General features: G+C 53.1%; 225 protein-coding genes, 7 pseudogenes and 1 riboswitch (2 of these 233 only partly in view). Of the genes and pseudogenes, 129 read left to right on the top strand and 103 right to left on the bottom strand.

Annotated features, from left to right (window positions below; all coding sequences use genetic code 11):
* Positions 1-280, bottom strand: the 5' end (the start) of a protein-coding gene (locus tag BY447_RS20600; RefSeq protein ID WP_110332065.1) for an esterase-like activity of phytase family protein. 1,079 nt of this gene lie to the left of the window's left edge; only the first 280 of its 1,359 coding nucleotides appear in the window; its start codon is at positions 278-280; its stop codon lies beyond the left edge, outside the window.
* A gap of 381 nt (positions 281-661) precedes the next feature.
* Here BY447_RS20600 and BY447_RS20610 point away from each other — a divergent pair, with 381 nt between their 5' ends.
* The 5 genes from BY447_RS20610 to BY447_RS20630 all read left to right on the top strand — a co-directional run bounded on the left by BY447_RS20610 (position 662) and on the right by BY447_RS20630 (position 6,752).
* The gene (locus tag BY447_RS20610; protein ID WP_110332066.1) at positions 662-2,872 is read left to right on the top strand and encodes a DUF2157 domain-containing protein; all 2,211 of its coding nucleotides are present in this window, start codon (positions 662-664) and stop codon (positions 2,870-2,872) included.
* Positions 2,865-3,395: a GDYXXLXY domain-containing protein gene (locus BY447_RS20615; protein ID WP_110332067.1), complete on the top strand. Its 531-nt coding sequence runs from the start codon at positions 2,865-2,867 to the stop codon at positions 3,393-3,395. Before BY447_RS20610 ends, BY447_RS20615 begins: the two co-directional genes overlap by 8 nt.
* A gap of 192 nt (positions 3,396-3,587) precedes the next feature.
* Complete coding sequence (locus BY447_RS20620) at positions 3,588-4,274, top strand: hypothetical protein (protein ID WP_110332068.1); 687 nt, start codon at positions 3,588-3,590, stop codon at positions 4,272-4,274.
* A 360-nt stretch (positions 4,275-4,634) separates the two neighbouring features.
* Positions 4,635-5,252 carry a dTMP kinase gene (locus tag BY447_RS20625; RefSeq protein WP_110332069.1) on the top strand — a complete coding sequence of 206 codons (618 nt, stop codon included), beginning with the start codon at positions 4,635-4,637 and terminating at the stop codon, positions 5,250-5,252.
* Positions 5,253-5,438: 186 nt separating this feature from the next.
* Positions 5,439-6,752, top strand: coding sequence for an NAD(P)/FAD-dependent oxidoreductase (locus BY447_RS20630; RefSeq protein ID WP_110332070.1), 1,314 nt, complete (start codon positions 5,439-5,441; stop codon positions 6,750-6,752).
* A 108-nt stretch (positions 6,753-6,860) separates the two neighbouring features.
* Here BY447_RS20630 and BY447_RS23675 read toward each other — a convergent pair whose 3' ends face one another.
* Positions 6,861-7,166 (bottom strand): hypothetical protein, encoded by a 306-nt coding sequence (locus tag BY447_RS23675; protein WP_416376694.1) that lies wholly within the window; start codon positions 7,164-7,166, stop codon positions 6,861-6,863.
* Positions 7,167-7,517: 351 nt separating this feature from the next.
* On the opposite strand from BY447_RS23675, the gene eptA reads away from it, so the two are divergent.
* A complete protein-coding gene (gene eptA, locus BY447_RS20640) occupies positions 7,518-9,167 on the top strand; it encodes a phosphoethanolamine transferase EptA (protein WP_110332072.1) in 1,650 nt (549 codons plus the stop codon).
* A 119-nt stretch (positions 9,168-9,286) separates the two neighbouring features.
* Here the strand turns inward: eptA and BY447_RS23555 are convergent.
* Positions 9,287-9,388 (bottom strand): annotated as a pseudogene (locus BY447_RS23555) (LysR family transcriptional regulator); the annotation flags it as partial.
* On the opposite strand from BY447_RS23555, the pseudogene BY447_RS20645 reads away from it, so the two are divergent.
* Positions 9,381-9,515: pseudogene (locus BY447_RS20645) on the top strand (MOFRL family protein); the annotation flags it as partial. The pseudogenes BY447_RS23555 and BY447_RS20645 overlap by 8 nt on opposite strands.
* Before the next feature lie 224 nt (positions 9,516-9,739).
* On the opposite strand, the gene BY447_RS20650 reads toward BY447_RS20645, so the two are convergent.
* From BY447_RS20650 to BY447_RS20665, 4 genes are all read right to left on the bottom strand, one after another.
* A complete protein-coding gene (locus BY447_RS20650; RefSeq protein ID WP_110332073.1) occupies positions 9,740-10,417 on the bottom strand; it encodes an anti-sigma factor in 678 nt (225 codons plus the stop codon).
* A complete protein-coding gene (locus tag BY447_RS20655) occupies positions 10,414-10,962 on the bottom strand; it encodes a sigma-70 family RNA polymerase sigma factor (RefSeq protein ID WP_013196003.1) in 549 nt (182 codons plus the stop codon). The genes BY447_RS20650 and BY447_RS20655 overlap by 4 nt, the downstream gene beginning before the upstream one ends.
* Positions 10,963-11,023: 61 nt before the next feature.
* Positions 11,024-11,584 (bottom strand): fasciclin domain-containing protein, encoded by a 561-nt coding sequence (locus BY447_RS20660; RefSeq protein ID WP_095707976.1) that lies wholly within the window; start codon positions 11,582-11,584, stop codon positions 11,024-11,026.
* A gap of 129 nt (positions 11,585-11,713) precedes the next feature.
* Complete coding sequence (locus BY447_RS20665) at positions 11,714-12,115, bottom strand: RidA family protein (protein WP_110332074.1); 402 nt, start codon at positions 12,113-12,115, stop codon at positions 11,714-11,716.
* Between the two features lie 114 nt (positions 12,116-12,229).
* On the opposite strand from BY447_RS20665, the gene BY447_RS20670 reads away from it, so the two are divergent.
* Positions 12,230-12,823 carry a TetR/AcrR family transcriptional regulator gene (locus BY447_RS20670; protein WP_110332075.1) on the top strand — a complete coding sequence of 198 codons (594 nt, stop codon included), beginning with the start codon at positions 12,230-12,232 and terminating at the stop codon, positions 12,821-12,823.
* Positions 12,824-12,887: 64 nt separating this feature from the next.
* On the opposite strand, the gene BY447_RS20675 is transcribed toward BY447_RS20670, so the two are convergent.
* The 7 genes from BY447_RS20675 to BY447_RS20705 all read right to left on the bottom strand — a co-directional run bounded on the left by BY447_RS20675 (position 12,888) and on the right by BY447_RS20705 (position 18,956).
* Positions 12,888-13,667 (bottom strand): ABC transporter ATP-binding protein, encoded by a 780-nt coding sequence (locus BY447_RS20675; protein WP_110332076.1) that lies wholly within the window; start codon positions 13,665-13,667, stop codon positions 12,888-12,890.
* A complete protein-coding gene (locus BY447_RS20680; RefSeq protein WP_033735419.1) occupies positions 13,664-14,350 on the bottom strand; it encodes an ABC transporter permease in 687 nt (228 codons plus the stop codon). Before BY447_RS20680 ends, BY447_RS20675 begins: the two co-directional genes overlap by 4 nt.
* A gap of 9 nt (positions 14,351-14,359) precedes the next feature.
* Positions 14,360-15,085: an ABC transporter permease gene (locus BY447_RS20685; RefSeq protein ID WP_010246779.1), complete on the bottom strand. Its 726-nt coding sequence runs from the start codon at positions 15,083-15,085 to the stop codon at positions 14,360-14,362.
* Between the two features lie 6 nt (positions 15,086-15,091).
* Positions 15,092-15,940 (bottom strand): transporter substrate-binding domain-containing protein, encoded by an 849-nt coding sequence (locus tag BY447_RS20690; RefSeq protein WP_013195994.1) that lies wholly within the window; start codon positions 15,938-15,940, stop codon positions 15,092-15,094.
* A gap of 21 nt (positions 15,941-15,961) precedes the next feature.
* The gene (locus BY447_RS20695; protein ID WP_110332077.1) at positions 15,962-17,149 is read right to left on the bottom strand and encodes a M20 metallopeptidase family protein; all 1,188 of its coding nucleotides are present in this window, start codon (positions 17,147-17,149) and stop codon (positions 15,962-15,964) included.
* 274 nt (positions 17,150-17,423) lie between these two features.
* Entirely contained in the window at positions 17,424-18,290 is an 867-nt protein-coding gene (locus tag BY447_RS20700; RefSeq protein ID WP_110332078.1) for an alpha/beta fold hydrolase, read from the bottom strand.
* Positions 18,291-18,341: 51 nt separating this feature from the next.
* Entirely contained in the window at positions 18,342-18,956 is a 615-nt protein-coding gene (locus BY447_RS20705) for a TetR/AcrR family transcriptional regulator (RefSeq protein ID WP_110332079.1), read from the bottom strand.
* Between the two features lie 148 nt (positions 18,957-19,104).
* Here BY447_RS20705 and BY447_RS20710 point away from each other — a divergent pair, with 148 nt between their 5' ends.
* From BY447_RS20710 to BY447_RS20720, 3 genes are all read left to right on the top strand, one after another.
* A complete protein-coding gene (locus BY447_RS20710; RefSeq protein ID WP_013195990.1) occupies positions 19,105-19,548 on the top strand; it encodes an antitoxin Xre/MbcA/ParS toxin-binding domain-containing protein in 444 nt (147 codons plus the stop codon).
* On the top strand, positions 19,545-20,015 hold the full coding sequence (locus BY447_RS20715; RefSeq protein WP_033784892.1) for an RES family NAD+ phosphorylase: 471 nt from the start codon (positions 19,545-19,547) through the stop codon (positions 20,013-20,015). The genes BY447_RS20710 and BY447_RS20715 overlap by 4 nt, the downstream gene beginning before the upstream one ends.
* A 173-nt stretch (positions 20,016-20,188) precedes the next feature.
* Positions 20,189-21,220, top strand: coding sequence for an AI-2E family transporter (locus BY447_RS20720; RefSeq protein ID WP_110332080.1), 1,032 nt, complete (start codon positions 20,189-20,191; stop codon positions 21,218-21,220).
* Here the strand turns inward: BY447_RS20720 and BY447_RS20725 are convergent.
* The gene (locus BY447_RS20725; RefSeq protein WP_110332081.1) at positions 21,209-23,938 is read right to left on the bottom strand and encodes a cation-transporting P-type ATPase; all 2,730 of its coding nucleotides are present in this window, start codon (positions 23,936-23,938) and stop codon (positions 21,209-21,211) included. The genes BY447_RS20720 and BY447_RS20725 overlap by 12 nt on opposite strands.
* A 513-nt stretch (positions 23,939-24,451) precedes the next feature.
* Between BY447_RS20725 and BY447_RS20730 the strand changes: the two genes are divergently transcribed.
* From BY447_RS20730 to BY447_RS20740, 3 genes are read left to right on the top strand one after another with little or no spacing between them, the layout of a single operon-like run.
* The gene (locus BY447_RS20730) at positions 24,452-25,540 is read left to right on the top strand and encodes an efflux RND transporter periplasmic adaptor subunit (RefSeq protein WP_110332082.1); all 1,089 of its coding nucleotides are present in this window, start codon (positions 24,452-24,454) and stop codon (positions 25,538-25,540) included.
* Entirely contained in the window at positions 25,540-28,602 is a 3,063-nt protein-coding gene (locus tag BY447_RS20735; RefSeq protein WP_110332083.1) for an efflux RND transporter permease subunit, read from the top strand. Before BY447_RS20730 ends, BY447_RS20735 begins: the two co-directional genes overlap by 1 nt.
* Positions 28,595-29,560, top strand: a complete 966-nt coding sequence (locus tag BY447_RS20740) for an acyltransferase family protein (RefSeq protein ID WP_110332084.1) — start codon at positions 28,595-28,597, stop codon at positions 29,558-29,560. The genes BY447_RS20735 and BY447_RS20740 overlap by 8 nt, the downstream gene beginning before the upstream one ends.
* Here the strand turns inward: BY447_RS20740 and BY447_RS20745 are convergent.
* From BY447_RS20745 to BY447_RS20755, 3 genes are all read right to left on the bottom strand, one after another.
* A complete protein-coding gene (locus BY447_RS20745) occupies positions 29,510-30,238 on the bottom strand; it encodes a DJ-1/PfpI family protein (protein WP_110332085.1) in 729 nt (242 codons plus the stop codon). The two genes, BY447_RS20740 and BY447_RS20745, sit on opposite strands and share 51 nt — an antisense overlap.
* 117 nt (positions 30,239-30,355) lie before the next feature.
* The gene (locus tag BY447_RS20750) at positions 30,356-30,679 is read right to left on the bottom strand and encodes an AzlD domain-containing protein (RefSeq protein WP_013195981.1); all 324 of its coding nucleotides are present in this window, start codon (positions 30,677-30,679) and stop codon (positions 30,356-30,358) included.
* Positions 30,676-31,344: an AzlC family ABC transporter permease gene (locus tag BY447_RS20755; protein ID WP_199226960.1), complete on the bottom strand. Its 669-nt coding sequence runs from the start codon at positions 31,342-31,344 to the stop codon at positions 30,676-30,678. The genes BY447_RS20750 and BY447_RS20755 overlap by 4 nt, the downstream gene beginning before the upstream one ends.
* Before the next feature lie 111 nt (positions 31,345-31,455).
* On the opposite strand from BY447_RS20755, the gene BY447_RS20760 reads away from it, so the two are divergent.
* The gene (locus tag BY447_RS20760; protein WP_013195979.1) at positions 31,456-32,004 is read left to right on the top strand and encodes a helix-turn-helix domain-containing protein; all 549 of its coding nucleotides are present in this window, start codon (positions 31,456-31,458) and stop codon (positions 32,002-32,004) included.
* Here the strand turns inward: BY447_RS20760 and BY447_RS20765 are convergent, their stop codons facing one another.
* Positions 32,005-32,343 (bottom strand): ASCH domain-containing protein, encoded by a 339-nt coding sequence (locus BY447_RS20765; RefSeq protein WP_110332086.1) that lies wholly within the window; start codon positions 32,341-32,343, stop codon positions 32,005-32,007.
* 121 nt (positions 32,344-32,464) lie between these two features.
* Here BY447_RS20765 and zigA point away from each other — a divergent pair, with 121 nt between their 5' ends.
* Positions 32,465-33,694 carry a zinc metallochaperone GTPase ZigA gene (gene zigA / locus BY447_RS20770; protein WP_110332087.1) on the top strand — a complete coding sequence of 410 codons (1,230 nt, stop codon included), beginning with the start codon at positions 32,465-32,467 and terminating at the stop codon, positions 33,692-33,694.
* Between the two features lie 93 nt (positions 33,695-33,787).
* Positions 33,788-34,966 carry an NAD(P)/FAD-dependent oxidoreductase gene (locus BY447_RS20775; RefSeq protein WP_110332088.1) on the top strand — a complete coding sequence of 393 codons (1,179 nt, stop codon included), beginning with the start codon at positions 33,788-33,790 and terminating at the stop codon, positions 34,964-34,966.
* A 3-nt stretch (positions 34,967-34,969) separates the two neighbouring features.
* On the opposite strand, the gene BY447_RS20780 is transcribed toward BY447_RS20775, so the two are convergent.
* Positions 34,970-36,340: an aldehyde dehydrogenase family protein gene (locus tag BY447_RS20780; RefSeq protein WP_110332089.1), complete on the bottom strand. Its 1,371-nt coding sequence runs from the start codon at positions 36,338-36,340 to the stop codon at positions 34,970-34,972.
* A 464-nt stretch (positions 36,341-36,804) separates the two neighbouring features.
* Between BY447_RS20780 and BY447_RS20785 the strand changes: the two genes are divergently transcribed.
* The 3 genes from BY447_RS20785 to BY447_RS20795 all read left to right on the top strand — a co-directional run bounded on the left by BY447_RS20785 (position 36,805) and on the right by BY447_RS20795 (position 41,467).
* The gene (locus tag BY447_RS20785; protein WP_003855845.1) at positions 36,805-37,734 is read left to right on the top strand and encodes a RepB family plasmid replication initiator protein; all 930 of its coding nucleotides are present in this window, start codon (positions 36,805-36,807) and stop codon (positions 37,732-37,734) included.
* A 1,554-nt stretch (positions 37,735-39,288) separates the two neighbouring features.
* Positions 39,289-40,488 carry an AAA family ATPase gene (locus tag BY447_RS20790; protein ID WP_110332287.1) on the top strand — a complete coding sequence of 400 codons (1,200 nt, stop codon included), beginning with the start codon at positions 39,289-39,291 and terminating at the stop codon, positions 40,486-40,488.
* A gap of 7 nt (positions 40,489-40,495) precedes the next feature.
* A complete protein-coding gene (locus BY447_RS20795) occupies positions 40,496-41,467 on the top strand; it encodes a ParB family protein (RefSeq protein ID WP_110332090.1) in 972 nt (323 codons plus the stop codon).
* A 709-nt stretch (positions 41,468-42,176) separates the two neighbouring features.
* Here BY447_RS20795 and BY447_RS20800 read toward each other — a convergent pair.
* From BY447_RS20800 to BY447_RS20820, 5 genes are all read right to left on the bottom strand, one after another.
* Entirely contained in the window at positions 42,177-42,461 is a 285-nt protein-coding gene (locus BY447_RS20800; protein WP_110332091.1) for a hypothetical protein, read from the bottom strand.
* 99 nt (positions 42,462-42,560) lie between these two features.
* Complete coding sequence (locus BY447_RS20805) at positions 42,561-43,571, bottom strand: transketolase family protein (RefSeq protein WP_110332092.1); 1,011 nt, start codon at positions 43,569-43,571, stop codon at positions 42,561-42,563.
* 1 nt (position 43,572) lies between these two features.
* Positions 43,573-44,415 carry a transketolase gene (locus tag BY447_RS20810; protein WP_110332093.1) on the bottom strand — a complete coding sequence of 281 codons (843 nt, stop codon included), beginning with the start codon at positions 44,413-44,415 and terminating at the stop codon, positions 43,573-43,575.
* A 12-nt stretch (positions 44,416-44,427) separates the two neighbouring features.
* Complete coding sequence (locus BY447_RS20815) at positions 44,428-45,726, bottom strand: MFS transporter (protein WP_110332094.1); 1,299 nt, start codon at positions 45,724-45,726, stop codon at positions 44,428-44,430.
* A gap of 54 nt (positions 45,727-45,780) precedes the next feature.
* On the bottom strand, positions 45,781-46,530 hold the full coding sequence (locus BY447_RS20820) for an SDR family NAD(P)-dependent oxidoreductase (protein WP_095707955.1): 750 nt from the start codon (positions 46,528-46,530) through the stop codon (positions 45,781-45,783).
* Positions 46,531-46,727: 197 nt separating this feature from the next.
* Between BY447_RS20820 and BY447_RS20825 the strand changes: the two genes are divergently transcribed.
* The 4 genes from BY447_RS20825 to BY447_RS20845 all read left to right on the top strand — a co-directional run bounded on the left by BY447_RS20825 (position 46,728) and on the right by BY447_RS20845 (position 51,662).
* Complete coding sequence (locus BY447_RS20825; protein ID WP_013196493.1) at positions 46,728-47,630, top strand: LysR substrate-binding domain-containing protein; 903 nt, start codon at positions 46,728-46,730, stop codon at positions 47,628-47,630.
* A 199-nt stretch (positions 47,631-47,829) separates the two neighbouring features.
* Positions 47,830-49,281, top strand: a complete 1,452-nt coding sequence (locus BY447_RS20830; RefSeq protein WP_110332095.1) for a sugar porter family MFS transporter — start codon at positions 47,830-47,832, stop codon at positions 49,279-49,281.
* 302 nt (positions 49,282-49,583) lie between these two features.
* Complete coding sequence (gene pagP, locus BY447_RS20840; RefSeq protein ID WP_013196491.1) at positions 49,584-50,144, top strand: lipid IV(A) palmitoyltransferase PagP; 561 nt, start codon at positions 49,584-49,586, stop codon at positions 50,142-50,144.
* Between the two features lie 18 nt (positions 50,145-50,162).
* Positions 50,163-51,662, top strand: coding sequence for an alpha/beta hydrolase (locus tag BY447_RS20845; RefSeq protein ID WP_110332097.1), 1,500 nt, complete (start codon positions 50,163-50,165; stop codon positions 51,660-51,662).
* A 32-nt stretch (positions 51,663-51,694) separates the two neighbouring features.
* Here BY447_RS20845 and BY447_RS20850 read toward each other — a convergent pair whose 3' ends face one another.
* Complete coding sequence (locus BY447_RS20850; RefSeq protein ID WP_110332098.1) at positions 51,695-52,549, bottom strand: aldo/keto reductase family oxidoreductase; 855 nt, start codon at positions 52,547-52,549, stop codon at positions 51,695-51,697.
* Between the two features lie 95 nt (positions 52,550-52,644).
* Between BY447_RS20850 and BY447_RS20855 the strand changes: the two genes are divergently transcribed.
* A complete protein-coding gene (locus BY447_RS20855) occupies positions 52,645-53,574 on the top strand; it encodes a LysR family transcriptional regulator (protein WP_095707949.1) in 930 nt (309 codons plus the stop codon).
* On the opposite strand, the gene BY447_RS20860 is transcribed toward BY447_RS20855, so the two are convergent.
* Positions 53,558-58,072, bottom strand: a complete 4,515-nt coding sequence (locus tag BY447_RS20860; protein ID WP_199226961.1) for an ATP-dependent helicase — start codon at positions 58,070-58,072, stop codon at positions 53,558-53,560. The genes BY447_RS20855 and BY447_RS20860 overlap by 17 nt on opposite strands.
* 106 nt (positions 58,073-58,178) lie before the next feature.
* Positions 58,179-59,372: an MFS transporter gene (locus BY447_RS20865; RefSeq protein ID WP_110332100.1), complete on the bottom strand. Its 1,194-nt coding sequence runs from the start codon at positions 59,370-59,372 to the stop codon at positions 58,179-58,181.
* Between the two features lie 152 nt (positions 59,373-59,524).
* On the opposite strand from BY447_RS20865, the gene BY447_RS20870 reads away from it, so the two are divergent.
* Together BY447_RS20870 and BY447_RS20875 are read left to right on the top strand one after the other, a co-directional pair.
* The gene (locus BY447_RS20870) at positions 59,525-59,797 is read left to right on the top strand and encodes an antitoxin (protein WP_033784864.1); all 273 of its coding nucleotides are present in this window, start codon (positions 59,525-59,527) and stop codon (positions 59,795-59,797) included.
* Entirely contained in the window at positions 59,797-60,162 is a 366-nt protein-coding gene (locus tag BY447_RS20875) for a type II toxin-antitoxin system PemK/MazF family toxin (RefSeq protein WP_033735363.1), read from the top strand. The genes BY447_RS20870 and BY447_RS20875 overlap by 1 nt, the downstream gene beginning before the upstream one ends.
* Before the next feature lie 158 nt (positions 60,163-60,320).
* Here BY447_RS20875 and BY447_RS20880 read toward each other — a convergent pair whose 3' ends face one another.
* Positions 60,321-60,938 (bottom strand): pyridoxamine 5'-phosphate oxidase family protein, encoded by a 618-nt coding sequence (locus BY447_RS20880; RefSeq protein ID WP_061060637.1) that lies wholly within the window; start codon positions 60,936-60,938, stop codon positions 60,321-60,323.
* Positions 60,939-61,211: 273 nt separating this feature from the next.
* Here BY447_RS20880 and BY447_RS20885 point away from each other — a divergent pair, with 273 nt between their 5' ends.
* From BY447_RS20885 to BY447_RS20890, 3 genes are all read left to right on the top strand, one after another.
* Entirely contained in the window at positions 61,212-61,760 is a 549-nt protein-coding gene (locus BY447_RS20885) for a GNAT family N-acetyltransferase (protein ID WP_110332101.1), read from the top strand.
* 136 nt (positions 61,761-61,896) lie between these two features.
* Complete coding sequence (locus BY447_RS23560; RefSeq protein WP_323859519.1) at positions 61,897-62,028, top strand: hypothetical protein; 132 nt, start codon at positions 61,897-61,899, stop codon at positions 62,026-62,028.
* 127 nt (positions 62,029-62,155) lie between these two features.
* Positions 62,156-62,701, top strand: coding sequence for a TetR/AcrR family transcriptional regulator (locus BY447_RS20890; protein WP_013196480.1), 546 nt, complete (start codon positions 62,156-62,158; stop codon positions 62,699-62,701).
* 1 nt (position 62,702) lies between these two features.
* Here the strand turns inward: BY447_RS20890 and BY447_RS20895 are convergent, their stop codons facing one another.
* The gene (locus tag BY447_RS20895) at positions 62,703-63,584 is read right to left on the bottom strand and encodes a LysR substrate-binding domain-containing protein (RefSeq protein WP_110332102.1); all 882 of its coding nucleotides are present in this window, start codon (positions 63,582-63,584) and stop codon (positions 62,703-62,705) included.
* Between the two features lie 96 nt (positions 63,585-63,680).
* Here BY447_RS20895 and BY447_RS20900 point away from each other — a divergent pair, with 96 nt between their 5' ends.
* From BY447_RS20900 to BY447_RS20910, 3 genes are read left to right on the top strand one after another with little or no spacing between them, the layout of a single operon-like run.
* Positions 63,681-63,986, top strand: a complete 306-nt coding sequence (locus tag BY447_RS20900; protein ID WP_110332103.1) for a carboxymuconolactone decarboxylase family protein — start codon at positions 63,681-63,683, stop codon at positions 63,984-63,986.
* Complete coding sequence (locus BY447_RS20905) at positions 63,986-64,375, top strand: tautomerase family protein (RefSeq protein ID WP_110332104.1); 390 nt, start codon at positions 63,986-63,988, stop codon at positions 64,373-64,375. The genes BY447_RS20900 and BY447_RS20905 overlap by 1 nt, the downstream gene beginning before the upstream one ends.
* Positions 64,372-64,899, top strand: coding sequence for a DUF4865 family protein (locus BY447_RS20910; protein WP_110332105.1), 528 nt, complete (start codon positions 64,372-64,374; stop codon positions 64,897-64,899). Before BY447_RS20905 ends, BY447_RS20910 begins: the two co-directional genes overlap by 4 nt.
* Positions 64,900-64,924: 25 nt before the next feature.
* Here BY447_RS20910 and BY447_RS20915 read toward each other — a convergent pair whose 3' ends face one another.
* The 3 genes and pseudogenes from BY447_RS20915 to BY447_RS23565 form a co-directional block, all read right to left on the bottom strand.
* Positions 64,925-65,302 carry a RidA family protein gene (locus BY447_RS20915; protein WP_110332106.1) on the bottom strand — a complete coding sequence of 126 codons (378 nt, stop codon included), beginning with the start codon at positions 65,300-65,302 and terminating at the stop codon, positions 64,925-64,927.
* A gap of 49 nt (positions 65,303-65,351) precedes the next feature.
* A pseudogene (locus BY447_RS20920) lies at positions 65,352-65,650 on the bottom strand (hypothetical protein).
* A 434-nt stretch (positions 65,651-66,084) separates the two neighbouring features.
* A complete protein-coding gene (locus BY447_RS23565; protein WP_261985051.1) occupies positions 66,085-66,213 on the bottom strand; it encodes a hypothetical protein in 129 nt (42 codons plus the stop codon).
* 701 nt (positions 66,214-66,914) lie between these two features.
* Between BY447_RS23565 and vapB the strand changes: the two genes are divergently transcribed.
* From vapB to BY447_RS20960, 7 genes are all read left to right on the top strand, one after another.
* A complete protein-coding gene (gene vapB, locus BY447_RS20930; RefSeq protein WP_110332107.1) occupies positions 66,915-67,145 on the top strand; it encodes a type II toxin-antitoxin system VapB family antitoxin in 231 nt (76 codons plus the stop codon).
* Positions 67,142-67,558, top strand: a complete 417-nt coding sequence (locus BY447_RS20935) for a type II toxin-antitoxin system VapC family toxin (RefSeq protein ID WP_110332108.1) — start codon at positions 67,142-67,144, stop codon at positions 67,556-67,558. Before vapB ends, BY447_RS20935 begins: the two co-directional genes overlap by 4 nt.
* 31 nt (positions 67,559-67,589) lie before the next feature.
* Positions 67,590-68,333: a hypothetical protein gene (locus BY447_RS20940; RefSeq protein WP_110332109.1), complete on the top strand. Its 744-nt coding sequence runs from the start codon at positions 67,590-67,592 to the stop codon at positions 68,331-68,333.
* Between the two features lie 720 nt (positions 68,334-69,053).
* Positions 69,054-69,881, top strand: a complete 828-nt coding sequence (locus tag BY447_RS20945; protein WP_110332110.1) for an AAA family ATPase — start codon at positions 69,054-69,056, stop codon at positions 69,879-69,881.
* A 57-nt stretch (positions 69,882-69,938) separates the two neighbouring features.
* A complete protein-coding gene (locus tag BY447_RS23215) occupies positions 69,939-70,235 on the top strand; it encodes a hypothetical protein (protein WP_146211009.1) in 297 nt (98 codons plus the stop codon).
* Positions 70,235-70,981, top strand: a complete 747-nt coding sequence (locus tag BY447_RS20955; RefSeq protein ID WP_110332112.1) for a hypothetical protein — start codon at positions 70,235-70,237, stop codon at positions 70,979-70,981. Before BY447_RS23215 ends, BY447_RS20955 begins: the two co-directional genes overlap by 1 nt.
* Before the next feature lie 305 nt (positions 70,982-71,286).
* Positions 71,287-72,657, top strand: coding sequence for an FRG domain-containing protein (locus tag BY447_RS20960; protein ID WP_110332113.1), 1,371 nt, complete (start codon positions 71,287-71,289; stop codon positions 72,655-72,657).
* A gap of 218 nt (positions 72,658-72,875) precedes the next feature.
* Here BY447_RS20960 and BY447_RS20965 read toward each other — a convergent pair whose 3' ends face one another.
* The 6 genes from BY447_RS20965 to BY447_RS20985 form a co-directional block, all read right to left on the bottom strand.
* Positions 72,876-73,169, bottom strand: a complete 294-nt coding sequence (locus tag BY447_RS20965; protein ID WP_110332114.1) for a DUF1493 family protein — start codon at positions 73,167-73,169, stop codon at positions 72,876-72,878.
* Positions 73,163-73,621: an STM2901 family protein gene (locus tag BY447_RS20970; protein ID WP_110332288.1), complete on the bottom strand. Its 459-nt coding sequence runs from the start codon at positions 73,619-73,621 to the stop codon at positions 73,163-73,165. Before BY447_RS20970 ends, BY447_RS20965 begins: the two co-directional genes overlap by 7 nt.
* A gap of 147 nt (positions 73,622-73,768) precedes the next feature.
* Positions 73,769-74,269 (bottom strand): DUF1173 family protein, encoded by a 501-nt coding sequence (locus tag BY447_RS20975; RefSeq protein WP_323859520.1) that lies wholly within the window; start codon positions 74,267-74,269, stop codon positions 73,769-73,771.
* Between the two features lie 95 nt (positions 74,270-74,364).
* A complete protein-coding gene (locus BY447_RS23570) occupies positions 74,365-74,511 on the bottom strand; it encodes a hypothetical protein (protein ID WP_323859521.1) in 147 nt (48 codons plus the stop codon).
* 231 nt (positions 74,512-74,742) lie between these two features.
* On the bottom strand, positions 74,743-75,063 hold the full coding sequence (locus tag BY447_RS20980) for a hypothetical protein (RefSeq protein WP_110332115.1): 321 nt from the start codon (positions 75,061-75,063) through the stop codon (positions 74,743-74,745).
* Between the two features lie 99 nt (positions 75,064-75,162).
* Entirely contained in the window at positions 75,163-75,858 is a 696-nt protein-coding gene (locus BY447_RS20985) for a B3/4 domain-containing protein (protein ID WP_110332116.1), read from the bottom strand.
* Positions 75,859-75,901: 43 nt separating this feature from the next.
* On the opposite strand from BY447_RS20985, the gene BY447_RS20990 reads away from it, so the two are divergent.
* Positions 75,902-76,504: a helix-turn-helix domain-containing protein gene (locus BY447_RS20990; protein WP_110332117.1), complete on the top strand. Its 603-nt coding sequence runs from the start codon at positions 75,902-75,904 to the stop codon at positions 76,502-76,504.
* Positions 76,505-76,512: 8 nt separating this feature from the next.
* Here BY447_RS20990 and BY447_RS20995 read toward each other — a convergent pair whose 3' ends face one another.
* A complete protein-coding gene (locus BY447_RS20995) occupies positions 76,513-77,016 on the bottom strand; it encodes a MarR family winged helix-turn-helix transcriptional regulator (protein WP_110332118.1) in 504 nt (167 codons plus the stop codon).
* Positions 77,017-77,149: 133 nt separating this feature from the next.
* Between BY447_RS20995 and BY447_RS21000 the strand changes: the two genes are divergently transcribed.
* The 4 genes from BY447_RS21000 to BY447_RS21015 all read left to right on the top strand — a co-directional run bounded on the left by BY447_RS21000 (position 77,150) and on the right by BY447_RS21015 (position 80,368).
* Entirely contained in the window at positions 77,150-78,301 is a 1,152-nt protein-coding gene (locus BY447_RS21000; protein WP_416376695.1) for an MFS transporter, read from the top strand.
* Positions 78,302-78,368: 67 nt separating this feature from the next.
* The gene (locus BY447_RS21005) at positions 78,369-79,061 is read left to right on the top strand and encodes an aspartate/glutamate racemase family protein (RefSeq protein WP_110332119.1); all 693 of its coding nucleotides are present in this window, start codon (positions 78,369-78,371) and stop codon (positions 79,059-79,061) included.
* Between the two features lie 25 nt (positions 79,062-79,086).
* Positions 79,087-79,416: a DHCW motif cupin fold protein gene (locus BY447_RS21010; RefSeq protein WP_013196468.1), complete on the top strand. Its 330-nt coding sequence runs from the start codon at positions 79,087-79,089 to the stop codon at positions 79,414-79,416.
* 211 nt (positions 79,417-79,627) lie between these two features.
* The gene (locus BY447_RS21015; RefSeq protein ID WP_013196467.1) at positions 79,628-80,368 is read left to right on the top strand and encodes a YoaK family protein; all 741 of its coding nucleotides are present in this window, start codon (positions 79,628-79,630) and stop codon (positions 80,366-80,368) included.
* A gap of 39 nt (positions 80,369-80,407) precedes the next feature.
* Here BY447_RS21015 and BY447_RS21020 read toward each other — a convergent pair whose 3' ends face one another.
* Positions 80,408-81,133: an SDR family oxidoreductase gene (locus BY447_RS21020; protein WP_110332120.1), complete on the bottom strand. Its 726-nt coding sequence runs from the start codon at positions 81,131-81,133 to the stop codon at positions 80,408-80,410.
* A gap of 99 nt (positions 81,134-81,232) precedes the next feature.
* Between BY447_RS21020 and BY447_RS21025 the strand changes: the two genes are divergently transcribed.
* Positions 81,233-82,117, top strand: a complete 885-nt coding sequence (locus BY447_RS21025; RefSeq protein ID WP_110332121.1) for a LysR family transcriptional regulator — start codon at positions 81,233-81,235, stop codon at positions 82,115-82,117.
* A gap of 136 nt (positions 82,118-82,253) precedes the next feature.
* Here the strand turns inward: BY447_RS21025 and BY447_RS21030 are convergent, their stop codons facing one another.
* Positions 82,254-83,270, bottom strand: coding sequence for a substrate-binding domain-containing protein (locus BY447_RS21030; RefSeq protein ID WP_110332122.1), 1,017 nt, complete (start codon positions 83,268-83,270; stop codon positions 82,254-82,256).
* A 412-nt stretch (positions 83,271-83,682) separates the two neighbouring features.
* Here BY447_RS21030 and BY447_RS21035 point away from each other — a divergent pair, with 412 nt between their 5' ends.
* Positions 83,683-83,877, top strand: a complete 195-nt coding sequence (locus tag BY447_RS21035; protein ID WP_033735335.1) for a hypothetical protein — start codon at positions 83,683-83,685, stop codon at positions 83,875-83,877.
* Positions 83,878-84,547: 670 nt separating this feature from the next.
* Here BY447_RS21035 and BY447_RS21040 read toward each other — a convergent pair.
* Positions 84,548-85,381, bottom strand: a complete 834-nt coding sequence (locus BY447_RS21040; protein WP_110332123.1) for an oxidoreductase — start codon at positions 85,379-85,381, stop codon at positions 84,548-84,550.
* Positions 85,382-85,485: 104 nt separating this feature from the next.
* Here BY447_RS21040 and BY447_RS21045 point away from each other — a divergent pair, with 104 nt between their 5' ends.
* The gene (locus BY447_RS21045; RefSeq protein WP_110332124.1) at positions 85,486-86,406 is read left to right on the top strand and encodes an AraC family transcriptional regulator; all 921 of its coding nucleotides are present in this window, start codon (positions 85,486-85,488) and stop codon (positions 86,404-86,406) included.
* Between the two features lie 287 nt (positions 86,407-86,693).
* Here the strand turns inward: BY447_RS21045 and BY447_RS21050 are convergent, their stop codons facing one another.
* From BY447_RS21050 to BY447_RS21065, 4 genes are all read right to left on the bottom strand, one after another.
* Positions 86,694-86,948 carry a biofilm/acid-resistance regulator YmgB/AriR gene (locus BY447_RS21050; RefSeq protein WP_110332125.1) on the bottom strand — a complete coding sequence of 85 codons (255 nt, stop codon included), beginning with the start codon at positions 86,946-86,948 and terminating at the stop codon, positions 86,694-86,696.
* Positions 86,949-87,110: 162 nt separating this feature from the next.
* Positions 87,111-87,404, bottom strand: a complete 294-nt coding sequence (locus BY447_RS21055) for a hypothetical protein (protein WP_013196458.1) — start codon at positions 87,402-87,404, stop codon at positions 87,111-87,113.
* Between the two features lie 177 nt (positions 87,405-87,581).
* A complete protein-coding gene (ycgZ, locus tag BY447_RS21060; RefSeq protein WP_110332126.1) occupies positions 87,582-87,827 on the bottom strand; it encodes a regulatory protein YcgZ in 246 nt (81 codons plus the stop codon).
* A 247-nt stretch (positions 87,828-88,074) separates the two neighbouring features.
* Positions 88,075-88,413, bottom strand: coding sequence for a hypothetical protein (locus tag BY447_RS21065; RefSeq protein ID WP_323859522.1), 339 nt, complete (start codon positions 88,411-88,413; stop codon positions 88,075-88,077).
* 413 nt (positions 88,414-88,826) lie between these two features.
* Between BY447_RS21065 and BY447_RS21070 the strand changes: the two genes are divergently transcribed.
* From BY447_RS21070 to BY447_RS21115, 10 genes are all read left to right on the top strand, one after another.
* Positions 88,827-89,741 (top strand): metal ABC transporter substrate-binding protein, encoded by a 915-nt coding sequence (locus BY447_RS21070; RefSeq protein ID WP_110332127.1) that lies wholly within the window; start codon positions 88,827-88,829, stop codon positions 89,739-89,741.
* Positions 89,738-90,553: a manganese/iron ABC transporter ATP-binding protein gene (locus tag BY447_RS21075; RefSeq protein ID WP_110332128.1), complete on the top strand. Its 816-nt coding sequence runs from the start codon at positions 89,738-89,740 to the stop codon at positions 90,551-90,553. Before BY447_RS21070 ends, BY447_RS21075 begins: the two co-directional genes overlap by 4 nt.
* 2 nt (positions 90,554-90,555) lie before the next feature.
* On the top strand, positions 90,556-91,416 hold the full coding sequence (gene sitC, locus BY447_RS21080; protein ID WP_033784842.1) for an iron/manganese ABC transporter permease subunit SitC: 861 nt from the start codon (positions 90,556-90,558) through the stop codon (positions 91,414-91,416).
* Complete coding sequence (locus BY447_RS21085; protein ID WP_110332129.1) at positions 91,416-92,285, top strand: metal ABC transporter permease; 870 nt, start codon at positions 91,416-91,418, stop codon at positions 92,283-92,285. The genes sitC and BY447_RS21085 overlap by 1 nt, the downstream gene beginning before the upstream one ends.
* Positions 92,286-92,838: 553 nt before the next feature.
* On the top strand, positions 92,839-94,383 hold the full coding sequence (locus tag BY447_RS21090) for a methyl-accepting chemotaxis protein (RefSeq protein ID WP_110332130.1): 1,545 nt from the start codon (positions 92,839-92,841) through the stop codon (positions 94,381-94,383).
* 700 nt (positions 94,384-95,083) lie between these two features.
* Complete coding sequence (locus BY447_RS21095; RefSeq protein WP_072009008.1) at positions 95,084-95,548, top strand: (2Fe-2S)-binding protein; 465 nt, start codon at positions 95,084-95,086, stop codon at positions 95,546-95,548.
* Positions 95,545-96,537: an FAD binding domain-containing protein gene (locus BY447_RS21100; protein WP_110332131.1), complete on the top strand. Its 993-nt coding sequence runs from the start codon at positions 95,545-95,547 to the stop codon at positions 96,535-96,537. The genes BY447_RS21095 and BY447_RS21100 overlap by 4 nt, the downstream gene beginning before the upstream one ends.
* Positions 96,534-98,843, top strand: a complete 2,310-nt coding sequence (locus tag BY447_RS21105; RefSeq protein WP_110332132.1) for a xanthine dehydrogenase family protein molybdopterin-binding subunit — start codon at positions 96,534-96,536, stop codon at positions 98,841-98,843. The genes BY447_RS21100 and BY447_RS21105 overlap by 4 nt, the downstream gene beginning before the upstream one ends.
* Positions 98,844-98,937: 94 nt before the next feature.
* Complete coding sequence (locus BY447_RS21110; RefSeq protein WP_110332133.1) at positions 98,938-99,504, top strand: nucleotidyltransferase family protein; 567 nt, start codon at positions 98,938-98,940, stop codon at positions 99,502-99,504.
* A complete protein-coding gene (locus BY447_RS21115; protein WP_110332134.1) occupies positions 99,501-100,484 on the top strand; it encodes an XdhC family protein in 984 nt (327 codons plus the stop codon). Before BY447_RS21110 ends, BY447_RS21115 begins: the two co-directional genes overlap by 4 nt.
* On the opposite strand, the gene BY447_RS21120 is transcribed toward BY447_RS21115, so the two are convergent.
* Positions 100,473-101,567, bottom strand: a complete 1,095-nt coding sequence (locus tag BY447_RS21120) for an ABC transporter substrate-binding protein (RefSeq protein ID WP_110332290.1) — start codon at positions 101,565-101,567, stop codon at positions 100,473-100,475. The genes BY447_RS21115 and BY447_RS21120 overlap by 12 nt on opposite strands.
* A gap of 34 nt (positions 101,568-101,601) precedes the next feature.
* Positions 101,602-103,722, bottom strand: coding sequence for a TonB-dependent siderophore receptor (locus BY447_RS21125; protein WP_110332135.1), 2,121 nt, complete (start codon positions 103,720-103,722; stop codon positions 101,602-101,604).
* A 416-nt stretch (positions 103,723-104,138) separates the two neighbouring features.
* On the opposite strand from BY447_RS21125, the gene BY447_RS21130 reads away from it, so the two are divergent.
* Positions 104,139-105,029, top strand: a complete 891-nt coding sequence (locus BY447_RS21130; RefSeq protein WP_110332136.1) for a MurR/RpiR family transcriptional regulator — start codon at positions 104,139-104,141, stop codon at positions 105,027-105,029.
* Between the two features lie 194 nt (positions 105,030-105,223).
* A complete protein-coding gene (locus BY447_RS21135; RefSeq protein WP_110332137.1) occupies positions 105,224-107,197 on the top strand; it encodes an autotransporter outer membrane beta-barrel domain-containing protein in 1,974 nt (657 codons plus the stop codon).
* Positions 107,198-107,326: 129 nt separating this feature from the next.
* Here the strand turns inward: BY447_RS21135 and sfnG are convergent, their stop codons facing one another.
* Positions 107,327-108,415 carry a dimethylsulfone monooxygenase SfnG gene (gene sfnG, locus BY447_RS21140; protein ID WP_110332138.1) on the bottom strand — a complete coding sequence of 363 codons (1,089 nt, stop codon included), beginning with the start codon at positions 108,413-108,415 and terminating at the stop codon, positions 107,327-107,329.
* Between the two features lie 322 nt (positions 108,416-108,737).
* Between sfnG and BY447_RS21145 the strand changes: the two genes are divergently transcribed.
* Both BY447_RS21145 and rluF read left to right on the top strand, forming a co-directional pair.
* Positions 108,738-109,208 (top strand): GNAT family N-acetyltransferase, encoded by a 471-nt coding sequence (locus tag BY447_RS21145; protein ID WP_013196436.1) that lies wholly within the window; start codon positions 108,738-108,740, stop codon positions 109,206-109,208.
* Between the two features lie 103 nt (positions 109,209-109,311).
* Positions 109,312-110,190, top strand: a complete 879-nt coding sequence (rluF, locus tag BY447_RS21150) for a 23S rRNA pseudouridine(2604) synthase RluF (RefSeq protein ID WP_013196435.1) — start codon at positions 109,312-109,314, stop codon at positions 110,188-110,190.
* A 54-nt stretch (positions 110,191-110,244) separates the two neighbouring features.
* Here rluF and BY447_RS21155 read toward each other — a convergent pair whose 3' ends face one another.
* A complete protein-coding gene (locus BY447_RS21155; protein ID WP_110332139.1) occupies positions 110,245-111,303 on the bottom strand; it encodes an SDR family oxidoreductase in 1,059 nt (352 codons plus the stop codon).
* 97 nt (positions 111,304-111,400) lie between these two features.
* Between BY447_RS21155 and BY447_RS21160 the strand changes: the two genes are divergently transcribed.
* Positions 111,401-112,306, top strand: coding sequence for a LysR family transcriptional regulator (locus tag BY447_RS21160; protein ID WP_095707898.1), 906 nt, complete (start codon positions 111,401-111,403; stop codon positions 112,304-112,306).
* On the opposite strand, the gene BY447_RS23295 is transcribed toward BY447_RS21160, so the two are convergent.
* Positions 112,299-112,484: a hypothetical protein gene (locus tag BY447_RS23295; RefSeq protein WP_158280087.1), complete on the bottom strand. Its 186-nt coding sequence runs from the start codon at positions 112,482-112,484 to the stop codon at positions 112,299-112,301. The genes BY447_RS21160 and BY447_RS23295 overlap by 8 nt on opposite strands.
* Here BY447_RS23295 and BY447_RS21170 point away from each other — a divergent pair.
* Together BY447_RS21170 and BY447_RS21175 are read left to right on the top strand one after the other, a co-directional pair.
* Complete coding sequence (locus BY447_RS21170; RefSeq protein WP_013196432.1) at positions 112,483-112,797, top strand: helix-turn-helix domain-containing protein; 315 nt, start codon at positions 112,483-112,485, stop codon at positions 112,795-112,797. The genes BY447_RS23295 and BY447_RS21170 overlap by 2 nt on opposite strands.
* 214 nt (positions 112,798-113,011) lie before the next feature.
* Positions 113,012-113,683, top strand: a complete 672-nt coding sequence (locus BY447_RS21175; protein ID WP_110332140.1) for a hypothetical protein — start codon at positions 113,012-113,014, stop codon at positions 113,681-113,683.
* A gap of 91 nt (positions 113,684-113,774) precedes the next feature.
* On the opposite strand, the gene BY447_RS21180 is transcribed toward BY447_RS21175, so the two are convergent.
* A complete protein-coding gene (locus BY447_RS21180) occupies positions 113,775-114,626 on the bottom strand; it encodes a Vmh family MBL fold metallo-hydrolase (protein ID WP_110332141.1) in 852 nt (283 codons plus the stop codon).
* 146 nt (positions 114,627-114,772) lie between these two features.
* Here BY447_RS21180 and BY447_RS21185 point away from each other — a divergent pair, with 146 nt between their 5' ends.
* From BY447_RS21185 to BY447_RS21195, 3 genes are all read left to right on the top strand, one after another.
* Positions 114,773-115,669: a LysR family transcriptional regulator gene (locus BY447_RS21185; RefSeq protein WP_110332142.1), complete on the top strand. Its 897-nt coding sequence runs from the start codon at positions 114,773-114,775 to the stop codon at positions 115,667-115,669.
* 20 nt (positions 115,670-115,689) lie between these two features.
* Complete coding sequence (locus tag BY447_RS21190; RefSeq protein ID WP_110332143.1) at positions 115,690-116,109, top strand: bleomycin resistance protein; 420 nt, start codon at positions 115,690-115,692, stop codon at positions 116,107-116,109.
* A gap of 465 nt (positions 116,110-116,574) precedes the next feature.
* Positions 116,575-116,877, top strand: coding sequence for a type 1 fimbrial protein (locus BY447_RS21195; RefSeq protein WP_013196427.1), 303 nt, complete (start codon positions 116,575-116,577; stop codon positions 116,875-116,877).
* 198 nt (positions 116,878-117,075) lie between these two features.
* Here the strand turns inward: BY447_RS21195 and gabP are convergent, their stop codons facing one another.
* Together gabP and gabT are read right to left on the bottom strand one after the other, a co-directional pair.
* Positions 117,076-118,488 (bottom strand): GABA permease, encoded by a 1,413-nt coding sequence (gene gabP, locus BY447_RS21200; protein WP_323859538.1) that lies wholly within the window; start codon positions 118,486-118,488, stop codon positions 117,076-117,078.
* 82 nt (positions 118,489-118,570) lie between these two features.
* A complete protein-coding gene (gene gabT / locus BY447_RS21205) occupies positions 118,571-119,857 on the bottom strand; it encodes a 4-aminobutyrate--2-oxoglutarate transaminase (RefSeq protein ID WP_110332145.1) in 1,287 nt (428 codons plus the stop codon).
* 110 nt (positions 119,858-119,967) lie between these two features.
* Between gabT and BY447_RS21210 the strand changes: the two genes are divergently transcribed.
* The 4 genes from BY447_RS21210 to BY447_RS21225 all read left to right on the top strand — a co-directional run bounded on the left by BY447_RS21210 (position 119,968) and on the right by BY447_RS21225 (position 125,116).
* Positions 119,968-121,458 carry a PLP-dependent aminotransferase family protein gene (locus BY447_RS21210; protein WP_197061519.1) on the top strand — a complete coding sequence of 497 codons (1,491 nt, stop codon included), beginning with the start codon at positions 119,968-119,970 and terminating at the stop codon, positions 121,456-121,458.
* A 91-nt stretch (positions 121,459-121,549) separates the two neighbouring features.
* The gene (locus tag BY447_RS21215; protein ID WP_110332146.1) at positions 121,550-122,926 is read left to right on the top strand and encodes a glycoside hydrolase family 10 protein; all 1,377 of its coding nucleotides are present in this window, start codon (positions 121,550-121,552) and stop codon (positions 122,924-122,926) included.
* 81 nt (positions 122,927-123,007) lie between these two features.
* Positions 123,008-123,748: a nitroreductase family protein gene (locus tag BY447_RS21220; RefSeq protein ID WP_013196422.1), complete on the top strand. Its 741-nt coding sequence runs from the start codon at positions 123,008-123,010 to the stop codon at positions 123,746-123,748.
* A gap of 165 nt (positions 123,749-123,913) precedes the next feature.
* Positions 123,914-125,116 (top strand): MFS transporter, encoded by a 1,203-nt coding sequence (locus BY447_RS21225; protein WP_033784816.1) that lies wholly within the window; start codon positions 123,914-123,916, stop codon positions 125,114-125,116.
* A gap of 62 nt (positions 125,117-125,178) precedes the next feature.
* On the opposite strand, the gene BY447_RS21230 is transcribed toward BY447_RS21225, so the two are convergent.
* The 6 genes and pseudogenes from BY447_RS21230 to BY447_RS21260 form a co-directional block, all read right to left on the bottom strand.
* The gene (locus tag BY447_RS21230) at positions 125,179-125,394 is read right to left on the bottom strand and encodes a YdgH/BhsA/McbA-like domain containing protein (RefSeq protein ID WP_033784815.1); all 216 of its coding nucleotides are present in this window, start codon (positions 125,392-125,394) and stop codon (positions 125,179-125,181) included.
* Positions 125,395-125,707: 313 nt separating this feature from the next.
* Entirely contained in the window at positions 125,708-126,952 is a 1,245-nt protein-coding gene (locus tag BY447_RS21235; protein ID WP_110332147.1) for an aromatic amino acid transporter, read from the bottom strand.
* A 21-nt stretch (positions 126,953-126,973) separates the two neighbouring features.
* Positions 126,974-128,294: pseudogene (locus tag BY447_RS21240) on the bottom strand (amidase family protein).
* Between the two features lie 12 nt (positions 128,295-128,306).
* A pseudogene (locus BY447_RS21250) lies at positions 128,307-130,001 on the bottom strand (NAD(P)/FAD-dependent oxidoreductase).
* Between the two features lie 250 nt (positions 130,002-130,251).
* On the bottom strand, positions 130,252-130,650 hold the full coding sequence (locus BY447_RS21255) for a DUF4440 domain-containing protein (protein WP_110332149.1): 399 nt from the start codon (positions 130,648-130,650) through the stop codon (positions 130,252-130,254).
* Positions 130,647-132,026, bottom strand: a complete 1,380-nt coding sequence (locus tag BY447_RS21260) for an MFS transporter (protein WP_110332150.1) — start codon at positions 132,024-132,026, stop codon at positions 130,647-130,649. Before BY447_RS21260 ends, BY447_RS21255 begins: the two co-directional genes overlap by 4 nt.
* 126 nt (positions 132,027-132,152) lie before the next feature.
* Between BY447_RS21260 and BY447_RS21265 the strand changes: the two genes are divergently transcribed.
* The 6 genes and pseudogenes from BY447_RS21265 to BY447_RS21290 form a co-directional block, all read left to right on the top strand.
* Positions 132,153-133,058 carry a LysR family transcriptional regulator gene (locus BY447_RS21265; RefSeq protein WP_110332151.1) on the top strand — a complete coding sequence of 302 codons (906 nt, stop codon included), beginning with the start codon at positions 132,153-132,155 and terminating at the stop codon, positions 133,056-133,058.
* A gap of 533 nt (positions 133,059-133,591) precedes the next feature.
* Positions 133,592-134,098 (top strand): hypothetical protein, encoded by a 507-nt coding sequence (locus BY447_RS23575; protein WP_323859523.1) that lies wholly within the window; start codon positions 133,592-133,594, stop codon positions 134,096-134,098.
* A gap of 26 nt (positions 134,099-134,124) precedes the next feature.
* A complete protein-coding gene (locus BY447_RS23580) occupies positions 134,125-134,778 on the top strand; it encodes an acyl-CoA dehydrogenase family protein (protein WP_323859524.1) in 654 nt (217 codons plus the stop codon).
* Positions 134,779-134,881: 103 nt separating this feature from the next.
* On the top strand, positions 134,882-135,373 hold the full coding sequence (locus BY447_RS21275; RefSeq protein WP_110332152.1) for a flavin reductase: 492 nt from the start codon (positions 134,882-134,884) through the stop codon (positions 135,371-135,373).
* A 931-nt stretch (positions 135,374-136,304) separates the two neighbouring features.
* Positions 136,305-136,544 carry a DNA polymerase V gene (locus tag BY447_RS21285; RefSeq protein ID WP_110332153.1) on the top strand — a complete coding sequence of 80 codons (240 nt, stop codon included), beginning with the start codon at positions 136,305-136,307 and terminating at the stop codon, positions 136,542-136,544.
* Positions 136,544-137,092, top strand: a pseudogene (locus BY447_RS21290) (DNA polymerase V subunit UmuC); the annotation flags it as partial. The gene BY447_RS21285 and the pseudogene BY447_RS21290, both read left to right, overlap by 1 nt.
* A gap of 110 nt (positions 137,093-137,202) precedes the next feature.
* Here the strand turns inward: BY447_RS21290 and BY447_RS21295 are convergent.
* A complete protein-coding gene (locus tag BY447_RS21295) occupies positions 137,203-138,120 on the bottom strand; it encodes a LysR substrate-binding domain-containing protein (protein ID WP_110332154.1) in 918 nt (305 codons plus the stop codon).
* 157 nt (positions 138,121-138,277) lie between these two features.
* On the opposite strand from BY447_RS21295, the gene BY447_RS21300 reads away from it, so the two are divergent.
* The 3 genes from BY447_RS21300 (at position 138,278) to BY447_RS21310 (ending at position 141,100) form a co-directional block, all read left to right on the top strand.
* Positions 138,278-138,958, top strand: a complete 681-nt coding sequence (locus BY447_RS21300; RefSeq protein WP_033784813.1) for a type 1 glutamine amidotransferase domain-containing protein — start codon at positions 138,278-138,280, stop codon at positions 138,956-138,958.
* A gap of 983 nt (positions 138,959-139,941) precedes the next feature.
* Positions 139,942-140,415, top strand: coding sequence for a VasL domain-containing protein (locus tag BY447_RS21305; RefSeq protein WP_323859525.1), 474 nt, complete (start codon positions 139,942-139,944; stop codon positions 140,413-140,415).
* A 160-nt stretch (positions 140,416-140,575) separates the two neighbouring features.
* Positions 140,576-141,100 (top strand): phenolic acid decarboxylase, encoded by a 525-nt coding sequence (locus BY447_RS21310; protein WP_013196415.1) that lies wholly within the window; start codon positions 140,576-140,578, stop codon positions 141,098-141,100.
* 19 nt (positions 141,101-141,119) lie between these two features.
* Here BY447_RS21310 and clcA read toward each other — a convergent pair whose 3' ends face one another.
* Together clcA and BY447_RS21320 are read right to left on the bottom strand one after the other, a co-directional pair.
* Complete coding sequence (clcA, locus tag BY447_RS21315) at positions 141,120-142,448, bottom strand: H(+)/Cl(-) exchange transporter ClcA (RefSeq protein WP_234366596.1); 1,329 nt, start codon at positions 142,446-142,448, stop codon at positions 141,120-141,122.
* A 154-nt stretch (positions 142,449-142,602) separates the two neighbouring features.
* Positions 142,603-142,911, bottom strand: a complete 309-nt coding sequence (locus BY447_RS21320; protein ID WP_033784811.1) for a YicS family protein — start codon at positions 142,909-142,911, stop codon at positions 142,603-142,605.
* A 164-nt stretch (positions 142,912-143,075) separates the two neighbouring features.
* Between BY447_RS21320 and BY447_RS21325 the strand changes: the two genes are divergently transcribed.
* Complete coding sequence (locus BY447_RS21325) at positions 143,076-144,302, top strand: FAD-dependent oxidoreductase (protein WP_110332156.1); 1,227 nt, start codon at positions 143,076-143,078, stop codon at positions 144,300-144,302.
* 152 nt (positions 144,303-144,454) lie between these two features.
* The gene (locus tag BY447_RS21330) at positions 144,455-146,227 is read left to right on the top strand and encodes a putative bifunctional diguanylate cyclase/phosphodiesterase (protein WP_110332157.1); all 1,773 of its coding nucleotides are present in this window, start codon (positions 144,455-144,457) and stop codon (positions 146,225-146,227) included.
* A gap of 36 nt (positions 146,228-146,263) precedes the next feature.
* Here the strand turns inward: BY447_RS21330 and BY447_RS21335 are convergent, their stop codons facing one another.
* From BY447_RS21335 to ascF, 6 genes are all read right to left on the bottom strand, one after another.
* Positions 146,264-147,199, bottom strand: coding sequence for an ABC transporter substrate-binding protein (locus BY447_RS21335; RefSeq protein WP_110332158.1), 936 nt, complete (start codon positions 147,197-147,199; stop codon positions 146,264-146,266).
* Positions 147,200-147,222: 23 nt separating this feature from the next.
* Positions 147,223-147,978 carry an ABC transporter permease gene (locus BY447_RS21340; RefSeq protein WP_110332159.1) on the bottom strand — a complete coding sequence of 252 codons (756 nt, stop codon included), beginning with the start codon at positions 147,976-147,978 and terminating at the stop codon, positions 147,223-147,225.
* A complete protein-coding gene (locus BY447_RS21345; protein WP_110332160.1) occupies positions 147,975-148,715 on the bottom strand; it encodes an ABC transporter ATP-binding protein in 741 nt (246 codons plus the stop codon). The genes BY447_RS21340 and BY447_RS21345 overlap by 4 nt, the downstream gene beginning before the upstream one ends.
* Positions 148,712-149,413 (bottom strand): thiaminase II, encoded by a 702-nt coding sequence (gene tenA / locus BY447_RS21350; RefSeq protein ID WP_110332161.1) that lies wholly within the window; start codon positions 149,411-149,413, stop codon positions 148,712-148,714. The genes BY447_RS21345 and tenA overlap by 4 nt, the downstream gene beginning before the upstream one ends.
* 68 nt (positions 149,414-149,481) lie before the next feature.
* Positions 149,482-149,584: riboswitch (TPP riboswitch) on the bottom strand.
* A gap of 105 nt (positions 149,585-149,689) precedes the next feature.
* Positions 149,690-151,120, bottom strand: coding sequence for a 6-phospho-beta-glucosidase (locus BY447_RS21355; RefSeq protein WP_110332162.1), 1,431 nt, complete (start codon positions 151,118-151,120; stop codon positions 149,690-149,692).
* 36 nt (positions 151,121-151,156) lie between these two features.
* Positions 151,157-152,623, bottom strand: a complete 1,467-nt coding sequence (gene ascF, locus BY447_RS21360) for a PTS cellobiose/arbutin/salicin transporter subunit IIBC (RefSeq protein WP_110332163.1) — start codon at positions 152,621-152,623, stop codon at positions 151,157-151,159.
* A 257-nt stretch (positions 152,624-152,880) separates the two neighbouring features.
* Here ascF and BY447_RS21365 point away from each other — a divergent pair, with 257 nt between their 5' ends.
* Positions 152,881-153,897: a LacI family DNA-binding transcriptional regulator gene (locus BY447_RS21365; RefSeq protein ID WP_110332164.1), complete on the top strand. Its 1,017-nt coding sequence runs from the start codon at positions 152,881-152,883 to the stop codon at positions 153,895-153,897.
* On the opposite strand, the gene BY447_RS21370 is transcribed toward BY447_RS21365, so the two are convergent.
* Together BY447_RS21370 and BY447_RS21375 are read right to left on the bottom strand one after the other, a co-directional pair.
* Positions 153,894-154,643, bottom strand: coding sequence for a DNA-binding transcriptional regulator YciT (locus BY447_RS21370; RefSeq protein WP_110332165.1), 750 nt, complete (start codon positions 154,641-154,643; stop codon positions 153,894-153,896). The genes BY447_RS21365 and BY447_RS21370 overlap by 4 nt on opposite strands.
* Positions 154,644-154,719: 76 nt before the next feature.
* Entirely contained in the window at positions 154,720-155,982 is a 1,263-nt protein-coding gene (locus tag BY447_RS21375) for a DUF1479 domain-containing protein (RefSeq protein ID WP_110332166.1), read from the bottom strand.
* 254 nt (positions 155,983-156,236) lie between these two features.
* Between BY447_RS21375 and BY447_RS21380 the strand changes: the two genes are divergently transcribed.
* Positions 156,237-157,058, top strand: a complete 822-nt coding sequence (locus BY447_RS21380; protein ID WP_146211012.1) for a Cof-type HAD-IIB family hydrolase — start codon at positions 156,237-156,239, stop codon at positions 157,056-157,058.
* Positions 157,059-157,088: 30 nt separating this feature from the next.
* Here BY447_RS21380 and BY447_RS21385 read toward each other — a convergent pair whose 3' ends face one another.
* Positions 157,089-157,481: a winged helix-turn-helix transcriptional regulator gene (locus BY447_RS21385; RefSeq protein WP_013196399.1), complete on the bottom strand. Its 393-nt coding sequence runs from the start codon at positions 157,479-157,481 to the stop codon at positions 157,089-157,091.
* Positions 157,482-157,591: 110 nt separating this feature from the next.
* Between BY447_RS21385 and BY447_RS21390 the strand changes: the two genes are divergently transcribed.
* Positions 157,592-158,641: an NAD(P)-dependent alcohol dehydrogenase gene (locus tag BY447_RS21390; protein WP_013196398.1), complete on the top strand. Its 1,050-nt coding sequence runs from the start codon at positions 157,592-157,594 to the stop codon at positions 158,639-158,641.
* Positions 158,642-158,860: 219 nt separating this feature from the next.
* Here the strand turns inward: BY447_RS21390 and BY447_RS21395 are convergent, their stop codons facing one another.
* The 3 genes from BY447_RS21395 to BY447_RS21405 form a co-directional block, all read right to left on the bottom strand.
* Entirely contained in the window at positions 158,861-159,547 is a 687-nt protein-coding gene (locus BY447_RS21395; protein WP_107320278.1) for a hypothetical protein, read from the bottom strand.
* A gap of 92 nt (positions 159,548-159,639) precedes the next feature.
* Positions 159,640-159,807, bottom strand: a complete 168-nt coding sequence (locus tag BY447_RS21400) for a hypothetical protein (RefSeq protein ID WP_239780555.1) — start codon at positions 159,805-159,807, stop codon at positions 159,640-159,642.
* Positions 159,808-159,884: 77 nt separating this feature from the next.
* The gene (locus BY447_RS21405) at positions 159,885-160,109 is read right to left on the bottom strand and encodes a hypothetical protein (RefSeq protein ID WP_013196395.1); all 225 of its coding nucleotides are present in this window, start codon (positions 160,107-160,109) and stop codon (positions 159,885-159,887) included.
* Positions 160,110-160,340: 231 nt separating this feature from the next.
* Here BY447_RS21405 and BY447_RS21410 point away from each other — a divergent pair, with 231 nt between their 5' ends.
* Positions 160,341-160,649 carry a hypothetical protein gene (locus BY447_RS21410; RefSeq protein WP_110332168.1) on the top strand — a complete coding sequence of 103 codons (309 nt, stop codon included), beginning with the start codon at positions 160,341-160,343 and terminating at the stop codon, positions 160,647-160,649.
* A 177-nt stretch (positions 160,650-160,826) separates the two neighbouring features.
* Complete coding sequence (locus BY447_RS21415) at positions 160,827-161,921, top strand: diguanylate cyclase (protein WP_110332169.1); 1,095 nt, start codon at positions 160,827-160,829, stop codon at positions 161,919-161,921.
* 36 nt (positions 161,922-161,957) lie between these two features.
* Here the strand turns inward: BY447_RS21415 and map are convergent, their stop codons facing one another.
* The gene (gene map, locus BY447_RS21420) at positions 161,958-162,743 is read right to left on the bottom strand and encodes a type I methionyl aminopeptidase (protein WP_110332170.1); all 786 of its coding nucleotides are present in this window, start codon (positions 162,741-162,743) and stop codon (positions 161,958-161,960) included.
* Positions 162,740-162,985: a ParD-like family protein gene (locus BY447_RS21425; protein ID WP_013196391.1), complete on the bottom strand. Its 246-nt coding sequence runs from the start codon at positions 162,983-162,985 to the stop codon at positions 162,740-162,742. Before BY447_RS21425 ends, map begins: the two co-directional genes overlap by 4 nt.
* 465 nt (positions 162,986-163,450) lie before the next feature.
* Between BY447_RS21425 and BY447_RS21430 the strand changes: the two genes are divergently transcribed.
* The 4 genes from BY447_RS21430 (at position 163,451) to BY447_RS21445 (ending at position 169,969) form a co-directional block, all read left to right on the top strand.
* Entirely contained in the window at positions 163,451-164,599 is a 1,149-nt protein-coding gene (locus BY447_RS21430) for an efflux RND transporter periplasmic adaptor subunit (RefSeq protein ID WP_110332171.1), read from the top strand.
* A 1-nt stretch (position 164,600) separates the two neighbouring features.
* Positions 164,601-167,762 (top strand): efflux RND transporter permease subunit, encoded by a 3,162-nt coding sequence (locus tag BY447_RS21435; protein ID WP_110332172.1) that lies wholly within the window; start codon positions 164,601-164,603, stop codon positions 167,760-167,762.
* A complete protein-coding gene (locus BY447_RS21440; RefSeq protein ID WP_110332173.1) occupies positions 167,762-169,192 on the top strand; it encodes an efflux transporter outer membrane subunit in 1,431 nt (476 codons plus the stop codon). Before BY447_RS21435 ends, BY447_RS21440 begins: the two co-directional genes overlap by 1 nt.
* Positions 169,193-169,387: 195 nt before the next feature.
* On the top strand, positions 169,388-169,969 hold the full coding sequence (locus tag BY447_RS21445; RefSeq protein ID WP_013196386.1) for a TetR/AcrR family transcriptional regulator: 582 nt from the start codon (positions 169,388-169,390) through the stop codon (positions 169,967-169,969).
* 1 nt (position 169,970) lies between these two features.
* Here the strand turns inward: BY447_RS21445 and BY447_RS21450 are convergent, their stop codons facing one another.
* Positions 169,971-170,534 carry a TetR/AcrR family transcriptional regulator gene (locus BY447_RS21450; RefSeq protein WP_013196385.1) on the bottom strand — a complete coding sequence of 188 codons (564 nt, stop codon included), beginning with the start codon at positions 170,532-170,534 and terminating at the stop codon, positions 169,971-169,973.
* A 229-nt stretch (positions 170,535-170,763) separates the two neighbouring features.
* The gene (locus tag BY447_RS21455; RefSeq protein ID WP_110332174.1) at positions 170,764-171,009 is read right to left on the bottom strand and encodes a hypothetical protein; all 246 of its coding nucleotides are present in this window, start codon (positions 171,007-171,009) and stop codon (positions 170,764-170,766) included.
* Positions 171,010-171,352: 343 nt separating this feature from the next.
* On the opposite strand from BY447_RS21455, the gene BY447_RS21460 reads away from it, so the two are divergent.
* A complete protein-coding gene (locus BY447_RS21460) occupies positions 171,353-172,033 on the top strand; it encodes an SOS response-associated peptidase family protein (RefSeq protein WP_110332175.1) in 681 nt (226 codons plus the stop codon).
* Between the two features lie 76 nt (positions 172,034-172,109).
* On the opposite strand, the gene BY447_RS21465 is transcribed toward BY447_RS21460, so the two are convergent.
* Positions 172,110-173,273, bottom strand: coding sequence for an EAL domain-containing protein (locus BY447_RS21465; RefSeq protein WP_110332176.1), 1,164 nt, complete (start codon positions 173,271-173,273; stop codon positions 172,110-172,112).
* 531 nt (positions 173,274-173,804) lie between these two features.
* On the opposite strand from BY447_RS21465, the gene BY447_RS21470 reads away from it, so the two are divergent.
* From BY447_RS21470 to BY447_RS21485, 4 genes are all read left to right on the top strand, one after another.
* On the top strand, positions 173,805-174,761 hold the full coding sequence (locus tag BY447_RS21470; RefSeq protein ID WP_110332177.1) for a D-2-hydroxyacid dehydrogenase family protein: 957 nt from the start codon (positions 173,805-173,807) through the stop codon (positions 174,759-174,761).
* 194 nt (positions 174,762-174,955) lie between these two features.
* A complete protein-coding gene (locus BY447_RS21475; protein ID WP_110332178.1) occupies positions 174,956-175,729 on the top strand; it encodes a nucleotidyltransferase domain-containing protein in 774 nt (257 codons plus the stop codon).
* A 154-nt stretch (positions 175,730-175,883) separates the two neighbouring features.
* Positions 175,884-176,621: a metallophosphoesterase gene (locus tag BY447_RS21480; protein ID WP_110332179.1), complete on the top strand. Its 738-nt coding sequence runs from the start codon at positions 175,884-175,886 to the stop codon at positions 176,619-176,621.
* A 184-nt stretch (positions 176,622-176,805) separates the two neighbouring features.
* Positions 176,806-177,489, top strand: coding sequence for an O-methyltransferase (locus tag BY447_RS21485; RefSeq protein ID WP_013196379.1), 684 nt, complete (start codon positions 176,806-176,808; stop codon positions 177,487-177,489).
* Between the two features lie 183 nt (positions 177,490-177,672).
* Here the strand turns inward: BY447_RS21485 and BY447_RS21490 are convergent, their stop codons facing one another.
* The 6 genes from BY447_RS21490 to BY447_RS21515 form a co-directional block, all read right to left on the bottom strand.
* Positions 177,673-179,028: an MFS transporter gene (locus BY447_RS21490; protein WP_013196378.1), complete on the bottom strand. Its 1,356-nt coding sequence runs from the start codon at positions 179,026-179,028 to the stop codon at positions 177,673-177,675.
* 37 nt (positions 179,029-179,065) lie between these two features.
* Positions 179,066-179,998: an SMP-30/gluconolactonase/LRE family protein gene (locus tag BY447_RS21495; RefSeq protein WP_110332180.1), complete on the bottom strand. Its 933-nt coding sequence runs from the start codon at positions 179,996-179,998 to the stop codon at positions 179,066-179,068.
* A complete protein-coding gene (locus tag BY447_RS21500) occupies positions 179,995-180,291 on the bottom strand; it encodes a hypothetical protein (protein ID WP_146211011.1) in 297 nt (98 codons plus the stop codon). The genes BY447_RS21495 and BY447_RS21500 overlap by 4 nt, the downstream gene beginning before the upstream one ends.
* 305 nt (positions 180,292-180,596) lie before the next feature.
* Positions 180,597-180,824, bottom strand: a complete 228-nt coding sequence (locus BY447_RS21505; protein WP_013196376.1) for a non-oxidative hydroxyarylic acid decarboxylases subunit D — start codon at positions 180,822-180,824, stop codon at positions 180,597-180,599.
* 9 nt (positions 180,825-180,833) lie between these two features.
* Positions 180,834-182,261 (bottom strand): non-oxidative hydroxyarylic acid decarboxylases subunit C, encoded by a 1,428-nt coding sequence (locus tag BY447_RS21510; RefSeq protein ID WP_095707854.1) that lies wholly within the window; start codon positions 182,259-182,261, stop codon positions 180,834-180,836.
* Positions 182,251-182,856 (bottom strand): non-oxidative hydroxyarylic acid decarboxylases subunit B, encoded by a 606-nt coding sequence (locus BY447_RS21515; protein WP_033784770.1) that lies wholly within the window; start codon positions 182,854-182,856, stop codon positions 182,251-182,253. The genes BY447_RS21510 and BY447_RS21515 overlap by 11 nt, the downstream gene beginning before the upstream one ends.
* Before the next feature lie 195 nt (positions 182,857-183,051).
* Between BY447_RS21515 and BY447_RS21520 the strand changes: the two genes are divergently transcribed.
* From BY447_RS21520 to BY447_RS21530, 3 genes are all read left to right on the top strand, one after another.
* Complete coding sequence (locus BY447_RS21520; protein ID WP_107320292.1) at positions 183,052-183,474, top strand: MarR family winged helix-turn-helix transcriptional regulator; 423 nt, start codon at positions 183,052-183,054, stop codon at positions 183,472-183,474.
* A gap of 518 nt (positions 183,475-183,992) precedes the next feature.
* Entirely contained in the window at positions 183,993-184,541 is a 549-nt protein-coding gene (locus tag BY447_RS21525) for a GNAT family N-acetyltransferase (protein WP_110332182.1), read from the top strand.
* Positions 184,542-184,659: 118 nt separating this feature from the next.
* Positions 184,660-186,084, top strand: a complete 1,425-nt coding sequence (locus tag BY447_RS21530; RefSeq protein ID WP_110332183.1) for an alpha,alpha-trehalose-phosphate synthase (UDP-forming) — start codon at positions 184,660-184,662, stop codon at positions 186,082-186,084.
* A 61-nt stretch (positions 186,085-186,145) separates the two neighbouring features.
* Here the strand turns inward: BY447_RS21530 and BY447_RS21535 are convergent, their stop codons facing one another.
* Positions 186,146-186,604 carry a MarR family winged helix-turn-helix transcriptional regulator gene (locus tag BY447_RS21535; RefSeq protein ID WP_110332184.1) on the bottom strand — a complete coding sequence of 153 codons (459 nt, stop codon included), beginning with the start codon at positions 186,602-186,604 and terminating at the stop codon, positions 186,146-186,148.
* A 72-nt stretch (positions 186,605-186,676) separates the two neighbouring features.
* Between BY447_RS21535 and BY447_RS23585 the strand changes: the two genes are divergently transcribed.
* Together BY447_RS23585 and BY447_RS23590 are read left to right on the top strand one after the other, a co-directional pair.
* A complete protein-coding gene (locus BY447_RS23585; RefSeq protein WP_323859526.1) occupies positions 186,677-186,937 on the top strand; it encodes an FAD-dependent oxidoreductase in 261 nt (86 codons plus the stop codon).
* A 132-nt stretch (positions 186,938-187,069) separates the two neighbouring features.
* Positions 187,070-187,750: an FAD-dependent monooxygenase gene (locus tag BY447_RS23590; RefSeq protein ID WP_323859527.1), complete on the top strand. Its 681-nt coding sequence runs from the start codon at positions 187,070-187,072 to the stop codon at positions 187,748-187,750.
* 96 nt (positions 187,751-187,846) lie between these two features.
* Here BY447_RS23590 and BY447_RS21545 read toward each other — a convergent pair whose 3' ends face one another.
* On the bottom strand, positions 187,847-188,755 hold the full coding sequence (locus BY447_RS21545; protein ID WP_110332185.1) for a LysR family transcriptional regulator: 909 nt from the start codon (positions 188,753-188,755) through the stop codon (positions 187,847-187,849).
* A 103-nt stretch (positions 188,756-188,858) separates the two neighbouring features.
* On the opposite strand from BY447_RS21545, the pseudogene BY447_RS21550 reads away from it, so the two are divergent.
* Positions 188,859-189,879 (top strand): annotated as a pseudogene (locus BY447_RS21550) (zinc-dependent alcohol dehydrogenase family protein).
* 137 nt (positions 189,880-190,016) lie between these two features.
* Here the strand turns inward: BY447_RS21550 and bla are convergent.
* The gene (gene bla / locus BY447_RS21555; RefSeq protein ID WP_110332186.1) at positions 190,017-190,895 is read right to left on the bottom strand and encodes a class A beta-lactamase; all 879 of its coding nucleotides are present in this window, start codon (positions 190,893-190,895) and stop codon (positions 190,017-190,019) included.
* A 149-nt stretch (positions 190,896-191,044) separates the two neighbouring features.
* Here bla and BY447_RS21560 point away from each other — a divergent pair, with 149 nt between their 5' ends.
* Complete coding sequence (locus tag BY447_RS21560; protein WP_416376697.1) at positions 191,045-191,926, top strand: LysR family transcriptional regulator; 882 nt, start codon at positions 191,045-191,047, stop codon at positions 191,924-191,926.
* A 211-nt stretch (positions 191,927-192,137) separates the two neighbouring features.
* Here BY447_RS21560 and BY447_RS21565 read toward each other — a convergent pair whose 3' ends face one another.
* Positions 192,138-193,349: an MFS transporter gene (locus BY447_RS21565; protein WP_110332188.1), complete on the bottom strand. Its 1,212-nt coding sequence runs from the start codon at positions 193,347-193,349 to the stop codon at positions 192,138-192,140.
* 165 nt (positions 193,350-193,514) lie between these two features.
* Between BY447_RS21565 and BY447_RS21570 the strand changes: the two genes are divergently transcribed.
* Together BY447_RS21570 and BY447_RS21575 are read left to right on the top strand one after the other, a co-directional pair.
* A complete protein-coding gene (locus BY447_RS21570; RefSeq protein ID WP_110332189.1) occupies positions 193,515-194,135 on the top strand; it encodes a TetR/AcrR family transcriptional regulator in 621 nt (206 codons plus the stop codon).
* A 95-nt stretch (positions 194,136-194,230) separates the two neighbouring features.
* Entirely contained in the window at positions 194,231-194,608 is a 378-nt protein-coding gene (locus BY447_RS21575; RefSeq protein WP_110332190.1) for a YkvA family protein, read from the top strand.
* A 323-nt stretch (positions 194,609-194,931) separates the two neighbouring features.
* Here the strand turns inward: BY447_RS21575 and BY447_RS21580 are convergent, their stop codons facing one another.
* On the bottom strand, positions 194,932-195,174 hold the full coding sequence (locus BY447_RS21580; protein ID WP_323859528.1) for a hypothetical protein: 243 nt from the start codon (positions 195,172-195,174) through the stop codon (positions 194,932-194,934).
* A 412-nt stretch (positions 195,175-195,586) separates the two neighbouring features.
* The gene (locus tag BY447_RS21585; RefSeq protein WP_110332191.1) at positions 195,587-196,045 is read right to left on the bottom strand and encodes a GNAT family N-acetyltransferase; all 459 of its coding nucleotides are present in this window, start codon (positions 196,043-196,045) and stop codon (positions 195,587-195,589) included.
* Positions 196,046-196,352: 307 nt separating this feature from the next.
* Here BY447_RS21585 and cybB point away from each other — a divergent pair, with 307 nt between their 5' ends.
* Positions 196,353-196,877 carry a cytochrome b561 gene (cybB, locus tag BY447_RS21590; protein WP_033784755.1) on the top strand — a complete coding sequence of 175 codons (525 nt, stop codon included), beginning with the start codon at positions 196,353-196,355 and terminating at the stop codon, positions 196,875-196,877.
* An 85-nt stretch (positions 196,878-196,962) separates the two neighbouring features.
* Positions 196,963-197,313 carry a DUF3147 family protein gene (locus tag BY447_RS21595; RefSeq protein ID WP_110332192.1) on the top strand — a complete coding sequence of 117 codons (351 nt, stop codon included), beginning with the start codon at positions 196,963-196,965 and terminating at the stop codon, positions 197,311-197,313.
* A gap of 91 nt (positions 197,314-197,404) precedes the next feature.
* Here BY447_RS21595 and BY447_RS21600 read toward each other — a convergent pair whose 3' ends face one another.
* Positions 197,405-197,608, bottom strand: coding sequence for a hypothetical protein (locus BY447_RS21600; RefSeq protein ID WP_013196355.1), 204 nt, complete (start codon positions 197,606-197,608; stop codon positions 197,405-197,407).
* Between the two features lie 303 nt (positions 197,609-197,911).
* Here BY447_RS21600 and BY447_RS21605 point away from each other — a divergent pair, with 303 nt between their 5' ends.
* The 8 genes from BY447_RS21605 to BY447_RS21640 all read left to right on the top strand — a co-directional run bounded on the left by BY447_RS21605 (position 197,912) and on the right by BY447_RS21640 (position 204,787).
* Positions 197,912-198,871: a LysR family transcriptional regulator gene (locus BY447_RS21605; RefSeq protein ID WP_033784754.1), complete on the top strand. Its 960-nt coding sequence runs from the start codon at positions 197,912-197,914 to the stop codon at positions 198,869-198,871.
* 355 nt (positions 198,872-199,226) lie between these two features.
* Positions 199,227-200,681 carry an NAD(P)-binding domain-containing protein gene (locus tag BY447_RS21610; RefSeq protein ID WP_110332193.1) on the top strand — a complete coding sequence of 485 codons (1,455 nt, stop codon included), beginning with the start codon at positions 199,227-199,229 and terminating at the stop codon, positions 200,679-200,681.
* On the top strand, positions 200,678-201,160 hold the full coding sequence (locus BY447_RS21615; protein ID WP_110332194.1) for a CMD domain-containing protein: 483 nt from the start codon (positions 200,678-200,680) through the stop codon (positions 201,158-201,160). Before BY447_RS21610 ends, BY447_RS21615 begins: the two co-directional genes overlap by 4 nt.
* Positions 201,157-201,723 (top strand): peroxidase-related enzyme, encoded by a 567-nt coding sequence (locus tag BY447_RS21620; protein WP_033784751.1) that lies wholly within the window; start codon positions 201,157-201,159, stop codon positions 201,721-201,723. Before BY447_RS21615 ends, BY447_RS21620 begins: the two co-directional genes overlap by 4 nt.
* Positions 201,724-201,735: 12 nt before the next feature.
* The gene (locus tag BY447_RS21625) at positions 201,736-202,473 is read left to right on the top strand and encodes an amino acid ABC transporter ATP-binding protein (protein ID WP_013196350.1); all 738 of its coding nucleotides are present in this window, start codon (positions 201,736-201,738) and stop codon (positions 202,471-202,473) included.
* A 20-nt stretch (positions 202,474-202,493) separates the two neighbouring features.
* Positions 202,494-203,309: a transporter substrate-binding domain-containing protein gene (locus tag BY447_RS21630; protein ID WP_110332195.1), complete on the top strand. Its 816-nt coding sequence runs from the start codon at positions 202,494-202,496 to the stop codon at positions 203,307-203,309.
* Between the two features lie 79 nt (positions 203,310-203,388).
* The gene (locus BY447_RS21635) at positions 203,389-204,078 is read left to right on the top strand and encodes an amino acid ABC transporter permease (protein WP_199226964.1); all 690 of its coding nucleotides are present in this window, start codon (positions 203,389-203,391) and stop codon (positions 204,076-204,078) included.
* 16 nt (positions 204,079-204,094) lie between these two features.
* Positions 204,095-204,787 (top strand): amino acid ABC transporter permease, encoded by a 693-nt coding sequence (locus BY447_RS21640; RefSeq protein WP_110332197.1) that lies wholly within the window; start codon positions 204,095-204,097, stop codon positions 204,785-204,787.
* Between the two features lie 190 nt (positions 204,788-204,977).
* Here BY447_RS21640 and BY447_RS21645 read toward each other — a convergent pair whose 3' ends face one another.
* A complete protein-coding gene (locus BY447_RS21645) occupies positions 204,978-205,448 on the bottom strand; it encodes an OsmC family protein (protein ID WP_110332198.1) in 471 nt (156 codons plus the stop codon).
* Positions 205,449-205,564: 116 nt separating this feature from the next.
* Entirely contained in the window at positions 205,565-206,455 is an 891-nt protein-coding gene (locus BY447_RS21650) for a LysR family transcriptional regulator (protein ID WP_110332199.1), read from the bottom strand.
* A gap of 129 nt (positions 206,456-206,584) precedes the next feature.
* On the opposite strand from BY447_RS21650, the gene BY447_RS21655 reads away from it, so the two are divergent.
* Together BY447_RS21655 and BY447_RS21660 are read left to right on the top strand one after the other, a co-directional pair.
* Positions 206,585-207,070, top strand: coding sequence for a cupin domain-containing protein (locus BY447_RS21655; RefSeq protein ID WP_110332200.1), 486 nt, complete (start codon positions 206,585-206,587; stop codon positions 207,068-207,070).
* A gap of 112 nt (positions 207,071-207,182) precedes the next feature.
* A complete protein-coding gene (locus BY447_RS21660; protein ID WP_323859529.1) occupies positions 207,183-207,830 on the top strand; it encodes a carboxymuconolactone decarboxylase family protein in 648 nt (215 codons plus the stop codon).
* Between the two features lie 424 nt (positions 207,831-208,254).
* Here the strand turns inward: BY447_RS21660 and BY447_RS21665 are convergent, their stop codons facing one another.
* The gene (locus BY447_RS21665; protein ID WP_033735188.1) at positions 208,255-208,461 is read right to left on the bottom strand and encodes a hypothetical protein; all 207 of its coding nucleotides are present in this window, start codon (positions 208,459-208,461) and stop codon (positions 208,255-208,257) included.
* A 585-nt stretch (positions 208,462-209,046) separates the two neighbouring features.
* Between BY447_RS21665 and BY447_RS21670 the strand changes: the two genes are divergently transcribed.
* The 4 genes from BY447_RS21670 (at position 209,047) to fetB (ending at position 212,079) form a co-directional block, all read left to right on the top strand.
* Positions 209,047-209,706, top strand: a complete 660-nt coding sequence (locus BY447_RS21670) for a DUF1345 domain-containing protein (protein WP_110332202.1) — start codon at positions 209,047-209,049, stop codon at positions 209,704-209,706.
* A 203-nt stretch (positions 209,707-209,909) separates the two neighbouring features.
* The gene (locus BY447_RS21675; protein ID WP_199226966.1) at positions 209,910-210,383 is read left to right on the top strand and encodes a hypothetical protein; all 474 of its coding nucleotides are present in this window, start codon (positions 209,910-209,912) and stop codon (positions 210,381-210,383) included.
* Positions 210,384-210,644: 261 nt separating this feature from the next.
* Positions 210,645-211,313, top strand: coding sequence for an iron efflux ABC transporter ATP-binding subunit FetA (gene fetA / locus BY447_RS21680; protein WP_110332204.1), 669 nt, complete (start codon positions 210,645-210,647; stop codon positions 211,311-211,313).
* Complete coding sequence (gene fetB, locus BY447_RS21685) at positions 211,300-212,079, top strand: iron efflux ABC transporter permease subunit FetB (protein WP_110332291.1); 780 nt, start codon at positions 211,300-211,302, stop codon at positions 212,077-212,079. Before fetA ends, fetB begins: the two co-directional genes overlap by 14 nt.
* 393 nt (positions 212,080-212,472) lie before the next feature.
* Here fetB and BY447_RS21690 read toward each other — a convergent pair whose 3' ends face one another.
* Complete coding sequence (locus BY447_RS21690) at positions 212,473-212,988, bottom strand: hypothetical protein (protein ID WP_323859530.1); 516 nt, start codon at positions 212,986-212,988, stop codon at positions 212,473-212,475.
* 209 nt (positions 212,989-213,197) lie between these two features.
* Between BY447_RS21690 and BY447_RS21695 the strand changes: the two genes are divergently transcribed.
* Both BY447_RS21695 and BY447_RS21700 read left to right on the top strand, forming a co-directional pair.
* The gene (locus BY447_RS21695) at positions 213,198-213,509 is read left to right on the top strand and encodes an antibiotic biosynthesis monooxygenase family protein (protein ID WP_107320308.1); all 312 of its coding nucleotides are present in this window, start codon (positions 213,198-213,200) and stop codon (positions 213,507-213,509) included.
* Positions 213,510-213,655: 146 nt separating this feature from the next.
* On the top strand, positions 213,656-214,282 hold the full coding sequence (locus tag BY447_RS21700) for a TetR/AcrR family transcriptional regulator (RefSeq protein ID WP_110332205.1): 627 nt from the start codon (positions 213,656-213,658) through the stop codon (positions 214,280-214,282).
* Positions 214,283-214,816: 534 nt separating this feature from the next.
* On the opposite strand, the gene BY447_RS21710 is transcribed toward BY447_RS21700, so the two are convergent.
* Positions 214,817-215,050, bottom strand: a complete 234-nt coding sequence (locus BY447_RS21710; RefSeq protein ID WP_110332293.1) for a hypothetical protein — start codon at positions 215,048-215,050, stop codon at positions 214,817-214,819.
* A gap of 843 nt (positions 215,051-215,893) precedes the next feature.
* Here BY447_RS21710 and BY447_RS21715 point away from each other — a divergent pair.
* Positions 215,894-217,003 (top strand): SDR family oxidoreductase, encoded by a 1,110-nt coding sequence (locus BY447_RS21715; RefSeq protein ID WP_107320309.1) that lies wholly within the window; start codon positions 215,894-215,896, stop codon positions 217,001-217,003.
* A gap of 67 nt (positions 217,004-217,070) precedes the next feature.
* Here the strand turns inward: BY447_RS21715 and BY447_RS21720 are convergent, their stop codons facing one another.
* Positions 217,071-219,245 carry a TonB-dependent siderophore receptor gene (locus tag BY447_RS21720; protein WP_146211013.1) on the bottom strand — a complete coding sequence of 725 codons (2,175 nt, stop codon included), beginning with the start codon at positions 219,243-219,245 and terminating at the stop codon, positions 217,071-217,073.
* Between the two features lie 275 nt (positions 219,246-219,520).
* On the opposite strand from BY447_RS21720, the gene BY447_RS21725 reads away from it, so the two are divergent.
* Positions 219,521-220,660: a tyrosine-type recombinase/integrase gene (locus BY447_RS21725; RefSeq protein ID WP_013196326.1), complete on the top strand. Its 1,140-nt coding sequence runs from the start codon at positions 219,521-219,523 to the stop codon at positions 220,658-220,660.
* Between the two features lie 17 nt (positions 220,661-220,677).
* Here BY447_RS21725 and pagP (BY447_RS21730) read toward each other — a convergent pair whose 3' ends face one another.
* On the bottom strand, positions 220,678-221,250 hold the full coding sequence (gene pagP, locus BY447_RS21730) for a lipid IV(A) palmitoyltransferase PagP (RefSeq protein ID WP_110332207.1): 573 nt from the start codon (positions 221,248-221,250) through the stop codon (positions 220,678-220,680).
* Positions 221,251-221,693: 443 nt separating this feature from the next.
* Between pagP (BY447_RS21730) and fhuE the strand changes: the two genes are divergently transcribed.
* The 3 genes from fhuE to BY447_RS21745 all read left to right on the top strand — a co-directional run bounded on the left by fhuE (position 221,694) and on the right by BY447_RS21745 (position 224,983).
* Positions 221,694-223,916: a ferric-rhodotorulic acid/ferric-coprogen receptor FhuE gene (gene fhuE, locus BY447_RS21735; RefSeq protein WP_110332208.1), complete on the top strand. Its 2,223-nt coding sequence runs from the start codon at positions 221,694-221,696 to the stop codon at positions 223,914-223,916.
* A gap of 348 nt (positions 223,917-224,264) precedes the next feature.
* Positions 224,265-224,576, top strand: coding sequence for a type II toxin-antitoxin system HigB family toxin (locus BY447_RS21740; RefSeq protein WP_110332209.1), 312 nt, complete (start codon positions 224,265-224,267; stop codon positions 224,574-224,576).
* The gene (locus BY447_RS21745) at positions 224,573-224,983 is read left to right on the top strand and encodes a helix-turn-helix domain-containing protein (protein ID WP_110332210.1); all 411 of its coding nucleotides are present in this window, start codon (positions 224,573-224,575) and stop codon (positions 224,981-224,983) included. The genes BY447_RS21740 and BY447_RS21745 overlap by 4 nt, the downstream gene beginning before the upstream one ends.
* A 115-nt stretch (positions 224,984-225,098) precedes the next feature.
* Here BY447_RS21745 and BY447_RS21750 read toward each other — a convergent pair whose 3' ends face one another.
* Entirely contained in the window at positions 225,099-225,944 is an 846-nt protein-coding gene (locus BY447_RS21750; protein WP_110332211.1) for a VOC family protein, read from the bottom strand.
* Between the two features lie 20 nt (positions 225,945-225,964).
* Positions 225,965-226,168, bottom strand: the 3' end of a protein-coding gene (locus BY447_RS21755; protein ID WP_110332212.1) for an amidohydrolase. 936 nt of this gene lie beyond the right edge of the window; the window shows 204 of its 1,140 coding nt (coding positions 937-1,140); its start codon lies beyond the right edge, outside the window; it ends in the stop codon at positions 225,965-225,967.

Here is a 226,168-nt window from a genome sequence, read left to right on the forward strand (position 1 = left end):
TTTTTGCCTCTTTCTTTCCCACATCAGGCGAGTCGGCATTGGGTCCGCGATCGGTGACGGTAACAAAGGTCAGCGTATCCCCCTGCTTACCGGTAAACAGCAAACCAGAGCCGATACCCACCGGCAGACCCTGAGGAAATGCGCTGGCGAAGGCACCGTTGTAACTCACGCGCGTTCCTTCGGGGAAACTGACGATGTAACGTTCGACCTTTGGCTGTGCCGCTAGCGTTGATAAAGAGAGTGCGCAACCGATAACCAGAGAAATCGCTTTTATTTTCACATTTTTATATCCGTTAAGGAAAGACACGAGCCTAGAGAATAAAAATGACAGAAAAATGAAATCACCGGGAAACACTGGCGGTTAACAGAGTGATTATTTTCCCGTGAGGTAAGCGGGATGAAACTGTCTGTTCAGACAATACGGTCCGTATCAGGACTTCAGTAAACTGAGGGGCTTCTGGTTAACGATGCTCACGATCATAACAATGCGACAGATCGCGCAGCGTTCACTCCCCGCCTTTGATTTACGCTGTTATATCCCGGAAAAGATGTTTACATTTGTTCAGCAAAATTATCTGCCGCTCATCAAAGCGCCATCACAGGGAAGAACCGTGGTTAACGTCATCATCAAAGTCACACCGCAAACAGAGGCAGGGAAAGTATGAGGGAGATTACAGCCGATAAGATAACCGGGATGCCATCACGAACGACAGCGTATCTTTGCCGTCAAATCGGGCATCTGGTCAAAACAGGAAGCCTGAGCCCGGAGACCTGCCAGCGCATCTTTGCTTTCTGTGGTATCAGACCCTCAGATGCGCAGTGGCGTCAGTTTCTTATCCCGGTACTTTGCTTTCTGGGATTACTGTCACTGGTTGCCGGGTCGGTGTTTTTTATTGCCTGGAACTGGGCCTGGATGCCGAAGATGGCGAAATTTGCCCTGGCCGAACTGCTGATCGTCGCGCTGGCGGTAGTGGTCTGGTGGCGCTGGTACAGCACGCTGGCACGCAGCGCATTACTGGCAGCAGGATTAAGTTTCGGTGCGCTGTTTGCGCTTTACGGGCAGATTTATCAGACGGGTGCGGATAGCTGGGAGCTCTTCCGGGCCTGGTTATGCATTCTTCTGCCGCTGGCGCTGATTGCCCGGCAAAACAGCCTGTGGTTTTGCAGCTGGCTGGTCGCTAACCTGGCGTTTCAGCTCTATTACACCGCCACGTTGCCCACGTCACTGCTGGACCTTGCCGTGACTGACAGCTTCTTCTGGCTCCCGACAACAGTGCTGCACGGCTATCTGGCGCTGCTGGCAGCCTGCCTGATTATCAGGGAAGTTCTGGCCTGGCAGGCAATAACGCATCACCCTCAGAGCTGGCTGGCAAGCCGCTGGTTCTCACGCGTCATGGCCGGATTTTTACTGCTGCTATTGACCACCATCGTGGCCGGAAATATCTCTGACGGGCACGGTGCTAACCATTTTATGTTAGTGACGGGCGGCTGGGTGGTCACCCTGCTGGCAGGCTATTACCTGTACCGTTATCGCCATGTGGATCTCTGCATGCTGACGCTGGGCATCGCCAGCCTGACGGTTGTGGGCTGCGCGCTGATCATGCAGCTATTTCTGGTGGCCTATGTTACGGCTGACCTGTATCTGACCGGCGTCCTGATGATTTTCTGGGTAGCGGCAAATGGTTCGATCCTGCTGAAGTGGCAGCGCAAACTGGCTGAAAAGGGGCCGATCGATCTTGCTCCGGCCAGACTGACCTTACTGACAGACGCCCTTAGTCAGCAGGGCCTGCTGAGCGACGCACAGATCAGGGAGATTCAGCAACGCGGTCACGCGTCGGACCTGCCCTGGTATCTGAGGCTGGCGCTGAGCGTCGGAGGCTGGGTCGCCGCGATCATTACTCTGTTACTGATGGCGCTGGCGCTCTATTCCACCGACCTGCTCGATGACCAGAATGCTGTCACCCTTATCCTGCCTTCACTGATCCTCGCCGTGATTGCCCGCGGCCTGTTACGCAGCGATCGTGACGGTAAGTATCACCTCGGGCTGGCATGGGCCATCGCGGCGACGTGCGGTCTGGTTTTCGGCGTTGTGTTACAAATCCAGAGCAATGACGTCAGCTTTATGATGCTGAGCTCACTGTGCGCATTACCGATTCTTACAGCGATGCCGGTGGCGATACCTGACCGCACTTACCGCTTTATGGCCATCACTGCCCTGACTTTTTTTCTGGTGCTGGCGGGCTATTTACTTTCCCTGCTCTATCTGTCGCCAACGGCAGGCCGCATTGCTGTTTCCCTGCTGGTGGCTGCGGTAATGTTTTTATGGCTGTGGATTGTCAGCCATCAGCTGGAATTACTGGCAGGATCCTATGCTGACGCCGTACATCCGCTACTGTATGGCATCCCGTCGGGTCTGATGCTGCTGAGTTTCCTCGGAATAAACGCGGCGGTTCTCATGGATTTCTTCTGGTCTTCTGCGCAGTTTTCAATGCTTCAGTCTGCGACAGGCACCGGTATTGCGGCAGGTGTAGTGCTGAGTACGCTCAGTCAGAAAAGAAGCGGTCAGCCGCTGTTTTCGATAATCACGCTGCCCGCCACCCTTATCTGCGGGGCTGCCGCCCTTTATGCCCCAGGTATCGGGCTGGGCTTATGGTTAATTCTGATGGCGCGTTATCTGGGAAGTCCGGGATTGCTGGTGGTCAGTGGCGGGTTCCTGGTGCTCTATGTCATTGGCTGGTATTACTTCCTGGAAGTGCTACTGCTGCATAAAGCGCTGTTACTGCTGGCTGGCGGTCTGGTTTTGCTGGGGCTGGCGTGGGGCGTCACAAAAGTGTTACCCGCACAAATCGGAGGTGCGAGTGAGAATGCGTAAAAAGAGCCGATGGCTGGCAGGCGCAGTGATAGCGCTGGCGCTGGTGACCGTTAATATCAGCATCTGGCAAAAAGAGCAGTTGCTTAAACAGGGCGCGATCATGATTTTACCCCTTGCGCCAGTTGACCCGCGATCCCTGATGCAGGGTGATTACATGGCCCTGAATTATGCCCTCACCCGATCGCTGGAGCAGACACTGTATCAACAGGCGGTGGCCTGCGGCGCGACCCGGTCATCGCCATGCCTGCCCACCAGCAGGACCCTGATTGTGGATCTCGATGCGCAGCGTCATGCAACTCAGGCCCGGTTTGATCAGGGTGAGCCGCTACAGACGAATCAGCTACGGGTGAAATACCATCAACACTCCGGATCGCTGAACGTCGGCACCAACGCTTATTTCTTTCAGGAAGGTCATGGCGAGCGTTTCGCGCAGGCACGCTACGGGGCATTCCGCGTGGGGAACGATGGCACAGCTCTCCTGACAGATCTGCTTGATGAGCAGGGAAAGGTGATTCAGCCTTAGCTATGCAAGACGCTCGCTGACCTGCATAAAACAGACTGACAGGCGGGCTTAATAGTTTTACTGAAAGGATTTCTGTAGCAGCGCATCACGATGCCTTCGCAGGTCTGCGGCCATCGGGTTAATCAGGTAGCCTGAAACGTCAGTCAGAAATATCCTTAGCGACAAACAGATTTAAATAGCAAAAGGTCTGATATGAAATCGATGAATCTGCACAACGTCTACCGTTCTGCAAATGAGAATACCGTTGCGATGTGGAGGGAAAATGCAGGCATTGGCGATATCAGGCAAGGAAACTACTACGATCCGGTAAAACTCGCTCTCGCAGCAGGCATACAGCCGCCTGTATCCTCAGATGTCTCACGTCTGCTGCGTGAACTGCAGCAACTTACGAGAGAGGATCCGCTTGCCGATGTTCTGCCAGCAGACGGTTTTCATTTTACCTTTTTACCTCTGACCCTGCCGCTCTATCACGAAAACACGCCGTTGCCCGAAAAAGTGGATCAGCTGACGGCTATCTGGACCGGATTTGAGGCGAAGAAAATCGTTATCAGGCATCTCCGGCTCGTTGCGTTGCCCGGTCAGTTGTTGCTCGCAGGGATCCCTGAAAGTCCTGCTGTAACCATGCGCCAGTCATTCTGCGAAAAGGTGCTCAACTCTGACTGGAAAAATGAGCTGATGATGCGTCATTCGGGCAGCCTATTACCGCCCCCCTTCTGGCACAGCACCCTGCTGCGTTACAACGCGGCTTTTTTACCCGCAACCTTACGTCACTATTTTCTGGAACGTCAGGCCGTTGATTTTGGGGAGGTCGCCGGAGAACTGACGCTGGCAAAGATCAACTACAACTGGACAAAATGTTACCCATTACGGGTTAACTGATGCGATGTGATTCCCTGTCAGAAACGATTTTTGGCCTGCATTTGTGTGAGCTTACTTATAGCCGCATAGATTCACGTTTTTCTCTCAAACCCTCCGTCAGCAGACTAAATCAGGATCTTTTCGTTTACCTGGCTGTTCCCGTAAACTACAGGACGCAGGTTTTAATTCATGAACACGCAAAGAGGATGATAAAGCCTGCCAGGCAGAGCCGTTACATTATTGTCTGTGAATACTCCTCGATTTTGTTCTCGCAACCAGGGCCGACGGCTCAGGAAAATACCCGCTTATCACACCAGGAAATAACATGCTTTTGGCGAATGTACCTTTTACTGAAATCCTGACTCAATCGTCATTCCGGGCATGAGTCGTCAGCTGTTTGTTTCTCTGGATGGCCCCAAGGGAGCCGGTAAAACCACGCTTCTGGAGGCCATTACGCAAGTGCTGAGGGCAGATAATATGAAAGTGATCCGACTCAGCGAAAAAAAGAGCGATCCTTTCAGGGCGGAATCCATGGCACTGGTTAACCGGCTCGCCAGAGATCCCTCGGCAGATCTGGAATGGGAAATCTGTCAGCGCTTTGCTGTCAGCCGCGCCTGGATTTCACAGAACGTACTGGCTAAACAGCCACAGGACAGCGTTATCCTGATGGATCGCTGGTATCCATCGGATGCCGCGTTTCGCCGGATGGTTTCTTTTACAGAGATTCTGCAGCTAAACCGTGCGCACAACGTCCGCGCGCCAGATCTGCATGTCGGGGTGGTCACTGCGCCCGAGGTTTCCTGGGAAAGAGCCGCAGCACGATCGCGTGGCCTGGGAAGTACGGTAATTCACCGCCTTGAAGAACATATCGCCTGCACCCGCGCGTTTGAGCAGGAAGCTGCGAATAACGGCTGGTTTTTATGCCGCAATGAAGGGAGCATTGAAGAGGCAACGAAGCAGGTGGTGGCTGAAATTAACAGTGTGCTTTGTCGCTCCTGAATAGCAAAACATAAAACTCTGTGGGCGCGTAATCCTCTTTCCTCCGCAAATCCGCGCGCATTGGGTTGTACAGAAAAAACCCTTTATTTTACTTGTCTGAAATCAAGATTAGTCAGATTACCGCTGGCACAGGCATCCCGCTTTCCCCTATAAAATTGCTTTATTTTTCATATAAGGCACAGGGAATTGCGCTACGCATCAATACCATTCAATCATAACCAACCGGGCTGGCCTGCGGGTGAGCACAGTTTTTCGCCACAGCCAGCGTTGCAGGGCGATATCACTGCAGACTGGGTCATCGTCGGGGCAGGATTTGCAGGTGTCGCCTTTGCGCGCCGTCTCGCGGAAATCAATCCCAACCTGAAAATCATCATCGTCGAAGCTCATAGCACACAGCAAAGCGCCTCGGCACGTAATTCCGGCTTCGTTATCGGCCTGCCGCATAATATTGGCAGTTCAACGGCCGAATTAAAGAAGGCAAACGCATACCGGAATTTGCTTCAGGAAGGCATTCGTCAGCTGGAGCAGGTTATTTCTCAGCATCACCTTCAGTGTGACTGGGAACGGGTCGGCAAATATCACTGTCAGGCTGAACCTGGTAATGACGCTATTTTAAAGGAGTATGCCAGCCATCTCGATCTGATGAACGAGCCGTGGCAGATGTCAGACAGCGAGGAGCTGTACCAGAAACTCGGTACGCACTTTTACAGCAAAGGAATTTATACACCGGGCTGCGTGCTGGTTAATCCGGCGCAGCTGATTGCCGGCATGAACGCGTGTTTACCTGAGAATGTTCAGCGCTTCGATAACACACCCGTGCTGGGGATCCGTTACGGCAGCATGGCTGAAGTGCTGACACCTTTTGGGGTGATCAAAACGCCAAAAGTGATGCTGGCTACCAATGCACTATCGCCGGAGCTGCGTCCGGGGCTTTCGCGTCAGGCTGCTATGGCTACCTTCGCCAGCATCACCGATCCGCTGATGGACGAACAACTGGCTACCCTGCCCCCGATGCAGAGCTGGGGACTCACGCCGGTTAATGCCATTGCCGGAGCGACCTTCCGTTTTACCTCAGATCGCCGTTTCCTGATTCGCCAGCATGTCATACCCGCGCTCAGGGGCCAGGTAAATGCGGCACGAACTTATGAGGCGGCCCGGCTGCATGAGCACTTATTTAAGAAAGTTTATCCGACGCTGGGCAGTGTGAAGATCACCCACACCTGGTCTGGCACCATCAGCGTCACGCGTAACGGCGCGCCGGAATGGGGTATGCTGAACAAGTTTCTCTGCACGGCAGGCGGCTGTAACGGCGCAGGCATTTCAAAGCAGACCGTGGCAGGCACGCTGCTGGCGGATTTCATGATGAAACAGGATAACCCGCATATTGCAGATATGCTGTCGCTGGGCAAAGCCAATGTCATGCCCCCTTCGCCAGCACTGGATATCGGCATTGCCCTGTCGCTGATGAAAGAGCGATATCTGGGCCGTAAGGAAATTTGATTTTTTTATACAAACGGGCCTGAACAGACCGCTTACGAGGATATTTATTCAGGCCCGCCTTTTCGTTAAATATGAGTTCTTATTGATTTCGTTTCACTTCAGATCGGTTTATTCAATGGATAAATCATTTACGACTTTCGCGACACTTTTGATACGACGAATGTTGCCAATGCCTGTCCCAAGCGAGATATAGCCTTCGTCTGTATTACCTTCCAGCATGATATCCGCCTCTTTTAATTCACGGAACAATGCTGGAATGATCGCGCTTTCGCCATAGCCGGTATAGACCACTACTCTGACGCCCTCTTCTTTTATCACCTGCAGAATAGGCGGCATCCAGATGTCGTTGTCGGACTGGGGGAAAAAGAATAAACAGGCACTGACGCTATTTTCTCTATAAATTCCGGTCCTCATTCAGAGCCATGGCAGCTATCCAATCGTTAAGTAACGCGACCCTGTCAGGTTTGAAATCGCGTTTTCTTAAACGAACCGGCGTGATCGGCATCACAAATTAACTACATAAACCGCACAAAGTGTAGCAAAAAGTTCATTTTTACTTAACATTAACAGGAGTGAAAATGAGCCTATCGTCAATCCATCAGGTTATTAACGATATTAAACAGGTGTTTTAAAGCAGTTATTTACATTATCACGGTCATCAACCCCTCAGCTCAGAGTTGCTGGCATATAAATTTTATTAACGCTTGCTGATTATTTCAGAAAGAACTTTATTGGCTTATTTCCGCAAGGTTATGGAATACCTTTATGCCACGATTTAATGTCAGTCAGCCCGTATTGCCCCGCGTCGCGTTCATATTGCTATTCTCACTTTATATCGCTGTTTTCCTTAATTTCGCTTTTTACAAACAGGCCTGGTCACTTATTGCGCCGGACGGGATGAGCAGTATGCTGTTTTTCCTTTCCATGCCGATTGTCGCTTTTAGTGTGATAAATAGTGTCGTGACGCTGGCCTCCTTTTTCTGGCTGGACAGGATAACCATTGCGCTGTTTATCATTGTCGCTGCCATAGCCCAGTACTTTATTCAGCACTATGGTATCGTTCTTGATCGTTCAATGATTACCAATATGGTGGACACCACACCCGCTGAAAGCCTGGCACTGCTGACGCCGAAGATGATATTACTAATATTCTTTACCGGCTTCTTTATGGCCGCACTCGCCTTCTGGCCTGCTTTTAAAAAGTCGGTACCGGTGTGGAAGGGATTACTTCAGCGCGGGTTAAGCCTGGTTATTTCAGTTGCATTAATAGCGCTGATAGCGATGTTTTTTTATAAAGACTATGCATCACTGATTCGTAATAACCACCAGCTATTGAAATCCCTGAGCCCTTCTAATTTTATTGCGGCCTCGCTCTCTTACTATAATCATCGCGAGCGGGCGAATCTTCCTCTGGTGAAAATAGGTGAAGATGCCCATCAACGCCCCCAGATGCTCAACGGCCCGAAAAAGAACCTGACGATTCTGGTCGTAGGCGAAACGTCCCGCGCCGCTAATTTTTCTCTGGGCGGTTACCCACGCTCCACCAACCCTTTGCTGGCAGAAGAAGACGTTGTCTACTTCCCTGACGTCGCATCCTGTGGCACCTCTACGGCAGTCTCTGTCCCCTGCATGTTCTCAAATATGCCGCGCAGACACTACGATGATGCGCTGGCCAGTCATCAGGAGGGATTACTGGATATTATTCAGCGAGCTGGCCTGAGCGTTTTGTGGCATGAGAACGATGCAGGATGTAAAGGTGCCTGCGACCGGGTGCCTAATCAGGATATGACAGCGCTCAATCTTCCGGGAATGTGCATCAAAGGCGAGTGCTATGACGAGGTGCTTTTCCATGGCCTGGAGACCTATATCAACCAGCTTCAGAGTAATAGCGTTATTGTGTTGCATACGATTGGCAGCCACGGCCCAACCTACAATCACCGTTATCCGCCGGCTTTTCGCAAATTTACACCCACCTGTGAGACGAAACAGATTCAGGAGTGCTCTCAGGAGCAACTGATTAATACGTACGACAATACCATTCTCTATGCGGACTATATTGTCGATAAAGCGATTGAATTACTCAAAGCCCATCAGGAGAAGTTTACAACCAGTCTGGTTTATCTGTCAGATCATGGTGAGTCACTGGGCGAGAAAGGCGTCTATCTGCATGGCCTGCCCTATGCTATCGCACCTGAATTTCAGACTCGCGTGCCGCTGCTGATCTGGCTGTCACCCGATTACCAGCAGCGTTATGCCGTGGACTACACATGCCTGAACCGGCTGGCGACTTCGCAAAAATATTCTCAGGATAATCTTTTTTCAACCATGCTGGGCATGACCGGCGTTCAGACCCGCGAATATGTCGCCGCAGACGATATACTGGCGACATGCCGCAATACGCCCGCAGAAAAATAAGAGTGATAAAGCCTCTGATGGGGGCTTTTATCTGGCTGGATGCTATCGGTAAAACTGTACATCGCTCAGGTAAAATAACTTATTTGATCCAGTAATTTATTCCTGAAAATAATCGATATTTACAGTTCACGTGTCAGCGCATCGAGATTATCAGCAAGCATATCCAGCAGGGCGCTGACATAAAGATTATTGTTTCCCTGATGCCACATCGCACTGAGCGGCCTTAATGCCCTTAAATTTCTCGATGATCATGACAGTTACAGCTATTTTCACGCGCTGGATGATCTGCTGATAACCGGTCCTACGTTAACAAACGTCAACGATATCCGGGCAATCCTGATTGCGTGAGCGTGTCGCTCTCCCGCGTACCGGGGGAGCGACGTTTTATCCGTTAACGCAGATCACTGCCCTGGCCATTCACGAACGGGCTGGCTAAGGGGCCGACTCATTTCAGTTATACATTTAAAAAACACAGACTGACCGTCTGGTGCATGCTTTGGCCTGGCTACCCCTCTTCCAGGCCAAAACGTGCAATAACCGCCAGGCGGCAGATAAATCCCTGCTGATGAAAGTTAAAGCAGCGTGACTTTGCCCTGGAAAATCACCGGCCCGGACGGCCCGCTGAGTTTGGAACCACCCACCGGTTCCAGACTTACCGCCAGTAGGGTCTTATTATCCAGCTCCCCGGAAGGCAACTTAAAGGCGTTACTGTCACGGTGATCGATCAGTCCCAATGATTGTGGCGGAGCACTGCCCTTAATCAGCCACAGCTGTAAGTTTTTATTTTCTGGCAGCGTGACGTTCAGTGCAGAAACCTGAATTAATGACGCGCGCTTGTCCAGACTCACCACAAACTGTACATCAGGCTGCGCGCCGCTGAGTACCGCGATCGGCTGCAGCGCGTGTGTCGCATCAGGCTTCGTCACCCAGCTAAATACGAGGATGCCGGTCATTGCCGCGGCGAGGCCCCAGCCGAGCCAGAATCCGGGAGGCTGCTGTTTGCGTTTTTTGCCGGGGATGCCAGGTTTCCGCTCAAGATTCTGCGCAATCTGCTGCCAGAGTGCAGAAGGCGGGGCGACCTCCTGAGTCGTCAGGTCAATGCCACTGAAAGCGCTCTGCCAGCGCACCACCTCAGCGGCAAAGGCTGCATCGTCATTAAAGCGTTTATCCAGCCGTTGCCGGGTGTCAGCGTCCGTTAGCCCAAGCACATATTCCGCGGCAGTGAGATCATCGTTTTCCTGACCAGTCATAAGCCTATGCACTCCCGAAGATGGGTTAACGCGCGACGGATCCAGCTTTTTACGGTGCCTTCGGGCTGGCTCATGGAGAGTGCGATCTCACTCTGTGACAGACCACGATAATAGGCGAGCGAAAGGCTTTGTCGCTGTTCTGACGGTAACTGCGCCATACAGTGCTGAAGGCGACGCGCCTCAGCAGGACTGTCGTCAGAGGGACGTGAACGCTCAAAACCCGCTTCCGCTTCGCTGATTTCCTCTATCGAACAGCATCTGTTCTCGTGTTTACGCAGAAAATCGATCGCTCTGTTTCTTGCAATGTGACTGAGCCAGATGAGCGGTTCACTGCGCTTGTGGTCGTAGTAGTTTGCCGACTGCCAGATTTGAATAAAGGTGTCGTGGAGGATCTCTTCTGCCCAGTCGCGCCGTCTGACCATACGCAGAATAATGCCGTAAAGCCGGGGTGAGAGGACGTGATAGAGCTGCGCCAGCGCAGATTTATCGCCGCAGGCAATCTGGTTCATTAAGTCAGCCTGAATATGAGGCACAGTTTTTGTCATCGGCTTCCCTGTTAAAGGTGTAGCCACAGTTTCAGTGGCTACACACAGTATAGGTAACGCTTTACGGCATCAGCACGGTATCGATAACGTCAATGACGCCGTTACTCTGATTCACATCATAAGTGGTAATGTTAGCGACATTGCCCTGAGCATCTTTAAGCTGAATGTTGTGCGGGCCGTTTGCCATCACCCACAGGGAGGCGCCATTTACCGTTTTCAGCTCCGCTTTGCCTCCACCCGCTTTGATTTTTTTCTCCAGTGCTTTCATATCCAGTTTTCCTGCAACCACGTGATAGGTCAGAACGCTGGTGAGCTTCTGTTTGTTCTCTGGCTTAAGCAGAGAATCGACGGTGCCCTGCGGCAATTTTGCAAAGGCGGCATTGGTCGGCGCAAAAACGGTAAATGGCCCCTTCCCTTCGAGCGTCGGAACCAGACCGGCGGCCTTAACAGCCGCGACCAGCGTGGTGTGATCTTTCGAGTTAACAGCATTCTCAACAATATTTTTTGACGGGTACATGGCAGCGCCACCGACCATGACCGTATCGCTGTCCATGGATGCCGCATAGGTGGCACCGCTGAAAACTAATGCAGAAAAAAGCAGAGTTGGCAGGAATGGTTTCATTTTCACTTCCCTCATTGAGTTTGCAGACAGGGCCGATGTGCCCTTATCTGTTAATACGAATGAGTGAAGAAAACGGATGCAAAAATTTTTAATTATTTTCTTCCGGCATCCGTTTACGGCACGAACAGATTATTTTTGTTGTGGCGGAATGCGGGCAATCACCTTGATTTCAAAATCAAATCCCGCCAGCCAGGTGACCCCTACCGCTGTCCAGTTAGGGTAAGGCGGCTGCGGAAAAATGGACTGCTTCACCTGCATGATGGTTTCAAACTGGTTCTCCGGATCGGTGTGGAACGTGGTGACATCGACCAGGTCGTCAAAAGTGCAGCCTGCCGCAGCGAGCGTGGCCGCCAGATTTTCAAACGCCAGGTTAACCTGAGCAGTAAAATCGGGTTCGGGCGTGCCGTCAGCACGGCTGCCCACCTGACCGGAGACAAACAGCAGATCGCCTGAGCGGATGGCAGCAGAATAACCATGCTGCTCATACAGGGCATGACGGTTAGCGGGGAAAACAGGTTCGCGCGTAATCATAGTGGTTCCTTTCATAGCGTCAGTCGGGAAAGCAGGATGCGGCGTACACAGGATTGATTTAATATACGCGGCGTATGTCAAATAATATACAAGGCGTATGTCAAAGGAGAGCTTATGGCCGCTAAACGTCGCGCTAAAACAATGGAAGAGAACCGTGCAAAGCTGATTGCATCAGCGCGCACCGCATTTGCTGAAAAAGGGTTTGCGGCGGCATCTATGGATGAACTGACGGCCAGCGTGGGCCTGACCCGTGGTGCGCTTTACCATAATTTCGGCGATAAAAAGGGGCTGCTGGCGGCGGTCGTAGCTCAGGTTGATGGTGAGATGGCGCAGCGGGCTAAAGCAGCCGCATCCGGCGTGGCAGATGAATGGGAGAAGCTGGTGGCAGAAGGCATCGCCTATATTCAGTTAGCCATGGAGGCCGAAGTGCAGCGTATTGTGCTGCGCGATGGCCCGGCATTTCTGGGTGATCCCGCGCAATGGCCCAGCCAGAACAGCTGTCTGGAAGCCACGCGTGAAACGATTGTGAAGCTGACCGAAAGCGGAACGATCAAGCAGGTAGACGCCGATGCTGCCGCGCATCTGCTGAATAGCGCAGCGCTGAATGCCGCACTCTGGGTCGGCTCCAGCAGTGACCCGGAAAAGGCACTGCCGAAGATGATCGAGGTGTTCACCCAGCTGGCGGGCGGCCTGCGCCAGAGTGATTAATCCTGAACATGGCTTCAAACGATAGCTATCAGTGCTGAAGCCAGATTGCATGATCCCGGTTATTCTAGCCTGCATTGCGCTCAAAGTGGCTGTTCACAAAGGCACGACAGCGCGGCGAAATCGGATCGAGGAATACCTGTTCCGGTGAACCCGACTCCTCAATCATCCCCTGATGCAGAAACACCGCCTTGTTGGACACGTCACGCGCAAAGCCCATTTCATGGGTCACGATAATCATGGTGCGCCCTTCTTCTGCCAGACTGCGGATCACCCGCAGCACTTCACCCACCAGCTCCGGATCCAGCGCAGAGGTCGGCTCATCAAACAGGATCGCTTTCGGCTGCTGCGCCAGCGCCCGGGCAATCGCCACGCGCTGCTGCTGTCCGCCTGACAGCTGCGACGGCCAGGCGTCGCGTTTTGCGTAAAGCCCCACTTTATGCAGCAGCGCTTCGGCTTCTTCAATCGCCTCTTTATGGCTGCGCTTCTGCACATGAACCGGCGCTTCAATGATGTTCTGCATCACCGTTTTATGCGGCCACAGATTGAAGCTCTGAAACACAAAGCCAAGCTGCATCCGCATCAGCTTGATGCGACGGCGCTGCTCACGACTCAGTTTTCCGTCGGCGTTATCCAGCGTGACGTTTACCTCGCCGACCGCAATTTCGCCCGCCTGCGGCACTTCAAGAAACGGGATGCAGCGTAGCAGCGTACTTTTGCCTGAGCCGCTGGCACCAATCAGCGATATCACATCACCATCCTGCGCGGTCAGGCTGATGTCGTGCAGCACTTCGTGTCCCGCATAACTCTTTCTGAGATGACTCAGCATGATAGTAGGTGCGGTCATGATCGTGCTCCGAAATAGTAAGGTGATAAGCGTCGTTCCAGCATCGATACGCCCTTGCTGACCAGCATGGTCAGTATCAGGTAGATCACCGCCGCGCTCAGGAACACTTCCAGCGCCCGGAACGTGGAGGAGACAATTGAGTCGGCAATGCCGGTCATTTCCATCAGGCTGATGGTGCTGACCAGTGACGTCGCTTTAATCATCGAGATAATTTCATTGCTGTAAGCCGGCAGCGCCTGACGAATCGCAATCGGTAAGGTGATGCGGGTAAAGATCTTGTACGACGACATGCCCGAGACCTTAGCCGCCTCCAGCGACTGCTGGCTGACGGCACGCAGTCCGCCGCGCAGAATCTCCGAGGTGTAAGCCGCATCGTTAAGGATAAGCGCCAGCAAGCCGCACCAGTAAGGATCGCGCAGCAACGGCCAGAACAGGCTTTCGCGCACTGCCGGTAAACTGCCGAGGCCGTAATAGACCATAAAAATCTGGATCAGCAATGGCGTACCGCGAAACAGCCAGACGTAGAAACGGCAGAACAGGCTGCCGACGCGCGTCATGCGCAGCAGGTTAAGCAGCAATGCCAGCACGCCGCCCCCCAGCAGCGAGAGCAGCGCCAGATTGATCGTCAGCGGCAATCCTTTCAGCAGCGCCAGCAGCGTCTGCTGTAAAAACATCATATCCACGTGGACTCCTTATCCCTTCACGCGCTGTTGACCGCGCATCGCAAACTTTTCCACGTAGCGGAAAACCATATCGGAACAGGTGGTGATAATCAGGTAGATCACCGCACCCACGCTGTAGAAGAAAAAGGACATCTGGGTAGAGTTGGCTGCGGTCGAGACCTGGTTCATGGTTTCCACCAGCCCGGTGACCGAGACCAGCGCCGACTCTTTGATCACCGATTGCCACTGGTTGCCCATACCTGGCAGCGCGGTGCGTAACGCCTGTGGCACGATGATGCGGCGAAACATCATCAGCCGTCCCATGCCGGTCACGGTCGCCGCTTCCAGCGTACCGCCCGGAATGGCGTAGAACGCGCCGCGAAATACGCCGCTCTGATAGGCACCGGAGATCAGCCCGATGGCGATCGCGCCCGCCACAAAACCGTTGACATCGAACGGCCCCTGGAAGCCCAGCGCGGTACCCACCGTGGAGACCACCTGACGTCCACCGAAGTAGAAGAGGTAGATCACCAGCAGTTCCGGCACGCCGCGAAACAGCGTGATGTAGCCTGCCGCCAGCCGCTGCTGCCAGCGCGACCCGGCAATCTGCATCCAGCAGAGCACGCTGCCCAACAGGGCACCCAGCAGCCAGGCGCAAAGCGACACGCTGACCGTGACGGCGGCGGCGTTAAGCAGCACGCCTCCCCAGCCCTCATCACCGAAGCCCAGTATCTGCCAGTCAATATTCATCAGCATCAGCAGTTACGCTTTTGGCGCGACATCTTCGCCAAACCATTTCATCGACAGTTTGCTGAGTGTGCCATCTTTGATCATCGAGTCCAGCGCCTGATTCAGCACCTGCTGCAGCTCGCTGTTACCTTTACGCAGGCCAATCGCCGAGCCTGCACCCAGCACACCACCCGAGAAGCCATAACCGCTGCTGCTGATGGCATCGCTGTGTTTTTTCACAAAGGCATTGAGGTTGGTGCGTGAAGCCATGACGGCATCAACACGGCCATTCATCAGGTCAGCGAAGGTTTCAGGACCGGCCTGATAGGTGCGGATAGTGGCCACATCGCCCAGGTATTTCTGCAGGAAGTCCGCCTGAATAGTGGCGACCTGCACCGCAATGGTTTTGCCTTTAAACGTGGTTTTAAGATCGTCGATCGCTTTTTTCATACCGGCGTCGTCATCCGCCGTCACCACCGTGCCGCTGCCTGGCAGCGTGGCGAGCGGGCTTTTTTTCGCGGTCACAAAGCTGGAGACGCTGACGGTGTACTGATGAGTAAAATCGATCGCTTCAGCGCGCTTTGGCGTCACCGTCACCGCGTCTATCACCGCATCATATTTACCGTCGATGAGGCCCGGAATCATGCCTGACCATTTCTGGGCGATGATTTCATATTTAAAACCTGCACGCTTCGCCAGCTCCGCCACCATATCCGGCTCATAGCCGACGATTTTTCCACTCGGGGTCGTCTGGTTAAACGGAGGATAAGCCGCTTCGGTAGCAAACTTCAGGGTGCCGAAATCTTTCGCCTGGCTGAAGGCGGAAGTGGCAAGCAGTGCCACGGTCAGAGACGCCTTCAGGAGACGGTTACGCATCATCATATAAACCTCATGTCTTTATTATTAAGAGAGTAAATCAATAGCAAGGCGGGTCAGCGCCTGCGTCCCGGCGGCAATGCTGCGTTCGTCCGGCTGATAGTCGGAGTTATGCAGATGATCGTCACGGCCCGGCGTAGCGGATCCAATATGAATCTGACAACCCGGTACCCGTTCTGTAAACAGTGAAAAATCCTCAGCACCAAAGCTGGCGCTGGGCTGCGCGATGATGACCTTCTCAAACTGATGCGACAGAATCTGCTCCAGTGAATCGATGAGGCGATCGTCGTTCATTAAGGGGGGAACGCCACGCTGGAAGTTAACTTCTACGCGGACGTTCTGCGCCAGCGCCACCCCTTCGCACATCCGTTTAAATGACGCTTCCATCGCAGCCCGCACTTCCGGTGATTTAGTGCGGATGGTGCCCTGAAACAGACAGCTGTCAGGAATGATGTTGTGGGTGGTGCCGCCCTGAATGTGCCCGATGGTTAACACGGCGGAGTGAGCAGGATCGCGTTCACGCGAGATGATGGTCTGGAGCTGGCTGATGAGATGCACAGTGGCGAGTATCGGGTCAGTGCCCATATGCGGACGGGCCGCATGGGTCGATACACCCTGTACCGTCACGTCGAATTCGTCGCTGGAGGCAGTACTGGCGCCGCGCGTCAGGGCAACGTCACCCGCAGCCAGTTCAGGTTTGTTATGCAGGGTCACCGCCCAGTCAATGTCGTCGGCCACACCGTCGGCGATCATAGCCTCAGCACCACTTTCTGGTGTCTCTTCCGCAGGCTGGAAGATCAGCCGGACGCGGCCTTTTAGCTGCTGACGATAGTGCGGCAGGATTGTGGCCACACCCAGCATCGTCGCCGTGTGAATGTCGTGACCACAGGCGTGCATTTTGCCGGGATAGCGGCTGGCAAAGGGTAAACCCGTCTGTTCATGTATGGGCAGCGCGTCCATATCAGCACGCAATAGAAGTGTCTTACCCGGCTCCGCGCCGTCGATATCCACCACGACACCGCTGCGGCCAACGCCGGTCCGGGGATTCAATCCCAGCGCCTGCAGATACTCTGTGACCAGACTGGCGGTACGCAGCGTATCAAAGCCTAATTCCGGATGCGCATGGATATCACGCCGAATCGCTACTAATTGCGGTTCAATCTCATTAACTCTGGCTTTTATTTCCCCGGCCAGTCGTTCTTTATCCTGATTCATCGCAGCCCCGGCAATATGAGGCCGGCAGTCTGGTGCCGGCCCTCTTTTTAATCTCATCCTGACGTTGGATGGTGGTGACCGTTTATTTATTCACAGCACGTGACAGAAAGCAACGCGTTATAACACACGAGGAACCATTAATAATCAGTAGCTTAGGTTTATTTATTGGAAAGCCGTATGAGATAGCAGCGGATCAGCAATAATATTAATAATCCGCCGCCCCACATTACTTTCCCTACTTTCTGAGCGGTGTTATTCAGCGTATATCCGGAGGTTAAATAAAGAAGTCTGCCAGTATTTCCGCTAATTTCTCCGGTTGTTCGTCAGGAATAAAATGACCGCAGTTAAGAATAGTTTCACTGTTTACCTGCTGCGCCACAGCGCGTAACGGCGTAGCCATATCGGGTATCGATCCCTGATCAGCACTCACCGCCAGCAGTGGCATTGCCAGCTTACCGTTTAACGCACGCTGACGGTTCTGCTCTGCCGACTGCGAGAAGGCGCGGTAAAAAGCCAGTCCCGCGCGTAACGCGCCGGGCTGCTGAAAAATGCGCAGATATTCACGACGCGCCGTCGCATCAATGCGACGAGGATTCGCTGCTTTGCGGTTAAAAAACCAGTCAAGGTAGATCGCCTCCCTGCCGGTGATCAGGGCTTCCGGCAGATCATCCACACAGTGAAAGCCGAAATGCCAGGTTTTCCAGGCACTATCACCGACCATCGGCAGCACGTCAGGCAGGGTCACGCCGGGAATGCCGCCATCCAGCAGCGCGAGACGGCTGACCTTATCGGGATGGGCTGCTGCCAGTGACCAGGCAATCCATGCTCCGATATCATGTCCGGCCAGATGAAAGCGTTCGATTCCCAGCTGATTTAGCAACGCCACAATGCATGTCGCCACGCTGTCGGTGTCATAGCCACTGACCGGGAAATCTGAATCACCCTGCCCCGGCAGGTCGGGTGCAATGACATGAAAACGACTGGCCAGCCGGGGAATCACCTCCCGCCAGGCGTAACTGCTCTGCGGAAAACCGGCGAGCAACACCACTGTTTCGGCGTGTTCGCTGCCAGCGCTAAGGTAGTGCAGGCGCTGTGTGCCGACGTTGATAAAATGATGCTGATAAGCGGGTTGAGAATACATAAAGCCTCCGGATAATAAGGAAACGATCACTTCCTTAATGGATAAAAAAATTCAGTCGAGTAACTTCAGTGCCAGAGGGATGATGCGGCTATCGGGCCGGGTAGCCGCAACTTTACCGGCGACGCGCATCCCCAGCACGATGCAGAGCATCAGCGAAGCGGTGGCTTCACAGTCCAGTGCAGAATTAACCGAACCATCCTGCTGTCCCAGCCTGATCATCTGCTGTAAGTTCTGCTGATTGCGCATCAGCGCCGCGCTGACCGCGCCGGCCAGCTCCTCATCCAGCGTCTGCAACTCCACGGCGCTTACCGAGACCAGACAGCCGCGCTCGCCCTCCACATCGCGCACTGAATCCACGTAAAAATTCAGCAGCGCCGCCAGTTGCTCACGGCCATTTTCACATTGCGCCAGCCGCGCAGCTAAGCTGCCGTTACGCTGTGAAAGATAGCGGGCAAAGACCGTAGCAAACAGCGTTTGTTTGTCGGTGAAGGCTTTATAGATGCTGCCGGTGGTCAGCTGCATAGCCTGGCCCAAATCGCCGATTGAGGTGGCGTGATAGCCTTTCTGTCGGAAAACCAGCATTGCGCTGTCGAGTGCCGCATCGGTATCAAATGCCCGTGGTCGTCCCCGATCTTTATTACGGTTATCGTGCATTGATAGCACCATTAGGAAATGATTATTCCCTTAAAGATAGACTGATTCGTTACTTAGTTAAAGAAGCGCTTGTACTTTATCCGACATCTTTCATCAGGCTTCAGCAATTGCGCAGTGCAAACCAAATGGTTATGATTAAATGACCAACTGGAGGTGACAAATGAAAACATTCAGTTTTTCTGCAGCTAAGACCAGACCGCCACGTTTATGGCAGGCTGCGGGCCTGCACAGTACGGATGGTGTCGCTCTGCTGGGCCAGATCAACGATGGCCTCGATGGCAACGTGGCTCACCTCATCATCGACTGGGCGAAGATTACCCAAAATGACCTGCGCAGAATGTCCGGTATTCCCTCCACGACGTTCAGCCGTGGCGTGAAAGCGAAATTCAGCGCTGAACAAAGCGAACGACTGGTGCGGATTATCCGCGTTATTGATCGGGCGGTTGAATTGTTTGAAGGCGATAAGGATGAAGCGCAAAAATGGCTGAATGAGCCTAACCGGGCGTTGAGCTGGAAAATGCCAGCAGAACTTATGGCATCGGAAACCGGCGCTTATGAGGTCCTGAAGCTCATCACACGTCTGGAGCATGGAGTTTATTCTTGATCCTCTACAGGCTGACTAAGACAAAGTATCTTTCGACCGCCTGGACGGGATTTGGCGCAAAAGAGGCGGGCGGTCGCTGGAACAGCATCGGCATCTCAATGGTTTATGTCTCAGAAACCGCCTCACTGACGTTGCTGGAAACACTGGTCCATCTGCACTCAGCACACATCCTCGACGCTTTCACGCTACTGCGCATCGATGTTCCCGATGCGCTGATACAAACCGTCGATATCAGTGAATTGCCTGCAAACTGGGCCGATGAAGACGCGCCGGCGGAACTGGCTGACTATGGCGACGCCTGGTGCTCTGCCTGCGATGCGGTTGCGTTGCGAGTTCCCAGTGCTCTATCTCCTACAGAACACAACTATCTGTTAAATCCTGAACACCCGGAGTTTTCCCGGATCGTTCAACAGGCTGAGGCCATTCCGTTCCGGTTTGACCGTCGGCTGAAACCGGACCGTAAATAGACTAACCGGATAGCGGCAGACCACGCATTTGGCTTTGAACAGTGATTCAGAGCCTATGATAATCGGATCTGAAGCGTCTCTTATAACTCTTCCCCCTGCTCTGACCTGACGCAAAGCACTGACAGGTAAGCCTCATCTATACTGCAGCTTATCTTTGCTTAAGGAGCCCGAACATGGGACTGAGCTGGTTTACTCTCTGGCAACCGCTGGCGCGCGTACTGTTTATCCTCGCCTCTCTGACCATTATTCTCACCGGCCTTTATCTGGCGGCACCGCTGATCAATCAGGTCCTGCTGGCGGCGTTACTGGCTATCATGCTCGACCCACTGATTACCCGGCTGGATAAAAAACGCATCCCACGCATTATCTCATCCCTGCTGGTGATTACGCTGATGCTGATGGTCATGGTGTTCACCACGCTCAAGTTAACGGCACTGACGCCCGATTTAATGCAGCTCAGCCGCCAGGCCCCCATGCTGCTGGCGGCACGGCTGGAACAGCTGACGCTGGCTTTTGCCCGGCTTGATATCGGTATGACGCCCGACCAGATGCTCACTTTTGTGGATGCGGGCGCGATAGTGCGTATCGTCACCGCGTTTCTGACGCAAATTCCCGGCGTCATCTCCTGGTGGATTATGGTGTTCCTGATGCTGCTGTTTATGCTCTATGAGATGCCGCTGCTGAAAGCGGCGCTTCAGCAGCGGGTCAGCGGAAAAAATCAGGCCTTTTATCTGGCGCTGCAGGAGGGAATTGAGAGCGTGATTGTTTATGCCAGGGTGAAAACACTGACCAGTATTCTTGGCGGGATCATCGTGGGTTTAGGTGCGCACCTGATCGGGCTGAAATTTGCCTTTTTCTGGGGCGTGCTGATGTTCATCTTTAACTACGTGCCGGTGCTGGGCTCTTTCCTGGCCGCGATTCCGCCGGTGATCCAGAGCTACATCATGTTTGATTTACAGGTTGCGCTGGCGGTCTCAGGCTTCTTTATGGTGCTGAACCTCTGCCTGAGTTCGGTGATTGAACCGCTGCTGATTGGTAAACGACTCAATCTGGCGCTCACTACACAGTTGCTGGCGTTTCTCTTCTGGCAGGCGTTACTGGGGATTACGGGCGGGATACTGGCCATACCTCTGACCTATCTGATTAAGAAGGTCCTGCTGGCGAGCTATCCGCAGCAGGACCCGGAGTCAGAGTTAACTCAGTGACGGCGTCTTCACCCGCCATGCGCGGGTGAGACGTTTCTCAATCTCTACCACAATGAAGATTGCGATACTGACAAACAGCGAAATCAGCCAGTAGTTAATCGGTAGTGGGCGGGTTCCGAACAGCGTGTTCATCAACGGCACGTAGATAATGATCGCCTGAAGCACAATCAGTACCAGCGTAACCAGCCAGATACCGCGGTTTTTCAGCAGGCCACGGTCCAGGGAGAAACCATCTGTGTTGCGGCAGTTAAGCATGTAGACCCACTGCGCCGTAACCAGCATCTGCAGGAGCACGGTGCGGATAAATTCAGGACTGTAGCCACGCGGTTGCAGCCAGGCCTCCAGCACAAAGGCACTGATTGAAATCAGCAGGCTGACAAACACCACACGCCAGATGGCGTAAGCGTCCATCACATGTGCTTTGACATTACGGGGCGGCCGGCGCATTGCATTGGGTTCTGCTGGCTCAAATGCCAGACCAAACGATAGCGTGGCGGAGGTCGCCATATTCATCCACAGGATCTGAACCGGCGTTAACGGCAGCAGATTACCCATCAGAATCGCGATAATAATCAGCAGCCCCTGCGCCATACAGGTTGGCATAACGAACAGAATGGTTTTTTTGAGGTTGTCATAAACCCGACGGCCTTCTTTGATTGCCGCCGCGATGGTAGCAAAGTTGTCGTCGGCCAGAATCATATCGGCCGCCTCTTTTGTAACCTCCGTGCCTTTAATCCCCATCGCAATGCCGACGTTCGCCTGCTTCAGCGCCGGTGCGTCGTTGACGCCGTCGCCGGTCATACCCACGATCTCGCCGCTCGCTTCCAGTACTTTCACCAGACGCAGTTTATGTTCCGGGCTGGTGCGGGCAAAAATATCATAGGTTTTTGCCGCCTCGGCAAGTTCAGCGTCACTCATATGTTCAAGCTGGTAACCCGTGATGGCCGTCTGGCTGTTGCCTATACCCAGCATCTGACCAATCGCCATTGCCGTTTCCTGATGGTCGCCGGTGATCATTTTGACGCGGATGCCCGCTTTCTGGCATTCATCAATGGCAGTTATGGCTTCAGGACGCGGCGGATCCATCATGCAGGCAAGCCCCAGCAGCACCATGTCACTTTTCAGATCGGCATGATCCAGCGAGGTAATGGGTGCGGAGGTTTTTTTCCAGGCTGCAGCAACGGTGCGTAATCCTTCACTGGCATAGGTGGTAATAGCCGCATCCCAGTAAGCACGGTCAATCGGCTCTGTACCGTCCGGCGTTTGCTGCTGCTGACACAGCGTCAGCAGCACATCCGGTGCGCCGGTCAGCAGAACATAAGATTCACCGTCAGCTACACAGCTGACCGACATATATTTATAGAGGGAATCGAACGGCAGCTTGCTCACCACGTCAACCGGCTGAGGCGTCGTCAGACCTTTGGCTGCCAGCACTTTCAGTGCGCCTTCAGTCGGGCCGCCAACAATCGTCCAGAGCCCCTGGCTTTCCTGACGCAGCTGACTTTCATTACAGGTGTCTACCGCATGGAGGAACTGCTGGAACAACGGATCCTGTGCCGCCGAAGCAGCCGCGTTGCCGCCCTGCTCAGCCACAATTTCGCCTTTGGGTTCGTAGCTGTTGCCGCTGACGCGCCAGCGGCTTTTTGCCAGCACCACCGCTTTCACCGTCATCTCATTCATAGTGAGCGTGCCGGTTTTATCAGAACAGATAACGGACATGGCGCCCAGGGTTTCGACCGTCGGCAGTTTGCGGATAATCGCATTGGTGCGCGCCATCGACTGCACACCCAGCGACAGAATAATGGAGATAATGGCGGGCAGACCCTCCGGCACGGTGGCGACGGCCAGGCTGATAACGGACAGCAGCAGTTCGCCCAGCGGAATGTCACGCAGCATGAAACCGAAGATAAACAGCATCACCATCATCGCCAGGATGATAAGGAAAATCGCTTTACCCAGTTTGTCGATCTGCACCAGCAGCGGGGTTTTAGCCTCTTTTATGCCGCTGATCATTTCGTTGATATGGCCCAGTTCCGTATCACCCCCGCTGGCGATGACCACACCTGAGGCGGTGCCGGAGCTGACGGTGGTGCCGGAAAATGCCAGATTCAGACGGTCCCCCAGCGACTTTTCACCGCTCAGCGTGTCGATGTTCTTAGACACCACCGTCGATTCGCCGGTGAGAATCGCCTCTTCCACCCGCAGATTATTGACTTCAAACAGTCTCAGGTCAGCCGGAATTTTGTCGCCGGGACGTAACATCACCACGTCGCCGACCACAATATCGCGTGTTGCGACAGTGACCTGTTTGCCATCCCGCACCAGCATCGCTTCACTGGCGAGCATGTTCTGAATACTCTTCAGCGATTTCTCGGCATTGCTCTCCTGAATAAAACCGATCAGGGCATTGATAACGGCTACGCCGATAATGACAAAGGTATCCACCCAGTGGCCCATGAGCGCGGTGATCACCGCTGCGGCCAGCAGAATATAAATCAGCACATCTTTAAAATGGGCGATAAATTTGAGCAGCGCAGATTTATCCGCTTTTTGTGGCAGCGCGTTTGGCCCCTGTTTCTGCAGACGTTCCTGTGCGTCAGCAGTCGATAATCCTGCCGGAGAGCTTTGCAGGTCAGAAAATATCTCGGCTACACTGCGCTGATACCAGGGGCGCTCAGATAAAGCTAACGCTTTATCCTGCTTATCATTATTTAGCATATATAAACCTCGTGCCATTTAGCGATGAATTAAAGGCGCAATTAAAAGACATGCATTTTGCGGGAAGCCGCTCCCGCCGTTAATGACCGATATCATATTTAGGTAAGAAACGTCTGATGAATAACATAAAATGGCTAAATTAAATCTAACCTATATTATGAGAATAACAACGTTGTTTTTGTTTAGCTAAGGTTTAAGTATGCTGATGCAGTGTGCTTCGGCTTGTACTCTGGCTCGCAAAAGGAAACTCTGATGATAAAACAGAGCATTATCATGCTTTGCAGTTTCGTTATTCTCGCAGTCACCGCAACCACATTAGTCGGCTTACTGACCTGGCTGGTGGTCTCTCATATGGCGGCGTAACCCGATCCAGGCGAAGCGGCCCTGCCGTCTCGTTAAAATAAGATTACGAATATTAAAAATATTTTTATCCCGGTGGCGATAAGCACCAGGCTAATGACGCCTTAACGCTTATTAAACCGCAGTGAAATAGCTGATGTTAAGGCGAATAAAATGATTAAACGCAAGGTTATTCCCGTTTTTCTCTGTTGCTTATTTATGACAGCGTGCGATGAAAAAAAAGAACCGGACGCGCCACCTCCCCGTGTAATAAAAGTTTTTACCCTTGAGCCGGACATTGCGCAGAATATCCGGGTATTTCCTGCACGTATTCAGGCCGGAGACAATACCGACCTGGCTTTTAAAAGGGCGGGCCAGCTGGTACAGCTGGATATACGTGACGGAGCGCCCGTGAAAGCGGGGCAAATTCTTGCCACCCTGAACGACGCGGATGCGAAACTGCGGGTACGCGATCGTCTGACGGCGCTGCAGCTGGCGGAGCGGCAATTTCAGCGCTTTAACACGCTGGCCCAGCGCAGCGCCGTTTCAAAATCGGAAATGGATGTGCAGCGAGCTAACCGCGATGCCGCCGCTACCGCACTGAAAATTGCGCAGGAAGAGTTGCAGTTTCTTACCCTGCGCGCGCCGTTTGATGGCGTGATTGCCAGAGTGCAGGCGCGTAATCATCAGGTGGTGGCCGCAGGACAGCCGATTGCGCTGCTGACCCGGGCCGATTTGCTCGACGTGATCTTCACGCTGCCGGAAACCCTCTTCACCAGCCTGGACATCCAGAATATTCACTATCAGCCGGAGGTGCAGTTTAACGCCCTGCCCGGTCGCTTTTTCACCGCGCAATACAAAGAGCACACCAGCCAGACCGACGCTGCCACGCTGACGTATCAGGTGGTACTGACCATGCCGCGTCCTGCTGATCTGCCTGGCGTTGCGGGTCTCAGCGGCTCAGTGCGCGTTAAGCTGCACCACCTGCCGAATGCCCCTGCGCAGCCACGGCTGGTGGTACCGGCGGCTGCGGTGTTCAATCCCGACCGTAGCCCGACTAACCAGCCGCACGTCTGGCTGGTTGAGCAGGATGGCGAGGCGCTGCGCATTAAAGATCGCCCCGTCGAAGTGGGTCGTCTCACCGCGCAGGGTATTGAAATCGTCAGCGGGCTGCAGCCTGGCGACCGCATTGTTGCTGCCGGTGTGGGTGAGCTGCGTGACGGTGAAGCGGTGCGCATCTGGCAGCGTGAGCGGGGGTTATAATGCGTATTCAGGAGCACTTCCTTGATAAACCCATTCGCATCTGGATGGTTATTCTGCTGCTGGGCGTGGGCGGTATCTATGCCCTGCTGAACATTGGCCGCCTTGAGGATCCGCTGTTTACCATCAAATCGGCGGTGATTGTCACCCACTATCCTGGTGCGTCAGCCCAGCAGGTCGAAGAAGAGGTGACTCTGCCACTGGAGAATGCGCTGCAACGCCTGCCCTCACTGGACAATGTCACCTCCATTTCAGGCAATGGCCTGTCGCAGATTACCGTCAATATCCATACCCGCTATCTTGCCGATCAGCTGCCGCAAATCTGGGATGAGCTACGCCGTCGCGTCGGCGATGCGGCCCGGCAGTTTCCGCCAGGCGTGCAGGCTCCGCTGGTTAACGACGACTTCGGCGATGTTTATGGCTACTTCTTCGTCATCCACGGCAAAGACTTTACGAACAGCGAACTGCGTAACTATGCCGATCAACTGCGGCGCGATCTCGTTCTGGTGCCCGGCGTGGCGAAAGTCGCGGTAGCGGGCGTTGAGCAGGAGGAGGTCCGCATTGCCCTTTCCGCCAGCAAAATGACCGCCTATGGCATGACGCCGCAGCGCATCGCCGATCTGCTGAACCGGAATAACAGCGTTGCCAGTGCTGGCACGCTGCGGGTCGACAGCGAATCAATCCGTTTTCACCCTACCGGCGAGCTAAAGACACTCGACGACCTGGCGAATCTGCCCATTCTGCCTGCGGGCAGCCCGCAGAACGTGCATCTGCGCGATATCGCCACCCTGACACGTGGCGTGACCGATAATCCTGCCAATATCTACTTTGCCGATGGTGAAGCGGCACTGGCAATCGGCATTTCATTTGCGCCTGGCGTCAACGTGATTGATGTCGGCGACGCGCTCTCCGCCCGTATAGCGCACTATCAGCAGGATACTCCCGCCGGGATCAGCCTGAAGGTGTTCTACAACCAGGCGCATGAGGTGAAACAGTCTGTTGATGGCTTTATCCTCAACTTCCTGATGGCGCTGGCGATTGTGGTGGGAACGCTGCTGCTGTTTATGGGCCTGCGCAGCGGCATGGTGATTGCCGCGTCACTGGCACTTAACGTGCTCGGCACGCTACTGATCATGTACCTGTTTAAACTGGAACTGCAGCGGGTGTCGCTGGGCGCGCTGATTATTTCGCTCAGCATGCTGGTGGATAATGCCATCGTCGTTGTCGAAGGGGTGAAGATCGACCACCAGCGCGGACATCCTTTACAGCAGGCGATTTCCCGCATGGTGCGCCGCACTGCCCTGCCCCTGCTGGGTGCCACGGTGATCGCGATACTCGCCTTTGCACCGATTGGCCTGTCGCAGGACTCAACTGGCGAATACTGTAAATCGCTGTTCCAGGTGCTGCTGATTTCCCTGATGCTGAGCTGGGTAACCGCACTGACGCTGACCCCGGTATTCATCAACTGGAGCGAGAAACGTCGTGGCGCAGCGAAGCCCGCAAAAACTGACATCTCCGATCCTTATCAGGGCATCGTTTTCCGGCTCTATCGTCAGACGCTGAGCGGCCTTTTGCGTTTTCGCTTGATCACGCTGACGGCGATGGTCGCGCTGCTGGCACTGTCGCTGTATGGCTTTACCCTGGTGAAGCAGAACTTTTTCCCCTCATCCAGCACGCCGGTCTTTTTTACCGATCTCTGGCTGCCCTATGGCACCGATATCCACTACACCGCAGATACCGCAGCGGAAATAGCCCGGTTCATTAATCAGGATCCGGACGTTGCGGCGACGGTCACCACCGTGGGCCAGGGCGCACTACGCTTTACCCTGACCTATGACGCGGCGCGCCAGTACAGCAACTTCGCCCAGATTATGGTGCGGGTTAAGGATGGCCGACAGCTGGATGCGCTGGCGCTGAAAACTGAGAATTATATTCAGCAGAACTTCCCGCAGGTGAATCAGCGCATCAAACGTATTCAGTTTGGCAGCGCCAGTGACAGCGCGATTGCCCTGCGGGTAACCGGCCCGGATCCGGAAGTGCTGCGTCACATCGGCAGCCAGCTGGATGCGATTTTTCTGGCGGATGGCTCGACGTTCCCGGTACGCAACGACTGGCAGGAGCGCAGTAAAGTGATCCGCCCGGTTTATTCCGCACTGCGTGGTCAGGAACTGGGCATTGATAAACGCGATATCGATCAGGCGCTGAGAATGAATTTCAGCGGCGATGCCGTAGGCATTTTCCGGGACGGATCGCGGCTGATGCCGGTGATGCTCTATCCGGCAGATGAAGAGCGGCAGAGTATTGATCACATCGAAAACATTCAGCTATGGAGCGCTGCCCTGCAGCACTTTGTGCCGCTGAGCAATGTGATTTCTGACTTCCGGCTGGAGTGGGAGAATCCGCTGATTATGCGTCGTGACCGTACGCGCGTGCTGACGGTGCAGACAGACCCCGATCCCGCCTCAGGATTAACCTCCGCGCAGGTGGTGGCACGGGTTCAGCCGCAGATCGATCAACTTAAGCTGCCGTCGGGCTACCGGCTTGAGTGGGGTGGCGAGATGGAGAGCTCACGTGAAGCACAAAGCGGATTGCTGAGTTCGCTGCCGGCAGGCTTCCTGGCCATGTTCATCATTACCGTGCTGATGTTCAACTCGCTGCGTGACGCCGTCGCAATCTGGATTACCGTGCCGCTGGCGATGATTGGTGTCACCTGTGGCTTTTTGATCACCGGTATTCCGTTTGGCTTTATGGCGCTGATTGGACTGCTCAGCCTGTCAGGGATGTTGCTCCGCAACGGGATCGTGCTGATTGAGGAGATCCGACTGTTCCGGCAGGAGAAGCCGTTGCAGCAGGCAATTATTGATGCGGCGACCTCGCGTCTGCGTCCTATCCTGCTGACGGCCTTTACTACCGTACTGGGCCTGCTGCCGCTGCTGCGCGACGTCTTTTTCCAGAGCATGGCGGTGGTGATTATTTTTGGTCTGGGATTCGCGACGGTGCTGACTCTGCTCGTACTGCCGGTGATCTATCGCTGCTTCCACGGACGGGAGGCGCACGGTGAATAAGGCCGGGCTGGCAATGCTGAAGACGCTGGCCTGTATCACCGCCGTGTCGTTTTTCACGCTGTATCAGAGTTACGACAGCTATCATTACGACGTTAATCTGACGCTGAATGTGCTGAGTTTTATCTCGACCATTGCCACACCGCTCTATTTTCTGCTTAGCGGCTATCTCGACGCGGGCGAGCTGCACACGCCCGCGTGGCAGCTCGGCAAAATTCGCCGTATTCTGCTGATTTTTATCTTCTGGTTCAGCTTTTTCTGGTTTGCCGGGATGCACCACAAAGGCTACCTGATCCAGCCGTGGTTTGTGATTGCACTGATTGTCATTTACGTCTCGCATCCGCTAATCGACTGGCTGATTCAGCGGCCTGGCGTAATGGCAGCAGGGATTTTGCTGTTGCTGGTGCTGGCCTTTGCTTATGACCTGCTCGCCAGCCTCTATCCGGGCCAGCGGGCCTTTTCGCTGCTGCCACAATACCGAATCTGGACATGGGTACTTTATTACCTCACCGGCCGGCTGATGGCCGCACCACGTGTGATGCAGTTACTGACATCACCCAGAGTGATAAAGGTAAGCCTGCTGCTGCTGCCCGCGGTGTATCTCTTTACCTGGCTGTATGAACGCTATTACTTTATTGCGCGCTTTCTGGCGACCCACAACGACGTAGTGCTGACGGGCTCACAGGTTTATCTGCTGGTGGTGCTGATCGTGATCAGCATTAACGCTATCCGGCTGCCGGAAAAAGCCCAATGGCTGACCACATTTCTGACCACCCTCGGCAAAACCATGACCGGCGTTTATATCCTGCATTACCTGATTTTTGGTGTGCTGGCGGCTGCTATCCGCATTCAGACCCTGGGCGACAAACTGCTGGTCATCGCCCTGACGCTGATCTTCTCAATGGCGCTGTCACTGCTGCTGTTGCGCATCCCCGGCGTCCGTAAGCTGATCAGCCTGTAGTCGCCGCGCGGCATGCTCCGTTGCAGCACGCCGCGTGGCGATGAACTCAGCCATTTTCGCCCGTGCCTGCGCCACCTCCTCGGGCGGCGCGGTCTGCGGCGAGCCGCAGGAAAACGGCGGTTCGGGGTCATATTCCATCTGCAGCTGAACGGCTCGGGCAACGGCGTCCCCGGCGATTTCCGCCACCAGCGTCAGGGCGAAATCGATGCCGGAAGTGACGCCCGCGCCGCTGATACGGTTGCGGTCACGCACCACCCGCTGATTCACCGGCTCCGCGCCCAGCAAAGCCAGTTGGTCGATGGAGCTCCAGTGTGAGGTCGCACGGTACCCTTTCAGCAATCCGGCAGCGCCCAGCACCAGCGAACCGGTACAGACCGACGTTACCCACTGCGCCTGCTCAGCCTGCCGTCGCAGAAAATTCAGCGTTTCCTCATCCGACATCAGGGCAATCTGCCCTGGTCCGCCCGGTACACAGATCACATCCAGTAACGGACAATCGTCAAAGATAGCAGTCGGCAATATCGACAGGCCGCGATCGGAGCGCACCGGCTGACGATCTTTCCAGATCAGATGGCACTCCACGCCAGGCGTGCGTGCAAACACCTCCCACGGGCCGGTTAAATCGAGCTGGGTAACATCGGGGAAAAGTAACAGACCAATCTGTAGCGGACGATTCATGCGTGAACTCCGGCGGGTGATGAGTGACCATCATGCCGTGATGCCCGGTCAGATAGCAATTATGAATGCCGGAGACGCTTTATAGCGTCTCCATGAGAGAAAGTGGCGGAAGAAGCCTCAGGCCACGCCGAGAAAACGCAGCAGCGCGGTCATTGCTGCCGCCCCCAGAATAATGACAATCAGGGGTGCCCGACGCCAGGCCAGCAACAGAGCAAAACCCACACCTGCCACCCGTGCCACACCGGCAAAGTGCTGGCCTTCAAACAGCGTGGTGGTTGCCGCGACGGCCAGCAGGAGCACCGTGGCAGCGTCGGAGAGCATCTGCTGGGTACGCTCGCTAATCGGAAGACGGTTTCCCAGCCTGACGCCGGCAAAGCGCATCAGATACGTTCCGGCGGCCAGCATGGCAATCCCGGCGATGATCAATCCCTGGTGCGTCATTTGCGCGATCTCCATGTCAGCAGGCCCAGCAGCGAGAAGAGCACCGGCATGCCCGCCGGAACCAGCGGCGTCGCCAGCAACGAGAGCAGTGCGCCGACGGTGGCAGGGATCCGGGTCCGCCGCTGTCGCAGCGCCGGGAAGATCAGGGCAATCAGGATCGCCGGAAACACCGCATCCAGTCCAATCACCGAGACATCGGGAATAAACTGGCCAATCGCCGCCCCAACCATAACGCTCACCGGCCAGATTAAGCCGATACCGATGCCGCACAGCCAGTAGGCGCTGCGACGCTGGGCCAGCTGTGGTTGTGAGATACCAAACACCACGCTTTCATCATTCATGATGTGACAGCCAAACCAGCCCTGAGGCCCCTTTCCAACCAGATCTTTGACCGCAATGCCAAAAGGCAGATGACGCGCATTCACCAGCAGGCCCGCGGCAGCCGCGGTAAAGGGACTGCCGCCACCAGCCACGATGCCGATAAACAGAAACTCAGACGCGCCTGCCAGCACCAGCGTTGACAGCGCCAGCGGCACCCAGAGCGGAAACCCATTGGCGGAGGCCAGCGAGCCATAGGATAAACCGACAATTCCATCAGCCAGGCAGACCAGAAAAATCGCTTTGATCACCCCTTTGTCCAGCAACTGCATTTGCGGAAAAAGCATCACTCTGTCTCATAATGAACGTATAATCCGATATAATGAACACCTCAACATCGTTTTACAAGACGAACAAATTGTTCGGTATAAAAAACTTTTCGTTTATCAGGAGTGCGTTTGAATACCCCTATCAGCATCATTGCCAATGCCTTAGTGCGTGAACGTCAGCGATCCGGCCTGTCACTGGCTGAAGTCGCGCGTCGCGCCGGTATCGCCAAATCAACGCTCTCACAGCTGGAGGCGGGTAATGGCAATCCGGGCATTGAGACGCTGTGGTCACTGTGCGTGACGCTGAATATTCCGTTTTCACGGCTGCTGGAGCCGGATGCGCGTCGTCTGCAGGTGATCCGCCGTGGAGAAGGTCTGACGGTAACTGCGGATCTGGCAGACTATCAGGCGGTTTTGCTGGCATCCTGCCCGCCCGGCGTCCGGCGTGATATCTATCTGCTGGAGGTTCAGCCTGGCAGTGAGCGCATTTCACAGCCCCATATTCCCAATACGATTGAGCATATTATTATTGCTAAAGGCCGGGCGCTGGTGGGTCCGGTGGACAGCGCGGTAGAGCTGGATGTGGGTGATTACATTACCTATCCGGGCGACGAGCTGCATATCTTTCGGGCGCTGGAAGCCGATACGCTGGCGCTGCTGGTGATAGAGCACAGCTAGTTACCGCTCAGCAAGCTTCTGCCGGGTTTCTGCGGGTGTGAGGTGCGTAATCAGCTGCACCTTATTGCTCAATCTGATCGCCGGATAATGCTCGCGCATCCCCTCCAACAGCACCGCATCCGGCCATTCGTGCTCTTTCCCCAGCTTCGCAGCGACCTCGTTTAAGCGCAGTGTGTCGATCCGTGTCACCCAGACGATCACCGTGTCGGCTTCATCCTGCTGATTGACCAGCCTCAGCGGGCCGGTGGCGATATCGCCCTCCTGCCAGCGTATCGTGGAGGTTTTCTCGCCGCGTCTGACGACGGGCATCAGACGGGGAACAAGTGTAAGTTGCTGCATTTCCTCTCCTTTTTTAAAACCACTTTGAGAACTGCCACAAAATCAGAAATCCGGATTGAAAACAGTGTTATTAATGTTATGTTATAACATAACCATTTAACCTCATCTGACAGGTAACAGTATGACACTCTCTTCTCTGATATCCGGCGATCCACGTCTGCCGGTTGCCGTTCTCTCCGGTTTTCTGGGGGCCGGTAAAACCACGCTGCTCAATCATATTCTGAATAACCGTGAAGGACGACGGATTGCAGTCATCGTCAATGACATGTCTGAAATCAACATTGATGCGGCCCTGGTGCGCAACGGCGACGCACAACTGTCACGCACTGATGAAAAGCTGGTCGAGATGAGTAACGGCTGCATCTGCTGCACGCTGCGTGAAGATCTGCTGCTGGAGGTGAAACGTCTGGCGCAGGCTGGCCGCTTCGATCATCTGGTCATTGAATCGACCGGCATTTCTGAACCCCTGCCGGTGGCTGAAACTTTTACGTTTGAAGACGAAGCGGGTGAAAGCCTCTCAGCCTATGCCCGGCTGGATAGCATGATTACCGTGGTGGATGGCTTTAACTTCCTGCGCGACTACCGTTCAGTCGATGATCTTCAGTCTCGCGGCGAGTCGCTGGGCGAGCAGGATGAACGATCGGTGGTGGATCTGCTGGTGGATCAGATTGAGTTCTGTGATTTGCTGGTGCTGAACAAAACGGATCTGCTCAGCCCGGCGGAGCTCCATCAGCTACAGGGTATGCTGCGTGCGCTCAACCCACACGCTCGTATGGTGAACAGCGAGTTCGGGCAGGTTCCGCTGGACTTTCTGCTGAATACCGGCCGGTTTGATTTTGACCGGGCAGCGCAGGCCCCGGGCTGGCTGCAGACCCTGCGCGGCGAGCATCAGCCGGAATCGGAGGAGTATGGCATTCGCAGCGTTGTCTATCGCGCGCGTCGTCCTTTCCATCCTCAGCGTTTCTGGGAGGTTGTAAACCACCAGCTCGACGGCGTGATTCGCTCAAAAGGTTATTTCTGGCTGGCCACCCGGCCCGAATTTGCGGCAATGTGGTCGCAGGCGGGCGCAGTGGCTCGCCAGGGTTACGCCGGGCGCTGGTGGGTCAGCGTGCCGCGAGACAACTGGCCACAGGATGCAGATTCGCTCAATTTCATCGCTGAGCAGTGGCAGGAAGGTACCGGCGATGCGCGTCAGGAGCTGGTATTTATCGGCATAGATATGGATGAGCAGCACATTATTGCCGCGCTGGATCACGCACTGCTGACGCCTCATGAGATGGCTGCAGGGCCGGAGCACTGGGTTACGCTGGACGATCCGGTGCCTGCCTGGTTTGATGAGATGACCGCCTGACGCAACGGTTGACCGCACACTGTCGCTCCGCAATAGTAAAACGTCCCGGCGGGTGGCCATCACCCGCTAATTTCTGTTCAGGAGAAGCCGGATATGCCACAACGTATAGCTGTTATCGGTGCAGGCGTGCTGGGTTTAGCCGTCGCGCAGTCATTGTCCCGCCGGGGCGCACAGGTCACTGTGTTCGACAAAAGCTTGCCTGGCAGTGGCACCAGCCAGATTAGCTACGCCTGGGTCAATGCCAACGGCAAAGAACCCGGCCACTATCATGAACTCAACGCCCAGGCGATAAACGAGCACAAGCGATGGCAGGCGAGCCACCGTGCATGGCCCCGCTGGCTGCTTGAAACCGGCTCGCTGGAGTGGGCAGCCGATGAATCATCCCTGCGCCAGCTAACGCAGCGCGCAGCAAAGCTTGCTACGCTCGATTACCCCGTTGAGAAGCGTAGCCGCGCTGCGTTACTGGGTGCCCTGCCCGGACTGCGGCTCGATCCCCGCATTCAGCACGCGTACTTTTTCCCTTCGGAGTGCCTGCTTTATCCCAGCCTGTTCATCGCTTCTCTGCTTGCCGACCTGCGCGCCAGTGGCGGTCAGCTGGTCTGCAACAATGAGGTGACCACGCTGACTGAATCAGGTCGGCATGTGCATCTGACGCTGGCCAGTGGTGATGAGTGGCACGGGGATCAGCTGGTGCTGGCAACCGGTCGCTGGGCACCTGAGCTGATCAGCCAGTGTGGACTCGAACTGGCGATGACCGATGCGAACCGCGCCGATCCTGTTGCCTGCAGTTTTCTGGCGCAGACAAAGCCCTTGCCGATCCCGCTAAACTGCAATCTCATTACCCCGGAACTGAATGTGCGGCCGGATGGCGGAGGACGCCTGATGCTGCAGGCACTGGATCTTGACCAGCATGCCGATCCGTCACGCCCCGCTTCTCCGGATGGGCTGACTGGCAAAGAGATGCTGCGTCGGTTGCGTCGACTGTTTAACAATGCGGAAGGAGCGAGAATTGAGCGGATTGAAACAGGACAGCGATCGCGTCCGGCAGATGGATTGCCCGCACTGGGTTACATCAGTGACTCAGCACGCGTTTATCTGATGGTCAGCCATAGTGGCATGACCCTTGCCCCGTTACTGGGCAGACTGGTGGCTGAGGAGATGCTGAGCGGTACACCTTCACCGATGCTGAGTAGGTTTACCCCGCATCGGTTGCTGCGTCCGCTCAGTAAGGTCGTTAAAACCGCGCCTGCCTATCTTCCGGCAGCGCAGTAAAAACTAGCGGCGATTCTTCCACACGGTCTGCACGTTACAGAATTCGTGAACACCAAAATGTGACAGCTCACGACCATAGCCGCTTTTCTTCACGCCGCCGATGGTCACCCGCGGATCGGATGCGCCGTTACCATTTATAAATACGGCCCCGACTTCCAGCTGCAGCGCCAGCCGATCGGCAGTTTCTTCGTTACCGCTCCAGACGGTAGCACTGAGGCCAAATTCGCTGTCGTTAGCGATCTCCAGCGCATGCTGCGGATCCCGCGCGACGGCAATAGCCGCGACCGGACCAAACAGCTCCTGCTTAAACGCGGTCATGGTACTGGTAATATCAGCGAGAATGGTTGGCGCATAGTAGTTACCCTGCCCTACCACCTTCTCACCACCCAGCACCAGCCGCGCACCTTCACTAAGGGTTGCTTTTACCTGACCGTCGAGTTCGTCGCGCAGATCGGCGCGTGCCATCGGACCCAGGAAGGTATTTTCATCCAGCGGATCGCCCATTTTCAGTGCCTTCACCGCTGCAGTGAAGCGTTTTTCAAACTCTTCCGCGATGGGGGCTTCCACAATAAAACGTTTGGCCGCCATGCAGACCTGTCCGGTATTCTGGAAACGTCCGATTACGGCAGATTTCACGGCTGCATCAAGATCGGCATCGGCCAGCACGATAAAGGGATCGGATCCACCCAGCTCCAGCACCGTTTTCTTAAGCGCTGCACCCGCCTGTGCTGCGATTGCCGCACCCGCCCGCACGCTGCCGGTTACCGCGACGGCCGCAATGCGGTCATCTTTAATCGCGACTGAGACACCGTCGTTGTCGACGTTGATCAGGTTAAAGCCACCTGATGGCAGATCGGTTGCTGTGAAAAGCTCAGCCATCAGTGTGGCGCTTCCCATGACGTTAGGGGCGTGTTTCAGCAGATAGGTGTTACCTGCCAGCAACATGCTGACTGCGCCCCGCAGAACCTGCCACAGGGGGAAATTCCATGGCATGACAGCCAGGATCACACCGACAGGACGGAATCGCTGCCACGCATCGGCAATCTGAGTGGGCTGATCGGCCAGCATCGCCGGGCCATGTTCTGCATACCAGTCACACAAATTTGCACATTTCAGTACTTCAGCGCGAGCCTGTGCAATGGGTTTACCCATCTCCAGCGTAATCATGCGCGAAAGATCCTGTTCTCTCAGCCGGATCTGTTCGCCGAGCTGACGCAATACGCGCACCCGGTTACTCATACTGCTGCGCTGCCATGCTGCAAAAGCGGAAGCGCTTTCTGCCAGCGTCTTTTCCAGTTCTGTGCTGTTATGCAGAGGATAGCGTGCCAGAATTTCGCCTGTTGCAGGGTTACGTGATAGGGCATGTTCAGTCATGGTGCTGTTTTCCTCATTCGTTCAGTGATTGAGAAACGATACGCGCTGTAGTTAATGATGAAAAATGAATAATAGTGAGGAAGTTGTTTATTAATCGAGAATGTCTGAATTGCAAACGCGGTATACAGGAAGCGTGAGGGATCTCTGAGATGTAGCTGCGATTACGTCACCTGTCCGTGAGTCTGAAACTGATGTCTGATAAGCAGTTATCCACTTATACAGTGACACGATCCTAAAAAACGATCCTTAATAGATCATAGAGAGATCCTAAGAGATCCCCGATCGTCGCAGGCCGCACCCCGCAAGGGCTCAAAGGGTGATCGCGTTCACTATAATCAGTAAAGTGTTCACTGCAATCAGTACTTTATTCACTGTACCAGGTAGAATGTTCACTGTAAACAGTGCTAATGTTCACTGTAGTCAGAAAACGATCCCTTTCATCCACAGAATGAAGATCCTACGCCATGGCAGATAAAGACAACGAAAACAAAGCGTTACTTGAACCTTTTCTGTCAGTGACCAAAAACAGTGGTGAAGTTATTCAGCTTCATCCCAACAAGAATAATACCGTTCAGCCGGTGGCACTGATGCGTCTTGGACTGTTCGTTCCGACGCTGAAATCAACCGCACGGGGTAAATCCGGTGCAATGGCATCAACGGATGCGACGAAAGAGCTGAAGAATCTGACATTGGTAAAGGCGGAAGGCTACGAAAAGATTACCATTACCGGCGCACGGCTGGATATGGATAACGATTTCAAAACCTGGGCAGGTATTATTCAGTCTTTTTCGCGCTATCCGACTAAAGGTGATACCGTCACACTGCCGTTTATCGATTTTGTGAAGATGTGCGGCATTCCCTCTGCTAACTCGTCTGCCGCACTGCGTAAGCGTCTTGATGCCTCTCTGCGCCGCATTGCAACTAACACGCTCTCTTTTGAAGGCAACGGCAAGGCGTATCATACCCACCTTGTCCAGTCAGCCTATTACGACCGCGAAAAAGATATTGTGCGGATTCAGGCGGATCCCAAACTGTTTGAACTCTACAACTTCGATCACAAGGTACTGCTGCAGCTTCGTGCAATATCCCGCCTTAAGCGTAAAGAGTCTGCACAGGCGCTTTATACTTTCCTTGAGAGCCTGCCGACCAATCCGGCACCGATATCACTGGCACGCCTGCGTATGCGCCTTAATCTCGGCTCTAAGACCACCACGCAGAACCATGTGGTGCGGCGTGCAATGGAGCAACTGAAGGAAATTGGTTATCTGGATTATTCAGAAGTGAAGCGTGGCCGCTCAGTCTTTTTCATTATCCATAGTCGCACACCTAAGCTTGATGGCATCGGTAATCTGGAGAGCATCGATTCGCTGGACGAGATCGAGTTTGAGGATTAACTCCTGACGTTCACTGTAATCAGCATTTCTGCGTGGCAGTGTCACTTTTACCGTTGAAAGTGATATTGCGCCCTTCCTCTCACATTCACTGTAATCAGTACTCCATCTCTGTTCACTGCAATCAGTAACGTTCACTGTAATCAGTAGACGGGGCATGTTTTAGAATCATACTCTTCTCCCCTCTTTTCCTGTCGTTATATACCATAAGGCTTATGAAGTAAGTGCGTGCTTACTTACTAACTGGTTAGCCCCTTCCAGGATCGGCTTTGCTGATTATAGTGAACGTTCTGGTTCAGGCAGGACAGCGTCTCTTTCTGCTGATTCCCGTTGAGCACTTTACTGATTACAGTGAATGACTGCATTCACGTTCAACACGGCCGGCGTGCGTCCTGTATTGAGGCGCTTTAACTTATCAGTATTGCCAGCGTGACACTGTTACTGATTACAGTGAATGTTTGCCGATTGGCATCATCAGAGCTCCGGCGTGCAGCGGATTCCCCTGTCGGTTACTGATTACAGTGAACGTTGTAGCGCGGAGCTGTCTTCACCACGGCGATCCTCAGGAATGCTGCTTTGCTGATTACAGTGAATGCTTTGCTGAGTATAGTGAATGATAGCTGAAATTTGACGCAACGCTTTGCCGCTTTACTGTTTATAGTGAACATTCGCGGGAAAGTTGTGGTGACATAACTCATGATCAGGCGATTATGTCTGCTGGCCTGAGCGTTGCCAGAATCGAAGTGATATCTGCGTATCGTAACCTTACTGTCCGCTATTCCCGTCGAAGTGAACTGACGCTTATGCTGATTACAGTGAATGTCTGGCCAGCAAGGATCTTCTTTTACTGACTATAGTGAATGTTCGATCTCCCCTCGTTACTGATTACAGTGAACGTTATCGGACTGTCTTGTTCATCCCTGTCGATCCATTCTGGCTCCCAAACTGTAGTTGCCTGTTATCTCATCAGCTTCCGGTGCTTTTATGAACCAGACAGGATTTATTCTCTTCTCACTACTGACTACAGTGAACGTTTACTCAGTTCGGCTTTCTGTCCTGCTAACTGATCAGCGAGTTTACTGATTACAGTGAACGTGATTGCTGCCTGGGTATCTGCAATGGCATTACTGATTACAGTGAACGTTTGGCTCGTTCAGCGCCAGGCATCAGCCAGGCTTTATCGCGTGGGCTTTCTGTATGCTGTTTTCTTCTGCACCACTACGTTAAATTCCTCCGGTGTGAGTCACCTGATACAGAACTGACTTTGCTGATTACAGTGAACGTTCAGACTCATCAACGCGCTTATTACCATCCACTCCCCCATGCTCTCTTGCTGCGGATCGATTTCTACTGATTACAGTGAATGTTCTGCTGATTACAGTGAACGCTGCTCGCATTTGAACTGCGTAAATTGCCAGGCCAGAAATAATAATGTGATGAACCTCACCAAAACCCGTGGTGTTACATAAAAACGAAGATTATGTTGAAAAGATAATTTATTGCCTCACGTGCAGGATTTATGTATAAAGTCATAAATCCTACATGTTTGGAGCAACTATGGCTAACGATGACAAGCAGGTGATGAAGGTTGCACAGCGTTCTGAACGCATGCTGCTGAGCCTCACCGACCAGATTCAGGCGCAAAAGCAGGAACTGCATGAAAATACGTATTATCAGGTTTATGCCAAAGCGGCGTTAGCAAAGTTGCCCAAACTGACACGAGCCAGTGTCGATTACGCTGTAAATGAGATGGAAGAGAGCGGTTATCAGTTTGACAAACGAGCGGCTGGTTCTTCCGTTAAATATGCGATGTCGATTCAGAACATTATCGATATCTATCATCATCGTGGCGTGCCGAAATATCGCGATCGCCACAATGAGGCCTATACCATTTTTGTGGGTAATCTGAAGGGTGGCGTCTCGAAAACGGTTTCTACCGTCTCGCTGGCTCATGCACTTCGTGCCCATCCTCATCTGCTGTTTGAAGATTTGCGTATTCTGGTGATTGACCTGGATCCGCAGTCCTCAGCAACCATGTTTTTGAATCATGAACGTTCAGTAGGGCTGGTGGAAGCGACAGCGGCACAGGCAATGCTGCAGAATGTCACCCGTGATGAGCTGGTGAGCGAATTTATCGTTCCGTCGATTATTCCGGGTGTGGATGTGCTGCCTGCTTCAATTGATGATGCCTTTATTGCCTCAAGCTGGGACCAGCTTTGCGCTGAGCATCTGCCGCAGCAGAATGTTCATGCCGTGCTGTATGACAACGTCATTGCCAAACTGAAGAAAGATTATGACTTTATCTTCATCGACAGCGGCCCGCATCTTGATGCTTTCCTGAAAAACGCCATTGCGGCCTCTGATCTGCTGATGACGCCGGTGCCACCGGCTCAGGTCGACTTTCATTCCACGCTTAAATACCTGACGCGTCTCCCGGAACTGATTGCGATTATTGAGGATTCCGGCGCTACCTGTCGCTTGCAGGGCAATATTGGCTTCATGTCTAAGCTCTCGAATAAAGCCGACCATAAGCTCTGTCATAGCCTGGCAAAAGAAATTTTCGGTGGTGACATGCTTGATGCTGCCCTTCCCCGCCTTGATGGTTTCGAACGTTGCGGCGAATCCTTTGATACGGTCATCTCCGCAAATCCTTCGACATACGTCGGCAGCAGTGAAGCGTTGAAAAATGCGAGATTCGCCGCAGAGGACTTTGCAAAAGCCGTCTTTGACCGTATCGAATTTATTCGCCTGAACTGAGGTTTGTATGAGCGCAAAAAGAATTACGATTGGCAGAACCTTCAGCCAGACTCCACTGGAAAATGATACGCCAGATAGCCAGCACAACCAGACATTCTTTCTGGCTACGGGCAAGCGCGCCCTGTTTCGCTTTGAACGTATTGCCGCCAGTGATGTTGAAAACAAGACATTCGTGACGATGGAAACCAATGGTCGCGATCAGGCGGGCCTGACACCCGATTCACTGCGCGACATTATCCGTACTATTAAGCTTCAGCAGTTCTTCCCGGCCATTGGCGTAATGCGCGATGACCGCATTGAGATTCTTGACGGCTCACGTCGGCGTGCAGCTGCGCTTTACTGTAAGACCGGGCTGGACGTACTGGTCACTGATGCCGCTATTAGCGCCGATGAAGCACGCAGACTGGCGCAGGATATTCAGACGGCTCGCGAACATAACCTGCGGGAAGTGGGAATGCGCCTGCTGGCGTTAAAAGAGGGTGGACTGTCGCAAAAAGAGATCGCTGAGAATCAGGGGTTATCACAAGCGAAGGTCACGCGTGCTCTTCAGGCGGCCAGTGTTCCGTCCGATTTGATCTCACTTTTCCCTAATCACGCTGAGCTGACTTATCCTGATTACAAAGCGCTGTTGCAGGCGGCTGACAAATTAAGTGAATCCGGGCAAAGCGTTGAAGCTCTGATTAATTCTATCTCGCGGGAAATAGATGTGGTTTGCGCGCGAGAAGGGCTTGCCGAGGATGAGCTAAAAAATCACATTCTGCGTCTGATTCGCCAGGGCAGCCAGACATTGATGAAAGAGCCTGAGAAAGATAAAACACAGGCGACTGCACTCTGGTCTTTTGCTGATAAAGATCGCTTTGCGCGTAAAAAGGTACGCGGCCGGATGTTCAGCTATGAATTTAACCGGCAGTCGAAAGAGTTGCAGGAGGAGCTGGATAAAGTCATTGCCGAGACCCTGAAGAAATATCTCAGTCGTTAATTTATATACATCCAAATCAGCCAGCGCCTGACGCTGGCTTTTTTATTGCTTTGTTAAGCTGAAAGACACTTCGAAGATGCATGAAACCTGAATTTCAGGCTGAAATCGCCAGGTTTTCAATGGTGACAATCTGGATAAATAACTGAATTTATTGATATTATTTATAATATTTTTCAATCTAATCTCTGTGAAATCGCCATTCCTCCTGAACATTTCGCCAGCTTTCCTGGCAGCCTTTGAGTCCCTTAATTGTCTGTAATGGAAAAAGCAGATTCAAAATCTGATGTTACCTCCGAAGGGTTCAAATGCTGCCTTTCCACATTCAGCGGTCGCGAATTGCAAGTAAAGATTTTCGGAAGCTGGTTCATTAGTGACCAGTTACTTCTCACCAGACCTCAGTTCCCGCACAACTGCTTCATACCGACTGATGCTTTCTCTGCAAGTCTTTTTACCGTTATGCTGGCCGCCAGCGAAATTTAACGCTTAAGCGGCTGTTTTTAATTGAAAATATCTGTGAATTTCAGCCTGAAATCGCCACGCTTTCTGCTGGAGATCGTCCTGATTACAGTATATAAGCGTTTCGTTGAGATCGTAATTACAGCGTAACCGCCTAACAGCAAAGGCATCGTCTCAGAATGAAAAAAGATACTCAGAAAATATCCCTCACTTATCCACAGAAAAAGTGGATAACTTTCTCATCCGGCTAAAATTATTTTCTGTTGATGCGAACGACATGAGCTGGGTTGGACAGAAAAAGTGCCAGTGATCTGAAATCGGCTACTTCAGACAGATTCACTGTATTGAGTAAAGCAGATGAAAGGATGTGCTCAACAGCAGAAAACGAGAACCGGCTGCTCAGGAAAGGGACATGACTGACCGTAAAACTGTTTACAGTGAATGCGGAGCTAAAGAGGTTAAGCAGCACAGACAATCGGCTGGCGGGCTCATCAGAATCTGTTGATGCGCAGCCAGCGTTGAGCACGGCAATCATCATAGTGCCTGAGGAGTGCGTACGATGGAGGTGATAACAGGATCGTTATCTGGTGTGGCAAACAACGATACAAAACCGGGCCCGGCCCGGTTTTGTTATAAGTCAGGCTTCGAGCCAGGCTGTTATTTGCCTGACCATCGCATCGGCAGAGATGCCATAACGGTCATGCAACGTCGGTAAAGCGCCTGCTGCCAGGAATGCATCCGGCAGGGCAATCTGCTTAAAGCGAGGCGTCACATGGTTCCGCATCAGCAACCCCGCGATTGCCTCGCCTAACCCGCCCGTGATTGAATGATTCTCTGCTGTGATAACCAGCTGGTTATGATGCAGCGCTTCCCCTGCCTCTCGCAGGATTGTCTCTTCATCCAGAGGCTTAATCACAGGAGAGTGAACCACCCCAATCTCAATGCCCTGCTTTTCCAGCACCTCAGCGGCTTCAAGTGCCCGCATGGTCATCAATCCGCTACTGATGATAACCGCATCTTTGCCCGTTCGCAGACGCTGGGCCTTGCCGTGCTGATAGCGATAATCATATTTATCCAGCACCAGCGGAACCTTACCGCGCAGCAGGCGCAGGTAAACCGGACCCTGATGTTCGGCAATCGCCGGGATGACCTGGCTAATCTCCAGCGCATCGCAGGGATCGATGATTGTCAGGTTTGGCATACCCCGAAAAATTGCCAGATCGTCAGTCGCCTGATGGCTTGGCCCATAACCGGTGGTCAGGCCCGGCAGCGCACAGGCGATTTTGACGTTCAGATTCTCTTCGGCGATGGCCATGCAGATAAAATCATAGGCGCGGCGGGAAGCAAACACGGCATAGGTGGTGACAAAAGGCATAAAGCCCTCGCGCGCCATTCCTGCTGCGGCACTCATCAGTAACTGTTCCGCCATTCCCATCTGGTAAAAGCGCTGCGGAAAAGCGTCCGCGAACAGATGCAGGTCGGTGTATTTACTCAAATCTGCCGTCATACCGACCACATCCGATCGCTGCTCTGCCAGTGACACCAGCGCATGCCCGAACGGAGCCGAAACCGTGGGCTGACCCTCAGCAGCAATCGAGGCAATCATGGCGGAAGTGGTCAGCCGTTTTTTTTGCGGTTGTGAACTCATATCAGACTCCTTGCTCAAGTGCAGTCAGGGCTGTGTCCCACTCATCAGCATCAACACGGATGAAGTGGGTTTTCTCCCGGCTTTCAAGAAACGGCACACCTTTTCCCATTCGGGTATCGCAGATGATGACGCGCGGCTGAGGTTCAGGCCAGCTGCGGGCTGCGTCAAAGGCATGCTGCAAAGCAGCAATATCATTGCCATCAACGCGCTGGGTATACCAGCCAAAAGCCTGCCAGCGCTCCACTATCGGTTCGAACGCGAGAATCTCGCTGCTGTGACCGTCAGCCTGCTGATTGTTGACGTCTATAATGGCGATCAGGTTATCAAGCTGCCAGTGTGAGGCTGACATGGCCGCTTCCCACGTTGAGCCTTCATTCAGCTCGCCATCAGAAAGCAGGTTATAGATTCGCGCCTGTGAGCCTTTCTGCTTCAGTCCCAGACAGGCACCCACGGCTATTCCTAATCCATGACCTAATGAACCGCCGGTGATCTCCATGCCCGGGGTATAGGCGGCCATGCCGGACATGGGCAGGCGGCTCTCATCGGTGCCATAGGTTTCCCGTTCTTCTTCTGGTATGACGCCCGCTTCCAGTAGCGCGGCGTAAAGCGCGATGGCGTAGTGCCCAATCGACAGGTAGAAACGATCGCGCTCTTCCCACTCAGGCTCATCTGGACGGTAATTCATGGCGTGAAAATAGCTGACAGCGAGCAAATCGGCTGCACCCAGTGCCTGACCGATATAGCCCTGTCCCTGTATCTGCCCCATTAACAAGGCATGACGGCGAATATTCCTGGCACGCTGCGGCAATGAAAGCGTGTGTGAACGGTGACGAGGGTCAGTCATATAACCTCCTGATTAACGATTAACATCCGCAGCCCGAATGCGCAGTACGCATAGCGCACCACCCAGCAGAACGGCAGCAATAAAATACATTCCCGACGCGGGGGAGCCGGTTGCGGTGGTGATTGAGCCAATCAGCCACGGCGAGAAAAAACCGGCCAGATTGGCAATGCAGTTCACCGCAGCGATGCCTGCGGCAGCAGAGACGCCACCCAGCAGGTTGGTCGGCAGCATCCAGAACAGTGATGAAGCGGAAAGAATGCCCGCAGCGGCAATACAGAGGGCAAACAGTGACAGGGAGACGTTATAGCTGAGTAGCGTCGCCAGCGTCAGTCCGGAGAGGCCGATCAGCATCGGAACAATCAGGTGCCAGCGACGTTCACGATGACGATCGCCACTGCGTCCGGCCAGTAGCATAAAGATAATGGCGCACAGGTACGGCAGACTGGTCAGTAATCCGATATGCAGAGGTTCACTGACGCCTGAATTTCTTACCAGCGTCGGTAGCCAGAACGTTAACGCATACTGTCCCATCACCACGCAAAAGTAGATCAGCGCCAGCAGCCACAGGCGACGGTCAGCAACAAAGGCTTTCACCGTGCCATGACAGGCTTTCTGCTGATTGTCTTCGTCGAGATCGGCACGCACCCGGCGCTTCTCATCCTCATCCAGCCACTCTGCCTGCTCCACCCGATCCTTCAGAACCAGCAGCACTACGAATCCCATAACAAGGGTAGGGATAGCCTCCAGCATAAACATCCATTGCCAGCCCGCCCATCCGTGAAAGCCTGCGAAGGTCGCCATGATCCAGCCAGAGAGTGGGCCACCAATCATTCCGGAAAGTGGAATCGCGACAAACCAGAGAACTGTCATGCGAGCGCGACGGTGAGAGGGAAACCAGTAGGTCAGATAGAGCAGTAAACCGGGTGCAAGTCCGGCCTCTGCCACACCAAGCAGAAAGCGCAGCAGGTAGAACTGCCATGCGGTTTCTACAAATGCGAACAGGGCCGAGATTACACCCCAGGTAATCATAATGCGGGCAATCCAGCGGCGTGCACCGACCCGATGCAGGATCAGGTTGCTCGGCACTTCAAAGAAGAAGTAACCGAGGAAAAAGATCCCGGCACCCAGCCCGTACACCGTTTCGCTGAGTGACAAATCATCCATCATCTGTAATTTCGCGAAGCCAACGTTTACACGATCAAGATAGGCACAGAGGTAACAGAGCATCAGCCAGGGCATCAGCCGCCAGGCAATTTTGCGGTAGGTGATATCGCGCGCAGCAGAGGCTGCGCTAAGATTAAGCGTGGTCATGGTATTCACTCCCGAAGTTAGCCCGCAAGGCGTGCGGGCAGGGCAGGGCGCTATTTAATGGATCAGCATGCCGCCATTCACATCCAGCGTGATGCCGGTGAGATAACCGGAGAGATCGCTGGCGAGGAACAGCGCCGCGTTAGCGACGTCGCTGGCGGTTCCGAGGCGGCCAAGAGGTATGCCGTCGAGAATGGCATGGCGGCGTTCATCCTGTAACAGGCCACCGGTGATATCGGTCTGGATAAGACCGGGCGTCAGGGCATTGATACGAATCTGGTCCGGGCCGAATTCGCGCGCCATGGCTTTTGTCAGGCCAAGCACGCCTGCTTTCGCCGCACTGTAGTGCGGGCCGCCGAAAATGCCGCCGCCACGCTGAGCCGATACGGATGACAGACAGACAATGCTGCCGCTTTTTTGCCGCTGCATCGTCGGGATAACCGCCTGAGACATCAGCAGCGTACCGCGCAGATTGACATCAAGAATGCGGTTGTAATCTTCGATGCCGATTTCCAGTGTTTTAACCGGCTGAGTGATCCCGGCATTGTTGACCAGCACGTCAATACGGCCGTAGTGCTCAAGTACCTGATCGATAGCACGATGAATAGAAAGAGGATCGGTCACATCGGTGGCCAGGCCGAGATGACCGTCGCCACACGACAGCGCGCTGGCCTGAGCTGCCTGCAGATCTAAATCAAGCACCACCACGCGCGCGCCATGCTGAGCAAAGCAGGCCGCTGTGGCTCGTCCAATGCCGCGCTGAGATGCGGCACCAGTAATAATCACAACTTTATTTTCAAGTAACATTGTCCACTCCAGAAGAATAATTATTAGTGGTTCGGTATCGCTACCGGCAGGGTCACGATCAGAATTGATAAAGCGCCTAATATTGGCAATGCAGAAAAATTCATTTGATGCTGAATGAATTTGTTGATTTGATGCAGTTAACAAATCTGCGATTTAAAAATGGGCACACATCACATAATTTCTGTATGGAGAGGCGGATGGAAAAGCAGTCGGAGCACTTACCTTCAATTAAATCACTGCGGGTTTTTGAACAGGTGGCCCATTTTGGTAATGTCGCGCGGGCGGCTGAGGAATTAAGTATTACGCCATCCGCAGCCAGTCATCAGCTGGCCAAACTGGAGCGGGAACTGGGCTGTATTCTGTTTAATCGTTCGGCAAAAGGCGTAACGCTCACGCTGTCGGGGGAACATTACCTCAGGGAGATCGGCCCGATACTGCTGTGCCTGGCGCAGGCCACGGCGCGCATCAGTAACGAGAAAGCACGCAGTAACCTCAGGATCCACTGCGCACCCAGCTTCGGTCTGCTCTGGCTGTTGCCGCGTATCCATAAATTTCGCGATAGCTATCCAGAGTTTCAGCTTACGCTCTCCTGCTCTTATGAAAATCTCTCCTTCAGCCGCGACAATATTGATATAGCAATACGTCACGGCTTCCCGGACTGGAACGCATTTGAGATTAAAACTATCCGCCACGAAAAAATGTCGGTGCTGGCCTCGCCAGACTATCTGAAACAGCATCCTGTCAGTCAGGCCGCGGATTTAATCCATCACGCGCTAATATTATCGGAGTCGCCGCTTATTCAATGGCCGCAGTGGTTTGCGGCGCAGCAATTACCTCAGCCGGATAAAGAGTGGTTATTTCGTTTTGACCGCTCTTATATGAGTCTTGAAGCGGCAATGTTAGGCCACGGTCTTATTTTTGAAAGCGAATTGCTGGCGGAGGATTATCTTCGCAGCGGGAAACTGGTCAGGGTATTGACTGAGCAGCATAGCCTGCCCGTCAGCGCGCACCATCTGGTCTTTCCGCGTGGATTTGCCCAGTACCCCCGAGTTGCACATTTCCTGAGCTGGATACAGGAAGAACTCAGAACGTTAATATAATGTTAAAATAACTTCCGTCGCGTCACTATGACGTGGGTTTATTTCTGCTGGTAATTATTCACGCCATAAAAGTCGCATTGCCAAAGCTAACTTTTAAATACCGTCTACACTTCTTTACCCAATCGGTAAATATGTTCCCTTTCTATTCCGTATGAAATTTAATCAAACGGATGTTTAACTTATTAATGGCAGGAATATTATGAGTACAAATACACCAGACGCTGGGGAAGCGGGCGATCACGCGCCTGCGGATACGGTACGCCAGCGCATTTTTTTAGTGGTGCTGGTTGCCACTATGGGCGCGCTGGCTTTTGGCTATGACACCGGGATTATCTCGGGTGCATTACCTTACATGACTTCGCCACCCGATCAGGGTGGTTTGGGACTGAACTCATTCACGGAAGGGCTCGTCGCCTCTTCGCTGGTGTTTGGTGCCGCTATCGGCTCTTTCCTCAGTGGTTTCTTCTCGGACCGTTTTGGCCGTCGCATTACCCTTCGCACCCTGGCGATCATTTTTGTACTGGGTTCCCTTGGTACGGCACTGGCGCCTTCCGTCAATGTGATGGTGGCCATGCGCTTCCTGCTGGGAATTGCTGTCGGCGGTGGCTCTTCAACCGTACCGGTGTTCATTGCCGAAATTGCCGGGCCACGTCTGCGTGCGCCGCTGGTGAGCCGCAATGAGCTGATGATCGTTACCGGCCAGCTCATTGCCTATGTCGCCAGTACGCTACTGAGCTATCTGCTGCATGATGAGCACCTGTGGCGCTACATGCTGGCGATTGCGATGGTGCCCGGTTTCCTGCTGTTTATCGGCACCTTCTTCGTTCCGGCTTCACCACACTGGCTGGTGGCGGAAGGGCGTCTGAAAGAGGCGAAGAAGATTCTTAAGTATCTGCGTGAAACACCGCGTGAGGTGCGTCATGAGATGGCACAGATGAAGAAGCAGGCGAGGGCAGCGGAACGCGGGCCGGATGCGAAAACCCTGATTCGTGAGAAGTGGGTTATCCGCCTGATGATTATTGGTGTCGGACTCGGCTTTGTTGCGCAGTTTACCGGCGTTAATGGCTTCATGTATTACACGCCGATCATCCTTAAACAGACCGGACTTGGCACCAGCGCGTCGATTGCCGCGACCATTGGTAACGGCGTGGTGTCTGTTCTGGCGACCTTTGTCGGTATCTGGGCGATCAGCCGCTTCCCGCGTCGTACTATGCTCATCACCGGTTTATGTCTGGTGATTACCGCACAGATTCTGCTGGGCAGCGTGATGACCTTTATGAGCTCAGGCCTGATGCAGAGCTACCTCGCTCTTGGCTGTATTCTGCTGTTCCTGTTCTGTATGCAGATGTGCATCTCGCCGGTCTACTGGCTGATGATGTCAGAGCTGTTCCCGATGCAGCTGCGTGGCGTTTTAACCGGTGGCGCTGTCTCACTACAGTGGATTTTCAATGCTGTGGTCGCGTTCGGTTTTCCACCGATCATGGCGTATGCCGGCAGCACGACCTTCTTTATCTTTGCTGCGATTAACGTCGGCTCGCTGATCTTCGTGATGACGATGGTGCCCGAGACGCGGGGCAAAAGTCTGGAAGAGATTGAGTCACACATGAAAGAAAAGTTTGGTGAAAAGCCCAAGGAGGCTGAAACCTGCTAACGTCCCTACCGGATTCGGCCCGCCGGCTGAATCCGGTTTCTCTCACTTCTCTGCCCCCTTGCGTCGTATCCCTTTCTGTCAGTTAAGCCGTTTCATTCACTGTAATCAGCTCGATTTTGCGGGAAGGTTTCCGGCCATGCCTGGCGATTTCAGGCTGAAATCGCCAGAATCTGGCGTAACCCTCAGATGCCGCTGACGGTTGAAACCGCTGTTTAAGCGAAGCATGACCGCTGACAAAGATTGGAGCTGGCTCTGCGCTATACTCACTTTTCATCTGCTCCGCATGCTGACCGGGATGCACCATGAATATATCAAACTCTGTGGCAGTGGCTGCTGCACTGCTGATTGCCACGCCACTGCATGCTGAAAATGCGCCGGTTTCATCCTGGTGGAATGATTTCACTGACGATGTTGCACAAACCTGGAACGCGCCTCAGCACACCGATCTCTATCTGCCGTTTATTAGCTGGCACGCCCGCTTTATGTATGACAAAGAAAAAACCGATAACTATAACGAGAATCCCTGGGGCGGCGGTCTGGGTGTTTCCCGCTACAGCGACAGCGGCAACTGGAGTGCGCTTTATGCGATGGCGTTTAAAGATTCGCACAATGAGTGGCAGCCCATTGTCGGTTATGGCTGGGAGAAGGGATGGTATCCGGGCTCTGGTCAGGATTTCCGGCTTGGTGCCGGATTAACAGCGGGTATCACCGCGCGTGAAGACTTTGGCAACTATATTCCGCTGCCGATTATATTGCCGCTGTTCTCTGCCGGTTATAAAGCGGTGAATGTCCAGTTCACTTACATCCCCGGCACTTACAATAATGGCAACGTGCTGTTCGCGTGGTTTCGCTATGCCTTTTAATTTTTCAGGAAAGGATTTATGACCCGGAAGTTGAAAACTGTTACGCGCAGACTCTGGCATTCAACGCTTGTTGTGGGTTTAGTATTGCTGCTGCTACTGATCATTCGCATCTATGAGGCGGAACGTGGCCCGGAATTACATCGCTGGCACACCTGGATTCCGCATGAGCTGACAGTTGAACAGCTCGATAAAGCGGGTTACACCGATTATCTTAACGCCGAAAATCATCTGTTTGATGAGATGAAGCAGCAGGTCACTGACAAACTGGATGCGGATGAGAAAACCCCGCTCAACCGATATTTTTCCGGCAGTCTGATCTATCCGGGTCATTTTGCACAGGACTGGAACCGTTCCTATATTCTGCTTCCGGCGGGCACGCCGCTTGGTGCAGTCGTTTTACTGCATGGTCTGACCGACAGTCCTTACAGCCTGCGTCATATCGCAGAAATCTATCGCCAGCAGGGATATGTGGCTGTAGCAATCAGGTTACCGGGTCACGGCACAGTACCTGCGGGCCTGACTGATGTGGACTGGCAGGACTGGATGGCGGCTACACGCTTAGCGGTGCGCGAAGCAACCCGTCTGGCGGGCACCCGGACGCCGCTGCATCTGGTAGGATTCTCTAACGGCGGCGCGCTGGCGGTGAAATATGCGCTCGACAGCCTGGGCGACGCCACGTTGCGTCGTCCGCAGCAGCTGATTCTGTTATCACCGATGATCGGTGTCACTCGTTTTGCGCGGTTTGCCGGGCTTGCGGGACTGCCCTCTGTTTTCCCGGCCTTCTCGAAAACAGCCTGGCTGAACATCGTGCCGGAGTTTAATCCGTTTAAATACAACTCTTTTCCGGTGCACGCTGCCCGGCAGACCTATCTGCTGACGCAGGCGCTACAGAAAGAGATCCAGCACTACGCGCGTAATCAGCAGTTGTCCGGCTTCCCGCCAGTACTGACCTTTCAGTCGGTCATGGACTCTACTGTCAGCACGCCGTCGGTGATTCGCTCGTTATACAATTATCTGCCAGAAAACGGCAGTGAGCTGGTGCTGTTCGATATCAATCAGGCCGTCAGCGTCAGCCCGTTATTCCGTCACTCCTCATACACGGCAGTGAATCAGCTCTTACCCGCTGCCCGTCGGCATTATTCTTCCACGGTGATCACCAATGCTGCCGCCACGTCGCTTGCAATGGTGACCAAAAGCGTGCCTGCCGGTGAGATTAAGGAGCGAATCCAGCCACTGGCCATCAACTATCCGGCCGGGCTTTACTCGCTGTCGCATGTGGCGATCCCGTTCCCGGCAGAGGATGGTCTCTACGGCAGTGCACCTGCGAAGAAGAATGAGTTTGGTATCAGTTTTGGTACGTTGTCACTGCGAGGCGAGAGTGCGGTACTGATTGTGGGACTGGACTCAATTATGCGCGCGACCTCTAACCCGTTTTATCCTTACATGATTAACAGAATCGATCACCACATCGGTTGCAGTGACAAGCCGCAACTGGCGACCTGCCTCAGCAGTTTCTGAATCAACCAGGCCCGCATGATGCGGGCCTGGGTTCATATCGCGTTCAGCTTTTCCATTACCTCATCCGACAGGTGCAGGCTGCCACTGGCCAGATTCTCTTTGAGGTGTTCCGGTGAGGACGTGCCGGGAATCAACAGAATATTGGGCGAGCGCCTCAGCAGCCAGGCCAGCGCTACCTGCATCGGCGTCACATTCAGGGACGCAGCAATGTCATTAAGCTGATCCGACTGTAATGGCGAAAAGCCGCCCAGCGGGAAAAACGGCACGTAAGCGATGCCCTGCTGCGCCAGCTGATCCACCAGCTCATCATCCTGTCGATGCGCCAGGTTATACATATTCTGCACGCAGACAATGGGTGTCATCGCCTGGGCTTCAGCGATCTGCGTGGCGGTGACGTTGCTCAGGCCAATATGTCGAATCAGCCCGCGCGCCTGTAATGTCAGCAGCGCCTCCAACTGGGGTGCCAGAGAGCCCTCTTTCGGCTTCGCCGGATGCAGCATACTGCGCAGGTTCACTACTTCAATCACGTCCAGCCCCAGATTGCGCAGGTTATCTTCCACCGCCTGAGTCAGCGCTTCAGGTTCCATCGCCGCCAGCCAGCCGCCTTTTGCATCGCGGCGGGCACCCACCTTGGTCACAAGTGTCAGATCCTGTGGATAGGGATGGAGCGCCTTTTTGATTAACTGATTGGTTTCGTGCGGGCCATAAAAGTCGCTGGTGTCGATATGATTGACGCCCGCCGCGATGGCGTCGCGCAAAACCTGAATTGCCCGGGCTTTATCTTTTACCGGCCCGAATACGCCTGGCCCGGCCAGCTGCATTGCGCCGTAGCCGAGGCGGTTAACTTCACGATCGCCTAACGGAAAAGTCATGGTGATATCTGACATGAAAACCTCCTGCGTAAATGTAGATTAATTGTAACGGTGATTCAGCTGTGCAACTATCCGGTGAAATCAGGACAAACTGTACGGGGTGATGCACAATGGCGATCGATATGGCGCTGCTGGATGCTATCGTGGCAGTGGCGAAAGCGGGAGGATTCCGGGAAGCCGCGCGTATTACAGGCAGCAACGCGTCACGCCTGAGCGATGCGGTGCGGCGGGCAGAACAGCAACTGGGTATCCGACTGTTTCACCGGACGACACGCACGGTAGTACTGACTGAAGCGGGCAGGGCGCTGATGGAACGTCTGTTGCCCGCCATGAATGAAGTTAATGCCGCGCTGGATGCGGTTAATCGCTATCGCAACACGCCAGGCGGCACGCTGCGGCTGAATGTTCCGGTCAGTGCCACCCGGCTGGTATTGCCCGGACTGGTGCCGGAATTTCTGCGGCGCTATCCTGATATCCGGCTGGAAATCGTGGCTGAGAGCAGCGTGCAGGATGTCTTTCGTGACGGCTGCGACGCCGGAATTCGGTATGATGAGCGGCTGGAGCAGGATATGGTGGCGATGCCCATTGGCCCCCGGCAGCAGCGGTTCGCGCTGGCCGCGTCTCCGGCTTATCTTGCGGAACATGGCCGACCCGATCACCCGCGCGATCTGATCCATCATCGCTGTCTGCGTGGCCGTTATGCCAGCGGCATCATGGCTGACTGGACATTCAGCTGCGACGGAGAAGAGATCAGCGTTGAAACCGGCGGGCCGCTGGTAGTGACCGTCGGCGGGGCAATGGATCTGGCTGTAGAGGCTGCGATTGCCGGAAGCGGGGTGATCTATCTGTTTGATGAGTGGCTCAGACCGGCCCTGGACAGTGGCAAACTGGAACCGCTGCTGCAACCCTGGTGGCTGACCTTTTCCGGCCCGTGGCTTTACTACAACGATCGCCGTCTGATTCCGGCTCCGCTTCAGGCGTTTATCGATTTTGTGCGCGAAATAAATGCGCGCGAAAAACCTGTCAGCTATACCAGCTGAATCCCTGCGGCACCCGTGAAAAACCGGCGTGTTGCAATGCGTTAAGCAGCGGTGACTGCGACACCGCTTCACCATCTACCGTCTCCAGCGTAAAACCCGCGGGCTTTTCACGTTTCAGCGCCACGCCCAGCGCCGCGACTGCGGTCTCAAGCTGTTCAGGGTCATCGCTGAACGTCAGCAACTCTTTTCCTCCCGGTGTCAGAAAGAGCATCAGCGCGCCGCCTGCGATCACGACCCGCGCACCCTGGCGACGCGTGGGGCGTATACCGCTGGCATGAACTGGCCAGCTCAGCATCGCGCCAAACGGATTCGCGGGATCGAGTGCAGCCAGCGTCACTGCCTCAGTGGCATCGGTTGGCGCTTCGGCCAGCGCCCGCAGCTGCTCAATGGTCTGATGGTTAGCAAACTGGGCACCGCCGGACCCGGCGACAAACTGTCCGCGCAGCAGTCGTCCGGCATCTTCCATGCTGCGCAGTACGGGCTGTAACGCCGGAAATCCACCGGGGATCTGCTCTGAAACTGCACTGCCTCGCGTAATCACCCCATAACGATCGAGCAGATTTTCTGCCAGCGAAAGAGCCAGTCGGGCAGGCACAATCTCCTGCCGGTTAATCTGTGACCAGCGCCCGGCCAGCGTGTTGACCGCTGGACGGCGTGCGGGCAATGCGCCAGGCGTAAAGCGCTGTCCAAAGCGGGTGCGCAGAGTGCGTGCCGGACGTGAACGGGTCACGCCTGGCGTGCTCAGCAGCCCACGTACCGCAATCCAGCTATCTGCCGTGACATAGCCCCGCCACACCAGTTGCCACAGGGCGTCATGGATGTCGGTGGGTTGTGCCTCCGGCTGCTCCATTTGCGCCATAATCTCATGAACAAACCACGCGCCGCCGCGGCTCAGTACATCAAGTGTCGCCTGCTGGATCGGCGTAAGAGGGGTGGCGTCAGCCTCCGGCAGCGTCTCAGCGGCGAATTCTGTGAGGTGAAGCGAGATCAGACCATCATTCTGTCCCAGCGCTTTATGTCCGCACCAGATCACCTCGCCACTGGCTAACAATTCATCGAGCATTGCAGGCTGATAGTCGGCTATTCTGGCGCGCAGGATTTGTGACTCCCACAGCGAGGCGGGTAACGCCACGCCCGCCAGTTGCTCTATCACCCGCAGCAGCCCGCTGACACCCTGATGCGCGTGGTTAAGCAGGCCATGTCGCGTCAGCAACAGGCTGACCCAGGCGGCGGGTGAAACCGGCCGTGTTGCCTCGCGCGCTGATTGCAGTGAACGTAAGCGCAAGCGATTGAAGATCTCTGAGGAAACCCACTCCGTTTCCGATGTGTCCGCTGCCGCACCTGTGTTCAGCAGGCTGCCCTGTTGATACAGGGTTAGCAGCACCGCATTCACGACGGCCACGCCCAGACCGAAATGGGTCGCCAGCTGTCTGGCGGTGAACAGCGTATGGGTGCGGGCGTAGCGGTTCACCAGATCGCGTAGTGGATCGGTCTGCGGCTCCAGAAATGTGTCGGGCAGATCGTCAGGCAGTTCAGTGCCCAGCGCATCGCGCAGGCGAGACGCGTCTTCAACAACTGCCCAGCGCTCTTCACCCGCTAGCATCACCTGAATTATTCGCCGGGCAGCAGAAAACAACGCGACGGCTTCTGCGATTTGCTGGTCATTGCCACTGAATCGCGCCGAAATACCGGCAACGGAGAGCGGGCCGAGGTCACGCAGCAGATCGATGATGCCTTCGGCGTGTTGTGCATGATAGCGGGAATCAATGCGCTGCAGTTCCTGTCCGACCTGCTCAACGACGTCAGGTGCCAGCAAATCACGCTTGCTGGTCTGGCCGAGCAGTTCACCCAGCAGATTGCTGTCGAGCGCCAGCAGTGAGGCGCGTCGTTCAGCCTGGGGGGCATCGCTGGCGTAGATAAATTCTGCGACATAGCCAAACAACAGCGGGGCGGCGAAAGGCGAGGGCTGTTCGGTCGTCACCTCGACCGGCTTTACGTTTCCCTGTGCCAGCTGTTCCATCAGCTGGTGCAGAGCAGGAAGATCGTAGACATCCTGCAGGCATTCGCGTGCGGTTTCGATCAGGATGGGGAAATCATCATACTGCCGCGCGACGTCCAGTAACTGACCGGCGCGCAGCCGCTGCTGCCAGAGTGGTAAGCGCTTACCTGGATTGCGCCTCGGCAGCAGCAGCGCGCGTGAGGCACACTCCCGGAAGCGGGCAGCGAACAGTGCCGATTGCCCGACACTCTCCGTAACGTCCTGAGTGAGCTGGTCGGCGTCGAACATAAACAGGTCAGCGCCGGGAAGATGCCCTTCGCTGGCGGGAAAGCGGGCTACGATGCCGTCATCGCTGGCTGCGACGGAAGCATCAATCCCCATGCGGTGCTGGATCCGGGCAGAAATCGCCAGCGCCCAGGGTGCATTAACCCTTTTTCCCCATGGCGAGTGCAGGATCACCCGCCAGTCGCCAGTTTCGTCCCGGCAGCGTTCAATCAGCAACGTGCGATCGTCGGGCAGTACGCCAGTCGCGACACGCTGTTCAGCCAGTAAAGCCAGCAGATTGGTCACGGCACGGGCATCCAGCCCCAGCGCGTGCAGCTGTTGTTGCGCATCATCCGGTGAAGCACGGTTCAGGTTACGCAGAAACAGGCCGAGGCTGGCACCTGAATCGGCAGAACGGCCAACGCCCTCACCGCGCCAGAAGGGCAGACGAGCCGGACGGCCTGGCGCGGGCACCACCAGCACCTGATCGTGCGTGATCTGCTGAATGCGCCACGACGTTGCACCCAGAGTAATTATGTCATTGACCCGCGATTCATAGACCATCTCTTCATCCAGTTCGCCGACCCGACGAGAGCCTGCCTGCTCTTCGCCTTCGGGCAGGATAACGCTGAACATGCCGCGATCGGGAATGGTGCCGCCGCTGGTCACGGCCAGATTCTGAGCGCCGGGTCGCGCCGTCAGCAGTCCGCTCTGGCGATCCCAAACCAGCTGTGGCCGCAGCTGAGCAAAATCATCTGACGGAAACTTACCCGCCAGCATATCAAGTGTGGCATCAAACAGCCGACGCGAGAGAGTGCGGAACGGATCGGCCCGGCAGACCTGTGCATACCAGTCATCAGCCTGCAGAGGATCCATTGCCACAGCCGCCAGCGTCTGCTGCGCCAGAATATCGAGCGGGTTACGGGGCGGAGCCAGCGCATCGAGGTGACCCGCCCGCATCGACTGTAATATCACGGCCGAATCCAGCAGATCGCGCCGGGTGCGGGGATACAGGATGCCGGTGGAGATGCCGCCAACCTGATGTCCGGCGCGACCCACACGCTGCAGGGCGCTGGCGACTGACAGCGGAGCGCCCACCTGGATCACCAGATCCACCGGCCCCATATCAATGCCCAGTTCCAGACTGGAGGTCGCCACCACGCAGCGCAGACTGCCCTGCTTCAGGGCAGCTTCGATCTCACCGCGCTGTTCTTTCGAAACGGAACCGTGGTGGGAGCGGGCAATCAGATCGTCGGCGCGCTCTTCATCCTGATTTTCAGCAGGGATCTGCTGCGCCAGATAACGTGCATTGAGCCGCGCCGTCAGCTTTTCTGCCAGACCACGCGAATTCACAAACACCAACGTGGCGCGATGGGCCATTACCTGCTGCAGAATGCGCGCCTCGATATGTGGCCAGATCGATCCGCTTGCAGTGCTCGCTTCACCAGTCAGGTCATCGGCGCTGGCAATATCGGTCATATCCTCAACCGGCACTTCGATCGTCAGGTGCAGTGTGCGATCGGCGGCCGGATTTACCACCTGAACCGGCTGACAGCCGCCGAGAAAGGCCGCTACCCGTTCAACCGGTCGCACCGTGGCGGAAAGCCCGATGCGCTGGGCGGGCTGTGGCAGCAGCGCATCCAGCCGCTCCAGGCTCAGCGCCAGCTGTGAACCGCGCTTTGAACCTGCCACCGCATGCACCTCATCGACAATCACCGTGGTGATGCCCTGAAGTGTGGTGCGTGCTTTAGAGGTCAGCATCAGAAAAAGCGATTCGGGTGTGGTAATCAGGATATCGGGCGGACGGCGCAACAGCCTGGCGCGCTCTGCAGTGGGGGTATCGCCAGAGCGCATACCGATATTCAGCGCGATCTCAGGTTCATTCAGCACCTGCCGTTCGGCGTAGACGCCTGCCAGCGGCAGATTCAGGTTGCGCTGCACGTCTGCTGCCAGCGCTTTGACCGGTGAAATATAGAGAATGCGGGTGGTCGTTTCGCGTGTGGGAGAAGGCTGGTCAGTTCTGACCTGAAACAACGTGTCGATGGCGGTGAGAAAGGCCGCCAGCGTTTTGCCGGAACCGGTAGGCGCGATCACCAGCGCATGCTCTCCGCTGGCAATCGCCTGCCAGGCCGCCTTTTGCACTGGCGTCGGCGCAGCAAAGGCGGCAGAAAACCAGCGTCGGGTGGCGGGTGAAAACCGGGCCAGGACCGTATCAGATTGGGATTTCAACATCATACTCACGGCATCACGCAGAGATTGCGCCTGAAATTAATCCGTTGAGTGTAAGTGAAAATTGCCGTTTATGGATGACGCGGCCGATATCTGGCCGCGCCAGTGACGTTTATGAGCAGGCCGTGCCGGCTAACGCGCGACCTCTGACCGCCAGGAGTGACACCAGCGCCAGCACAATAAGGGTCATGCCATAGAACCAGGCGGTCTGGGTCAGCCCGATATGGGGTGCGGCAATACCGGCCGCAATCGCGGGCAGGGCAAAGGCGAGATAGCTTTTGATCAAAAAGGCGGAGAACAACCCGGCGCGCTCATGACTCTCCGCTAACGGCATGATGATCTTCAGCACGCTGGAGAAAATCGATCCAAACCCCTGACCCGCAATGGCGGTGCCGAGATAGAGCAGGGCCACGCTGTGCATAGAAAGGCCTGTCAGTGTGACGCTGACACCCGCCATCAGCATCAGCGTACCAATAACCAACGCCCGCGCGGGCGGCAACGGACGAAAGAGTAATACGGCTGCCGTTGCACTTAGCATCAGCGTTGCCACAATCGAGCCGCCGATAAACGGCGATGTCAGGCCGGTTGCATTTGCCACCATCGTGGGCATCAGTGACAGATAAAATCCGCCCAGCATCCATGTTGCGATGTTTACCGGCGTCACCTTCAGCAACGGGCCCAGTGCGCGTCGCGGAATGCTCACCTGAGGCCGCAGCGCGGCCAGTACACCCGGCTGAGGCGCAATCGTTTCAGGTATCAGGGGCAGAAGCGCCATCGCGACTATCATCAGCACCATCAGCAGTGCGTAAATCGTGACCGTAGGAAACGGCGCAAAGCTGACCAGAAAGCCACCTGTCAGCGTGCCAAGCGTCATCCCGAGAAACGCGGTGAACGAATTCAGCAGGGGTCCACGCGTTTTACTGGCGTCAATCAGGCTGGCACCGAAGGTCGGCAGTGCAATACCCGTAGCAAAGCCCTGTACCAGTCGGGCGGCAATCAAGGTCGAAGCCGAACTGGCCACCATAAAGATTACCAGCGCGACCACGTTAATCGCCAGTGCCAGCAGCATCAGCGGACGGCGGCCGGTATAGTCCGACACTTTACCCACCGTCAGCAGCGCGGCCAGCAACGCGAAAGCATAGGCACCAAAGATCAGCGTCAGCATGGTCGGCGTCAGATGAAACAGGCTGCGATAGAGCGGGTAGAGCGGCGTTGGCGCGCTGCTGGTGGCTGAGATCAGCGCCGCACCGGTAAAGCTAAAAAGCGAGGTGCGGGTAGCCGCCTGCGGTGTCAGGGTAGGGTTCATGGGAGTCACCTTAATGCAAAGGATTAGCTTTTAATAAGGTATACGGTGATTCTGAGCTTAATGCAATATCTTTGCTTTAACGTTTATTGCGGTGTGACTTAGTGTCACCCTATGCTAAACTATGTGTTACTAAGTTACACACCGGAGGACTCATGGCATCAACAAAACTTCGTCAGCAGGGCGGAGCTGTCGTGCTGACTATTCCCAGTGAGATTGCTGCCAGAGCAGGCTGGACCGTGGGCATTGAGCTGGACGTGACCGCTGAGGGCGAAACCGTGAACATTGTGCCGGTTACGCGTGTACCACGCGGTCGCCGGACAGTTGCTCAGTTGCTGGCCGGTATTGATCAGCTGGAAATCCAGAGTTATAACGACGAGGCCGTCGACGGACTGAATGACGCGCCGCAGGGCAGGGAGCATATCTGATGGTTTCAAGGAGGGTGCCGCAGAAGGGCGAAATCTGGCACGTTAATGGTGATCCGGTTGAAGGGCGTGAGTTTAAAGGGCCGCATTATTATCTTGTTATCTCTCAGCGCGAGTTAGTTGCGGCTCTGGGTACGGCAGTTTGTGTGCCGGTGACAAGCGGCGGCGTCGCGTCGCGCTCACAGGGAGTGACTGTTTTTCTGGACGGTAACAGCACAGATACCGGCAAGGTGACTGGGGTGGCGCTGTGCTATCAGGTGCGTTCGCTTGACCTGACAGCGCGCAAGGCAAGCTATGCTGCCAGGGTAGAGCCACATGTTATGGATGAAATATTGTCTCTGGTTGTAGACCTTATCGACCCGCGATAAATAAAAGCTGGCTGCCAGTTATAAATTACAAATTTATTAATTCCGGGAAGGCGTAACACTCTCGCAAGGCTCCGACCGCAGGTGCATGATCATCTGCGGCCCGAAAGTATAAGCACTTCCCTCTTCAGCACGCTGCCTGAAGTGCAACCCGCAGGAGCTTAGTAAAGCGAGTTCTTTAATCGCTCTGGCAGCGCTTTGTCGTAGGCATCGCCATCGATTTCCGCAATCTGTTTCAGAATCGAGCCGGTGCTGGGCAGCGACTGCCGCGCAATCTGCGTTTCAGCATTCCATAACCCGGAGCGGATAATCGCCCGGCTGCACTGAAAGAAAACGCTTTCCACGTGGATGCGCAGCACGGTTTTTGGCAGCTGATTATTGACAGCAAAGCGTTCAAGCAGCGCCGGGTCGGTGCTGATCGCCGCCGTACCGTTAACGCGTAGCGTCTCGCCAATGCCAGGAATGAGAAAAAGCAGCGCGACCCGATTGTCCTGCAGAATGTTGCGCAGGCTGTCGATGCGATTATTGCCGCGTCTGTCGGGCAGCAGCAGGGTTTTATCATCTTCAATTTCGATAAATCCGGCCGGATCGCCGCGCGGTGAAACATCCAGTCCCTCCGGTCCCGATGTTGCCAGCGCTACAAAAGGCGAGGCGGCTATAAACGGACGATAGGCGGGATGAATATGATCGGTCACCTTAGCCACAGAAGGCCGGGCGACAGTGCCATAAAGACGTTCAAGTTCGGTCAGTTCCGTCACTATGCTGCTCTGTTCAGCCATGTTTGCACTTTCCTTTCATTGATCAGCGTCCTCAGGACGCTGACGATAAGACACCACAGATCCGACGCGCAGGTTTAAGCAGGACTCTAACACCAATAGCTGCAGAGTCAGAGACACTGCACCGTCCTTTGTGATCACTATTCACAATGATCCGTGAATCCCGCTTAAACAGGAAGGGATTACCATGCCTGACCTGTAAAACCCAGGTGTTGGTATCAGAACAACCTGCTGATATAAAGGATTAACCTGATCAAAACCCATAAGGAGCAAAGGATGGTTTGGGAATCAGAGCGGTTGCTCTACAGATTTACCCTTCGTGAGGATCTTGACGACCTGTTCAGAATTTATGGCGACCCGGAAACGCATAAATTTAACCCGCGAGGCCCGTGGCCTGACAGGGAATATGCTGTTGAGGCGATGGAGCGTATACAGGATAGTTACAGGGATCAGGGGTTTGGCGACTGGACAATATTCGAGAAAGCCCATCCGGAAAAAATTATCGGCTTTGGTGGCGTCTTCAGAAGCCAGTTTGACGGCCGTCAGACCAATAATCTCGGCTACCGGTTTGAGCCAGATGCATGGGGAAAAGGATATGCTACTGAGCTTTCACGCAGAGCCATTCGCTACGGATTTGAGGAGGCCGGACTCAGCGTCATCACAGGCGTGGTGCGTGAAAACCATCTGGCTTCGCGCCGGGTGCTGGAAAAAGCAGGCTTAACGTTTTTGAAAAAGGTTAACGATCTCGAAGGGCTTCCTCCCAGCCTGATGTATGCCCTGAGCCGCCGGGAATGGCTTGACGCTGGCAACGCGCTTAACGTCTGACTTTCCACTTTACAAGTCGGGCGCAGCGTTGTCTGCGTCCTCTTACAGTCTTAAACCTCTGAGAAACCCTCTCTTATCCTGCGATTAATTCCCTGCTGGCTGAATTACCTTAACCGCCTTACTCAGGGGAGGATTTATGGATATTCGTACGATTTTTATTTCAGCGGTAATGGCAGTCAGTTTGTTGTGGATAGGCGCATCAGATAACCGTTCGTCTCGTTTCAGCGGAGAACCGGTCAAAGCGGGCCTGAGTAAAGTTCAGCCCTGATTGACACACGCCCGATCGCACACTTTAGCGCCTGCTCAGCCTGAGATGCGGTACACTGCCGCTATCTGTTAATGCAACATCGTTGCGTTAACCAAAACGTTGACGCGGATAAAAGCAGGAGAACGAGATGGCAAGGGAGATGATTCGTCAGGGCGGGCGCAGCGCCCGTATTCAGGCGGAAGTGCATGACACCGTTAACCGGCTGCTGGAAACACTGGATCGTTCCGCCATTACCGTACCGATGATTGCTGAACAGGCAGGCGTAACGCCGTCCACGATTTATCGACGCTGGGGCGATCTGGCCCAGTTGCTGGCGGATGTTGCCGTGGCGAGGATGCGTCCGATTGCCGATCCGGAAGATACCGGCTCGATGATCGGCGATCTTACCGCGTTCATTCAGCAGTATGCTGAAGAGATGTCTTCAAAAGTGGGCCGTGAGCTGCTTGCCGATGTGATTGGCAGTCATGCTGAAGAGGCCAGCCATAAATGCTGTGGATTTACTTATCAGCATCTTGAAACCCTGAACAATCGGGCCATCGCGCGCGGGGAAGCGGGTTTTGACGTTGATCGTCTCGTCGATGTCGCTGTCGCGCCCGTAATGTTTCACATACTGTTTGGCGATCGCGACGTTTCAGCGGAATACTGTTCGTTACTGATTCAGCAGGCATTTTAACTCAGCGCTGAACGTAGGGCAGGGCAGCTTCGGTGATCAGGTGCTGCAACAGCGTACGCGCGGGATCATCACTCTGGTCTGAGCGGGCCAGCGCAATACCCAGATGGCCCGCCTGCGGCAGTCGCTGTGATTCTGTCACCAGCCCCTCCGGCAATCCCGCGCTGGTGCGCAGGGTGATCCCCAGCCCGGCCTGCAGCGCGGCCCAGATGCCACTCAGACTGTGGCTGGTAAACACCACGCGCCACGGAATGCCCGCCTTATCCAGCGCCCCGGTGGCGCGGGATCGCATCACACAAGGCGCATCAAACGCCACCAGCGGCAGCGGCTCGCCACGCTGCAGAAATCCCGCCAGATCAAACGACGGATGCTGTATCCAGACTAACGGACACTGACCGATCACCTGCGTGCCGGATTGCTGTTCCGCCTGCCACAGCAGCGCTAAATCCAGCTCATGGCGAGCCAGTGCCGTTAATAACGCCAGATTTCTGTCAACGCGAGCGGTCAGCATCACGTCCGGATGCTGCCGGTTAAACGCGCCGAGAATGGCAGGCATCAGCGCCTCGCCAAAATCCTCCTGCATGCCGATACGAATTTCGCCCTGCAACGCTTCGCCTTTTACTGCCCGCAAAGTCTCATCGTTCAGTGACAGCAGACGTCTGGCGTAACTCATCAACTGCTCGCCACTGCGGGTCAATTGCAGATGCCGCCCTTTTTTCATCACCAGCGCGGTACCGCATTGCTGCTCGAGTTTTTTAAGCTGCGCACTGACGGCTGAGGTTGATCGGCAGAGGTGCTGTGCCGCAAGAGCAAAACTGCCCGCATCAATGCCCGCCACGAAACTGCGCAGCGCATCCATGTCGAGCGATTCCGGTACTTTGTTCATCATTGTCCTTAAAATGCGGATAGTAGATGCTGATTAATTTGATTTTCAGGATTAATGAGCTGAGTGACACTCTCTCTGACCAACGAGGAGTGTGCAATGAAAAAATCACTGGACCGGGAAACACTGGCGCAGCGCGCGCCAAAACTGGCGGAACTGACGCAGCAGGTGCTGTTTGATGATATTTGGCAGCGCGGTCTGCTGTCACCGCGTGAGCGCAGCCTGCTGACGCTGGCAACCTTAACTGCGCTGGGGCGCGTCCAGCAGCTGCCATGGCACATTAATTACGCCCGGCAAAATGGACTGACGCAGGATGAACTGGTGGAGAGCTTCACGCATCTCGCCTTTTATGCAGGCTGGCCCGCTGCCGTGACTGCGCTGAGCTATCTGGAGGATAATCACTGATGCCCTTCACCCGGATCACCTTGCGGCAAGGTTACAGCGATGCGGATCTGCATCTGCTTTCCACGCTGCTTCAGCAGGCGCTGGTCGCAGAATTTGATGTGCCCGAGCAGGACTGTTTTCAGGTCATTGAGATGCTGCCTGTCCCTCAGCGTGTATTTGATCGCCATTATCTCAGCGGCGGACGCAGCGAAAATTTCATGCTGTTTCAGATAACGGCAGGTCGCCCGCGTTCCCGGCAACAGAAGCAACGCTTTTATCACGCACTCTGCGCGGCGCTTCAGACAGAGATGGCAATCGATCCTGATGATGTGATGATCATCATTCAGTTTAACAGCCGCGAAGAGTGGAGCTTTAGCGGCGGCCAGATGCTGGGACAGGCGGCGTTATGATTATCATGCACTATCGCTTTACGCTGCCTGCGGACTACGACATGGCCATCATTGAAAAGCGTATCCGACTGAACGGTGCCCGGCTGGATGGCTTTCCGGGGCTGGTGGCAAAAGCGTATCTTTACGCCTGCCGCGAGGATGGGGGAATCAATGAACATCGCTATGCACCGCTCTATTTCTGGCGGGAGGCGAGTGGCATGCAGCGATTCCTGCAAAGCCCGGGTTTTGCGGCGCTGGTGAGGGATTTTGGCTGGCCGATCATCGAAAGCTGGCTGGCGCTGGAGGGGCAGACTCTCCTCACCGATCTGGCTGAAGCCCGTTTTATGACGCTGAACCGCTGGACGATTCCTCCGCATGCGAACCTTGCTGCACTGCCTATGGCCGAAGGCTTCAGCGCCTGGGATGTGACCCGCTGGCAGGGATTAACGGTTAACGCATCACAGCAGCGACCGGCGTCCGGCCGGGAGGTCTATCGCATCGGTTATCTGGCGCGAGGCGCTGCCGCTTCAGATCTGCAGCTGTAGCAGCGGTCTTGATGCGGATTGCCATTCAGAGGGCAAAAATGGCCTCAATCTCAATGCGCAGGTCAGTGGAGAACAGTCCGCTGACCTGCACCAACGAGCTGGCGGGCAGATGCTCGCCATAATTGCGGTAGAGCACGTCCCGCAGCGCGGCGATTTCTGTGAACGAGGTGATGAATATCGTGACTTTGAGCAGCGCAGCAAGCGATCTGTTTTCAGCAGCAGCAACGGCTCTGAGTTGTTCAAAGATGGCTTCAGCCTGTTCAGCCATATTACCCTGCTGAGCGGTCGTGCCGAAGGCGGTCAGTCCTGAGACGTACAGCGTCTCACCCTGTTTAACGGCATGGACATAAGGCGCGTTAACTTCGCCCAGTTGCGGATAATTTTTACGTTCTGGCAGGGTCATATTTTTTCCTTCGTCATGTGAATCATCAGACATTACTTCCCGCCACCACTTAGCGTTTCAGCAGTTGCTGGCAGACCATATTATCCTGCGCGGCGCGCTGCTGCTCATCGGCTTTCAGTTGCTCCCAGCGGCCAATCACGCTGCGTCCCAGCCGCGGTTTATAGGCTATTTTCTGCAGCGCATAGTCAGAATTGCCGCCTTCAATAACATTTCGCATCTGCTGGTCGAACGGCTGCTGACTGTGGTGATCAATCGCGCAGAACACCGCGACGTAATACGCTTTGTCTTCCTCGCTGTCGTGCGGGATTAAAAGCCAGCCAGGGCGAGGATAAGCAGCAGCGGAAGAATATATTTTAACCATTTATAACACTGGTTTTCGTATGATTAACAGCCTCATACCCTTTTCAGTATGGCGATAGTATCTGAACCTGCACCCTGCACCCTGCACCCTGCACCCTGCCGCCAACGCAAATACTTTCTTATAGACCTTTGTCGAATTAACGCTTTTGTGTCACATCATGCTCTGCAGCATTCTCATTGGAATGTCCGCATAGAGCATATGCATGGCGTAGCTACCGCTGTTAAGTAATGAAAATGTAATCCCGTTCAGCCTCGTTCAGCCAGATGCACACTGCGATGTCTGTCACGGCCCAGAGCCTGACTTTTCTCGGTACGGTCGGTCTCAGCATGACAGCGTCTAAGCAAAAATTTCGGTGTGGAGACCATCAGCTCTTGCTGGGCCACGTACTGCGGGTCGGACAGCGGAATCAGACGATGCAATACTATACCGGCAGGCGCTCGGTCAGGCCGCCGGGAGTGCCATCGAAATAGCCCTGCAGAACGTCAATGCCATGCGCAAACGTGTCCAGATCGTACTCGTGGTCACCGAGTTCACCTGCGTCGCTCAGCACCTGACGGAACTCCGCATATTTTCTGCTGAATATTTTCAGCGCGGTTCCGTTCGCGAAGTCTGCGTCTCTCTTTTCAGAGGAAGTAATTCCGTACCGGATTTTCTCGAAGGCTTAGCTGAAATCATCATGGGCTTTCATGGATTCGAACGTAACAGTTTTCCGGAGGATTCATAGAGTTCTTACAGAAGGGCTGATTTACTCAATATGTAAAAATTAATCAAAGATAATATGAGTGTGCTTATTTTATCCTTGGTTACCAATAGTTTGCTTAAATAAACCACTCGAAATTACCGGGCGCCTTTACCGGCATGATCCGACTTTTTCCATTTACGGCAGTAACCGGAAGAAAAGCACTGCGGCGGGTCGGGGCAAAGCTCGCTTTATCAGGGCTCGCCAGTAGTCATAACACTATATCTGGTAGCCTGAGCAGATGCCTTAACCACTACATGTAGTACTCCGTGTAGAAAAGCACCGCTTAAGGGAGAAGATCCGGTTCTTCCTTTTTTCGGATCTTCGATAAAAAGAGACAAATCAGAATATGTGATACATATACATATGTCCTGCATCTGCATATACTTAACAGATGCATATGCTTTACATCTGCATATACAGTGGATATGCTTTATCTATGCAGCGCTGTTCTGCCACAAAAAATAGCCGGTATCGGCACAGTGTCGGAAATCCGACCGGAAGGAGTAACCATGAGAACCGTATCCATTTTTAAAAACGGCAACAATCGCGCCATTCGTCTTCCTCGTGACATGGATTTTGAAGGAGTGAGCGAACTCGAAATCATCCGGGAAGGGGACAGCATCATCCTGCGTCCCGCCCGGCCGACCTGGGGCTCATACCTTGAACTCGAAAAGGCCGATCCGGACTTTATGGCAGAGCGCGAAGACGTTGTCAGCGACGAAGGACGATTTAACCTGTGAACACAACTTATATGCTGGATACCTGTATCTGCTCGTTCATCATGCGCGAGCAGCCGGAAGCCGTACTGAAGCGCCTGGAGCAGGCAGTGCTGCGCGGCCACCGCATCGTGGTGTCGGCCATCACCTACTCAGAGATGCGCTTCGGCGCCACCGGCCCGAAGGCCTCGCCGCGACACGCACAGCTGGTTGACGCGTTCTGCGCCCGGCTCGATGCCGTCCTGCCCTGGGATCGCGCCGCGGTGGATGCCACCACGGAGATTAAAGTGGCGCTGCGCCAGGCCGGGACACCGATCGGCCCGAACGATACGGCGATTGCCGGGCACGCCATCTCGGCTGGCGCCGTGCTGGTGACGAACAATACGCGGGAATTTGCGCGTGTTCCGGATCTGGCTCTGGAAGACTGGGTATATTAAACCCGGGTATGAATTGCAGGATATTAAAAGAATGAATGAACTGAAAATTGACAATCCGGCTCAACGATTACTGGATATTCTTGAAGCAGGAAAAACACAAAAACGGGACCAAAACTGTCGCTTGGTATGGGTCTTTCTGCTGCAGGCTCAGAAAAATAATGAGCAGCATCTTCTTTCCCGCCTGGCGCGGGCCATGGAATTGCCAGGACGAATAGTGCAGGTCAGAGAGGATCATTTCTCCGCTCTCAGGGGAAAATCCACGCACTGGAAAACATGCGTTGATACGGCATTTGTTTCACAGTCTCTCAACAGTACCTGGCAGTCGTTCATGCAGCATATTGATGACCGCACATTCTCAGAACTCAGTATGCTGTCAGACCTTTTTGAAACCCGTGGCGCGCACGCGGCTATGCAGTCAGAAGAAATTGAAGCTCTGCTGGAAAGGTTAACCGAACTGCGTAATGATATCCGGGGGGCTGATCTGCCTGCTACGATGAAGACCCTGCTGCTGAAACAGCTTTCACAAATCCAGGAGGCACTGGAAACATACGGTATTTCCGGCGTTGAGCCGGTAATGGATGCCGTGCAGTCAACCCTTGGCCTGGCCGTTCTAAATCCGGAGTACCGCAAGGAAATCAGTAAGGGGACAAACAGCAGGTTCGGTGAGAAAATTTCCGATCTACTGAGCGACGTGGCGAATGTTGTCACCGTCGCAGGCGCGCTGCCTGCATTAACCGTTGCTGTAAACACCGCCCTGACCTATATCGGCCAGTGATCCTCAGGCACCTTTTTACAGGTGCCTTATTTTTAGCCGTTACTCATTACCAGCCCAATCAGATTTCCGACATTATCCTTTTCCGGATCTGCCGGATTCAGCAAACAGGCTGTGTGAAGGATGCAGTGAAAGAGGACACAATGCAGCACATAAGTGCATATTTTGCTGTTAGTGAGGTTTATTACATTTAAACTTAAAAATTGGCTGGATTCAGCAGGAAATCTAAGCATGAAGAATTTATTTACGGTAAATGAGATTAATTCTGCAAAAGTGCGCGTGGTATACCATTCATTTTTTCTCAACTGTCGGGGATATGGAACGTCCTGTGGCGCATCTGTCCAGAAAAACCGACCGCAATAAATTGGTGATCGGGCGATGCCTAATTGGCCTTTTCTTCGCTATAAGGAATATAATCTGGTGCGTATGTGAACGCACGCAGTGACGTTACAGAGATTGTAACGGCTTTAACATAGCGATCCCTCTGACTTTACGAGTTTTTATTCTGTTCGAACCCGGAAAGATCGGGGCATGGCGGTACCAGGCACTCTGCGCTGCATGCCTGGTATGGGAATGAACAGTAAGAACGGTTACCGCCATTGTCTGTAAGAAGTATGTCCTGCCAAGTCACCGGAGTTATACTTACAGGCCATAAAATCCGGTATAATATCCCTGTTAGCCATTCATCTGATGATAACCAAAACTTAAAAATAATGGATTAATATGAAACTTACCAGATTGTCTATAAAAGGGATTGGAGGTATCAAAAACCTCGATTTAGAATTTCAGCCCGATATGAACATAATTTGTGGCCCCAATGGAATTGGTAAATCCACAATCCTTCTTGCAGCATCTTTTCCCTTTATCTGGGGAACATCGATTAAGGTCAAAAGAAATATCGTAACTGAACGTGGCCTGATTGAGCTGGAATTAGAAGATAAAGGACAGAATTATAAGAATGTTACCGAGGTAACGAGTCATTTACCACACGAACACGCAAACCACCATCTCACGGTGGGTTATGAAAGAAGAAAGCTAATAAAGTTTGAGACAAACAGAAGCTTTGATTATCAGTCACTTAGTTCCATCAGTGCTGACAGGCATATTGAAGACGGCGAGATTTCTCAGCAACTGAATACGGGCGTTAATCTTTACGGTATCAAAGACTGGCTTGCAAAAAGGATTTTATTTGAGAAAGTTGAGCCTGGATATGCACCAAACATTTTAAAAAATATTGAGCTTTCAAAAAGGTGCATCTCTTTACTTGATGCTAAATTTTCTTTTAGTCGGGTCGATCCAAGATCATATGATATTTATGTAAACTCTCCCTCAGGAGAAATATGGTATGAATATCTTTCCTCTGGCTTTAAGTCATGCATGGGTCTTTTGTTAGGTATCATAAAAGAAATTGAGCTGAGGTTTCCGACTGAAGCAATATATGCTCCTGACTTTGACGGCGTTATACTTATTGATGAGCTTGAACTGCATCTCCACCCTGAATGGCAGGCCAGAATAACGGATGCACTGACTAGCATATTCCCGTCAGCTTAGTTTATAGTTACTACACATAGCCCTCATATTGTGCAGAACGCAAAATCACATCAAATCATGGCTTTAGATTCATCAAGTAACGGTGAAGTTTGCCTGAGAAACTTGCCTGAAAATGGTTTTGGATACTCAGCCTGGACGGTTGAAGAAGTTCTGCTGGATGTCATGGGTATGGAAAGTACGCTCAGCAGAAAACTACAGCTCCATCTTGATGATTTTGACAGGTTTGTGGATGCAGAGAATTTCGGTGGGGCAAAAGAAATCTATGATTATCTTGATGCTGCCCTACATCAGAACAGCGTACTGCGCAAGTCCCTAAAAATACGTCTTATGTCTGTCAAGAGCAGAGAAGAATAATGATAAAGCTGGAAAGAAATTTTACCCCTGATTTTTTCCTTCGAGAAAACCTTTCTGACTTGACTGATAGATTCAAAAAGGATGGTACACCTGTATGGCATCATCCGGAAGTTAAAGAAGCTTGTCTTATTATTAGTAACGGTAAATGTGCTTTCTGTGAAGTTCTACTAGAAGAAGCAAGTACCTATAATGAAGTTGAGCATTTCAAAGACAAAAACTCTTATCCAGATGATGTGATTCAATGGGAAAACCTTTTGCCGTCATGCCGTCACTGCAACGGCTCTAAGCAGACTCATAACGTTGTTTTAGATCCCATTATAAATCCATGCCATCATGTACCATCTGTACACCTGTATATGAGAGGTTATCGTATTAGAGGACGAACCACCTTAGGTGAAATGACAATAAGCACCCTAAATTTTAATCAAAGAGAGCATAAGTATATTCCTCGCTGCAAGGCTGGAGATGTTATTGAAAGTAGCCTCGAAGATGCTCTTGAGAAACTTGAATGGTACCTTCATTCCCCTACTACCAGACGCAAAAATATTCTTATGAATATGGTTGAAGCCATATTAGATGAATGTCAGAAAACGGCGCAATTTTCTGCAGTTTCAGCAACCATATTGCACGACTCAGATGACTATGAGCTGTTGAAGACAAGTATGCATCGGCACAATCTGTGGACTGACTACATGCAGGAACTTCATGTTAACTCGCAAGATCTACGGCTTCCAGACCATAAATGATGATGATGCCGGCAAGGCACTATTGGCTGAATTCCTATTAACAAAAGAAATCAACAGTAGCCCTGAAGCTCGTCTATTCTGAATCCTTATGTAGAACACCGGCATTGCTTTGTTGTGGAGTATTCCGTACCTGATGCCAGTTCAAAGGCTCTCAGCATTAGGAAAAACATACGCAGAAGGCACATCGTGAAGGCCAAAACAGTTAAAGATGAAGTGTGTGAAAAAATTTATCCTTTTAGCATTCATTTATTGGTCGGTTCTGGCATGATGAAAAGGTAAAATAAACTTATGTAAGGATGGCAGGTATGCTTAATCTTATCGTGGTCGGTAATCCCGATTATCACAGTTTTTTTTCCGACTCTCGCGGCGAGGGGACCTTTCCGGTTTCCCGGCTTTTTGAATCCACTCCGGACTCCCTGAGAAGTAAGCTTCTTCCTCTGACCAGTAAGACCTTTGAGTTTCTTCAGGAGTTGCCGGTCGTATTTATGACAGAACCAGAATTAGAAATTGATGAGGAAAACGGTCTGGGTGGTTATAAAAGTCATATCAGCACAGGAAGAATCAGTAACATTAGGTTATCAGCTAAAAATAAAGAAAAAGTGCTGGCATTCACCTATGAGTTAACCGCTAACATCGGCTATCAGTACTTAATCAATGACAAAGAGTACATTAAGAAACTGGAGCTCGGCAGCTTCGGATTGAGCAGGAATTTCTGGGCAGTAAAGGAAATGGATCTCAATGAATGCCTGCATATATTAGGCCTTGATGCCTTCGCTCTTGACGTCCCCGCAGCGGTCACTGCTGAAGCCCCGGACAATGACGAAGATCTTGAGGTGATTTCAGATATTAATCAGTTTCTGGAAATTATACTGAATCATCAGCAGAAAAGTGATGAAGAAGTGTTTTACAGGGGTCACTCAGACATCAGCTATCAGCTGGAACCTTCTCTGTTTCGTAAGGATACTCAGGGGAACTACCGCTATCGTCATCATGAATCTGACATGATAACGGAGCTGCTGACGGTACAACCTGCCGAATTCAGAGACGACCGCTACATGCTGGATAAACTTGTACGAATGCAGCATTATGGCCTGCCCACTCGCCTGCTTGACGTCTCAACTAATCCGCTTATCGCACTCTATTTTGCCTGTTCTAAAATAAAACGCGACCAAAGTGGGAATGAGATTGATGGTAACGTCATTCTACTGACGACGCCTAAAAGTGAAATTAAGTTTTTTGATTCCGACACCGTAAGCTGCATCGCAAACCTGTCCCGCCTTCCTTCGCGAATTAAGAGTAAACTCAATACCAGTCTGACAACATCGGCATTTAATGTCACCGAAGAATGCGGGCAGTTGCTGCACCTTATCCGCAATGAGAAATCCTATTTTAAAAGTGTAATCGATCCGGCACACCTGAACAAAATAGTTCTGGTTAAAGGACGCCTCAGCAATGTCCGCATTTCATCTCAGGCTGGAGCATTCCTCATATTCGGTGAAAACGTAGATCTCCCTGAAACGGGTCTCAGCACACTGAATGTCAGAAAACTGGTGATAAGAAATAAGGAACATTTGATGCGGCAACTCAGCCGTTTTGGCATCAATGAAAGTACTGTTTATCCGGGTATAGAGAAGGCCGCTACGGAAATCGCCAAGCTTTACGATGGCCGGAGTTAATAAAAGTTAGGCATACGCTACTGCTGTATGCCTTCACTTTATAAGCAATTCCTTTTAATGTGAGAGAGATTAAAAAAACCGCCTTACGACACATTACGGGCACAGTCTGTAGATAATCCGTTCATTGTTATGGAATACACACCCCGAGCGGTTAATGGTGTCCAGCGCGGCCATTGATGCATCTGCGTTCGCACGCTGCTGTTGCTCGCTGGACCTTATCAGTCATAGCACCATTGCCTGGCACGCGCTGATTCAATCAGCATCCCGATAGTAAGAGGGATGGCCTCGCGCGGGTTTTCTGGATAGTAGAGGCTGAAAGTTACCTGGTCAGAATCCATTCCAAATGCATCGAAGACGTCCTGAAGGCATTCCGCAGCATCCTCCGGGTCCAGCTTCATGTCCAGATTGAGCGACATCTCAGGCGTGAGTGTTTTTTTCCGGAACGTAAGCAGGGAGCGGCCGTTCCATGGCTCGATGAGTGCCATTACGCGTGCCTGAGTATCATCTACCATATCTTATCCTCCCCGCGGGCGATGGCATTGTACAGTCTGACTGAATTGAAACTGATATCGGCAACGTCTTTGGCCAGAATCACCCAGCCCACAACGGGTATCGCCCGTCCGACAAAGGTGCTGAGCTTATGCGTAAAAAGAATACGCGCGGTCCGGGGCGGGTATCCCCCTACGATGGTGGGGAGCTTTATGCCGAAGGGAAACTTGGCTTTAGGGAACACCCTGCGTGCTGCCCGTGAGGCATAGGAGGTTCCCTTGAGAGCATCGCGCGGTTTGGTGCGGGTAGTCAGGACATTACGTCCGGACAGGATGGCCACGATTGCACCAAAGTCATCAATCCCCAGCTGTTCGGCCACTTCTTCACAGAAAATCATGAAAAAGAGCTCACCGGCGGTGAGGTTCGGTCTGCCTGCATAGAAATAGGTGTTGTTGAGTTCTTCGGTCGTGTCCACTGCCAGCTCCTGCATGTTCAGCTTCATTTATCGTCCTGACGCTTCTTGAACAATACCTTCCGCGTTCAGGCCTGACAACCTGTCAGGCACAGTTTAAGCAGATACGGTACTTCTGCCCTATCTCCCTGCAGTTAAAAGACACCAGTGTCAGACGCAGGGAAATGCAGGCATGTCTGGCTTCGCAGCAGCATCCCAGTACCACCACCACCCGGGCCCATATTCCGCCTCATAGTAAGCGGTTTTTACCTGCCTTCGCTGCAGGTACTCTGGCGAATTCATGCCAAACACTTCCATCGGCAGCACATCCACGCCAGGAACGTCCTTGAGCACAAAATCCGGAAACACATCTTCTTCACCGTCGTAGCGCAGAGGCTTAATGAAGGCGCGTTTTTCCTGCCACAGTTTTTCTTCGACAGCCCCCTCATAGCCGGAATCCAGCGGAATAAAGCGTGGGCTGACCGTCATCAGCGCCACATCGATCACGGTACTGCAGCTGGACGGCCGGGTACGCCCGTCTGTTTGTCTGAATGATGTTTCCGGCGGCTCTGTTTCAGCGATAATCACGACTTTCATCCCCCTGTGCCAGTCGCCAAGCTCGCGGCTGAAGCTACGCTCCAGGCGGTGACGAACGTCTTCAGGCAGAACCAAATCTGGAAAACCAGAAAACAGTCCCAGCGGCAGTATAGTCTTCCATCGTGCTTCACCGGCTTTACTCCAGCCAGCACAGAAACGATGATACGTCGCTATTTGTTCTTTCCTGCCGCTCTCAGGTATTCCCGGTTAGCGATAACCTGCAGCGTATCTTTAATGACCATGAGCAGCAGAGACTCTTCCAGCTGAACGCGACCGATGCGAATCCGGGCAGCCGTCTTCTGCAGGCGCCAGCTCACCCAGCCAGTGCCGCCGCAGCCGGCTTATTGGTGAAACTGTATGCTGTCTTAATGAGACTGCTTTCATCACCATCAATAGCTTCTGACACTCTTTTTAATGCATCTCTTTCAGCCATAAACGGTAAACCCACGCTGATTTCAGGAGCTGAGGAATAAGGCAAGACGGGCGCAGCAATAATGATGACCAGCGCGAAATTATTCGAATAATAAGATAAACACGCTCACCAGAAATCAGCGTTTCAGCAATTGCTGGCAGGCATGGTCATCCTGCGCGGCGCGCTGTTGCTCATCGGCTTTCAGTTGCTCCCAGCGGCCAATCACGCTGCGTCCCAGCCGCGGTTTATAGGCTATTTTCTGCAGCGCATAGTCAGAATTGCCGCCTTCAATAACATTTCGCATCTGCTGGTCGAACGGCTGCTGACCGTGGTGATCAATCGCGCAGAACACCGCGACGTAATACGCTTTGTCTTCCTCACTGTCATGCGGGACAAACCACCAGGCAGCGAGGGACAGGATCAGCAGCAGGGGAAGGATGAATTTTACTTTGGCCATTATGGTCACCGGGTGTGGTCAGTTAAGTCAGCCGGGTATGGCCAGACGCAGGGCGCGTATCCTGCCACAGATTCAGCTCAGCGTTAACCCCGTCCCTGTTTAGCCTGCGGGCGCTTCGATCAGCGTCTTGCCAATCTGTGCACCTGGCATCATCTGCTGCAATCCCGAGACCAGCTCGTCGCTGGCCTGTTGCAGCGCGGAGAGCGGCATAGCGGGCAGGCTTTCCAGTATAAACCACATCTGTTGCGCACTGGCATCCAGTCGGGTACGCACGCCCTGACGCCAGTTCCAGCGGCGGCAGGTTACACCCTGATCGTCGCGCCAGATCACTTCGCCCGGTTCCGGCGATTCATAAACGACTTCGCCCTCTTTGACGGTATCGAAACGTTCACTGCCGTCAGCAATCACCAGACGTGGCGCGCCTCTGTAAGCCGCAATATTCTCACCACCGACCGGCAGGGCGTAACGGAGGCTGATGGCATTGTAGAGATCGACAACCGGATCAATAGCAGGCAGTGTGCCATCCCGCAGCACCCGTTTACGCAATGCTTCAGCAGAACAGGGCGTTCGCTTCGCTTTGGCACCAAACGCCCTGAATACCTCGGCCCAGGCCGCAAGGTGCGCATCTGCCCAGACAATATCATCCTGTATGACCTGCTGGCATGCGCTTTTCAGTGCGTCGCTGGCGACTTCTGGTCGGGTAATGTATGTGGCTTCCACCGCAATGCTCATGGCACGAAAGCCGGGGGCGAGTGTGAAAATGGCCGGATCGATTGACGGATGAACGGATAACATCGGATACTCTCTCAGTGACTAATTTATTCCATAGTAATGACCGATGACCAAAAAAGTCAATATATCGACCGATGCAGGTGCTGATGTCGCCACTGTCAGTCAGGCAGTTTCAGACCGCATAAAAAGCTGGCGCAAAAGCCAGAAACTCTCGCTGGATGAGTTATCCCGCCGGGCAGGCGTCAGTAAAGGGATGCTGGTTGAAATCGAAAAGGGCGCTGCCAATCCCAGCATCGCCATTCTCTGCAAGATAGCTGCCGCACTGGGCGTCTCGGTAGCGGATATCGTTAGCATCTCCCATTCACCTGACGCCTGGCTGATTGAAAACAGCGAAATGCCCGTGCTGTGGCAGGGTGAGCAGGGCGGGAGTGCGCAGCTGCTGGCTGGTACCCGTGGGCCGGATATGATCGAGCTATGGCGCTGGCAGATGTTTGCAGGCGAGGCGTTCAGTTCCACCGGCCACTCGTCGGGTACGCTGGAACTGCTGCACGTCGAGCAGGGCACACTGGCATTAACCGTGGGTGAGCGGACTCTGGTGATTCAGCAGGGCTGTGCAGCGGTGGCCCGTACCGATATGCCCCATGCCTATGCCAGTGCCAATGACCAGCCCGTTATCTTCACCATGACGGTGGCGGAACTGCAGCGCTGACGGCGTTTTTATTCGGCTGTCGCTTCGCCGGGAAAGGCCAGCAGCAGCGTTTTCAGTAACCCCTCCAGTTCGGCGCGCTCTGATGCGGCCAGCGGTGCCAGCACCGCTTCCTGAATGGCGGTATGTGCACGAAGTGCCTGCTCAATCTGCTGCTGACCGTGCGGCGTCAGCCCCACCAGCATACTGCGCTTATCATCTGGTGCGGCAACACGTTCAATCAGGTGCTGCTGCTCCAGCCGGTTCAGGCGATTTGTCATTGCGCCGGAGGTCACCAGCAGCGACTGGTAGAGCTGCGTGGGTGACAGCCGATAAGGAGAGCCCGCCCGTCGCAGAGTCGCCAGCACATCAAATTCACCCTCCTGAAAACCAAACGGCGCCAGTGCCTCACTGCGCGCTTTAGCCAGATGTTTCATCAGCCTCAGCATCCTGCCTAAAATACGCATGGAAGCGGTGTCCAGGTCGGGCATGGCGTTGTCCCACTGGCTGACAACGAAATCAATATGGTCATGCATAAATCACCTGCAAATGTCGGGGTTATGTTGTCGGGTTGTGCTCAGCCTCTTAACAGTGGATGAAATTTATCTTAACGTTAAGATAAATAGTGACAGCACGGTGCTGTCATCGTCAATTTCTGGCTGAGCCTGCATGATGAAAATTTTCCCCACTCTGTTTGCCGCGATCGTTTTTCTGGTCGGACTCAATCTGCGGCCAATGCTGGCTATTATCGGCCCGCTGTTTCCGGTGTTGCAACAGCAAACCGGGTTGTCGGCGACGGCGTTCAGTCTGCTGACCGCACTGCCGGTGGCGATGATGGGGCTGGCGGCACTCTTCGGGCCGTGGCTGATCGCCCGCTTCGGGCCGGTAACCGGCATTGCCATCGGGTTGCTCTGTCTGACCGTGGCCTGCCTGTGGCGCGGCCTTAACCTGACCTCCGCTCAGCTGATGCTTACCGCGCTGGCCGGTGGCGCAGGCATTGGCGTAATCCAGGCAATGATGCCCGCGCTGATCCGGCAACGTTTTGCTGACGCAGCGGCGACGCTGATGGCGCTGTTCAGCACCGGGATTATGGCGGGCGCAGCGCTGACGGCAGCCAGTGCCGAACCGCTGTTTTCAATGCTGGGTCTGCAACCCGCGCTGGCGCTCTCCGGCGGGTTAACGCTGATAGCGCTGTTAATCTGGCTGAGTGCAGTCAGGCGATCGCCGCAGGTGAGCCTGGCGTCTGAGGCAATGACGCTGCCAGCACCGCGAACATTGCTGCTGACGCTCTTTTTCGGCATTGGCACCGGGGCTTACACGCTGGTTCTGGCGTGGCTGCCGCCATTTTATATTCAGCTGGGCTGGAGTGCGCGCCACAGTGGCTATCTTCTCGCCGCGTTGACGTTAACCGAAGTGGTGGCAGGCTTCATCGTCACAGCAACCTTACATCGCTTTCCCGATCGCCGTCCGCTGCTGCTCGGCGTGCTGGTCCTGTTACTGGCAGGGCTGCTAAGCCTTGTGTTTTACCCGAATACGATGCCGCTGCTCTCTGCGCTGTTGCTGGGTACGGGCATCGGCGCACTGTTTCCGCTGTCATTGATTGTTACGCTGGATCATGCGCGCAGCGCCCGGGAAGCGGCGGTTCTGCTGTCCAGGGTGCAGGGTGGCGGATACCTGATTGCGGCGCTGATGCCGCTGGTCGCGGGCTGGGTGCGTGACAGCGGCGCGTCTCTTAATCAGGCCTGGCTGATCATGAGCGCTGGCGTCGTATTGCTGATGGCGATGGCCTGCCGCTTCAGAGCGCAAAACAGGGCTGCCTGAACAAAGCCGTTGCCGTTCAATGGCGATCTGGCATGCTGGAATAAACCCCCTTGAACCGGAGTGCAGTGTGAAAGTTATTGGTCTGTTAGGCGGCATGTCTTGGGAATCTACCGCGCTCTATTACCGCATTCTCAATCAGCAGGTTAAACAGCAACTGGGTGGCCTGCACTCAGCGGAGCTGGTGCTCTGGAGCGTCGACTTCCAGCGCATAGAGCAGCTTCAGGCTGCGGGCGAATGGCAGCAGGCGGGCGAGATCCTGGCTGAAGCAGCACGCAATCTGGAACGGGCTGGCGCGCAGTTCATCGTGCTCTGTACCAACACCATGCATAAAGTGGCGGCGCAAATCAGCGCTGCAACAGGCATACCTCTGCTGCATATTGCCGATGCCACCGGACGCCGCATTCAGCAGGCTGGTATACGTAAGGTCGGATTACTGGCGACGCGCTTCACTATGGAGCAGGATTTTTATCGCGGGCGTCTTCAGCAGCAGTTCGGTCTTGAAGTGATGACGCCCGATGAAGCGGATCGTCTGTTTGTGCATGAGGTGATCTACCACGAGCTTTGCCTGGGCGAAATCATTCCCGCGTCGCGTCGTCGCTACAGGGAGATTATGCAGTCACTGGTGGCGCAGGGGGCTGAGGCCATTATTCTGGGCTGCACCGAAATTACCCTGCTGGTTGATGCCTCCGATGCCAGCGTGCCGCTGTTTGATACCACGCTGATCCACGCGCAAGAGGCCGTTATCCAGGCGCTGACTTAACATTCATCCTCAACAGGGGAATCGCATGAAAATAGATAATCTGCCGTTTGGCCTGACGCAGTGGGATCAGGTTGCAGAGACGATTCATCCCGGCGAACAAGGGCAGGCGACCTGGCGAACCATGAAATTTAACGACATCCGGGTTCGCATGGTCGACTACTCGCCAGGCTATGTCGCCGACCACTGGTGCACCAAGGGTCATATTCTGCTCTGCATGGCGGGCGAGTTGCACACTGAACTGGCAGATGGCCGCCGTTTCGTGCTGACTCCGGGCGTGAGCTATCAGGTTGCGGATGAGGCTGAACCGCATCGTTCTTTTACAACGACAGGTGCGCAACTCTTTATCGTCGACTGAATTTGTTATCTGCTTTAGCAGGGCTCGCCCGGTGGTGGATCATCGCGTCGTTGACACTTTTAAAAGTAAACTGAATCTGCTTTATAAAAATCAGCAAAATTAATGGCTTATTTCATCAGAGTTATCTGGTTCTGACAGGAATAATTCCCCTCAGGTTGTATGCTTGAAGCCTTATAAGAACGTTTTGCATTCACCTGATGTGGGGAAGCCTGTGCTGATAAAAAAGAAGAAAGTTCGTTCACATACCGAAGACCGACTGCTGGCGCTGGTGCTGGCGACCACCGCTGGCATCCTTAATGCCATGGCGCTGGGCGCGTTCGGATTTTTCCCGTCGCATATGACCGGTAACACCTCGCAGATATCTCAGGAAGTCACCACCAGCGATCTTCACACTATGCTGTTTTTGATGGCGCTGATTGTTGCCTTTGTACTGGGCTGTACCGTAGCCCGGCTGGCGGTAGTGGTGGGGATCAGGCATAAGTTACGCACCATTTTCTGTCTGATTATTCTGGCAGAAGGCGCGGCGCTGACGGCAGCATCGATCTTTGAGATCGTGTTCTACCGGCCAAGCTTTAACGGGGAAGTTCTGATAATGCTGGGCTTTTTGATGGGTATTCACAATGCGACCTCGACGCAGCTCTCCAATGGCCGCGTCAGATCGACCCATATTACCGGCACGCTGACCGATGCGGGCATAGCGCTGGGGTCGTGGATTTTTGCGCATACGTCTCATGCTGTGCATCTGGAAACCGACGATCGTCGCTTCTTCCAGAAGGTTCTTCACACCCATCTGACCACGGTATTCTCCTTCCTGAGCGGTTGTATCGCCGGGCTGCTGCTGTTTAAAACCTATGGATTTAACGCGATGGTTGGCCTGGGTGTGTTTCTGATGCTGGTAGCACTGACGGCCATTGCCGTTACCGTGCAGCGAACCCGCAGAAGTCTTTACTGATATTCCGGCCCGCTGCACATCGCACAGCGGGCCGGTCGCTTACTGCTGTGTGCGGGTTGGCCGCACGACAATCTCGTTTACATCCACCTCTTCAGGCTGCTCAATCGCATAGCGCACGGCGCGGCCAATGGCATCCGGTTGCAGCACGATAGCGCGATAATGCTGCATCGCCTCGGCAGCTGTCGGGTCGGTAATCGTTGAGGCCAGCTCGCTCTCGACCACACCGGGATGGACACAGGTCACACGCAGCTGACTGTTCTCCTGCCGTAAACCGTCAGAAATCGCCCGCACCGCAAACTTGGTGGCACAGTAAACTGCCGCCGTGGGCGACACGGCCAGCGCACCGATTGATGCGATATTGATGATGTGTCCGCGCTGGTGGGCAAGCATGGTCGGCAGCACCGCCGCGATGCCATAGAGCACGCCTTTGATGTTTACATCGATCATCTGATCCCACTCTTCGACCCTGAGCGAAGCCATGGGTGACAGGGGCATAATCCCGGCATTGTTGATCATCACATCAACCCGTCCCCACTTCTCCAGCGCAAACGCCACAAACTGCGCCACATCTTCGCGGCGCGTAACGTCCAGCGCTTTAATCGCCACCTCAGCGCCATTAAACCGCAGCTCCTCAGCCAGCGCGGCCAGACGACTTTCGCGCCGCGCGCCCAGTAATAGAATGGCATCGGTTTTTGCCAGTTCACGTGCGATGCCTGCACCGATACCGCTTGAGGCACCGGTAATTAAAATCACTTTCTGCGTCATTTTGTCTCTCCAGTCAGGTTGGCACTGGCGATCATACGGCGGCTGGATTATAAAGATAATCCACCTGACGCTTTACGGACTGGTAACCAAAACTGACCAATGAATGCGGACAAGAATGCCCTCGAAGTTTTTGTGATTGTGGCGCAGACCCGAAATTTCCGTCTGGCAGCGGAACAGCTTGGCGTAACCCGACCGGCGATCAGCCAGAGTCTGCGGCGTCTGGAAGATCGGCTTAACATCTCGCTGATGCAGCGCACCACGCGCTCAGTTCAGCTGACAGAAGCCGGACAGCGGCTCTATGCGGAAGTGGCTCCGGCCATCAACCAGCTTAACCGCGCCGTCACCGATATTGCCGAGCTGGCGGCCGAGCCGCGTGGTCAGTTGCGGCTGGCGATCTCCTCGATTGCTGAGCGGATGCTGGGAGGCGAACTGCTGGCGAGCTTTATTACCGCCTACCCGCAGGTAGAGCTGGATATCACCGTGACCGATGACGAGTTTGATATTGTCGGGCAGGGCTATGACGCAGGCGTGCGGCTGGGCGAGGTGATCGCGCAGGATATGATTGCGGTGCCGGTCTCCACTGCGCAGCGTCAGGTGGCTGTAGCATCACCCTCTTATCTGGCGCGTGCAGGCACGCCACAGCATCCTGAAGAGCTGGTCACTCATCGCTGCATCGGCTGGCGGAAAGGGCCAGGCCTGGCGCCTTATCGCTGGGAGTTTGCTGAGCAGGGACGGGAGTTTGATGTTGCCGTCAATCCGCAGCTGACTACCAACGACATGGGGGTGATGATCCACACCGCCTGCGCCGGGGGCGGCATCAGCTTTGGCATGCAAGAGACTTTTCAGCCCTACATTGATCGCGGCGAACTGGTGACGGTGCTGGATGAGTGGTTACCCAGCTTTGCCGGGTTTTATCTCTATTTTCCCAGCCGTAAAAATCTGGCCCCTAAACTCAGGGCGTTGATCGATCACGTCAGGCTGTGAGAAAGGCCTCCGGTTAGTCAGCGCGGATAGTGGTGATCGCTGACCAACCTGAGCCGGTCAACCGGAGAGCCATTCAGAGACTCCGCAATCGCAATCTACGTCATAGTGTCATGCGGGGTTACGGGGTGTCAGTGCTTCAGGCTGTCATGTTGTATCGGGTGATGATATTGATTTTAGAGTAGGGCGCAGGCGGTTCGGAGGCGGGCATAAAGCCATGAAACTCCAGCAGTGTTCTGAAAGCGTGTAATGCGTCGAGTTGTAAATTGTGCTCGATCAGCGCATCAATCTTACCCGCCTGCAGCAGGGAACAATTCTCCTGATCGAGATCGTGACCAATACAGGCGTTCACATGCCGCTTTTGTTCGGCAAACGCGCGCAGGATACCGGGATTACCGCCGCCGACCGTATAGACCGCGTCCGTGTCCGGATGGCTCTGCAGAAACTGCGTCACCGACTGATGCATCCGCGCGTCAATGCCATAACCACCCGCCACCACGCTCACCTGATGCTGAGGTGCAAACTGCTGCATCGCACGCTGAAAACCCTGGATTCTCTCCTGTTCACCCATGAAATCGTGACTGCCGGTCACCGCCACAATATGCGAACGGCTGACCCGCAGCCATTTTGACATCAGAAAAGCCGCCACCTTACCGGCATCAAAGTTATCCATGCCGATATAGCGCAGGCGCGCACTGCCGGGTAAATCGCTCATCATGGTGACCACCGGAACGCGTTGTTTCAGGAGCGATTCAATAGTGGGATTCAGCTCATCGGAACAGGCCGCTTTCAGAATGACACCGTGACTGTGAAGCGCTTTTTTGTTCAGCAGCGCATTAATGGCCTCCGCTGTGAGATTCGCGCCAAAGTGGAAACGCAGCTGAAGTCTGAAAGCAGCAAAGCTGGCGATCTGACTGCTGAGCGCTTCACGTATCAGTGGCTGAAAGCGGTCAGGGGTATGCATGATGACGTCGAAGTAAATCGTTCTGCCTTTGGCGAGCCCGGCTTTTTGCATCAGTTCCAGGTCCGCTATCGCCTGCTGAATCCGATGCTGAGTGCGCGCGTGAACGTTGCCGCGCTGATGCAGGGCACGATCGATAGTGGCAAGGCTAAGCCCCGATTGGGCAGCGATCTGTTTGAGGGTGAATTTAGCCATGCAGGACTCGCGACAGCAGAGGATAACCAGAGTTTTATCATAATACTGGCTAACTGCTTTGCTTCAACAGAAACACGTTGTTCAAAGCATCGCTGGCTGGCAGCGTGAAAAATGCGGCACCGGGGACAGGAATAACGGATTTTATAAACCTCAAACTCAGGGTTCCGTTAAACGATATAAATGATCGGTTCACTTCCGGTATTTGCAAAGTCATATTCTGGTAGTGATGACACTCTTTTGACTATTTACTGGTAAGCACAGGGTGCTGACTTAAATAACGTCAGTTCAAATCCTGTGCTGGGTAATTTATAGCCTGTTTGCCGCTTCGCTTATATTTCCGTTAAGACGGCTTTTTTGTTTTTTCACACCCGATAATGTTAGACTGTATATGCATACACCATCGGGAGGTCGTGTGAAGTACGACAACGATAACGAGATCCGTGCACTGGTTGGCGCGGTCGTCAGTGATTTGATCAAGGCGGGAGAGCCGGTTCATTTTCACGACATTACGGACGCTCTGTTTCGCCTGAGCGAAGAGACGCGTGACAGCAAACTGAAAGCATTGTGCCAGGAAGCAATTGGCTTTTTTACCCGCAAAATGCATTAAGGTTGATGGCGCCGATGGCGGGCGCCATCCAGAACCTTCCCCCCTCCAGCCATCACTCCGCAGTGCCGCCTTAACTGAGAATAAGACGCAGTAAACAGAGCTTAAAATATTTTAACTGAAGAGTTTTAATATCAGCGCAGTTATATTTCTGTTTTTTAAAATTTAGTCAGAATTACCTTTTTTAGCCTGAAATGACAACGCAGTAATTAACTGCATCGGCCAGAATCTTTATTCAGAATAAATGCTTCCTAAGATGTTAATCTAAGGTATTAATGGAAACGCCTGCAATATCAGCGTGCTGAGGCAGCGTTTTCTTCTGCTTCAATTGTTACTTATACAGTTCTGACTATGTTTGATTTGAAAAATGATTATGACCGGGAGAATATCCTGCGTTGCCGGGCAGACGACGTTCCAGTGCCAGCACGGAATTTACCATCGCTTCTGCCAGCTTCATCACCCCATCTCACACGGGTAACACAACGAGATCAGCTGGCTGCGACATTCCAGGGGATGTCGCAGCCAGTTGAGCACCCGTTAATGTCCGCTCAGGCGGTGCACAGACTCTGCACCTGAATCTGATCCTTTCTCCTGTGCGGAACGCCAGAAATGATGGCCGTTTGTGTCACCGGCCATCATCGTTCAGGCCTTTACGCTCTGTTTCAGCAACGGCTCAGTCATCGGTTGAACGCGTGAGATTCTCCCAGCGATCGATTTCCTGACGCATTGCCGCAAGTTTTTGCCGTACCAGACTCAGGGCATCACTGCCTAACAACAGATGCGCGGGTGGGTTCGGGCTTTCCAGCAATGCCAGCATAGCCTGAGCAGCCTTTACGGGATTGCCGGGTTGTTTCCCGCTTTTTTCCTCCCGGGCCTGACGAATGGGCCCGAACAGGGTGTCATAATCCGGAATAGTGCGGGCGCTGCGTACCATCGAACGTCCCGCCCAGTCGGTGCGGAATGAGCCGGGTGCCACGGCGGTGACGTGTATGCCGAACGGAGCCAGCTCTTTGCCCAGCGTTTCTGAAATACCCTCCAGCGCAAACTTGCTGCCGCAGTAGTAGCTGATGCCGGGCAAAGTAATGAATCCGCCCATCGAGGTAATATTGATGATATGCCCGCGACGGCGTTCACGCATACCCGGCAGGACCGCTTTGGTCATTGCCACTGCGCCAAAAACATTCACGTCAAACTGGTGGCGCATTTCTGCCAGGGAGGATTCTTCCATAATGCCCTCATGGCCGTAACCTGCGTTATTCACCAGTACATCTATCTGACCGACTGTGGACTCAACCTCACTGACAACTTCATCAATACGCGCAAAGTCCGTGACATCCAGCAGGTGGCCCACGGCACGCTGTGCATCAAGCGCCTCAAAAGTTTGCAATGCTTCGCGGTTACGCACGGTACCAATGACCCGATGCCCGGCATGGAGGGCTTCGCGAGCCAGTGCCAGACCAAAGCCACTGCTGACGCCAGTAATTAAGATTGTTTTTAAAGATGACATAAATGAACTCCCATGAACCGTTGAGATTGCATGGTATTCTCACTGCTGATGCATTTTCAGGCCGTATCTTCTCATTTTTTTGCCTGATCTTATGAGGTGCTGTGATGTCCGGAATGATTGCACTGATTAAAGCCCTTGCGACGCATGAAGGGTATAACCTGACGGCCTTGCCTGGCGTACGAATTCTACGCGCCGATCGTCCTCTTGCCAGAACACCCGTGCTGTATGATCCGGGCATTGTGATTGTCTGTCAGGGCAGCAAACGGGGTTACTTTGGCCAGCAGACCTATTTATATGATGAGCAGCACTACCTGGCGGTCTCGGTTCCGGTGCCGTTTACCATGGAAACCGACGCGTCAGCAGAGCATCCTCTGCTGGCTATTTACCTGCATCTGGATTTTCAGCTCGCGGCTGAACTTATCCTGCAGATCGACCAGCATGATGCTTCACATCCTCCCGCCGCGCCGCAGAGTATGATGTCGAGTCAGATGGACTACACGGTTATGGGCGCCGTATTGGGTCTGCTTGAAGCCCTGAACAGTCCGCTAGAAACCGCGATACTCGGACATGCACGACTGCGTGAACTCTACTTCCGTGTACTCACGGGCGAACAGGGCAACGCCATGCGTGCCGCGCTGGCTATGCAGGGGCAGTTCAGCAAAATAGGGAAAGTGGTAAAGCATATCCACGCCACCTATGCAGAGCCGTTGACCCTGACGCAACTGGCAGGGGAAGCGGGCATGAGCATCCCGGCCTTTCATCTTCACTTTAAAGCTATTATCAGAATGCCGCCGATGCAGTATGTGAAATCGGTACGCCTGCACCAGGCGCGCATGATGATGGTACGCCAGCAGATGACCGCTGACGCGGCAGGCTACGCTGTGGGCTATCAAAGCGCGTCGCAGTTTAATCGTGAATTCAAACGCCTGTTTGGTCTGCCCCCGGCAGAGGAGATAAAACGCATGCAGCGTCACTTCTCTGTTCCGCCCGTGCAGCAAACGCCGGTATTTGTATCATCACATTAGTAAGGAGAGAGTGTGATCTGTTACCAGTAAATAAATAACATTCGCGCGGATTATTACCCAGCAGAGGGATACGAGCGTCCTGGGGAGGCTGAGAGGGTGATTTTGCTCGGGAAAGCATGGCTACGCCAGGGCTGTTTATGGCCATTGCGGCCGGCAATATGACTTGCAAATACGGTTGGGCGTTTAGTACTCACCAGATGGGGTATAGCTCTTCGTCAAAAATTACCTGAAAGCAGAGCACTCATCTCACTGAGCCTGCGTTATCACCGATAACGCAGGAGAGGTAATCAGATATCACTATCGTCAGGTGTGCGGCCAACGACAATTTCCAGCGTTCTGCGCAACACATCTAGTCTGATCACGTCGGAAGTGCATTCCAGTTCGGCGATCAGATAAAGAATTATCGCTTTGTTAGTCACACGTCCCTGATCAGCCACGATGTCACGAATTACTGCGCCCAGCAGTTCGGTTTCCGGTGCCAGCAAATCGCCTTCACTACGAAAATAATCAATGATGGATAATTCTGATGAAGAGTGTTGCATGATTTTTCTTTCTCTGAGGAAAATTCGTTATACGCAATGGGTGAAGTCAAAAACGAGTGTAGACGCTGTTTTCGTTTTGCCCAGCCAGCCAAAAAAATTTCGCTTAAAGGCTGCCGCTTCGCTTATTGCCAGCCGTGTCTGACAGGCACGCAATACCCTTTATCAGTGCTTCTTAGACCCATCAGGTGGGCCATCGCTGTTCATACGGTGCGCCGTCTTATCACGTTCAGCACTCTCGCCCTGCGCACGTTTACGCGCGGCGACCATGCCATTTCGAACTTCAGTGATGGCTTTGCGAATCACAGACACTTTTGAGTCGTCATCGGCATTAGCAGCCATGAGTTCAAGCTGTGCGATTAAGGCGTTACTCGACACTGGTTTGTCTGACTTGAGCAATGTCAGTACGGCTTCACCGATCATGACATCTGTCAGTTTCTCATCTTCACTTCTGTACATACTGGCTTCTCTGATTACGAATCAATGGCCATGCTGCGGGTCCGTATACGTCAGCGGGTGCAACTTGTTGCACCAGATACGGCTAAGCAGTACTGGGCTTCGTTCCTGTGGGTAAATCTTCCTGAATGTTGGCTAAGAGCAGGCGACGATAGAAATATCTGAAGCCGTAAGCGGGTATTAATCTTCGCGACGAAAGAGCATCGCGATTAATTCATGCAAATGGCTCTCTTCTTCTGGCATCGCAGCCAGTTCAAGGCGGCTCAATAATTTGCTGCAAATTGCTTTACGACTGAGGCTATGACCTGCGCGCAGAATTTCGACTACTACCGAGCCCAGTGTTTCCTGTTGCGAAGGTGAGCTGGCCTGATTGAAGTAACGGGCAATATCGCTGATCGTTTCCGGGCCTTGTCCGTTCTGACGCATGGTGATTTCCTCAGATGGTGAAAATGTATAGCATTCCTGATGCGCAAGTTATACATCTTTTTAAAACTTGTACAGGATTTTGGATTTTTGGAATGATTTTTTTTATGCAAAAAGTGCTAAAGCTTTTAAAACATGGAGTTACGGGGAGGTGGTTACGAGGTGAAAATTGTACCATATTCCTGTACAACAACAAGCCCTCCGGTGTTCCGACCTGATTATTCAGGCCGGCAGAAGGTAAGCAGTTTTGTTAATGCTTGAAGAAAATATCATCAGCAGAGGCGCTGATAGCCGGTTCGATACCCGCATTTCTTGATAGCCAGTTTGCCGGACCGGTAGTGCGTGAACCAATTGTTTTGAATCCCGTCAACCATTGACGTGCAGTTTGCATCTGCTCAAGGCGATACTCATTCACTTCAGAGGCAGCCATAACCTGTAGCTCTTTAATCAGCAGTTCAACGTTCACTTCCTGACCAGCATTAAACAGGTTCATTGCGGCTTCGCCAATGATGACATTCGCTTTTTCGTCGCTGGAAAAATACAAAATATCCTCCTGGGTGATTGCGGTAAGTAACATTAACTGTAGCAAAAAAATTCATCAGGCTTAATTAATTCGTCCTATCAATAAGATTGTTTTAATTGTGAAAATGCTGCATCTGTTGCGTGAGTGTTGTCCGGTAACGCAACCTCATTTTGTGGATGGCAAAGCGTAGTTGAATGCTATTTTTATGCCATTACTACTTTTCTCATATTGTGAGACTGATTCAGGCAGTAGAAAAACCCGCCTTTCGCGAAGCCATAAGCGGGTTGAATGACACAACTCATCAAAATTATTCTTATTTATATCAGAGAGTAACTGAGCTGATTTACAAAAGCTGACACCTGAACCTGAATGCTGAAGAAACTTCACATCTTCCTGCTGTTCGTAAGGTATAGCCTGTGCTATAAAAAATAGCCTATGCTAATTGTGTACTGTTTTTAATCATCTCTGGAGCTCGCCCAATGGTCCCGATAAAAAAGTTCACCACGCTGTTACTGAGCGCACTGCTCATGAACCTGATGGCGAGCAGCAGCTATGCAGCAGAAAAATTTAAGATAGTGACAACGTTTACGGTGATAGCTGACATGGCTGAGAACGTGGCTGGCGATGCCGCAGAGGTCACCTCTATTACTAAGCCCGGTGCTGAAATACACGAATATCAGCCCACGCCCGGTGACATCCGGCGGGCGCAGGGTGCGCAGTTAATTATGGCGAACGGGCTTAATCTGGAACGCTGGTTTCAGCGCTTTTATCAGCATCTGGACGGCGTCCCGGAAGTGGTGGTCTCCGCTGGTGTAACGCCGATGGGCATTGGCGAAGGGCCCTATAATGGTAAACCGAATCCGCACGCCTGGATGTCACCGGACAATGCGCTGATCTATGTCGATAACATCCGCGATGCGCTGGTGAAATATGACCCGGTGAACGCAGAGACCTACCGTCAGAACGCTGCCGCCTATAAGCAAAAAATTATCGCGGCACTGGATCCACTGCGCCAGCAGATTGGCGCTATTCCTGAGCAGAAACGCTGGATGGTGACCAGTGAAGGCGCGTTCTCCTATCTGGCGCGTGACCTGGGCATGAAAGAGCTTTACCTGTGGCCGATCAATGCTGACCAGCAGGGTACGCCGCAGCAGGTGAGACGCGTGATTGACCAGGTGAAGAAAAATGCCATTCCGGCGGTGTTCAGTGAAAGCACCGTGTCAGATAAGCCCGCCCGCCAGGTCGCGCGGGAAACCGGTGCCCATTACGGTGGTGTGCTTTATGTCGACTCCTTAAGTAACGCGGAGGGACCGGTGCCAACCTATCTTGATCTGCTCAAAGTCACCACGGAGACACTGGTGCAGGGCATTAAAGCGGGAGAGAAAGCGCAATGACAGACACCATTGTGGTTTCAGGCGTTACGGTAACCTGGCGCAACGGACACACTGCGCTGCATGATGCCAGCTTCAGCGTGCCGGGCGGATCGATCGCCGCGCTGGTGGGCGTTAATGGCTCCGGCAAGTCAACCCTGTTTAAAGCGCTGATGGGATTTGTGCGGCTCGCCAGCGGCAGCATCTCGGTACTGGGGATGCCGACCCGCCAGGCGCTGCGCCAGAGTCTGGTCGCCTACGTGCCGCAGTCGGAAGAGGTGGATTGGTCGTTTCCGGTGCTGGTGGAAGATGTGGTGATGATGGGGCGCTACGGGCACATGGGGCTGCTGCGCCGGCCAAAGTCGCATGACCAGCAGATTGTCAGTGAGGCGCTGGCGCGGGTCGATATGCTGGATTATCGCCATCGTCAGATCGGCGAACTCTCTGGCGGGCAGAAGAAAAGGGTGTTTCTGGCGCGTGCGATTGCGCAGCAGGGCAGCGTGATCCTGCTGGACGAGCCGTTTACCGGCGTGGATGTTCAGACAGAGGCCAGCATCATCAGCCTGCTGGGGGAGTTGCGTGATGAAGGCAAGACTATGCTGGTCTCCACCCATAATCTGGGATCGGTCACAGAGTTCTGCGATTACACCGTAATGGTAAAAGGCACCGTTCTGGCCAGCGGCCCGACCCGGACTACGTTTACCGCCGCTAATCTTGAGCGCGCGTTCAGCGGGGTATTGCGTCATGTGATGGTGAAGGGGCTGGACGATCAGATCATCACCGATGATGAACGTCCCTTTATTGCACCTCATGCCGCACGGGAAGAGGGGAGCTAAGCATGGCGCTGTTACTGGAACCTTTTGGTTATCACTACATGCTTAACGCGATGTGGGTCTCCGCGATGGTGGGCGGACTCTGCGCGTTTCTCTCCTGCTATCTGATGCTGAAGGGCTGGTCACTGATAGGTGATGCGCTTTCACACTCTATTGTACCAGGCGTCGCGGGCGCTTACATGCTCGGACTGCCGTTTGCGCTGGGGGCATTTCTTTCCGGCGGGCTGGCAGCGGGCAGCATGCTGTTACTCAATCAGCGCACCCGCTTAAAAGAAGATGCGATCATTGGCCTGATCTTTTCCTCTTTCTTTGGTCTGGGCCTGTTTATGGTGTCGCTCAATCCGACTGCCGTGAACATACAGACCATTGTGTTGGGCAACATACTGGCGATTGCGCCAGCCGATATACTCCAGCTGGCGCTGATTGGCGGGCTGTCGATCATCATTCTGCTGCTTAAGTGGAAAGATCTGATGGTCACCTTCTTTGATGAGAATCACGCGCGCGCCATCGGACTCCGGCCTGAACGGCTGAAAATTCTCTTCTTTACGCTGCTGGCGGTCTCTACCGTGGCGGCGCTGCAAACCGTCGGCGCGTTTCTGGTAATTTGTCTGGTAGTGACGCCCGGCGCAACCGCCTGGCTGCTCACCGATCGCTTTCCGCGTCTGCTAATGATTGCTGTCGCGATCGGCAGCATCACCAGTTTTCTGGGTGCCTGGGCGAGTTACTACCTGGATGGCGCTACGGGCGGCATTATCGTGGTCGCGCAGACGCTGCTGTTCCTGCTGGCGTTTGTTTTTGCACCGAAACATGGCCTGCTGGCTAACCGGCGTCGTGGCCGCCATCACCCTGAAAAGGAGCCTGGCTGATGTGGATCCTTGACCCTTTCCGGTTTGCATTTATGAATGGTGCATTGCTTATCGCGCTGGTCGTGGCAATCCCTTGTGCGCTGCTGTCGGTGTTTCTGGTGCTAAAAGGCTGGGCGCTGATGGGCGATGCCATGAGCCATGCGGTATTCCCTGGCATCGTACTCGCGTGGATGGCAGGACTGCCGCTGGCGGTGGGCGCGTTTGTCGCGGGTCTGTTCTGTGCCGTCGCCAGTGGTTTCCTGCAGGACAACAGCCGCATTAAGCAAGATACCGTGCTGGGCATTGTCTTCTCCGGCATGTTCGCGGTGGGGCTAATCCTCTATATCGCCGTGAAACCTGAAGTGCACCTGGATCATATCCTGTTTGGGGACATGCTTGGCATCACCGGCGCAGATATCGTTCAGACAGCGATTATCGCGTTGATCATCGTTATGGTGATTGTGGTGAAGTGGCGTGATTTTATGCTGTTCAGCTTCGACCCTCAGCAGGCACAGGTCTCTGGCTTATCCGGCCGTCTGCTGCATTACGGGCTGCTCTGCATGGTCTCGCTGACCATTGTAGCGACGCTGAAAGCGGTGGGGATCATCCTGTCGATCTCCCTGCTAATCGCACCTGGCGCTATTGCGGTGCTGCTCACCCGTCGTTTTTCACATGCGCTGCTGGTGGCGGTTATGGTGTCGGCACTGGTATCGCTGAGCGGTGTTTATCTTTCGTTCTTTATCGACAGCGCACCTGCGCCGACGATCGTAGTGTTGTTTGCTGTGGTGTTTGTCGTAGCGATGGTCATTGCGGGACGTAAAACCCGGCAGCGGGAACGGCTGAAACATCGGTATACCGAAAAGAGCGCCTGCGGTGATAAACCCTCCTGATGCAATAATAGGGCGCGGTGACATTCAGATTTCAGAGTGGAGAGCGTCTAAACCGACATATTCTCATGCCTGAAAGGTGATGCTTTAACCGGCGAATGACGCATCATGTCACTTCTGGTAGTGATATCCGCTCTGTGATCGGAGCGGATAATTTAATCTCTTAATAATGATTGATCCTGGTATCAGCACAGATTCAGGATGGTTATGTGAAACAAAAAAATAGCGCACTCCCTTAGAAATTTATGATTCCGGCAATGCATGCAGCCGGATTGAAAAATACGCTTAGAAATAATTTGTAGCGTGAAATGTTTTTTAACACTAATTAGTCTGCTGATGGATATTATTTTAATTACTAATTATCAATGACTTGTGTTTTTACAGGCGTGTTCCTCTCTTTTTGATTCCTTAGTTTCCTCTCCCATCGTCTATATATATTTTCTGTCGCGCCGTTATTAATGGCGCTACCAGAAAAAGTTTTGCATGATTTTTTATTCAACCTCATTTTTTAACACCAGAGCAACATAGCAATCTCAAAAATATAACGGAAAATAATATGAAAATAGCCACGCGTCTTGTCGCAGGGTATAGCCTGCTGATCATCCTTTTTCTTCTCTGCACCGGGACGGCACTTCATGCACTCTGGCAGGCCAGGGACGATATGGAAAACGCTGTAAATAATAAAATTTACCGCTATGAGCTGATTCAGAACATGCGAAATGCGGCCAGAGACATGGCGGTCGCAGTCAGGAATATTGCATTACTGAATGAACCGCATGACAGACAGCCTGAATGGGACAGAATGGTCGCTCAGAAAGCCATCTACATCCAGAACAGGGACAAGCTGACGGCCAGTATGTCGCAAAACGTCTCAGCGGAAGGTAAAAGTGCGCTGGAAAATCTGACCTCCACGGATGAATCCGCACTGAGTCTGCTCATGACGGCGGGCAGGAAAGCGATGGAGGCACCTCAGTCCGAAACCGTTGATTACCTGCTAAAAACCGTAAGGCCAGGACAGCGAACAATGCTGAATGCCCTCGATCGGCTTTCGACTATTCAGATGCAGGTAAGCAGGAAAACCGTTCTGGATGCCAGGGCAGCAGCTTCGCAAACGGCTACGCTGATGTCGGTGATGGTATTGATTTCTTTCCTCATCGCTATCGCAGCCTGTTATTCCATCATCCGGACGCTCATGCGTCAGCTGGGCGGAGAGCCCGCACAGGCACAGGCGCTGGCTGCGGCGATTGCGTCGGGTAACCTGACATCGCCTGTCATGTTACGGCATAACGATACTTCCAGCCTGCTGGCTTCGCTGGATGTTATGCAGGCCAACCTGCGCAGCATGGTGGCAAATATCAGAGATACCTCTGCATCCGTTGCACTGGCCGCAGATGAAATCTCGCAGGGTAATACAGAACTCTCCTCCCGAACCGAACAGCAGGCTGCGGCCCTGCAGGAAACGGCGGCAAGCATGGAACAGCTCACCGCTACCGTAAAAAGCAATGCAAGCGGGGCACAGGAGACCGCCAACTCGGCCCGTGAAACTGCGCGCCTTACCCACGCCGGGGAAACGGATGTCAAGCGTATGGCAGAGACGATGCAAGCCATATCAATGAGCGCGACTAAAGTCCGGGACATTACCTCTGTGATTGAAAGTATTGCGTTTCAGACTAACATTCTGGCGCTGAACGCAGCGGTTGAGGCGGCACGAGCAGGAGAAGAAGGACGCGGCTTTGCTGTTGTGGCGGGTGAGGTCAGGACACTGGCGCAGCGCAGTGCCTCTGCGGCCCGCGATATAAAACTGCTTATTGAAGAAGCGGTAACCCAGGTGGAAAGCGGCGTCACGGTCGCCTCGTCAACTGGCGACAGCATTATGAAAATTGTTGGCATGGTGAATGAACTGGCTGTGTCGATGGATACCATTTCCCTTGCCTCATCAGAGCAGATGCAGGGCATATCTCAGGTCAGTGTCGCCGTGACGCAAATGGACAGCGTGACGCAGAATAACGCCGCGCTGGTGGAAGAGTCGTCTTCAGCTTCTCAGTCGCTCTCTGAACAGGCGCACGCGCTTCGAGGCATGGTGGCCGCGTTTCAGGTGTGATGACCTCTGGTGGCGGCGTTCACTTGCTGGAGGTGCCGCCAGTATTCACACTTCCGAAGGTCTGCTTTTCCGGCAGATGAGGATGGGTGACAGGCACCTGTTTGTCACCCAGCGCTCAGACATCATTCGTTTTCACTTTCTGACGACAGAAAAAAGAGCATGAATGGGAACAGGGGGAGAGTAAAGATACCCCTGTTGACTCCTGGTCCCACGTATAGTCAGCCGTGCAAACTTAACGTTCATTAGTCTGAACTGTGCAACCTGGTCTGCAATGACATCTGCTGATTGAGGTACTGACTTGCGTCCGGTCAGATTATGACAGCAGGCTTTGCTCCCGTGCGAGTGTCGCGGCTGCAATTTGTGGAAAAATTAGTGAGGCGGCTGCATCAATCCTGTAAGCGATACTGGCTGGAAAGATCCGGAAATATATCCACTAAAATCAATAATATGTAATCGTTATGTTATATAGTATATAGCGCTTTACATTCCTTTTTTTCCTCAGATAACGCTGACTTTTTCCCGACATGCCCGCCAGATTGCTAAAAAGCTGCTAAACCTTAAGACAGAGATACGCGCGTAAAGATTAGGGTTATCACGATTTTCCCCGATTTCACTCCCGTCAGAACTAAACCTATAAAAATTTCATCTTTTAGCCCCCAACAATGGGAAGCAGACAATGTCGGAAAAAATATCGCTAACAATGCAGGTCAATGGTCAGTCGCAGCAGATGCAGGTCGATCCGCGAGTCACTCTGCTGGATGCGCTGCGTGAGCATCTTAACCTGACCGGCACCAAAAAAGGGTGCGATCAGGGACAATGCGGTGCCTGCACCGTGCTGATAAATGGTCAGCGGGTGCTGAGCTGCCTGACGCTGGCGGCCCAGGCGGATGGCGCTGACGTCACCAGTATTGAAGGGCTGGCCTCCACCGAGGGTGAACTGCATCCGGTGCAGCGCTGCTTTATGGAGAATGATGCCTTCCAGTGCGGTTATTGCACGCCGGGTCAGATTATGTCCGCCGTCGCCTGCATCAAAGAGGGTCATGCCGGTTCCGACGATGAGATCCGTGAATACATGAGCGGCAATCTCTGCCGTTGCGGCGCGTATCCGCACATCGTCGATGCGATTAAACAGGCCGCTGCTGAGATGGCGAAGGAGTCCGCATGAATGAATTCAGTTGGAAAGTTGCGCAGTCACCTGAAGAGGCCGCCACTCTGAAACAGCAGTCGGGCAGTCAGTTGCTGGCGGGCGGCACGACGCAGCTCGATCTGATGAAGTGTGGTGTCTTCACGCCACCGCAATTAATTAGCATCAGCGGCTTAACGGCGCTGAAAAACCTGCAGTTTGATGACGATAAGATCATCGCTGGTGCACTGGTCACCATGAGCCAGCTGGCCGATCATCCCACCTGCCAGCAGAGGGCGCCTGCTATCTATGGCAGCCTGTGGCAGGCTGCCTCGCCGCAGATTCGTAATATGGCGTCGCTGGGGGGAAATTTACGTCAGCGCACCCGTTGTAACTACTACCGTGACCCGGCAACGTTCCCGGCCTGCAACAAACGCAATCCTGGTTCCGGCTGTGCCGCCCTGGATGGCGTCAACAGCAATCACGCGATTCTGGGTGCCAGCGACAGCTGCATTGCCGTCTATCCCGGCGATCTGGCGGTTGCGCTGGTGGCGTTTGACGCCATCGTCGTTCTGCAAAATCAGCAGGGCGAAATCCGTCGCATCGCAATTGATGACTTCTTCCTGCTGCCGGGTGAGACGCCTGATCGTGAGCACGATCTGCGCGATGACGAGATCATTGTGGGCATTGAAGTGCCGCAAACTGAGTCACTCCGGCACTCACACTACCTCAAAGTCCGCGACCGCAGCTCCTATGAGTTTGCAGCAGCCAGCGCGGCCGCAGGCTTCACGCTGGAAAACGGCGTGATGCGTGACGTGCATATCGCCCTGGGCGGCGTCGCCACTAAACCCTGGCGCGTCCGATCGGTCGAGCAGGCGCTGGAAGGCCAGCCGTTTGATGAAGAGACGGTGTTTCAGGCGGCAGAACGGATTACTCAGGAGACGCAGGCGCTGACCCACAACGCCTATAAAGTAAAACTGGCGCCGCGAGTGATTGCACGCGCGCTAATGGCAGCAGGAGAAACCGCATGAGTGAAGTAAACGACAAAGCGCGTCCGGATGTGATCAACGCGAACTCAGCGGCAGACACCCGGATTGAAGGCCTGGGCGCTGCCCGCTCGCGTGGCGATGGTAAAGTAAAAGTCACCGGTGAGGCCCGTTATGCGTTAGAACATCAGCCGGAAAATCCACTCTACGGCGTGGTGATTCAGTCTGTGATTGCCAGCGGCCGCATCAGCCGCATGGCGACGGAAAAAGCGCAGCAGGCCGCCGGCGTGCTGGCGGTCTATACCCATCTGAACACGCTGAAGATCAACAAACCCACGGCGATTGCCGATGGCGGCGCGGCGCAGTCAACCTACACCCCGATTCAGGACGATGTGATTATTCACAACGGTCAGAACATTGGTCTGGTGGTGGCTGAGACGTTTGAGCAGGCGACCTATGCTGCCTCGCTGGTGGAGATTGAGTATGAAACGTCTGATGCACTGATTTTTGCCACCGATGAGGGCGTCGAGCCGAAACCGCTCCCGAAGCAGGATATCGATATGGGCGATGCCCGGTCGGCGATGCAGCAGGCCGAGGTGCGCCTGAGCCAGCGTTACACCACACCGCGTGAATACAACATGCCGATGGAGCCGCACGCCTGTGTGGCGGAGTGGCAGGATGGGCGCATTACCGTCTGGGAGCCGAGCCAGTGGGTAGCCGGCGCGCAGGTAGAGATTGCCGAGTGGATGGGCATTGAGGTTGAAGACGTGCGGATCATCTCGCCGTATGTCGGCGGTGGATTTGGCTCTAAGCCGGTGCCTTACACCCATGTTGCGCTGGCGACGGCGGCATCGCGGGCACTGAAACGCCCTATCAAAGTGTCGCTGACTCGTCCGCAGACTTTTACCGGTCTTGGCGGGCGTCCGTCGACCTCGCAGCAGCTGGAGCTGGGCGCATCCCGCGACGGCAAAATCCAGGCAATTATCCAGCGCAGCTTCAGTGAAACGTCACTCATTGATGTCTTCGCCGAGAACTGCAGCAAAGTCACCGCCCGCATGTATGCGGTAGGCAACGTTTCCGCGCAGCATCAGGTCAGGCCAATCAATACCGTGACGCCAGGGTGGATGCGCGCGCCAGGTGAAAATCCAAGCGCCTTTGGACTGGAAGTGGCGATGGATGAGATGGCTTATGCCCTGAACATCGATCCGCTGGAGCTGCGTCTGCGCAACTGGGCAGATAAAGATTATCAGCTCGACCTGCCGTGGAGTTCTCGTCGTCTCAAAGAAGCCTATCAGAAAGGCGCAGAAGCCTTTGGCTGGGACAAGCGTATAATGACGCCGCGCTCAATGCGCGAAGGGCGTGAACTGATTGGCTGGGGCATGGCCTCTGGCACCTATCCGGTCAACAAACTCCCTGCCGAAGCGAAAATTATCCTGACGCCGCAGGGAACATTTGTGGTGCAGTGCGGCGGTGCGGATATCGGCACCGGAACCTATACCATTCTGGCGCAGACCGCTGCCGATATTCTGGGCGTCGCCTCTACCACCATTGAGGTGCAGCTGGGTGATACCGCGCTGCCGCGCGCGGGTGTAGCGGGTGGATCGCAGCTGGCAGGCAACGTGACCGCGGCGGTGAACGACACGGCCAAACGGATGCGCGACCAGCTGCTGAAGCTGGTCAGCGAACTGCCACAGTCGCCACTGAAAGGCACGCCTGCGTCTCAGCTCACGCTGAAAGGCGACGGGGTGCAGCACAATCAGCGCAGCGATCTCGCCGTTTCCTTTGCTCAGCTGGCGACGCTGGCCCCGGCAGAGAGTCTGACGGTGAAAGGCGGCACCTTCCCGGAAGATATGTCAGAAAGCGAACGCGACAAGATGGTGCGTAATCTTAATGACGGTACCCGCCCCGAAAAATTCTCTGCCCACAGCTGGAGTGCGCAGTTTGTTGAGGTCCGGGTCGATGAAGACTTCGGTACCATCCGGGTTAAACGGATGGTGGCCGCGCTCGACAGCGGTCGTCTCTATAACCCGAAACTGGCGCGCAGCCAGTGGATTGGCGGCATGATCATGGGAGTGGGTCAGGCGCTGATGGAGGAGGGCATCATCGATCCGCGTAACGGTCGGGTAATCAACAATAACCTCGCAGATTACTTAGTGCCGGTGAATGGCGACATCCCGAGCATTACTACCATCAACGTAGGCGAGCCCGATTTTGAGGCGACCACCATGGGCGGTAAACCGGTGGGTGAACTGGGTATCGTCGGTGTTGCGGCAGCGATCAGTAATGCAGTCTTCCATGCCACCGGCAAGCGCGTACGCGATCTGCCGATTACGCTCGACAAGCTTATCTGAACCGGTTCCTGACCTGCTGCCAGCAGGCCGGACGGTAGTTATGCGGGCGCGGGCTAAGCCAGCGCCCGTTTTTCACGCCAAGCGGAGAAAGAGAGTGAGGATTGCGCTGATTGTACTGGCCGCCGGGCTGAGTCAACGTTTTCGCCAGCAGGCGGGCGGGCATAAGCTGCTGGCTGATCTTGAAGGCAAAGCGGTATTGCAGCGCACGCTGGATCAGGCCGCTGCCAGTGGGCTTGACCTGTTCGTGGTGACCCGTCCCGACGCCCTGGCAATCCAGTCGCTCTGCTCGCGGGCGACGGTCGTGCTGTGCGACAGCGGCGGGCTGGGCGAGTCCATCGCAGCGGGCGTTAACGCCAGTCATGACTACGACGGCTGGCTGATTGCGCTGGGCGATATGCCGTTTGTGACGCCTGAAAGTTACCGCGCCGTCAGTGTCGCGCTGGCAGATTCGCCGATCGTCAGGCCAGTCATTGAGGGCAAACCGGGCCATCCGGTGGGCTTTCAGAATCACTATTTTCCAGTGCTGAGCACGTTACAGGGCGATGCCGGACCCCAGACAATCGTGAAGTCACAGGCTGTCCGGCTGCCGCTTCACGATCGCGGCTGCCTCTGTGATATCGATTTTCCTGCCGATCTGCAGCTGATTAAGGAATTTTCATGATAACGCTGGATCAACGCGTGATTAATGCGGCACTGAGCAGTTGCCAGGCGGGCCAGCAGGTCTGGCTCTGTACGGTGCTGCGCACCTATGGCTCTTCGCCGCGCGCACCCGGGACCCTCATGACAGTTAACGAAGCCGGCGCGTATTGCGGATCGCTGTCAGGCGGTTGCATCGAAGAGGACTTTCTGGCGCAGCTGGCGGCAGGGGCGTATCGCGCCAGCAGTCAGCGGGTACGCTACGGCGAGGGCGGGATGCGTCCTGACGTCAGCCTGCCGTGCGGCGGCAGTCTGGAAATCGTCATCGAGTTTCTGCCGCCTGATGACGTCACGCTGGCGCTGCTGACGGCGATGCAGCGCGCGCTGAGCGGGCAACAGCCGCTGGTAAAAATGATACGGCCGGGCGAGCGCGCGCAGTGGGAGGCGATTGCCGCCGACAGGAGACTGCCCGCACTGGATGCCAACGAGCAGCAGATGTTACTGCCGGTTGGCGCGATACCGGAACTGCTGATCGCAGGCTACTCCAGCGTGGCACATGAGTGCATCCGGCTGGGTCAGATGCTGGGGTTTCACGTACGGGTCTGTGAGCACCGACCGGAAATGCGGACGGAGCTGGAGAGCCATTTCAGCGACGCGGACAACGTGACGCTCGTATCACAGCATCCGGCGCGCTGGCTGGAACTGAATGGCGCGCACGCCGCGGTGGCGATTGTGGCACTGACTCACGATCCGCGCATTGATGACCTGACGATGATGGAGGCGATTGCAACCCCCGCGTTCTACATCGGCATCATGGGTTCGGCGAAAAACAGCGAGAAACGACGGGCGCGTCTGCAACAGATCGCGGGGATGGATCGGGTCGAACTGGACCGCATCCATGCGCCCATCGGCTTGCCCATCGGCAGCAAAACCCCGGCGGAGATTGCGCTGTCGGTCATGGCCGATATCGTCCGCGTGAAGAATAGTGAGCCTTCAGCCGCCTGATCCCGCCGTCTTCTCAGGTGCCAGCCGATAAAGATAGCTGCCCGAATAAGGGATGGGCAGGAAATCACGAAACAGCTGCTGTAACGTCTGTTCGGGATCGACGTCGCGGAATAGCTGCGGGTAGAGCGTGGTAGCAAAGAACTCGGTCGCTACGACGTGCCATGGGCTGAGATAAAAATTGTGCCAGAGGGCTCCGGTATGACCCTGCCGTAGCGCAGTTAGCTGTTTCAGTGCGTTCTGCTGACCGGTCAGTGCCAGCAGGCTCTGCCGGGTCTGCAGCGTGGTGACGGCGGGGCCAAGCTTCAGCGCGCCCGCCTCATCGGCGCTGCCGCTGCCGGTGGCAAAGTAGTACTCCGGCTGGGCAGCAATCACGCGCTCTTCACTCAGCCGCCCGAACACGCCTTTAATCTGCTGGCTTGCGATGTTATCACCACCGGCAAATGTCAGCAGCTCACCCAGATTGCCATTCACCGAGGTGACGCAGCATTCGCTGCGCCGTCCAAGATGGAGCTGCAGCAGAACGGACGGTTTAGGGCCGTGATAACTCGCCAGCCGACCGGCAATGCGCTGCATGTGGCTGCGGTAGAAGTGATTAAACTCAGCCGCACGCTGCGGCTGATTCAGCACCTCACCCAGCAAAGTGATGCTGCGCTCAGTGTTTTTCAGCAGATTAACCCGCAGATCGATCTTCACCACCGGAATATGCGCCGCAGCGAGCATCTTCTCCAGCACGGCGCCGTTTTCACTGTCACGTGCCAGCTGCGGCAGGATCACCACATCGGGCTTAAGCGCGATCACCTGTTCTGGATTCATATCGTTAACGCCATCCAGCCCCACTACCGGAATTGTCTCCATCCGGGGAAACTGGCGGGCAAAAACCTGCCAGGTCTGAGGATCGTACTTTTTCAGATCCTGCGGCCAGCCGGCAATATGCTGCAGCGGATTACCGGGCGTCAGCAGTGCGACGCTGTAGAGCATCCGGCTTTCACCCAGCACAATGCGCTGTGGATGGTCGGGAATCGTGACCTGGCGACAGGTGATATCGGTCAGCGTACGGGCATGTGCACCCGCGCTGACCAGCATCACAGCGATCGTCAGCAGCACCGAACGTAGCGAGTTAAAATTCCACACGGGCCTGTACCATCAGATTACGGGTTTCGCCTTCACGGACGCGCAGGTTGCCGCCGCTTAAACTGTAGTAGTGCTGGTTAAACAGATTATTGATATTCAGACGCAGCTGGGTTTTTTCACCAAACAGGCGGTTGTTCCACGCCACGAAGCTGTCTGCCACGACATAGTCGGGCAGGGTGAAACTGTTATCTGGATCGCCCGCACGGGTGCCGACGTAGCGCGCGCCACCGCCGAGCCTGAACGCGCCGGGCAGGCTGGTGATCTGCATCTCATGACTCAGATAGAGCGCACCGGCATGACGCGGCGCATTCTGCAGGCGATTACCGTTGTTTTCCGGATTCACCCGATCGCTGACGATCTCTGCCTGATCATAGCTGTAGTTCGCACTCAAATCCCAGCCGGGCGCGATTTCGCCGTTGAGCTCAAATTCAGCGCCGGTCGAGCGTGCTTTATCGATGGCCCGCGTGCTGCCATTGATGTTCAGCGACATCGCCTTTTCATCAATCCGGTAAAGCGCCACTGTTGCCAGCAGTTTCGGCGAAAGCTGCCATTTGCTGCCGACTTCCCAGCTCGTGCCCTGTTCAGGCTTGCCGACATTACCGTTATCATCCACATCGGTAGATGGCGTAAACGATTTGCTGACGCTGGTGTAGAAAGAGAGGTCAGGCGTGAGTTTGTAGATCACCCCCGCCTGTGGCAGAAACTTATTGCCCTCATCGTTCAGGATTTCTGACTGGGGATTAACGCCGCGGGAAGCGCGCTGTTCATAATGCTGATAACGGCCGCCCAGCACCAGAATCCAGTCCTGTGTGAGTGAAATACTGTCTTTGGCGTAAAGCGAACGACTATGAATACGGTTCAGGTTATTCGCGCCGGTGGTATTTTCCGTGCTGTCATCTGTAACCGGTGACAGGATGTCATAGTCGGGATTGAAATAACTGAACTGGCGATTGACCTTGCCCAGATACTGATGGGCGCGATAAGTCTGGTTCATCTCATAGTCGGTGCCCACCACCAGCGCATGTTGCATGCCCAGAATTTCCGGGTTGCCCAGCAGATCCCAGCTCACATATTTGGTTTTGTGGTTAAACCCGCGGTTGGCATCGGCGCGACGAGTAACCACGCCCGTGCTGGCATTCACCGCCGTTACGCGCACCTCATTGTTATCATAGCGCCGCTGATTCCAGCCCAGGGTGAACCGGGTCCGCCACTCATCATTAAACTGCCAGTCATAGTGGGCATTCAGCGTTTTGTTATGGCCCCATGCGTGATTGGCTTTGTCATCCAGACGATCTTTATAGCCGATATTGATCGGCCTGCCGTCGATAAAGGCCGTGCCGCGATCGTAGGGAATATCATAACGGTAGTCGGCATAGCTGATCAGAAAGCTGGCCTGCTCGCCAAACCATTGCAGAGAGGGTGCCAGCAGCGTGTGCTCTTCGCTGCCGAAGTTGCGCCAGTAATCCTGATTCTGCTTTTCGGCGATGAGCCGGAAAGCAAAGCCATTGCCCAGCGGGCCGGTGACATCCAGCGTACCCGCACCGCCACCTTCACTGGCGTAACGCCCGGTAACGCTGGAGTGCCAGCTGTATTGTGGCTTTTTGCTGACCACATTGATAATGCCGCCCGGATTCTGAATGCCATACAGCAGCGAGGAGGAGCCTTTCAGCACCTCGACCCGTTCGGTCGTGGCATCAAAATTGAGTCCCTGACTGCTGCGGATGCCATCGCGATAAACCGACCCATCGGCATTACTGCCAAAACCGCGTCGTACAAAGCCATCTTCGGTGCCGCCCAGCGTATTGGCCTCGGTGACGCCGCTGACAAAGCGCATTGCATCCGCCAGGGAGCTGGCCTGGAAATCTTCCAGCTGCTGCTGCGTCACCACGCTGACCGATTGTGCTTCATCGAGCCGCGCGGTTGGCATTTTACTGGCAACGCTGGTTTCGCTGGCGCTGTAATTTCCCTCTGAGCTGGCATCGGCGGTCACGGTCATATCTGATGCGCTGTCGGTTGCTGCACTGACCTGCGGCAACAGCATGCTGCCACAGATCGCCACGACCAGAGTGGGGTGCCGGGCCGGATATCGCGAGTCTCTGTTTTTCATTCTTCTTTTCGTATCTGTTTCTGAAGCTAATAAGGCCCGATGGCTGACGACTACGCCGGGCTTCCCTGAAGGTGTTCTGCAGGATGCAGCGGTTTAAACAGAGGCGATCAGCATCAGGGCTCGGCGATCATTACGGCACCCGGACGACAATGCTTCTCATCTGTAATTGAGAATCATTCAAACATCCGGTAATGTAGTAGTAAACATAATTTGTACATAAATCACTACAATTATGGCTAAATGTACTTTTACCGATAATCAGATGCGTGTGTGATTCAGGTAAATGAATAAATTGAATTTATTTCCATGCCAAATACCGTTTGAGGCATAAATCCCCATCTTTTGCAGGTGAAAAAGAAAACGGATTCAGCCATTCACTACATTTTTTCAACGTTTAACCCAGCAGCAGGAACAGCATGAAACAGAGCCGGCCAGTTAAAAACAGGGTGGATGTGGTGGCAGAGCGTCTGCGCGCCCGCGAAAAGCAGCTCTCGCCTCGTCTGCTGGCGGTGGCGCGCTATATCGATCAACAGCGTGAAACGGTGCTTGAAAGTACGGCGATGGAGATCGCCGTAGCGAATGCGACCTCTGACGCCACAGTGATCCGTGCCATTCAGGCGCTGGGATTTAGCGGACTGCGCGATCTCAAACAGACGCTCAGGGCCTGGTTTGGTCCCTCACTGACCTCGGAAGATAAGATGATCACCACGGTCAGTGAGGTGACCAGTGATGTGAACAGCGCCATCGACTTCGTACTTGCGGGTCACCGACACGCCTGTGAGGTGCTGGCGCAGCCGCAGAACCGGGTGGCAGTAGCAGATGCCGTGGCACTGCTGACTGAAGCGCGGGAAGTGGCTATTTTTGGCATTAACGCCTCGGGTATTCTGGCGGATTACAGCGTGCGGCTGCTGAACCGCATCGGCCTGCCCGCTTTTTCGCTTAATCGCGCCGGCATTGCGCTGGCAGAACAGATGCTGGCGCTGCAGCGTGGCGACGTGCTGATAATGATGGCGCAGCAGTCGGCGCATCGTGAAGGGACCACCGTGGTGCGCGAAGCGAAACGGCTGGATATCCCGATTATCCTGCTCACCAACGCCACCGACTCGTTTTTCGCGCGTGAGGCGGATGTGGTGATCAATGTGCCTCGCGGTGGCGAGAAGGGACGCATTCCGCTGCACGGCACGATTATGGTCTGTCTGGAGATGCTAATCCTGTCGGTGGCTTCGACGCTGCCGCAGCGCACCGTTAAAACCATGAAACGGCTACAGGATCTCTATCGCGGGCTGAAACCCGCCAGCAAAAAGTAATCTGCAGGATTGAGCCGTGACGGGAGTTTCCCGGTAAAAACCGGCTCAGCTTTACGTCAAATTTTCCCGCTTTGCGAGCGCGATCGCGTCTTTTCATCAGCCCGTTTACCAGGGCGACTACGCTTACAGCGTGCTGTGCCTCCGGGTACGGCTTTACTTTTTCTCCCTTTACTTTGTTTTGTGCGGAGCTGCTGATGAAACCCCTTCACGCGCAATACCTTTTCTGCTGTGCCACCCTGAGCCTGCTGTCGCCGCTGCCTGCAATGGCATGGAGTGACCTTACCATCTTTGGTGACAGTCTGAGCGATGGCGGAAACGTAGGACGTTTTACCTATGATGGTGCGACCCATCCGCTCTATGACGAGATCCTGGCGCAGTCGCTGGGTGACACTCTGCGCCCCTCATCCCAGGGCGGTAACAACTATGCCGAGGGCGGTGCCGTCGCAGTGCCCGCGATCAATCCGTTATTTAATAGCCAGGATCAGCTTGATCGTTACCTGGCGGCGCGCGACGGACGCGCCGATCCGGACGGACTCTATATTCACTGGATTGGCGGCAATGACTTAGCGGCGGCAGCTCTTGCGCCGCTCGCTGCGCAGCAGATCGTGGATAACAGTGCCAGTGCCGCAGCCTCACAGGTTAGCCGGTTGCTGGATGCCGGGGCCGGCACGGTGATTGTGCCTACGGTGCCAAATGTCGGGGCGACGCCCGCGCTGCTTCAGGCGATTCTGCAGGTGCTGGGTCCGGCCGCGCAGCCTGCCACGGCGGCACTGTTTCAGTCGCTGAGCGCCACCACCACGCCAGATCGTGCCGCCAGAGAACAGGCGATTGAAACCGCGCTTAACGAGGCCGCTGGTCAGGTCTCTTCGATTCCGCTGATCCGCGATGCCCTTGCTCAACAGCTGATTGCCGCCTGGCACTTGCTGAGTCAGGAGGCGGCGGCGCTCACCGATCGTTACAACCAGGCGGAGGAACAGGGCCTGGTGGCGGCACGCGGTAACATCGCGCGGGTGGATATTAATGGCCTGTTTAATGAGGTGATTGATAACCCGCGCCTGTATGGACTCAGCAACACGGCGGGCATGGCCTGTCCGCCCGGCGTCTCATCCATGGACTGCACCTCCTCGACGCCAGGATTTTCGCAGTCACAGCAATATCTGTTCGCCGACCGGCTGCATCCCAGCCCGGCAGTGCATGCGCTGATCGCCGATTATATTCAGTCAGTACTGAATGCGCCGCTGCAGGTGGCCGCGCTGAGTCAGGCACCGTCGATGCTGGTGGGTGATGCGCAGAATACGCTGGATGGCCATCTGCAACAGCAGCGTCAGCAGCCCGCCAGCGCTGGAGAGTTTACGGTTTTCGGTGGCTATGCCGGACAGCAGCGAGATTTCCGCGGCGACAGCCTGCTGGATGGCGATGCCACCAGCGCCACCGGCACCGTGGGTGTGGGCTATCAGCTGACCGATCACTGGCAGGCCGGCGCCATGCTCTCCACCACCTCGCAACGACAGGATCCCTCGTCGCGCTTTGATTACCGTTTACGCGGCAATCTGGTGGCGCTGTGGAGCCAGTTAAATTATCTGGATCGGGGATGGATTAATGCAGATGCCCATTACGCCGATCTTAACTTTGATGATATTGAGCGTAAGGTCAGACTGGGACCGGCGACCCGCACGGAGAAGGGCAGCAGCGACGGCAAGGTGCTGGGAATGCGGGTGCAGACCGGCTGGGATCTACCGCTGGGCCGCTATGTCTCCACCGGCCCGATGGCCAGCTATGCGCTTGACTACACCCAGGTTGATGGATACAGAGAAGAGGGTAACAGCAGTACCTCAATGCGCTTTGGCGACCAGACGCTGCATTCTCAAATCGGGTCAGTGGGCTGGCGTATCGACAGCAAAGATTTAGTGATCAATCCCTGGGCGCAGGTCAGTTACAACCATCAGTTCGGCGACAGCGACTCTGCTGTTACCGCCGGACTGAAATCGACCCGCACCGCCTTTACCCGCAGCAGCGGCTCACGGGATGATAGCTGGATCAACATGGCTCTGGGTGCAAGCATACCCATTGGCACATCGGTGAACGCGTTTGCCGGCGTTTCAGCGGTGACAGGTAACAGCGACTATCACCAGGTGACATGGAACGTCGGGCTTAACGCCCGTTTTTAAATGTTAAGCGGTATCAAAAGGCCGTGCAGAGATCGTCTGCCGCTGTCTGAAACGGTGCGGCAGACGACACTGCGTGTAATTCATTACGCCGCGGCGGCAGAGCGTTAAACTCGCTCTGACGTGCGGTTTTCACGCTTCGGTCAGTGCCGCCTGCGCCTCCAGCTCACGAACGCGCGGTATCACTTCGCGGCCAAAGAATTCCACCTCTTCGTGAAAGTGCAGAAACGCCAGCAGCAGCAGATCGACTCCGGCCTGCTTAAGTTCGATGATCCGTTCAGCAATCTGCTGGGGGGTGCCAATCAGATTGGTTTTGAAGCCGTCGTTGTACTGCACCAGATCTTCAAACGACGATTTCGCCCAGTTGCCTTCACCTTCGGGTGAAGCACTGCCTGCATTTTTGACCTCATGCTGGAAGCCTTTCACCGCATCCGGGTTGGCTTTGCTGATGATCTCCTGAAGCACCGCCTGCGCCTGCTGTTCACTCTCCCGCGCAATCACAAATCCATTCAGTCCGATTCTGACCTGATGCTGATTGCGTGTCGCTTTTTCACGGATATCCGCAATCTGCAGACGAACGCCGTCCGGCGTATTTCCATTAGTGAAATACCAGTCTGACACCCGGGAAGCCATGTCGCGCGCCGCACGTGAGCTGCCGCCCTGGAAAATTTCCGGTAATGGAGACAACGGCTTTGGTTTCATGGCGTATTCGCGAAAACGATAAAAATCACCCGCAAAAGTAAAATTCTCTTCGCGCCAGATGCCTTGCAGGCAGCGAATAAACTCTTCAGAACGCAGATAGCGCTCTTCATGATCGAGCCAGGGTTCACCAATCGCTTTGAATTCACCCCGGAACCAGCCGCTGACGATGTTAACGGCGATACGTGGCCCATAGAGATGGCTGATGGTAGCGATCTGCTTTGCCGCTAATACCGGATTCCACGGGCCAGGCAGCAGCGCGGCGATCACTTTTAACTTCGAGGTGTGACTGAGCAGATCCTGTGAGAAGGTGACGGATTCATGCTGATTGTCTGCGCCATACCCGGCAGTAAACCGGATCTGCGTCAGCGCATAATCAAAACCCGCCTGTTCGGCGATCTGCGCCAGTTTACGGTTGTAGCCAGCATCCCAGCGGGTTCGCTGCTCTATCTGACTGATCACCAATCCGCCTGAAACATTCGGAACCCAGTAGGCGAACTGTAAAGGCTGTGAAGCGGACATAGTCTCTCCTTATATAGCTGAATTAATGGGGCGCTCATTTTTTCCAAACTTTCCGATATAAAGGGAAACTAAGCAGTAACCGTGCCATAAAATAAGAGACTGTTTTTAAAAGAGTAAATAGTTTGAGGCGAGCCAGATGTGTTGCAAATGCGGCACGGCTGAGACAAACGGGTTGCCAATGCAGCAGCGATGCCTGAACGGATCGTTGAACGTTGAATGCCTGCCATCACGCTATTGACGGTAACAGGGCGAGAATGTCAGTTCTGCGGGACGTGCTGTGATAACGTAGCGACGCGCGACGCGATCACAGCCGGAGGGGAGCATGATAGTCAGACAGGCATCGCCTGAAGAGGCGCATACTTTATGGAACATCCGAAATCAGGCCATTCGTCACGGCTGTGAGCAGGTCTATCCACCCGATGTGATTGCCGCCTGGACGCCGGACCGCATGCCTGCCAGCTTTCCCGCGATGATCCGCGTTAATCCTTTTTTCGTGATTGATGGCCCGGCCGGTGTGCCGGTCGCTACCGGATCGCTGGATCTCGCCGCCGCCAGTGTCGAAGCCATTTTTACGCTGCCCGATTTCACCGGACAGGGAATGGCTGGCCTGATCATTGATACCATTAAAGCGGAGGCGCGGCAGCGTGGCTACCGTCAGTTGACCCTTGCATCGACGCCGAACGCCGTGAGCTTCTATGAGCAGCATGGCTTCCGCGCGCTGGGAGAAAGTCTCTATCCATCAAAGCTGGCGGGCTGCGCGTTGCGCTGTATTGAGATGGCGATTGGGCTATGAATGCCCGCTGCCGCAAGGTTGGCGAAATGGGGCGAAAGTTTACCGTGCAAAGACTTCGCAAGCCCCCGCCGGTAAGGTATAGTCCGCGTTTTTTGGAGGAATCATGCTGACTGGCTCATCAACACGTCTTAATAAATACATCAGCGAGAGCGGTATCTGCTCCCGTCGTGACGCCGATCGTTACATCGAGCAGGGCAACGTTTTCATTAACGGCAAACGCGCCTCTGTGGGCGCGCAGGTATTTGCAGGTGATGTGGTGAAGGTGAATGGTCAGCTGATTGAACCGCGCGATGAAGACGACCTGGTGCTGATTGCCCTGAATAAGCCGGTGGGGATCATCACCACCATGGAAGAGGGCGAGCGCGATAACATCAGCGACTTCGTCAATCACAGCAAGCGCGTCTTTCCGATTGGCCGCCTTGATAAAGACTCTCAGGGCCTGATTTTCCTGACCAACCACGGCGACCTGGTCAACAAAATCCTGCGCGCCGGTAACAATCATGAAAAAGAGTATGTTGTTACCGTCGACAAGCCTATCACCGATGAATTTATTGCCGGGATGAGCGCAGGCGTGCCGATGCTGGGCACGGTGACCAAAAAGTGCAAAGTAAAAAAGGAAGCGCCATTTGTCTTCCGTATTACGCTGGTTCAGGGTCTGAATCGCCAGATCCGTCGCATGTGTAAGCATTTCGGCTTTGAAGTGACGAAGCTTGAGCGCACCCGCATCATGAACGTCAATCTTAAGGGTTTGCCGCTGGGCGAATGGCGCGACCTCACCGACGACGAACTCGTTGAGCTGTTTAAACTGCTCGAGAACTCCTCTTCAGAAGATAAACCCGCGAAGAAAGCCAAAGCTCCGGCTAAAGCAGTTGCCGCTAAGAAACCGCAGAAAAGTGCCGCGAAACCGGCTGAGAAAGCGGATGCGGCTGGCGCCTCGCGCAAGCGCTTTGTCCAGCCTGGACGGAAGAAGAAAGGGCGCTAAACCCAGCCCGATGCAGAGAGCGATATTCTCGCTCTCTGCGCTTTCACGGACGCATCACGGAATAACGCGTGCCGCCCGAAAGCGGGCAAACAGATCGCAGAACATCTCATCCGTCGCGCGATAACCGTGAAAGCCTGCCCGCCGCAGTTTGCTGCCGTCGCCAAACATGTCGTAATTCCAGCCGAAAATAAAATCAGCGAAAGCACCGTCACTGAGTGCCAGAATATCCGCTTCAATTAAGGCATGCTCCTCGGCGATTTGCCGCCACAGCGCACGATAATCCTGAAACATCTGCCGGAATGACAGCGAAACCGGCGGGGCAATCTCCAGTTCAAACCACGCTGCAATCACCGGCCACAGCTCACTCCAGCGCCAGAGGTCACCATTGTTAATATTGAACGCCTGATTACGCGCGTTAGCGCTGCGCGAAGTCCAGAGGGTGGCATCGGCCAGCAGTTCAGCATCGGTAAAATCGACCATGCTCTGCCAGGTTTCCGGCGAACCCGGGAAGCGCAGAGGGAGCCGAGCCGCGCGACAGATCGATGCATAGAGCGCCAGACTCAGCGCCAGATTCATGCTGTTGCCATGCCGATCACTGCCAACGACGCCAGGGCGCGGCGCACCCCAGTGCCAGGCTTTACCCTGCTGGTGTGCGCTCAGCCAGTTCAGCTGTGCGGCGTTGAACTCGGCCCCCGGCACGCCAGGATCGCTTTCCCGCGCCGGGGTTTTGAATCGGCCCAGATGTGCGCCATACACCTTGTATCCCTGCATCAGACTGACATGCTCAAGCGGGGCGACATCCTCCATGACCTGAACCAGATTCTGCAACATGGTGAGATTGGGTCCGACCATCGCCGTCCAGTCAGCAGCATTGAGCCAGGCGCTGTAGAAGATATGCGTAACGTCGGTGAGTGATGCCAGCCGTTGCTGGCTCTGCAGCCGATCGCGCAGATCGACCGCAACAGCCTCTGTGCCGCCTGTAGCAGAACCTGAGCGATGGGTCAGCGCGATTACCTGCCACTGGTCTGCGACCAGCGCCTGAGTCAGTTGCTGACCCACAATTCCACTGGCACCCGCTACCAGCGCAACTTTTTTGCCCTGTGTTGTTTTCATGATCGCTATCCGGTTAAGAAAGAAGCCGCATTCTCACCTGCGTTAAATTCTGATTAAATCCCCGGAACCGGATATCACTTATCAGGAAAATCAATAAATGCAGAACAAACTGACTGCGATTCAGACCTTCATCCGGGTCGCGGAAGCGGGATCGTTTTCGGCGGCGGCCCGGCAAAACGGCATGAAGCAGTCCGCGGTGAGCCAGCAGATTGCCGCGCTGGAGGAGGTGCTGGGCGTGGTACTGCTGCACCGCACCACGCGAAAAATGGCGCTGACGGCGCAGGGGCTCCATTATCTGCAGCAGGTCAGGCAAGTGCTTGGTGCGATGGAGGAACTGGAGCAGCAATTACGGCCCGGCTCGCAGCCGCTTCACGGCAGACTGCATGTTCAGTTGCCGACCGGCATCGGGCAGCGGCTGATGCCGCATCTGATCGCCTTCCAGCAGGCGCATCCCGCGCTGCGTCTGAATATTGCGCTGGAGGATCGCCTGTCTGACCTCGTTGCGGAGGGCGTTGATGTGGCGATCCGTCTCAGCGAGTCGCCACCCGCCATGCTGGCTGCCCGTTCACTCGCCACGGTTGAAACCGTGCTGGTGGCTTCCCCTGAGTGGATAGCGCGCAACGGCACACTGCAGACACCCGATGACCTTATGCGCCATCCACATATACGTTTTAGCGGTATAGCGACTGATGCGCCGCTGCAGCTGGTCTCTGAGAGCATGAGGGTTTCTGTTCCGGTGGAAAGTGTGTTTCGGTCTAATAACAGCGATGCCTTGATGCAGGCTCTTGAAGCAGGCCTCGGCATTGGCGGCTTACAGACGCTGCCTGGCGCAGACGCGCTGGCCTCCGGCCGACTGGTGCGGGTGTTACCTGACTGGCGACTGCCCGATCGTTATCTCTATGCCGTGTTCCCGGATGCCCGTTTTATTCCTGATAAGGTCCGTAAGCTGGTCGGGCGGTTGAGTGAGGTGGTGGAGCAGGGAACCAGGAGAAATATCAGTTGATGAGCGCCGACACAAGGGTGCCAGAGGTGGCATCAGGATTATCTATTACTGGACGGACGAACAAGGCCAATTCATCCTGTTTACCATCTACGATAAAGACCAACACGACGATCTTACGAAGCAGCAGCGTGATGCCCTGGCGACCGCGCTGAATGTGATCAAAAAAGGGTTGAGACATGACTGAATGCGATATTTTCAGTGAACTGATGACGGGTATGCAGGAGCTTAAGGATCATCAGGAGGGCAAAATCACACTTAAACGGCATAAGGTCACGAAGCGTGCTCCTGTCACTATTGCGCCGCAGGAGTTGCGCGACGTACGCGAAAAACTCAACCTCTCCCAGGCCGTTTTCGCCCATTATCTCCACACTGGCGAGACGACCTGGCAGAACTGGGAGCAGGGCAGAGCCAGACCTAACGCCCAGGCTGTATTATTAATTCGCATGGTGCAGCAGAACCCTGAAACGTTAAAGACGCTCGCGCAACTCTGATATGCCCGTCCGGATGGCGGGCAGCACATTCTTTTACGGCTGCGCCCGACATCCGTGACCCCGGCAGGTTAGCACAGCCCTCATTTTCGCCTAATCAGACAGTGCATTTCCCGCCTCAAGCGAGATTTTAAAGGGCTCACATTCAGAACAACGACACTTTTCACCCTGATAAGGGCGTGGCAGGATAAGCGCAATCTATCAAGGAGTGTGCCTGATGTTACTGAAAGGTATGAACGATCCGCTGCTGAAAGCGTATCAGCATCCTAAATCACGGATGATGATCAGCCGTTTCAGGGGGCTGGCGGGCGACAGAAGACTCAGTGACTGGCAGGCGTTCTGTATTCTGGTGACCGGCTTTACCAATTACTGGTATGTGCAGGCTGGTCACTACACCATTAATGTCACGCTGACCAAAACCCGTCAGTTCGACTTCCTGCAGGACTTCCTGCATTTCAGGGTCACCCTGGATGGATTGATCGGCGATGAACATTTTCGCAGCCCGGACTTTGTACTGCCGCATTACGATGTGCCCTATGAATTCTGTCGCTGGCGCAACAAGCGCGGCTATGACGCCTTAACCACCTATGTCAGTAAACAGGGAGTGAAATCCCATAAGGGGATGTTTGTCGCCTCGGAAGGCCTGTCTCCGGAAGAGCAGGTGATGAAATGGGAAGGGGTGGTCAACGTCTACGACAAAACCTTTTTCAGTATGGCTAACTTTAATACCACTCAGGAATTCCTGATTAAAGACATCCGTAAATCCATTCAGGATGGATTAATGAAGCACCTGAGTTTTTACCGCGACCTGTTTCACTATATCTTTCCCACACCGGCAGAGGCTCGGTTGCAGGCGCGTGACGACAGGCGCTATCTGGCGAAAAGATAGCGCCCGGTCATTTTGCTCTCAGTCACTGGCATCCGCACAGAATGATCGCTGAACCCAGCTCACCGTGCCGTTAGCGGACCTCTCTGCAGGTTTACCACTTCATCTCGCCGGTATTCACTTTCGCGCTGAGTTCCAGTGAAGCTGGCTCAGCCAGTTTTGGCCAGGCGGTGTTCATGGCAGCAATCACCGCTGCTGAGGTTTTGTGTTCTGACAGCGCCGCTTCAAAACTCTTCAGATAATTCAGGGTGAAATCCACAGCCTCTGAACCGGCTGGACGCGCACCCAGATAGTGGCCCGGAATAACGTTTTTCGCGTTGAGCGTCTGCATCTCTGTGAGAATATGGCGCCACTCACTGCGGCTCTTAACGGTCTGAGTGTCAGCCGTCCAGACGTGGATGCCTGAGGAAAGGGCTGTACCGCCCAGAATGGTGCTCACTGAGGGGATCCAGATATATGCAGCATATTGATCAGGATGACGCAGTTCCAGCGCCTCGCCATCCACGCTGAAGCGGGTCTGATGCGTAACTTCTGGTACAAAGACCTTATCCGGTGCGCCCTGTTTCATCTGAGGGCCCCAGTATTTCAGCTTGGCGTCATGTGTCTGCTGGATATGCTTCACTACGGCAGGTGCGGCAACGACCTTGACGTCCGGCCAGGCTTTAACAATCGGCTCCAGACCGAAGTAGAAATCGGGATCGCCAGAGGTGATCACAATCTCCTTCAGCTTTTTACCGCTCTTTTTAATCATCTCCACCAGTTTCTCACCATCCTGAGTGCTGAACTGTGCATCAAACAGAATCGCTTCGGTTGGCCCAGAGACCAGGGTTGAGGAGACGGCAAAAATCCCCTTTTCCTGCGAATTATAGGTTTCCAGTTGCAGCGTGGCCGCGCTGGCAGAGGCCGAAGCCAGAACGAGCATCACAGGTAACAGAATCGTTTTCATGAATATTCCTCAGAGATAAATGCCCGACTCAGGCAGGTGTATCGGGCGATGTTCAGAATCAGTAGCGCTATTCTACCCATCTGGCTATCTGTTAGAATTCCCGCAATCAGAGATGCTGAGTTTCATAATCCGAACAGGTGAGCGGGATGGACAGAGTGACGGCAGCTGCCGTTTTTAACCGGATATGTGAGCTGGGCAGCCTGAGTGCTGCTTCGCGGGCGCTGGGGATCTCACGGCCGATGGTCAGCCGTTATCTGGAAGAGATGGAAAAGTGGGCGGGAACGCGTCTGCTGCATCGCTCATCGCGCCGGCTGACCCTGACGCCTGCCGGTGAGGCAATTCTGCAAAAGACCCGCCAGCTGGCCCTGCTGTCAGATGCGATCCAGCAGGAAACCACCCAGGGTGTTCCGGCCGGAACGTTACGCATCGCCTGTGCCCATTTTACGGCGCTTCATCTTGTCGGCCCGGTCGTGCCCGATTTTCTTGCCCGTTATCCGGCACTGCGCATTGAACTGGATATTAACAATCAGCCGGTAAGCCTGATCAGCGAGCGCATCGATCTCGCCATCCGTATCACCGATGCGCCAGAGCCGGGGGCAATCGCACGCCGTCTCGGTGAATGTCACTCGGTACTGTGCGCCTCACCCGGCTATCTGCAGAAGCGAGGCATCCCGCAAACGCCTGGCGATCTGGCGCAGCACAACTGCCTCTACTACAGTCGTTTTGCCGGACAGAGCTGGCATTTCACGGCGGCTGATGGCGGCAAAATCGCTGTCGCCGTTAAAGGAAATTTCAGTGCGGGCATCTCGTCACTGCTATGTGACGCAGCGATTGCAGATTGCGGGATAGCGATGGTGCCTGAACGGGAGGCACGCCATGCGCTTAAAGCGGGAAAACTGGTGGAATTATTGCCTGATTATGAGCCGCAGCGCATTGGCATCTGGGGGCTTTACCTGTCGCGCGAGCATCAGTCTGCTGCGCTGCGTCTGATGCTGGATGAGCTGCAGAACAGTATGCGAGCCGGGGATGAGCCGCGATCGTAACTGACAAAAATGGACGCTTTATGGACGAGAATCAAAACCTGTACTGGAATAGCATGGTGCCAGAACTTACCGTCACTGACTTTGCCGCGTCGCTGCGTTTTTACACGGTGGTGCTGGGCTTTGAGGTGAGGATCCAGCGTCAGAAGCCTGACTTTGCTTACCTTTGCTATGGCCAGGCGCAATTGATGATTGAGCAGTTCCATCCGCAGGGCTGGAACACCGCCGATCTGCGCTGGCCGCTGGGGCGGGGCATTAATTTCCAGATCGAAGTGGATGACATTGAGGCGGTAATGGCGCGTTTACAGCAGCACGCTGTTCCGCTCTATCGGGCGTTACGGGATAACCATTATGACACTGGCGAGACGACCGCCTGCCAGCGGGAATGCCTTGTTCAGGATCCAGATGGTTATCTGCTGCGGTTCAGTCAGTATCTGGAATAAACTGAATAGTTGTTTGTAAAAATTTACAATTCCGGGGCTGGCGTTAATAAATTAACTTAACAGTCCTTTTTTATTTTATCTGGTCGAAAAAAATTCTTTAAAAATAATAAGTATGAGGTCTTTTAAAAAGGCTGCCAGCCCTTCTGCTTTAATGGTTTCCGTAATACTTGATGAGTCGCCAGGATGAATCTCACACGAAAAGAAAGAGAAACTTGTGATGCCGCTGGCTTACCGGTTTCGTGATTTTTTTATCGATGTGATCAGAACACTGAAAAAATTAAGTGAAAAGCACGCATTACACTACACTCATTTTAACTGGCAGGATTGGGATAATTCTTAACAGCACCTTCTTAATGGATTTCATTGGGCCAGACGGCTGAATATTTACATTCATTCTCTCATTAAGTACTTAATCTTTGAGTCTGTGAGCCGATAACAGGAGACACATACTCTGGAGGACGAAAAATGAAATCACTTTTAATTACCTGCTTTACCACGCTGCTGATTACTCTGGCCGGTCCAGCGAGCGCAGATTCAAATTCAGGCACGATCTCCTTCAGTGGAGCCATCACCAATGGTTCATGCAATATGAATATCGGTCAGAATCCTGTCGTTTTTGACTGCTTTGATCCCGCCCGTGGCAAGTCTGTTGTTACTACTGCTGACATGATGAACCCCCAGTCATTGAACGGCTTGCCCATGGTAGTAAAGATGCACTGGTTTAATCCTGAGAAAAGCAAAGGGATTATTGAAGTCAGCTATCTGTAATACTCACCACTGATTTTACTGTTGACCTGATAACGTAAGCGCAATCTTTGGTTAGTAACGATTATGCTGAAAGTAAATTATGAATCCATATCTTAAAGGGGTTGTTAACTCCTGTATCGGTCAGCGGACAGATAAACAGAAAAGCCCACCTTTATTACTGAGGGTGGGCTTTTTGAGTTTATGGAATGTATCAAAGAATCACGAAGGGTCAGAAGAGCGCTGAGTAAAGTACTTCGTGCTCTGACGCTTCTCCTTTTTACGACGCAGAACCAGACTGGTGGTAATAATCAGCAGCGTTAAACCGCCGGTTGCCAGTAATTCAGCCTGATGTTTCGCATCAAACAACATGATGACCAGCACCGTCACGATAAACAGAATAGTGATCCACGTCAGGCCAGGAAATAACCACATCCGGTAACTCAGGACTTCGCCGGCTTTTTCACGCTTTTTACGCAGCACCAGATGCGATACGGCAATCACCAGATAGACCAGCAGCGCAATCGCCCCCGAGGTCGCCAGTAAAAATTCAAACACCACGCTTGGCGCAAGATAATTGGCGATCACCGCCAGAAACGCAGCCGCTGTAGAAAGCAGCACTGCAATCCACGGCGTGCCGCTGCGATTAGTGCGTGAAGCCGAAGCAGGCGCATCTTTACGGCGTGACAGGGAATAGAGCATGCGCGATGAGGTATAGAGTGCAGAGTTAAGACAGCTGCACACCGCCATCAGCACCACCAGGTCGACAATCAGCCGGGCATGCGGGATGTTCATTGCCGTCAGCACCGTCTGCCATGAGCCCTGTTCGACCAGGCCTGGTGTATTCCACGGCACCAGCGCCACCACAAAGAAAATCGACAGCAGATAAAACAGTGCAATGCGCCAGATGACCGAGTTAGTAGCCTGGGTAATCTGCTTGCCAGGATTCTTCGACTCGGCAGCGGCAATCGTGACGATTTCTGTGCCCATAAACGAGAACATCGTGGTCAGGATGGCCGCTACAACCGCACCCATCCCGTTCGGCATAAACCCGTGCGTGTCATAAAGATGCGACAGGCCACTGGTGTTGCTGTCAGGCAGCAGACCCAATACTGCCGCCCCCGCCACACCCAGGAACAGGATGATAGCCACGACCTTGATCAGCGCAAACCAGAACTCAAATTCACCATAATTTTTAACGCTGAGCAGGTTGGTAATGGTCAGCAGTAACGTGATGGCAAAGGTATATTGCCAGATGGCGACCTCAGGGAACCAGGCGTGCAGAATGGTGCCTGCTGCATTGGCTTCCAGTGGAATCACCAGCACCCAGAACCACCAGTAGAGCCAGCCAATGGTAAATCCGGCCCAGCGTCCCAGCGCTTTATCCGCGTAGGTTGAGAACGAGCCGGAATCGGGAGAGGCGACGGCCATCTCGGCCAGCATCCGCATAATCAGCACCACCAGCGCGCCGGCAGCGGCATAAGAGATCAGCACCGCAGGACCGGCTTCAGAAATCGCGTGGCCGGAGCCGACAAACAGCCCTGCGCCGATCACGCCAGCTATCGAGAGCATGCGCACGTGGCGCGGTTTCAGGTTTTGAGCCAGCGAATCTTCATTATTCGCACTCTGAGTCATCGTCATGTAAACGTCTCCAGGCGGCGTCCGGCCTGTGTGGCCGGACGAACGGGGATAAACATGGGTTAACGCGCCAGCGAAATCAGGCTGGGACGACGGGGTTTCCGGCAGATGCGACACAGTGATCGATCACCGTGGAGAGAATGGTCAGCGCCTGGCTGAACTGGGCATCAGGAATAGTGAGCGGGTAGAGGAAGCGGATAACGTTGCCTTTGGCGCCGCAGGTCAGCAGCAGCAGGCCCTGTTCCATCGCCATCTTCTGAACCGCCTGCGCGGTGCTGGCCTGATAGAACTCCATCGCCACCATCGAACCCAGCGCACGCACGTCGGCAATGTCCGGATGCTTGCGCTGATGCTCCTGCAGTTCTGCCTCAAGCCGGGCACCGAGATCAACCGCGCGCTGGCAGAGTTGTTCCTCTTCAATCACATCCAGCACCGCATGAGCCGAGGCAATAGCCAGCGGGTTGCCCGCGTAGGTTCCGCCCAGACCACCCGGTGCCGGGGCGTCCATGACCTCTGCACGACCAGCGATGGCGGAGAGTGGCATGCCACCTGCCAGGCTTTTCGCCATGGTCATGATATCGGCCTTCACCGGATAGTGCTCCATGGCGAACAGCTTACCGGTCCGGGCAAATCCGCTCTGGACCTCATCCGCAATCAACAGAATGCCGTGGCGGTCAGCCAGCTCACGTAGCTGCACCATAAATTCTGCGGGTGCAGCATGGAATCCGCCTTCACCCTGTACCGGCTCCAGCACGATTGCGGCAACATCATGCGGTGCAATGTCCTGAGTGAAAATCTCTTCAAGGCTGGTCAGAGCGGCTTCAACGCTGATGCCCTGAACCGCGCTGGGGTAGCGGGCATGGAAAACTGACGGCGGCATCGGGCCGAAATCCCGCTTGTAAGGTGCCACTTTGCCGGTCATTGCCATCGTCATAAAGGTGCGGCCATGGAACGCGTTACCAAAGGTAATGATGCCGTGACGGCGGGTATAGGCACGCGCCACTTTGACCGCATTTTCCACCGCTTCCGCGCCGGTCGTGAAGAAAGCCGTTTTGGCCGGACCGGCGATGGGCACCCGCTGATTAATGCGCTCAGCCAGGGCGATGTAGCTTTCGTAGGGGGTGATCTGGAAGGCAGTATGGGTAAACTTTGTTAACTGATCGGCAATGGCCTGTTCGATACGTGGATGACGGTGGCCGGTGTTCAGCACCGCGATGCCGCCAGCGAAGTCGATCCAGCTGTTTCCGGCCTGATCCCATAAGGTGGCGTTTTCTGCCCGGGCAACGTACCAGTCGCACAGCGTACCGATGCCTTTAGGGAGAGCCTGTGCTTTGCGCTGCTGCATCAGGTTATTATTTTCGCTCATTTCATCCACCTCGTTAATATGCGTGTTTACAATTCCCGACAAACACGTTTATTTATGCCTGAGGCGTGGTGAGTTGCCAGAGCCAATTGTCAGAGGAAAGGTGGAGCCAATTGCGACTCTTGTACGCAGATCATCTATTAGCACGGTTACAGTTTTTAAGAACCGGCTCATTACACCAGCGGCTGCTGAATTGTATGCAAGCCGCAATCGCTGAAGAGGTGTTTCCGCGCGGAAGCCGTTTGCCGCCGACCCGCGATCTGGCGCGCGAACTCGGCGTGTCGCGAAACACGGTAATGCATGTCTATGAAAGTCTGATGGCACAGGGGTATGTTACCGCACGCACCGGCAGCGGCACCTGGATTGCCGAAACGTTGCCGGAGAATTCTCTGCAAAGTGATGCGATTGCCGATCTGCAGGCGGTGAAGGCGCAACGACCGGCGACGCTGTCGAAGCGGGGTGCCAGTTTGCTGGGCCATGCCACCGCCTCGCCCTGGCAGTGGGGCGCATTTGTGCCCGGCGCGCCCGATGTCACCGAATTTCCTCACAAGCTGTTCAGCCAGATTCAGGCGCGGCTGAACCGTGAACCTGACGTACATCGCCTGGTCTACAGCAGCGGCGGCGGCTGTCCCGACCTTCGCCATGCGCTGGTGGACTATCTGCGGGTAGCTCGCTCAGTCAGAGCCGATGCTGACCAGATCCTGATTACCGAAGGGGTCCATCAGGCGGTTGATCTGGTGACGCGGGTGTTATGTGATCCCGGCGATCGGGTCTGGATGGAGGAGCCGGGCTACTGGGGAACACGTAATCTGCTGCGCATGAATGGTCTGAAGATTCGCGCGATGCCGGTGGATGAGCAGGGCCTGGTACCGGACAGCGGCCCGGCTCCTAAAATGGTGTTTGTAACGCCTTCTCATCAGTATCCGCTGGGAGTGCACCTGAGCCTGGCGCGTCGTCAGGCCTTGATCGCCCTGGCTCGCCGTCATCAGAGCTGGATTGTTGAAGATGACTACGACAGCGAGTTTCGCTTCTCCGGTCAGCCTCATCCCTCACTACAGGGGCTGGAAGCCGATGCACCGGTCATCTACATGGGAACATTCAGTAAAACACTCTATCCCGCCCTGCGTATTGGCTACATGGTGGTGCCGAAACCGCTGGCACAGCCGTTGCGCATTGCGGCGGCGGAACTCTATCGCGGTGGACATCTGCTGATTCAGCGGGCGCTGGCGGAGTTCATCCGGCTGGGTCATTACATGGAGCATATCCGCCGGATGCGCCTGCTTTATCGTCAGCGGCGACAGTTCCTCTGCAAGCTGATTGAACGCTATCTGGGGCCGGCCTTTTTGCCGGCATTCAACCATGAAGCGGGACTGCATCTGGTGATGCCGCTGCCTGCGGGTGTGGATGACGTGGCGATAGCCGCTGAAGCACTGAAGCGCGGAGTTAAAGTGCGGCCGCTTTCGCAATACTATATGCATCCGCAGGAGGCGCGTGGATTGCTGCTGGGATATGCCTGCGTCAATGAGCGGCAATGTCAGGACGCCTTTGGCACACTCAAAGCCTGTCTTATGTCCGCGGGGATGGTATTTAGTCCGCCGCGTTAGCGGTTCATGGGGTTTTAAAAGGCAGCAGTTTCAGGGCTGGAGCTGAGTTAACGCATTGACATTTCATCAGCGTCACCGAGAATACAGCTCTTTGCGTTCCGACCAGAAAATACTGGAGTTTATCATCGCCCTTAATCCCTTTTCTGCACAGGCCAGAGCGGCTATTAAGCGAGGCGCTGCGCTGGCTGCGGCGTTATTGCTGGTCAGTTGCGCATCCGAACCACCGAAATCGCTGGTGACCCCTTTTCCGCCGGTAACGAAACAGCCAGTACCTGTGCCCGGCAAACCTGCCCAGCCTCAGGCTAATCAACCGATGCGGGGCGTCTGGTTAGCCACGGTGTCACGTCTTGACTGGCCACCTGTCGCGTCGGTGAATGGCACCAGTCCGGCGCAGCGTATCCGCCTGCAGCAGCAATCTCTGACCGACAAGCTGGATAAGCTGAAAAGTCTGGGGATTAACACGGTGTTTTTCCAGGTGAAACCGGATGCCACGGCGTTCTGGCCCTCAAAAATCCTGCCCTGGTCCGATATGCTGACCGGCAAAATCGGTGAAGATCCAGGATATGATCCGCTGCAGTTTATGCTGGATGAGGCGCATAAGCGTGGCATCAAAGTTCACGCCTGGTTTAATCCCTATCGGGTATCGGTGAATACCAAACCCTCTACCGTCAGCGAACTGAACCGCACGCTGTCACTGCATCCGGCCAGCGTTTTTGTGCTGCACCGCGACTGGATCCGCACCGCAGGGGATCGCTATGTGCTCGATCCGGGCATTCCTGAGGTGCGTGACTGGATCACCAGCATTGTGGCCGAGGTGGTGGCGCGTTATCCCATCGACGGTGTGCAGTTCGATGACTACTTCTATGCAGAATCGGCAGGTTCACTGCTCAACGATAATCAGACCTTCAGTCGCTACGGACAGGGTTTTGCCAGTAAAGCGGACTGGCGACGTCACAATACTCAGCAGCTGATTGAGCAGGTGTCCCGGACTATCAAACAGCTGAAGCCAGAGGTTGAATTTGGTGTCAGTCCGGCGGGCGTCTGGCGCAATCTGTCGCACGATCCTGCTGGTTCCGATACCCGGGGTGCCGCGGCGTACGACGAAGCCTTTGCGGATACCCGTCGCTGGGTGCAACAGGGCCTGCTGGATTATATCGCCCCGCAACTTTACTGGCCTTTTTCCCGTCAGGCTGCCCGTTACGATGTGCTGGCAAACTGGTGGGCAGAGGTAGTGAAACCGACTAAAACCCGGCTCTATATCGGTCTTGCGCTCTATAAAGTGGGCGAGTCATCAAAAATTGAACCTGACTGGACGCTTCAGGGCGGGGTGCCTGAACTGAAAAAGCAGCTCGACCTGAATGAATCTAACCCCAATATTGATGGCACCATTCTGTTCAGAGAGAACTATCTGAATCAGCCGCAGACTCAGCAGGCGGTGAGCTATCTTAAAAGCCGCTGGGGAGGCTGAAATGCCCCGGCAGCATGACCAGTGCGGTTAAGTTTTTCCCTGTGACTTACTGCTATTCTTGCGCTTTATATGGGAGGAACCATGAGCGAACTGATCAATATTTTTACAAGTCATAAAAGTGAACGCAGTTTCACTGAGCAACCTGTCGATGAAGCGGTACTGGATCGGATTATCAGTACCGCTTATCGCGCACCGACATCAGTAAACTCACAGCAGGTTTCTGTGGTGATCACGCGTGATGCCGGACGTCGGGCAGAGATCGCCGCCATTGCAGGCGGTCAGCCGTGGATTGCCAAAGCACCGGTCTTCATCACCTTCGTGCTGGACATGCATAAATCAGCGGTGGGAATGGCCGCTGTCGATCAGCAGCAGATCGCGCATCAGAGCATTGAGAGCATCGTGTCGGGCTCTACCGATATCGGTATTGCACTGGGCTCGGTCATGGCCGCTGCGCGTGCAGAAGGTCTGGGCATTGTGCCGATTGGCGGAATCCGTCGCGATCCACAGGCGATGATTTCACTGCTGGAACTGCCGCCAATGACCTTCCCGGTTGCGGGTGTGGTCATCGGTCACGTTGATGAACCCGCTCATCAGAAACCGCGTCTGCCACTGGCAACCTTCCGCCATGATGAGACCTATCAGACGCAGGGGCTGGAGCAGCAGATTGCGGCCTACAACGATGAAATGGTTCAGCACTGGAAAAACATTGGTCGTCACGACGGTGAGAGCTGGAGCGAAAGCGTCAGCGGTTACTATAAAAACATCTACTTCCCGGCTGTACTGCCCGCCCTGCTGAAACAGGGTTTCGGCACGGATAAATAACCTATCCTGCGCGAAGTGAAAAGGATCAGGCCATCCGTGCAATGTGACGGGTGGCCTTTTTCATTTTGTTACTATAACGAAATGTGACTTTCTTCTTTGTAACACATAATTTCCCTGTTAACCGAAGCGCTACTGCCTTTAACACTTACCTTCCAGGGAAATAACATGTCTCAGCGTTCACTCTATGCGCTCTGTTTAATGAGCTTTTTTCTGGCCGATGTCCGCGACGGTCTGGGGCCTTTTCTGGGCATATTTCTGACGGAACGGCACTGGCGTCCCGACGAAATCGGTCTGGTGATGACCTGCGGCGGCATAGCCGGACTCCTTGCCACGCTGCCTGCAGGCATAGCTGCCGATGCGACCCGCCATAAAAAAATGATTGTGCTGCTGGGTTGTCTGGTGATCACCGTTGCTACGCTGTTGCTGTGGTACAGCAATCAGACCTGGACCGCGATGGTCTCGCAAATCGTAGCGGGAATTGCTGCGGCGTTTATCGGCCCGACCGTGGCGGGTATCACTCTGGGGCTGACCGGACAGCGCGGCTTCAACCATCAGATGGGACGCAATGAGGCCTTCAATCATGGCGGTAACACTATTGCGGCGTTGCTGGCGGGTTTTTCTGCCTGGTACTGGGGCATGGGTGCCGTCTTTATTCTGATGACGGTAATGGCGATTTTTGCAGCCTTCGCCACCCTGGCGATTCGCGGTGATGAGATAGATAACGAGGTGGCGCGAGGCTATGAACAGAATGAAGAGCGGCAGCCAGCGCTGAGCCTGGCGATGCTGATGCGTAAGCCAGCGCTGATGATTGCTGGCGTGACGCTGCTGCTGTTTCATCTTGCCAATGCCGCGCTGTTACCGATGCTGAGCATGCGCGTCGCCTCGGCAGGCGGACAGGCGGCGGTCAGTCCGGGTCTGTACGCTGCGGCAACGGTGGTGATTTCCCAGCTGGTGATGATCCCGGTCGCGCTGTGGGTCTCTAAACGGGTGGAAACGCATGGCTATCGCCTGTTTATTATGGTCGCCCTGATGATTTTACCGCTGCGCGCGGTTATTGCGGCAGGCTTTGCGGAGCCGCTCTTTGTCATTCCGGTTCAGGTTCTGGATGGTATTGCGGCAGGGATTCTGGGCGTGGCGGTGCCGGGTTACATTGTGACTCTGATGCGGGGTACCGGCCATGTTAATGCCGGACAGAGCGTCATTATGCTGATGCAGGGCGCAGGTGCTGCGCTGAGTCCGGCCATGACCGGAGCAATCGCCGCACATTATTCTTACAGCACTGCGTTTGCGGTTCTTGGGGCGATAGCCCTGATGGCGCTGATTTTATGGTGGCGTACCGGTAGCTCGCCTGCCACCCGTCTGGCCTGATAAGCACAAAAAAGGCTGCCCATTGGGCAGCCTCGTCTGGCAAATCCGTTTGCGACCATCCGTTATTTATACAGTTCTGCGGTCATGTGAACACGGTTATTGGTGTTCGCTTCCGTAATTTTGTACTGCGCGCCGTGTTCCTGCGCCTGAGCAGCGATTTTCGATTCTGCGCCATCCAGTGTAGAGGAGGTGACAGAAATGCTTTCAGCAAAGCTGCCAAATGAGATCAGTGAAAGAGCGGCGAGGGCGGCAATTGAGAGTGCTTTTACATTTTTCATGGTCATATTCTTGAGATATGCCAGCAACTATTCCTGACAATGTCTGCTCATTCCCGACTGTTTACCTGAATCCATTTTAAGGATAAGGGGCATGAATCAGAACTGCTAATTTCGTCTCTATAAGCTATTAAACAGCTGGTGGCGGGGTGAATATTTGAGTACGGGATTTTGCTTGCGATTTTCCTGGCCGTATTGTGTGTAGTTAACCAACCGGTCAGGAAGTATGTAAGTTGCACGCTTCCTGACCGGCTTATTCATGTAATTACAGGCTGGTTTGAAAAAATGATGAGGCCGACCAAGCTTTCTGATGACGTTAATATACTGGCAATAAATCAAATTCACTCAGCGCCCATGAAAGGATGTTCAGGGCGGCGAATACTATAATCATGCTCAACTGAAGCCCGTCCCATTGGCCGCGTCGATAGCCTGAGTCTTGCCGGGAGCGCATTTTCAGATGAAGCAACCCCGGAACAATCACTGCCCATATTGTCGCGATTAGCCCGGCATAACCAATTGCCGTGACAAACCCATCCGGAAAAAACAGAGATAAACTCAATGGCGGCAGGAAAGTGATCGCAGTGGCTTTGAGGCGACCCGTTCTGGTCGCGGGGAAATTGAAGCGGTCGCTGATATAATCCACAAGGCCCGCCGTCACTCCCACGAACGAACAGATAACGGCAAAATGTGAGAACGTCGAAAACAACAGCGACATCCCGGCAGCATAACCGCGCAGACTAAATGCGTGCATCAGCGCGGCAATGTCGCCGCCCTGGGCGGCAATTTCCGGAAAGGCTGAGCGGGGAAGGTTACCCATAGTGCAGATTATCCAGAAAAGATAGATAACCAGCGCCACGGCAGTACCTGTGCACAGGCATCTTTTCACACGACGATGATCGCCATTGTAATAGCTAATCAGGCCGGAAATGTTTCCATGATAGCCGAATGAGGCAAGGCAGAATGGCACGATGCCGAGCATATAGGGCCAGTACGATGCCGCAGGATTCTGATTGTCCAGCAGGTAGTCGACATTTACGGTGGTAAATAATCCACCAAACAGGATAAGTAACAGAACAATTTTGGTGATGAGCAGAACAGACATCATCCGGCCAATGCTGCTGGTGCCTAACCAGACGATGGCAGCTACGGTCAGGCTTAACATAATTTTGGCTTCGGATGATGAGACCGTTTTGCCGGTCAATATGCTCAGTGAGTGATCATAAACAGGCCCGACCGCTGAAATATAGGCGTATGTCAGAATGCCCAGCACGAAAACCAGGCTCAGGCCATTTATTTCAGCCCAGTTACGACCTAAAACATCTCGGACAATTTTGTCATAGCCGGTTTCCAGAGGGTAATGCTGGCTCACACGGTGAAACATCAGGCCACTGATTAACATACAGATCCAGCTAAAAGTCAGTATCAGTAATGCCCAGCCAAACCATGCTCCGGCCATCACGACCGGCAGGACGAACATCCCTGCACCCACCACGGTGCCGCAAATGATGGTTGCTCCCCAAAACATCGAAGGAGAACGCGTTGGAATTGCCATATCAGACATAAGGTTTCCTGAAGAAAAAATTTAACGCTGGAGAATAGCCTCTATAGCAAGGGCATGACTAATTAATTGACGATCTTCTTTCGACAACCCGTCTAACGATAATCCAACAGACAAATTTCCCCGGTCAGCAACCGGCATTGTCACGCTGGGCGCACCCACGCTGCTGGCAATGTCGGTGTTACGAATGAGTTTATTGAAAATATCAGGTTGAGCGGCATTCTCAATCCGTGGCACTTCACAACACAGTGTGGGATAGAGGATGGCATCCAGCTTTAATTTGCTGTAAATCTGGTCCCAGTAAGCGCGAAGTTGACCGATTGATTTAAGGCCATGCATATAGTCCTTCCAGCTGACCTGTTCCTGCGCATTCTGCCTCTGCAAAATAGACGCGACGGCTGGGTCGGAAATTTGACTGATGATTGTGTCAAAATCAGCGACGAAGTGCTGCTCCAGTAAGAAAGCGGGGAAGTCGATAAAAAATTCAAAAAACGGTACAGGGAACTGGATTTCTTTATTCAGCTTACCGAATACGCTGTCATCGAACGTCACGATCTCAACGCCTGCCCGCGCCATCTGCCTGACCACCTTCATGCAGGTTTCCCGTACGGTAGTATCCAGGTTGCTCCACATAAACTCAGCCGGCAGCCCTATTCGTGAAGGCAGACGAGGGGTAATAGCGGGTTCATCCATCATTACGGCGTCGAGCAGCGCCAGGTCGCTGACTGTCGGGGCAATAAATCCAGGGGTATCTTTGGTGCGGGAAACAGGAACAATGCCTCTGGTTGGGTAACGTCCCGTGCTGGGTCGAAAACCTGCAACTCCACACAGTGCAGCAGGTATACGTACTGACCCTCCGGTATCGGTACCGACTGAAAATGCGCTGATACCGGCCGCTACCGCTACTGCCTCCGGCGATATGACCAGGGTGCGCTGGATTGCCAACGCTACCCCACTGACCAGACAGAGAGGTCACACCAAAAGAAAGCTCATGCATATTGGTTTTGCCACACATGACAGCACCGAGTGCCTTAAGCCGGCTAATTACTGGCGCATCGTCCATCGGATAAAAGTCGATTAATCCCGGCGTACCGGCAGTTGTCGCAAACCCTTTTACATTTATATTGTCTTTGCATGAAAAGGGTAACCCTGATAAGGGCAATCCGGTCTCTGACGTATTTATCTTGTCTGAAGAGAATAACTCTTCATCGAATGCAATAAATGCATTCAAATCTTTGCTGGCGTGATAATTGTGCAGCCGGACAGGGTTGCTGGCTTTGAGTTCCGCTGGACGCTTGTTCAGGCCCTGCTCATCCTTCAGCAAAAGTGGTGTTCTTTTTTCCATGTTTAATAAGGCTCAGTAATGATAATGACGGTGCATATTTTGAAGCGGATTATTTTCACGGAGCTGACCCCCGATGCTGTAAATCACAGCGCAGGCTGCATTAATGCCCGTCTGTACCGCACCCTCCGCCCAGCCACCAGTAAATGAGCAACTGCATCCGGCCAGATAGATTCCCTGGTCGGGATTATTATCTTTAGCTGACTGAAACTGATAAAACAGCGTTTCAGAATAGCGATCGTCACCAGGATAGTTGAGTTTAAAGGCACCCATTGCCAGAGGATCGGTCAGCCAGTCATATTCAAGAATATATTTGGGATCGTTATTCATAGGGCGAAGGTGTTTAGCGAACGCAGGGGCAGATATCGCCAGTTCTTTAACCAGTCGCTCTAGCCTTTCACGTTTATCTTTCAGGGTAACTAATTTATGAGAATCATCTTCCCATGTGTAACTGATTAGCACGACACCATGTCCTTCCGGATCATCCGGCTAATAATCGAGGCAGTAAATACCTCGTGCAAGCGTGTCCGTAAGAATGGTATGGGGCAATCCCTCTTTCAGCCAGAACTTTTCCCGGGTCAACAGGAAGAGCTTTGACGAACCGATAAGGTGGGTTTCATTCACTGCCCGGCAGACATCAGCCGGAAAAAGCGTATTGTGTCTCGACAGATCCAGGCATACCTGCATTGCGCGGGTAGAGGTGGTGACAATCACTCTGTCAAAAACCTGACGGTTGCCTGTGCAGGTTGAAACCACAAACTGCCCACTTTCAAGTCGGGCGATTTCTTCGACTTTCTGGTAAAGGATACGATCGCTTAACGTGCGGCCCTGCAGGATTTCACTGCCCATTTTTGCCGTTAGCGTTTCAATGCCTGCTGGGACCATACGCTGATCGTCTTCCAGACCGTTTACCACCAGCCGCATGATTTCAATAAACGCCGCCCGATATACTGGCTGAAAGCCGCCAGAACCAATACCAAGCGAGCCAAACAAAGCAAAATCATCGGGTTTGTGCCACTGCTCACCTCCCGGCGGATTAGTGCCAGTGAAGATCCTGACAAGCGCAGAGTAGAAACAGTTATCACCGAAAATATCCAGGTACTGCTGCCACGCTTCTTTGGCATCCGCAAGCCGGCCTTCTTTTAACGCCAGTGTGATTGAAGCAGGCGCCTGAAGCTGCTTTCCTTCAATAAGGACGCCTTCCTGTAAAAAGCATCGCCAGCCGCGATCAACTCGCGAGAACAGTTCCGGGGGCGGGGTTCCTGCAGTCCATTTGTGCGGCACACCCTGAAAATGAATTTCGGTATCAACAATGCCAGGGTCCGGAAACTCAGAGGCTGTATCAATATTGAATTCAGCCAGATAATGGAACAAGCCTGTTTCTGAAGGCGGGAAGCGCATTGCTCCCATTTCAGCGATATATTCCGGCATACCGTCATCAAATTGCTGGCTCAACAGTCGCCCACCGGATCTGGCAGCGTTTGCTTCGAAGAGCGTGACATGTGTGACACCCGCATTCAGAAGCTCCCGCGCCGCAATCATTCCGCTCAGGCCTGCCCCGATAATTGCCACGCTTGCTGGACAATCGTTATCAACATGGCCAATGCCGCCCGCTGATTTGGCGTGGGCAAGAAAAGTTCCGTAATCAAAGAGTGTATCAATAAAGGGAAAGGTATTACCCTCACCGACACGACTTGCTTTAGTCTTCATTATCTATCCAGCAGAATGCATGTTAATTCAAAGATGAGGATGCGCTATTAGTTAAACTCTTTAGAGAAGAAGGGGCCTGTTTTTAAACATCCACATTGTGGACTGTTCAGGAATTAAAATTCTCAATGCAATTGCATAAAAACAGTCAGTCAATCTGAAGAGTTATTTCCATGATAAACGCAGGTTCTGGCATCTTTATTTTTTGTGCAGGTAAAGAAACCCCGCACATCGGCGGGGCAGGTCATCAATGCTATGAAGGCTGAGGCAACGCTGTCTCCTGCAGATGATGCCAGATGATTTTGCCATTCGGCTTTGATTCCAATACGACAGTCGAAAAACGCAGAGTGGGGCTTTGATCAGGAAGTTGCTGTAATTCTTTATAGACAACCGTTGCACCAGTGTCGCTATCAGCAATCACTCGCATGTCGCTGATTTCGATCGCTAAACCGGGGCGTGCGCCGCGCTGAGTCCGAAAAAAGGAGTTTAATGTTGTGAAGTCCAGCAACCCGCCACCGGTCGTTACCATAGAGTATGCAGGACTGAAACGTGCCAGGAGATCTTCACAAACCTCATCTTTTGCAGTTTCATTGCCCAGCCACTCTTTGATCAATTCATGGGCATCCAGGACTTCCTTCAGGAAAAGGTTCATTTTTGTTCCTTATTAAGCGTAAGTACGACTTTGTGATTAGCAATGCGGAGGGAGCACAGGACAGGGATGACAGCGCTGCATGCCGCTATGACAAAGCAAAGACGATAGGACTGCTTTACAGGCATCCCCGTGTTCGCTATCAGATTGAACAGCAGGCTGACCAGCGTTACGCCAAGACAAAAACTAAGCTGACGATTGATATTCCACAGGGCGCTTGCATCGGCCAGTTCATGATCAGCCATTTGAATAAAAGCAGAACTCTGCGCCGTGCTGCTGCACAAGCTGCCGCCAAATCCCATAAAAGCGAAAGCGAGTATGCAAATAATAGTGTCTGTGCTATGCCCTGTTAGCGCCAGCATCCCGATACCTAATGCCTGAACCAGGCAGCCTGTGATAAAGAGCGGACGGGGGCCCCAGCGGTTAAATCTTTTGCCGGTCAGGCTGATAGCGGCAAAAGAGGCTATTGACCACGGAAGCATTAGCAAACCCACGAAGCTGGCATGCATCCCCAACTGATTTTGCAGATAGAGCATGGTGATCATACTGACGCCAGTAAACACACCGGGGATAAACTGATAAATCAGCATTGCGGTATGTAAAAGCGGGTCTTTGACCAGATGCAGGTTGATGAGCGGGTGACGTTTTTTAATCGCGTTGCTGACATAGCCCGCCAGCGTAATAACACCTGCCAGCAGCATCAGTACGCCTTTATTGAACTCTCCGGCTTCACCCACATAGGTCAGCCCCAGCAGAATCAGCGTGAGCCCAACACAGCCACTGACTAATCCCACCAGATCTAACGGTTCGGCGGTCTTTTCCGGGCGAGCCGGATTGAGACATAAACCTGCCATGATTAGCGTCACCACGGCCAGGGGAAGACTGAACAGAAATACCCAGCGCCAGCTGAGATGCTCGACCATCATTCCGCCAATGGCTGGCGAGAGTGCGGGTGCGAGCAGAGCGACCAGCATGACAACGGAGGATAATTTTGCGCGCTCATTACTTTGATACAGGGCGTAAGTCATTGTCTGTCCTATGGGGATCAGCAATCCGCCGCCAATGCCCTGAATCCAGCGCCATGTAATGAGTTGTGTAACCGATGCTGACGCACCCACTCCGCAGGTACCCAAAATAAAAATCATTAATGACAGCATGAAAAGACGTTTCGCCCCCATCCGCCTTGCCAGCCAGCTACTCAGAGGGATGACCAGTGTCAGCCCCAAAATGTATCCATTACTTATCCACGCCAGCTTGCTAACGGGTGCGTCAAAGTGCCGGCCGATATCCGGATAAGCCACGTTGGCGATAAACATATTTACCAGATCGATAAAAAAACCCAGCAGATACACACTGGCAACACGCACACGATAAGACATTTGTTTTCTCAGACTGGACAGCTTAGGGCGCGCAGTATAAGACCGACGACAGGCCGGATAAATTGCTTTTCTCTTGCTACACTGTCAAAATTATTTTGACAATTTGAGTGCGGAAGAGGAGATGTGATGATCAATATGCAACGTCTGGCTATGTTTGTTGCGGTAGCAGAGGCGGGCAGTTTTACCGGTGCCGCTCAGACGCTGGGACTTACCAAAGCAGTAGTCAGTTTTAATATCAAACATCTTGAAGAAGAGCTTGGTGTTTCACTCCTGACAAGAAGTACCCGACGCGTTTCGACGACGGATGCCGGAGAACGATTTTATCATCGCTGTCTCAAGCTTCTTGAGGATGCCGAAAGCGCCCTGGAGGATGTCCGCAGCGATCATGCCGGATTAAGCGGGTTACTGAGGATCACCACAACCCCGGAGTATGGGGCCAGGGTGATTGTGCCAGCACTCACGGATTTTACTGCGAAACACCCGCAGTTACGTATCCAGCACGTTTCTTCATCCAAAAATGACGATCTCATTGCCGGTCGCTTTGATGTGGCTATTCGGCTTGGTCATCTGGCCGATTCCAGCCATCATGCCCGTCTCATTGATCAGTTTGATATTCTGGCGGTCGCTGCGCCGCTTTATCTGAACACCTTCCACACCCGGTCTGTCCAGAACCTTGAACAGCTTGCCTCTGCAAAATGGATTGCGCATAGCCGTTTATCAACGCCACTTAGCTGGCAGGTGATCAACCCGGGCGGGGTGACTGTATTGTTGAACGCCAGCTCTCCAGCAATGGTCATGGCTGACAGCGCGTCTTCTTTGCTGGCGTTTGCTTTAGCCGGAGCTGGCGTTGCCATTCTGCCGGCCTGGCTGGTACAGGATGAGATAGTGAAGGGAAGGTTAATACATCTTCTGCCCGATCATCTTTTTCCCCCACAGGGTATCTACGCGCTTTATCCCAATACGCGCCATGTGCCGGAAAAAGTGCGGACATTCATTGATTTCCTGCGCGATCGCTTAGTTGCAACAACCTGAGCCTGAAGCAACGAATAACATTCAAAAAACTGATTATATGCGTTGATATAAAGTTTTATCCGGCTAAGGTTAGATCCTCTCAAATTTTTATATTCATTGCGATTAAAGACCCGTAATCCACGAGGATTACAGGGTTTCGCCGCTTAAATTTTTGCCATTTTTATTGGTTAAATTTTATGCAACTTAACCGCTTAAATACTTTTCCTTAGCTGCATAAAATAAGACCTGAAATATTCCATGTGAGATTCATATATAATTTCTAATTAAATCATTGTCTTACCGATTTTTTCTGAGCGTGCTGATGCGATGGGAAATTTAACTTACCTGCCTGTAAATTAAACACTAAGCAGGCCCAGAGAGGATTTTTGGATAGAAAAGTTTACAAGGAAAAAGAAGGGGGTTATTTCAGAAATAAGTTGACAGTGAAAGGGAATATATTGTCTCTTATCGCCGATTTGTAAATTAACTTCAGCAAAAAAACATGAGTATTGCTTGTGTTTTGGCCTTCTAAGTATCCGGATCACTCAGAGAGAATGTTAAAAATGATCGGTTTATCGTCGTCAGTCATGCAGTCGGGCATCCTGGATTTGGCACCCCCGGAATTTGAGGCACTGTTGAGTGATATCAGAGAACGGGCACTCACAGGTGAATTTGATGATCGTAAACATATCTCTCAGGACATCATTGAGTGTTTCAGGACGGCCGGGGTTTATAGGGCACTGGTGCCTCTACGATTTGGCGGGAAAGAGTCTAACCCTTTTGATTTTTGTCAGCTCATTGAATGCCTGGCGGAGGCTGACGGCTCAGCTGGATGGGTTGCGAGTTTTGGGATGAGTCCATTTTACCTTTCAGCGCTACCTTTAAAGACACTTGAAGCGCTTTACAATACCGATAAAGGAGCCGATATCATTTTTGCCGGAGGAATTTTCCCTACGCAAACGGCATCTCCGGTTGAGGGAGGGGTAAGAGTCACGGGCCGCTGGCGGTATTCAAGTGGCTGTATGGGGGCAGATGTTGTTGGGGTGGGGATTCAGACGTAATCAGCGGGGGCAAAGGACTTCCCCGGGTGGCTGTGCTGCCCGTCTCAGACGTCATGATTGATCAGACATGGAATATGGTGGGTTTAAAGGGCACTGGCAGCCATGATCTGGTGGTAAAAGATATTTTCGTGCCTGAAGAGTGGACTTTTATCCGGGGAGGTGAAGCAAATCTTGAGGAAAATCTGTTCAAATATCCTACCCTTTCACTGGCAGCACAGGTGCTATCTGAGGTTGCGATTGGCATTGCGCGGCGGGCAATCAATGAAGTTCGAAATGCATCAGGTTTAAATCTGTCGGTCACGGGCGCACCTGCAACGATACAAAAACCTACGGCTAAAATTGAAATCGCAAAAGCTGAAGCGCGTTTTCATTCAATGCGCTCTTTCTTTTATCAATCACTGGAAAAAGTATGGGCTGGCATTTCAAAGGGAGAAGAATTATACGATGATCAGATAAACATGTTGCGTCTTTCCAGCACCAACGCAGTTCACGAAGCATCAAAAATTTGCCGCAACATGCAATTATTATCAGGCATGACTGGCGTTTCGAAAAATCATCCTGTAGCCAGATGTGTTAATGACACTATGGTAATAACCCAACACGCTTTTATGGGTGAAATGACATATTTAAATGCAGGCACGATGCTGTGTGGGCAGTTGCCCACGCCAGGTTATCTATAATTATTTTACAAATAAATGAATTATCTGGTTCATTTGTATAATGGCAAATACGCATTATTGAACCTGTCGAATAAATTTCACTTCGATCGAGTTGGTAACAAAAATGATAGACACTAATGATTTTCGCAATGGCATGTCAATGCTTGGTAGCGCCGTTTCTATTGTCACCACCGCCCATGAAAATAATAACTATGGAATGACTGTTTCCGCAGTGTGTAGTGTGACCGACACCCCGCCAACGTTACTGGTATGTATTAACCGTAAAGCATGGTCACATGATTTTTTTATCTCCAGCGGCGTACTTTGTGTGAACATACTCTCTTCCTCACATGAGGATTTATCATCTTCCTTTGCCAATAAATTACTATCAATGGCTGACCGGTTTAATTCCCATAGGTGGTCAAAACTTCATACCGGGGCACCCGCATTAGATGATGCCCTGGTGAATTTTGATTGTGAAATCAATGAAGTCATCGAGAATGGTTCTCATAGCGTTATGTTCGCAAAAATCAGGGAAATTCGTATGGGCCAACCTTCATCAGGTTTAATTTATTTCAACAGAAACTATCACGGCATACCTGGAAACACGTTGTGATCTTTTTTTTCTGAATAAATAGATGAAATCTGATTCAGGGGTAGGCAGGGCATGGCAGGGGGTGTTAATAAGCACATTAACAACGACTATATGAGTAAAATCGTTTGTGGCTATTGACACTCTTCATGCAATTCTGGCATTCAATTGAGGTTGTTAATGGGTTTAACTGACGTGTAATGCAGCTTTCAGATATATAGAAATCGCTTGCTAAAAAAGTAGACTCCTTAATTAAACTAATTGATTAATTTAAATTTTGAAGCTCCCCGCTTATGTGAATAATGGAGAATATAAACGCAGTTGTTCGTAGGCGACCTCTGAATGAATTGTAATCAGAGTCAGTTATTTAAACTATCATATCGGGTCTTTGTGCTACATACACCCTGATCTTATGATGATGAGCTCAGGCATTATGCAAAAATGCAGCAGAAATTGATGCAGATTCACCCCCCTCACTCATATGGTTTTACTCAATAAAAGGAGCCCGAAAGTATGACTGTCGGTATCGGCACAACCCACATGCGCTTCACTGCTGATGAGCATCTTTATCATTTATGAGGATAGTAAACGGTCAAATGACCTGGCTGAGCATTTTGGGTTCCAGTGTCAGCAGTATGTTATTTACCGTGGTAAGCAGGTACGCATGCTTCTTCGCGAGTAAGCCATCAATCCATAAATACAGATTCTCAATCTCGCGGCTGAAAGACAGTTAAAAGGTCTTATTCGAAAGTACCTCTATGGAATATGTGATTGATGATTACATTTCGATAGCATAATAAATTGATTATATGCTTTACTTCACGATAAAAATCCATGATAACCGAGTCGATGTGTTCCGCGATGGTTTTATAAAATTTTCAGCCCCTGCCATCTTCATCAAATCCACTGATTGCAACTGCTGTTTATATATACAGCATCTCAAGGTGAGTCTATCATGCCACGCGAGAACGAAATCAAAGCCGCTTTCCGGCTGGCCATTAAGCGGGACGCGCGCGGACGTTACATCGTCAGCACACTCGACTTTGTTCACCAACTCCAGCAGCTGAACTGGCAGTTTACCGCCAGGGAAGCGAACAGGTGGATAGAAGTGCGCAAGTCAGATTTCCGGGATATCTCAGCATCCGAAGGTGAGGATTGCATCTTTCAGGTCTTTAACCCGAATGGCGGCCTGTGATGTTTGCGCTGGTGGATGTTAACTCATTCTATGCCAGCAGCGAGACAGTATTTCGTCCCGATCTGCGTGGTAAACCGGTGCTGGTGCTGAGTAACAACGATGGCTGTGACATTGCCCGGAGTGCAGAAGCCAAAGCGCTGGCCATTCCTATGTGGGCTCCCTATTTTAAACTCAGGGACGGCATCAGGCGGCACAGGATCGATGTATTCAGCAGCAATTATGCGCTGTATGCGGACATGAGTAACCGGGTAATGACGACGTTAGAACAGATGGCACCCAGCGTGGAGGTCTATTCGATTGATGAAGCTTTCCTGGAACTGACCGGTGTACGCAACTGCATGGTATTGGAAAACTTTGGACGGGAGGGGAGGGAGACGATTAGACGCAATACGCATCTCACCGCAGGTGTTGGCATCGCGCCAACTGAAACGCTTGCCAAACTTGCCAGCCACACTGCAAAAAAGTGGTCTAAGACGGGCGGCGTACTTGACCTGTCTAACATTGAGCGTCAAGAGAAACTAATTGCGCTGGTGCCGGTTGAGGATGTCTGAGGTGTCGGCCGTCGCATAAATGAGGAGGATACTGGACTCCGATGGGAATAATGCTAACTCAGGTTACCATATCAATACTAACTATTAGCTCGGCATTGATGGTTGTGCTAACTGTTTATTTGAGGGTCGGCCAGCGCGTGGGCTATTTCTGCTACTAAACTCCTGAACCAGCGATGTGCAGGATCGTCGCGATAGCGCGCATGCCAGCCCATTTCAACCGGAAAAGTGCCGAGATCAACCGGCGCGGGAACAATTCTGAGCCGCTGATCTCTGGAAAGATGCTGGCAGATCAGGCGAGGCAGGGTCGCGCAGTAGTCCGTGACCGCAATCATCTCCGGGACGGCCAGAAAATGTGTCACCGACACGGCAACCTGACGGCGCAGGCCGCGCTTTTCAAGTGCCTGATATAAACCCGCGCGCATACGACCAGGCGGCAGTACATTAACGTGTTTGAGCTGCTCATACTGTTCTGCGCTAAGGTTTTCGCCCACCAGCGGATGATCTGCGCGTATCACACACCCCAGACCTTCATTCATCAGGTGCTGCACAACCAGATTCTCAGGAGGCTCAACGATACGCCCCAGCACCATATCGGTGTTTCCTGAAATCACACCCGTTTCCGTTACGTCGTTGCCAAACGGCGTGAGGCGAAGCCTGATACCGGGCGCGCAGTCACGAAGACGCGCCACAATGGCAGGCATCATGATGAATTCAACATAGCTGTTAGGGGCGAGGGTAAACAACCGGGTGGCGTGCAGCGGATCAAAGTCCTGCTGACCAAGGATCACGTTATCAATGGATGATAGGGCAGCACCGACTACCTGGGCCAGCTGTTCTGCTTTCGGTGTCGGGCGCATACCGTAGCGCTCGCGGATAAACAGCGGATCGTTGAGCGTTTCGCGCAACCGGTTCAATGCATTAGAAAGAGCCGGCTGGGTAATACCAAGCCGTTCCGCTGCGCGGGTGACGTTGCGCTCTTCCATCATAACCAGCAAAACTGGCAGTAAATTCAGGTCGTATTTCATTTAGCTATAATGCTGTGTGAATAGCTTAAATTGAAGAAATAAATTTCATAAATATTTATATGCCCGCCATGATTAGTGGGTCAACGCAGAACATGGCGGCTAAATCGCGGGTTCTGGCTATCCTTACACCTGAAACTGACTGTTATAGGAAGCAGAAATGAAAATTTTAATGGTTTTGACCTCGCATGATGAGTTGGGCACCACCGGCAAGAAGACAGGTTTCTGGCTTGAAGAGCTTGCCGCACCCTACTATGCATTCCTGGATGCGGGCGCTGAGATTACTCTGGCTTCACCGAAGGGTGGACAGCCGCCACTCGATCCAAAAAGTGATGAATCTGATTCTCAGACTGATGAGACCCGCCGTTTTCATGCTGACTCTGCTGCTCAGGCCGCGCTGGCCTCGACCGTAAGGCTTGATACGGTTAATCAGGAAACGTTTGATGCCGTGTTCTATCCTGGCGGCCATGGGCCGTTATGGGATCTGGCTAACGACAAACACTCCATTTCGCTGATTGAGCAAACCCTGCAGGCTGGCAAGCCGGTGGCGCTGGTTTGTCATGCACCTGGTGTTCTGCGTGATGTGAAAAACGCTGATGGCACACCATTGGTGAAAGGCAAGAAAGTAACCGGGTTTACTAATAGCGAAGAAGAGGGCGTTGGCCTGACTGACGTCGTGCCTTTCCTGGTGGAAGATGTGCTGAAACAGAATGGCGGTCTTTACTCACGCGGTGATGACTGGCAATCCTACACTGTGCAGGACGGCTTACTGATTACCGGACAGAACCCAGGTTCGTCGGCTGAGACCGCGAAAGTCTTACTCTCAAGTCTGGCGAGTTAAAGCGTCTGTAGCTAAGACGTTTCGAAAGGTGCCCCAGGGCGCCTTTTTTATTGCTGAACTCAAGGCACAGTGCAGATTGTTACCTGATGAATTATTCAGATCAAATAGATTAGGACTAAATTTAAATTGATGCCAATAATTACAGCGCTGGATTTCTCTTATTAACGCTCAGCAGAGTAAGTCTACTGAAAATATAAACATGTCTTTAAAAACAGTGTTGACATCGTTTATCAGAACCGTAAAGTAAGAGACATCAGCGGCGTGAAGTTGCCCTGATACACCAAAAAATCCCTGGTGTTAGCGTTAATGGTGTCGACAATTTTTTAAATATAAGTTGCCGATGGTTCTGTTAAACGAAGTTGTTATTAATCGCTGATAAGTTAATGACGACGCTGTTAGATGGAGTCTGAGTAAATCTTCGAGAAGTAAGTAGTATCGCGTCGCGATGATGTAAGGCCTCGTAGTTCTGAACGTTACTTTACGACAGGATACGATTGCGGTTTAAACGTCGTAATGAAAGTAAGGCAACGCATCAAAGAATATATATCGCGATGGGGGTGTACAGATTTATACGGGCCTGACCTGTCTTTGTCTCCTGAAAGACTATCAGGTGGTTGAAACCGCTAATAATAATGACATTTGATTATTGTGATCATTATTATCCGCAGGATCTGTTCATAAATAGTAGTATCGAAGCAGTACCTATCAATTAAGTTAGTTAATGTTTAATGTTAAATCTGTAGTACTTTAAAAGCCCTGACTATTTCAGTCAGGGCTTTTATCATTTCAGCGTGTCTCTCAGATTTTGCGGGGGTGTCATTACTGAGTGTCATTTTCGAATTCTTTCTCATTAGTCACTCTTTGTCGCATTCATGCATGCTTTAATTCTCTTCAGTTTGCACATCCTCTTCATCGCTTCGCATTAAGGTTCCATGCTCTGCTAAGAGTATTCACATGGTGTGGCTTTAGCGTTGTCATCAGGAGTGACTGCTGGCATTTACCCTGCGCATGGCCTTGAGAACTTAGCACTGACAACGCTGGCGCAGCTGCCGCCATTGTGGCGACAGGAATATGGCTTTGTGCTCGCCGCCAGAGCTGAACCTGCCGAAACAGTGACGCTAAAAGCGCAGTGGCAGCAGTACCTTTTGGGAAACGCGCTACCCACTGAATCATTATCCGGCTGGCATCAGGGGATGGACGGATTGCAGGCACTGACACACCGCCTGAATACGCTTGGTGAGCGCAATGGCAGGTATCTCACCGGTTCGGAGCTGAAGTCGATGGTGTTCACGATAACGCAGAACTTCAGCCGCTCAGTTCCCCTCGAAGAGCAGCTTTATCAGCTGGGGCAGTCAGAAAATGCCGAATCAGGTAGAGCAGCACAGCTGGCGCAGGTCGATATGCAGTTTACTCAGCTGCTGAACCGCTATGCGCTGATTAAAAATCAGGTCGAGTGATGGCGTACAGCGATAAGCACTGGGAAGATCAAATGTCTGCCGGGTCGCTTATGGCAAAATCGATAATCTGCGCCATAGTCAATATTCATCGATTAATTGCGCTTTAGCTTTTATTAAATCCATCGGCGCATAGGTTACGCGCTATTTAACAGAGGTTAAAATGTCTACAGAATCTCCGGAAGATATCTCCAGCGACCTGTCCCAGTTCGTTGGCACACATTTTGTCTATACCTATGATAATGGCTGGAAATATGAGTGGTACGCCCGCAATGAAACGACCTGTGACTACCGTATTCATCAGGGGCTGGTGGGCGGTCGTTGGGTGACCAACCAGAAAATGCACGCAGTGCAGTTTGCGCCCGGCATTTACAAAGTTGACTGGCATGAACCCACCGGCACCTGCGTCAGCCTGCTGTTTGATCTGAATCGCACCCTGCTTCACGGGACAATTTTCTTCCCGCAGTGGATTGCCGGAGAAGGTCAGCATCCGGAAAAAACCATCTGCTACCAGAATGATTTCATTGAAGATATGCACCGCTTCCGCGACGAAGGCCCGGCCTATCCTTATGTGATCATTCCTGAGTTTGCGAAAGTGACTTACATGAAAAACGAAGGGCCGGATAACGATGAAGTCATTAATCAGGCACCGGGGCAGATGCCTGCTGACTATTTTGATGGTAAGTAACTGATAGTACGACCCGCCGCTATGGGCGGGTCGCTTCTGCCTGGCGTGCCAGCGTGCGGGCCAGTATGGATGAGTAGAGTGGTTTTCCCCCCAGAAACTGCGCCAGCAGCGTAGCCCCAAGACAGGTAATAATCATCGGCAATATCAGCTGATAGTTATCGGTCATCTCCAGCACCAGCACGATCCCGGTGAGCGGTGCCCTTACCGAAGCGGCAAACAGTGCGCCCATTCCCGCAATCGCAAAGGTTCCCGCGTCCAGATGATACAACGGGAACAGATCCGTCATCGCTACCCCAAAAGCTGTCCCGAGCAACGTTCCCAGTGCCAGCATCGGCGCAAAAATACCGCCCGGCGCACCTGAGCCAAAACAGAGCAGGGTAGTGACCAGTCTGACCATGAAGATGAGCAGCAGCAGGGTCAACGGGAACACACCATGAACCGCCTGCGGAATCAGTTCTGAGCCGCCGCCTGCGCCAGGTGCGAACAGCAGCGCCAGAATACCGCAGCCGCCGCCGAGCAATGCACCCGCCAGCACCACGCGAGCCGTTTTGCCGGCATAAAAGCGGGCAAAGAGATCCTGCGTTATGAATATCAGGCGGTTGAACAGTACGCCGACCATGCCAATGATCATACCCAGCACCAGATACATCCACAGCGTCTGCACTGGCGCATCAGCCAGTTTGCCAACGGAGATCACCGCCTGTTCGCCGTTGAAACAGCGAAATACGATGCTCGCCATAATCACACCGGTAAACACCGCTTTAATAGAAATCAGGTTATAGCGAAACTGCGGACGCATCTCCTCGATGATGAACAGTATGCCCGCCAGCGGCGCGTTAAACGCGGCGGCCAGGCCCGCAGCCGCGCCTGTTGCCAGCAGCGTATGACGCGCTTCGTTGCTGCGCATCCCCAGAACATCAATCACCATGCGGCCAATGTTGCCGCCCAGCTGCACCGTCGGGCCTTCACGGCCCAGCACCATTCCTGCACCCAGCGTGCCCATGCCGCCAAAAAATTTCACCGGAATCACCCGCCACCAGCGCACAGGTCTCAGCTCTTCCAGCGCCCCTTCAATTTCGGGAATGCCGGAACCACCTGCTTCGGGCGCAAAGCGTCTGACGAGAAAATAGCCGACCATCGCCAGCAAGGCCGAAATGGCAAAAGCGGCGGCGTAAAGCATCCAGCCCTGAAACTGCGCGGGGATAAGCGTATCGGCGCGCCACTGCTGTATTGCTTCAACAGCCCGGGCAAACGCTACGCCCGCCAGACCGACCAGCGTACCGACCAGCGCGGCGCAAAACAGCATCGCCAGCGGCGTTTTGTCACGATAGAGCAGGGCGCGAAACATCCGGCTGCGCGCCGCGAGGGAACGGGGAACATAAACCGGCTGCGGTGATTCTTCATTCATTGAGAGGCATTCTTGTTCAACCAGACCAGCGTGCCAGTTTACTGAGTGATAAGGTGAAAACAAACGTCAGGATCAATTTCAGCCGGGAAAAGAGTTAGTCGGTCTGCGGTGGACAAACCACTTGCGCCATGCGTTCGCGGTAGGCTGGGTTGTCCTGATTTTTCAGCGCCTGAGCTGCGACGGTTAGCGTGAGCTGATTCTGTTGCAGATTCTGCTTGTCATCGAGAAACGTCTGGCGCAGTTTTTCATCAGAGAAGGCTGGCGGTAACTGACACTTCTGGCGCAGATCGTCGGTTATCTGCTGCTGACGCAGTGTAAACTGCAGTGTTTCATACGGCCCGGCGGCCACAAGCATGGGGCATACTGACAGCAGCATAAACAGCGTATTGCGGATCACTTTCATGATGATCTCCTGACTGCTGAGAACAGGAAAGTCTCTTCGGCAGTTTCAGTTGAGTTTAATCGCATTGAGTGATTAGCCTGAGCACAGCACCATCGACCGTGTGCAGCAATGTCGCCACGGTTGACGCAATAATCATAGCAATACTGGCGCGACAGGGAGCTGACATGCAGCCACATTCCACTGAAATTCTTACCGCTGACTGCTGTATCGTTGGCGGTGGCCCGGCCGGCTTAATGCTGGGTTATCTGTTTGCCCGCGCAGGCCTGCGCGTAGTCGTCATCGAAAAGCACGCTGACTTTCTTCACGACTTTCGCGGAGACACCATCCACCCTTCGACGCTGGAAATAATGCATCAGCTCGGACTGCTGGAATCTTTCCTGACGCTGCCGCATCAGCGAGCCGAAAAGCTTGAGGCAGAAATTGCAGGACAAAGCATTACGATGGCCGACTTCTCACGTCTGCCGGTTCAGTGTCGTTTTATTGCCTTCATGCCGCAGTGGGATTTCCTGAACTATATGGCAGAGCAGAGTGCCCGCTATCCGGGCTTCAGCCTGCTGCAGTCGACTGCCTTCGAGTCGCTGATCGAAGAAAATGGCACGGTCAGCGGCGTGACGGCCTCACGCGGCAATCAGCAGCTGCATATTCGCTGCAAACTGGTAGTCGGTGCGGATGGTCGCCATTCGCGCGTGCGCGACGCGGCCGGGCTGATCGGACAGGAATTTGGCGCCGCGCGCGATGTCATCTGGTTCCGCTTAAGTAAGCAGCCGCAAGATCCCGAGCTGGGCATGGGGCATAAAGGGCCGAAGCAGAACTTCATCGTTATCGATCGTGGCGACTACTGGCAGTGCGGTCTGACCATTCCGAAAGGGGAGTTTGAGGCGAAACAGGCCGCCGGTCTCGACGCGTTTAAAGCAGACGTGGCGGCAGTGTCGCCTTTTGAGGCGACGCGCATGTCGGAAATCGAAAGCTGGGAGGCGTTTAAGCTGCTGTCGATACGTATCGACCGGCTGGAGAAGTGGGCGAAACCTGGCGTGCTCTGTATTGGTGATGCTGCGCATGCCATGTCGCCAATAGGCGGAGTTGGCGTTAATCTGGCGATTCAGGATGCGGTGGCGACGGCGAATCTCCTTACTGCCCCACTGAAACGCGGTGAACTGCAGCTGCGCGATCTGGAAAAAGTGCAGAAGCGTCGTCAGTTCCCCACTGTCGCCACGCAGTTTTTGCAGATTAAAATGAGCCGCAACAAAGCCAGAAGAAAATCTGCGGGCAGCAGCAAGGTTCCTGCAATTATTCGTCGCCTGCCGTTTCTGCGTTTTGTGCTGGGTCGGCTGATCGGTCTGGGCTTCAGAACAGAGTCGCCACAGGTTGCGCGTATGAAGTCAGCGCGTTAAATGATTTCGACAGCGATCAGATATCGTGCGACACTGTTTCATTGTGAAAGTACTGTCAGATTGAGCCGCTATTTATCTGATAATTGGGCGCTAATTGAGCATTCTTAAGCTAAATTATTTTCGATTTTTGCGCCTGCAAAGGAGAGGTTTCAGTGCATAACGAGCAAAATGGCAGCGACGTAAAACGTCTGAGTGCGATCAAGGCACTTTTGTCGCCGGATGAAGCCCGTGACAGAGTGCTGGAGAGATTCGTGAATCTCGCCAGTCAGGTGCTGGGTATTTCAGGCAGCTTCATTTCGATTATTGACGATCATAATCAATACATAAGAGCATCACGGAACTTCGATCTAAAACAATCGACCCGTGATGAGTCACTCTGCCGCCACGTCATTGATGGTGAGGGACATCTGGTGGTGGTTGACACCTTACTGGATGAACGCTTTGTTACGCATCCCTTTGTGGAAGGCGACCCGCATATTCGTTTCTATGCCGGTGTAGCGCTGCAAAACCTTGACGGCGCGATGCTGGGAACACTCTGCGTTACCGATACACAACCCCATCCCTTTGCGGATGAAAAACTCGCTACGCTGCGCTCACTGGCCACGCTGGTGACCTCTTTTCTGGATGCCTGGAACAATGCGGGTTTTGCCGACGTTATAACGCATCTGCCAAACCGGCCACGCCTGATTCGTGATCTGCAGCAACTGACCGTTACCGCGCCCCACAGCCGTTTTCGCCTGATTCTTATCGACTGTCTCGACATTATTCGCGCGTATGAGCTTTCCCGCGCAGTGGGCATTGCGCCGATGGAGAAATTGCTCAGGCAGATGGCGCAGGATGCCGCACAGCGGCTTAATCTGCCGGAGAACGAGACGCTTTACACATTTGCCCCTGGCCGTTTTGCCATTGTGCAGCCTTACTCAGGTCGTTATTCAGCCCATAATATGATCTATCTGTTCAAAGGCATGCGGGCCGATCTGGCGGAAAATATCACGCTCGACCTGGATGTCTTTACCGGCGAAACAGAGTTTGTACCGGGACAGATGGATGCCAACGAAACGGTGCGTCAGGCCGTCAGCGCGTTACATGAAGCGATTGATGAGAACATCAGTGCGATGTCGTTTGACGAGAGTTACGACTCGCGGCGCACCGATGACTTTATGATCATGAACGATCTGGCTCAGGCGCTGAAGAAAGATGAAGAGCTGTATCTCGCCTGGCAGCCCAAAGTGTGTCTCAAAACCGGTAAAACGGTCGGGCTGGAGGCGCTGATCCGCTGGAATCACCCTGAGCGGGGTGAACTTTTCCCATCAGAATTTATTCCGTTAGCCGGTAAAACCAACCTGATCTCCGATCTGACCAACTGGGTTATCGATCACACCGTTGAGCAGCTTACGCGCTGGAATCACGAGTACGACCTGATTCCGGTCTCGATTAACGTCAGTGAACGCGACTTTGCCAGGCCCGATTTTGCCGATCAACTGGTGGCAAAATTAGCGGCAGCGCAGTTACCTAATTCAATAATGGGTATTGAGTGTCTTGAGAATGAGCTGATCACCAAAAGTGATGTGGCGATCAAAGGGCTGGAAGCGCTGAAATCGCACGGCTTTATGATCTCTCTGGATGATTTCGGCGTTGGCTACAGCAATATCAGCTACCTGCAGGATATCCCGCTGGATGTGATTAAGATTGACCGTTCGCTAATCTCGCGTATGGGCGAGGACGACGCTTCTAAAATCATCGTCAGATGCATCATCGGGATGCTGAAAGAGCTGAATTACACTGTGCTGGCCGAAGGTGTGGAAGCAGAAGCCACGCTGGGACTGCTGAAAACCTACGGCTGCGATCAGATTCAGGGCTACTTCTTTTCAAAACCGCTGCCAGCCAGCGACATCGAACACTGGCTTTATCAGAAGTCACGCTAGTCAACTCGCCCGCAGCACTTGTTGCGGGCGCGCTGATCACTCACTGCCGGTGGCGTAACGCTCAACCGGAGTGATGTGTTTGATCAGCTTGTTATCAAACAAAAACTGCTCATAAGTCTGGTAGCGTGCGCGATCCAGTTTTGCCGGATCGGTGGCGAACAGCGGCAGCGTAACCTGCCATGCCTGATGGTTTAGCGGTGTGTTCAGTTCCGGATGCGCCTGTGCAAACATCTGCCAGCTCTCTTCAGGATGAGCCTGTAACTGTGCGTTCCCCTTCTTCAGTGCCCGCAGAAACTTTTTAATTTTTTCTGAATGCGCCTCATCGCGGTTAGCAACGATAATCAGCTCGTCATAGGCCGGCACGCCATAATCCTCGACGTTAAACACCACCGGATCTTTGCCAGCCAGTTTCATCTCCAGGGCTTCAATATTGCGATAGCCGCCAATCACCGCATCAACCTGCCCGGTCATCAGGGCGCTGGTGAGCTGAAAATTGACGTTAACCAGCTTTACCTGATCGACCCTGATTCCGTCATGGCTCAGCATCGTCGCCAGCGTCGCTTCTTCAATGCCGCTGACGGAATAGCCGATGTGTTTTCCTTTTAAGTCCGCTGGTTTTCTCACCGTTTTGTCCAGCGTCATCAGCGTATTCAGCGGCGTATTAATCAGCGTGCCCACCCGCATCAGCGGCAGGCCCTGGTCGGCGAAAAAATGCAGCTGCGGCTGATACGTTATCGCTAAGTCCGCCTGCTTAGCGGCCACCAGACGCGGCGGCAGCGCGGGGTCGGAAGGCGGCACAATGTTAACCTCCAGACCCTCTGTCGCAAACGCTCCGGTTTGCTGCGCCACCATAATGGGTGCATGGTCGGGATTGATATACCAGTCGAGCACCAGCGTCAGTTTTTCCATTGCCTGAGCCTGCGAGGCTAAGGTGGCGCTGAACATCAGGACAAACAGGGGCGTTTTAGTCATAGGTTTTCTCATCAGTAGGGTCGTCAGTGTGGCTCGGGAGTCCAGGTAATCAGGCGGCGAAGCAGAAGATCGATGATCAGCCACAGGGTCAGTGTCATCAGCACCAGAATAAACAGGGCGGCGAAACAGAGATCGCTCTGCATGCGGGCGTTGGCATTCAGCATCACGTAGCCCAGCCCTTCAGCCGATCCAACCCATTCACCTATGATGGCGCCAATGGGCGCGACGGCGGCTGCCATCCGCAAGCCCGAACCCAGGGCGGGCAGTGCGGCTAACAGCCGGACATGGCGCAGTTGCGCTGCGCGTGAAGCGTCCATCGTGCGAGCCAGATCGAGATAGCCGGGCGTGACGCGACGCAGGCCATCAAAAAAGGCGGAGGTAACCGGGAAGAAGATCACCAGTACCGCCATTGCGACTTTGGCGCTCATGCCAAAGCCAAACCAGAGCACCAATAGCGGTGCCAGGGCAAATACCGGAATCGCCTGGCTGGTGATCACCAGCGGCATCATCCAGCGCTGTAACCACGACGAAAAGGTCATGCCCAGTGCCAGCACCGCGCCCAGCAGCACGCCCAGCGCCATACCGCTGAGGATTTCAGTCAGGGTGATCAGGCTGTGATGGCCGAGATAGCCAGCGTTGTTCCACAGGGCGGTAGCAACCGCAGCGGGCGAGGGCAGCAGAAAGGCCGGAACGGAAGTGAGCGTGGCGAGCCACCACAGCGCAATCAATCCGGCAGAGAGCATGATTCCACGGCGAAGCGCGGCGAAACGTAATCTCATCCGGCCAGCCTGCTTAGCTGTTTCAGCAAGGTGGCCTGACTCTGAATCACGCTGATGTCATCTGCTGCCCGCGGTGGCTGGCCCTGCAGTGGCGGGCAGGTTTCAATGCCTGTGGATCCCATTACCAGCAGGTGATGACCGAGGCGACAGGCTTCCGCGGCATCATGAGTGATCAGCAGCACGGTATGTCCGGCCAGCACCTCTGCCGCCAGGGTCTGGATCTGCGTGCGGGTCAGTGCATCCAGTGCCGAGAAAGGCTCATCCATCAGCACAATCGGCTGACGGGTGTAGAGGGTACGCGCCAGCGCTACCCGCTGACGCATACCGCCCGAAAGTGTCGCAGGTCGCGCACGGGCACAGTGGCTCAGGCCCACCTGCGCCAGCAAATGCTGCGCCAGGTCGCGATCGGCTTTCTCACCTTTCAGGCGACTGGCGAGGCAGACGTTCTGTTCCACCGTCAGCCACGGATAGAGCAAATCCTGCTGCCCCATCCAGGCGATGCGCCCGGCCAGCGGCAGACCATCGCTGCCGTTAATCTGTCCCGAAGTGGGTGGCGTCAGACCGGCAATCACCCGCATCAGGCTGCTTTTACCCACGCCGCTGGCCCCCAGTAAAGCGGTCAATGCACCGCCCGCGATTTCCAGATTAAGCTCGCTGAACAGTTGCTGCTGATTAAGCGTCAGGCAGAGCTGGCGAACGGAAATACCCGGCGGCACGGCAGCGTCCAGCCGCGTCATGAGCTGACCTGCAGACAGTCAGTATAATTAAGCCCCATCTGCCAGAATGCCGCTTCCAGCCGGGTTGCAGTGGTGAAAATCTCAGATAGTGAGTTAATACGCTGTTCACCGGCGCGCTGTTGAGCCAGCGTTTCAAACAGCATCATTGAAGAACCGACGCCCGCCAGGTAGGACTCATCACCGTAATTCTCAATCCATGCGGCGTAAGGATTCCCCCCGAAGCGGGTCGCGGGATCCTCCAGCAGCCTCAGGCCGATTTCCGCATAACCGGCGACGCATGGCATCAGCGCCGTCATCAGCTCCAGCGCATCTCCGGTGTGACCCACGTCCAGCACGTAACGGGTGTAGTTGATCGTTTCCATTGCCTCCGTTTCGCTCGCCATCGCCTCTTCGCTGATGCCCCACTGCTGGCAGTAAGCCAGATGCAGCGGCAGTTCGCTGATAATGGCGTTCAGCGATGCCGTCGCGCTGCGTAATGCAGCCGGTTCTGAGAGTTTGCTGATCAACAGACCCCATGCACGGGCGAAGTGCAGCAGAAACAGATAATCCTGGGTGAGATAGTGACGAAAAGCGGCGGGTGGCAGCGTGCCGTGTCCGAGCTGCTGCACAAAATTGTGCCTGACATAATCGTGCCATTGCGTGCCCGCCTGATGGCGCAGACGACCATAAAAGCCGGTTTCGAAAAGCGGATGTGTCATAGGATCTCCAGTAGCAGGGAGATCCGGGCATACGGTCTGGAACAGGGGATAGTGCAGGAGATAGGGCAGAAAATCTGCCGACCCGTCCCTTCGCTGGCATGACCCAGATCAGGTTCAAAGGGTTCGGCTTGCGCCATCTCAGCCCATTACAGGACACCCCTCGGAGACATTCGTTATACGATAATTATTGCCGGAGCACAACGCATGCGTGAGCGTTCTGCTCTGGCCCGGCTGATGCGGAGCAGGGCGCTCAGATATTACTTTTAAGTGACGGTGTCACTCAAGATCTGCCCCGTTACTGGCAATCACTTTCTTATACCACCAGAACGATTTCTTTCGCGTGCGCGCCAGCGTACCGTTCCCAAGATCGTCCCGATCAACATAGACAAAACCGTAGCGCTTGCTCATTTCACCGGTCGAAGCGGCCACCAGATCGATACAGCCCCAACTGGTGTAGCCGATCACCGGGACACCATCCTCTATGGCATCGCCCATGGCGCGGATATGCTCGCGCAGATAGCTGATGCGGTAGTCGTCATTGATCTCGCCATTCGCATCGATTTCATCGCGCGCGCCCAGACCATTTTCCACCAGGAAAAGCGGCTTCTGATAGCGGTCGTACATCATATTCATGGTAATGCGTAAGCCCAGTGGATCGATGCCCCAGCCCCACTCGCTACGTGGCACATGAGGGTTGGTCAGGGATTTCACCACATTGGCCGCGCTGCTGTTCTGTTCGTTCATCTCCGCCGAGGCGCAGCGAGGGGCGTAATAACTGAACGAGACAAAATCGACGCTGTTTTTCAGGATATCGGCATCGCCGTCAGCGATCTCAAGCGTGACGCCTTTTTCACGGAACACGCGCGCAGCATAAGCCGGATAAGCACCGCGTGCCTGTACATCAATAAAGAACAGGTTTTCACGATCTTTTTCCAACGCTGCCCAGACATCTTCCGGTTTGCTGGACCACGGATAGAAGTTGCCGCCTGCCAGCATGCAGCCGACCTGATTCGTCGGATTGACTTCATGCGCGATTCGCGTGACCAGCGCGCTGGCGACCAGTTCGTGATGTGCCGCCTGATACTTCACCTGCTCCCTGTTTTCATCCGGTTCGAACACCAGACCCGCACCGGAAAACGGGCTGTGCAGCAGGATGTTGATCTCGTTGAAGGTCAGCCAGTATTTCACCAGGCCATCAAACGCCTCGAAACAGCTACGGGCATAGCGGGCAAAGAAGTCGACCATTTTACGATTGCGCCATGAGCCATATTCGGTCACCAGATGCATCGGCACATCGAAATGACAGAGCGTAACCAGCGGTTCGATATTATATTTCCGGCACTCCTCAAACACCGCGCGGTAAAAAGCGATGCCCTCCGGATTGGGCGTCAGTTCATCGCCATTGGGATAGAGGCGGCTCCAGGCAATTGATGTGCGAAACACGCTGAACCCCATTTCCGCCATCAGCGCAATATCTTCCGGATAGCGGTGATAGAAATCGATGGCATCATGGCTGGGATAAAATTCATCATCCCGCAGCGTAAAGCGCTTTTCCAGACCCAGCTTGACCGCCAGTCGGTGTGGGCCATGCGGGATCATATCGACGGTGGTTAAGCCCTTTCCGCCCTCACGGAAACCGCCTTCACTCTGATTGGCGGCTAACGCGCCGCCCCATAAAAACCCTTGCGGGAACCTTGAATCAGACATGCAATCCTCTTTTCCGGGTCAGCCTGACCCTTTCCTTTAGTGGCTATTAATCGCGTTGGTGCGTTCGGTAACAGGCGCAGATTGCGCGGCGGGACTGGATTCGGATTTGGTTTCAGTTTGCGCTTCAGGAATATCTTCAAACCCTAACAGCAGCGTCAGCACAAACGACAGCACCACCGACAACACCATGACTGCGCCGACCCAGACGATACTCATGGGATTAGCCGGGTCGAAGAACTGTACGCTGGTGAAGAGGCCAGGCGAGGCCATTGAGTGGCTGGCCAGCCCGCCAATGCCCGCGACCGCGCCGCAGATAAAACCGCTGATCAGACAGGCGATCAGCGGCCGTTTCAGACGAACCGCCACGCCATACAGCGCCGGTTCAGAAATGCCGGCAATGATGGCAGACGCTGCTGCTGCCAGTGCCGTCTGGCGCAGTTCACGATTTTTGGTGCGAAACGCCACTGCCAGCGACGATCCGCCCAGCGACAGGTTGGCACCAATTTCTGACGGCATCACCATGCCCTCTTTGCCGGTTTCTGCAATGGTCTGGATGATGGTCGGCGTGAACACACGATGCATCCCGGTCATCACCAGCAGCGGCCAGATGGCACCCATAATCGCGACGGAAAGCCAGCCAAGATAGCCATGGATGGTATAAACCAGCGCCGAAATACCGCTGCCAATCCATATGCCAATCGGACCAATCAGCACAATCGCAATAGGGGCAGCAATCAGCACAATCAGCATCGGTTTCAGGAAGTTTTTGGTAACGGCCGGAGTAATGCGATCCACGCCGCGCTCAATGTGGGACAGGATCCAGGTCATCACCAGTGCCGGGATCACCGTGTAGGTATATTTCACCGCGGTGACCGGGATGAAAGCGAACTCGACCGGCTGACCCTGCGCCGCTTTTGCCATCAGCTCAACAAAATTGGGATGCACCAGGACACCGGCGATGGCGATTGCCAGCGACATATTGGTTTTGAATTTCAGCGCCGCAGAGGCGGCCACCATAATCGGCAGGAAGAAGAATGCGCCGTCGCCAATCACGTTGAGGATCACCAGCGTTGACGAGCCTTTTTCAAACACACCCGCCATATCCAGAATCATCGCCAGCAGCTTCACCATCGACCCGCCAATAATTGCCGGGATCAGCGGCGACATGGTGCCCACCAGCGCATCCAGAATGCCCGCGCCTATGCCTCGCAGGGTAATTTTACGTTTCACCGGTTCAGTCGTTACCGCGCCGGGCGATCCCAGTGCCAGTACCGCCTGATAAGCCTGCGAGACGTTATTCCCGATGATCACCTGGCACTGCGTGTCGTTGTGTACCACGCCCATAACGCCCCTGATCGCTTTGAGGCGGGGATAGTCGACCTGCGTTTCATTTTTCACCACAAACCGCAGGCGGGTCATGCAGTGGGTTACGGCTTCGATATTGGTGAGGCCGCCTAGCGCATCGACAATGGCGCGTGACACCTCGGCATAGTTCATGGGCATGATCGCTCTTCTCTGTAGGGTAAATCGGTTACGTTTTTATATTTTTATCGGCTGCTGACATGCAAATAGGAAACCGGTTTCATAAAATCATGAAGTGCTTTCAGTGGGCCGACAAGGGGGTAAATCAGTCAGATTTGTTTTTTGTGAACTTCATCACCTCCGGCGGGCCGGGTATCTGCGCCAGCGGGCAGGGTAAATATTTCCAACATTGAGAGGCTTAGGTAGACTGCAGAGCGACGCAGCAAAGGAGCTTCACCATGGCAACGATTCAGGAAGTGGCAGACAGGGCGGGCGTCTCAAAAGCGACGGTGTCACGTGTATTGTCCGGCAATGGCTATGTCGGGCAGGAGAAGCGTGAAAGGGTGTTAAAGGCGATCGCGGAAACCGGCTACCGGCCCAATCTGCTGGCGCGCAACCTGGCGACTAAAACGTCGCAGACTATCGGACTGGTGATCACCAATACGCTCTACAGCGGCAGCTATTTCACTGAGTTGATGGCGCACTCCGCGCGCATGATGGAGCAGCAGGGTCGCCAGCTGATTCTGGCGGACGGCAAACACACCGCTGAGCAGGAAGAAGCGGCGATTCAGTTTTTGCTCGACCTGCGCTGTGACGGCATCATTATCTACCCGCGCTTTCTGAGTATCGACGCGCTGGATGCGATTATCTCCCGCCATAAACAGCCGATACTGGTCATCAACCGACGGCTGCGCGTCAACCAGAGCTACTGCATTTACAGCGATCAGCACGCCAGCAGCGCCACAGCGGTAACCCATCTGCTGAATCAGGGGCATCGCGACATCGCCTTTATCACCGGTTCTCTGGATTCCCCGACCGGCGTCGAACGTCTGTCAGGTTATCACGCTGCGCTGGCCGCTAAGGGGCTGGAAGCGGACGACCGCCGCGTCGTGGCGGGTAAATGGACGGCGCAGAGCGGTATGGCCGCTGTGGACCAGTTGCTGGAACGCAACGCCGCATTCACGGCGCTGGTGGCGAGTAATGATGAGATGGCGATTGGTGCCATCAAGCGGCTGACTGAATGCGGCATCGCGGTGCCCGGTCGGGTATCGGTAATAGGCTTCGATGATATCCCGCTGGCACCCTATATCACGCCGTCGTTATCCAGTATGAAACTGCCGGTGACGGAGATGATCGATGAGACGATTAACCGCCTGCTGACCATGCTGGATGGCGGTGACTGGCACAGTCAGGCGCCTTTTACGGCCAGCCTGATGCTGCGCGATTCCGTTACTCAGGGCCCGTGGTCGGCTTAATTCGCCGCAATCTGTATCACCTCAATGGCCTGTTCCCTGAGCTGCGTGACGGTCCCCGCATCCAGTGTTTCATCGGTAATCACATGGCCGACCTGGTAACCGGATGAGAGCGGATAAGGATGAATCTGCCCGAATTTAGAGGCATCGGTCAGGGCATAGCTTTCAGCGCCTTTCGCCAGCACCGCATCCACCACGTCACAGCGCAGCATATTGCGGCCGGTGAAGCCGGTTTCCGGGTGCCAGCCATCCACACCGACAAACGCTCTGTGAAAATGCACCTGCTGAATGGAGTAACGCGTCAGCGGGCCGACTACCGACTCACTGCTTTTCTGCAGCAATCCACCCAGCACAATCACTTCACAGGTGGCGTCTCGCAGAAGCTGGGCAATATAGTGGCTGACGGTGATCAGCGTCAGATCGGCACGGTCAGCCAGCGCACGCGCCAGCAGCGCATTGGTACTGCCCCCTTCGATGAATACCGATTCACCCGTCTGCACCAGGCTGGCGGCGTGCTGCGCCAGCGCCTGCTTGGTGGAATAGCGGGTGTTCATGCGGGTGCCGACATTGTCACTGTCCAGCGCCAGCGCGGAGCCATGCACCCGACGCAGCAGCCGGTCGCGTTCCAGCAGCGTGAGATCCTGACGCACCGTCACTTCAGAAACACCGGTCAGCTGCGCCAGTTCACTGACCGTTACGTTGCCCCGGCTATTAACCAGTTGAATAATCTGATGATGTCGCGGATTCATAATTGGGTTTCGTCAGGAATAAAACGTGAAGTGTATCAGGGAATCCCCCGCGCTGGTGCACAACGCGGGGTCAGAGTCAGGCTAAATCCAGTGAACGACGTCCGTTAATATTAAGATCTTCCGGCTTAAAACGTTGCTCCCACCCGGCTTCATAATCTTCCGGCGGAAAATCGCCTGGTGAACGTCCCTGCTCCAGCGCCTGCGCAACCTGGCGGGCGTAGACGCGGTTTTTATCACACATTGGCGCAGCGGGGATATACATGACGTTGCCCCAGCCCTGCTGATCGTCCACCGGTGCAACGGAATGGATCACATCACAGTGCCACCACACTGAATCGCCCGCCTCCAGAGCCGGGATTGAACAGAGTCCGGCGATCAGGTGCGGATGCCACTGCTCATTAACAGGTAACACCCGACCCGGCGCGACGCCACAGAGTTCATCTTCAGGCACATCGGAAAGCAGCGGGCGCAGCAGGATATACGCCATCGCCTGCGGCACCGGCACCACATGCAGCAGCCCCTGGCCAGGGATCATATCGGAGAGTGCGGTCCAGCCCTGAAATGTGCGGAACACTGAACACTTGGTCGTGCCAGGCAGATCATACTCATCAACCTCGGTACGGTGTGCCGCATCCCAGGGATCGTAAGCGGCAAAATCACCGTGAAACAGCTTGCTGAAAACCTGCTGATAAGCGGGCAGTAACCAGCGTTCCAGCGCGCCGGAGTCGGTATGGGCACCTAATCCTTTCGACGTGGTGCCGGGCAAACGGCGACGAATGCGATCGGGATAGATCACGCTGACATCAGGATCAAACCATTGTCTGCCCTGAGAGTTAAACGTCCATAACCGGTTCAGAAAAGATTGCGCATCAGCCATCGCCGTACTCTGCCGCGCTTCCATCTGCGCCTGCGACCAGTAAATCGGGTAGATTTCGGGACGTGAGGCCGCAAGTGAGCCAAAGAAGTCATCACCGGGACCGCGGTACTGCTCATCAAAACGGTTGTGATCCAGGTAGTCGAGCATCGACTTATCCCATGCCATCGCCTGATCACGCGTGAAGTGCTGCTTAATCACGACACAGCCGCGACGTTTAATCAGCGATCGGGTTTCATCCGAAACCTTCCCTTCTGTTATGTCCTGCATCGGCACGACCGGCCAGGCACTGTCAATTCGCGCTTCGTCCGCTTTTGCCTCTGCAATCGCGGCTGTAATGTTGTCGCACACCTGCCGAAACAGGGCATCCACGTCGCCAATTTGCTGGCGTAGCTGCTGTTTCATTTTGCGGATAGCGCTTTTAACGTCATCAGGCAAAGGTGTTGCTCGGGATTCATTACGCATTTCACACTCCTCAAAGTTCGGGATTGAGTTACGAATGCAATTAAAATAATCTTCATTCGTAAAGTGCGGCTGAGGTTAACATTCTTTTAACGATAAAAAACGTGCGTTGTAACACAACTTCTGAACCGGAACGCTCTGAAAGCCGTTAGCAAAGTCACTATTTGCATTCTCATTAATCCACACAGCGAGTAAGCTTTATGAATCAAATCAATCAGCCGGCGGGACAGAACGGCGAACGTATAGGGGCAGGCGAGATGGCGGTTAAGATGATTGCGGTGGATATGGACGGCACCTTTCTGGACGATAATAAGCAGTACAACGTTCAGCGGTTTTCACGTCAGTATGCGCTGCTGAAGCAGAAGGGCATCCGTTTTGTGGTGGCCAGTGGTAATCAGTATTACCAGCTGCAGCGCTATTTTCCCGACATCAAAGATGAGATTGCTTTCGTGGCAGAAAATGGCGCCTGGGTCTCTGACTGTAATGAAGAGATTTTCTGCGGCGAGTTAGCGCAGGAGAAGGTGCATAAGATCCTCGATATTCTGGCGCATGAACCGGACATCGCGGTAGTGGTGTGCGGACGAAATGGTGCTTATATGCATCCTTCTGCCTCTGACGAGGTGATGGACCAGCTGGCAAACCACTATCACCGTCTGCAAAAGCGCGATGACCTGTATGCCATTGACGACACTATCTTCAAGTTCTCGCTGAAGCTGGAACATGAAGGGGTGGAAGCATTGCTGCAACGCCTGCATGCGCGTCTGGGCGAGCTGGAAAATATCATGCATCCGGTTTCCAGCGGCTTTGGTTTTATTGACCTCATAATTCCCGGCTGCCATAAAGCCCACGGCATCGCGCTGCTGCAGGAAAAATGGGGCATCAGTGATTGTGAAGTGCTGGCGATTGGCGACAGCGCGAATGATATCGAGATGCTGCGCCAGGCTTGCTTCAGTTTCTCAATGGCCAATGCGGCCGACGCTGTCGCCGCCGTGGCGCGCTACCAGACGCAGAGTAACAATGATGAAGGCGCGCTGAATGTGATTGCGCGCGTGCTGGCGCGCGAGTTCCCGTTCGACTAGGACGCGGTAACCTGCATAACGGGCGGCGTTTTATCCGCCACTTTCCTGATGGCTGCGCGCATGATTTTCCATTTCATCCAGCGCAGCCTGATTCTCCAGCCCCCACTGATACATCTGCTCAATCGGCTGTGCGAAGGTATGGCCCAGCGCCGTGAGGCTGTATTCCACTTTTGGCGGCACCACCTGCCACACCTGACGTGACACCAGTCCGCGTTGTTCCAGCTCACGCAGCGTCTGGATCAGCATCTTCTTCGAGATGCCCTGCAGGCTGCGCTCCAGTTCGCCCGTGCGTGCCCGATTGTCCGGCCAGTGAAAAAGCGCATGCAGCACCATTGTGCTCCACTTCACCGAAAACAGTTCCAGCAGGCGGCGCGGCGGTGAGTCCGCATAAAAGCACAGTTTTCCATCAACCCAGACCGGCATAATCACCTCACGATTTTATGGTAACCAAAAGGTAACTACTACCAAAAGGAGCTTCGTGTGTCTATAGTGTGCCGCTTTCTTTACGACCATCAGGTAAGAAGAGGCAACAGATGAAAATTAACGCGCTGGTAGCTACCCAAGCAGGTCAACCGCTCAAGGCAGGCGAGGTTGAGTTACGCGATCTGCAGGCTGATGATGTAAAAATTGAGATTCTCTACTGCGGTGTCTGCCACTCTGACCTGCATATGGCGCGCAATGAATGGGGCGTCAGCCGTTATCCGCTGGTGCCCGGTCACGAGATTGTTGGTCGTGTGGTTGCAACAGGTGACAATGTCACTAAATTCTCTGTTGGAGAGACGGTTGGCGTTGGCGTGATGGTCGATTCCTGCCGGGAGTGTCACTTCTGCCAGCAGCAAGAAGAGCAGTACTGTGAGGCGGGTTTCACGCCGACCTATAACGGCACCGATAAATATACCGGCAACACGACGTTTGGCGGCTATGCGCAGCACGTTATCGCCGACCAGCATTTTGTGGTCACGGTGCCGGATAATCTGGCGCTGAACGCGGTGGCTCCACTGCTGTGCGCAGGCGTGACCGTCTGGTCACCCTTGCAGCACTTCAACGTCAAAGCAGGCGATCGTGTGGGTGTGGTCGGTCTTGGCGGCCTGGGCCATATGGCGGTTAAGCTGGCCAGCGCGCTGGGTGCGGAGGTAACTCTGTTTACGACCTCTCCGGCGAAAGGGGCGGATGCGCGTCGGCTGGGGGCTAAACATGTGGTGGTCTCGCGAGACGCGGCACAAATGGCCGGGTGTCAGGCGTCGCTCGATATTATCCTGGACTGTGTTGCCGCACCTCACGACCTCGATCCTTATCTCAGCACGCTGAAAACCAACGGTCAGCTGGTGCTGGTGGGGATCCCCGATCAACCGCATCCGTCACCGAATGTCACGCCAATGGTGTTCCGCCGCCTGAGTATCACGGGCACCTCAATCGGCAGCATTCAGGAGACGCAGCAGATGCTCGACTTCTGTGGTGAGCACAACATCACGGCTGACGTAGAGATGATTACCGGTGAAGAGGTGGAGACAGCCTTTGAACGCATGCTGACCAGCGATGTGAAATATCGTTTCGTCATCGATATGCAGAAAACGCGCTGGTAACACGCCTGGCCCGCGGTTAAAGCGGGCCTTCAGGCAGCGTTCAGTAAGTTGCAATGTAAAAGGTGGAGGTTATCTATAGTTACAACATGCAATTTGCTGTCAATTCGCCGTTCCATTCGTCTCTGCGCGGCAAAAGCTATTTAGCGAAAGCGTCTTTTAGCAGCCAAAAAAATACCCGACTCACTGGCCGGGTATCTGCTTTAACGTCAGGGAAGGTCGTTAATCCTGCTCTTTATCCGCGTTACTCTTTTCGGGTTCGTCTTTTTCAACAGCATGAATAAAGGGCTTAAGCAGCTGGATATCCAGAATGACATAAACCATGGTGCTGATGAAAAGCGAGATGACACTGCCAAACACGCCACTGGTGGTAAAGGTCAGATAGTTATAAATCACCAGCCAGGTCACACAGATAAACAGCGCGAGCGAAATAGAAAGATTGGGCACAGAGTAATTGCTGGTGCCACCGCCCTGAGTATGGGTGGCTTTAAACAGGTTACCGATGGCGTATTTCTCCAGCACCAGAATACTCTTTTCCCAGTTATGCTGCTTACGCGCACTGGCACGGGTCAGGAAGAGATAAAGAATGGAGATGAAGAAACCGGAAAAGGCGATGAGCACCGGAATCGCTTCCAGCGCATATTCGATACTCTTATGCGCCGCGCCCGTGGCGCTGAGATCCAGCGTCAGCGAGGCTCCCAGCGCAGCATATAAAAAGAGAAACAGTAGCAGAAAAGTCAGGCTGCGCTTCCAGTCGCTGTCTGCCTCTGCACTTTTCTGCTGAATGGCCAGCTGAAGTGATTGCTGAATGTGTTGTGCCTGAAGTGAGTCTGTATCAAAGGTGTCGCAGGGTGCAGCAAAGAAGTTGTGCATAAACAGCTCATCTTCTTTGTGAATAGTGATTTTCATCAGAAACCTGTGTGCGGGAAATTTTCTCTATTTTAATCAGCACAGCATGAATTAACAGTAACTTCGCCCATAAACCCGCAGCCCATGCTGACTTAGCGGGATAACAGACCCAGAAGAGAGCCGAAAAGCGAATCCGTTGCAAAGTTCTGCGCAGCGTTACGCTCATCGTGACGCAACTGCTGATAGCGCAAAAGCGCTGCATCAGCGTTATCGGCATTGATCACGTCCCACACCACTTTGTAGCCTTCAGCTGCTAACATATTGTGCCGATCCTGGCTTTCATGATTCACGGCCCTGACTGTCTGGTCCTTCTGAAACACGCGATAATCTGGCATGCTTATTTCTCCGCAGGGTTATCCAGCGCTTTAAACTGTTTAATCGCTTCATTGATATTGTTCGTTTCGACGGTCGCAATACAGCGATCGCCGTTAAAAACTTCATAGCGGGCATTATGCAGCTGAAATAATAAATCGCGGCCACGAAAGTGTATACGTTTCTGCTTAACGCCAATCCCATGCCGCCGTAATAACGCCTGTGACAGGCGATCGGTCTCTTTAATCATTCCTTCAGCTCCTCGGCAGTACGTGGTCACTACCAGTAAACCTGATGAACATTAGTTTTATATTAAGAGATAACCTTATTTTTAACAGGGCTAAGGCGCGTCTTTCAGAGAAATTACCTGATAGCAGGGACGTGGGGGAACATGAGCCTGCAGAACGGTTGCCATTCGCTGCGTTAATGGGCCCTGAATGCGGTACACTTGACCGGACAACTTGCCACAGGACACGCCGCTATGAGCGATAAGAAGATGATTTCCATTGATCAGTTCAGTGCCGATGAACGTCTGGCCGTCGAACAAACCTATAAAGGGTTGGCTGAAAAGTACCGTCAGCGAACCGGTAAAGAGCCGGATAGTAAAAAAGAGAAAGAATTCAACAGTGAAGCACGGCAGATAGTGATGGCCAGTAAGCTGGAGAAGGAGAAAGCAAAGGCCGAAAAGGAGAAGAAAAAACCGCTGCGTAAAAAGAAACCTGAGTCACTTACTGCCAGTGAAGTCAGCGATTTCAACTGGTCGGCCTCAGTCATTAAAGGCCGCAGATAATCTGCTTCCGCGCGCAATAAGGCGCGCGGCAATAATCCGCCCAAACTTCTCTGTGAACAAATATGATCAGCATCTGTTGATTAAGCTGACAGGCTATAAGAATATTCTGTAAAAAAATTACCCTGATTCACTTAATGCCGATAAACTGCCGTAACCTGTCGCTGCTTCACTCCGCCTATGAATTATTATACTCCCGACGATATTCAACTGAAGCGCCGCTCGACGCGATTTGTGCGACGAATGTTTATGATGCGCCAGCTCGGCACCTTTCTCTGTTTTCTGCCTATTCTTTCGGTTCTGATGGAGATGGGAAAAAGCGCGGCACTTTGTGCTCTTCTGTTTACTAATGCGTTTATCTGGCCTTATGCTGCCTATCGAATGGCATTGCGGTCGCGCGATCCGACCGGTTTTGAGCGTAAGAATCTCACACTGGATGCCGCTTTTGGCGGCGTCTGGGTTGCTGCGATGGCACTGAGTCCGCTGCCTTCAATTATTATCATGGCGGTACTGATCTCCGATCGCTACTCGGCAGGCGGCTGGGTTCAGCTGAAGTCCGCGCTGCAGGCATTTCTGTTTGCCTTTGTGCTGGTCTGGTCAGCGGAAAAGGCCCCCCTGGTGCTGACGTTCAGTACCCGAACCGTCTGGCTGACACTGCCGCTTGCCAGCCTGTATCTGCTGGCACTCAGCGTAGTCTCGCACAATCTGACCCTGACCCTGCGCCAGAAGAACCGCGAGCTGGAACGCATTGCGCTGATGGACCCCGGTCTGAAAATCCCTAACCGCCGTTTGTTTGAGCGCCGGCTGGAAAGTGAGTTTTTGCGCACGCAGCGAGGCGAGGGCAAAGCCTGGTTAATGCTGCTGGATGTCGACCACTTCAAACAGGTTAACGATACCTATGGGCATGAAGCGGGTGACTTTCTGCTGACAGAGATTTCGGCACTGCTGCGTGACAGCGTCGGCATGAAAGATGTGCCCGCCCGCTTTGGCGGCGATGAATTGTGTGTGATCGTACGGGATGCGGATGAAACCAGCATCCTGCTGCTGGCAGAGCAAATCAGGCAGGGGATTGCCCTGTTGCGGCTGCCCGCGTCATCCACCTTTCAGTGTTCGGTGAGTATTGGGATTGCGGCAGCACGTGATGCGGCTTCAATTCATGAGTGGCTGAGATGTGCTGATGAGGCGCTTTATCAGGTGAAGCGCGCGGGCCGCAACAATGTGCAGATATGGCATTCAGGCTCGCTGAACACCCTCAGTGCAGTCAGGAGCAAATGAAGAAAGCAGCCTGAGATCGCGTCTCAGGCTGAGTGATTAAATTGCCGGGTAGTCGCCAGTGCCTTCAGGCCACGGCGTCAGCAGATCGAAACCCTCTTCAGTGACGGCGACGGTATGTTCCCATTGCGCCGAGAGCGAGCGATCTTTGGTAACGACTGTCCAGCCATCTGAAAGCACGCTGGTTCCGGCTTTACCGGCATTAATCATCGGTTCGATAGTGAAGATCATACCGGCCTTCAGGGGCATTCCTTCACCTGGGGTGCCGTAATGCAGCACCTGCGGATCGGTGTGATAAATCTCACCCACGCCGTGCCCGCAATACTCCCGTACGACAGAAAAACCGGCAGCTTCTGCAACACGCTGAATTGCCGCGCCCACATCGCCCAGCGTCGCGCCGGGACGGACAGTTTTGATCCCTGCAACCATCGATTGATAGGTGATATCGACCAGACGTTTTGCACGGACTGAAGGCGTGCCGACAAAATACATCCTGCTGGTATCGCCGTACCAGCCATCTTTGATGACCGCCACATCGATATTAACGATATCGCCATCCTTGAGCTTTTTGCTGGCTGGTATACCGTGGCACACCACGTGATTGACCGACGTGCAGGTCGTGCGGGTATAGCCGTGATAGCCGATGTTCGCAGGCGTCACCCTGATTTCATTCACAATGAAGTCGTGGCAGATATCATCCAGCTCTTCGGTGGTAATGCCCGGGCGAACGTGCGGTGTAATCATCGCCAGTACCTGCGCCGCAGCCTGTCCGGCTGCGCGAGCCATCTCAATCTCCGCGGCGGTATGAATTTTAACGGTGTTCATGACACGTCTCCTTGTGTGGTGAGGCTCTCTTTATGGAGCATATTTCGGATATCAGCGCTGCCGTCCAGTTCAAGCCGGATCAGCATCTGCGCCAGTTGGTGTTGGGTCTGCTGCGGATAGAGTTCTGCCAGCATGCCGAGTTTCAGCCAGTGTTCAGCCTGTGCATTAATCGAGCGACTCATCGCCTGACTGGCGATGCGCAGATTTTCATGCATCAGGTCGGAGATTTTTACGATACCCATATGAGCCTTATATGAAACGTATATGTTTCGTATAGAGTAACGCGTGCGGGCCGAATTGCAAAGCGATGAAATGTTTACCTGCCTGGATCGGCTCTGGATCCAATAAATGCCTCCGCCAGCAGGGACGCCTTAACTGAAAACTGAGCAAGTTATTTCTCACTAAAGAGACTATTTAGCGGGTATAAGTCCTGTAAAACTGCCCATAACTGGCCTCATCAGTTCCTGCATCCGCCTTTTTTAACATTGATTGTTCAGCCTGACCCTTCGAAGCCAGTGTCACACTCTAAGGCGGTGGAGGACACTGCTCAATGTCTGTTCATCCGTGCGCTGGCCTGACGCCTGACAATAATTACAAGCCAGCTTTCACATACTTCCTGACATCCTTCTTTTCGTTTTGCTGACATACATTTTATTGCTGATTAATTAAACTGCATGCTGAGAATGAACGTTCATTACAGGATTTTTATGAGAAAATTTCAGCGCAGTATCATCGCCGGACTTGTGATGATTGTGGCGGCCTGCGATCAAAACAGTCAGCAGCCAAATGGAAACATGACCACAGAAGTCGGTGTGAAAACATTGCAAACCGAATCTGTGACGCTGGATAGTCAGCTGGCCGGACGCGTAACGGGCAGTATGACGTCAGATGTCAGGCCCCAGGTGGATGGCATCATCCAGAAACGCCTGTTTAGAGAGGGTGAGGAAGTTAAAGCCGGGCAGATTCTTTACCAGATCGATCCCGCCAGCTATCAGGCCAGTTACGATCAGGCCCTGGCACAGCTGAAGAATGCTCAGGCGCTGGTGAAAAGCAGTAAATTAAAAGCCGAACGCTATGCTGCGCTGGTTAAAGAGAATGGTGTGTCACGGCAGGATGCTGATGATGCCCAGGCAACGTATCAGCAGAACGTCGCTTCTGTCGACCAGTATCGCGCTGCCGTGGAAAGTGCCCGTATCAGTCTGAACTACACCCAAATCAAAGCACCGATCAGTGGTCGTATTGGGATCTCATCGGTGACGCCAGGTGCACTGGTCACCGCCAGCCAGACTTCTGCACTGGCAACGATACGCGCGCTCGATCCCATCTACGTCGATCTCACCCAATCCAGTGTGCAACTGCTGAAACTGAAGCGCCAGCAGGCGTCGCTGCAGCAAAGTGCCGATGCCGTTCCCGTGACGGTGAATCTGGAAGATGGTACTGCCTATAAGCATCCCGGAAAGCTGGAGCTGACCGAAGTCTCAGTGGATGAAGCCACGGGTACAGTAACGCTGCGCGCGATCTTCCCGAATCCGCAACATGAACTTCTGCCTGGCATGTACGTTCGCGCCAGCGTCACCAATGGCGTACAGAGCGATGCGATTCTGGCGCCGCAGCAGGGAATTACCCGGGATGCGAAGGGCAACGCCACTGCGCTGGTGGTGGATAACCAGAGCAAAGTTGAAAGCCGGGACGTCGTAGCCGATCGCGTGATTGGCAACAAATGGCTGATTACCTCGGGACTGAACCGCGGTGACAAGCTGATTGTGGAAGGCACGGCTAAAGTTCAGCCGGGCATGCGCGTCAAGGCTGTCGAAGTGACGCCAGCCGCGAAAGCCGCAACCGGCGAGGGCAAATGATATGCTGGCTCAGTTCTTTATTCGTCGTCCGGTTTTCGCCTGGGTAATCGCCCTGTGCATCATGATGTTCGGCATCCTGAGCATTAACAGCCTGCCGGTGGCGCAATATCCGGATGTGGCACCGCCGCAAATCAGTATTCAGGCAACCTATACCGGTGCTTCTGCTGAAACGCTGGAGAGCAGCGTGACTCAGGTCATTGAGCAGCAGCTTACCGGGCTGGATGGGTTGCTCTATTTCGATGCCACCAGCACTGCCTCCACCGGCCAGGTCAAAATCAACGTCACTTTCCAGCAGGGAACCGACCCGGATATTGCGCAGGTTCAGGTGCAGAACAAGGTTCAGCAGGCCGAGAGCCGCCTGCCGACCGCAGTCACGTCACAGGGTGTGACCGTGCAGAAAGCGCAGAGTGACTTTTTGCTGATCCTGGCGCTGTACGATAAAACCAATAAAAGCAGCTCATCAGATGTCGCCGACTATATGGTGAGTAACATGGAAGACAGCCTGGCGCGTGTGCCGGGAGTAGGCAGCGTTCAGGTATTCGGTGCTGAATATGCGATGCGTATCTGGCTCGATCCCGCCAGGCTGACTTCCTTTTCTCTGATGCCTTCCGACGTCACAACGGCACTTGAGAGTCAGAACACTCAGGTCTCCTCTGGGCAGTTAGGGGCACAACCCGCCAGCAAAGAACAACAGCTGGTGGCGACGGTCCGTTCACGATCCCGACTGCAAACCCCCGAGCAGTTCCGCAATATCGTGCTGAAAAGCCAGGCGGATGGGTCAGTAGTACGACTGAGTGATGTCGCACGCGTTGAGATGGGCAATGAAGATTACAGTTCTAACGTTCTGGCCAACGGTCATCCTGCATCCGGTATTGCCGTGCAGCTGGCGTCAGGTGCCAATGCGCTCTCAACCGCCGAGCAGGTTAAAGCGAAAATTAATGAGTTTCGCAGCACTATGCCTGCGGGCTATGAGATCGCTTATCCGCTCGACAGCACCGATTTCGTTAAAATCTCCATTGAAGAAGTGGTGAAAACGCTCATCGAAGCGGTGATTTTAGTGGTCATCGTGATGTTTGTTTTCCTGCAAAACATCCGTACTACGCTCATCCCGGCGATTGCTGTTCCGGTCGTGCTGCTGGGCACCTTTGGCGTGCTGTCCCTCTTTGGCTACTCGATTAATACCCTCACTATGTTCGGGATGGTGCTTGCCATCGGCTTACTGGTTGATGACGCGATCGTCGTAGTTGAAAACGTCGAACGTGTGATGCGTGAGGAGGGCTTACCCCCGCGTCAGGCGACGGAAAAATCGATGAAGGAGATTACCGGTGCGTTGATTGGTATCGCGATGGTGCTCTCAGCCGTGTTCCTGCCTATGACCTTTTTCAGCGGCTCAACGGGTGTGATCTATCGTCAGTTTTCAATCACCATTGTTTCATCGATGGTGCTGTCGGTGATTGTGGCGCTGACGCTGACGCCCGCACTCTGTGCCACCCTGCTTAAACCGCATAATCACGAAAGCGGCAGCACGGGCTTCTTCGGCTGGTTTAATCGCAGCTATGAAAGAGTCCAGGCACGCTATCAGAATGGGGTTGGTCATGTTGTGAACAGTTCAGTTCGTTATCTGCTTCTGTATGGCGTGCTGTTGATCGGCTGTGCAGTGCTTTATATGCGCCTGCCCACGGGCTTCCTGCCTACTGAAGACCAGGGGTATATCATGGTGCAGTATCAGCTTGCTCCCGGCGCCACGGAAAACCGGACAAGTGACGTGCGTCGTCAGGTTCAGCACTACTTTGCCACCCAGGAGAAAGATAACGTCAACGTCAGCATGCTGGTCAACGGCTTCAGTTTTGCGGGTAATGGTCAGAACGCCGGTATTGGCTTCATCGCGCTGAAGAACTGGAGTGAACGGGAAGGCAGCGAAAACAGTGCTGATGCCATTGCAGGCCGCGCGATGAAGGCGCTGTCGGGCATCCGCGATGCGCAAATTTTTGTACTCACGCCCCCGCCGGTTTCCGGGCTGGGTCAGTCGAATGGCTTCACCTTTGAACTGCAGGCGCGCGGGGCGACCAGTCGCGACGAACTGCTTAAGTTGCGCGATCAGCTGATTGCCGAGGCCAATAAGGATCCCGACCTCAGTGCCGTTCGCGCCAACTCACTGCCGAGCCTGCCACAGCTGGACGTCGACATTGATGACGCTAAAGCCCAGTCGCTGGGTCTGACGATCAGCGATATTAACAGCACCTTAAGTGCGGCGATTGGAGGGAGCTACGTCAATGACTTCACCGACCGTGGTCGTGTGAAAAAAGTCTACATACAGGGGGAACAGCAGTTCCGCAGCAAGCCGGAAGATATTGATCAGTGGTATGTGCGCGGAACGGACAGCAGCAGTAACACTACGATGGTGCCGTTCTCATCCTTTGCCTCGATGAAATGGGCGTATGGTCCGGATGTCCTGTCACGTTATAACGGCCTGGCGTCTTACGAAATTCAGGGTTCGCCGGCCTCCGGCAAAAGTTCGGGGGATGCTATCACCGCGATGGAAAAGCTGGTGGCGAAGTTACCCGTAGGAAACACCTTTGCATGGAGTGGCCTCTCGTATCAGGAAAAACTCTCTGGCAATCAGGCAATGTCGCTCTATGGCATCTCACTGATTGTGGTGTTCCTGTGCCTTGCTGCTTTGTATGAGAGCTGGTCAATACCCTTTTCGGTCATGATGGTGGTGCCATTAGGCGTGATCGGTGCCCTTCTGGCGACGACGCTGCGCGGACTGGAAAACGACGTTTATTTCCAGGTCGCGTTGCTCACTATCATCGGACTCTCGGCGAAGAACGCCATTCTGATCGTGGAATTTGCTGAAGAGCAATATCGCAAAGGAGAGAGTCTGGTCAGGGCCGCGACGCATGCAGCAACGATGCGTTTGCGTCCCATCATTATGACCTCACTGGCCTTTACTGCTGGGGTGCTGCCGCTGGCTATCTCGACAGGCGCGGGCGCGAACAGTCGTATCGCCATTGGTACCGGCATTATTGGCGGGACCTTAACCGCAACGCTGCTGGCCATCTTCTTTGTTCCGCTGTTCTTTGTGCTGGTCCGCCGTCTGTTTCCGGCCAGACCGCATGAGGAAACACAGTCTTCAGAATCCGCAGTAAGGGTAAAAGAATAATGACAATGTCTGCAAAATGTTTAGCGGTGTTTTTGCCCTGCTTTCTTGCGGGATGTGTTTCGCTCGATCCTCATTATGTCCGTCCAGATAATGCCGTAGTTGCCGCAACCCCGAGCGGGGAGGCTTACCGCAACCTGCAACAGAACGCGATTAATTATCGCGATGTGGGCTGGCAGGATTACGTGCAGGATCCCCGGCTTCGTCAGGTTGTCGCAATGGCTCTGGACAATAGCCGCGACCTGCGGGAAGCCGTGGCAAGTGTGAAGTCTGCACATGCACAATATGGTGAGCAGCGGGCTAATCTCTTCCCCACGCTCAGCGCCGATGTGAGTGGAACCCGCTCTCGCGCACTCACAGGGGAGGGTAATCAGACTGCATTGGGCAACAGTTACTCTGCAGAAGGGAATGTCAGTTCATTTGAGCTGGATCTGTTTGGCAAAAATCAAAGCCTGTCACGCCAGCAGTATGAAACCTATCTCGGCACGCTGGAAGGGGCGCGAAGTACGCGCCTGACCTTACTCTATAACACGGTGGATTACTGGTTACAGCTGGCGGCCGACCGCAGCAATCTTGAGATTGCGAAAGAGACAGCAGAGAGTACGCGCCAGTCACTGGAGGTGACACGCAAACGTCTGCAAAATGGCGTGGCTTCAATGGTGGATGTCGCTTCAGCAGAAACCACCTGGCAGTCTGCACTGTCAGATGTAGCCAGCTATACCACCAGCGTGGCGCAGGATAAGAATGCCCTGGACCTGGTTGTGGGTAAAAGCGTGCCTGATAATCTGCTGCCGCAAAACATCGAATCTGTTGGTCAGGCATTGCGTGACGTGCCGGCGGGTGTTTCATCTGAAGCCTTGATTAATCGTCCTGATGTCTTACAGGCTGAGCATAACCTGAAGGCAGCAAATGCCAATATCGGTGCGGCGCGTGCAAATTTCTTCCCGAGCATCTCACTGACGGCGAGCGGTGGCGTCGGCAGTTCCGATCTCTCTTCACTGTTTAAAAACGGAGCAGGGATCTGGTCTTTTGCGCCCACCATCTCGCTGCCGATCTTTAAAGGTGGCTACAACGTTTCTTACCTGAACTATACCAAAGCGCAAAAAGAGTATTATGTGGCAGTGTATGAAAAGGCGGTGCAAACCGCTTTTCAGGAAGTCGCAGATGCTCTGGCTCGTAAGGGCACCATCACAGATCAGCTGAACAGCCAGCGCAACAATGTTGCTGCTTCACAGACATACTATCATCTGGCCGATCTGCGTTATCAGAATGGGGTGGACACGTACCTGAATGCGTTAACCGCTCAGCGTACGCTCTATACCGCCAGAACCAGTCTGGTCAGCGCTGAGCAGGCGTACTATCAAAATCTGAACACGTTTTACAAGGTGATGGGCGGCGGCACGGCGTTGCAGGAGTCGCAACTGAAAATGTAAAAAAGGGTGCGCATTCAGGCGGGAATGCGCACCCATGTTAAAGCGTAATCTCAGCGTAAATTTCAGGAGATGAGAAGGTGAAATCATCATATCTGATGTCTGAATTTCTGGCTGATATGTTCTCGCACCCCTGCCTCGGTTATCATTGGAGAATTAATATCAGGGCTAGTGTGACGTCAGTTAACAGGAGGTTATTTGAGCAGGTCAGACAGTAAGGATTTCCTGCAGCAGCGACAGCAGCAGATCATTTCGGCAGCGAAAAACTGTTTCAGTCGCTCTGGCTTTCATGGTGCCAGCATGGCTGACATAAGCCTTGAGTCAGGTCTGGGTGCCGGGCAGATTTATCGTTATTACAGTAGCAAAGAATCAATTGTCAGTGAGACGATAAAAAGTATCGCAGAAAACTGGCGAATGTTTTTACTTAAAAATCTTCAGCTACAAACCAGCGTCTCAAATATTATCAATACGGAATCCGACTTCTGGCGGGACTGGTCTTTCAGGGATCGTTGTTTACTGCTGGAAATGTATTCAGAGGCATCACGTAATAAATCAGTTCGCGCGTTGCTTGCACATGAAGAACAATTGCTTTTTACAGAGCTGGAAGAGGTTTTTAAGCGGCAGATGCCAGCAGCGACCCCTGAAGAGCGTAGTGACCGTATTCAGTTTTTGCTGATGCTGGTGGATGGTGTGGCCTGTCGTACGTTTGGCGACAAACACCTTAGTCAGCAGGAGTTAGCGCGGATTAACACCCTTCTCGCCGGCCATCTTTTCTCGTGAGTCAGGCGACACCGTTCTGATTAATGTCATGACTGATGACATCCAGGAATGACATCACGCGGCCATCGATTTCACGCTGTTTCATATAGCGGCGAATAATCATACCGTCTATGATCAGTGACATAATATACAGGCGTGTCTGGATAATCTCAGCATCCAGCGACGGATTAAGCACCTGCTCCTGAGTAATAAAGTTCTCTTTCAAAGTCTGCCAGGCATCGTAAATAATCTGACGGATCCGCTCATTACGTGTGGCTTCTGCAGATATATCAATGAGCAGTACAATGCTTTTTTCAACGTCGACTGACACAACGCCGTGCGCAGAATGGGCGACGTTACCTGCATGAGCAAGATTGTCGAGAGCCTCTTTGAGTGAATCAATCATCCGTTGCACCACGTTTTTAATCAGTGCTTCGATAATCGCTTCTTTATTTTTATAATATTTATAAATCAGACCGACGCTGACATTTGCCTGTCGGGCTATATTCTGAACCGATGTCTGATAAAAGCCTTTCTGTCGCATGCAGTATTCTGCTGCCTCAAGAATTTCCTCGCTACGATTCATAATAACACTCACATTATAAAAATATTACTCTACCTCCTTTCACTTAGCATGGCTATACGTCGACGTTCCCGACTCCCGCATGGCCTGCCGCTATCCGTATGTGCACGTTACGCGCAGAGCCTGATAATCAGCAGGAATCGGCCATTGTGGCGATGCGATCAACACGGATTGAGTCAGGTCTGTTTCAGATATTTATCCCGCAAAAGCGAATGCCGGAGATGAATGTGATTTAGCGGTGACCACTCTGGTGCAGTCGCTCACTCCGGTACGCTCTCCATTCTTCCCAGCATTTTTCAGGATTGATATCAAAGTATCCGCGGCATTCCGCCATTGTAAAAGCAACATCACGCGCTACTTCAATACAGGTGGCACTATTTTTGATGCTGCTGACTTCCTCCTCTGTAAGCGGGCTTCCTTTCTCATTCTCTTTGTTCAGCAAGAGTGGAATGAGGGCAGGTATATAAACGGGGCTCATTATTTATTTTCCTGATGGTTAAATATCACGCTGTTACTAATAACCGAAATCACATAGCTCCTTAATGACGAGCTGTACATTGCAGTTGCTCAGTAACACCGATCCAACGTCGTTCTTTGGTCGACAGGCTCAGCAAGCAATAATTACTTCCAGGGCAGAGAGGCAAATTTGGGTAATCTGGCTGGCCATCAGCAAAGCTGAACACCTCGCAGCCCGGGTTATTCGGTTCTCTTCGTTTCCTTTACTACATTCTCGACAGCTGGCGCGATATCTTCAGCCAGAAAGTGAATATTTTGATCATGACTTAATCAACACCGGACTATCCTTATGCCAGGAGGTGCCTATGTGTGGACGGTTTGCGCAGTACAGTAGCCGGGACGATTACTTCGACTCTCTGGGACTGAAGCCCGATGAAATCATTTATGATCCGGAGCCGATAGGGCGTTTCAACGTTGCGCCAGGTACCAACGTGCAGCTGCTCAATGAGCGGGACGATGAATTTCACCTGGACCCGGTTTACTGGGGCTACGGTCCTGAGTGGTGGAATAAGCAGCCGCTAATCAACGCCCGAAGTGAAACAGCCCCAACCGGGCGTATGTTTAAGCCGCTATGGGAGCAGGGACGCGCCATTGTTCCTGCCGATGGCTGGTATGAGTGGAAGCGTGAGGGTGACAGGAAACAGCCATACTTTATTCATCACAAAGAAAAGGAACCGCTGTTTTTTGCCGCTATTGGCCGGGCGCCTTATGGTAAGGACCATGGACAGGAGGGATTTGTTATCGTCACTGCGGCGAGCAATAAAGGCATGGTTGATATTCATGACCGCCGGCCACTGGTTTTACGGGCGGACGCGGTTCGGGAGTGGCTCAGTGTTGAAACCTCATCACAGCGGGCGCAGGACATTGCCCATGAAGCCGCATTACCCGAGAAGGATTTCACCTGGCACCCTGTTTCAGCCAAAGTCGGGAACATCCATAATCAGGGCGAGACGCTTATTAAAGAGATAAATCCTGAAGGTACCTGAAGCGCAGGTCAGATATGCACAACGCAATCTGCGATATTGAGCGTTAGTGATTGTCATCACTTAGAAAACGTTCAGCTTAATGACGTTTTCGATCGCTCATCTTCACACCAAACACACAAAAGCCCAGCAAATCTTTAGCCTCATCTTCCACCCGGGTCACCATGACCAGATCGGACGACCCGTCGGGCAGCACAACCTCATAAGGTGGATAAGGGAGTCCTTTCAATCTGAATTCCTGCAGCCAGAGTAGTTTTTCCGCCTGTGACGGAATAACTTCATAAATATATTTATGGATAAGATCCTGCGGAGCCCAGCCGACCCGTTCGGCAAACGTGTCGCTGGCATCAACAATCACTAATTCCGGATTAAGAAAGCAAATGGACGTGCCGGGAATCGCATACATGGATGAAATCTGATGTGCTCGCTGATCGAGGGAAAGACGCGCAACCCGCCGGAGAGATCCTTTATCCGGTACTGCATTAAGCATCCGGCAGCTTTCCGCTCCTGAGACCGGCTTCCCGAACAAATAGCCCTGCGCATAGAGGCAACCTATCCCCCTTAGCATTTCAGCCTGTTCTTCGGTTTCCACGCCCTCCGCGATCACATCCATATCAAGGCTCCGGCCCAGACCGGCAACGCTGGAAATGATTTTGCGGCTGTCTTTTTTGTGCAGCATGGAGCGAATAAAACTGCTGTCAATTTTAAGCGTGTTAACCGGTAACTGAATCAGCCAGGCGAGGCTGGAATAGCCTGTTCCAAAATCATCCATTGCTATCGTACAGCCCATACCCGACAACGCTTCAATCTCCGTCCGGGCGGTATTGATGTCATTTAACAGGGCTGTTTCAGTAATCTCAATCTTCAGCCTTGCGAGATCGAACTGAAATTCACGGGCTGTATTCCTTATAATTTCAGTAAGATACCTGCCATCAAGCTGTGAAGGAGAAACGTTCATTGATAAAAACTGCTGTTCTGGCCATGTGGCAGCAACTTTGAAACCCTGTGCCATAAGGCTGAGCATCAGCTCGTCGAGCAGACCACTTCGCTCCATAGCCGGAATGAAGTCTGCTGGAGGCGTAACAATACCCTCCGGGGATATGTGCCGCGCGAGCATCTCAAACCCCATCACGCGCAAATCTTCCAGAGAAACTATAGGCTGAAAAAACGGGTGAAACTCGCCCAGCTTAATACGCTGCTGCAGAAGTTCGCGCGTTTCATCATTCTTGACACCAGGTTTCATTTCATTCCCGTAAATACATGATTTTCAGCCTGTTAACGATAATGTCTCTGCAAATCAGGCTTTATAAACTCAGCGAACTCTGTCGACAGTCGCATACTGGTTTAATCTTTTTTTCAGCATAATCATTATGATAACCAGTTTCATATGACGGCTTATCTCAATGCTGGCTTACTGTTTAATTCGGCAATATTTTATTACATTCGCTGTGTGTTCATATCTTATGCTGGCGAGTAAGACTACTTACTCACTATCGTTATCGGCCTTGAATTACTTTTCATTACATCGTAATAGCATGACATCGACGCGGGTATTGACCCACATTCAAAATGGTCGCTTAGCTTATAGCAGATGAATAAGATTTAGTGGGAAAAAGTTACCTATAATCGTTTTGATCATAAACAGGGTAAATAACGATGCAGGCTGACAGTGAATATTAGAAAAGGTAATGAGTTCCAAAATCGTAAAAAAGATAAAGGTTTTAATCATTGAAGTTTCAATGTGTGCACAACTGTTAAATAATGAGGTTTCTTAATGACCATTCATATCGTCATCCCGGATGATTATCAGTTTGCCACTCAAAAACTGGATTTTCTCCACAGTAATAACAACTTTCACTGCGCTGCACTGGGCGATCTCAGCAGAGACCCGATGGCAGATGCACAGCTGTCATTGGCAGAAGCATTAATACTTATCCGCGAAAGGACTGTCATTGACGAAGCCTTTCTGCGACGCACGCCACACCTTAAATTGATCAGTCAGACGGGTAAGCTGGCGAGAAATGTTGATATCGATGCCTGTACACGGGCGGGTGTTGCCCTTGTGGAAGGGAGTGGCTCCCCGGTTGCCCCTGCGGAGTTAACGTGGCTGTTGATCATGGTCTCCTGCCGAAAATTTGTCTCGTCGGTCAATGCAATGGCCGAAGGGCACTGGCAAACAGAAACCGGATCTGCGGTTCACAATCAGGTCATCGGCATTCTGGGCTATGGAAAAATTGGTAAACGTCTTGCTTCCTATGCCGCCGTTTTTGGCATGCAGGTGCAGGTATGGGGAAGTCTCCGTGCGCAGGAAGAGGCACGAGCAGACGGATGGACGGTTCCGGAAAGCCGTGAGCAATTTTTCGCCACCAGCGATGTGTTAACCGTGCACCAGCGACTGGTGGCTGCGACGCAAGGCAACATCACGCCAGCCGATCTCGCGCTGATGAAAACTGATGCGTTATTTGTGAATACCAGCCGGGCTGAACTGGTTTATGACGGCGCGTTGCAGAATGCCCTGACACAGGGGCGGCCTGGATTTGCGGCACTGGATGTTTACGAAGAGGAACCGCTTTACAACACCCGGCATCCTTACCTGCAGATGCCGAATGTACTGTGTACACCACATCTGGGATATGTTGAAAAGGCCAGCTATGCGCTCTATTTCAGAACGGCATTTGATAATGTTGTGCGTTATTTTAGCGGTGACAGGTCGCATGTGATTAATGGCTGAAGCTTTCAGGGAGATAAATTTTGCAAGCTGTCAGACTATCTAGTCGCTCAGTGCCAGATTAATTCTGATTATAATTCAAGAAGATAAACTTAATCAGAGCGAAGGGGGCGACCACACGTATAGTATTGTGTACAAAAGTGTCATGCTCAAAATGCTTATTGTCTGCAAAATAATCTTAGCATAATGGAGTAAAGATGGCCGTCGATGATAATGCCCTAATCTCTTTGCCAAAACGCATGCAAATACAGCCTGAATTTTTGCAGTTGATTAAATCTGTGGTCGCAAAGCTCACTCTCTGCTTTCCTGAGCTTATACATAGTTTATACGTTTTTGGGAGTGTGGCTGAAAGCAGGGCAAAGGTTGTTAGATCTGATCTGGATATGACGATCATTCTCAGGTATGAGACCAATCAGGCTGATAAAGAGCAACTTGCTACTGTTCAGTCAATGCTTGAAAAAGCTAATCCAGTTATCAGCAAAATTGATTTTGATTATGGTCATTTGGAAGAAGTGCTCGATCCTGAAAATTTACTCAGTTGGGGATACTGGCTTAAACATCACTGCCACTGCGTTTATGGCGAGGATCTAAGCCGCTGCTTTCAAGCCTTTAAACCTTCAAAAGCTATTGCCTTAGCCGTGAACGGTGATTTTTTGCAGGTTGTGGACAGTCTGCTTAGTCAAATCAATACCTCTTCTGATACGCATAAAAAGCTGCAACTCCAGCGCTCGGCTGCGCGAAAAATTGTCAGGGCAACTAATATCCTTCGAAAAGAAGGGGAGAAGGATTGGCCCGACACACTCGATGAATATTCCTCCAGATTTAATGCACGGTATCCGGGTTTTTCAGAGGAGATGGATTACTTAATTGAGATGTGCCATCAACCCTCAGGAAGCGTAGCTGTATTCGAAAAGCGGCTTATGGCCTTTGCCCGCTGGCTTGATGTCGAGTCTCATCACTATAAAGCCTGAAATTTTGTCAGCCAGCTTTAAGGACTTTAATTATTTCCGGTTGTCTGCTTTAATTAGGAAAAACATCTTCGATTTATTCATAATCAAATCCTGATATTGTCTCTGAAATTAGTTTCACGTTGATTTTTTTCGGCATTCAATCATTAAGGGATGTATGCTAATAGCGCAAATTTCAGATATTCATGCTTCTTCAGATAATGATCACTTATGCCGGTTTGACCGGGTTTTGACGTGGCTCACCCACCTGAAACCTGACGTACTGGTGCTAACTGGTGATCTGACAGATGGATACTGGCAGGAAGGTTATACAAAGATTGCAGCGCTTCTTGATCAGCAGAGTTATCCTTCTTTCGTACTGCCGGGCAATTCAGATGATCGCAGCTTAATGCGTTCGGTGTGGGGTAATAACAAATGGGCGTACGACTGTCCTGTTGAAGCTATGCACTTCTCGCATCATGCTGGAGATCTGCGTTTAATCGGCCTGGATTCAACGGTAGATGCACAGAAGCATGGTTGTGTTTCGGACCGTCTCGAATGGTTGTATAAACAATTCAACGATGCTGATGCCGCCCCAGCATTGCTGTTTATGCATCATCACGTAGTTGAATCAGGTATTCCCACACTTGATGAAACGATCTGCGGAGGCGGGGACAAGTTGGAAGATTTCATCAGACGTAATCCTCAAAGCGTGCTGGCTGTCTGTTCCGGGCATGTTCACCGATCTATAGCAGGCACGTTCGCGGGTATTCCAGCGTATATCTGTGGCTCTATCTGCCCTGCCAACCCTGTGTGGTTTGGAACACCAAATGTTCCTCCTGTAAGTGATCCTCCCGCGTTAATGATTCACCGCTTCGTCAGTAATATTCTTACCAGCTATCATGTCTGCGTATAATTAATGATTAAATCTAAGGTATTGCTGCCCGTAATATTAGCTTTAATAACTTCAGTCCGGTGAACATTATCCCGTATTGAGCTGATTACTTCCTGTTTCTGCTCCATACCTGACTCTGGCTGTCGGCAGTTGCAACAAAAAGCGTATATGCTTTCATTGGTCCTTATGATGAGGAGTATTACTAATGAGAACGCCTGATTATCCCTCGCAGGATTCAGATAAATGGGCACAGGTAGACGCCTGGTTTTCCGAAAAACTCGTACCACAGGAACCTGAGCTGATTAATGCTCTTCAAAACAACGTTAAGCAGGGATTACCGACACACGATGTCTCTGCTCTACAGGGAAAAATGCTGTCCATCTTTATCCAGATGTCACGCGCTGTGCGCGTTCTGGAAATTGGCACGCTTGGCGGTTACAGCACCCTATGGATGGCCAGGGCTTTGCCGCCACATGGAAGCGTAACAACGATTGAGTTCAATAAACATCATGCACAAGTGGCCCGCCAGAATATAAGCAATGCCGGGCTGACTGAACGCGTGATGCTGCACACGGGTACTGCACTGGATATCCTGCCCACTCTGAAAGGTCCCTTTGACCTGATTTTTATCGACGCCGATAAGGTGAATAATCCACATTATCTGGAATGGGCAATCAGATTATCACGTGCAGGTAGCGTTATTGTGGGTGACAACACGGTGCGCGGCGGCAGCATTATTGATTCTGAAAGTGATGATCCAAATGTCATCGGCCTGCGAAATTTTATCGAGATGATCTCTGAGGATAAGCAACTTGATGCCACGGCGATTCAGACCGTGGGTGAAAAGGGCTGGGATGGGTTCGTAATAGCTATCGTCAGGACGGTATAGGTCGTCTCCAGAAAAATCAAAGTTATCACAAGCTCATAATATTTACTTTCCTGACAAGCCTTTTCCTGACGCTATTCTTAGTGGTGCAGTTTTATGATATTAAAAGAATTCGCTCTTCACTCCAGTCCGGCCAGATAGCAGCCCGCCAAAATTAAAAGGCGCCTGAGCGCCTTCACTTCCATCTCACATGCCTTTGCGATAGGGATCTTTAACCAATGCTACGGCAAGCGCGCCAGCCAGTAACACGGCGGAAACTGCCAGCAGCGCCCACATAAACTCACCGCTTGACTGCCGGATGAAGCCAATAAGGGACGGCCCGACAAAACCGCCCAGGTTTCCGACAGAGACAATCATTGCTAATCCGCCTGCGGCTGCGCGTCCTGTCAGAAAACCGGAAGGCAGCGCCCAGAATGAAGCCTGGAAAGCCAGAATGCCGCTTACGGTGAAACAGAGCGCAATCATCTTGATAACCGGTTGATCCACGATGGCACTCGACGCCAGTGCAACAGCAGCAATAACCAACGCCGCGCTGATCCACCGAATGCGGTTGCCGGATGCATTGGCCCGCTGTGCCCAGAGCAGCATCCCGACCGCGCCACAGATATAAGGTAACGCGGTCAGGAAACCGGTGGCGGTATGACTGACGCCCATCTGCTTAATGATCTGCGGCATCCAGAGGCCCACGCCGATAGAACCGACAATGCCGCAGAAGTTAATAAAGGCCAGCAGGTAAAGCAAGGGATTACGCAGCGCATCGCGCATGCTGGAACCGTGCGCCTTCTCAATTTTCTGCTGCTCATTCTCCAGTCGCCTGGTCAGCAATGTTTTTTCCGCATCAGTTAACCAGTTTGCCTTTGCCGGACGGTCATTCAGATAGAACAGGCAGATAATGCCCAGGATAACCGCCGGGAAACCTTCCAGCACCAGCAACCACTGCCAGTTACGGATGTGCTCATGCCCGGTGATTTGCATCAACATCCCGGATAACGGCGCGCCGATGATATTCGCTACAGGGATACCCACTAAAAAGGCTGCCGTAATTTTTGCGCGCCAGGTTCCGGGAAACCAGTAGGTGAAGAACAGATAGATACCGGGTGTAAATCCGGCTTCGGCCACCCCCAGACAAAAACGGGCAAAGGCGAAGCTTGTGGGCCCGGTGACGAAGGCGGTCGCCATGGAGATGATTCCCCATGAGATCATAATGCGGGCGATCCAGATACGTGCGCCCACCTTTTGCATGATGAGGTTACTTGGCACCTCAAACAGGAAATAGCCAATAAAAAACATCCCGGCTCCGAACCCGAACTGCTCAGCTGTAATCCCCAGATCGGCATTCATGCCGAGAGCAGCGAAGCTGACGTTGGTGCGATCCAGATAACTCACAACATAACAGATGAAAATAAACGGCAGGATACGACGGAACGCTTTACTTACGGCCCGTTCACTTTGGTCAAAATCGATTTGATTCATTGCATCATGGGGTTCAGACCCGGCTTCCGTCTTAACAGGTGAGTCAGCGCTTACAGATTGCAGATTCATGGGTGCCTCCGCTGCGTTCAGAAACGCAGAATTATTCTCAAAGAAATTCGGTGGAAATAAAGGGCAATGGGTGACCGGGTGTTTTCATCGGGCAGGTAAGAATGCTGCCGCTTACCGATTCGGTAATAAAAAGCTGTTGCAGGCTTTCGCCACCAAAGCAGAGGTTGGTCGTGGAGCGCCCGGCAGGGCTGGTGAGAATTTCTGCGGGCTCAGCCAGATCGTTAAGCAGCCAGATGCGACCCAGACCAGGGTTGGCTATCAACAACTCGCCATTGGCGTTCATAGCCAGTCCATCAGGACCGCTGGGACCGTGTGAGGTAAAATATTGACTGACTTTGCTGACTGAACCATCACGCTGAAGCGGTACGCGCCAGATGGCATTGCCGCGCGTCATCGCGACGTAAAGTACTTTTTCGTCCGGGGACAGAACCAGTCCATTCGGGCTTGGGCAGTTATCCAGCAGCATATCCAGTCGTCCGTTCTGGCTCAGCCGGTAAACACGACCGGTGGGATCGTGTAGTCCTGTTTGCCCCTGATCGGTGAAATAGAGGTTCCCCTGGCTGTCGGTGGTTAAATCGTTAACACCACGGAAACTCTCGCTATTACGGCGAGCCAGCCATGGCGACACGCTGTGGGTTTTGAGGCAGAGTTTCATGATCCCATGACGATAATCCGTAATCAAAAGCGTATCCGGATCGGCGAGTTTCATGCCATTAGGTTCGCCGTCATATTGCACGACGAGCGCCCAGTTGCCTGTCATATCAACCCGGAATATGCGGCCATAGGGAATATCGGTCAGATACAGACAGCCTGAAGGATGCCAGACCGGCCCTTCAAGGAACGAGTCGGTAAGCTGTCCCCCGCGATTCGCGACGGCCCAGACATTGTTGCTATCCGGTAAGCGAAAACGGTCAGGCAGGCGGGTAAAAACTGATGTCTGCCTGACCTCGGCCTGTGTCAGGGACATCATAAAATAGCGGCCCTTTCATCTGGTCCATTACTCACGTTCACCAGTGAAGGCATACTTCCTTTCATGCCATCGCCCGATAGTCCGAAAGAGCCATAAATTCTGCTTTTTTGGCCAGACTTATCAATAATTGCGATCTGATATTCTTTGTTATGACGGTCGTAATCAGTGCGTTTATGCATAACACAATAATTGTTTAAGGGTTTTTTATAAGCAGACATAGCAATTCTCACGTTTTGTTTTACTTGATACAACAATGTTGTACATGATGAAATTACTATATCTGCCTGCTTCATGAGGGTGCCAGTGTTGCGAGATTGTTTGTGATGTAAATTCGATGTGACTCACAATTCCGTGAAAGTGGTCCAGATGAAACGAGAAGGCGCAGTTTTGGAAAGCGAGACAGAAATATGCAATATAAGCCTGCGGCTTTGATTAACGACTTTAAGGCTGGATCACCTTTTGAATTAATCAAGGTTTCCAGCGTCGTGAGCTTAGCGGGGTTCAGTTTGATGAAAGCTTTAGCCTGCCGGGTCAAACGGGAATAATCTGCCAGAAGAATAACGTTATGCCTGTGGACTTAAGCCCACAGGCTCAATTGTTATCTCGTTAACAACGGTGGAATGGACGGGACTTCGGGCGCATTATCAATATCACTTTGTGTCATACGAAATGCTTCAGGATAGTGTTCTCGCTCTGTTCTTCTTGCCGGCTCGGTATTACGCCAGGTATATAAACAGTGCTGACATTGATAAACAATCCATACGTCTTTCACTGGTGAGGTCGCCATGGTTTCAATGTGCTCATCAGCACAACGTGGACAGATCATAACTTCTCCTTAATGACGATTGCTTAACAGGGCTGTCAGTTTCTCAACCCAGGCGGCGGTTTCAGGCAGATCTTTGACCGGCTGGCTATAGTGGCCGCGATTATCCGGTGAGACGGGTGTCGTTGCATCTATCACCAGCTTATCGGTGATGCCTGCCGGGCTTGAACCCGGATCTAATTCCAGAACTGACATGTTTGGCAGTTGTACCAGATCACCCGCAGGGTTGACCTTAGAAGAGAGCGCCCACATCACCTGAGACAAATTAAAGGGATCAACGTCCTCATCGACCATGATGACCATCTTTACGTAGCCCAGGCCGTGTGGAGTTGTCATTGCACGCACGCCGACTGCACGGGCAAAACCGCCATAACGTTTTTTGGTTGAGATAATGGCTAACAGACCGTGTGTGTACATGGCGTTGACAGCCTGTACCTCAGGAAATTCAGCTTTCAGCTGCTGATACAATGGCACGCAGGTGGCTGGCCCAATCAGAAAGTCGATTTCGGTCCACGGCATACCAAGATAGAGTGACTCAAAAATGGGTTTGGTGCGGTATGAAACTTTATCAATGCGAACTACCGTCATATTACGGCCACCTGAGTAGTGGCCGGTGAACTCCCCAAAAGGACCTTCTATTTCGCGTTTACGCCCTTCGATTACCCCTTCAAGAATGACTTCCGAACCCCATGGAACATCGAAACCTGTGAGAGGTGCCTTTGCAATCGGATAAGGCTTTTCACGCAGAGCGCCTGCCATCTCATATTCAGACTGGTCGTATTTAAGTGGTGTGGCGCCCATCAGCGTAATGATGGGATCATTGCCCAGAGTAATGGCGACGGGCAGATCTTCGCCTCTCTCTTCGGCTTTATGCAGGTGCAGGGCGATGTCATGCATCGGGACGGGCTGTAGCCCAAGCTTACGCCTGCCTTTAACCTCCATGCGGTAAATGCCGACGTTTTGCTTACCGAAATGCTGAGGATCAAGCGGATCGCGTGACACAACGCACGCTTTATCCAGATAGAAGCCCCCATCACCGTCGTTAAGTCTAAAGAGCGGTAGAATGTCGAACAGATTGATCTCATCGCCATCCACCGTATTCTCGGACCAGGGAGCATTTTCACGTCTCTCAGGTGCTATGGGAAAGGTGTCCCAGCGCTGAATAAATGTCTCTATCTGCTGCTTGACGGGGGTATTCGGCGGAAGCCCCAGCGAAATGGCATGGTTTTGCCATGAGCCTATGGTGTTCATCACCACATGGGCATGACGAAAGCCTTTTATTCTTTTGAAAGAAAGTGCGGGCGCACCGTCACCGATCCTGCCGGTTGCATTTGCCGCAGCCGCGATATCAGGTTCAGGTAACACTTCCTCATCAATTTCAAGAAGCTGCCCCTGTTCATCCAGAGCCTTCAGAAAACTACGCAGGTCATCAAAAGCCATTTTTTTCTCCCTGATGATGGATATGTGAGGATTGTTTAATACCTTCCCAGCGACGAGCTCTCGGTGAGGCGAGGCCAAACTGATCGAGAACACGCGCTACCACGTGGTCAATCACGTCGTCGATCACTGCCGGGTGATTATAAAAAGCGGGCATGGGCGGGATCATTGAAACGCCCAGGCGTGAAAGTGCGAGCATATTTTCAAGATGGATCGTGCTGAGTGGCGTTTCCCGGGGGACCAGAACCAGTTTTCTGCCTTCTTTGATCGTGACATCAGCGGCTCGACCGATCAGTCCTTCAGCGTAGCCAGACCGGATACCGGCTAATGACTTCATACTGCAGGGAATGATGATCATCCCGTCAGTATGAAAAGAGCCGGATGAAAGGGTCGCGGCCTGATCAGCGGGTCCGTGTACAAAGTCAGCCATATCCATAACTTCGCGTGCTGAATAGGGCGTTTCGAGTTCAACCGTGGTTTTTGCCCATTTGCTTAAAATCAGGTGGGTTTCAACGTCTTCGATCTCCTGCAGGATTTTGAGTAATGCGACGCCCAAAGGTGCACCGGTTGCGCCTGTCATGCCGATGATCAATCTCATAAGATGTACCTCAGTTATGGTTCGTATACGAACGAATTAGACCGTACACTTGCGACAGTCGCGGCGCAACAAGTTTATAGCGTGACTATTTCAAAGCTAATTATGCAGTATCCTGTGCCAATGATTTTTCATCTCTTAATGTTATGATTTAACATCGAGCGACCAGCAGCGGAGAAGAACGGGAATGAAAGGCGTATGAACAATGATTTAGGCAACCTGTTTTTTCATCTTTCCCGGCAGCTTCTTCAGGAACATACAGCTATGTGGCAGCAGAACCTGCCGGATCTCACTAAACAGCAGTTTGCAGTGCTGTGCGCAGTATCAGCCAAACCAGGCATTGAGCAGATGGAATTAATGGAAGCAGCGCTGAGTTCGAAGGCGACGCTGGCAGAATTGCTGGTTCGCATGGAAAAAAAAGCACTCATCAGGCGCGAGGAAGGCGAGAAAGACAGACGCCGGAGATTTATTACGTTAACTGCAGCGGGCGAAAAAATTTTGATAAAGGCGATGCCCCTCGCCGATAAAGTAGACTCGCATTTCCTTAATCGGCTGGGGCAAAATCAGCAGAATGAGCTGGTTTACCTGATGAAGACTCTGCTTAAGCAGAGCAATAAATAATCCCATTAAAATTTCTCAAGATATTACCGCTGCAGGATCGCTCCGCTCACATCGAAAAATATGATGCATCCGTTTGCGATCCGAGCCGGGACAGGAAATAACTGCACAATCTTCATTATTTACTGGTCTACTCAATACAAGAAGAGGATTCAGGAGAATGCGGGTGGTCAGGTTTTTGTGAGGTGGTATTACGGATATGGATTACTTAGCGTTTAATTAAAAGTGAAAAGAAATTTTCATCTTTCTGTGTTTTATTTCAAAACTATCCGGCTACTCATTTTCTCAAAACAGTGCGGGGACTGGGAGATGCATGATTGCCTTCCTGGACTAAAAACTGCATGGCTAACGGTTATTAAGCGGCTGGTTTTCAACGACCTGATCGATAACTGATGCTACAGCGAGAGATTGTTTTGCAGCGTTTTTACACTTCATCAGCCTATTTTTACGCCATTTTTACGGGCCTCCCGGTTTAATTAACGGCACCGGGCGCTTGTGCGCCTCTTATTGGAAAGCCGTGAATGAAATGCATCAATAAGCCCTGGTCCATACCGGGCTGCCACGAGGCGGCATTAGCCGATCTTGCTGAGCAGCAGCGCCTTCGCCTTATTTCGCCCCGCAAGTGGTTCCGGGATGCTATTGAGGCCAGTACCAATCCGTCACTGCTGAACTATCGTCTGATTGCGCAATGGCTGGGCATAACGATCCCCGACAGCCGCGCGCTGATTCTGGCTCTCAACAACAGCCTCTGCTTCGGGCTTTATCGTAATGGCCGACAAATCGGTTTTGCGCGGGTTGTCACTGACATGGCTGAAACCTGGGTAATCCGGAATCTGTTTATCTCGCCGGAGTATCGCTTTGTCGGGCTTGGATCATGGCTGCTGCACTGCTGTCTTTCTCATCATGGCGCCAGAGGCTGCCGCCGTATTATTGCCATGGGTGAACCCGTGCCGGATTTTTTTGAGCGTAACGGATTCATCGCCTTTCCCTCACTGCCTGGCGTCTGGGTGACGACTCTGCACGATGGGATTAATGATTCAATCTGCGCCAGAAGCGCCAGCAGGCATTAAGCGGATAGGGCGCGCATTCATGAGCGGTTTTCTCCAGTTTATCCTCCGACCTCAGCTTAACAGCCGCAGGCTGCCAGGCTTGATCGCCTGTCCACAGCCTTCAATCAGGGAACACACCATGTCAGGCCTTATCCTTGTTTCTCATAACCAATCGCAACGCTCGACGCTTACTGCAGTTTATAACGGGATACTCTCCCGGCTGGGCGGCTTCTGGATTAGCTGGAATGGTGAAAGCACGGTTATCTCTCAGGATGCGTCAAGAGCCTATGTTGCGAAGCAGCACGATCAGTATGAAACCGTGACCTTCCCCTATACGCCGGGCGAGCTTAATGAGGGATACCATAATTACATTCATAAAGGGCTCTGGCCTGTTTTCCACCAGCGTCCGGATATGGCCCGTTTTTCCACCAATGGATTTCAGGAATATAAAAACATTAATAAAGCCTATGCGCGGGCCATCTGTGAAAATGCCACACCAGACGATGTTATCTGGATTCAGGATTATCACCTGCTGGGCTGTGCCGGCTACATCCGCGAAGAGGGCCTGCCCAATTCAGTCGGCATCTTTCTGCATCAGCCTTTCCCGGCTGGCAGAATGTTTGAAACCATACCCGAATGGCGCTGGTTTACAGAGTCGCTGCTGTGTTGTGACCTGATTGGCTTTCAGACCGCGCAGGATATGAATAACTTCCTCGTCTGGCTGGAGAGCGGATTCCGGCTGGAGCGGCTGGAAGCGCACAGCTTTCGTATTCATGGCCGGATTATCAACGTTGGTGTGTTTCCGGTCGGGATCGACCTCAACGATGTTGAGTCTCTGCGTGAGAGTAACAGCTGCGCCTTTATGGAAATTCAGTGTCGCGAAAGTCTGCCCGAAAATAGCGTGCTGAGCGGCGGTCATCTTGATGAGAGTTCAGGACTGCCTTATCGAATCAGCACGCTGGAGGTGCTGCTGCGGAGGCATGATTGTTACCAGAAAAATATCACGCTGTTGCAGCTTGCGCCGCCGGCAGCCGGACACGCACATGATGCGTCAAAACTCGGTCACGCTCTGGAAGCGCTATGTGGAGAACTTAATGGTGTGCATGGCACCATGAACTGGTATCCGGTGAACTATCTGACTCACGCTTACAGCCGGGAAGAGCAGGCCGGTATCTATCGTGCCTCACGCGTTGCGCTGGTCACGCCGCTCATGGCGGGCATGAGCCTGATGGCCAAAATGTACGTCGCACTGCAGGACCCGAAAAATCCAGGGGTGCTAATCCTGTCGCAGTTTGCCGGTGCCGCCGGGCAGATGGACGGTGCCATCATCGTCAATCCTTATGATCCTGATGCTATGGCCAGTGCGGTCCATCGCGCCCTGCAGATGCCGTTACACGAACGGCGCTGTCTGCACGCCCGTCTGATGAAAGGCCTGCATATGCACAACAGCCATCACTGGGCTGCGTCATTTTTGCGGATGCTGAACAACGTGCCTGCTGACCCGGAAGCGTTGCCGCCGCAGGCGACTTTTCCACGACTGAGTAGTAGCCGCGCGAGGTACTGATTTTTCAGTCAGGATAAAAGTCTTTCAAAAGACGGTGCTGGAGAAGATAAAGCCTGTCTCATCATTTTATAATATGGCTCCCGAACTGTCGCAACCGTTCGTTAATGGCGATCAGTTCAGGGAGATCTTCTGGCGTTAACAGATCAAGAAAATTTCGTCGCACACTTGCAGCGTGCACCGGTCGTGCTTTGTCGAGGAGCAGGCGACCCTCGTCGGTAATGCTTACCGAAATACCTGATGGACTGTTACGGTTTCGGTGTACAAGGCCCCGTGAAGACATACGTGAAAGCTGGTGTGAAAGCCGGGACTTGTCCCACTCAATGTACTCCTGTAGTTCACGCTGAAGGAGTCCTGCATGCGGATTATTGCTGAGCTCCATAAGAATCATGAAATCCGGACCGGACAAGCCGGTGGCTTCACTGATATCCCTGGCGATACGCCCCGTGATAATGGCTGCCAGTCGGCGATATCCGCGCCATGCCAGCCACTCTTCGTCTGAAATCTCAGTGGAATTCTTCATTTAACCTGTCCTGATGTTGATGTATCAACTTTATGGTTATAGAGTATACGATTTACTGCATTGAGAAAAATCATGCCTGACAACATTTCTATTGCCATTATCGGCGGGGGGCCTGCAGGACTCACTGCGGCAGTCATACTCGAGCAGAATGGCTTTGACGTCACAGTATTTGAGGAAGCGTCCGCTGACTCTGACCGGAGTCAGGGTGGATCACTGGATTTGCATCCTGATAGTGGTCAGGAAGCACTGCGCAAAGCTGGCTTACTCCAGCAGTTCCGGAAAATTGCAAGGCATGAAGATCAGCAAAGCCGAATGATTAACCACCGTACTTGAGAAACGGAGGAGGATACACACACGCCGGAAGGTGAAATAGATAAACCTGAGATTGATCGCGGCGAGCTAAAAAATCTTCTTCAGGGGGCACTATCACCCAAAACCATTCAATGGGGTCATAAACTTCATTATGTGGATTATGGCCTGAGAAAAAATCATGGACTGATGTTCCGAAACGGCAGCCGCTATGAAGCTGACATTGTTATTGGAGCCGACGGGGCCTGGTCACGGGTCAGAGCTTATCTTACGCCCGAACGCCCACGCTATTCGGGCATAACCTTTTTTGAGGGGTGGATTAATCAACCCTCAGGACGAATCGATAGTATTGCAGGAAAAGGAACCGCTTTCAGTTTTGGCGGCTCTGAGGCTCTGATTACACAACGTAATGGAGGCGGACGGATTTGCGTTTACGCGGCCATGAAGCGTGACATTGATGTTATCGATCACAATCTCGCGCGACAGGATATGTCCTCTTATGTACGCACAAGTTACCAGGGCTGGGATTCCTCCCTGCAGTCCGTCCTCAGCGCAACCGGTGAGTATGTCAGACGTCCGATTCATAGCCTGCCTGTGGATTTTGGCTGGGCACCGCGTCCGGGCATCACGCTCATCGGAGATGCGGCTCACCTGATGCCACCTGTCGGCGTCGGCGTCAATCTGGCAATGCTTGATGCTTCTGATATAGCTCTTGCTGTAAGTGAAGCATCGCACCCGCTTAACGGTTTACGTCATGCGGAAAACCTCATCATGGAACGCGCACGCGACATTATGCTGGCGGCAATATCGGGATTTCAGGACTGGTTTAGCGAATAACAATAAACTGACAGGTCATACAGAGGTGAACTGGCATGCTATGAAAATTATCAAATCAACAACCGCTGAGGCTTAAGTCAGACATGAAACCAAACCTCAAAGCGTCGCCATCATTGACGGAAAATCACTCACCAGTTTATCCACGGCCAGTCTGACTTTCAGTGTGAGGTGAGGCGTACGCGGCCATACTGCATAGACAGGCCAGCTTCCAGCCGACCGGTCTTTTAATATTTCTGTCAGGCTGCCAGTCGCAAGTTCTTCCCGTACAAGCCAGTAAGGCAGTAAGGCGATACCACCGCCAGCTACAGTAATGTCTCTGACCGCCTGCATATCATCCATTGTTAATCTGGCTGGAGGGATTAAATCTGTTATTTCATCCTTTTCATTTTTAATCCGCCACTTAAGAATGCGTCCGGAACGGATGTAAGCCACGGCGGCGTGCTGATTCAGTTCATCCGGTGAAATCGGCTGGCCTGCATCCCGAAGATATTCAGGTGAGGCGCAGAAAACCATGCTATGAGAGCCAAGATACCGTGCGACAAGACTACTGCTGTCAGACAGTGCGCCGATTCGTACGGCCAGGTCAAATCCCTCATCCTGCAAATCCACTGGCCGATCGCTGAACGATATTTCCAGTTCAAGTCCGGGATGTTGTTTCGCCAGCGTCAAGAGGATGGGTGACACACACATTTGTCCAAGCAGGACCGGCACAGAAACTCTGAGCTTTCCGCTTACCTGAAGCTTACCGCCTTCCAGAATATCTTCTGCCCTGTTGATCTCATCCAGCGCCCGACGGCAGGATTCATAATAGAGCGTGCCCTCAGCAGTCAGGCTCTGGCTGCGGGTTGTGCGGTTGAAAAGCGTAACGCCAAGCCTTTCTTCAAGTCGGGAAATGGTTCTAGCAACGGCTGAGCGTGTGACGTGCAGTTTTTGAGCTGCCTGCGAAAAACTCACCGACTCCGCGACAGCCACAAAAACAGGAATAGTATTCATCTCGCTTTTCATATTGTCGCCAATGAGGAATCAATAACCGGAAATACTATCGCCACTGTCAAATAAATAGCAATGCTAGAATCCTGACTATGAAATATTAACCGCAGGAACCACAATGAAACGCTGGACATCAGACCAGCCTGGTCGTCAGAACCTGAAAATGATTTCAGCAGAGATCTCTCTGCCAGGGCAGAACGAAGTGCTCGTCCGGGTCAGCGCCGTTTCACTCAACTTCCGGGACAAGGTCATTATTGAAGGTGGAATGGGTAACGGGATGCCGATGCCTTTTACCCCAGGATCGGACATGGCCGGTGTGGTGGAGGCTGTCGGGCCGGGCACAACCCGCTTCAGTCCCGGAGAACGTGTTATCTCCACCTTTTTCCCGGACTGGATAGACGGAAAACTTCCCAACACTGCCAGAAATCCGCGCTACGACACCACAGGCTATGCGTTTCAGGGAGTACTTGCTGAATACGTGGTCATGAATGAAACGTGGCTGGTTAAGTCACCGCAGTCGCTTTCTGATACGGAAGCCAGCACGCTGGTCTGTGCAGGCCTGACAGCCTGGTTTGCACTGGTTGAACGTGGAACGTTGCGGGCTGGCGAAACCGTACTGATACAGGGAACCGGCGGCGTGGCGCTTTTTGCGTTACAGATTGCAAAAGCGGTGGGCGCTGAGGTATTTATCACCTCATCCAGCGATGAGAAGCTGGAAGCTGGAAGCTGCGAAGGCGCTCGGTGCCGATTACGGTATTAACCGTAAGAAGGAGGATTGGGTCGACGCGGTTCATCGTTTGACCGGCGAACGTGGCATCGACCACGTTGTGGATACTGTAGGGGGAAGTAACGTTGCCGATTCTATTCGTGCTGTGGCTTCTCATGGACGAGTTTCGCTGATCGGCATGATGGATAAAGACGATATCACTGTTTCCGGATCGATGCTGCTGCTTAAGTCACCCACCGTGCAGGGCATTGGTGTGGGTCACCGCCGTGCGCTTGAAGATCTCGTCAGGGCTGTTGACAGTATTAAACTGAAACCGGTTATCGATAAAAGGTACAGCTTCAGCGAACTTACGCAGGCACTGGATCAACTCGACAATGGTGCGTTTGGAAAAATCGTTATCAATGTGGGCTGACCTTTATGAATCAGGTTACACACGGCGAGGGGGGCGTAAACACTGGATTCGCCTGTTAATGATTAACTGGGGGGCAAGAGAGAAAACGGCTCACGCTGAGCCGTTTTCCGTACTGAATCGTCAACTTTCAGCATTGACTATTTATCGACTGCGTCGGCCACCAGTTTTGCTGCACTGGCCAGTACGTCTTTGCGTGTGGCCGCATCTTTATCGTGCTGTGTAAAGTAAGTGGTGAGGATGACAGGTGCGTGATTTTTTGGCCAGATAACGGCGATATCATTTGTAGAACCGTAGTCTCCACTGCCTGTTTTATCTGCCACAATCCAGTCGTCCGGAAGACCTGCTTTAATACTGTCAGAACCGGTAGTATTCCCCTTCATCCAGTCTGAAAGTTTCGCTCGCTGCTCTTCCTTAAGCGCCGTACCCAGAACCACTTTTTTAAGGCTTTCAGCCATCGCTGAAGGTGTCGTTGTATCACGCTCATCGCCGGGGATGGCGGTATTAAGCCCCGGCTCGTGTCTGTCCAGACGAAAATCCTTATCGCCGATTGTCCGGGCGAAGTGCGTGGCCTGCTGCGGACCACCCAGATAGGAAAGGAGTTTATTCATCGCGGCGTTATCGCTGTATTGCAGCGCCGCGGCACTCAGCTCAGCGACTGACATATATGAGCCTATATGCTTCCGGGTAACAGGGTTGTAATTTACCATGTCACTTTTACTAATATGAATTTTCTTATCAAGCAGATGAGGGTCACGTTCATTTTTCTTTAATATCGCTGCAACCGCCATCACTTTACTTGTGCTGCAGAGTGGAAATCTTTCATTGCCACGCCATGCATATTTCGAATCATCCGATGTGTCAATGACGGCCAGGCCGAGTCTTCCTCCTGATTTATTTTCAAGTGTTTCAAGCTGGCTCGTCAGGGTTTGCTGGTTAAAAGCAGCACAGGCTGACACAGAACAACCTGCTGTTGCGATCAGTAACAGGCTGGTCAGACTTACTTTAAAATTTACCATCAGGAATCACCTTGTTCTGAGATTAATAACATCATGGTGCAAAACAAAACACGCTGAAAGACTTCGCTTCGCTTAAGTTATGTGCGCCAAAATAAATCAATTTCACGATGAGAAAAAACGGTATAAATTGATGTCTGTCATAACTTTTTCTGGGGTCAGCATTGAAAAGTGATATCCCGCTCAATGCTCTGCGCGCATTTGAAGCTTCTGCCCGTCACCTCAACTTCACTCGTGCAGGCATGGAGCTATTCGTTTCTCAGGCTGCTGTCAGCCAGCAGGTCAGGCTGCTCGAAGAAAGATTAGGTGTGACGTTATTTAAAAGACTTTCACGCGGCCTTGAGTTAACCGATGAAGCCCGGCTGCTTTTTTCTGAAATTTCAGAACAATTTCATCGTATTGAGAAAGCGTATCGCCAGTTTGAAGGTGGACATTTCAGGGAGGCACTGACGCTATCCTGTGTGGGTACTTTCGCGCTGGGCTGGCTGCTGCCAAAAATTGAAGATTTCCAGCTACAACACCCCGCTATCGAACTGAGTATTCAGACCAACAATAACGTTGTAAGCATTGCCGGGGAGGGCGTCGATTTCGCTATAAGATATGGTTCTGGCAGTTGGGCATCATCACATAACCAGCTTCTGTTTGATGCACCACTCACGCTATTGTGCCAACCTGAAACAGCGAAAAGGCTGTTAAAGCCCACGGATATCACCGGCGAGACATTATTACGATCTTATCGTCATGACGAGTGGGATAACTGGTTTGCAGCAGCAGGCATACCCTCATTCAGAGTTAACGGTCCAGTTTTCGATTCATCACGTCTTATTATTGATGCTGTCCTGATCACCGGTGGCATCGCACTGGCACCTGATATTATGTTTGAAACGGAAATAAAACGCGGACTGCTTGTCAGGCCTTTTGATATTTATTCAGGCAATGATGGTTACTGGTTAACATGGCAGAAAGCCCGAAAAATGACCCAGTCGATGCAAATATTCTGTGAATGGATTATTCAAAAAATAATGAAACCGTGATGTTGTTCAGACTGACTCAGTCATCACGCGGCTGGTGTCAGAGAAGAGTCATCACCGATGTCCGACCGGCGCGTGGTGACACCACTGCGCCGGGTTAAAACATTTCAGGCAACGCAAGAAGGCCATTCTGCTCAGCGTTTTCAGGCGGACATCCCTGTCGCAGATTGCAAAGCAGGTGAAAGAATCGCGTGATTTAAGACAACTTACGCGGTTACGACTTGACTGAACCGCCTCTGGCGCCAGGCCTGAAAGCGTGCTTTTTCGCGCGCCAGGCGATGACAAACGCAACAGCCATAAAGGCCAGAAGCGCCCAGGGGAATGATTCAGCACCGGCATTATTGAGCAGTAGCCCGCCAGCGACGCCACCGCTGGCAATCGCCAGATTCCATGCGGTCGTTACCATCGCCTGAACGACATCGACATGATTGCCCGCCGAGTCGGCGGCGGCGGTCTGCATCTGGGTTGACGCGCCGCCAAACGACCATCCCCAGACGATGACGGCCAGAAACACAACGACCTGTTCCCGCATGCCTGCTGCAAGCACCCCAGAGACAACCGCCAGGGCCGCAAGGCTGAGCAGAACCAGATTGCGCAGATGGCGATCTACCAGCATTCCGGTAATCCAGATGCCAATAAGTGCCGCAATGCCAAAAACCAGCAGAATGAACCCCACGTTTGCAGCCAGTCCCGACAGCTGCAGGAACGGGCCGATAAACGTGTAAAGAATGTTGTGTGCCGTCATCCACAGAAAGATAACCGCCAGAACGGGTGTGACGCCGGGCATCAGTAAAACTTTCCACACAGGGAGGCGACGACCAGACTGCTGCCCCGGCAGGTCAGGCACCGCGATCCATGTCCAGATAAACAGAATTACGGCCAGAGCTGCCATAATCCCAAACGGCACTCTCCATCCCATCAGGCTGCCCAGCCATGTGCCTGCCGGTGTACCCAGTGAAAGAGCAACAGGAATACCCACCATAGCAATAGCCAGTGCGCGCCCCTGCAACGCAGCAGGAACGAGGCGGCGTGCATAGCCCGCCAGGATCCCCCATGCCAGTCCGGCTGCCACACCCGACATAAAACGGGCCGCCATCGTCAGCCAGTAACTGGATGACAGGGTGGTAATGGTGTTGAAAATCAAAAAAGTGCCGACGGCAAGCAGCAGCACTTTTTTACGCCGCCATCCACTGGTCAGCACCGTTAACGGGATCGCCGCAAGCAGCGATCCCAGCGCATAAATACTGACCAGCTGGCCCGCCATTACCTGGGTAACACCCAGGCCTTCTCCGATTTCCGGAAGCAGACCTGCCGGCAGCGTCTCTGTCAGGATGGCAATAAAGCCTGTCATGGCAAAGGCCAGCAGGGAAGCCAGAGGCAGACCCCGCTGGATTGTGGTTTCACTGAATTCTGAAGTGGTGTGCACGTGAGCCTCTTTTAAATCATTGATAGCGTGAAAACCTTATGGCAAAAGATTTTCTGATTAATGTATCGATTGGTATATATATGAAACTATAGACCGGCATGAGCCTTGTCAAGCACATATGTATCGATTAGTATTTATATCTGACATGTACAAACAGGAGCGGATATGGCTCAGATGGGACGTCCACGGAAATTTGATCGTGATGAGGCCATTCGTCAGGCGATGACCCTTTTCTGGCAATATGGCTACGAGTCCACCTCGCTTGCCATGCTCAAGTCGAACCTTGGTAACGGCATCACTGCACCGAGTTTTTATGCAGCGTTTGGTTCAAAAGAGGCGCTGTTTGAAGAAGTAGTGGAATGCTATGCGTCGACTTACGGCCAGGTTAACGATTGCCTGTGGGATGACACGCCTGAACCTCGTGAAGCTGTCGAACTGGCATTGCGCCGTTCGGCAAAAATGCAGACAGAACCGGGACATCCCAGCGGCTGCCTGATTGCGTTGTCCGTAAATACCTGTTCACCCGCGAATGATCACATCCGTAAAATTCTGGCGGTGCAACGCGAACGGACAAGGGCGGGATTTTTGCGATGCGTCTCGAGAGCGAAAGAGGCGGGACAGCTGGCTGCTGATACAAACGTGCGGGCGCTGGCCATCACTCTCCACAGTTTTGAACTGGGCCTGTCAACAGAAGCCCGGGATGGGGCAAGCGGTGAAGAGCTGGATGCGGCGGTATCAGCCGTGATGAAATTGTGGGATGCAAATATCCCTGATGCTAAGAATTGATGAGTAAGATCGTTTTCAGCACGCAGCGCGGGTATAAAAGGTACAGCGATGCAGATGCGTAAAGCCGATTGCCCTGACTATGGAAAAGCACCCTGATGACAATCAGATTTATCGCTGACGCCAGAACGTGGGCGAAAAACATTAAATGGGATGTACACGCGGTATGGCTTGCCGCCCGCGATCCCCGGACGCCGTTGCTGGCTAAAGTGCTGGCGTTGATTGTCGCTGCCTATGCCGTTTCCCCCATCGATTTGATTCCCGACTTCATTCCCATCATCGGTTATCTTGATGACCTGATCATCGTGCCATTGGGCATCATGCTGGTGGTGCGTCTTATTCCCGCCGAAGTCATGCGTGAGCATCGGGAGACCGCAGCGCAGGCCAGCAGACGTCCTGTCAGTCGCATAACGGCAGGCGTGTTTATCGTGATATGGGTGATTTGCGCCGTGCTACTGGTCAGGGCATTTATCTGAAGCGGAGTGAAGCAGGTAAAAGAGCATTAAAACAGGTTGAGAAGTCTGGCAATGAGGCGCGGGGGTTAAAGCACGTGAAAATATCACCTGCGGCAGTGTAGGGCGGAAAAGACGGATATCTCTGAAAAGCAACGTTCAGGTGTAATGCGTGGATGCGTGCTGTCAGGCCTGTCACTGCACACTGTAGCAAGCCCGCACCGCACGGGCTTTAGGCTGCTTTACAATCCCACCAGCGTAATATGTTTCTTCATCGTCAGCGCTTTATATAACGCGTTCGCCAGGTTACCTGACGCTATTTCAGGATGAGCGCCGTCTGAATCGGTTTAGAACGATTTAATACGCAACAGGGTATTAATGCTGGTGACGCGCTCCATCTCCAGCACAGCCAGCACAGGGTAGCGCATTTCGCCGAGTTGCTCTGTTGTATCTGCTTCTATCACCGCGGCGCGGGACGCCTGACTGTCAAAGATAACGTGGCATCGTGCGCCGTTCAGATTGAGTATGTCGATAACTTCGTAAAGGCACTCAACAGCCTCTGCACTGTAGGTTGCGGGCACATTAAACATAGCAAATCCCTCTGACGCAAAATGTAGTGAGCAGCCAGCATAGGCGAACTCTAATGAGAGGAGAAGTTACTGTTTTTGCATGAGAAATGTAGAGTTCTAAGGTTACGATAACGCGCGTTATTTTTACTCTTATTTAGGATGGCACTAAAGTTAAGCGAAGCGCAGGCGGGTCATGGCGGCAGGGCGCGGATTTGACTTAAAGAAACATTCTCACAGGGCCGGCTAACCGTTCCAGTGCGAAGTGTATTTATAGCAGCACACAGCGCGTCAGCTGCGTGCTTTCGTCATTTTACAGGATGAATATTAGGTTAAGTTTAAGATTTATCGCTGTGTTAAATCATAAACTTCTTATACCCGTAGCGCTTAATGCTAAAGAAGCAATGAACTAAAAAGCCTGATATGCTCCCGCGATTCACTGGATAATCTTATGCATGAAAATGCTCAGTGGGTCTGCAAGGTAAGGGGGGAAAGGGTCACAAACCTCATATCCGCATCTGCGATAGAGTGCTATAGCAGGTTGTTGATGAATGCCCGTTTCCAGCCGTAACTGATGGCACCGATTCTCCCGCGCAAGCTGCTCCAGAGACCCGACGATAAGTTCTCCCAGCTTACGGCCTCTGAACTCAGGGCGGATATAAACGCGCTTAATTTCACCAAAGCCAGCTTCCTGAAAGAGCACAGCACCACAGCCCGCTGGAACACCTTCTTTATCTCTGACCATCAGACAACGGAGGTTTTCATCACTGACGGTTGATAAGTCCAGCGAATGATTACTCTCGGCGGGATAAAGTTCTGCTAAAAAAATATCGAGTTCATTCACCAGACAACCTAATTCAGAATCACTTTTGTTTACTTCCGAAATGTAAAACATTGATCACCCGTGATTTATCTTCCAGATTGTCAATCTATCACGACCTTTCAGTATTATTGAATGCCTTTGACTGAATCGTGCCCTGCAGGTTTTTGTTAAAATGTGCCAGCGCTATTCAGCCTCAAACCGCAGGCTTCGCTGTGCCATCATGCTGACTCTGCGTTGCATTCAGTTTGAGGCAGATTAGCCTGCATCAGCCTCAGTGTTTAAGCGGCATGGCCTGTCATAATGATCCAGTAAACTCCTAATAAACATCTAATAATTAACTGGTATAGTGACGCAAAAAAATAGTGACGGAAGTTTATCTATGCTGAAGAAATATCGGGGTTCGCAAATTCTTTTCCACTGGCTGACGGTCTTACTGATTATCGTCGCCTACGCTACCATCGAGCTGCGCTGGATGGCAGAGAAGGGAACCTGGCAGCGAAATGCGGTGATGATCACCCACTTTTCCGCAGGCTTCTGCGTCATGATCCTGATGATAGCCCGCCTCTGGCTGCGCACCCGTTCTGTAACGCCGCCTATTACGCCGCCCGTGGCGCGCTGGCAGACGGGTCTTTCACATCTGGTGCACACGCTGATTTATGCGCTGTTTGTGGTCTTACCGGTTCTCGGGCTGAGCTCGCGTTACCTGCGTGGAAAAGAGTGGGCCCTGTTTGGGATCAATATGCCTGTGGCGACATCGCCCGATCCCGCTACTGCCAGTATGCTGATTGACTGGCACGAAACGCTGGCCCCGCTCGGATACTGGTTAATTGGTCTGCATGCGCTGGCGGCGCTGTTCCATCACTATTTTATGAAAGATGACACGCTGCGCAGGATGATGCCGTAACTGCGTCTGCTGAAATCCCGGAGCGGGACGATCGTAAACGGTCCGGCACTCAGGTGTCGGATGAACAGGAATATTGAGGACAATCATGCTCTGGCTGATATCGAAATATGCCATCACGGCTTTTATGGTCGTGCTGATTTCAGAAGCGGCTAAGCGTAGCGATCGACTGGGCGGTTTACTTGCCGCCTTACCGCTGGTCACCGTGCTGGTGCTTATCTGGATGAAGGTGGAAGGGCAGACGCAGGAAAAAATCAGTGCTCATGCCTGGTACACCTTCTGGTATGTGGTGCCGACACTGCCCATGTTTATTCTGTTCCCCTTTCTCTATCAGCGCACCGGCTTCTGGCTGACGCTGCTCATCTCCTGCGCTATCACTATCCTGCTTTTCACATTCTGGGCGCTGCTTCTGAAACGCTTTGGTATCGTGCTGATGTAGCGCTATGCCGCTAAGGTAAGCACGACGACCTCATGAGAGTCGGCAATAAAAAAACCGCCTCGCCAGGCGGTTAAAATCATCTTACCCTCCACTACGCGGGCCGGACTCTGGCCTTCGTCGGATGCCCGTCACGCCCGTCATCATGGGTATGGTCCGGGTCAGGCTCAATGATAACAATATAGTCTTTGCCAACTCCGTCGCGCGTTAATGTAACTAAATCGCCGGCAACGGGTTTGGAATCAAAATCATGTTCCTCTTCAACGCCCGTATCTTCGAATATCACACCGAATTTCATATTTCCGTCCTCTTTGTGATGAGCCGCGCCGTTAACCCGGTTTTATGCTGACGCTTACCTGATGAATTCTAGCCTGGACTGAAAATGCCACCTGGCTCAGTGGATTAGCGGGTTCCGATTTGGGATGTAATAACTGGCGGATGCCAGGAGACGCGCGGCCATCGGACGGTCGTATTAATCAATCATTAATGCCGATGGCTTGGCGCTTTTTCGCTGTGGCTAATTTGCCAGACTCTCTCTATGATGGATTTTTTCCCGGGTGATTATCGGGAGCTATCAATGACTTAGGGAAGTAACCTCGCGATGACCTTGTTAAATGACCTCGATTTACGTCAGCTGGAAGCTTTCTCGGCCGTAATTTCTGCGGGCAGCGTCACTGCGGCGGCCAAAGCGCTGAACCGCTCGCAGCCTGCCGTTTCCCGCCTGATTCAGGAATTAGAGCAGTCGCTGGGTTACCCGCTGTTTATTCGCAATGGCCCGCGTATTCATCCGTCAGAAGAGGCGTTGCAGCTGCATCAGTATGTGCAAAAAGCGCTGCTGTCATTGCAACAGATTCGCTTACGCGCGCAGGAGATCGCGCATCAGCAGCATCGCCCACTCAGCATTGCTGCGACGCCCGCGCTGGCTGCCGGTCTGTTGCCGCAGGCGCTGGCCGCGCTGAATCTTCAAAATAAAGTGCAAATCATCAGTGAATCCGCCGTACAGACAGCGCATGCGGTGATCACCGCAGAGGCTGACATCGGCTTATGCAGCCTGCCGCTGGAGCATCATGCGGTCGAGCTGCACTGGATTGGGCAGTCGCAGTGCGTGGTTGCGCTGCCCGAAGACGATGAACTGGCGGCGAACAGTGAGCTATCGCTGAGCCAGCTGGCAGGCCGCCGTTTAATTGCGCCCTGGAGTCCGCAGCGCTTACGTGGACGCTATGAAAAAGCGCTGAAAAAGGTCAAAGCACCGCTGCTGGAAACCATCGAGACCAACTCATCGGCGAATATTCTGGGCTGCGTGCGGGCCGGATTAGGCGTGGCGATCCTCGAGCCTGTCACGGGCTGGGGGATGCCGCTGGCCGGTGTGGCGATCCGCCCGATTCAGGAAGACATACCTTACTTCTTTGGTGTTATCACCCCCCAGGGCCGACAGATCTCCAGCGCGGCGCAGGCACTGGTGGACGCGCTGGCGGAGGCCGCCGCGCAACTGTTGCCCGGATTTGAACGTCTGGCAGCCAGTGAACATCCGCGAATTATGCGCATCATCAACCAGGAGTGATACCGGCATGCAGGTCACCGTCACTCTTAAGAGAGATTCCCGTCAGTTTCGCTGGATTTTGTGAGCCAGGTATTAAGGCCCGACCGGACACGCCGCGATAAAAACCTTCATTTTCAACGCTTATAACGTATCTGGCATAAGATATAAGAAATCCATTGGTTAAACCCTGAGCACAATTCTTGACTCCGATCCGGGGCAGGAGGATTATGCGAAAACTTAGCTCTTACTATGCGTTTTGATGATTGTTAGCCGCCTATTATGTATTTAAAGGATAATAGGAAAGGCACGTTCACCGGCGCGTTTTAACCGTTTTCGCTCGCTCTCAGGCGATCGCTGACACCAGGGAAATTGCTCTATGACGTATGCCGCCAAAGGTCTTGCCGCGCTCGAAGCTCAGCTTCAGCAGGATCTGGAATTTCTGGAACTGCCCGCTAAATCATGGGTACCGGAACACACCTTCCAGACTGCGCCGGTGCGCGACGTAGTGGTGATTGGTGCGGGCATGTGCGGTCTGGCAGCGCTGGCGAAATTACAGCTCACCGGCATCAGCAATATCGTGGCCTATGACGCTGCACCCGCAGGGCTGGAAGGGCCGTGGATTACCTTTGCGCGCATGGAAACACTACGCTCGCCGAAATCGCTGCACGGTCCGGCACTGGGTCTGGCACAACTGACCTTCCGTGCGTGGTTCACGGCGCAGTGGGGCAATGAAGCATGGCAGGCGCTGGACAAGATACCGAAAGCGCAGTGGATGGATTACCTGATCTGGTATCGCCGGGTGCTGAATCTGCCGGTGCAGAACAACGTGCGTGTCAGCAATATCGCGCAGGCCGGAGAATTTATTGCGCTGGATCTGGACGGTGCCGAAACCGGACGTGTTTACACACGTAGTCTGGTACTGGCCACCGGACGTTCAGGGCTTGGCGGTTTTGCTGTACCGGATTTCCTGCAAGGCATTGACCGCCAGTTCTGGGCTCACTCCGCCGATGACATCGATTTTGCGGCATTGCAGGGCAAACGCGTTGCGGTGATTGGTGCCGGGGCCTCGTCGATGGATAACGCGGCGACCGCACTGGAGCAGGGCGCGAGCGCGGTAGATCTGCTGATTCGTCGTAAAGAGATGCCGCGAATTAACAAGATGACCGGCATCGGCAGCCAGGGCGTGGTGCACGGCATGCATGAGTTGCCGGATGCGTGGAAATGGAAATTTGTCGATTACACCGCCGCGACACAAACCCCGCCGCCGCGTTCATCAACCCTGCGCGTGTCCCGTCATGATAATGCGCGTTTCTTCCTCGACTGCGGCATTAATGCCGTTAAGCAGGAAGCCGATAGCCTGCTGATCGAAACCACCCAGGGCGCATTGCGCTATGACTTCCTGATCGCTGCCACCGGCTTTACCAATGATTTCCACGGCCGCCCGGAGTTTGCTGCTATCGCGCCGCATATCCGTAGCTGGGCCGACGGTCGCTATCAGCCGGAGATGGGGCCTGCGCGTCACAGCCTGCTGGAAGCGCCGGATCTCGGCCCTTCGTTTGAATTCCGCGAATTAACACCGGGTGCCTGCCCGATGCTGGCACACATCCACTGCTTTAACGATGCTGCGATGCTGACGCACGGCAAAGTCTCCGGCGACATTCCGGCAGTGAGCGCGGGAGCCGATCGTCTGGTGCGCGGCATTGCTGCCTCGCTGTTTGCTGAAGATGTCGATCAGCACTTCGCCAGCTTACAAGCTTTTGACACCCCTGAATTGCAGGGCGATGAATGGGTGGATTCAACCCCGCTACTAAAACAGGAGAACACGCTGTGAGCGACGCTATTGATCAGGCCGCCGGATTAACACCAGAAGAGGCGTTGTATCAGACACGTCGCCTGCGTCCCGAATTTGTGGAAGGCGCAGAAGCGTGCCGTCTGTCCGTGCTGACACCGGAAGATGAACAGGGTTTACCTGCGGATCTGCGCCTGGCGCTGGCCCGGCGTATGGCGGTGCTGAATGACGACGTGCCGCTGCAGCGCGATTATCAGGCACAACTGGCGGCGTTAAATCCGTCAGAAGCGCTGCTCGCCCTCGCTGCGGGTGACGTTGTGAATGAAGAGCCACTGGCCACGCTTGCACGCCACACCGACCTGGTGACACAGCAACCCATTCAGGCGACCGAACAGCATATTCGTCTGCTGGAACAGGCCGGATTAACCAATCCGCAGATTGTTGCGCTCTCGGAACTGATTGCCTTTGTTAACTTCCAGACGCGCGTTGCGGCTGGCTTACGTCTGATGAGGTCCGCATGATTCCGTCGGTTAATCTCAAGCCACTGCACTGGCATCCCTACATCACGCCAGTGGATGTTGAACAGGCGACACCGGCGCAGCTTGATGCGATGAAAGTGACGCCGTCCAACAAGAAAATCTCAGAGTACGTCCGCACGCTGGTCCACGATCCGGAGAGCTATACCGCACGCACCGGATTATTCAACGCCATTATGTACGTCGAAGGTGGCCTGGACCGTGCTGATCGTGAGCTGGGCGCGCTCGGTGCTTCAATCGTTAATGGCTGCCGCTACTGTGCGGTGGTGCATGCGCGCCGTCATGCCCAACTGGCTGACAGCGACACCGTGGTCAGTGCCATCTATTTCGATCGGGCGGATGTATTAGGGGAGCGCGACGCGGCTATCTATCACTTTGCAAATCGTTTGTCCGTCACGCCGTCGGAAGCCACGCCGGACGATGTCGCCGCGCTGCGCGCCGTTGGGATGAACGATCAGGAAATTATCGACCTGATTCATGCTATCGCCATTTTTGGCTGGGCCAACCGTCTGATGCATGTGCTCGGCCATGCTGACCTGAATAAATAAGGGCTGCACCGGATGTTAGAACTCAACAATATTACGCTCGCTTACGGCAGCAACCCGATTCTGAAAGGCGTCGATCTGTCGGTAAAGCGCGGCGATGTGGTATCGATTATCGGGCCAAGTGGCACCGGCAAAACCACGTTACTGCGCTGCATTAACTATCTGGCGAAGCCATCCGCGGGGACGATTCAGCTCGATCAGATTCGCATGGACTATCAGTCCCCCGACAAAGCTGCGATTCAGGCAATCCGTCTGCGTACTGCCATGGTATTTCAGCAGTTCAACGTGTTTAAGAACATGACGGTGCTGGAAAATGTGATGGATCCGCTGATCGTTATCCAGCGTAAAACTAAGCAGCAGGCGCGCGACATCGCCGTGCAGGAGCTGGAGCGCGTAGGACTGGGGGCAAAACGCGATCACTATCCGTCGCAGCTCTCTGGCGGCCAGTTACAGCGTACCGGTATCGCCCGTGCTCTGGCGGTGCGGCCGGATGTAATGCTGTTTGATGAACCGACCTCATCGCTCGATCCCGAGCTGGTGGGTGAAGTGCTTAAAGTGATTAAAGATGTGGCGTCATCCGGCATTACCTCGCTGCTGGTGACGCACGAAATGCAGTTCGCGAAAAGCATTTCGAATCGCATCGTGTTTATGGATCAGGGTGTGGTCGCGGCGCAAGGAACGCCTGCAGAGATGTTTGATAACCCGGCGCTGCCACGCCTTGCCCAGTTCCTCAACTCAGAAAAAGTATTCTAATAAATAAAGGAATCAGTGACATGCCTGCAATCAAAACTACTTTACGTCGCCTGGCCGCGCCTGGCATCATCGCGCTGGCCCTGATCAGTGGTAACAGCTTTGCTGACGCCGTACGCTCGATCAAAATCGCCACCGCAGCGGAGTCGAAACCGCTGTCATGGGGTGCAATCGGCCATGAGCCGGAGGGCTACGAGCCGGATGTGCTGAAAGCCATCAACGCGAAGCTGCCACAGTATAAATTTGTGATGGAAGGCGCGGCGGACATCGCTCAGGAAACCGGTCTGGTGACCGGCAAGTACGACATGGCGACGGGCGGATACTATAAAGCACCTGCGCGCAGCAAACAGTTCCTGATCCCGGATGCACCGATGGGTGCCAGCCTGATGAAGATTTACAGCCGCAGCGACAGCAATATCAATGGCATGAAAGACCTGGTCGGTAAAAACATCGTGCCGGTAACTGCAGGCGGTGGCGTGTATAAGTTTGTCACCCAGTGGCAGCAGGAAAACCCGACTGACAAAATCACCATCAAAGCCTCCAGCGCCGGTGTACCTTACCCGGATCGTCTGAAAGAAGTGCAGAACGGTAAATATGACGCGCTGATCCTGCCTTCAAATCTGGGCGAGCAGACGGTCATCGACAACCAGAAGCTGGCGATCAAAGCTAGTGAGCCAGTGGCGATTAACAACACCTATGTGCTGATCCACCGCTCTGTTGAAAACCAGGCACTGAATGATGACATCGCCAAAACCCTCAAAGAGCTTAAGGCGGACGGCACGCTGGATAAGCTGGCGCGGAAGTGGTTTGGCGAAGACGTTACGAAGTACATGAAGTAACAGATTCACTGCGCCCGGCGCTGAACCGGGCGCATGCTGTCCTTTTTAGCAGGAGTGTTTCACCGTGAATCTATCCTCCATGATTCCAGAACTGCTGTCGGCGCTGCCTCTGACGCTCGGCATCATGTTTGTGGCGATGATTGTCGGGTTCTTTCTGGCGCTCATCGCGACGTTGTTCCGCGTGCGCCGTATTCCCGTGATCAGCCAGCTGGCCGATCTCTACGTTTCCTATGCGCGCAGCGTGCCCGTGGTGCTGCAGCTGTTTGTCGCCTTCTACGGTATGCCACTGATTACCGATAACTTTGGCTTCAGCGACTTCTTCACGGCCAACGTGGCGGCGATGATTGGTCTGAGCCTGTATCACGGCGGTTATCTGTCTGAAGTGATGCGCCCGGCGTACCTGGCGGTTGAGCGGGGTCAGCACGACGCCACCGACAGCCTGGGCTACAGCTTTCGCCAGAAAATGCTGCGCGTTATCGGCCCACAGGCGGTGCACTTTGCGCTGCCGGGTTACGGCAATGCCATTATCTATCTGATTCATAACGTGGCGCTGGTGATGTATATCGGGGCGGCCGATGTGATGGCGACCGCGCACCTGATCATGGAACGCGATTACAACCAGTATCAGTTCGGCACCTATCTGGTGCTGGCCGTGCTCTATTCACTACTGTGCGGTGTGGCGTGGCTGGTTATCCGCTTCTTTGAACAACGTCATGCGAAGTACAGCTCTAAGTCTGCGCCACGCGTGAAGTTCACCACCAGCGTCTGAGTGAGGAAGAAAAACCATGTTTGATGCTGAGGTTTTGCTGCCAGACTTCTGGAGCATTCTGGATGCCGTGCCGGTGACGCTGTTGATGGCGGTGACGGTGTTTATCTGTTCGACACTGTTGGGCGGGCTGTTTGCGTTTGTTGAGCATCGCCGCATTCCGGTGCTGCGCCAGCTGGTGATCACCTACAAAATCGCCTTTAAAGGCGTGCCGATGGTGGTGGTGATTTTCCTCGCCTATTACGGCCTGCCACCGGCGCTGCACTTTGTTGCCACGCTGATTGGCGTCGAGGTCAATGCCCATTCACTGCCGAACTGGGTGATCATCATTGTCGCGCTGAGCGCCTGTGTAGCAGCATTCCAGGCTGAAGTGTGGAAAGGGGCGCTGAACTCGTTCGACAGCGGACAATCGGATGCCGCCCTGTCACTCGGCTACAGCGGGGGGCAGCTGTTTCGTCGGGTCATGTTCCCGCAGATTATCGTGGCGGCGATCCCCGATCTGGCGAATGCCTTTATGGTGATCATGAAAGCCCTGTCGCTGGCGTTTGCCATCGAAGTGGTGGATATCTTTGCCCAGGCACAATTAACGGCGGCACTGAACTTCTACTATCTCGAAGCCTTCCTGATTGCGGTGGTGTTCTACATGGTGATTGCTTATATGGTTACTAAGATTGCCGACAGGATTGAGGCTGCGCTGCGCGTGCGCACCTGAATGATCAGGGCATTGTCATGAATGGGCCGTTCCATGTGACTTTTGCCGATCAATTCAGGATCAGCTGAACGATCCCGTAGCGCTATAAGAATCCGGCAACGTTCTGTTGCCGGTTTTTTTATGCCGCTCAATCAGGCTCCTGAGTGACCCAGGAATAGTAGCCTGTGCGTTGTTACAGACGATGGACTTATTACAGATGACCGATGACAAATTCAGGCTCATAAAAAACAGGGAAATTCACCGATCTGGCAATAAAACAGACTTTGTGAATTTCATGATGAATAGCCATCGCTGAGTCGGGATCACTACCCGCTGCTAACGTGATTTCAGGTCTCAGAATTGCCGAAACAAAGCGACCCGCGCCGCCTGGTAAAATTTCACCTGTCGCTATCGGTGAATCTTCATATTTCAGAACCGTGATCCCGGCATCTGACGCAAGATGCAGATACCAGAGCATGTGACAGGCAGAAAGAGAGGAGATCAGGAGGTCTTCTGGATTCATTTTAGTGGCATCGCCACCCAGTAACGGATCATTGGAGCAGTGGATAATGTCTTTGCCGGTTATAGCGATGTCCCATGTCCTCGCATAGGCCTTATAGCCTGATGTGCCCGTACCCAGGTTACCGGTCCAGGATATACGCGATGTATAATGATGTTCCATGTTCCGCCTCTCTTATTGATGATAAAAATGGGTTCTCTGGATGAGGTGTTTCAGGAAAGCGAGTCAGTTCATACCTGTAAGCCAGGTTTACTCAATGCATGACTGTGTTGCTGACATCAGCGATAACGCAGCGCTGCAATGACTTCCGCCAGCGCCGGTGCCTGCTGATGTCGGCTGGCATAATAAAGATGATATCCCGGAAACTGCGGCCACCAGCGTTCAAGCACCGGAATAAGCTTACCCGATGTAATATGCGGCTGTGCCAGATCCAGCGGGATATAAGCAAATCCCAGACCGTCCAGGGCCGCCTGCATCATAAGGTAGGTGTTGTTAAAAACGGTCTGACCCGTCACCCGCACCGTTATCGGTTTCCCTTCCTGGTCAAAATCCCAGGCGTAGAGCCCTCCGTGTGTCGGAAGCCTCAGGTTGATGCACTGATGTGCCGTTAAATCAGCGGGCACCGCAGGCAAGGGTCTTCCCTGCAGGTATTCCGGTGAAGCCACCACAGCCATGTAAAAGTCCGGGCCAATCCTCACGGCGATCATGTCTTTATCGACGATATCACCCAGCCGGACGCCGGCATCAAACTGCTGCGCCACAATATCCGTCAGCGAATAATCGACACTCAGTTCTATCTGGATGTCCGGAAAGCGTTTCAGTAAAGGCTGTAGCCGGGGCCAGAGGATGGAATCGATAGCGTGATCGTGCGCGGTGATGCGCACGGTTCCTGCCGGCTTCTCACTCAGGGCGCGCAGAGCCACCAGCTCGCTGTCGAGTGTGCTCAGCATCGGCTGCAGGGTGCTAAACAGGCGTACCCCAGCCTGTGTAAGCGACACGCTGCGCGTGGTGCGCGTCAGCAGTCTGACTCCCAGCCGTGCTTCCAGCGCCGTTATGGCATGACTCAGCCCGGAGCGTGACATGCCAAGCTGAGCGGCCGCTCGGGTAAAGTTTTTTTCCCGCGCCACGATCGTGAAAGCGCGAAGGTCGTTCAGATTTTCAGCTGTCATTGTTGCATACCATGCACATAAGCATTCAGATTTACCTGGCTTATCAACCAATCCAGCCAGGCCTACACTTAAAAAGTGCCGGGTGTGATGGCCGCACCCGGCTTTTCCCGTCTGAAAAACGGAGCCTGCATGAAGAGACTTGCCGTTGCTGCAGTGTTCCTGGCACTGTCTGTTTCAGTCACCTACGCAAAGGAGATCACCCCGATGATTACGATTATGCAAAGCGGAGCAAAACCCTCCGTCAAAGGTTCGTCAGACTATTTCACCGGAACGGTTCGTATCGATTCACCCTTTCAGGGCACTGAGCCTGCGCGTATCGGCGGGGCTACCGTGACGTTCGAGCCTTCTGCCCGCACGGCCTGGCATACGCATCCGCTGGGTCAGACGCTGATCGTGACGGCTGGCGCTGGCCTGGTGCAGGAGTGGGGTGGTCCGGTGCGTGAAATCCGGCCCGGCGACGTGGTGTGGATACCGACCGGCGTTAAGCACTGGCATGGGGCAGCACCGGAAACGGCCATGACCCATATTGCCATCGCCGAAGCCCAGGACGGCAAGGTCGTTGACTGGATGGAGCAGGTCACGGATGAGCATTATGCCTCAGCCGACAGGTCATGAACGTAATCTGATGAAACGGGGCCTCTGCTCCGTTGTCATGCTGTGCGCCGCGCTGGCTTTGCCGTTCAGCGCTGCCACTGCTTCCCTTCCTGACTCACCGAAAAGGACCGATATGATGTCTGAAACACAGGAACAGCCTCTTACCGCACAGCATAAAAACATGGCTGTTATTGCGGCCCGTGCCGCAGCGGGTAATCTGCCCGGGCTGAACAACGCTCTGCAGCAGGGACTGGATGCCGGGCTGAGCATCAGTGACTGCCGTGAAATTCTGGTTCAGGTTTATGCTTATGCCGGTTTTCCCCGCAGCCTGAACGCGCTGGGCGAGCTGATGAAGGTCATCGATTCACGCAGAGCACAGGGCATTCAGGACGACGAAGGCCGGCTGCCCGGTCCATTGCCAAAGCCAGAGGAGATGCTGGCAGCGGGCACCAAAAACCAGACTGCGCTGGTCGGAAAGCCGGTCAGCGGGCCCCTGTTCGGGTTTGCCCCGGCTGCAGACGCGTATCTGAAGACGCATCTTTTCGGCGATATTTTCAGTCGTGACAACCTGGACTGGAAAAGCCGCGAGCTGGCTACTGTAGGGATGCTGGCCGCCATGCCCGGTACCGAGCCGCAGCTGAAAGCGCACCTGAATATGAGCATGAATGTGGGCGTGACGCAGTCTCAGCTTGCGGAGCTGGTGGCTTTCTTTATGGAGAATGACGAACAGGCCAGCGCTGACCGGCTGCAGGCAGCTCTCGACTCAGTTCTCGCCGGTTAAGCTATTCGTTGATACAGACATTTTGCGATACAGACGTTTTACGCCTGTCCGGATGCCCGGACGGAAAGTCATTACGATGTCTTGAGCGTGTACTGGCGGCGTTACGCAGGCAAAAAGATCGGCAGATTGTCAAAGATCCTACATACGTCGATTAATACATCGTATGGATAAAATTCCGTTTGCGAAGCTGACCGACTACTTCAATCAAAACCTGAATAAGTAATCAGTGAGGCATGCAGTTGTTGCATGCCTGCACCTCCGGGAATCGGCAACAATACCGGTTCCTGTTATGCTCTCTGAAAAGGTCCTGCCGACAGTGACAGCAAAAACCTGCAGCCGGATGTGACAATGAGGATCGGCAGGGCATCAGGTTGAGTGCAGAGAAGTAATCAGCGCTGGTTTGAGGATATCTCAATCAGGAATGTCAGCTAATGCGCTGACTCTGCTCGCGGCGATACTTATGATAATCCTCATCACACTCGGCTGAGCAAAAAGCCGTTTCGGCCACGACAGCTTCATCTTTGCACCAGACGCATAAGCCGTTGGGACTGGTAAGTTTGCTCTTACGGGCTGCCAGCGAGGCGGCAAGATGCGCCTCTTCGCGTTCCTGAGCCAGATCAACATCATCCATAAATTTCCAGAGCCTCATTGAATTTCAAAGATCAAAACACAAACCATTAAGTTCAGAGAAAGCGTTTGTGTAAACGAATGCGTAATTATACAGCAAATCAGGCTGATACTTAATCACAGCGCTATATTTCCATAGTCTTACACTGACTTTCAGAATTATCAGGAAACAGTGTGCCGAAGCCCACTATTTCTTCCCTGCTCCAAAGGGAGCAGAGATTAATAGTTTCTGTTGAGCCGACTGGCTTGACTGAATTAATGTGCCAGAGATGACCGTCAAAGCTCTCAGCCATTTATTTGCATGTTTAATGACTGATTCCGGATTATTAAATGCTGTGTAACTATGCAGACACCCTGAAACAGTCGCTTTTGAAATCGTGTCAGAGCCAGCGTTATGCTTTATTAATTTCAGCGTCAGTTGGCGTTGATCTGCATAACACCTTGCGCTGACTTGTTTTACACATTTCATGATTCGGCATCGAAACTACAGCTCTACTTTAAAAGTGTAAGAATTAATGCTTAGTGCATGATTTTCCCCTGATTTTAGCTACAGTTGGTATCACTCTGATTACATCACAATGGTTTTACGATGCCGACATCTTTAACCTCCACGCTTTATGCACGCCTGCGGCTGCTGCTCTCCATCACTGCCGGACTGATATGCTATTTTCTGCTCTCTGATCAACCCGGGCAGATGCAGCGGTTACTGATAAGCTGGAATGTCTGGGCCTGGCTCTATCTTTGTATTCTCTGGTTTCGCATGCTGCGTACCGATGCGACGGGCATCAAGCGCATTGCGCAACAGCAGGATCAGAGTGCTGCACTGGTACTGGGCATTGTGATCGTGGCCTGTATGGTCAGCATTGTGGCCATCCTGAGTGAACTGCCCACGCTAAAAGGCCTTACCGGCACCCCGCGACTGCTGCATCTGTTGCTGACGGCAATGACGCTGATTGCATCCTGGGCCATGCTACCCAGCGCATTTGCAATGCACTATGCCCACCAGCACTATCTTTACCGGGATAACAGGGTGAGTCCGCTGATCTTTCCGGATAATACGAAAAATCCTGGCTACTGGGATTTTCTCTACTTTTCATTCACCATCGCGGTTGCCTCGCAGACGGCAGATGTCGCCACCGGAACAACAGAAATGCGTAAGCTGACGTTATTGCAGTCTGTTATCTCATTTATTTTTAACCTGGCTATTCTGGGCTTATCGGTCAATGTCGGTGCCGGTTTGCTTAATTAGGCTGTTTAGATCAATCGAACGCCGGACAACGTTTATCGGGCGTGAGCTTCTGAAATAATCTGGTCAACTGTCGTGATTATAACAATGTGTAATAAGGTGTTGGCTGCCTCTTCACCAGACACCTGCTGCCGTGTAAGTTCGTGGGTGATTTACGCTATTGTCCCCCTAATCCGATAAGGAGAAATAGAGTGAAAACCACCGCCATGGTCACTACCAGCCTGTTAATGCTGATAAGCAGTGTTCACGCTAAAGGTCTGACGACATCAGCAGAGGATAACAAGCTTACCGTCAGCTTTGGTCAGCCCACCATCAAACAGGTGCTGCACTACCGCAAAATGTATGACAAAAAGCCGTTTCCGGATGCGGAGATTTATTACTACGATAACGGCACCTATAAGATCATTTCTCAGGGGGAAAACCATTACGGCGTTTATGTCATGCAGGGCAGGTTTGATGATGAAACCTTCACCGTTCGCTTTATCTCACTGCCTTCATCCGACTGGGGCAATAAAACGGCCTTTCACCAGTTAACCTTTATCAGAAATGAAAAGCAGAACGTTTTTATTCAGAACGCAATTTTGGATACCGGCGAGGCCATCTCGCAGCAAAATGGCACCTATACGCAGGAAAAAAACAGCGTAACCAATCCGGTTTCTACCCGCTGGGAAAACAAATAAGTTTTGCTTAGCAGGTCTGACACGCTTCCAACTTTGACCGGCTGCAGCCTGGCCGGTCACTGTTGTTCTCAAAAGAGGAACAGCCGCATTGTAATGCCTTATTCTTTTCCTCTCAGCCCGACGTCCCTGATGCGTCATTCCGGTTGTGTTTAAGGCCAGGGAAGTACACTACCGGTAATCAGTCTGTGAGTTATATCGCCAACTTTTTACTGATACTAAACTCCATTCTTCCTGAATTTTATCAGGTCCCGAGGCGTAAATATGGACAGAGCGTTGCCCCTGCTGGATGCGCAGGATGTTACTTTTTCAGTCGGGGATCGCCAGTTACTGCGACCCATCTCTCTGCAGCTAAATCAGGGCGATTATGTGTTACTGACCGGTCCATCCGGCAGCGGAAAAAGCACGCTTCTGAAAATTCTTGCTTCACTGATTACCGCAACTACAGGCCAAATCTTCTTCAGGAACAGTGACATCACCACGCTTAAAGCGGAGACCTATCGTCAGCAGGTGTCGTACTGTTTTCAGACGCCACAACTGTTTGGTCTGACGGTTTATGAAAATCTTGCGCTGCCCTGGCAGATTCGCCGTCAGAAGCCGCAACGGGACAAACTCGTTGCTGCGCTGGAAAGCGTTAATCTTTCTCCTGACATGCTGGATAAACCGGTTGAACAACTTTCAGGCGGAGAAAAGCAGCGTGTCGGACTGCTCCGCAATCTGCAGTTTATGCCTGACGTACTGTTACTGGATGAAGTGACCAGCGCCCTTGATGAAGAGAACAGGCTGGCCGTACTTTCACTGATTAACCGGATTGCAGCTGAAGAAAAGGTGGCGGTGGTGCGGATCAGTCATGATGTCAGCGATATTCAGCAGGCCGGGTATGTGCTGCGCCTTGAGCCGCCAGAAAAGGAGAATGCGCGTGAATCAGCATAATATCAGTGACACCTCGCTGTTGCTGTCGCTGACGCTGGTCGTCATAGCGCTGCTTATCAGCCAGAAAGAAAAACTGGGCATGGGCAAAGATATTGTCTGGAGTGTTTGTCGGGCCATCGTTCAGCTGGTCATCGTCGGCTTTGTGCTGAAGTCGATTTTCGATGTCAATAACAGCTGGCTGACGGTCCTGATGGTGCTGTTTATCTGCGTGAATGCTGCGATCAACGCCCGCAAACGCGGTCGGAATATTGATAACGCCTTTGCGATAGCCTTTACCTCAATCTTCAGCGGCACCGTCATCACACTGACGATTCTGGTACTGAGCGGCGCGATAGCGTTTGTGCCCATGCAGGTCATTCCCATTTCAGGCATGATCGCCGGGAATGCTATGGTTGCGGTAGGGCTCTGTTTCAGCAATCTGAATCAGCGCATCAGCGACAACCACCAGAAAATTATGGAGATGCTGAGCCTGGGTGCATCGGTGAAGCTTGCCTCAGGCCGGATTATTGCTGACAGCATTCGCACCGCGATGATCCCGACAGTGGATGCAGCTAAAACCGTCGGGCTGGTCAGCCTGCCCGGTATGATGTCCGGACTGATTTTCGCCGGAATCGATCCGCTAAAGGCAATTAAGTATCAGATTATGGTGACCTTTATGCTGATAGGCACCGCCAGCCTGTCAACTATCATCGCAGTCTGGTTATCCTATCGACGATTTTATAATGCCAGAGCGCAGCTGAAGATATCGGGGGCAAAGCCGGACTGATAGTGCTGATGGTTGTGGTAAAAATCACGGCCAATGAAAAATATTTCTTTAAATCAGCATTAAATATGCAGCCCTGCGGATGTAATCAGGCCTGAGGGAAATAGTGGGTGACTCCGTTTTGCGTATAAATATTGCTTTCATAAAGGACATGGATTGTCCCTGAATGCCGAACCGATAGCGCAGAGTCAGGCATTGGAATTAGTTACATCATACTTAGTGTTAATGATCTGGAGTGTTCCATAAATTATACTCTGCAGCTATTTAGCCTGGCAGTATGTCAGATTTCCTGAAACAGGGTTTAGCAGCTGCTGAAATTAATACTGCACTGAAATTATAGGACCCGAATTCTCAGCCCCCGATATTTTAAGGCGGTGAACTGGGCCGGAGTATACCTCAGTCTTTCAGGAAGGCGTTAATAATGGTCATGCCTGCCGCATTGCTACGTTTGGTAACGCGAAGCATTCCACCACCAAAATAATTCCCCGCAGGTTCACACACTTTTATGCGTCTTTGCAGATCTGGATCGTTAACATCTACGCCAGAACAGCTGTTACGACTGCCGCCCGAAAACTCGCTATATGCCGTATAGGTACTAGTGCTACCGGGAAGTAGCCAGACTACAGTGGTGAGCAGCATGTAACTTAAAAAGATAACCATCAGAATGGCCCCTGCGAAAAGTTTGATGTTATTCATCATGCCAGTGACAGCCTCGCCCTTACCCCATTTTTTTATTATCAGAAAAACGGACAATCCAAGAGGCACGGCAGCGCACCATAATGCGTTGAGTAAGGGTTGTGCCAGAAAGGTAGTGCGTTCGATTTCATTGAGCCACACAAAAAAAGTAAATATGCAGCCCAACGCACTGGTGATTATCAGCGCTAAACGAGGTGTCGAAAAGGAATTGATCATAAACTCTCTCCATGAGTCAGTTTTAAGTAATATGAGTCACGCGATTAATTCCGCGACCGGCACGTAGCCTGAACCTGCAGGTAGTACGGTGAGTCATAGATCAGGCGAAAGTATTTTGCGGCTAAAGATTATCATGCAGCTCTTCCGATAGACAAATAGCATGAACTTTATTTATGTTTTAAATTGTTCCATAACATGAGGAGAGCGAAATGATTGTCAGAACATGGCACGGATGCGTACCGCTCAGGCATGCAGAAGGCTTTGCGACTCACCTGCAAAAGACCGGTGTAGAGCATTCAGAAGGAACACCAGGCAATCTGGGAGCCTGTGTGCGCAGGGAAACGCAGGGTGAATGGGAGCATTTTTTTCTTGCTACATACTGGGAAGACTTAGAGGCAATCAAAGCCTTTGCAGGCGAACAGTATCAGATTGCCGTGACATATCCGGATGATGAGCAGTTTGAACTGCTATCAGATCCCTACGTTTTCCAGCACCACGTGCAGAAAGTAACACCTTTGTAGTTATTTCCCCGCTGCCGCCTGGCGGCGGCTTGTCTCTGATTCAGCATATTCCCTCAGAAGATTTATTGGCCTGGAATAGGGAGAAAAAAAACCTTTAAATTGTAGATTGATCGATCTACAATCAGTCATCAGAACAGGAGAGTCTCATGAAATCATCTGCAGGCAGACCCAGAGAGTTTGATCCAGACGTGTTCCTCAACACGGCACTTAACTGCTTCTGGCAGAATGGCTATCAGGCCACATCCATGGCTGATCTGATGAAAGCTTCAGGACTGGCCAGTGCCAGCATCTATAAACTTTACCCGGATAAGCGCGCTATCTATCTTGCAGCTTTACAGCGCTATATGGATGAGGGCACTTTAAGAACAAAAAAACGAACCGCAGAAATGTCGCCAGAAGCCGCCTTGCGAGAGACGCTTGAATTTGCTGCTCAGTTATCCTCCGCGCCCGCCGGAGAGAGAGGCTGTTTTACAATTGCCGCAGCCAGTGAGCTTTTGCCTGGTGACGAAGAGGTTAAAGCCAAAGTTTCTGCAAAATTTAAAAATATAATCAACGAATTAGAGTGCATATTACTCAGAGGCCAGCAACAACACGTTTTTCGCCGGGATGAAGAAGCGAGAGTAGTAGCAAAAAGCCTTTTCATGATGATTGAGGGTATGCGGATATATGGAAAGATTCAGCCAGAAATTGAAGATATCCGAAGAAGTAATGATTTTATTATCAGAACACTACTTTTAAGCGTCAATGCTGGCGCAGCTAAGGCATCATCATGATCGCGACCGGCACTATTGTCCGGCGGAGAAAAAGAAGAAAAACAATGATTGTGCTGGAATGCTCAGACAATATGATTCTATGTGGTTGGATCGATAAAGGACGGTTCTTTAAAAGAAGCTTCCCGCTTTCTGAACTTGAGATATGCGTCCCTTATTCAAGTTTCTGGTCACTAACGTAAAAGTGGCACAATGACTAGTATCCAGGATGACAGTTGGTGTTAATTATTCATGGGCAGTTTGTATCGCAGCGAGTTTTCCAGATTATGGAGTGCCCAGATTAAAGAAAGCACTCATCTTTCGTAATTTGACTGTATCAGCCCAGTCAGAAGCATTAACACAGGTCAAAAATCAACCCCTTGTTAAATATCGAAATATTCACTAAACATCTTATATGCTCATCATGATAAAAGGTGTAAGTATATCAATTATAATGCGTCTGAAATTTTCAAATTGGATTATTGTTCGAATTCTAGTGATTGCCGGACAACACCCTGTCCGGCAATCCGCTATTTTACATCAGCATTAAAGCTCAGCTTAATTCTGCGCCGGCTGGGCCTGCTGATTTTTTTCCGCCTCTTTCTGTTTTTTCTTCGCCATATGATGACCGACTGCGCAACCTGCTGCGGCACCGGCAACACCATGATGATGAGCAACATGACCTGCCACACCGCCGACTGCGGCGCCTTTAAGACATCCTTCGGCGTGAGCCTGTAAATTCACTGACAAAAACAGACCGGTAGCCATAACAATAACTGATAATTTTTTCATCTTTTTTATATCCTGATAGTCAGAGTTGCAGGTTGAACTCCGCTCAGCATAGCCAGGCATCAGGGTGTTTCACTCGTCAGGATACAGGAATCACGAAGTTAGTTACCTGTCGTTACGCTTTTAACAAAATAAATGAAATGGGTGTTGTATTTTTAATCAGGAGCACGGCATCCGGTCTGTCACCCGAAAAGACGGGCGCGGAGTGCTCTGCGGAGAAACTCGCCTTATCTGCCTGAGACGTGAAAGGGTGGCCCTATGATTATGCCTCAAATGCCTGACCTCGGTGTGACCGCTGTTCACTTGCGGGCAGGGGTTATATGCTGATTATTAAACGGCGGGTAAACAACTTTGCAGATTTATTATTTAAACAGTTTTCATTTAATTTTCGAGTATATTCTGACGACTGCCTTTCTCTTAATAAATTCTTAATCTTGTTAGGTTATAAATAACAGGCTAAGTTCAGTAAAAATAAAAAAAATAAAACTTGATCCCAAATGAGAAAAGTTGTTTATATGTGACTGTCCGAAGAGGCAGCCAAAAGCACCTGTTTATTCCATGTTCTTACGTCGATATATAAACAAAACCTAAATGAATAATTTTGATGAAATATCTTTAGTTCTGTTGAGCCTGGCGTTAACTTTCAGCGTTATACTGGCCTGGCTAGCTCACTGACAGGCTGGCAGAGCGTGAGCGACTGGTCCAGAATTAAATCTGATTTTCCGGTCTGCTCGCCATAAATAGTTTAACCACAACATTCCTTCATTTATTTATTTGAATAGTTTTCTGTTCGGGGAAACGTTTGTTAATGCTTTCCTTTCTTCAACCAGCGTGAATGGCACTATCATGAAAAATATCCTTATTACCGGTTCAACAGGGTTTTTAGGCGGGGCTGTCGTAGCAAATCTTTTGCAGAGCAGAGTTCAGGATCGACTGCTGCTGCTGGTCAGAGGCGAGACCGTTGACGAAGGGTTAAACAGGCTTAAAGCCAACCTGAAGAACTTTGGTTTAAATGAGTCAGTAATCAATACGATAGCACCTGAAAATATTATTCTGGGTGACCTGGCATTTACGGACGATTTTATTCATGACGCCCGACTTAATGACATTACCCATGTCATTAACTGCGCCGCCGTCGCCTCATTTGGTAATAATCCCACCATCTGGAAAGTGAACGTTGAGGGCACGTTCCGGTTTGCCGAACGAATGAGCCGTGTTGAAGGATTGAAGAAATTCATCCACGTTGGAACCGCTATGTCCTGTGCGCCAGAACCCGGCTCACTGGTCACTGAGGGCGGCCTCAACTCCAGCCGGGATCAGCATGTCGTTGAATACACCTGGAGTAAGGCTTCGATTGAAAAGCTGATGACAGAGAAGTTGCCAGGCCTGCCACTGGTGATTGCCCGTCCGTCGATTGTGGTAGGTCATTCCGATCAGGGATGCCTGCCTTCAGCCAGCATTTTCTGGGTATTCAGAATGGCACTGGCGTTGGGTAAATTCACCTGCGACCTCGACGATCGTATTGATGTGGTTCCGGTTGATTACTGCGCGGATGCACTGGTTCTGCTGCTTGACGCAGAAAACGTCATTAATGAAGTCATTCACATCTCTGCCGGGACACACAGCAGTGTTACGTTTGCGGAAATTGATGAGGCGATGGCCAGAGCATCAGGAAACAAGGCGCTGGGTGTGGACTACCAGAAGGTGTCCTATAAACAGCTGTCAGATAGCAGAAGAACGTTTAAGGATCTGTTTGGACCCTGCAATGAACGTATCATGCTGCGCGCAATGAACCTGTATGGCCACTTCTCAAACCTGAATGTGGTGTTTGATAACTCCAAACTGCTACAGCTTGGCATGAATAAGCCTTCCAGATTTACCGATTACCTGGACCGCTGTGTGCTGACAACACGTGATTCAACGATTGCCGAATTGATGCAGGTTGACTTTAAGTAGTTGAAAACGAATTGGAAGAGTGTGGTTTGAGGAAAAAAGCGCTTCCAGCCGGAAGCGCTTGTGTTGATTAAAACGTCATGGTCAGACCGGCATAATAAGCACGTCCTGGCTCGTTATAGGTCGATGCCCCATCTGCTTCCCGGTAGAGCTGCTTATCCAGCAGGTTATTAATACCGACATTGGCACGCAGATTTTTGGAAATGTCGTAATTGAAATTAACCCCGAATACCGAGTAAGCCCCGACTTCACGATTCGACATTGAGCCATTTTCTGTGCGGGATTCCGCATACTGGCGTGGTTTCTGGCGGCCATACATTGTCCAGTTCAGGTTAGTAGAGAAATCCTGCGTCACCTGCCAGTCCAGCATGGAGTTGATGGTGTATTCCGGGATAATCGACAGCGGATTGCCGGTCTTTTTATCCTTTGACTGGATCATGTAAGTGGCATTAGTCCGCCACTCAAGTTCGTCACTGACCAGCGGTATCGTAACGTTACCCTCCAGACCTTCAACAACTGCTTTGCCGCCGTTGCTCCACTGCAGAATATTGTTGCCATTAGAGGCATAACCCAGCACATCGGTCCCGGCGACGATCTTGTTCTTGTAGTCATTGCGGAACCAGGTAAGACCCGCAATATAGCCATTCTGACTGAACTCGATACCCAGCTCTTTATTGACGCTGACTTCAGGATCAAGATTTTGATTACCTAGCAGATAACAGCTGCCGCTCGTCACATTGATCGGGCAGCCATTGCCTCGTGTAGCCAGCAAATAGCCCTCGCTGGATTGATAGAGGTTAGGGGCTTTGAATGCACGGGCGATACCCGCTTTCAGAGTAAAACTTTCTCCCAGCGCCTGAGAAATATTCAGCGACGGACTCCAGTTCGCCCCGAAAGTATCGTGATAATCAAAGCGCAAACCCGGTATCACCTCAGTGCTGTCGGTCGCGGCGATGTTATCTTCGAAATAGAGCGAACTCAGCGTCGCGCTGTTTTTGCTATTGCGGCTGCCCGCATCACCACTGATGCCATCAATCGAAACGCCCGGCGCACTGGTGCCGTTCATGGAGTTGGGATCGTTCAGCTCATCACGGTTCCACTCAGCGCCCAGCGTAACGGTCTGTTCACGCAGCAATTCCAGCGGGAAGCTGACTTCACCTCCCGCCCGGTAACTTTCAAAGCGACTGGTCGAAAACGTATTGCTGTTGATTCGGCCTTCACCCGCGCCCGCGGTGCCTTCGTTCAGACGGGTATTGTTCGTCTTCTCATAGTTAAAGGTCAGTTTTGACTGCCCCCAGTCCCAGATACCGTTGTGGGCCAGGCCCCAGGTTTGACGATAAAGACGATTAGTTTCCGACCCGTCGAGAGATTCGATAAGCTTATTACCGGCACCGTTGCTGTATTGAGTATCCCCGGCGTAAATATTGCCCTGACGACTGTAGCCATAGCTGAAATCCAGCACCTGCAATGGCGTAATCTTCCAGGACAACACGCTGTTGATGTCTTTGTTGCGAACGCCTTCACGGCCGGCCGCGCCGGAGCCGTTATGCGACTGATTGATATCGAAAGCATCGCTGTCGGTTTTATTGATGTTGCCATAAAGCCGCATAGTCAGCGCATCACCCGCCAGCGGACCACTCAGGTTAAAGTTGGCGCGTCGGGTTGCCCCTTCATTATCATCTTCTGGCTGGTTGGTGTAGAGCGACAGCGATCCGCTCCAGTCATTTGTCGGACGTTTGGTAATGATGTTAACCACACCGCCAGCCGCGCCTGAACCGTAACGGGCTGCTGCCGGTCCACGAATAACTTCAATCCGTTCAACCATTTCTGGCGGTACCCAGTTGGAGTCGCCACGGGAATCACGCTCGCCACGCCAGCTGTAACGCACTGAATTGCGCGAGGTCGTTGGCACACCGTCGATCAGAATCAACGTGTTTTCCGGCCCCATGCCGCGAATATCGATTTGACGATTGTTACCGCGGACACCATTGGCGCTGTTACCGGTGAGATTGACGCCTGGCATTTTACGGATAATGTCGGAGAGGTCGTTGACCGGCGGATTCTTTTCAATGTCCTGCGAGGTAATGACTGAAACGCCGGGCTGCTGTTTTAACTCCTGTTCAGCCGTGACCAGCATCGTTTCATCATCAGCCAGCTTTTCTGTCTCTTCCTGAGTAGCGCCGTTAGCAGAAGTACTCAACAAACCAGCCAGCAGCAGTGCGGCAGGGCGCTTATGGACACGCATGGTTACATTCACTTAGAAAATCTCCCTGAATCGTTAAGGTATGTAAGCAAATGCGTATGATAATGATAATAGTTATCATTGTATATCTCGGTAAGTCATCTTTACATCCCCTGACAGTGGGCTGCTCATGCATCAGCCTGACCACTCAGATGAGCAAAACAGGTCGCAAAAACACTTATTGCCCATGACCCGAAAAGTCTCTCAGAATGGCTCAGAACACGTCAGTGTGACTCCAGACTTATTAGGTCTGGAGTCATAGCTTAGGGGTGGGTAGAATGGCGGCTCTGAAACGGGCAACAGGTAATGATGTGATAACAGATTCGACAATAACTGCAGCGCGCTCAGCACATGTTGGTCGTCATGTCCTTATCTGGCTGGAGCAGGTTAAAGCAGCTTCGCTGAGCGAACTGGATAATTTTGGCGATGAAGGCACGGTAGAGCAGGTGATGAAGGTCTGGGTAAAACTGTCACTGTTGATCAGCCGGCGGCGTCCTGAAATCGCCGTTTCGTCTCTGCTGAAACACGTTCTGCCCAACATCGGATCGCAGCCGCTCAAAACGCTGAACCGTCTGCGCCTCAACCGGCTTTACAACATCCTGATTGCCGACGGTAAAAAGGAGGAGGCGCGTCGGGTGTTCGCGCTGACCAAACAATTCCTCGCATGGGCCGAGATGCAGGGCTATCTCGATCACTCGCCTATTGCCTCGATGAAAAAACGGGATGTCGCAGGTCGTGCTACGCCACCGCGCAGCCGGCAACTGACCGATGCGGAAATCTGGGTTTTCTGGCACGGTCTGGATAACTGGGCATTATCGGAGCAGGCGCGCTGGGCGCTGCGATTATGTCTGGTCAGCGCCCGACGGCCGGATGAGATTGTGCAGGCGCAGAAAGGGGAATTCGATCTGCAGTTAGGATTGTGGATGCAGGGCACCCGCAATAAATCACAGCGCGAGCATGTGCTGCCGATTTCACCGCTGATGCGGCAGTGCATCGAAGCGTTACTTAATGCCGCCGATCCGGACTCGCCATGGCTGGTGTCCGCGCCACGCGATCCCCAACAGCCGCTGTCAAAAGGCGCGCTGAATCAGGCTCTGCGGCGGATGATCCGCGCTCCGCGTGGGCTGGGACTGGAGCCATTTACCCCACGCGATCTGCGCCGCACCGCCCGATCAAAACTTTCTGCCCTCGACACGCCTAATGATGTCGCCCGCAAAATCATGAACCATGCGCTGGAAGGGATCGATCGGGTCTATGATACCCATGACTATCTGAGCCAGATGCGCAGCGCCATGAATACCTTTTCGGATGCGGTTAAGCAGATTATTGAATGCGAAAGCTATCATCTGCTGCGACATCGCTATGATGGCGAGACCCTCATTTTAAGCAATCTGTCCATCATGGCGATGTCACGCTGACGTTGCTGTTTTCACGATCAGAAGTGGTAGCGCAGCCAGGCAAAATAGACGTTACCGTTATTATGCGTACCCGGTATGTAGGTCATCTGGAAATCGAGATCGCCATAGCCGATTGAGGCCAGCGGCAGTAATGCTGGCACCGGTATATAGTCCCAGTTATGCCGCGCGGTAACGCCTGCCGTGTAACCTGCACCCCAGTGAAAATTCTGGTCAGCCAGCGGACGCCATGTCGCTACCCAGCCATAACCCCCAAAAGGCTCCCATTTATTGAAGGAGTCTTTGAATGCCATTAAATAGATGCCGTTCCAGTTACCTTTTTCATCGTAGCGGGAGATCCCCCCGCCTGCGCCCCAGGGCCTTTCATTATATTTATTGATGTGTTCCCGATCGTATGTGGCACGGTTATGCCACGTAATCGCGGGCAGATAAAAGTCGATTCCCTCTGGCTGCTGCCATGTTGTGGCAACCTTATCACTGAATCTTTCCCAGCCTGCGCTGACATTCTGGACCAGCGTGGCGGAGTGAGCTGTAAAAGCAGTGAAAACGGTGGTTGTCATCATCAGCGCTTTAAGAGTTAAAGTTTTGCGCATGTGCGAATACCTGCAAAGTCTGGTGTTAAATAAGGAAATAAAAGCATCAAGGCGGGTATTGTCGCACAAAGAGTGGCAACTTCAGGTCAATGAGCGGCTGAAGCAGGATTTTATAATTAATAAAAGCGAGACGGCATTCCTGTTGCTATCATCGTTCGCTTATCCATCGGCTATTTTAACAACCGCTTCTTATTAGAAGGCTTTAAAAAACCTGAACGTGCAGACGCTATCCTGAAAAAACTCGCATTATTTGTTAACAAAATCTTGCAATGATAATCGCAATGCGTATATTTCTCATTTGCTTTGAAAGTTCATCACATCCGCGCACAGGCGCTCATGGAAAGGGTTTCTGGTTCCTCAAACCCTAAGCAGGGCAGTGATGTCCGCAGGATGCAAGGTCGTGACAGTGGCAGCATAAAAACATAAAGATAATTGAGGAATTAATGAACGCTTTCGATCTTCAGAACCCCAGGGTTACGGGTACGTCTGCTCTGCAACGCCCACTCCAATTCTCCTTACTGGCCGTCATCGTCGCCTCGTCACTGGCACATAATGTCGCCCGCGCCGCAGAAACGTCCACACCGGCTGCCAGCAGCGAGCAGACGCTAACGGTCAGCGCATCAGCTGATGATGCCGTGACAACGTCACCCCATACGGATTACAGCGTTCCGGTGACTCGTGCCGGCACCAAGATGCTGGGCACCGTACGTGATGTGCCGCAGTCCGTCAGCATCGTCAGTACTCAGCGTATGACCGATCAGCAGCTCCAGTCACTGAATGATGTGCTGTCCAACACCACCGGCATTCATGGAATCAGTGGCGATATGGACCGCACCAACTACTATGCGCGCGGCTTTCTGATCGATAACTACATGGTCGACGGCATTCCTACCGCCTTTGCGGAGCGCTGGAATCTGGGCGATGCACAGACCGATATGGCGCTGTATGAGCGTGTTGAAGTGGTACGCGGGGCGACCGGGCTATTGACCGGGCCGGGCAATCCGTCTGCTGCCATCAACATGGTGCGCAAGCATGCGGACAGCAAAGGGTTCGGTGGCACCGTTTCCGCCAGCTACGGCAGCTGGAACAAGCAACGCTACGTGGCCGATCTTTCCGCGCCACTCAGTGAGTCCGGCAATGTTCGTGGCCGCATGGTCGCCGGCTGGCAGGACAATAACAGCTTCATTGAGCGTTATGGTGCTAAAAAACAGTTTATCTATGGCGTGGTTGACGCTGATCTCACCGACTCTGCCACGCTGTCGGTGGGTTATGAGTTCAGCCAGGTCAATACAGACTCCACGATGTGGGGCGGCGCACCGCGCTGGTACACCGACGGCACGCAGATTCATACCCGACGCGGCTACAACACGGCGCCGGACTGGGCCTACAACGATAAAGAGAACCGTAAAGTCTTTGTGAACCTGAAGCAGGACTTCGACAACGGCTGGAACCTTACGTTAAACGGCACACATACCGATATGCGTCTGGACAGTAAGCAGATTTATCTTGATGGCTATTTCGATCGCAACACGGGCGCGGGCGTCTCTTCCTATGCCAACTATCCTGTGGTGGGCGGAACCGGCTATAACACCGGGAAGCGCAAAGTCGATGCCGTCGATGCCTTTGCCAGCGGCCCGTATGAACTGCTGGGCCGTCAGCACGAGCTGATGGTGGGCGTCAATTATACCCGCCAGGATAACAAGTACTTCAGCACCTTTGAGAATATTTCCTCTGAGTCGCTGGGCAACTACAACGATTTCAATGGCCAATACCCGGAGTCAGACTGGACGCCACGTCTGCCCGCCAGCGATACCCAGTTGGTTCGCCAGAAGTCGACTTACATGGCGACCCGCCTGTCGCTTGCCGATCCGCTGCACCTGATCCTTGGCGCGCGTTACACCAACTGGAATCGTGAAACGCCAGGCGGGGAAGCGGAAGAAAATAACATCACCCCATATGGCGGGCTGATTTATGACTTTGCTGAAAACTGGTCTGCTTATGCCAGCTATACCTCGGTATTCCAGCCTCAGGATTATCGCGATGCCAGTGGCGCTTATCTGTCGCCGGTTATCGGAAAAAACTACGAAGCCGGGCTGAAATCTGACTGGATGGACAGTCGCCTGACTGCCTCTGTTTCTGTATTCCGCACCGAACTGGATAACGTCGGAGAAGCCACCACCCAGACCATTCAGGGTTCAGGCGATGTGGCCTACATTGGCCGTAAAGGCGTAGTGAGTCGTGGCGTCGAGTTTGAAGTCAATGGCGCATTGACCGACAACTGGCAGATGACCTTTGGCGGCACACGCTACATAGCGGAAAACCGGGATGGCAGTACCTTTAATCCACAGTTACCGCAGACCAGCTTTAATCTGTTCAGCAGCTATCGCCTGCCGATGCTGCAGCAGCTTACGCTGGGCGGCGGCGTGAACTGGCAGACACATATCTGGAACGACGTCGGTGGACCGGAAGGCAACGGCACATGGCGCGCCCGTCAGGGCAGCTATGCACTGGTTGATCTCTTTGCACGCTATCAGGTGAACAAAAATCTGTCTCTGCAGGGCAACCTCAATAACCTGTTCGACAAAGAGTATGACACCAACGTGGCCAGTTCTGTTGTTTACGGCCAGCCACGTAACTTCGCGGTAACCGCCAGTTACACCTTCTGATTTATCTGTGGGTAAGCCTGTGAAAAACGCCTCGGTTGAGGCGTTTTTTTATTATCCAGCCAGCTAACTCTCGCTTCTGTTGGCACAATTTTTCCAGAAAAAGATTTCAGAGCACAGGCAGGATTATCGTCCGTCAGCAAAGTGCAATGTTGCCTGTGCATTTCGATGATTCATATCAGCAACCCTTTATCAATTCTCATATTAATGAAGCTTCTGCCAGCATTTTTACATCAGCTTAAGGCGTATTAAGTACTCGGGAACAAGCAGGTCTCTGCGTTTCCAGCTTGTCAACGCTCAGCCGTTTTGAAAAGATGGTTTCCATAATGGAAACAGTCAGGAGCCAATGGAATGCATGTTATTTCACGCGTGCCGTTTGACGAGGCGGCCAGAAAAGATCCCAATGCAGCGGCAGCACTGGATCTACTTTACCGCCACCTCAGACAGGGCGATTTCAGTGGTCCTGACGATCTCAGGGCGCTTTATGCAAGCCTTGATCGTATGAAGTATCGCGCTAAATGGTGGGTCATTGACGTCAGTGGCAACCCTTTGCGCGTGATATTCTTCGCGGATTTTGAGCGCAGCAAAATCTTCATCAAGCATGTCTGCACTCACGCTGAGTACGACAAGCTTGTTAAGAAATATCGGGAGGTAACCGAATGAATACTGAAGCTATCAGGCTGTCAAATCAGCTGGCAGAAGCGGTGCCGCTGCTGGCCGGCAGCAACCAGCGACATGATTATGAAGAAGCACTGGAACTGGTCGAATACTTTATTGAACATGAGCCGGATAATCCGCTGGTAGATTTGCTTTGTGCCCGCATTGCTCATTATGAAGATAATGATCCTGCGATGGCCGACTTTAATAGCCGCCAGCGTGAAATCAGCACCGGACCTGGCGTCCTGAGGGTACTGATCGAGCAGCACAATCTCAGCCTGAGTGACTTTGAAAATGAAATTGGCAAAAAGTCGCTGGTCAGCCGAATCCTCAGCGGCGATCGTCAGTTGACCGTGTCACACATACGGGCATTGTGCGCGCGGTTTGGCCTGTCACCATCGTTGTTTTTTTGATTTAAGACGACGCCAAAGGCCGATCAAACGCCAAAAGTCATGATGCTTTATCACTCCGATTAATAAAAAAAACGCCTCAGCCGAGGCGTTTTTCATCACAACGCAGGCCCGCACTTCACGTAAAACGCAGGGCCAGATTAAACCCTTCACCTGACTCCACGACGATCGCCTCCGTCTGCTCCTGATACGCAATATCACCTGCCTGTAGTGCGTTTCTGACCTGCGCGAGATCGCCGGTCTCAAAACCCAGCGCAACCATCCGGGCGCTGCCATCATAGTCTTCTGGCAGCGGACCGAAACGACGTTGCGCATACTCTGCTGACGCAAATCGAACCGTGGCGGCACCGGCACGCAGGACAAAGGCGCCTTCAGGGCAGGCAAGCACTTTTGCGGCACCAAAGAGACGACTATAGACCTGAGCCGAGTGCGCCGGGTCCTGCGCCACAATGACAAATTCACTGATGTTCCGCACGCCATTGGGATGGCGTTGCCATGCAGGCTGCCATACCGCTTCAGGCGTCAGGTGCTGGCAAAAAAAGCTGCGGCCATTGGGTATCAGCGAAGGGCGCAGCCGCACGGTACGAAAGCGCGCTTCAGTGACCGTACCGTCGGGCAGATCGACCGGACGATGAAAAGAGGCGGGTGGATCGCCATCCAGATCCTGACGTTCCAGATGCTGAAACTCACTGTCGGCGTCACTGCTTTTCCACACCAGGCCACTCAATCCCAGCGGCGATTGCCAGAGATCGGCGCGCTGGCTACCTTTGCCGGGTTCATAACCGAGCAGCTCAAGATAATTTTCGCCAAAGATGGCCAGATGATTACTCGAACCCAGCGAATGATGACCGCGCTCTGTGAGCTGAAAGCCAAGCCGCCGGAAGCGCGCCCTGGCGCTGTCGAGCTGGTCGGCCACGTTAATCACTGCGTGATCCAGAATCGGTTGCGGAACCGGAACAGACATCGCTGCACTCCTTTTTTTGGTCATTGCGCCGCCACAATCTGCAACGCGCGCGGGACCAGCTGCGTGAAGTATTCTACTGCCGGGCCGATCAGTGCTTCATCCGGATCGAAGGCGGCGTGATGCAGGCCAAATTCGCTGGCGCTGCCGATACTGACAAAAGCGCCCGGCACCTGTTGCAGATAGAAGGCAAAATCTTCTCCGCCCATCTGCGGCGACTCAGCATG

Origin of the sequence: Pantoea sp. JKS000250 (assembly GCF_003201065.1) — a bacterium.
Lineage (GTDB): Bacteria > Pseudomonadota > Gammaproteobacteria > Enterobacterales > Enterobacteriaceae > Pantoea > Pantoea vagans.

What these genes read in the sequence shown, in the direction of transcription:
- pagP (WP_013196491.1), top strand. Translation starts at nt 49,584, where the DNA reads ATGAATATATCAAACTCTGTGGCAGTGGCTGCTGCACTGCTGATTGCC.
- BY447_RS20985 (WP_110332116.1), bottom strand. Translation starts at nt 75,858, where the DNA reads ATGTTATCCGTTCATCCGTCAATCGATCCGGCCATTTTCACACTCGCC.
- BY447_RS20850 (WP_110332098.1), bottom strand. Translation starts at nt 52,549, where the DNA reads ATGTCAGATATCACCATGACTTTTCCGTTAGGCGATCGTGAAGTTAAC.
- BY447_RS23215 (WP_146211009.1), top strand. Translation starts at nt 69,939, where the DNA reads ATGGCTTTAGATTCATCAAGTAACGGTGAAGTTTGCCTGAGAAACTTG.
- BY447_RS20865 (WP_110332100.1), bottom strand. Translation starts at nt 59,372, where the DNA reads ATGAACCCTACCCTGACACCGCAGGCGGCTACCCGCACCTCGCTTTTT.
- BY447_RS21425 (WP_013196391.1), bottom strand. Translation starts at nt 162,985, where the DNA reads ATGGGTATCGTAAAAATCTCCGACCTGATGCATGAAAATCTGCGCATC.
- BY447_RS21135 (WP_110332137.1), top strand. Translation starts at nt 105,224, where the DNA reads ATGAAACCCCTTCACGCGCAATACCTTTTCTGCTGTGCCACCCTGAGC.
- BY447_RS21145 (WP_013196436.1), top strand. Translation starts at nt 108,738, where the DNA reads ATGATAGTCAGACAGGCATCGCCTGAAGAGGCGCATACTTTATGGAAC.
- BY447_RS21740 (WP_110332209.1), top strand. Translation starts at nt 224,265, where the DNA reads ATGCATGTTATTTCACGCGTGCCGTTTGACGAGGCGGCCAGAAAAGAT.
- BY447_RS21440 (WP_110332173.1), top strand. Translation starts at nt 167,762, where the DNA reads ATGACAATGTCTGCAAAATGTTTAGCGGTGTTTTTGCCCTGCTTTCTT.
- BY447_RS21025 (WP_110332121.1), top strand. Translation starts at nt 81,233, where the DNA reads ATGAATGCGGACAAGAATGCCCTCGAAGTTTTTGTGATTGTGGCGCAG.
- BY447_RS21195 (WP_013196427.1), top strand. Translation starts at nt 116,575, where the DNA reads ATGAAATCACTTTTAATTACCTGCTTTACCACGCTGCTGATTACTCTG.
- BY447_RS21180 (WP_110332141.1), bottom strand. Translation starts at nt 114,626, where the DNA reads ATGAAAACGATTCTGTTACCTGTGATGCTCGTTCTGGCTTCGGCCTCT.
- pagP (WP_110332207.1), bottom strand. Translation starts at nt 221,250, where the DNA reads ATGCGCAAAACTTTAACTCTTAAAGCGCTGATGATGACAACCACCGTT.
- BY447_RS21465 (WP_110332176.1), bottom strand. Translation starts at nt 173,273, where the DNA reads ATGAAACCTGGTGTCAAGAATGATGAAACGCGCGAACTTCTGCAGCAG.
- tenA (WP_110332161.1), bottom strand. Translation starts at nt 149,413, where the DNA reads ATGACACATCCGCTTTTCGAAACCGGCTTTTATGGTCGTCTGCGCCAT.
- BY447_RS21285 (WP_110332153.1), top strand. Translation starts at nt 136,305, where the DNA reads ATGCCACGCGAGAACGAAATCAAAGCCGCTTTCCGGCTGGCCATTAAG.
- BY447_RS21375 (WP_110332166.1), bottom strand. Translation starts at nt 155,982, where the DNA reads ATGCGTAATGAATCCCGAGCAACACCTTTGCCTGATGACGTTAAAAGC.
- BY447_RS21385 (WP_013196399.1), bottom strand. Translation starts at nt 157,481, where the DNA reads ATGCCGGTCTGGGTTGATGGAAAACTGTGCTTTTATGCGGACTCACCG.
- BY447_RS21475 (WP_110332178.1), top strand. Translation starts at nt 174,956, where the DNA reads ATGGCCGTCGATGATAATGCCCTAATCTCTTTGCCAAAACGCATGCAA.
- BY447_RS20695 (WP_110332077.1), bottom strand. Translation starts at nt 17,149, where the DNA reads ATGAATCAGGATAAAGAACGACTGGCCGGGGAAATAAAAGCCAGAGTT.
- ycgZ (WP_110332126.1), bottom strand. Translation starts at nt 87,827, where the DNA reads ATGCGTCAGAACGGACAAGGCCCGGAAACGATCAGCGATATTGCCCGT.
- BY447_RS21085 (WP_110332129.1), top strand. Translation starts at nt 91,416, where the DNA reads ATGTGGATCCTTGACCCTTTCCGGTTTGCATTTATGAATGGTGCATTG.
- BY447_RS21495 (WP_110332180.1), bottom strand. Translation starts at nt 179,998, where the DNA reads ATGATGTCCCTGACACAGGCCGAGGTCAGGCAGACATCAGTTTTTACC.
- BY447_RS21335 (WP_110332158.1), bottom strand. Translation starts at nt 147,199, where the DNA reads ATGACTAAAACGCCCCTGTTTGTCCTGATGTTCAGCGCCACCTTAGCC.
- BY447_RS20685 (WP_010246779.1), bottom strand. Translation starts at nt 15,085, where the DNA reads ATGCTGATGAATATTGACTGGCAGATACTGGGCTTCGGTGATGAGGGC.
- BY447_RS21115 (WP_110332134.1), top strand. Translation starts at nt 99,501, where the DNA reads ATGATAACGCTGGATCAACGCGTGATTAATGCGGCACTGAGCAGTTGC.
- BY447_RS23585 (WP_323859526.1), top strand. Translation starts at nt 186,677, where the DNA reads ATGCCTGACAACATTTCTATTGCCATTATCGGCGGGGGGCCTGCAGGA.
- BY447_RS20825 (WP_013196493.1), top strand. Translation starts at nt 46,728, where the DNA reads ATGGAAAAGCAGTCGGAGCACTTACCTTCAATTAAATCACTGCGGGTT.
- BY447_RS21535 (WP_110332184.1), bottom strand. Translation starts at nt 186,604, where the DNA reads ATGAAGAATTCCACTGAGATTTCAGACGAAGAGTGGCTGGCATGGCGC.
- BY447_RS21370 (WP_110332165.1), bottom strand. Translation starts at nt 154,643, where the DNA reads ATGAATCCGCGACATCATCAGATTATTCAACTGGTTAATAGCCGGGGC.
- BY447_RS21345 (WP_110332160.1), bottom strand. Translation starts at nt 148,715, where the DNA reads ATGACGCGGCTGGACGCTGCCGTGCCGCCGGGTATTTCCGTTCGCCAG.
- BY447_RS20725 (WP_110332081.1), bottom strand. Translation starts at nt 23,938, where the DNA reads ATGCTAAATAATGATAAGCAGGATAAAGCGTTAGCTTTATCTGAGCGC.
- BY447_RS21620 (WP_033784751.1), top strand. Translation starts at nt 201,157, where the DNA reads ATGATTCCGTCGGTTAATCTCAAGCCACTGCACTGGCATCCCTACATC.
- BY447_RS21405 (WP_013196395.1), bottom strand. Translation starts at nt 160,109, where the DNA reads ATGATTAAAGAGACCGATCGCCTGTCACAGGCGTTATTACGGCGGCAT.
- BY447_RS21325 (WP_110332156.1), top strand. Translation starts at nt 143,076, where the DNA reads ATGCAGCCACATTCCACTGAAATTCTTACCGCTGACTGCTGTATCGTT.
- BY447_RS20830 (WP_110332095.1), top strand. Translation starts at nt 47,830, where the DNA reads ATGAGTACAAATACACCAGACGCTGGGGAAGCGGGCGATCACGCGCCT.
- BY447_RS21725 (WP_013196326.1), top strand. Translation starts at nt 219,521, where the DNA reads ATGGCGGCTCTGAAACGGGCAACAGGTAATGATGTGATAACAGATTCG.
- BY447_RS21355 (WP_110332162.1), bottom strand. Translation starts at nt 151,120, where the DNA reads ATGTCTGATTCAAGGTTCCCGCAAGGGTTTTTATGGGGCGGCGCGTTA.
- bla (WP_110332186.1), bottom strand. Translation starts at nt 190,895, where the DNA reads ATGGTAAATTTTAAAGTAAGTCTGACCAGCCTGTTACTGATCGCAACA.
- BY447_RS20615 (WP_110332067.1), top strand. Translation starts at nt 2,865, where the DNA reads ATGCGTAAAAAGAGCCGATGGCTGGCAGGCGCAGTGATAGCGCTGGCG.
- BY447_RS21225 (WP_033784816.1), top strand. Translation starts at nt 123,914, where the DNA reads ATGTCTCAGCGTTCACTCTATGCGCTCTGTTTAATGAGCTTTTTTCTG.
- ascF (WP_110332163.1), bottom strand. Translation starts at nt 152,623, where the DNA reads ATGCCCATGAACTATGCCGAGGTGTCACGCGCCATTGTCGATGCGCTA.
- sitC (WP_033784842.1), top strand. Translation starts at nt 90,556, where the DNA reads ATGGCGCTGTTACTGGAACCTTTTGGTTATCACTACATGCTTAACGCG.
- BY447_RS21695 (WP_107320308.1), top strand. Translation starts at nt 213,198, where the DNA reads ATGATTGTCAGAACATGGCACGGATGCGTACCGCTCAGGCATGCAGAA.
- BY447_RS20940 (WP_110332109.1), top strand. Translation starts at nt 67,590, where the DNA reads ATGAATGAACTGAAAATTGACAATCCGGCTCAACGATTACTGGATATT.
- BY447_RS21505 (WP_013196376.1), bottom strand. Translation starts at nt 180,824, where the DNA reads ATGATCTGTCCACGTTGTGCTGATGAGCACATTGAAACCATGGCGACC.
- BY447_RS21625 (WP_013196350.1), top strand. Translation starts at nt 201,736, where the DNA reads ATGTTAGAACTCAACAATATTACGCTCGCTTACGGCAGCAACCCGATT.
- BY447_RS21395 (WP_107320278.1), bottom strand. Translation starts at nt 159,547, where the DNA reads ATGAAAATCACTATTCACAAAGAAGATGAGCTGTTTATGCACAACTTC.
- BY447_RS20995 (WP_110332118.1), bottom strand. Translation starts at nt 77,016, where the DNA reads ATGCATGACCATATTGATTTCGTTGTCAGCCAGTGGGACAACGCCATG.
- BY447_RS20845 (WP_110332097.1), top strand. Translation starts at nt 50,163, where the DNA reads ATGACCCGGAAGTTGAAAACTGTTACGCGCAGACTCTGGCATTCAACG.
- BY447_RS20785 (WP_003855845.1), top strand. Translation starts at nt 36,805, where the DNA reads ATGGCAGATAAAGACAACGAAAACAAAGCGTTACTTGAACCTTTTCTG.
- BY447_RS21260 (WP_110332150.1), bottom strand. Translation starts at nt 132,026, where the DNA reads ATGTCTTATCGTGTGCGTGTTGCCAGTGTGTATCTGCTGGGTTTTTTT.
- BY447_RS21020 (WP_110332120.1), bottom strand. Translation starts at nt 81,133, where the DNA reads ATGACGCAGAAAGTGATTTTAATTACCGGTGCCTCAAGCGGTATCGGT.
- BY447_RS21125 (WP_110332135.1), bottom strand. Translation starts at nt 103,722, where the DNA reads ATGAAAAACAGAGACTCGCGATATCCGGCCCGGCACCCCACTCTGGTC.
- cybB (WP_033784755.1), top strand. Translation starts at nt 196,353, where the DNA reads ATGCTGAAGAAATATCGGGGTTCGCAAATTCTTTTCCACTGGCTGACG.
- BY447_RS21515 (WP_033784770.1), bottom strand. Translation starts at nt 182,856, where the DNA reads ATGAGATTGATCATCGGCATGACAGGCGCAACCGGTGCACCTTTGGGC.
- BY447_RS21490 (WP_013196378.1), bottom strand. Translation starts at nt 179,028, where the DNA reads ATGAATCTGCAATCTGTAAGCGCTGACTCACCTGTTAAGACGGAAGCC.
- BY447_RS21160 (WP_095707898.1), top strand. Translation starts at nt 111,401, where the DNA reads ATGCAGAACAAACTGACTGCGATTCAGACCTTCATCCGGGTCGCGGAA.
- BY447_RS21640 (WP_110332197.1), top strand. Translation starts at nt 204,095, where the DNA reads ATGTTTGATGCTGAGGTTTTGCTGCCAGACTTCTGGAGCATTCTGGAT.
- BY447_RS21580 (WP_323859528.1), bottom strand. Translation starts at nt 195,174, where the DNA reads ATGTTTAATGTGCCCGCAACCTACAGTGCAGAGGCTGTTGAGTGCCTT.
- BY447_RS21460 (WP_110332175.1), top strand. Translation starts at nt 171,353, where the DNA reads ATGTGTGGACGGTTTGCGCAGTACAGTAGCCGGGACGATTACTTCGAC.
- BY447_RS21720 (WP_146211013.1), bottom strand. Translation starts at nt 219,245, where the DNA reads ATGCGTGTCCATAAGCGCCCTGCCGCACTGCTGCTGGCTGGTTTGTTG.
- zigA (WP_110332087.1), top strand. Translation starts at nt 32,465, where the DNA reads ATGACACTCTCTTCTCTGATATCCGGCGATCCACGTCTGCCGGTTGCC.
- BY447_RS21120 (WP_110332290.1), bottom strand. Translation starts at nt 101,567, where the DNA reads ATGCTGGTCAGCGCGGGTGCACATGCCCGTACGCTGACCGATATCACC.
- BY447_RS20990 (WP_110332117.1), top strand. Translation starts at nt 75,902, where the DNA reads ATGACCAAAAAAGTCAATATATCGACCGATGCAGGTGCTGATGTCGCC.
- BY447_RS20945 (WP_110332110.1), top strand. Translation starts at nt 69,054, where the DNA reads ATGAAACTTACCAGATTGTCTATAAAAGGGATTGGAGGTATCAAAAAC.
- BY447_RS20660 (WP_095707976.1), bottom strand. Translation starts at nt 11,584, where the DNA reads ATGAAACCATTCCTGCCAACTCTGCTTTTTTCTGCATTAGTTTTCAGC.
- BY447_RS20700 (WP_110332078.1), bottom strand. Translation starts at nt 18,290, where the DNA reads ATGTATTCTCAACCCGCTTATCAGCATCATTTTATCAACGTCGGCACA.
- BY447_RS21235 (WP_110332147.1), bottom strand. Translation starts at nt 126,952, where the DNA reads ATGTCTGATATGGCAATTCCAACGCGTTCTCCTTCGATGTTTTGGGGA.
- BY447_RS20655 (WP_013196003.1), bottom strand. Translation starts at nt 10,962, where the DNA reads ATGACAAAAACTGTGCCTCATATTCAGGCTGACTTAATGAACCAGATT.
- BY447_RS21170 (WP_013196432.1), top strand. Translation starts at nt 112,483, where the DNA reads ATGACTGAATGCGATATTTTCAGTGAACTGATGACGGGTATGCAGGAG.
- BY447_RS20805 (WP_110332092.1), bottom strand. Translation starts at nt 43,571, where the DNA reads ATGAGTTCACAACCGCAAAAAAAACGGCTGACCACTTCCGCCATGATT.
- BY447_RS21485 (WP_013196379.1), top strand. Translation starts at nt 176,806, where the DNA reads ATGAGAACGCCTGATTATCCCTCGCAGGATTCAGATAAATGGGCACAG.
- BY447_RS20710 (WP_013195990.1), top strand. Translation starts at nt 19,105, where the DNA reads ATGAAAACATTCAGTTTTTCTGCAGCTAAGACCAGACCGCCACGTTTA.
- BY447_RS20795 (WP_110332090.1), top strand. Translation starts at nt 40,496, where the DNA reads ATGAGCGCAAAAAGAATTACGATTGGCAGAACCTTCAGCCAGACTCCA.
- BY447_RS21530 (WP_110332183.1), top strand. Translation starts at nt 184,660, where the DNA reads ATGTCAGGCCTTATCCTTGTTTCTCATAACCAATCGCAACGCTCGACG.
- BY447_RS20750 (WP_013195981.1), bottom strand. Translation starts at nt 30,679, where the DNA reads ATGACGCACCAGGGATTGATCATCGCCGGGATTGCCATGCTGGCCGCC.
- BY447_RS20720 (WP_110332080.1), top strand. Translation starts at nt 20,189, where the DNA reads ATGGGACTGAGCTGGTTTACTCTCTGGCAACCGCTGGCGCGCGTACTG.
- BY447_RS20875 (WP_033735363.1), top strand. Translation starts at nt 59,797, where the DNA reads ATGGTTTCAAGGAGGGTGCCGCAGAAGGGCGAAATCTGGCACGTTAAT.
- BY447_RS21455 (WP_110332174.1), bottom strand. Translation starts at nt 171,009, where the DNA reads ATGAGCCCCGTTTATATACCTGCCCTCATTCCACTCTTGCTGAACAAA.
- BY447_RS21045 (WP_110332124.1), top strand. Translation starts at nt 85,486, where the DNA reads ATGTCCGGAATGATTGCACTGATTAAAGCCCTTGCGACGCATGAAGGG.
- BY447_RS20890 (WP_013196480.1), top strand. Translation starts at nt 62,156, where the DNA reads ATGGCAAGGGAGATGATTCGTCAGGGCGGGCGCAGCGCCCGTATTCAG.
- BY447_RS21320 (WP_033784811.1), bottom strand. Translation starts at nt 142,911, where the DNA reads ATGAAAGTGATCCGCAATACGCTGTTTATGCTGCTGTCAGTATGCCCC.
- gabP (WP_323859538.1), bottom strand. Translation starts at nt 118,488, where the DNA reads ATGACTCAGAGTGCGAATAATGAAGATTCGCTGGCTCAAAACCTGAAA.
- BY447_RS20960 (WP_110332113.1), top strand. Translation starts at nt 71,287, where the DNA reads ATGCTTAATCTTATCGTGGTCGGTAATCCCGATTATCACAGTTTTTTT.
- BY447_RS21105 (WP_110332132.1), top strand. Translation starts at nt 96,534, where the DNA reads ATGAGTGAAGTAAACGACAAAGCGCGTCCGGATGTGATCAACGCGAAC.
- BY447_RS21500 (WP_146211011.1), bottom strand. Translation starts at nt 180,291, where the DNA reads ATGAAGCAGGCAGATATAGTAATTTCATCATGTACAACATTGTTGTAT.
- BY447_RS20665 (WP_110332074.1), bottom strand. Translation starts at nt 12,115, where the DNA reads ATGATTACGCGCGAACCTGTTTTCCCCGCTAACCGTCATGCCCTGTAT.
- BY447_RS21645 (WP_110332198.1), bottom strand. Translation starts at nt 205,448, where the DNA reads ATGGAACATCATTATACATCGCGTATATCCTGGACCGGTAACCTGGGT.
- BY447_RS21470 (WP_110332177.1), top strand. Translation starts at nt 173,805, where the DNA reads ATGACCATTCATATCGTCATCCCGGATGATTATCAGTTTGCCACTCAA.
- BY447_RS20610 (WP_110332066.1), top strand. Translation starts at nt 662, where the DNA reads ATGAGGGAGATTACAGCCGATAAGATAACCGGGATGCCATCACGAACG.
- BY447_RS21415 (WP_110332169.1), top strand. Translation starts at nt 160,827, where the DNA reads ATGAATTATTATACTCCCGACGATATTCAACTGAAGCGCCGCTCGACG.
- BY447_RS21750 (WP_110332211.1), bottom strand. Translation starts at nt 225,944, where the DNA reads ATGTCTGTTCCGGTTCCGCAACCGATTCTGGATCACGCAGTGATTAAC.
- BY447_RS20730 (WP_110332082.1), top strand. Translation starts at nt 24,452, where the DNA reads ATGATTAAACGCAAGGTTATTCCCGTTTTTCTCTGTTGCTTATTTATG.
- map (WP_110332170.1), bottom strand. Translation starts at nt 162,743, where the DNA reads ATGAACACCGTTAAAATTCATACCGCCGCGGAGATTGAGATGGCTCGC.
- BY447_RS21100 (WP_110332131.1), top strand. Translation starts at nt 95,545, where the DNA reads ATGAATGAATTCAGTTGGAAAGTTGCGCAGTCACCTGAAGAGGCCGCC.
- BY447_RS23560 (WP_323859519.1), top strand. Translation starts at nt 61,897, where the DNA reads ATGGATATTCGTACGATTTTTATTTCAGCGGTAATGGCAGTCAGTTTG.
- BY447_RS21255 (WP_110332149.1), bottom strand. Translation starts at nt 130,650, where the DNA reads ATGAACCTTTTCCTGAAGGAAGTCCTGGATGCCCATGAATTGATCAAA.
- BY447_RS21585 (WP_110332191.1), bottom strand. Translation starts at nt 196,045, where the DNA reads ATGTTTTACATTTCGGAAGTAAACAAAAGTGATTCTGAATTAGGTTGT.
- BY447_RS21000 (WP_416376695.1), top strand. Translation starts at nt 77,150, where the DNA reads ATGATGAAAATTTTCCCCACTCTGTTTGCCGCGATCGTTTTTCTGGTC.
- BY447_RS21605 (WP_033784754.1), top strand. Translation starts at nt 197,912, where the DNA reads ATGACCTTGTTAAATGACCTCGATTTACGTCAGCTGGAAGCTTTCTCG.
- BY447_RS20980 (WP_110332115.1), bottom strand. Translation starts at nt 75,063, where the DNA reads ATGGCCAAAGTAAAATTCATCCTTCCCCTGCTGCTGATCCTGTCCCTC.
- BY447_RS23675 (WP_416376694.1), bottom strand. Translation starts at nt 7,166, where the DNA reads ATGAGGACCGGAATTTATAGAGAAAATAGCGTCAGTGCCTGTTTATTC.
- BY447_RS21265 (WP_110332151.1), top strand. Translation starts at nt 132,153, where the DNA reads ATGATCAATATGCAACGTCTGGCTATGTTTGTTGCGGTAGCAGAGGCG.
- BY447_RS20675 (WP_110332076.1), bottom strand. Translation starts at nt 13,667, where the DNA reads ATGACCGCACCTACTATCATGCTGAGTCATCTCAGAAAGAGTTATGCG.
- BY447_RS21365 (WP_110332164.1), top strand. Translation starts at nt 152,881, where the DNA reads ATGGCAACGATTCAGGAAGTGGCAGACAGGGCGGGCGTCTCAAAAGCG.
- BY447_RS20745 (WP_110332085.1), bottom strand. Translation starts at nt 30,238, where the DNA reads ATGAATCGTCCGCTACAGATTGGTCTGTTACTTTTCCCCGATGTTACC.
- BY447_RS21010 (WP_013196468.1), top strand. Translation starts at nt 79,087, where the DNA reads ATGAAAATAGATAATCTGCCGTTTGGCCTGACGCAGTGGGATCAGGTT.
- BY447_RS23295 (WP_158280087.1), bottom strand. Translation starts at nt 112,484, where the DNA reads ATGTCTCAACCCTTTTTTGATCACATTCAGCGCGGTCGCCAGGGCATC.
- BY447_RS21675 (WP_199226966.1), top strand. Translation starts at nt 209,910, where the DNA reads ATGGTCACTACCAGCCTGTTAATGCTGATAAGCAGTGTTCACGCTAAA.
- BY447_RS20620 (WP_110332068.1), top strand. Translation starts at nt 3,588, where the DNA reads ATGAAATCGATGAATCTGCACAACGTCTACCGTTCTGCAAATGAGAAT.
- BY447_RS21715 (WP_107320309.1), top strand. Translation starts at nt 215,894, where the DNA reads ATGAAAAATATCCTTATTACCGGTTCAACAGGGTTTTTAGGCGGGGCT.
- BY447_RS20860 (WP_199226961.1), bottom strand. Translation starts at nt 58,072, where the DNA reads ATGATGTTGAAATCCCAATCTGATACGGTCCTGGCCCGGTTTTCACCC.
- BY447_RS20820 (WP_095707955.1), bottom strand. Translation starts at nt 46,530, where the DNA reads ATGTTACTTGAAAATAAAGTTGTGATTATTACTGGTGCCGCATCTCAG.
- BY447_RS21070 (WP_110332127.1), top strand. Translation starts at nt 88,827, where the DNA reads ATGGTCCCGATAAAAAAGTTCACCACGCTGTTACTGAGCGCACTGCTC.
- BY447_RS21600 (WP_013196355.1), bottom strand. Translation starts at nt 197,608, where the DNA reads ATGAAATTCGGTGTGATATTCGAAGATACGGGCGTTGAAGAGGAACAT.
- clcA (WP_234366596.1), bottom strand. Translation starts at nt 142,448, where the DNA reads ATGTTTCGCGCCCTGCTCTATCGTGACAAAACGCCGCTGGCGATGCTG.
- BY447_RS21575 (WP_110332190.1), top strand. Translation starts at nt 194,231, where the DNA reads ATGACAATCAGATTTATCGCTGACGCCAGAACGTGGGCGAAAAACATT.
- BY447_RS20885 (WP_110332101.1), top strand. Translation starts at nt 61,212, where the DNA reads ATGGTTTGGGAATCAGAGCGGTTGCTCTACAGATTTACCCTTCGTGAG.
- BY447_RS21050 (WP_110332125.1), bottom strand. Translation starts at nt 86,948, where the DNA reads ATGCAACACTCTTCATCAGAATTATCCATCATTGATTATTTTCGTAGT.
- BY447_RS21570 (WP_110332189.1), top strand. Translation starts at nt 193,515, where the DNA reads ATGGCTCAGATGGGACGTCCACGGAAATTTGATCGTGATGAGGCCATT.
- rluF (WP_013196435.1), top strand. Translation starts at nt 109,312, where the DNA reads ATGCTGACTGGCTCATCAACACGTCTTAATAAATACATCAGCGAGAGC.
- BY447_RS21520 (WP_107320292.1), top strand. Translation starts at nt 183,052, where the DNA reads ATGAACAATGATTTAGGCAACCTGTTTTTTCATCTTTCCCGGCAGCTT.
- BY447_RS20895 (WP_110332102.1), bottom strand. Translation starts at nt 63,584, where the DNA reads ATGAACAAAGTACCGGAATCGCTCGACATGGATGCGCTGCGCAGTTTC.
- BY447_RS21745 (WP_110332210.1), top strand. Translation starts at nt 224,573, where the DNA reads ATGAATACTGAAGCTATCAGGCTGTCAAATCAGCTGGCAGAAGCGGTG.
- BY447_RS21545 (WP_110332185.1), bottom strand. Translation starts at nt 188,755, where the DNA reads ATGAAAAGCGAGATGAATACTATTCCTGTTTTTGTGGCTGTCGCGGAG.
- BY447_RS21300 (WP_033784813.1), top strand. Translation starts at nt 138,278, where the DNA reads ATGAAAATTTTAATGGTTTTGACCTCGCATGATGAGTTGGGCACCACC.
- BY447_RS20965 (WP_110332114.1), bottom strand. Translation starts at nt 73,169, where the DNA reads ATGGTAGATGATACTCAGGCACGCGTAATGGCACTCATCGAGCCATGG.
- BY447_RS21175 (WP_110332140.1), top strand. Translation starts at nt 113,012, where the DNA reads ATGTTACTGAAAGGTATGAACGATCCGCTGCTGAAAGCGTATCAGCAT.
- BY447_RS20905 (WP_110332104.1), top strand. Translation starts at nt 63,986, where the DNA reads ATGCCCTTCACCCGGATCACCTTGCGGCAAGGTTACAGCGATGCGGAT.
- BY447_RS21660 (WP_323859529.1), top strand. Translation starts at nt 207,183, where the DNA reads ATGATGTCTGAAACACAGGAACAGCCTCTTACCGCACAGCATAAAAAC.
- vapB (WP_110332107.1), top strand. Translation starts at nt 66,915, where the DNA reads ATGAGAACCGTATCCATTTTTAAAAACGGCAACAATCGCGCCATTCGT.
- BY447_RS20775 (WP_110332088.1), top strand. Translation starts at nt 33,788, where the DNA reads ATGCCACAACGTATAGCTGTTATCGGTGCAGGCGTGCTGGGTTTAGCC.
- BY447_RS21055 (WP_013196458.1), bottom strand. Translation starts at nt 87,404, where the DNA reads ATGTACAGAAGTGAAGATGAGAAACTGACAGATGTCATGATCGGTGAA.
- BY447_RS20625 (WP_110332069.1), top strand. Translation starts at nt 4,635, where the DNA reads ATGAGTCGTCAGCTGTTTGTTTCTCTGGATGGCCCCAAGGGAGCCGGT.
- BY447_RS21295 (WP_110332154.1), bottom strand. Translation starts at nt 138,120, where the DNA reads ATGAAATACGACCTGAATTTACTGCCAGTTTTGCTGGTTATGATGGAA.
- BY447_RS21650 (WP_110332199.1), bottom strand. Translation starts at nt 206,455, where the DNA reads ATGACAGCTGAAAATCTGAACGACCTTCGCGCTTTCACGATCGTGGCG.
- BY447_RS21670 (WP_110332202.1), top strand. Translation starts at nt 209,047, where the DNA reads ATGCCGACATCTTTAACCTCCACGCTTTATGCACGCCTGCGGCTGCTG.
- BY447_RS21230 (WP_033784815.1), bottom strand. Translation starts at nt 125,394, where the DNA reads ATGAAAAATGTAAAAGCACTCTCAATTGCCGCCCTCGCCGCTCTTTCA.
- BY447_RS21190 (WP_110332143.1), top strand. Translation starts at nt 115,690, where the DNA reads ATGGACGAGAATCAAAACCTGTACTGGAATAGCATGGTGCCAGAACTT.
- BY447_RS21340 (WP_110332159.1), bottom strand. Translation starts at nt 147,978, where the DNA reads ATGAGATTACGTTTCGCCGCGCTTCGCCGTGGAATCATGCTCTCTGCC.
- BY447_RS21030 (WP_110332122.1), bottom strand. Translation starts at nt 83,270, where the DNA reads ATGGCTAAATTCACCCTCAAACAGATCGCTGCCCAATCGGGGCTTAGC.
- BY447_RS21400 (WP_239780555.1), bottom strand. Translation starts at nt 159,807, where the DNA reads ATGTTAGCAGCTGAAGGCTACAAAGTGGTGTGGGACGTGATCAATGCC.
- BY447_RS21075 (WP_110332128.1), top strand. Translation starts at nt 89,738, where the DNA reads ATGACAGACACCATTGTGGTTTCAGGCGTTACGGTAACCTGGCGCAAC.
- BY447_RS21595 (WP_110332192.1), top strand. Translation starts at nt 196,963, where the DNA reads ATGCTCTGGCTGATATCGAAATATGCCATCACGGCTTTTATGGTCGTG.
- BY447_RS23575 (WP_323859523.1), top strand. Translation starts at nt 133,592, where the DNA reads ATGTTAAAAATGATCGGTTTATCGTCGTCAGTCATGCAGTCGGGCATC.
- BY447_RS20800 (WP_110332091.1), bottom strand. Translation starts at nt 42,461, where the DNA reads ATGATGATTGCCGTGCTCAACGCTGGCTGCGCATCAACAGATTCTGAT.
- eptA (WP_110332072.1), top strand. Translation starts at nt 7,518, where the DNA reads ATGCCACGATTTAATGTCAGTCAGCCCGTATTGCCCCGCGTCGCGTTC.
- BY447_RS21630 (WP_110332195.1), top strand. Translation starts at nt 202,494, where the DNA reads ATGCCTGCAATCAAAACTACTTTACGTCGCCTGGCCGCGCCTGGCATC.
- gabT (WP_110332145.1), bottom strand. Translation starts at nt 119,857, where the DNA reads ATGAGCGAAAATAATAACCTGATGCAGCAGCGCAAAGCACAGGCTCTC.
- BY447_RS21220 (WP_013196422.1), top strand. Translation starts at nt 123,008, where the DNA reads ATGAGCGAACTGATCAATATTTTTACAAGTCATAAAAGTGAACGCAGT.
- BY447_RS20735 (WP_110332083.1), top strand. Translation starts at nt 25,540, where the DNA reads ATGCGTATTCAGGAGCACTTCCTTGATAAACCCATTCGCATCTGGATG.
- fhuE (WP_110332208.1), top strand. Translation starts at nt 221,694, where the DNA reads ATGAACGCTTTCGATCTTCAGAACCCCAGGGTTACGGGTACGTCTGCT.
- BY447_RS21155 (WP_110332139.1), bottom strand. Translation starts at nt 111,303, where the DNA reads ATGAAAACAACACAGGGCAAAAAAGTTGCGCTGGTAGCGGGTGCCAGT.
- BY447_RS20690 (WP_013195994.1), bottom strand. Translation starts at nt 15,940, where the DNA reads ATGATGATGCGTAACCGTCTCCTGAAGGCGTCTCTGACCGTGGCACTG.
- BY447_RS21090 (WP_110332130.1), top strand. Translation starts at nt 92,839, where the DNA reads ATGAAAATAGCCACGCGTCTTGTCGCAGGGTATAGCCTGCTGATCATC.
- BY447_RS20780 (WP_110332089.1), bottom strand. Translation starts at nt 36,340, where the DNA reads ATGACTGAACATGCCCTATCACGTAACCCTGCAACAGGCGAAATTCTG.
- BY447_RS21185 (WP_110332142.1), top strand. Translation starts at nt 114,773, where the DNA reads ATGGACAGAGTGACGGCAGCTGCCGTTTTTAACCGGATATGTGAGCTG.
- BY447_RS20670 (WP_110332075.1), top strand. Translation starts at nt 12,230, where the DNA reads ATGGCCGCTAAACGTCGCGCTAAAACAATGGAAGAGAACCGTGCAAAG.
- BY447_RS20790 (WP_110332287.1), top strand. Translation starts at nt 39,289, where the DNA reads ATGGCTAACGATGACAAGCAGGTGATGAAGGTTGCACAGCGTTCTGAA.
- BY447_RS21380 (WP_146211012.1), top strand. Translation starts at nt 156,237, where the DNA reads ATGGCGGTTAAGATGATTGCGGTGGATATGGACGGCACCTTTCTGGAC.
- BY447_RS20855 (WP_095707949.1), top strand. Translation starts at nt 52,645, where the DNA reads ATGGCGATCGATATGGCGCTGCTGGATGCTATCGTGGCAGTGGCGAAA.
- BY447_RS21130 (WP_110332136.1), top strand. Translation starts at nt 104,139, where the DNA reads ATGAAACAGAGCCGGCCAGTTAAAAACAGGGTGGATGTGGTGGCAGAG.
- BY447_RS20810 (WP_110332093.1), bottom strand. Translation starts at nt 44,415, where the DNA reads ATGACTGACCCTCGTCACCGTTCACACACGCTTTCATTGCCGCAGCGT.
- BY447_RS20910 (WP_110332105.1), top strand. Translation starts at nt 64,372, where the DNA reads ATGATTATCATGCACTATCGCTTTACGCTGCCTGCGGACTACGACATG.
- BY447_RS21690 (WP_323859530.1), bottom strand. Translation starts at nt 212,988, where the DNA reads ATGATCAATTCCTTTTCGACACCTCGTTTAGCGCTGATAATCACCAGT.
- BY447_RS21610 (WP_110332193.1), top strand. Translation starts at nt 199,227, where the DNA reads ATGACGTATGCCGCCAAAGGTCTTGCCGCGCTCGAAGCTCAGCTTCAG.
- BY447_RS21710 (WP_110332293.1), bottom strand. Translation starts at nt 215,050, where the DNA reads ATGAAAAAATTATCAGTTATTGTTATGGCTACCGGTCTGTTTTTGTCA.
- BY447_RS20815 (WP_110332094.1), bottom strand. Translation starts at nt 45,726, where the DNA reads ATGACCACGCTTAATCTTAGCGCAGCCTCTGCTGCGCGCGATATCACC.
- BY447_RS21310 (WP_013196415.1), top strand. Translation starts at nt 140,576, where the DNA reads ATGTCTACAGAATCTCCGGAAGATATCTCCAGCGACCTGTCCCAGTTC.
- BY447_RS20870 (WP_033784864.1), top strand. Translation starts at nt 59,525, where the DNA reads ATGGCATCAACAAAACTTCGTCAGCAGGGCGGAGCTGTCGTGCTGACT.
- BY447_RS21525 (WP_110332182.1), top strand. Translation starts at nt 183,993, where the DNA reads ATGAAATGCATCAATAAGCCCTGGTCCATACCGGGCTGCCACGAGGCG.
- BY447_RS21635 (WP_199226964.1), top strand. Translation starts at nt 203,389, where the DNA reads ATGATTCCAGAACTGCTGTCGGCGCTGCCTCTGACGCTCGGCATCATG.
- BY447_RS21040 (WP_110332123.1), bottom strand. Translation starts at nt 85,381, where the DNA reads ATGTCATCTTTAAAAACAATCTTAATTACTGGCGTCAGCAGTGGCTTT.
- BY447_RS20880 (WP_061060637.1), bottom strand. Translation starts at nt 60,938, where the DNA reads ATGGCTGAACAGAGCAGCATAGTGACGGAACTGACCGAACTTGAACGT.
- BY447_RS21700 (WP_110332205.1), top strand. Translation starts at nt 213,656, where the DNA reads ATGAAATCATCTGCAGGCAGACCCAGAGAGTTTGATCCAGACGTGTTC.
- BY447_RS20915 (WP_110332106.1), bottom strand. Translation starts at nt 65,302, where the DNA reads ATGACCCTGCCAGAACGTAAAAATTATCCGCAACTGGGCGAAGTTAAC.
- BY447_RS21450 (WP_013196385.1), bottom strand. Translation starts at nt 170,534, where the DNA reads ATGAATCGTAGCGAGGAAATTCTTGAGGCAGCAGAATACTGCATGCGA.
- BY447_RS21665 (WP_033735188.1), bottom strand. Translation starts at nt 208,461, where the DNA reads ATGGATGATGTTGATCTGGCTCAGGAACGCGAAGAGGCGCATCTTGCC.
- BY447_RS21510 (WP_095707854.1), bottom strand. Translation starts at nt 182,261, where the DNA reads ATGGCTTTTGATGACCTGCGTAGTTTTCTGAAGGCTCTGGATGAACAG.
- BY447_RS21095 (WP_072009008.1), top strand. Translation starts at nt 95,084, where the DNA reads ATGCAGGTCAATGGTCAGTCGCAGCAGATGCAGGTCGATCCGCGAGTC.
- BY447_RS21275 (WP_110332152.1), top strand. Translation starts at nt 134,882, where the DNA reads ATGATAGACACTAATGATTTTCGCAATGGCATGTCAATGCTTGGTAGC.
- BY447_RS21410 (WP_110332168.1), top strand. Translation starts at nt 160,341, where the DNA reads ATGAGCGATAAGAAGATGATTTCCATTGATCAGTTCAGTGCCGATGAA.
- BY447_RS21390 (WP_013196398.1), top strand. Translation starts at nt 157,592, where the DNA reads ATGAAAATTAACGCGCTGGTAGCTACCCAAGCAGGTCAACCGCTCAAG.
- sfnG (WP_110332138.1), bottom strand. Translation starts at nt 108,415, where the DNA reads ATGTCCGCTTCACAGCCTTTACAGTTCGCCTACTGGGTTCCGAATGTT.
- BY447_RS20955 (WP_110332112.1), top strand. Translation starts at nt 70,235, where the DNA reads ATGATAAAGCTGGAAAGAAATTTTACCCCTGATTTTTTCCTTCGAGAA.
- BY447_RS21655 (WP_110332200.1), top strand. Translation starts at nt 206,585, where the DNA reads ATGAAGAGACTTGCCGTTGCTGCAGTGTTCCTGGCACTGTCTGTTTCA.
- BY447_RS21480 (WP_110332179.1), top strand. Translation starts at nt 175,884, where the DNA reads ATGCTAATAGCGCAAATTTCAGATATTCATGCTTCTTCAGATAATGAT.
- BY447_RS20705 (WP_110332079.1), bottom strand. Translation starts at nt 18,956, where the DNA reads ATGGTGCTATCAATGCACGATAACCGTAATAAAGATCGGGGACGACCA.
- BY447_RS20900 (WP_110332103.1), top strand. Translation starts at nt 63,681, where the DNA reads ATGAAAAAATCACTGGACCGGGAAACACTGGCGCAGCGCGCGCCAAAA.
- fetA (WP_110332204.1), top strand. Translation starts at nt 210,645, where the DNA reads ATGGACAGAGCGTTGCCCCTGCTGGATGCGCAGGATGTTACTTTTTCA.
- BY447_RS20755 (WP_199226960.1), bottom strand. Translation starts at nt 31,344, where the DNA reads ATGCTTTTTCCGCAAATGCAGTTGCTGGACAAAGGGGTGATCAAAGCG.
- BY447_RS21435 (WP_110332172.1), top strand. Translation starts at nt 164,601, where the DNA reads ATGCTGGCTCAGTTCTTTATTCGTCGTCCGGTTTTCGCCTGGGTAATC.
- BY447_RS21430 (WP_110332171.1), top strand. Translation starts at nt 163,451, where the DNA reads ATGAGAAAATTTCAGCGCAGTATCATCGCCGGACTTGTGATGATTGTG.
- BY447_RS20650 (WP_110332073.1), bottom strand. Translation starts at nt 10,417, where the DNA reads ATGACTGGTCAGGAAAACGATGATCTCACTGCCGCGGAATATGTGCTT.
- BY447_RS20765 (WP_110332086.1), bottom strand. Translation starts at nt 32,343, where the DNA reads ATGCAGCAACTTACACTTGTTCCCCGTCTGATGCCCGTCGTCAGACGC.